At 64.1% G+C, this 227373-nt stretch carries 205 protein-coding genes, 7 tRNA genes, 4 pseudogenes and 2 riboswitches (2 of these 218 running past the window's edge); of the genes and pseudogenes, 155 read left to right on the top strand and 61 right to left on the bottom strand.

Going from position 1 to position 227373, the window contains the following annotated elements; translation table 11 throughout:
- From ACOAPY_RS07815 to ACOAPY_RS07835, 5 genes are all read right to left on the bottom strand, one after another.
- Window positions 1-882, bottom strand: partial view of a GGDEF domain-containing protein gene (locus tag ACOAPY_RS07815; RefSeq protein WP_076577735.1) — the 5' portion only. Its footprint begins 45 nt before the window's first position; only the first 882 of its 927 coding nucleotides appear in the window; it begins with the start codon at window positions 880-882; the stop codon falls past the left edge of the window.
- Between the two features lie 208 nt (window positions 883-1090).
- Entirely contained in the window at window positions 1091-1831 is a 741-nt protein-coding gene (locus ACOAPY_RS07820) for a YciK family oxidoreductase (RefSeq protein ID WP_465155998.1), read from the bottom strand.
- Window positions 1832-1885: 54 nt separating this feature from the next.
- Window positions 1886-2557: an N-acetylmuramic acid 6-phosphate phosphatase MupP gene (gene mupP / locus ACOAPY_RS07825; protein ID WP_465155999.1), complete on the bottom strand. Its 672-nt coding sequence runs from the start codon at window positions 2555-2557 to the stop codon at window positions 1886-1888.
- A 5-nt stretch (window positions 2558-2562) separates the two neighbouring features.
- Entirely contained in the window at window positions 2563-3261 is a 699-nt protein-coding gene (gene ubiG / locus ACOAPY_RS07830) for a bifunctional 2-polyprenyl-6-hydroxyphenol methylase/3-demethylubiquinol 3-O-methyltransferase UbiG (RefSeq protein WP_142137096.1), read from the bottom strand.
- A gap of 32 nt (window positions 3262-3293) precedes the next feature.
- A complete protein-coding gene (locus ACOAPY_RS07835) occupies window positions 3294-4622 on the bottom strand; it encodes a TRZ/ATZ family hydrolase (protein ID WP_465156000.1) in 1329 nt (442 codons plus the stop codon).
- A gap of 102 nt (window positions 4623-4724) precedes the next feature.
- On the opposite strand from ACOAPY_RS07835, the gene mtnA reads away from it, so the two are divergent.
- The 34 genes and pseudogenes from mtnA (at window position 4725) to ACOAPY_RS08005 (ending at window position 41652) form a co-directional block, all read left to right on the top strand.
- Window positions 4725-5801, top strand: a complete 1077-nt coding sequence (mtnA, locus tag ACOAPY_RS07840; protein ID WP_465156002.1) for an S-methyl-5-thioribose-1-phosphate isomerase — start codon at window positions 4725-4727, stop codon at window positions 5799-5801.
- 135 nt (window positions 5802-5936) lie between these two features.
- A complete protein-coding gene (locus ACOAPY_RS07845; protein ID WP_465156003.1) occupies window positions 5937-7106 on the top strand; it encodes a TylF/MycF/NovP-related O-methyltransferase in 1170 nt (389 codons plus the stop codon).
- Window positions 7107-7291: 185 nt separating this feature from the next.
- Window positions 7292-8353 carry a dTDP-glucose 4,6-dehydratase gene (gene rfbB / locus ACOAPY_RS07850; protein ID WP_465156004.1) on the top strand — a complete coding sequence of 354 codons (1062 nt, stop codon included), beginning with the start codon at window positions 7292-7294 and terminating at the stop codon, window positions 8351-8353.
- A gap of 9 nt (window positions 8354-8362) precedes the next feature.
- Entirely contained in the window at window positions 8363-9268 is a 906-nt protein-coding gene (gene rfbD, locus ACOAPY_RS07855) for a dTDP-4-dehydrorhamnose reductase (RefSeq protein WP_465156006.1), read from the top strand.
- Window positions 9258-10139 carry a glucose-1-phosphate thymidylyltransferase RfbA gene (gene rfbA, locus ACOAPY_RS07860; protein WP_465156007.1) on the top strand — a complete coding sequence of 294 codons (882 nt, stop codon included), beginning with the start codon at window positions 9258-9260 and terminating at the stop codon, window positions 10137-10139. The genes rfbD and rfbA overlap by 11 nt, the downstream gene beginning before the upstream one ends.
- Window positions 10139-10684: a dTDP-4-dehydrorhamnose 3,5-epimerase gene (gene rfbC / locus ACOAPY_RS07865; protein ID WP_465156008.1), complete on the top strand. Its 546-nt coding sequence runs from the start codon at window positions 10139-10141 to the stop codon at window positions 10682-10684. The genes rfbA and rfbC overlap by 1 nt, the downstream gene beginning before the upstream one ends.
- Before the next feature lie 58 nt (window positions 10685-10742).
- Entirely contained in the window at window positions 10743-11480 is a 738-nt protein-coding gene (locus ACOAPY_RS07870; RefSeq protein WP_465156010.1) for an ABC transporter permease, read from the top strand.
- A 4-nt stretch (window positions 11481-11484) separates the two neighbouring features.
- Complete coding sequence (locus ACOAPY_RS07875; protein WP_465156011.1) at window positions 11485-12228, top strand: ABC transporter ATP-binding protein; 744 nt, start codon at window positions 11485-11487, stop codon at window positions 12226-12228.
- Window positions 12229-12232: 4 nt separating this feature from the next.
- A complete protein-coding gene (locus ACOAPY_RS07880; protein WP_465156012.1) occupies window positions 12233-13369 on the top strand; it encodes a DegT/DnrJ/EryC1/StrS family aminotransferase in 1137 nt (378 codons plus the stop codon).
- A gap of 1 nt (window position 13370) precedes the next feature.
- Complete coding sequence (locus ACOAPY_RS07885) at window positions 13371-14207, top strand: NAD-dependent epimerase/dehydratase family protein (RefSeq protein ID WP_465156014.1); 837 nt, start codon at window positions 13371-13373, stop codon at window positions 14205-14207.
- Window positions 14204-15184, top strand: a complete 981-nt coding sequence (locus ACOAPY_RS07890; RefSeq protein ID WP_465156015.1) for an ATP-grasp domain-containing protein — start codon at window positions 14204-14206, stop codon at window positions 15182-15184. The genes ACOAPY_RS07885 and ACOAPY_RS07890 overlap by 4 nt, the downstream gene beginning before the upstream one ends.
- Window positions 15185-15895 carry a metallophosphoesterase family protein gene (locus ACOAPY_RS07895; RefSeq protein WP_465156016.1) on the top strand — a complete coding sequence of 237 codons (711 nt, stop codon included), beginning with the start codon at window positions 15185-15187 and terminating at the stop codon, window positions 15893-15895.
- A 116-nt stretch (window positions 15896-16011) separates the two neighbouring features.
- The gene (locus tag ACOAPY_RS07900; protein WP_465156017.1) at window positions 16012-17181 is read left to right on the top strand and encodes a glycosyltransferase family protein; all 1170 of its coding nucleotides are present in this window, start codon (window positions 16012-16014) and stop codon (window positions 17179-17181) included.
- Window positions 17178-18515 carry a glycosyltransferase family 4 protein gene (locus ACOAPY_RS07905; protein WP_465156019.1) on the top strand — a complete coding sequence of 446 codons (1338 nt, stop codon included), beginning with the start codon at window positions 17178-17180 and terminating at the stop codon, window positions 18513-18515. Before ACOAPY_RS07900 ends, ACOAPY_RS07905 begins: the two co-directional genes overlap by 4 nt.
- Window positions 18508-19482: a glycosyltransferase family 2 protein gene (locus ACOAPY_RS07910; protein WP_465156020.1), complete on the top strand. Its 975-nt coding sequence runs from the start codon at window positions 18508-18510 to the stop codon at window positions 19480-19482. The genes ACOAPY_RS07905 and ACOAPY_RS07910 overlap by 8 nt, the downstream gene beginning before the upstream one ends.
- Window positions 19483-19752: 270 nt before the next feature.
- The gene (gene gyrA, locus ACOAPY_RS07915) at window positions 19753-22518 is read left to right on the top strand and encodes a DNA gyrase subunit A (protein WP_465156021.1); all 2766 of its coding nucleotides are present in this window, start codon (window positions 19753-19755) and stop codon (window positions 22516-22518) included.
- Window positions 22519-22528: 10 nt separating this feature from the next.
- Window positions 22529-23614 (top strand): 3-phosphoserine/phosphohydroxythreonine transaminase, encoded by a 1086-nt coding sequence (serC, locus tag ACOAPY_RS07920; RefSeq protein WP_203791869.1) that lies wholly within the window; start codon window positions 22529-22531, stop codon window positions 23612-23614.
- Window positions 23614-24711: a prephenate dehydratase gene (gene pheA, locus ACOAPY_RS07925; protein WP_076426135.1), complete on the top strand. Its 1098-nt coding sequence runs from the start codon at window positions 23614-23616 to the stop codon at window positions 24709-24711. The genes serC and pheA overlap by 1 nt, the downstream gene beginning before the upstream one ends.
- Before the next feature lie 9 nt (window positions 24712-24720).
- On the top strand, window positions 24721-25830 hold the full coding sequence (gene hisC / locus ACOAPY_RS07930; RefSeq protein ID WP_465156023.1) for a histidinol-phosphate transaminase: 1110 nt from the start codon (window positions 24721-24723) through the stop codon (window positions 25828-25830).
- A gap of 4 nt (window positions 25831-25834) precedes the next feature.
- A pseudogene (locus tag ACOAPY_RS07935) lies at window positions 25835-28062 on the top strand (bifunctional prephenate dehydrogenase/3-phosphoshikimate 1-carboxyvinyltransferase).
- Window positions 28059-28724: a (d)CMP kinase gene (cmk, locus tag ACOAPY_RS07940; protein ID WP_465156024.1), complete on the top strand. Its 666-nt coding sequence runs from the start codon at window positions 28059-28061 to the stop codon at window positions 28722-28724. Before ACOAPY_RS07935 ends, cmk begins: the two are co-directional and overlap by 4 nt.
- A gap of 142 nt (window positions 28725-28866) precedes the next feature.
- Window positions 28867-30552 (top strand): 30S ribosomal protein S1, encoded by a 1686-nt coding sequence (gene rpsA / locus ACOAPY_RS07945; RefSeq protein WP_076426132.1) that lies wholly within the window; start codon window positions 28867-28869, stop codon window positions 30550-30552.
- 225 nt (window positions 30553-30777) lie between these two features.
- Window positions 30778-31062, top strand: a complete 285-nt coding sequence (ihfB, locus tag ACOAPY_RS07950; protein ID WP_021702346.1) for an integration host factor subunit beta — start codon at window positions 30778-30780, stop codon at window positions 31060-31062.
- Window positions 31063-31094: 32 nt separating this feature from the next.
- On the top strand, window positions 31095-31379 hold the full coding sequence (locus ACOAPY_RS07955) for a LapA family protein (protein ID WP_465156025.1): 285 nt from the start codon (window positions 31095-31097) through the stop codon (window positions 31377-31379).
- Window positions 31380-31467: 88 nt separating this feature from the next.
- Window positions 31468-32436: an NAD-dependent epimerase/dehydratase family protein gene (locus tag ACOAPY_RS07960; RefSeq protein ID WP_465156027.1), complete on the top strand. Its 969-nt coding sequence runs from the start codon at window positions 31468-31470 to the stop codon at window positions 32434-32436.
- Window positions 32430-33437, top strand: a complete 1008-nt coding sequence (locus tag ACOAPY_RS07965) for an MraY family glycosyltransferase (RefSeq protein WP_465156029.1) — start codon at window positions 32430-32432, stop codon at window positions 33435-33437. The genes ACOAPY_RS07960 and ACOAPY_RS07965 overlap by 7 nt, the downstream gene beginning before the upstream one ends.
- 45 nt (window positions 33438-33482) lie before the next feature.
- On the top strand, window positions 33483-35483 hold the full coding sequence (locus ACOAPY_RS07970; protein ID WP_465156030.1) for a polysaccharide biosynthesis protein: 2001 nt from the start codon (window positions 33483-33485) through the stop codon (window positions 35481-35483).
- 89 nt (window positions 35484-35572) lie between these two features.
- Complete coding sequence (locus ACOAPY_RS07975; RefSeq protein WP_465156031.1) at window positions 35573-35893, top strand: ComEA family DNA-binding protein; 321 nt, start codon at window positions 35573-35575, stop codon at window positions 35891-35893.
- A 110-nt stretch (window positions 35894-36003) separates the two neighbouring features.
- Window positions 36004-36891 carry an NAD(P)-dependent oxidoreductase gene (locus ACOAPY_RS07980; protein ID WP_465156032.1) on the top strand — a complete coding sequence of 296 codons (888 nt, stop codon included), beginning with the start codon at window positions 36004-36006 and terminating at the stop codon, window positions 36889-36891.
- Window positions 36888-37673 carry a hydroxypyruvate isomerase family protein gene (locus ACOAPY_RS07985; RefSeq protein WP_465156034.1) on the top strand — a complete coding sequence of 262 codons (786 nt, stop codon included), beginning with the start codon at window positions 36888-36890 and terminating at the stop codon, window positions 37671-37673. The genes ACOAPY_RS07980 and ACOAPY_RS07985 overlap by 4 nt, the downstream gene beginning before the upstream one ends.
- A 118-nt stretch (window positions 37674-37791) precedes the next feature.
- A complete protein-coding gene (locus ACOAPY_RS07990; protein WP_465156036.1) occupies window positions 37792-38733 on the top strand; it encodes a glycosyltransferase family 2 protein in 942 nt (313 codons plus the stop codon).
- A 50-nt stretch (window positions 38734-38783) separates the two neighbouring features.
- Window positions 38784-39803, top strand: coding sequence for an NAD-dependent epimerase/dehydratase family protein (locus ACOAPY_RS07995; RefSeq protein WP_465156038.1), 1020 nt, complete (start codon window positions 38784-38786; stop codon window positions 39801-39803).
- A 21-nt stretch (window positions 39804-39824) separates the two neighbouring features.
- The gene (locus tag ACOAPY_RS08000; protein WP_465156746.1) at window positions 39825-40760 is read left to right on the top strand and encodes a glycosyltransferase family 2 protein; all 936 of its coding nucleotides are present in this window, start codon (window positions 39825-39827) and stop codon (window positions 40758-40760) included.
- Between the two features lie 118 nt (window positions 40761-40878).
- Window positions 40879-41652, top strand: coding sequence for a TylF/MycF/NovP-related O-methyltransferase (locus ACOAPY_RS08005; RefSeq protein WP_465156039.1), 774 nt, complete (start codon window positions 40879-40881; stop codon window positions 41650-41652).
- Here the strand turns inward: ACOAPY_RS08005 and ACOAPY_RS08010 are convergent.
- The 10 genes from ACOAPY_RS08010 to ACOAPY_RS08055 form a co-directional block, all read right to left on the bottom strand.
- Entirely contained in the window at window positions 41649-42233 is a 585-nt protein-coding gene (locus ACOAPY_RS08010; protein ID WP_465156040.1) for a flavin reductase family protein, read from the bottom strand. The genes ACOAPY_RS08005 and ACOAPY_RS08010 overlap by 4 nt on opposite strands.
- A 78-nt stretch (window positions 42234-42311) precedes the next feature.
- Complete coding sequence (locus ACOAPY_RS08015; RefSeq protein WP_465156748.1) at window positions 42312-43595, bottom strand: OmpP1/FadL family transporter; 1284 nt, start codon at window positions 43593-43595, stop codon at window positions 42312-42314.
- A 27-nt stretch (window positions 43596-43622) separates the two neighbouring features.
- On the bottom strand, window positions 43623-45029 hold the full coding sequence (locus tag ACOAPY_RS08020; protein WP_465156042.1) for a DUF1254 domain-containing protein: 1407 nt from the start codon (window positions 45027-45029) through the stop codon (window positions 43623-43625).
- 85 nt (window positions 45030-45114) lie between these two features.
- The gene (locus tag ACOAPY_RS08025; protein ID WP_465156043.1) at window positions 45115-45792 is read right to left on the bottom strand and encodes a DUF3313 domain-containing protein; all 678 of its coding nucleotides are present in this window, start codon (window positions 45790-45792) and stop codon (window positions 45115-45117) included.
- Window positions 45793-45816: 24 nt separating this feature from the next.
- Window positions 45817-46470 (bottom strand): TetR/AcrR family transcriptional regulator, encoded by a 654-nt coding sequence (locus ACOAPY_RS08030; protein WP_465156044.1) that lies wholly within the window; start codon window positions 46468-46470, stop codon window positions 45817-45819.
- 29 nt (window positions 46471-46499) lie between these two features.
- A complete protein-coding gene (locus ACOAPY_RS08035) occupies window positions 46500-47267 on the bottom strand; it encodes a porin family protein (protein WP_465156046.1) in 768 nt (255 codons plus the stop codon).
- Window positions 47268-47287: 20 nt separating this feature from the next.
- Window positions 47288-49078: a sulfatase-like hydrolase/transferase gene (locus ACOAPY_RS08040; RefSeq protein ID WP_465156047.1), complete on the bottom strand. Its 1791-nt coding sequence runs from the start codon at window positions 49076-49078 to the stop codon at window positions 47288-47290.
- 280 nt (window positions 49079-49358) lie between these two features.
- On the bottom strand, window positions 49359-50120 hold the full coding sequence (gene cobF / locus ACOAPY_RS08045; protein ID WP_465156048.1) for a precorrin-6A synthase (deacetylating): 762 nt from the start codon (window positions 50118-50120) through the stop codon (window positions 49359-49361).
- Window positions 50117-50827, bottom strand: coding sequence for a vWA domain-containing protein (locus ACOAPY_RS08050; RefSeq protein WP_465156750.1), 711 nt, complete (start codon window positions 50825-50827; stop codon window positions 50117-50119). Before ACOAPY_RS08050 ends, cobF begins: the two co-directional genes overlap by 4 nt.
- On the bottom strand, window positions 50809-51810 hold the full coding sequence (locus tag ACOAPY_RS08055; protein ID WP_465156051.1) for an ATP-binding protein: 1002 nt from the start codon (window positions 51808-51810) through the stop codon (window positions 50809-50811). Before ACOAPY_RS08055 ends, ACOAPY_RS08050 begins: the two co-directional genes overlap by 19 nt.
- A gap of 481 nt (window positions 51811-52291) precedes the next feature.
- On the opposite strand from ACOAPY_RS08055, the gene ACOAPY_RS08060 reads away from it, so the two are divergent.
- On the top strand, window positions 52292-53365 hold the full coding sequence (locus ACOAPY_RS08060; RefSeq protein WP_465156052.1) for a 3-deoxy-7-phosphoheptulonate synthase: 1074 nt from the start codon (window positions 52292-52294) through the stop codon (window positions 53363-53365).
- Between the two features lie 278 nt (window positions 53366-53643).
- Here the strand turns inward: ACOAPY_RS08060 and cobN are convergent, their stop codons facing one another.
- Together cobN and cobW are read right to left on the bottom strand one after the other, a co-directional pair.
- Window positions 53644-57378, bottom strand: coding sequence for a cobaltochelatase subunit CobN (gene cobN, locus ACOAPY_RS08065; RefSeq protein WP_465156053.1), 3735 nt, complete (start codon window positions 57376-57378; stop codon window positions 53644-53646).
- A gap of 161 nt (window positions 57379-57539) precedes the next feature.
- Window positions 57540-58589: a cobalamin biosynthesis protein CobW gene (gene cobW / locus ACOAPY_RS08070; protein WP_465156055.1), complete on the bottom strand. Its 1050-nt coding sequence runs from the start codon at window positions 58587-58589 to the stop codon at window positions 57540-57542.
- Window positions 58590-58685: 96 nt separating this feature from the next.
- Window positions 58686-58922, bottom strand: a riboswitch (cobalamin riboswitch).
- Between the two features lie 94 nt (window positions 58923-59016).
- Between cobW and ACOAPY_RS08075 the strand changes: the two genes are divergently transcribed.
- The 19 genes from ACOAPY_RS08075 to ACOAPY_RS08165 all read left to right on the top strand — a co-directional run bounded on the left by ACOAPY_RS08075 (window position 59017) and on the right by ACOAPY_RS08165 (window position 74073).
- Window positions 59017-59421, top strand: coding sequence for a cobalamin biosynthesis protein (locus tag ACOAPY_RS08075; protein ID WP_286945033.1), 405 nt, complete (start codon window positions 59017-59019; stop codon window positions 59419-59421).
- Complete coding sequence (gene cobM, locus ACOAPY_RS08080) at window positions 59418-60167, top strand: precorrin-4 C(11)-methyltransferase (RefSeq protein WP_286945035.1); 750 nt, start codon at window positions 59418-59420, stop codon at window positions 60165-60167. The genes ACOAPY_RS08075 and cobM overlap by 4 nt, the downstream gene beginning before the upstream one ends.
- A 46-nt stretch (window positions 60168-60213) precedes the next feature.
- The gene (locus ACOAPY_RS08085) at window positions 60214-60885 is read left to right on the top strand and encodes a DNA-3-methyladenine glycosylase I (RefSeq protein WP_465156056.1); all 672 of its coding nucleotides are present in this window, start codon (window positions 60214-60216) and stop codon (window positions 60883-60885) included.
- Window positions 60886-61016: 131 nt separating this feature from the next.
- On the top strand, window positions 61017-61784 hold the full coding sequence (locus tag ACOAPY_RS08090) for an NAD-dependent deacylase (protein ID WP_465156057.1): 768 nt from the start codon (window positions 61017-61019) through the stop codon (window positions 61782-61784).
- 69 nt (window positions 61785-61853) lie between these two features.
- On the top strand, window positions 61854-62474 hold the full coding sequence (locus ACOAPY_RS08095) for a C40 family peptidase (RefSeq protein ID WP_076426108.1): 621 nt from the start codon (window positions 61854-61856) through the stop codon (window positions 62472-62474).
- A gap of 78 nt (window positions 62475-62552) precedes the next feature.
- Entirely contained in the window at window positions 62553-63068 is a 516-nt protein-coding gene (locus ACOAPY_RS08100) for a C40 family peptidase (protein WP_465156059.1), read from the top strand.
- The gene (locus ACOAPY_RS08105; RefSeq protein ID WP_465156060.1) at window positions 63065-63727 is read left to right on the top strand and encodes a class I SAM-dependent methyltransferase; all 663 of its coding nucleotides are present in this window, start codon (window positions 63065-63067) and stop codon (window positions 63725-63727) included. Before ACOAPY_RS08100 ends, ACOAPY_RS08105 begins: the two co-directional genes overlap by 4 nt.
- Window positions 63728-63731: 4 nt before the next feature.
- Entirely contained in the window at window positions 63732-64052 is a 321-nt protein-coding gene (locus ACOAPY_RS08110; protein ID WP_465156061.1) for a hypothetical protein, read from the top strand.
- 32 nt (window positions 64053-64084) lie between these two features.
- A riboswitch (cobalamin riboswitch) is annotated at window positions 64085-64290 on the top strand.
- Window positions 64291-64399: 109 nt separating this feature from the next.
- Window positions 64400-65011, top strand: coding sequence for a cob(I)yrinic acid a,c-diamide adenosyltransferase (cobO, locus tag ACOAPY_RS08115; RefSeq protein ID WP_280054697.1), 612 nt, complete (start codon window positions 64400-64402; stop codon window positions 65009-65011).
- A 115-nt stretch (window positions 65012-65126) separates the two neighbouring features.
- On the top strand, window positions 65127-66419 hold the full coding sequence (locus ACOAPY_RS08120; RefSeq protein ID WP_465156063.1) for a cobyrinate a,c-diamide synthase: 1293 nt from the start codon (window positions 65127-65129) through the stop codon (window positions 66417-66419).
- Window positions 66416-67066 carry a 5,6-dimethylbenzimidazole synthase gene (gene bluB, locus ACOAPY_RS08125; protein ID WP_465156064.1) on the top strand — a complete coding sequence of 217 codons (651 nt, stop codon included), beginning with the start codon at window positions 66416-66418 and terminating at the stop codon, window positions 67064-67066. Before ACOAPY_RS08120 ends, bluB begins: the two co-directional genes overlap by 4 nt.
- A complete protein-coding gene (gene cbiB, locus ACOAPY_RS08130; RefSeq protein WP_465156065.1) occupies window positions 67063-67968 on the top strand; it encodes an adenosylcobinamide-phosphate synthase CbiB in 906 nt (301 codons plus the stop codon). Before bluB ends, cbiB begins: the two co-directional genes overlap by 4 nt.
- Complete coding sequence (gene cobD / locus ACOAPY_RS08135) at window positions 67961-68947, top strand: threonine-phosphate decarboxylase CobD (RefSeq protein ID WP_465156067.1); 987 nt, start codon at window positions 67961-67963, stop codon at window positions 68945-68947. The genes cbiB and cobD overlap by 8 nt, the downstream gene beginning before the upstream one ends.
- Window positions 68944-70395 (top strand): cobyric acid synthase, encoded by a 1452-nt coding sequence (locus tag ACOAPY_RS08140; RefSeq protein WP_465156068.1) that lies wholly within the window; start codon window positions 68944-68946, stop codon window positions 70393-70395. The genes cobD and ACOAPY_RS08140 overlap by 4 nt, the downstream gene beginning before the upstream one ends.
- 91 nt (window positions 70396-70486) lie before the next feature.
- A complete protein-coding gene (gene cobU, locus ACOAPY_RS08145; protein ID WP_465156069.1) occupies window positions 70487-71008 on the top strand; it encodes a bifunctional adenosylcobinamide kinase/adenosylcobinamide-phosphate guanylyltransferase in 522 nt (173 codons plus the stop codon).
- Complete coding sequence (cobT, locus tag ACOAPY_RS08150) at window positions 71005-72060, top strand: nicotinate-nucleotide--dimethylbenzimidazole phosphoribosyltransferase (RefSeq protein ID WP_465156071.1); 1056 nt, start codon at window positions 71005-71007, stop codon at window positions 72058-72060. Before cobU ends, cobT begins: the two co-directional genes overlap by 4 nt.
- Window positions 72057-72629, top strand: a complete 573-nt coding sequence (gene cobC / locus ACOAPY_RS08155; RefSeq protein WP_076579136.1) for an alpha-ribazole phosphatase family protein — start codon at window positions 72057-72059, stop codon at window positions 72627-72629. Before cobT ends, cobC begins: the two co-directional genes overlap by 4 nt.
- Complete coding sequence (locus ACOAPY_RS08160) at window positions 72629-73369, top strand: adenosylcobinamide-GDP ribazoletransferase (protein ID WP_465156072.1); 741 nt, start codon at window positions 72629-72631, stop codon at window positions 73367-73369. Before cobC ends, ACOAPY_RS08160 begins: the two co-directional genes overlap by 1 nt.
- A gap of 152 nt (window positions 73370-73521) precedes the next feature.
- Window positions 73522-74073 carry a glutathione peroxidase gene (locus ACOAPY_RS08165; RefSeq protein ID WP_465156073.1) on the top strand — a complete coding sequence of 184 codons (552 nt, stop codon included), beginning with the start codon at window positions 73522-73524 and terminating at the stop codon, window positions 74071-74073.
- Window positions 74074-74132: 59 nt separating this feature from the next.
- Here ACOAPY_RS08165 and ACOAPY_RS08170 read toward each other — a convergent pair whose 3' ends face one another.
- From ACOAPY_RS08170 to ACOAPY_RS08195, 6 genes are all read right to left on the bottom strand, one after another.
- Entirely contained in the window at window positions 74133-75416 is a 1284-nt protein-coding gene (locus ACOAPY_RS08170) for an outer membrane protein transport protein (RefSeq protein ID WP_465156075.1), read from the bottom strand.
- A gap of 134 nt (window positions 75417-75550) precedes the next feature.
- Window positions 75551-76030, bottom strand: coding sequence for a hypothetical protein (locus ACOAPY_RS08175; RefSeq protein ID WP_076579128.1), 480 nt, complete (start codon window positions 76028-76030; stop codon window positions 75551-75553).
- A 230-nt stretch (window positions 76031-76260) separates the two neighbouring features.
- The gene (locus tag ACOAPY_RS08180; RefSeq protein ID WP_465156076.1) at window positions 76261-76941 is read right to left on the bottom strand and encodes a polysaccharide lyase family 7 protein; all 681 of its coding nucleotides are present in this window, start codon (window positions 76939-76941) and stop codon (window positions 76261-76263) included.
- Between the two features lie 410 nt (window positions 76942-77351).
- The gene (locus ACOAPY_RS08185; RefSeq protein WP_465156077.1) at window positions 77352-79877 is read right to left on the bottom strand and encodes a penicillin acylase family protein; all 2526 of its coding nucleotides are present in this window, start codon (window positions 79875-79877) and stop codon (window positions 77352-77354) included.
- A gap of 110 nt (window positions 79878-79987) precedes the next feature.
- Entirely contained in the window at window positions 79988-80185 is a 198-nt protein-coding gene (locus tag ACOAPY_RS08190) for an SEC-C metal-binding domain-containing protein (protein ID WP_021701673.1), read from the bottom strand.
- A gap of 5 nt (window positions 80186-80190) precedes the next feature.
- The gene (locus ACOAPY_RS08195) at window positions 80191-80685 is read right to left on the bottom strand and encodes an LEA/WHy family protein (RefSeq protein WP_465156079.1); all 495 of its coding nucleotides are present in this window, start codon (window positions 80683-80685) and stop codon (window positions 80191-80193) included.
- Between the two features lie 112 nt (window positions 80686-80797).
- Here ACOAPY_RS08195 and ACOAPY_RS08200 point away from each other — a divergent pair, with 112 nt between their 5' ends.
- The gene (locus tag ACOAPY_RS08200) at window positions 80798-81352 is read left to right on the top strand and encodes a hypothetical protein (RefSeq protein ID WP_465156080.1); all 555 of its coding nucleotides are present in this window, start codon (window positions 80798-80800) and stop codon (window positions 81350-81352) included.
- 40 nt (window positions 81353-81392) lie between these two features.
- Here the strand turns inward: ACOAPY_RS08200 and ACOAPY_RS08205 are convergent, their stop codons facing one another.
- The 3 genes from ACOAPY_RS08205 to ACOAPY_RS08215 all read right to left on the bottom strand — a co-directional run bounded on the left by ACOAPY_RS08205 (window position 81393) and on the right by ACOAPY_RS08215 (window position 83530).
- Window positions 81393-82502: a hypothetical protein gene (locus tag ACOAPY_RS08205; protein ID WP_465156082.1), complete on the bottom strand. Its 1110-nt coding sequence runs from the start codon at window positions 82500-82502 to the stop codon at window positions 81393-81395.
- Window positions 82503-82566: 64 nt separating this feature from the next.
- Entirely contained in the window at window positions 82567-83028 is a 462-nt protein-coding gene (locus ACOAPY_RS08210; protein WP_465156084.1) for a YchJ family protein, read from the bottom strand.
- Between the two features lie 4 nt (window positions 83029-83032).
- Window positions 83033-83530, bottom strand: a complete 498-nt coding sequence (locus ACOAPY_RS08215; RefSeq protein WP_465156085.1) for a DUF6231 family protein — start codon at window positions 83528-83530, stop codon at window positions 83033-83035.
- 434 nt (window positions 83531-83964) lie between these two features.
- Here ACOAPY_RS08215 and ACOAPY_RS08220 point away from each other — a divergent pair.
- Together ACOAPY_RS08220 and ACOAPY_RS08225 are read left to right on the top strand one after the other, a co-directional pair.
- Window positions 83965-84318: pseudogene (locus ACOAPY_RS08220) on the top strand (OmpA family protein); the annotation flags it as partial.
- Between the two features lie 134 nt (window positions 84319-84452).
- Window positions 84453-85187: a PA1041 family peptidoglycan-binding anchor lipoprotein gene (locus ACOAPY_RS08225; protein WP_465156087.1), complete on the top strand. Its 735-nt coding sequence runs from the start codon at window positions 84453-84455 to the stop codon at window positions 85185-85187.
- A gap of 54 nt (window positions 85188-85241) precedes the next feature.
- On the opposite strand, the gene ACOAPY_RS08230 is transcribed toward ACOAPY_RS08225, so the two are convergent.
- Window positions 85242-85706: a CopD family protein gene (locus ACOAPY_RS08230; RefSeq protein WP_465156088.1), complete on the bottom strand. Its 465-nt coding sequence runs from the start codon at window positions 85704-85706 to the stop codon at window positions 85242-85244.
- A gap of 80 nt (window positions 85707-85786) precedes the next feature.
- Between ACOAPY_RS08230 and dinG the strand changes: the two genes are divergently transcribed.
- The 13 genes and pseudogenes from dinG to ACOAPY_RS08295 all read left to right on the top strand — a co-directional run bounded on the left by dinG (window position 85787) and on the right by ACOAPY_RS08295 (window position 101468).
- Window positions 85787-87934, top strand: coding sequence for an ATP-dependent DNA helicase DinG (gene dinG / locus ACOAPY_RS08235; protein ID WP_465156090.1), 2148 nt, complete (start codon window positions 85787-85789; stop codon window positions 87932-87934).
- A 28-nt stretch (window positions 87935-87962) separates the two neighbouring features.
- Entirely contained in the window at window positions 87963-88787 is an 825-nt protein-coding gene (locus ACOAPY_RS08240) for an SDR family NAD(P)-dependent oxidoreductase (protein WP_465156091.1), read from the top strand.
- A gap of 84 nt (window positions 88788-88871) precedes the next feature.
- Window positions 88872-89903: a glycosyltransferase family 2 protein gene (locus ACOAPY_RS08245; protein WP_465156093.1), complete on the top strand. Its 1032-nt coding sequence runs from the start codon at window positions 88872-88874 to the stop codon at window positions 89901-89903.
- 9 nt (window positions 89904-89912) lie between these two features.
- Window positions 89913-90878, top strand: coding sequence for a hypothetical protein (locus tag ACOAPY_RS08250; RefSeq protein WP_465156095.1), 966 nt, complete (start codon window positions 89913-89915; stop codon window positions 90876-90878).
- Complete coding sequence (locus ACOAPY_RS08255; protein WP_465156096.1) at window positions 90875-91588, top strand: hypothetical protein; 714 nt, start codon at window positions 90875-90877, stop codon at window positions 91586-91588. Before ACOAPY_RS08250 ends, ACOAPY_RS08255 begins: the two co-directional genes overlap by 4 nt.
- Window positions 91585-92688, top strand: coding sequence for a glycosyltransferase family protein (locus tag ACOAPY_RS08260; protein ID WP_465156098.1), 1104 nt, complete (start codon window positions 91585-91587; stop codon window positions 92686-92688). The genes ACOAPY_RS08255 and ACOAPY_RS08260 overlap by 4 nt, the downstream gene beginning before the upstream one ends.
- Window positions 92689-92756: 68 nt before the next feature.
- Window positions 92757-95027 (top strand): beta-agarase, encoded by a 2271-nt coding sequence (locus tag ACOAPY_RS08265; RefSeq protein WP_465156099.1) that lies wholly within the window; start codon window positions 92757-92759, stop codon window positions 95025-95027.
- A 126-nt stretch (window positions 95028-95153) separates the two neighbouring features.
- The gene (locus tag ACOAPY_RS08270) at window positions 95154-96299 is read left to right on the top strand and encodes a serine hydrolase domain-containing protein (protein WP_465156101.1); all 1146 of its coding nucleotides are present in this window, start codon (window positions 95154-95156) and stop codon (window positions 96297-96299) included.
- Between the two features lie 23 nt (window positions 96300-96322).
- Window positions 96323-97012 (top strand): annotated as a pseudogene (locus ACOAPY_RS08275) (OmpA family protein); the annotation flags it as partial.
- Between the two features lie 49 nt (window positions 97013-97061).
- Window positions 97062-97709: a pyridoxamine 5'-phosphate oxidase gene (gene pdxH / locus ACOAPY_RS08280; protein ID WP_465156102.1), complete on the top strand. Its 648-nt coding sequence runs from the start codon at window positions 97062-97064 to the stop codon at window positions 97707-97709.
- A 15-nt stretch (window positions 97710-97724) separates the two neighbouring features.
- Window positions 97725-98810 carry a sugar diacid recognition domain-containing protein gene (locus ACOAPY_RS08285; RefSeq protein WP_465156104.1) on the top strand — a complete coding sequence of 362 codons (1086 nt, stop codon included), beginning with the start codon at window positions 97725-97727 and terminating at the stop codon, window positions 98808-98810.
- A 122-nt stretch (window positions 98811-98932) separates the two neighbouring features.
- Entirely contained in the window at window positions 98933-100291 is a 1359-nt protein-coding gene (locus ACOAPY_RS08290; protein WP_280002208.1) for a GntP family permease, read from the top strand.
- A gap of 43 nt (window positions 100292-100334) precedes the next feature.
- Window positions 100335-101468, top strand: coding sequence for a glycerate kinase (locus ACOAPY_RS08295; RefSeq protein WP_465156105.1), 1134 nt, complete (start codon window positions 100335-100337; stop codon window positions 101466-101468).
- On the opposite strand, the gene ACOAPY_RS08300 is transcribed toward ACOAPY_RS08295, so the two are convergent.
- Window positions 101465-101707 (bottom strand): hypothetical protein, encoded by a 243-nt coding sequence (locus tag ACOAPY_RS08300; RefSeq protein ID WP_465156107.1) that lies wholly within the window; start codon window positions 101705-101707, stop codon window positions 101465-101467. The two genes, ACOAPY_RS08295 and ACOAPY_RS08300, sit on opposite strands and share 4 nt — an antisense overlap.
- A gap of 175 nt (window positions 101708-101882) precedes the next feature.
- Here ACOAPY_RS08300 and ACOAPY_RS08305 point away from each other — a divergent pair, with 175 nt between their 5' ends.
- From ACOAPY_RS08305 to ACOAPY_RS08345, 9 genes are all read left to right on the top strand, one after another.
- Window positions 101883-102347 (top strand): outer membrane lipoprotein, encoded by a 465-nt coding sequence (locus tag ACOAPY_RS08305; RefSeq protein WP_465156108.1) that lies wholly within the window; start codon window positions 101883-101885, stop codon window positions 102345-102347.
- A gap of 347 nt (window positions 102348-102694) precedes the next feature.
- A complete protein-coding gene (locus ACOAPY_RS08310; RefSeq protein ID WP_465156110.1) occupies window positions 102695-105490 on the top strand; it encodes a monovalent cation/H+ antiporter subunit A in 2796 nt (931 codons plus the stop codon).
- A complete protein-coding gene (locus ACOAPY_RS08315) occupies window positions 105490-105834 on the top strand; it encodes a Na+/H+ antiporter subunit C (protein ID WP_021701699.1) in 345 nt (114 codons plus the stop codon). Before ACOAPY_RS08310 ends, ACOAPY_RS08315 begins: the two co-directional genes overlap by 1 nt.
- The gene (locus ACOAPY_RS08320) at window positions 105831-107318 is read left to right on the top strand and encodes a monovalent cation/H+ antiporter subunit D (RefSeq protein WP_465156111.1); all 1488 of its coding nucleotides are present in this window, start codon (window positions 105831-105833) and stop codon (window positions 107316-107318) included. The genes ACOAPY_RS08315 and ACOAPY_RS08320 overlap by 4 nt, the downstream gene beginning before the upstream one ends.
- A complete protein-coding gene (locus ACOAPY_RS08325; protein WP_021701701.1) occupies window positions 107315-107815 on the top strand; it encodes a Na+/H+ antiporter subunit E in 501 nt (166 codons plus the stop codon). Before ACOAPY_RS08320 ends, ACOAPY_RS08325 begins: the two co-directional genes overlap by 4 nt.
- Window positions 107800-108069, top strand: a complete 270-nt coding sequence (locus tag ACOAPY_RS08330) for a K+/H+ antiporter subunit F (protein ID WP_076579079.1) — start codon at window positions 107800-107802, stop codon at window positions 108067-108069. The genes ACOAPY_RS08325 and ACOAPY_RS08330 overlap by 16 nt, the downstream gene beginning before the upstream one ends.
- Window positions 108066-108398: a Na+/H+ antiporter subunit G gene (locus ACOAPY_RS08335; RefSeq protein WP_076579077.1), complete on the top strand. Its 333-nt coding sequence runs from the start codon at window positions 108066-108068 to the stop codon at window positions 108396-108398. Before ACOAPY_RS08330 ends, ACOAPY_RS08335 begins: the two co-directional genes overlap by 4 nt.
- A gap of 86 nt (window positions 108399-108484) precedes the next feature.
- A complete protein-coding gene (locus tag ACOAPY_RS08340) occupies window positions 108485-109390 on the top strand; it encodes a DMT family transporter (protein WP_465156752.1) in 906 nt (301 codons plus the stop codon).
- A gap of 10 nt (window positions 109391-109400) precedes the next feature.
- The gene (locus tag ACOAPY_RS08345; protein WP_465156114.1) at window positions 109401-110492 is read left to right on the top strand and encodes a PLP-dependent cysteine synthase family protein; all 1092 of its coding nucleotides are present in this window, start codon (window positions 109401-109403) and stop codon (window positions 110490-110492) included.
- A 10-nt stretch (window positions 110493-110502) separates the two neighbouring features.
- Here ACOAPY_RS08345 and gap read toward each other — a convergent pair whose 3' ends face one another.
- The gene (gene gap, locus ACOAPY_RS08350; protein WP_465156116.1) at window positions 110503-111504 is read right to left on the bottom strand and encodes a type I glyceraldehyde-3-phosphate dehydrogenase; all 1002 of its coding nucleotides are present in this window, start codon (window positions 111502-111504) and stop codon (window positions 110503-110505) included.
- A 61-nt stretch (window positions 111505-111565) separates the two neighbouring features.
- Window positions 111566-112240, bottom strand: coding sequence for a COG3650 family protein (locus tag ACOAPY_RS08355; RefSeq protein ID WP_465156118.1), 675 nt, complete (start codon window positions 112238-112240; stop codon window positions 111566-111568).
- A 130-nt stretch (window positions 112241-112370) separates the two neighbouring features.
- On the opposite strand from ACOAPY_RS08355, the gene ACOAPY_RS08360 reads away from it, so the two are divergent.
- From ACOAPY_RS08360 to ACOAPY_RS08405, 10 genes are all read left to right on the top strand, one after another.
- Window positions 112371-113441 carry a diguanylate cyclase gene (locus tag ACOAPY_RS08360; RefSeq protein WP_465156121.1) on the top strand — a complete coding sequence of 357 codons (1071 nt, stop codon included), beginning with the start codon at window positions 112371-112373 and terminating at the stop codon, window positions 113439-113441.
- Between the two features lie 60 nt (window positions 113442-113501).
- A complete protein-coding gene (locus tag ACOAPY_RS08365; protein ID WP_465156122.1) occupies window positions 113502-114143 on the top strand; it encodes a YceH family protein in 642 nt (213 codons plus the stop codon).
- Between the two features lie 77 nt (window positions 114144-114220).
- On the top strand, window positions 114221-114898 hold the full coding sequence (locus ACOAPY_RS08370) for a thermostable hemolysin (RefSeq protein ID WP_465156124.1): 678 nt from the start codon (window positions 114221-114223) through the stop codon (window positions 114896-114898).
- The gene (locus tag ACOAPY_RS08375; protein ID WP_465156125.1) at window positions 114888-116351 is read left to right on the top strand and encodes an AMP-binding protein; all 1464 of its coding nucleotides are present in this window, start codon (window positions 114888-114890) and stop codon (window positions 116349-116351) included. Before ACOAPY_RS08370 ends, ACOAPY_RS08375 begins: the two co-directional genes overlap by 11 nt.
- An 8-nt stretch (window positions 116352-116359) precedes the next feature.
- Window positions 116360-117040 carry a TenA family transcriptional regulator gene (locus tag ACOAPY_RS08380; RefSeq protein ID WP_076426049.1) on the top strand — a complete coding sequence of 227 codons (681 nt, stop codon included), beginning with the start codon at window positions 116360-116362 and terminating at the stop codon, window positions 117038-117040.
- The gene (locus tag ACOAPY_RS08385) at window positions 117027-117824 is read left to right on the top strand and encodes an SDR family oxidoreductase (RefSeq protein ID WP_465156127.1); all 798 of its coding nucleotides are present in this window, start codon (window positions 117027-117029) and stop codon (window positions 117822-117824) included. The genes ACOAPY_RS08380 and ACOAPY_RS08385 overlap by 14 nt, the downstream gene beginning before the upstream one ends.
- Window positions 117821-118465 carry a hypothetical protein gene (locus tag ACOAPY_RS08390; RefSeq protein WP_465156129.1) on the top strand — a complete coding sequence of 215 codons (645 nt, stop codon included), beginning with the start codon at window positions 117821-117823 and terminating at the stop codon, window positions 118463-118465. Before ACOAPY_RS08385 ends, ACOAPY_RS08390 begins: the two co-directional genes overlap by 4 nt.
- A gap of 9 nt (window positions 118466-118474) precedes the next feature.
- Window positions 118475-119137, top strand: coding sequence for a response regulator (locus tag ACOAPY_RS08395; protein ID WP_465156130.1), 663 nt, complete (start codon window positions 118475-118477; stop codon window positions 119135-119137).
- Window positions 119134-120504, top strand: coding sequence for an ATP-binding protein (locus tag ACOAPY_RS08400; protein WP_465156133.1), 1371 nt, complete (start codon window positions 119134-119136; stop codon window positions 120502-120504). Before ACOAPY_RS08395 ends, ACOAPY_RS08400 begins: the two co-directional genes overlap by 4 nt.
- 36 nt (window positions 120505-120540) lie before the next feature.
- A complete protein-coding gene (locus ACOAPY_RS08405) occupies window positions 120541-120846 on the top strand; it encodes a DUF5629 family protein (RefSeq protein WP_465156134.1) in 306 nt (101 codons plus the stop codon).
- 33 nt (window positions 120847-120879) lie between these two features.
- On the opposite strand, the gene ACOAPY_RS08410 is transcribed toward ACOAPY_RS08405, so the two are convergent.
- The 8 genes from ACOAPY_RS08410 to ACOAPY_RS08445 form a co-directional block, all read right to left on the bottom strand.
- Complete coding sequence (locus ACOAPY_RS08410) at window positions 120880-121239, bottom strand: hypothetical protein (protein ID WP_076579053.1); 360 nt, start codon at window positions 121237-121239, stop codon at window positions 120880-120882.
- Window positions 121227-122348: an ankyrin repeat domain-containing protein gene (locus ACOAPY_RS08415; RefSeq protein WP_465156136.1), complete on the bottom strand. Its 1122-nt coding sequence runs from the start codon at window positions 122346-122348 to the stop codon at window positions 121227-121229. Before ACOAPY_RS08415 ends, ACOAPY_RS08410 begins: the two co-directional genes overlap by 13 nt.
- A 148-nt stretch (window positions 122349-122496) precedes the next feature.
- Window positions 122497-123708, bottom strand: coding sequence for a serine/threonine transporter SstT (gene sstT, locus ACOAPY_RS08420; RefSeq protein WP_465156138.1), 1212 nt, complete (start codon window positions 123706-123708; stop codon window positions 122497-122499).
- Between the two features lie 218 nt (window positions 123709-123926).
- Complete coding sequence (locus ACOAPY_RS08425) at window positions 123927-124628, bottom strand: ABC transporter ATP-binding protein (RefSeq protein WP_076579049.1); 702 nt, start codon at window positions 124626-124628, stop codon at window positions 123927-123929.
- Between the two features lie 3 nt (window positions 124629-124631).
- Window positions 124632-125399 (bottom strand): high-affinity branched-chain amino acid ABC transporter ATP-binding protein LivG, encoded by a 768-nt coding sequence (gene livG, locus ACOAPY_RS08430; protein ID WP_465156139.1) that lies wholly within the window; start codon window positions 125397-125399, stop codon window positions 124632-124634.
- Window positions 125396-126655 carry a high-affinity branched-chain amino acid ABC transporter permease LivM gene (locus ACOAPY_RS08435; RefSeq protein ID WP_465156141.1) on the bottom strand — a complete coding sequence of 420 codons (1260 nt, stop codon included), beginning with the start codon at window positions 126653-126655 and terminating at the stop codon, window positions 125396-125398. The genes livG and ACOAPY_RS08435 overlap by 4 nt, the downstream gene beginning before the upstream one ends.
- Window positions 126652-127575: a high-affinity branched-chain amino acid ABC transporter permease LivH gene (livH, locus tag ACOAPY_RS08440; protein WP_076426039.1), complete on the bottom strand. Its 924-nt coding sequence runs from the start codon at window positions 127573-127575 to the stop codon at window positions 126652-126654. Before livH ends, ACOAPY_RS08435 begins: the two co-directional genes overlap by 4 nt.
- A 117-nt stretch (window positions 127576-127692) precedes the next feature.
- Window positions 127693-128814 carry a branched-chain amino acid ABC transporter substrate-binding protein gene (locus tag ACOAPY_RS08445; RefSeq protein WP_465156142.1) on the bottom strand — a complete coding sequence of 374 codons (1122 nt, stop codon included), beginning with the start codon at window positions 128812-128814 and terminating at the stop codon, window positions 127693-127695.
- Between the two features lie 315 nt (window positions 128815-129129).
- On the opposite strand from ACOAPY_RS08445, the gene ACOAPY_RS08450 reads away from it, so the two are divergent.
- Together ACOAPY_RS08450 and ACOAPY_RS08455 are read left to right on the top strand one after the other, a co-directional pair.
- Window positions 129130-129447, top strand: a complete 318-nt coding sequence (locus tag ACOAPY_RS08450; protein ID WP_465156144.1) for a DUF2288 domain-containing protein — start codon at window positions 129130-129132, stop codon at window positions 129445-129447.
- A 66-nt stretch (window positions 129448-129513) separates the two neighbouring features.
- Window positions 129514-129873 (top strand): DUF5064 family protein, encoded by a 360-nt coding sequence (locus ACOAPY_RS08455; protein ID WP_465156145.1) that lies wholly within the window; start codon window positions 129514-129516, stop codon window positions 129871-129873.
- A gap of 393 nt (window positions 129874-130266) precedes the next feature.
- On the opposite strand, the gene ACOAPY_RS08460 is transcribed toward ACOAPY_RS08455, so the two are convergent.
- Together ACOAPY_RS08460 and ACOAPY_RS08465 are read right to left on the bottom strand one after the other, a co-directional pair.
- A tRNA-Asn gene (locus ACOAPY_RS08460) sits at window positions 130267-130342 on the bottom strand.
- 69 nt (window positions 130343-130411) lie between these two features.
- The gene (locus ACOAPY_RS08465; protein WP_465156147.1) at window positions 130412-131608 is read right to left on the bottom strand and encodes an amino acid aminotransferase; all 1197 of its coding nucleotides are present in this window, start codon (window positions 131606-131608) and stop codon (window positions 130412-130414) included.
- A 166-nt stretch (window positions 131609-131774) separates the two neighbouring features.
- Here ACOAPY_RS08465 and uvrB point away from each other — a divergent pair, with 166 nt between their 5' ends.
- Window positions 131775-133790, top strand: a complete 2016-nt coding sequence (uvrB, locus tag ACOAPY_RS08470; RefSeq protein ID WP_465156148.1) for an excinuclease ABC subunit UvrB — start codon at window positions 131775-131777, stop codon at window positions 133788-133790.
- 92 nt (window positions 133791-133882) lie between these two features.
- A pseudogene (locus tag ACOAPY_RS08475) lies at window positions 133883-134347 on the top strand (REP-associated tyrosine transposase).
- An 85-nt stretch (window positions 134348-134432) separates the two neighbouring features.
- Here the strand turns inward: ACOAPY_RS08475 and ACOAPY_RS08480 are convergent.
- From ACOAPY_RS08480 to ACOAPY_RS08490, 3 genes are read right to left on the bottom strand one after another with little or no spacing between them, the layout of a single operon-like run.
- A complete protein-coding gene (locus tag ACOAPY_RS08480; RefSeq protein ID WP_465156150.1) occupies window positions 134433-135326 on the bottom strand; it encodes an EamA family transporter in 894 nt (297 codons plus the stop codon).
- Window positions 135327-135355: 29 nt separating this feature from the next.
- Entirely contained in the window at window positions 135356-136906 is a 1551-nt protein-coding gene (locus ACOAPY_RS08485; protein ID WP_465156151.1) for an MDR family MFS transporter, read from the bottom strand.
- Entirely contained in the window at window positions 136896-137945 is a 1050-nt protein-coding gene (locus ACOAPY_RS08490) for an HlyD family secretion protein (protein WP_465156153.1), read from the bottom strand. The genes ACOAPY_RS08485 and ACOAPY_RS08490 overlap by 11 nt, the downstream gene beginning before the upstream one ends.
- A gap of 103 nt (window positions 137946-138048) precedes the next feature.
- On the opposite strand from ACOAPY_RS08490, the gene ACOAPY_RS08495 reads away from it, so the two are divergent.
- The 10 genes from ACOAPY_RS08495 to ACOAPY_RS08540 all read left to right on the top strand — a co-directional run bounded on the left by ACOAPY_RS08495 (window position 138049) and on the right by ACOAPY_RS08540 (window position 143852).
- Entirely contained in the window at window positions 138049-138963 is a 915-nt protein-coding gene (locus ACOAPY_RS08495; protein ID WP_465156155.1) for a LysR family transcriptional regulator, read from the top strand.
- A 27-nt stretch (window positions 138964-138990) separates the two neighbouring features.
- Complete coding sequence (gene gltX / locus ACOAPY_RS08500; RefSeq protein ID WP_465156157.1) at window positions 138991-140472, top strand: glutamate--tRNA ligase; 1482 nt, start codon at window positions 138991-138993, stop codon at window positions 140470-140472.
- A gap of 112 nt (window positions 140473-140584) precedes the next feature.
- Window positions 140585-140660 (top strand) — tRNA-Ala (locus ACOAPY_RS08505).
- Between the two features lie 47 nt (window positions 140661-140707).
- Window positions 140708-140783: transfer RNA gene (locus ACOAPY_RS08510), tRNA-Glu, on the top strand.
- A gap of 43 nt (window positions 140784-140826) precedes the next feature.
- Window positions 140827-140902 (top strand) — tRNA-Ala (locus ACOAPY_RS08515).
- A gap of 48 nt (window positions 140903-140950) precedes the next feature.
- A tRNA-Glu gene (locus ACOAPY_RS08520) sits at window positions 140951-141026 on the top strand.
- Window positions 141027-141193: 167 nt separating this feature from the next.
- Complete coding sequence (locus ACOAPY_RS08525) at window positions 141194-141733, top strand: TetR/AcrR family transcriptional regulator (RefSeq protein WP_465156159.1); 540 nt, start codon at window positions 141194-141196, stop codon at window positions 141731-141733.
- Window positions 141734-141773: 40 nt separating this feature from the next.
- Complete coding sequence (locus ACOAPY_RS08530) at window positions 141774-142628, top strand: alpha/beta fold hydrolase (RefSeq protein WP_465156161.1); 855 nt, start codon at window positions 141774-141776, stop codon at window positions 142626-142628.
- 127 nt (window positions 142629-142755) lie between these two features.
- Window positions 142756-143406, top strand: coding sequence for a bifunctional 4-hydroxy-2-oxoglutarate aldolase/2-dehydro-3-deoxy-phosphogluconate aldolase (locus ACOAPY_RS08535; protein ID WP_021701739.1), 651 nt, complete (start codon window positions 142756-142758; stop codon window positions 143404-143406).
- Window positions 143403-143852, top strand: coding sequence for an acyl-CoA thioesterase (locus tag ACOAPY_RS08540; protein WP_465156162.1), 450 nt, complete (start codon window positions 143403-143405; stop codon window positions 143850-143852). The genes ACOAPY_RS08535 and ACOAPY_RS08540 overlap by 4 nt, the downstream gene beginning before the upstream one ends.
- On the opposite strand, the gene ACOAPY_RS08545 is transcribed toward ACOAPY_RS08540, so the two are convergent.
- Window positions 143849-144244 (bottom strand): hypothetical protein, encoded by a 396-nt coding sequence (locus ACOAPY_RS08545; RefSeq protein WP_465156164.1) that lies wholly within the window; start codon window positions 144242-144244, stop codon window positions 143849-143851. The two genes, ACOAPY_RS08540 and ACOAPY_RS08545, sit on opposite strands and share 4 nt — an antisense overlap.
- Window positions 144245-144335: 91 nt before the next feature.
- On the opposite strand from ACOAPY_RS08545, the gene ACOAPY_RS08550 reads away from it, so the two are divergent.
- Window positions 144336-145292, top strand: coding sequence for a tRNA dihydrouridine synthase (locus ACOAPY_RS08550; RefSeq protein ID WP_465156165.1), 957 nt, complete (start codon window positions 144336-144338; stop codon window positions 145290-145292).
- Window positions 145293-145382: 90 nt separating this feature from the next.
- Window positions 145383-145832, top strand: a complete 450-nt coding sequence (locus tag ACOAPY_RS08555) for an Hsp20 family protein (protein WP_272794020.1) — start codon at window positions 145383-145385, stop codon at window positions 145830-145832.
- Between the two features lie 47 nt (window positions 145833-145879).
- On the opposite strand, the gene ACOAPY_RS08560 is transcribed toward ACOAPY_RS08555, so the two are convergent.
- Window positions 145880-148795, bottom strand: a complete 2916-nt coding sequence (locus ACOAPY_RS08560; RefSeq protein ID WP_465156167.1) for a PAS domain S-box protein — start codon at window positions 148793-148795, stop codon at window positions 145880-145882.
- A gap of 114 nt (window positions 148796-148909) precedes the next feature.
- Complete coding sequence (locus tag ACOAPY_RS08565; protein WP_465156168.1) at window positions 148910-149785, bottom strand: LysR family transcriptional regulator; 876 nt, start codon at window positions 149783-149785, stop codon at window positions 148910-148912.
- 175 nt (window positions 149786-149960) lie between these two features.
- Here ACOAPY_RS08565 and leuC point away from each other — a divergent pair, with 175 nt between their 5' ends.
- From leuC to ACOAPY_RS08635, 14 genes are all read left to right on the top strand, one after another.
- A complete protein-coding gene (gene leuC, locus ACOAPY_RS08570) occupies window positions 149961-151388 on the top strand; it encodes a 3-isopropylmalate dehydratase large subunit (RefSeq protein ID WP_465156170.1) in 1428 nt (475 codons plus the stop codon).
- A gap of 11 nt (window positions 151389-151399) precedes the next feature.
- Window positions 151400-152047: a 3-isopropylmalate dehydratase small subunit gene (leuD, locus tag ACOAPY_RS08575; protein WP_465156754.1), complete on the top strand. Its 648-nt coding sequence runs from the start codon at window positions 151400-151402 to the stop codon at window positions 152045-152047.
- Between the two features lie 12 nt (window positions 152048-152059).
- A complete protein-coding gene (leuB, locus tag ACOAPY_RS08580) occupies window positions 152060-153142 on the top strand; it encodes a 3-isopropylmalate dehydrogenase (protein WP_465156171.1) in 1083 nt (360 codons plus the stop codon).
- Window positions 153143-153198: 56 nt separating this feature from the next.
- Window positions 153199-154311: an aspartate-semialdehyde dehydrogenase gene (asd, locus tag ACOAPY_RS08585; RefSeq protein ID WP_465156173.1), complete on the top strand. Its 1113-nt coding sequence runs from the start codon at window positions 153199-153201 to the stop codon at window positions 154309-154311.
- A gap of 104 nt (window positions 154312-154415) precedes the next feature.
- Window positions 154416-155420 (top strand): aspartate-semialdehyde dehydrogenase, encoded by a 1005-nt coding sequence (locus tag ACOAPY_RS08590; RefSeq protein WP_465156174.1) that lies wholly within the window; start codon window positions 154416-154418, stop codon window positions 155418-155420.
- Between the two features lie 153 nt (window positions 155421-155573).
- Window positions 155574-158342 carry a FimV/HubP family polar landmark protein gene (locus ACOAPY_RS08595; protein WP_465156176.1) on the top strand — a complete coding sequence of 923 codons (2769 nt, stop codon included), beginning with the start codon at window positions 155574-155576 and terminating at the stop codon, window positions 158340-158342.
- A 3-nt stretch (window positions 158343-158345) separates the two neighbouring features.
- On the top strand, window positions 158346-159203 hold the full coding sequence (gene truA / locus ACOAPY_RS08600; RefSeq protein WP_465156177.1) for a tRNA pseudouridine(38-40) synthase TruA: 858 nt from the start codon (window positions 158346-158348) through the stop codon (window positions 159201-159203).
- 56 nt (window positions 159204-159259) lie between these two features.
- Window positions 159260-159880, top strand: coding sequence for a phosphoribosylanthranilate isomerase (locus ACOAPY_RS08605; RefSeq protein WP_076578994.1), 621 nt, complete (start codon window positions 159260-159262; stop codon window positions 159878-159880).
- 134 nt (window positions 159881-160014) lie between these two features.
- A complete protein-coding gene (gene accD, locus ACOAPY_RS08610) occupies window positions 160015-160890 on the top strand; it encodes an acetyl-CoA carboxylase, carboxyltransferase subunit beta (RefSeq protein WP_076578992.1) in 876 nt (291 codons plus the stop codon).
- On the top strand, window positions 160887-162185 hold the full coding sequence (folC, locus tag ACOAPY_RS08615) for a bifunctional tetrahydrofolate synthase/dihydrofolate synthase (RefSeq protein WP_465156179.1): 1299 nt from the start codon (window positions 160887-160889) through the stop codon (window positions 162183-162185). The genes accD and folC overlap by 4 nt, the downstream gene beginning before the upstream one ends.
- Window positions 162169-162768 carry an SPOR domain-containing protein gene (locus ACOAPY_RS08620; protein ID WP_465156181.1) on the top strand — a complete coding sequence of 200 codons (600 nt, stop codon included), beginning with the start codon at window positions 162169-162171 and terminating at the stop codon, window positions 162766-162768. Before folC ends, ACOAPY_RS08620 begins: the two co-directional genes overlap by 17 nt.
- 79 nt (window positions 162769-162847) lie before the next feature.
- Complete coding sequence (locus ACOAPY_RS08625; RefSeq protein WP_465156183.1) at window positions 162848-163411, top strand: CvpA family protein; 564 nt, start codon at window positions 162848-162850, stop codon at window positions 163409-163411.
- Window positions 163412-163444: 33 nt separating this feature from the next.
- Window positions 163445-164950 (top strand): amidophosphoribosyltransferase, encoded by a 1506-nt coding sequence (gene purF, locus ACOAPY_RS08630; protein ID WP_076426008.1) that lies wholly within the window; start codon window positions 163445-163447, stop codon window positions 164948-164950.
- A gap of 10 nt (window positions 164951-164960) precedes the next feature.
- Window positions 164961-166172: an O-succinylhomoserine sulfhydrylase gene (locus ACOAPY_RS08635; RefSeq protein WP_465156185.1), complete on the top strand. Its 1212-nt coding sequence runs from the start codon at window positions 164961-164963 to the stop codon at window positions 166170-166172.
- A 47-nt stretch (window positions 166173-166219) separates the two neighbouring features.
- Here ACOAPY_RS08635 and gspD read toward each other — a convergent pair whose 3' ends face one another.
- Both gspD and ACOAPY_RS08645 read right to left on the bottom strand, forming a co-directional pair.
- Entirely contained in the window at window positions 166220-168175 is a 1956-nt protein-coding gene (gspD, locus tag ACOAPY_RS08640) for a type II secretion system secretin GspD (protein ID WP_465156187.1), read from the bottom strand.
- 3 nt (window positions 168176-168178) lie between these two features.
- Window positions 168179-168817, bottom strand: coding sequence for a type II secretion system protein N (locus tag ACOAPY_RS08645; protein ID WP_465156190.1), 639 nt, complete (start codon window positions 168815-168817; stop codon window positions 168179-168181).
- A gap of 262 nt (window positions 168818-169079) precedes the next feature.
- Between ACOAPY_RS08645 and ACOAPY_RS08650 the strand changes: the two genes are divergently transcribed.
- From ACOAPY_RS08650 to ACOAPY_RS08710, 13 genes are all read left to right on the top strand, one after another.
- A complete protein-coding gene (locus ACOAPY_RS08650; protein ID WP_465156192.1) occupies window positions 169080-171710 on the top strand; it encodes a LuxR C-terminal-related transcriptional regulator in 2631 nt (876 codons plus the stop codon).
- 117 nt (window positions 171711-171827) lie between these two features.
- Window positions 171828-174563 carry a peroxidase family protein gene (locus ACOAPY_RS08655; RefSeq protein WP_465156194.1) on the top strand — a complete coding sequence of 912 codons (2736 nt, stop codon included), beginning with the start codon at window positions 171828-171830 and terminating at the stop codon, window positions 174561-174563.
- Between the two features lie 217 nt (window positions 174564-174780).
- A complete protein-coding gene (gene gspE, locus ACOAPY_RS08660) occupies window positions 174781-176292 on the top strand; it encodes a type II secretion system ATPase GspE (protein WP_465156196.1) in 1512 nt (503 codons plus the stop codon).
- On the top strand, window positions 176292-177506 hold the full coding sequence (gene xcpS, locus ACOAPY_RS08665) for a GspF family T2SS innner membrane protein variant XcpS (protein ID WP_076429699.1): 1215 nt from the start codon (window positions 176292-176294) through the stop codon (window positions 177504-177506). Before gspE ends, xcpS begins: the two co-directional genes overlap by 1 nt.
- A gap of 5 nt (window positions 177507-177511) precedes the next feature.
- Window positions 177512-177934: a type II secretion system major pseudopilin GspG gene (gene gspG, locus ACOAPY_RS08670; RefSeq protein ID WP_021701766.1), complete on the top strand. Its 423-nt coding sequence runs from the start codon at window positions 177512-177514 to the stop codon at window positions 177932-177934.
- A gap of 6 nt (window positions 177935-177940) precedes the next feature.
- Complete coding sequence (gene gspH, locus ACOAPY_RS08675) at window positions 177941-178465, top strand: type II secretion system minor pseudopilin GspH (RefSeq protein WP_076578972.1); 525 nt, start codon at window positions 177941-177943, stop codon at window positions 178463-178465.
- A complete protein-coding gene (gene gspI, locus ACOAPY_RS08680) occupies window positions 178462-178851 on the top strand; it encodes a type II secretion system minor pseudopilin GspI (RefSeq protein ID WP_076578970.1) in 390 nt (129 codons plus the stop codon). The genes gspH and gspI overlap by 4 nt, the downstream gene beginning before the upstream one ends.
- Window positions 178848-179555: a type II secretion system minor pseudopilin GspJ gene (gspJ, locus tag ACOAPY_RS08685; protein ID WP_286945183.1), complete on the top strand. Its 708-nt coding sequence runs from the start codon at window positions 178848-178850 to the stop codon at window positions 179553-179555. The genes gspI and gspJ overlap by 4 nt, the downstream gene beginning before the upstream one ends.
- Window positions 179552-180505, top strand: coding sequence for a type II secretion system minor pseudopilin GspK (gene gspK / locus ACOAPY_RS08690; RefSeq protein WP_465156198.1), 954 nt, complete (start codon window positions 179552-179554; stop codon window positions 180503-180505). Before gspJ ends, gspK begins: the two co-directional genes overlap by 4 nt.
- Window positions 180502-181647, top strand: a complete 1146-nt coding sequence (gspL, locus tag ACOAPY_RS08695; protein WP_465156200.1) for a type II secretion system protein GspL — start codon at window positions 180502-180504, stop codon at window positions 181645-181647. Before gspK ends, gspL begins: the two co-directional genes overlap by 4 nt.
- Complete coding sequence (locus tag ACOAPY_RS08700) at window positions 181644-182156, top strand: type II secretion system protein M (RefSeq protein ID WP_021699706.1); 513 nt, start codon at window positions 181644-181646, stop codon at window positions 182154-182156. Before gspL ends, ACOAPY_RS08700 begins: the two co-directional genes overlap by 4 nt.
- A gap of 145 nt (window positions 182157-182301) precedes the next feature.
- Window positions 182302-182377 (top strand) — tRNA-Val (locus ACOAPY_RS08705).
- Between the two features lie 22 nt (window positions 182378-182399).
- Window positions 182400-182476 (top strand) — tRNA-Asp (locus ACOAPY_RS08710).
- Window positions 182477-182720: 244 nt separating this feature from the next.
- Here the strand turns inward: ACOAPY_RS08710 and ACOAPY_RS08715 are convergent.
- Both ACOAPY_RS08715 and ACOAPY_RS08720 read right to left on the bottom strand, forming a co-directional pair.
- Complete coding sequence (locus ACOAPY_RS08715) at window positions 182721-183761, bottom strand: AraC family transcriptional regulator (RefSeq protein ID WP_465156202.1); 1041 nt, start codon at window positions 183759-183761, stop codon at window positions 182721-182723.
- A gap of 1 nt (window position 183762) precedes the next feature.
- A complete protein-coding gene (locus ACOAPY_RS08720; RefSeq protein WP_465156204.1) occupies window positions 183763-184878 on the bottom strand; it encodes a carbon-nitrogen hydrolase family protein in 1116 nt (371 codons plus the stop codon).
- A 201-nt stretch (window positions 184879-185079) separates the two neighbouring features.
- On the opposite strand from ACOAPY_RS08720, the gene ACOAPY_RS08725 reads away from it, so the two are divergent.
- The 5 genes from ACOAPY_RS08725 (at window position 185080) to ACOAPY_RS08745 (ending at window position 191330) form a co-directional block, all read left to right on the top strand.
- Complete coding sequence (locus ACOAPY_RS08725) at window positions 185080-187113, top strand: oxidoreductase (protein ID WP_465156206.1); 2034 nt, start codon at window positions 185080-185082, stop codon at window positions 187111-187113.
- A gap of 64 nt (window positions 187114-187177) precedes the next feature.
- Entirely contained in the window at window positions 187178-187609 is a 432-nt protein-coding gene (locus ACOAPY_RS08730; protein WP_280003378.1) for a nuclear transport factor 2 family protein, read from the top strand.
- A gap of 206 nt (window positions 187610-187815) precedes the next feature.
- Window positions 187816-189180, top strand: a complete 1365-nt coding sequence (locus tag ACOAPY_RS08735; RefSeq protein WP_465156208.1) for a chromosome partitioning protein ParA — start codon at window positions 187816-187818, stop codon at window positions 189178-189180.
- Between the two features lie 70 nt (window positions 189181-189250).
- Window positions 189251-190204 carry a 1-aminocyclopropane-1-carboxylate deaminase/D-cysteine desulfhydrase gene (locus ACOAPY_RS08740; RefSeq protein ID WP_465156210.1) on the top strand — a complete coding sequence of 318 codons (954 nt, stop codon included), beginning with the start codon at window positions 189251-189253 and terminating at the stop codon, window positions 190202-190204.
- Between the two features lie 16 nt (window positions 190205-190220).
- The gene (locus ACOAPY_RS08745) at window positions 190221-191330 is read left to right on the top strand and encodes a cyclic nucleotide-binding domain-containing protein (protein WP_465156212.1); all 1110 of its coding nucleotides are present in this window, start codon (window positions 190221-190223) and stop codon (window positions 191328-191330) included.
- A gap of 23 nt (window positions 191331-191353) precedes the next feature.
- Here the strand turns inward: ACOAPY_RS08745 and ACOAPY_RS08750 are convergent, their stop codons facing one another.
- Window positions 191354-192313, bottom strand: coding sequence for a DUF1853 family protein (locus ACOAPY_RS08750; protein WP_465156214.1), 960 nt, complete (start codon window positions 192311-192313; stop codon window positions 191354-191356).
- 34 nt (window positions 192314-192347) lie between these two features.
- Between ACOAPY_RS08750 and ACOAPY_RS08755 the strand changes: the two genes are divergently transcribed.
- The 11 genes from ACOAPY_RS08755 to ACOAPY_RS08805 all read left to right on the top strand — a co-directional run bounded on the left by ACOAPY_RS08755 (window position 192348) and on the right by ACOAPY_RS08805 (window position 207982).
- Window positions 192348-193235 (top strand): NAD(+) kinase, encoded by an 888-nt coding sequence (locus tag ACOAPY_RS08755; protein ID WP_465156216.1) that lies wholly within the window; start codon window positions 192348-192350, stop codon window positions 193233-193235.
- Window positions 193236-193239: 4 nt separating this feature from the next.
- Entirely contained in the window at window positions 193240-194211 is a 972-nt protein-coding gene (locus ACOAPY_RS08760) for a metallophosphoesterase (protein WP_076429561.1), read from the top strand.
- On the top strand, window positions 194208-195068 hold the full coding sequence (locus ACOAPY_RS08765; RefSeq protein ID WP_465156218.1) for a rhomboid family intramembrane serine protease: 861 nt from the start codon (window positions 194208-194210) through the stop codon (window positions 195066-195068). Before ACOAPY_RS08760 ends, ACOAPY_RS08765 begins: the two co-directional genes overlap by 4 nt.
- Window positions 195069-195107: 39 nt before the next feature.
- Window positions 195108-195371 carry a YeaC family protein gene (locus ACOAPY_RS08770; RefSeq protein ID WP_076578941.1) on the top strand — a complete coding sequence of 88 codons (264 nt, stop codon included), beginning with the start codon at window positions 195108-195110 and terminating at the stop codon, window positions 195369-195371.
- Between the two features lie 8 nt (window positions 195372-195379).
- On the top strand, window positions 195380-196210 hold the full coding sequence (locus ACOAPY_RS08775) for a DUF2797 domain-containing protein (protein WP_142137953.1): 831 nt from the start codon (window positions 195380-195382) through the stop codon (window positions 196208-196210).
- Window positions 196211-196223: 13 nt separating this feature from the next.
- Window positions 196224-198881: an aminopeptidase N gene (gene pepN, locus ACOAPY_RS08780; protein ID WP_465156220.1), complete on the top strand. Its 2658-nt coding sequence runs from the start codon at window positions 196224-196226 to the stop codon at window positions 198879-198881.
- A gap of 359 nt (window positions 198882-199240) precedes the next feature.
- On the top strand, window positions 199241-201169 hold the full coding sequence (locus ACOAPY_RS08785) for a DUF1302 domain-containing protein (RefSeq protein WP_076578933.1): 1929 nt from the start codon (window positions 199241-199243) through the stop codon (window positions 201167-201169).
- Between the two features lie 58 nt (window positions 201170-201227).
- A complete protein-coding gene (locus ACOAPY_RS08790) occupies window positions 201228-202598 on the top strand; it encodes a DUF1329 domain-containing protein (protein WP_076578931.1) in 1371 nt (456 codons plus the stop codon).
- Window positions 202599-202962: 364 nt separating this feature from the next.
- The gene (locus ACOAPY_RS08795) at window positions 202963-204324 is read left to right on the top strand and encodes a DUF1329 domain-containing protein (protein WP_076578929.1); all 1362 of its coding nucleotides are present in this window, start codon (window positions 202963-202965) and stop codon (window positions 204322-204324) included.
- 178 nt (window positions 204325-204502) lie between these two features.
- Window positions 204503-205579, top strand: a complete 1077-nt coding sequence (locus tag ACOAPY_RS08800; RefSeq protein WP_372237595.1) for a WD40/YVTN/BNR-like repeat-containing protein — start codon at window positions 204503-204505, stop codon at window positions 205577-205579.
- Window positions 205580-205597: 18 nt separating this feature from the next.
- Window positions 205598-207982: an efflux RND transporter permease subunit gene (locus tag ACOAPY_RS08805; RefSeq protein WP_076429509.1), complete on the top strand. Its 2385-nt coding sequence runs from the start codon at window positions 205598-205600 to the stop codon at window positions 207980-207982.
- 86 nt (window positions 207983-208068) lie between these two features.
- Here the strand turns inward: ACOAPY_RS08805 and ACOAPY_RS08810 are convergent, their stop codons facing one another.
- The 7 genes from ACOAPY_RS08810 to ACOAPY_RS08840 are packed head-to-tail and all read right to left on the bottom strand — an operon-like array spanning window position 208069 to window position 216436.
- Complete coding sequence (locus ACOAPY_RS08810; protein ID WP_076578926.1) at window positions 208069-208848, bottom strand: WecB/TagA/CpsF family glycosyltransferase; 780 nt, start codon at window positions 208846-208848, stop codon at window positions 208069-208071.
- A complete protein-coding gene (locus tag ACOAPY_RS08815) occupies window positions 208845-210110 on the bottom strand; it encodes a hypothetical protein (RefSeq protein ID WP_465156222.1) in 1266 nt (421 codons plus the stop codon). The genes ACOAPY_RS08810 and ACOAPY_RS08815 overlap by 4 nt, the downstream gene beginning before the upstream one ends.
- Window positions 210107-211102: a class I SAM-dependent methyltransferase gene (locus ACOAPY_RS08820; protein ID WP_465156224.1), complete on the bottom strand. Its 996-nt coding sequence runs from the start codon at window positions 211100-211102 to the stop codon at window positions 210107-210109. The genes ACOAPY_RS08815 and ACOAPY_RS08820 overlap by 4 nt, the downstream gene beginning before the upstream one ends.
- The gene (gene asnB, locus ACOAPY_RS08825) at window positions 211095-212939 is read right to left on the bottom strand and encodes an asparagine synthase (glutamine-hydrolyzing) (RefSeq protein WP_465156226.1); all 1845 of its coding nucleotides are present in this window, start codon (window positions 212937-212939) and stop codon (window positions 211095-211097) included. Before asnB ends, ACOAPY_RS08820 begins: the two co-directional genes overlap by 8 nt.
- A gap of 19 nt (window positions 212940-212958) precedes the next feature.
- Window positions 212959-214278 (bottom strand): hypothetical protein, encoded by a 1320-nt coding sequence (locus tag ACOAPY_RS08830; protein WP_465156228.1) that lies wholly within the window; start codon window positions 214276-214278, stop codon window positions 212959-212961.
- A 26-nt stretch (window positions 214279-214304) separates the two neighbouring features.
- Window positions 214305-215231 carry an NAD-dependent epimerase/dehydratase family protein gene (locus tag ACOAPY_RS08835; RefSeq protein WP_465156230.1) on the bottom strand — a complete coding sequence of 309 codons (927 nt, stop codon included), beginning with the start codon at window positions 215229-215231 and terminating at the stop codon, window positions 214305-214307.
- Window positions 215228-216436, bottom strand: a complete 1209-nt coding sequence (locus ACOAPY_RS08840; RefSeq protein ID WP_465156232.1) for a hypothetical protein — start codon at window positions 216434-216436, stop codon at window positions 215228-215230. The genes ACOAPY_RS08835 and ACOAPY_RS08840 overlap by 4 nt, the downstream gene beginning before the upstream one ends.
- A 664-nt stretch (window positions 216437-217100) precedes the next feature.
- Between ACOAPY_RS08840 and ACOAPY_RS08845 the strand changes: the two genes are divergently transcribed.
- From ACOAPY_RS08845 to wecB, 4 genes are read left to right on the top strand one after another with little or no spacing between them, the layout of a single operon-like run.
- Complete coding sequence (locus ACOAPY_RS08845; RefSeq protein ID WP_465156234.1) at window positions 217101-218381, top strand: hypothetical protein; 1281 nt, start codon at window positions 217101-217103, stop codon at window positions 218379-218381.
- Window positions 218378-219463, top strand: coding sequence for a glycosyltransferase family 4 protein (locus tag ACOAPY_RS08850; RefSeq protein WP_465156236.1), 1086 nt, complete (start codon window positions 218378-218380; stop codon window positions 219461-219463). The genes ACOAPY_RS08845 and ACOAPY_RS08850 overlap by 4 nt, the downstream gene beginning before the upstream one ends.
- Before the next feature lie 2 nt (window positions 219464-219465).
- Window positions 219466-219654: a hypothetical protein gene (locus tag ACOAPY_RS08855; protein WP_465156238.1), complete on the top strand. Its 189-nt coding sequence runs from the start codon at window positions 219466-219468 to the stop codon at window positions 219652-219654.
- Window positions 219655-219679: 25 nt separating this feature from the next.
- Window positions 219680-220768 (top strand): non-hydrolyzing UDP-N-acetylglucosamine 2-epimerase, encoded by a 1089-nt coding sequence (wecB, locus tag ACOAPY_RS08860; protein ID WP_465156240.1) that lies wholly within the window; start codon window positions 219680-219682, stop codon window positions 220766-220768.
- On the opposite strand, the gene ACOAPY_RS08865 is transcribed toward wecB, so the two are convergent.
- Both ACOAPY_RS08865 and ACOAPY_RS08870 read right to left on the bottom strand, forming a co-directional pair.
- A complete protein-coding gene (locus ACOAPY_RS08865) occupies window positions 220753-221970 on the bottom strand; it encodes an O-antigen ligase family protein (protein WP_465156242.1) in 1218 nt (405 codons plus the stop codon). The two genes, wecB and ACOAPY_RS08865, sit on opposite strands and share 16 nt — an antisense overlap.
- Window positions 221971-222097: 127 nt before the next feature.
- A complete protein-coding gene (locus ACOAPY_RS08870) occupies window positions 222098-223771 on the bottom strand; it encodes an electron transfer flavoprotein-ubiquinone oxidoreductase (protein WP_465156244.1) in 1674 nt (557 codons plus the stop codon).
- Window positions 223772-224077: 306 nt separating this feature from the next.
- Here ACOAPY_RS08870 and ACOAPY_RS08875 point away from each other — a divergent pair, with 306 nt between their 5' ends.
- Together ACOAPY_RS08875 and ACOAPY_RS08880 are read left to right on the top strand one after the other, a co-directional pair.
- On the top strand, window positions 224078-224827 hold the full coding sequence (locus tag ACOAPY_RS08875; protein WP_465156246.1) for an electron transfer flavoprotein subunit beta/FixA family protein: 750 nt from the start codon (window positions 224078-224080) through the stop codon (window positions 224825-224827).
- Window positions 224828-225757, top strand: a complete 930-nt coding sequence (locus ACOAPY_RS08880) for an electron transfer flavoprotein subunit alpha/FixB family protein (RefSeq protein WP_076429481.1) — start codon at window positions 224828-224830, stop codon at window positions 225755-225757.
- Window positions 225758-225821: 64 nt separating this feature from the next.
- On the opposite strand, the gene ACOAPY_RS08885 is transcribed toward ACOAPY_RS08880, so the two are convergent.
- Window positions 225822-226748, bottom strand: a complete 927-nt coding sequence (locus ACOAPY_RS08885) for an alpha/beta fold hydrolase (protein ID WP_465156248.1) — start codon at window positions 226746-226748, stop codon at window positions 225822-225824.
- A gap of 98 nt (window positions 226749-226846) precedes the next feature.
- Between ACOAPY_RS08885 and ACOAPY_RS08890 the strand changes: the two genes are divergently transcribed.
- Window positions 226847-227373, top strand: partial view of a substrate-binding periplasmic protein gene (locus tag ACOAPY_RS08890; RefSeq protein ID WP_465156250.1) — the 5' portion only. Its footprint extends 316 nt past the window's final position; 527 of the gene's 843 nt are visible here — the first part of the coding sequence; the start codon lies at window positions 226847-226849; its stop codon lies off the right edge, out of view.

The following is a 227373-nucleotide window of genomic DNA, read 5'->3' on the forward strand; positions in this document are numbered from 1 at the left end:
ATACAGCGCATTGTCGGCCCGGCGCAACAGGCTCTCGGACGATTCGCCGGCGAGCAGCGTTGCACAGCCCAGGCTGATGGAGATTTCCAGGGCGCGACCTTCTTCCAGATGCTGCAGGCCAAGCACCGCCAGGCGCAGGCGTTCACCGACCATCTGTGCAGCCTCGCGGCTGGTGTTGGACAGCAGTACCAGGAACTCCTCGCCGCCGTAGCGGAACACCATGTCGATATTGCGCAGGCTGTCCTTGAGCACCGTGGCCACGGCTTTCAGCACTTCGTCGCCGGTGGCATGGCCGAAGCGGTCGTTGATGCTCTTGAAGTGGTCGATGTCGAGCATCAGTACCGACAGCGGTTGCAGGTTGCGGCGCGCCAGGTCGACCTCGCGCTGCAGGGCCTGGTTCATGGCAATGCGGTTGCCGGTGTCGGTCAGCGGGTCGCGCAGCGCGCTCTGCAGGGCGGCACGGTAGAGCAGCGCATTGCGCAGCGGGAACAGCAGGCTGGCCAGGAGCGACTCAAGCTGGCCCAGTTCGTCGTCGCTGAAACGCTGGTTGCGGCGGAAGGTCAGCTCGCCCAGGTATTCCCCTTCGTGGCTCAGGCGGTAGCCGGCCGAATGATTGGCACGCTCGCCCAGCTCCAGGCGCAGATCGCTCGCGGCCAGCTGATAGCTCAATGCATTCAGCGGCACCAGACGCTGTACTTCCTGGAAGAACAGGCCAAGGATGCGATCAACTTCCAGCGATGTCTGCAGCTGCAGGCTGAGCTGCTGGCGCAGCTGGGCCAGGCTGACCGGCTTGAGCAGACGCTGGCCACGGCTGGCATAGCCGAGGCGTTGCAGTTTGGCGGCATCAAAATCGATGGTGTTGGAAGGGTTGTGAGGAACCATGTAACTCGACCTCTGGCGCTGGTGCGCCCTGACAGTCGAGGTATAGCGAGTTCTGTGCCAGTTTTATAAAGTTCTTAAAAATCAACACATTAGGTTGAATTTTGGGTGTCTTCCGGCAAGAAGTTGCCGCTTCTTTGGCGCGGGTGCTGGCAATCTGATGCCTGCTGACGAAGGTGCCGCCGGAAAACCGGCGGCCTGTCGTCTCGGCTTACTGGGCGTCAAACGCCTGGCCGTTGACACCGCGGCTGTCCGGCCCCATCAGGTACAGGTAGACCGGCATGATGGCTTCCGGCTGCGGGTTGCTCGCCGGGTTCTCGCCCGGGTAGGCCTGGGCGCGCATGCTGGTGCGGGTGGCGCCGGGGTTGACGCTGTTGGCACGTACCGGAGCGACGCCCTCCACTTCGTCGGCCAGGGTCTGCATCAGGCCCTCGGTGGCGAATTTGGACACACCGTAAGCGCCCCAGTAGGCGCGGCCCTTGCGGCCGACGCTGCTGGAGGTGAATACCACGGACGCATCTTCAGACAGCTTGAGTAAAGGCAGCAGGGTGCTCGTCAGCATGAACATGGCGTTGACGTTGACCTGCATGACGCGCATGAAGTTGTCGCCGGACAGCTGTTCCAGCGGCGTACGCGGCCCGATGATGGCGGCGTTGTGCAGCAGGCCGTCGAGGCGGCCGAACTCGGCCTCGATGGTGGCGGCCAGCTCGTCGTACTGGTGCGGCAGGGCGGTTTCCAGGTTGAACGGGATGACCACCGGCTGCGGGTGTCCGGCGGCGTCGATCTCGTCATACAGGTGGTTGAGGTTGCCCTCGGTCTTGCCCAGCAGCAGCACGGTGGCGCCGTGTGCGGCGAAGGTCTTGGCGGCGGCGGCACCGATGCCGCGACCGGCGCCGGTGACCAGGATCACACGGCCCTTGAGCAGGTCGGGGTGGGCTTGGTAGTCGAACATGGCTCGTATCTCGTCAATACACAGGTGGGGTTGAGCGCGGCGAAGCCCAGCGACTCAGCAGCTGCAGAGCGCGCGATCCAGTACGGCGCGCAGCTCCAGGGGATGATCCACCACCACGTCGGCCCCCCAGTGGCGCGGGTTGTCCTCGGGGTGGATATAGCCGTAGGTGACGGCAGCGGTCTTGCAGCCGGCGGCGCGACCGGCCTCGATGTCGCGGGCATCGTCACCGACGAACAGCACGTCGCCGGGGGCGATGCCCATTTGCTCGCAAGCCAGCAGGAGCATGTCCGGGGCCGGCTTGCTGCGCGGCACGTGGTCCGGACACACCAGTACGGCGGCGCGTTCGGCCAGGGCCAGCTGCTGCATGATCGGCGCAGCGAAGGTCACCGGCTTGTTGGTGGCTACGCCCCACACCAGCCGCGAGGCCTCGATGTCGCCGAGCAGTTCGAGCATGCCGTCGTATGGCCGACTCAGTACCGCGCAGTGCTGCTGGTAGCGCTCGAGGAATTCCAGGCGCAGTGCCTCGAAGCCCTCGGCGCCGACCTCCAGACCGAAGGTGGCGGATACCATGGCGCGCGCGCCACCGGAGACCACGTCGCGGATCAGTTGCTCGTCCAGCGGTGGCAGGTCGCGCGCGGCGCGCATGGCCTGGCACACGGCGACGAAGTCGGGGGCGGTATCCAGCAGGGTACCGTCCATGTCGAAGAGAACGGCTCGCAGTGCCATGCGCCTCAGTCCTCGCGCAGGGTCTGGATCATGTAGTTGACGTCGACGTCCGCTTCCAGCTTGTAGCGCTTGGTCAGCGGGTTGTAGGTCAGGCCGATGATGTCCTGCACGTTCAGGCCGGCAGCACGGCTCCACGCGCCCAGCTCGGATGGGCGGATGAACTTCTTGAAGTCGTGGGTGCCGCGCGGCAGCAGGCGCATCACGTACTCGGCGCCAATGATGGCGAATAGGTAGGCCTTGGGATTGCGGTTGATGGTGGAGAAGAACACCTGGCCACCCGGCTTGACCAGCTTGTGGCAGGCGCGGATGACCGAGGATGGGTCTGGTACGTGTTCGAGCATTTCCAGGCAGGTGACCACGTCGAACTGGCCAGGCATCTCTTCTGCCAGGGCCTCGGCGGTGATCTGCCGGTACTCCACGGCCACGCCGGACTCCAGCTGGTGAAGCTGGGCCACTGCCAGGGGGGCCTCGCCCATGTCGATGCCGGTTACGCTGGCGCCGCGCTGGGCCATCGACTCGCTGAGGATGCCGCCGCCGCAACCGACGTCCAGCACCTTCTTGCCGGCCAGGCCAACGCGCTCGTCAATCCAGTTGACGCGCAGCGGGTTGATGTCGTGCAGCGGCTTGAACTCGCTCTCGCGGTCCCACCAGCGGTGGGCGAGGGCCTCGAATTTGGCGATTTCGGCGTGGTCGACGTTGCTCATGGTGTGCTCTTGGGTAAGTCTCGAAAACGAATTCAGTGTATGCCGGCGATGCGCTCGCCCCAGGCGCGGGCGCTGGCGGCGATGCGCTGCTCGTCCAGGCGCGTCAGGCGCCCGTCGTCGAGCAGCTGCTTGCCGCCAACCCAGAGATGTTTCACGCAGCTACGACTGCCGGCATAGACCAGCTGCGAAACCGGATCGTAGACCGGCTGCTGGGCCAGGCCGGAGAGATCGAAGGCGGCCAGGTCGGCCAGCTTGCCCAGTTCCAGCGAGCCGGTGCTTTCATCCAGACCGAGGGCGCGGGCGCCGTTGAGCGTCGCCATGCGCAGCGCTGCGTGGGCGCTGAGAGCGGTGGCGCTACCGGCCACGGCCTTGGCCAGCAGGGCGGCGGTGCGGGTTTCGCCGAGCAGGTCAAGGTCATTGTTGCTGGCCGCGCCATCGGTGCCGATCGCGACGTTGACGCCGGCCTGCCAGAGCTTCTCCACCGGGCAGAAGCCGCTGGCCAGCTTGAGGTTGGACTCGGGGCAGTGGATGACGCTGCTGTTGCTCGTCACCAGCAGCTCCAGGTCGTCATCATCGATCTGGGTCATGTGCACGGCCTGGAAGCGCGGGCCGAGCAGGCCCAGGCTGGCCAGGCGCTGAAGCGGGCGCACGCCGTGCCGTTCCAGGCTCTGCTGTACCTCGAAGGCGGTCTCGTGGACATGCATGTGGATGCCGGCGTCCAGCTCCTCGGCGAGCATCAGCACCTGCTGCAGCTTGTCGTCGCTGACCGAGTAGGGCGCGTGAGGGCCGAAGGCCACCTTGATGCGCGGGTGCTGTTTGAGGTCGTCGAACAGACGCAGGCCCTTGCGCAGCGCCTCCTCGGCATCACGGGCGCCGGGGGTAGGGAAGTCCAGCACCGGGATGGTCAGCTGGGCGCGGATGCCGCTCTTGTGAACCAGTTCGCTGGCCACTTCCGGGAAGAAGTACATGTCGGAGAAGCAGCTGATGCCGCCCTTGAGCTGCTCGGCGATGGCGAGTTCGGTACCGTCGCGGACGAACGCTTCGTCGACCCACTTGGCCTCGGCGGGCCAGATGTGGTCCTGCAGCCAGTTCATCAGCGGCAGGTCGTCGGCCAGGCCGCGAAACAGGGTCATGGCGGCGTGGCCGTGGGCGTTGATCAGGCCGGGGGTGATCACGCAGTTCGGCAGCTCGCGCACTTGTGTGGCCGGATGGCGCAGCGCCTCGGCGCGTGGAGCGATCAGGGCGATACGGCCGTCGCGAATGCCCAGGCCGTGCTCGCGCAACACCACGCCGGCGGGCTCGATAGGCACCAGCCAGGAGGGCAGGAGCAACAGATCGAGCGGCTGGCGCGGTTCGGGCATGGCATTTGTCCGGGTAAATGAGGAGTCGTGGCAGTATAACTGAGCCTTGGAGAGGGCGGCTCGCTATAATCCGCGGCTTTTCGTTTCGGCGTTGGGGATGTCATGCGCGACAAACTGTTGGCGGCAGAGAAGGTAAAGGCCATTGAATGGCGCGATGGCAAGTTGAGGCTGCTGGACCAGCGCGTGCTGCCGCGCGAAGAAACCTGGCTGACCTACGATTCGGCGGCCGGCGTGGCCGAGGCCATCCGCAGCATGGTGGTACGCGGGGCGCCGGCCATCGGCATCGCCGCCGCTTTCGGCCTGGTGCTGGGCGCGCGGGCACGCCTGGCCGCCGGTGGCGACTGGCAGGCGGCGCTGGAGGAGGACTTCAAGGTGCTGGCCGAGTCGCGGCCGACCGCCGTCAACCTGTTCTGGGCTCTGGATCGCATGCGTGAGCGCCTGCAGCGCCTCAAGGCGGGCGAGGACGCGCTGTCAGCCCTGGAAGTCGAGGCGCTGGGTATCTTCGACAGTGATCGCGAAGCCAACCTGACCATGGCGCAGCTCGGCCTGGAGCTGATCCGCAAGCATCAAGACGGCCCGCAGAAGCTGCTGACCCACTGCAACACCGGTGCCCTGGCTACCGGCGGCTTCGGCACCGCGCTCGGCGTGATCCGTGCCGCCCATCTGGCCGGGCTGGTCGAGCGGGTGTTCGCCGACGAGACCCGGCCCTGGCTGCAGGGCTCGCGCCTGACCGCCTGGGAGCTGGCGGGCGAGGGGGTGCCGGTCAGCCTGAACGCCGACTCCGCCGCTGCGCACCTGATGAAGACCGAGGGCATCACCTGGGTCATAGTCGGCGCCGACCGCATCACCGCCAATGGCGATGTGGCCAACAAGATCGGCACCTACCAGCTGGCGGTCAACGCCATGCACCACGGCGTGCGCTTCATGGTGGTGGCGCCCAGTTCGACCATCGACATGAGCCTGGAAGATGGCGAGGACATCCCGATCGAGGAGCGCGACGGTCGCGAGCTGCTGGACGTCGGCGGTCAGCGCATCGCCGCCGAGGTGCACGCGGTGAACCCGGTGTTCGACGTGACGCCGGCCGACCTGATCGACGCGATCGTCACCGAAAAGGGCGTGGTCGAACGGCCGGATGCGGCGAAAATGGCGCGGCTCATGTGTCGAAAAAGGCTACATTGAGTGAAAGCTTTTGGGCTTTCGAGAAGATGGTTTGCTATCCCGATAATATAATAAAACTGCTAGGTCAGGGTATTTGGTTATCTTTAGTTCACAGGCTATTAAGGCCTTTTTGGATCATAAATTAAGGTTGAGTTAGTGAAAAATAACAACCCAAACATGTATGTCTCTGAGCTGATTTCTAAGGTTCGGAGTCTTGGTGCAGGGCTTTATGCGGATAGCCTAAACTCAATCCCTTTCTGTTTTTCTGGTGATGGGCTAAGTGTCTACGGAAGGAATTTGGGCTTCCTTTCTGATGAGCGATTTACCACTGCCTTTACGGAGTCTCTGGAAAGGTTTGAGGTACCAGAATTACAAGACGTGCTGCGATCTATAATTTGGCGAAAACATATTGTCTGCTCGCTGGCGTCGCAGGCAGTTAGTGTGCCTGGTGATTTCGTTGAATGTGGTGTTGAGTGGGGTTTTGGTGTTGATGTAGTAAGCCGATACCTAGACTTTTCTAAGGTGGAGAAGAGTTGGTATCTTTATGATACATATAGTGGAGTTCCTTTAGAGGACAAGGATGAGGGTTTTGAGATTTCAGGTGTTGTTACGCAGGCGTCTCAATTTGATAAAGTAAAGAGAAAATTTTCAAGTCTGCATAATATTATCCCTGTGCAAGGGAGATTGCCGGATATCTTGAGTGTTGCGTGCCCGGAGAAAATTGCCTTTCTTCATATAGATCTGAATAATGTTGCTGCGGAAGTTTCAACTTTCGTCGCCCTTTATCCAAGAATTAGCATGGGTGGTGTCGTCATTTTTGATGACTATGGTGCGCTGCTTTTTGCAAGGCAGCATGTGGTTGAGAGGGATTATCTTCGCAAGCTTGGTGTTGTTATTACGGAGCTCCCCACTGGGCAGGCCTTGCTGGTCAAGACAAGAGAGCTTGACTTTGGTTTTTCAGCGGTTGATGAGCTTGAGAAGTATGATTTTGCTTCTCATGTTGCTCAAGCGGAGCGTTTGCGCCCTAGTCAGCGAGAAGCGGAGCAAGCTGTTTTGGATGTGATAGCTGCGTACGACTATTTTAGAAAGCAGTTGGAGTACATATCAAATTTCGCCTCTGGTTGTAATGATGTGGCTAAGGCTGCTTTTTTAGACGGGCTGGTTAAGAAGTTGGATGGTGTGAGCTTTGAGTTTGTTGATGGGATTTATAAATATACGTCAGTCCAAGATTATCAGCTAGCTGGCTCCCGTGAAGTGCGCTTTGATCTGCAGCAGAAGATCGATTATCTGCAGCGCGTCATAGATTCTGGGTTTGATTGTGAGTGACGGCATTATATTTTTAGCTTGTACGTTGCAAACTTTCTAATAAATTAGTCTATTGTTAATTTTCTATAGTTTCCCCGGAGGGGGATTTATTTTCTTTGTGCCTATTGGTACAATAGGCCATTTAGGCTTGTGGTGGGGTTGTGGGTTGCGCCTTGTCGCGCCACGATTTTATGGATGAGGTTTTGATGAAGATTTTGGTTACTGGTGGTGCAGGATTTATTGGCTCGGCTGTTTTGCGCCACATAATCAACCATACAGAAAATTCTGTAGTAAATCTGGACAAGCTGACTTATGCCGGGAACCTAGAGTCGCTCATTTCGATTTCTAATGATGCTAGGTATGCCTTCGAGCGTGTCGATATCTGCGACAGGGCTGGGGTTGAGCGGGTTTTTAAGGAGCACCAACCTGATATCGTCATGCACCTTGCTGCAGAGTCGCATGTTGATCGTTCTATCGAGGGGCCTTCTGCCTTTATCGAAACGAATGTAATTGGTACTTATACTCTGCTTGAGGTTTCTAAGCTTTACTGGGCTGGATTGGATGCTGAGCGCAGGGAAAGATTCAGGTTCCATCATATCTCTACGGATGAGGTGTATGGCGATCTGGAAAATCCTGAGGATCTCTTTACCGAGCAGACGCCTTATGCGCCAAGTTCGCCATACTCTGCGAGCAAAGCAAGTTCGGATCATCTGGTTAGAGCCTGGCACAGAACGTATGGGCTACCGGTTATCGTGACCAACTGTTCTAATAATTATGGCCCATATCATTTCCCCGAAAAGCTCATCCCGTTGATGATTCTGAACGCGCTTGAGGGCAAGGCGCTGCCTGTTTACGGCGATGGCAGTCAGGTTCGCGATTGGCTCTATGTGGAAGATCATGCTCGCGCTCTGTATCTCGTAGCTACCGAGGGTGTTGTTGGGGAAACGTACAATATTGGTGGTCATAACGAGAAGAAGAATATCGAAGTCGTTAAGACGCTGTGCGATCTTCTGGACGAACTATGTCCTCAGTCTCAATTCAATCCGCACTTTTCGTTGGTCAAGTATGTCCAGGATCGCCCAGGACATGACAAGCGTTACGCGATTGATGCGACTAAAATAAAGAATGAACTGGGTTGGACGCCGCAAGAAACTTTCGAGTCTGGAATTCGCAAGACGGTCGAGTGGTACCTGGCCAACTCCGACTGGGTCGAGCACGTCAAGAGCGGCAGCTACCAGCAGTGGGTAACTCAGCAATATGGAGAGTGATCCTGCACCATGAGGATTCTCCTATTAGGTAAGAACGGGCAGGTGGGCTGGGAATTACAGCGTGCACTGGCTCCTCTTGGCGAGCTGATTGCATTGGATCGTTCTGGCGCCCCGGGGTTGACTGGGGCTCTTACAGAACTTCCCGGTTTACGTAGAACAATCGAAAGCTTGCGGCCTGATGTGGTTGTGAATGCTGCGGCCTACACGGCCGTAGATGCGGCTGAGGATGAGGGTGCGCTTGCTCATCTTGTCAATGCTGCTGCGCCAGGCGTAATCGCGAACACGCTGGCGGAGTTCGGTGGGCTCCTCGTGCACTATTCGACCGACTATGTCTTTGATGGTAGTGGTCAGCACTGCTGGAAGGAAGATGACGTTGCTTCCCCTTTGAGTGTGTATGGGGCGAGTAAGTTACAGGGGGAAAAGGAGATTTTTGCGTCCGGATGTGACCACCTCATTTTTCGTACGGGCTGGGTCTACGGGGCGCATGGAAAGAATTTTGCTAAAACAATTCTCAAGGCTGCCGAGTCCAAAAAGGAGCTCAAGGTAGTTGCTGATCAGTATGGCGCTCCAACAGGGTCGGAGTTGATAGCAGACGTTACGGCCCATTGTATTCGTGCTGTAAAAAAACAGCGGAACCTAACGGGTATTTATAATCTCGTTGCCGATGGTACAGTTTCTTGGCATGGATATGCGTCATTCATAGTGGATGAAGCTAGGCGCCTTGGTAAGTCACTTGCTGTTGAGGATTTGCTTGCCGTCTCAAGTGTTGATTATCCAACCAAGGCGCAGCGGCCGAAAAACTCAAGGCTTGATTGTCAGAAAATCAAAAAAACGTTTGGAATATATTTGCCCGATTGGCAGTGTGGCGTAGCAAGAATGCTGAGCGAAATTACAGGAGATCGACATGGCGCGTAAGGGTATTGTACTGGCGGGTGGTTCGGGCACTCGTCTGCATCCGGCCACTTTGGCAATAAGCAAGCAGCTGTTGCCTGTTTATGACAAGCCGATGATCTACTACCCGCTTAGTACACTGATGCTGGCCGGGATTCGGGATATTTTGATTATATCCACTCCTCAGGACACCCCTCGCTTCGAGCGGCTCCTGGGGGATGGTGCACGCTGGGGGATTAATCTCCAGTACGCTGTTCAGCCAAGCCCGGATGGTCTTGCCCAGGCCTTTCTGATCGGCGCGGAGTTCATTGGTGAAGACTCTTGCGCACTTGTTCTGGGTGACAATATTTATTATGGAAATGAATTCCATAAACTCTTGGCTAGCGCAAGCGCACGAGAGGGGCAGGCCACTGTATTTGCATACCATGTCCATGATCCCGAGCGTTACGGTGTCGCAGAATTCGATGCGGCGGGCAAGGTACTGAGTCTCGAAGAGAAACCACTGAAACCCAAGTCTCACTACGCCGTCACCGGCTTGTACTTCTATGACAACTCGGTTGTGAAAAAAGCCCGCTCATTGCAGCCTTCGCCGCGCGGTGAGTTGGAGATCACCGACCTCAATCGCTTGTATCTGGAGGAGGGTGCTCTCAATGTCGAGATTATGGGCCGTGGTTACGCATGGCTTGACACGGGAACTCACGATAGTCTTCTCGAGGCTGGGCAGTTCATTGCGACTCTGGAAAAACGACAGGGGTTGAAAGTTGCTTGTCCTGAGGAGATTGCCTATCACCAAGGGTGGATCAGCGCGGAAGCGCTGCGTGAGCTTGCCAGGCCGTTGGCAAAGAATGGCTATGGTCAGTATTTGTTGAATGTGTTGTCGGAGACGAAAGTCTGATGAACGTCTCTCGGACTGAAATTCCTGATGTCATGGTGATCGAGCCCAAGGTTTTTGGCGATGATCGTGGTTTTTTTTACGAAAGCTTCAATGAGGCCAGATTCGCCGAGGCGACGGGCGTCAGTGTTGAATTCGTTCAGGATAACCATTCGAAATCTGCTAGGAATGTACTGCGTGGCCTGCACTATCAGCTAAAGCAGCCCCAGGGCAAACTGGTTAGAGTTGTCCAGGGTGAGGTCTTCGATGTTGCGGTCGATATTCGTAAGTCTTCTCCTACCTTTGGCAAGTGGGTGGGCTTGATTCTCAGTGCGGAAAATAAGAAGCAGCTGTGGATACCGGCTGGATTTGCGCATGGTTTTCTGGTGCTGAGTGATACTGCTGAGTTTCTATATAAAACTACAGACTATTACTCTCCTGAAAGTGAGCGCTGCCTGCTCTGGAATGATGAAAGCATCGGCATTCAATGGCCGAGTACTGCTGTGCCGCTGCTTTCCGCCAAGGATGCAGTGGGGTCAAGTCTTCTGGTTGCAGATGTATATGAATAGTTTAGGCGATTAATCTGTGTATATAGCATTTTTTCAGGACTTATATAAGCACAAATTAGTGCTGCGTCAGCTGATCTGGCAGTTATTAACTATCCGATATCGTAGGACGGCGCTGGGTTTTCTTTGGACGCTGTTGAATCCATTGCTGACAATGGTTGTTACTTCCATTGTTTTTGCAATGATCATGCGTTGGCCACTGAAGAGTTTTGCCGTTTTTCTGTTTTCGGGTTTGGTTCCGTTTACATTCTTTTCGCAATGTCTCTCGCAGGGTATGTCGTCGCTCCTTAATAACGAGGCGTTGATAAAGAAAGTCAGTGTGCCCAAGCAGATATTTGTTGTTTCGCAATCAGTAAGCTTGTTGGTTGATGCTGTTCTGAGTACCGCTTGTCTGTTTCTGATTGCCTTGGCAATTGGAGCACCACTTACCCCGGCGTTGGCTATTCTACCTTTGAATTTTCTGCTGATTTTCTTGTTTGCGCTAGGCTTGGCACTGTCGCTATCGGTTGCTACTGTGTCTTTTAGGGATCTGCCGAATATCATAGGTGTAGTCCTTCAGGCTTTATATTATTTGACGCCGATCATCTATCCGCTGAGTTTTGTTCCTGAAAAATATCGCTGGTTCTTTGATTATAATCCGCTTACTTGGTTTGTTGAGATCTTCCGTTTGCCAATTTATGAAGGGCAAATTGCTTCGATGGAAGTGTACAGCAAGGTTATAGTGATCATGCTGGTAAGTCTTGTTTCAGGTATTTATTTTTTCAAAAAGAACGATCAATACATAGTATTCAAGTTGTGATTGCATGAACTCAAATATCTCAGTTAAAGACGTTTCGCTTAACTTCAGGCTTTATCACAAGAAAGGTGGCTTGCTGAAGGAGTTCTTTGCCGAGCTAATGAGGCGAGAAGGTAGAAAAAGCTACTCTGAGTTTAAAGCGCTGGATAATGTTACCTTGAATATCCAGCATGGTGAGCGCGTTGGCATCGTTGGTCACAACGGTGCCGGCAAGAGTACATTGCTGAAGACGATCTGCGGTATTTATCATGCGAGTCAAGGAAAAGTTTCCGTTAGCGGCCGTATTGCGCCTTTGCTAGAAATCGGTGCTGGTTTCAATGCGGAGTTGAGTGGTCGTGAAAACATCTATCTGAATGGAGCAATTCTAGGGTATGGAACAGCTAAGCTGAAGGAGATTGAGCCAGAAATTATAGAATTCACCGGGCTCGAAGAATTTATTGACACGCCGGTTAAGTATTACTCAACCGGTATGTATATGCGTCTCGCCTTCGCAATTGCTACCGCGGTCAAGCCGGATATTCTCATTTTGGATGAGTTATTTGCGGGGGGGGATGCTGAGTTTATCGATAAAGCCTTGGATAGAATGCATAGCTTTATTGCAGCGTCGAGCATTATGGTTTTCGTATCTCACCAACCGGATCTGATTAAGCGACTCTGTAATAGAGTCATTTGGCTTGATCATGGCAAGATCATAGAGGACGGTGAGCCAGAGATCGTAATTGATCATTACTTGAATGGTGTCAGAGGTTAATATTATGGCTATTCAGCTGTTTGTTCCAAATTTTCGTGTCGATGAGTGCCTTGCGGGTATTCGCGAGTGCCTTGAAAAGGGCTGGACCGGCCTTGGCTTCAAAACCGTAGAGATCGAGAATGCCTGGAAGCAGTACACCGGTCTGCCACACGCGCACTTTCTTAGCTCCAACACTGTCGGGCTTCATCTCGCATTTCACCTTTTCAAAGAGAAGTATGGCTGGGAAGATGATGCAGAGGTGATTACTACGCCGCTGACATTCATTTCTACTAACCACGCGATTATTCAAACGGGCTTGAAACCGGTCTTTGCCGATGTCGACGAATACCTCTGCCTGGATCCGGTTGATGTTGAGCGCAAGATTACGCCGAAAACGAAAGCGTTGATTTATGTTGGTCTGGGCGGAAATACCGGAAAGTATGAGGCGATTGTCAAGCTGTGTAAGGCTCGTGGCATCAAGCTGATTCTCGATGCGGCACACATGTCAGGCACGCGTCTTCATGGCAAGCACGTAGGCTGGGATGCTGATGTGACGGTCTTCAGTTATCAGGCGGTCAAGAACTTGGCTACTGCCGATTCCGGCATGATCTGCTTCGCGTCCGCTGAAGATGATGAGCGCGCGCGTAAGTTGACTTGGCTCGGTATTAATAAAGACACCTATGCTCGTACGGTGACGCAGGGCGCTTACAAGTGGATGTATGACGTGGAGGAGCTGGGTTTCAAATACCATGGCAACTCCATCATGGCTGCTATTGCTCTGGTATCGTTGAAGTATCTTGATCGCGACAACGCCTATCGTCGCCAATTGGCCAGCTGGTATGAAGAACTGCTGTCCGGTGACGAGCTGATCCGCGTCGTGCCTATTGCTCCGGGCTGCGAATCATCTCGTCATCTATTCCAAGTGCGTGTACAGAAGCGCGAGCAGGTGCTGATGGCGCTGAATGAATATGAAATCCATCCGGGTGTTCACTATCGTGACAATACCGAGTATGGCCTTTACAGCTTTGGTGCAGGTACTTGTCCTAAGGCTCATGAAGCCAGTAAAGAAATTCTGTCTTTGCCCATGCATATGGGCGTTACTCGGGCGGATGTTGAGTTTATCTGTGAGAAGTTGAAGTCTATTGTGGCTGTGAAGTTTTAAAATGGATCTTCGCTGCCGTTATTCGGAGTCTGCAAAAATCGCAGTTACAGGCTCGACCGGATACATTGGTTCATGTCTTATAGATGCATGGGGGGAAGGGTGTTTCGCGGAAACGCCCTTCTCTAATGTTCCGGCGGGGGCGTTAGTGCTCCACTTTGCTGCCAACATTAGTCAATCATCTGTTTCTGTTGCTGAAAACGTGATGATTGATATGCATGTTTTAGATGTTGCTAATGCGAAACATCGTGGCGTGATTTATTTGTCTGGCAATAATGTATATCCCTACATGCGCGATTGTAGGGTTACAGATTTTGTTAGAGTTATGGATAATTATTCCGCTTCGAAAGTATTCGGCGAGCGCATTTTCTGTGATTTGGCCAAAGTTCCTGTAGTTATCTTGCGAGTTGCCGATGTTTTTGGTGCAGGGCAGCGTCACGGGAACTTTTTTAAGGCTGTCGAGGCGGCCGTCCTGCAGGGCAGTAGTCTTAGGCTTTATGGCCAGGGTTTGAAGCGACGAACCTATATCCATGCTAGGGAGTTGGTGCATTTTATTCGGTGGATTGCCCAGGACTCTTTTGCGGAAATGGCGCAGCGTAAGATATTGAATGTTGGTTATCCAGATGCTCTCTCGGTCAAGGATATTCTTGATAGGGTGAGCGTGCGTGCGTCTTTGCCTGTTGAGGTTAAAGTGCTGGAGCAAGATAATTCTGCGCTCGATATTCGAACAATGGAGGTTGCCTTCCCATCAGGGTACAGGCCCTTGTGGCCGACCTTTGCGGAAGCGCTAGATGCTTATGTTGATGAGTTGATTGAACAAAAAGCTGGAGTGGCGACTTGAATATTTTGATTACCGGTGCTGGCTCTGTTATGGGGCAAAGCATCTACAAGGCCTTGGCAGAACACGACTTTGGTGAGCCGCTTCAAATTCATTTTGCCAATAGTGATGAGTTGGGGGCGGGGCGGTTTTTTAACCAGCCATCTGCGCCAGTTATTGCGACTCCTATTTTTCCTCTAGCCGCTAGTGAGAGCTATATTGATTTTCTAGAGGACTATGTTGCTCAGCATTCAATAGATATTGTCTTTGCGGGCACCCAGCACGAACTTGCCAAGATTGCGACTTTTCGTGATCGGACCCTAAAGGCGGCGACGTTGTCCTCGCAGGCAGCGTCTATTTGTCTCGATAAAGTAAAGACCTCTGCGGTTCTGGGGCGTCACTCGGTACGTGTTCCGCAGACCTTTTCTTTGGCGGATTACCTGCTGAACGATCAGTGCTTGGGGGCTGTGGTTATAAAGCCCAACCATAGTTCCTCTTCGAGGAATATCTACAAGGTGGCCGATATCGGCGCTGCCAGAAGGTTGATCGCAGATGAGGCTTTGAACGTTAATGCATTTCTTGTCCAGGAGATGCTAGTTGGTGATGAGTATACCTGCGGTTGTTACATTGATCGCTACTCAAAATCTACGAATATTATCGTGTTCAAGCGTACATTAACTCCAGATGGCGCTACATCATTTGGTGAGATTGTCCATTCACCAGCAATTCATGACTATGTCGCTTCAGTTGCCAGTGCATTGGTTGCTGAGGGTCTGGACTTCGGCCATATCAATGTTCAGTTGATCATGACGGCATCGGGGCCTGTGCTGTTTGAGATTAATGGCCGGCTGAGTTCAACCGAGGGTTCAAAGGCGCACTATGGATTCAATTCCTGTGCGGCGTTCGTCTACAATGTTGTCTTGGGTAAGTCCTATGAGGGCTGGAGTGTTGCTCGCTCCGGGCGCTTTTTGCGTTACTACGAAGAGTTGTATTTTCAGTAAATGAAACGGCAAATAGTTAAATTGGCTTCCTCTGAGGAGCCAATTTTTTTTATTTCTGATATTCATTCGAATTTCCCGGCGCTCAAGGCTGTTCTTGCCTCTATACCCGCAAAGGCATCTGTTTTCTGTGCGGGTGATATTCTGGGTTACTACACGGAGCCGAATGAAGTTTCTGCGCTCCTGATTGATCGGGGTGTCACTTGCATCAAGGGCAACCACGATAAATATGTTCTGGAGGAGCTCTCATATAGTGACTCTCGTGAGAGTAAGTACCGCATCAAGGATACGCGTACCGCACTTACGTTGGCCAACACGGAGTGGCTTAGGTCGTTACCTGATGTATTGGATATTTGCTTTGGGGATTGTGCGAGTATTGTCCGAATGGTCCATGGGACCGAGCGGAGTGTCGAGGAATATATTTATCCGGACACGCCAATAACGTTTGAACTGGATCCTGGGGTGGTCGTGCTGGTTGCTGGCCATACGCATCATCCGATGCTGCGGCAGATTGGCCCCGCGCGCATGCTTAATCCGGGCTCTGTGGGTCAGGCGCGCGATCGAATTCCGGGAGCTTGCTATGCTTCGGTAAATATAGCGAGCGGTGTTGTGGATTTCTATCGTGTCCAGTATTCGATTCAAGAGTATCAGCAAAGACTGCTGGCTGCGGGGGTTCAGCCAGCGATGGTTGATATGTTGTCTAGGCAGTCTTAGCGGGTGGATTATCTGTGAAGATAAATTTCTGGTGTGAGGGTGACATTTCTACGGTCCGTGTAGTATCTCGCTTTCTTGATGATATGGCGGATGACGTATCTTGTGAGGTGCGCGTCATGGCGGCTCTAGATTGGGAGGTTTTGCATTCCGGTGTGAATGTCTTCTGTCGGGTCTGCCATCCGGATTATGCATGGGTACCGAGCTTCCTTTCAGAAAAATCCATTCCTTATATTTATTATCTCGATGATAATTTCTGGTGCATCCAGGGGCAGTCTGAGTTGGCTGTTTTCTATAGGTCTGCAGAGGTTGTCTCGACCTTGGATGCTTTTGTGCGCGGTTCGGCGCTGATCATTACGCATACCCCGACCCTCTTTGAATTTATACGGAAGCGGTTCCCTTCGCTTCGATGTGAGCTGTTAGCGGCTCCCTTTGATAGCGATCTTGCAGCGGGTCTCGTTGATAAGGAGGGTGGTGATAATTCAAGGGATTTTGTTGTGGGTTATGCGGGGGGGTATAGGGCTGAAGAGTTCGATATAATCGAACAGGTTGTAATGGATTTGGCTGGGCGGAGGCCCGATATACGTTTTGAGTTTATCGGTGGTGTTTCTTCCCGCCTGCGCCAGTTAGAGAGTGTTCAGTGGTTTCCGGGTTTTTCCGACTACCAGGAATTTATAAAATTCAAGATATCCCGCAGGTGGTCGCTCGGACTAGCTCCGCTCTTGGATAGCCCTTTCAATGCGTCGAAGACAAATAACAAGTTTCGTGAGTATGGTGGTTGCGGTATTCCGGGGCTATATAGTGATGTCCTTCCCTATAAGGACTGTGTTGAGCATGGTGTCACGGGCTATTTGACAGGGAATGATGTCGAGTCCTGGGTGAGTAGTATTGTCTATGCTGCTGATCACGCAGGTGAAGGACGCTCCATCTCTCGCTCCGCAATGCAGTACGTTCGTGAGCGTTATTCGCATCGCGCGATCGCTTCGAGTTGGCTCGCGGTTATCAAGGATGTTCCGCTTGCCTCATCTACTCGGGGGGGGGGGGCGAAATCACTAAAGCTTCGTTTCAATTATATGAAGTATCACTACTTGCATAAGCAGGTGGCTAATGCGCTTGAAGTTAAAGCAGCCTCGGATGTTGCGCTCTATCGGCGTAGATTGTATGAGCAGCTCCATTACTGGTTCCTTCGTTATAAGGTAAGGAAGTTTGCTTTTGCTCTTTTGTGTGTATTGGGCATTTTTGCATTGCTTAATATTAATGCTTATCTCTTGTTGGAACTCTTCTCTTGAAGCGTAAGATTCTGGTTGTCTGCAACGATGTCATTGGCGTCAAGATGGCCGGGCCAGCTATCCGCTGTGTTGAAATAGCCCGGCAACTTGCGTCTGAGCATGCTGTTGTGCTGGCGTCTCCGAATGTTTCGTTGCAGGTTACTACGCCTTTCGAGATTATTGAGTTCTCCAGCCAGCGCTTTCGTCAGGTTGCAGACGAGGCTGATATTATTGTCGTGCAGGGAGATGCTTTGCGTGCTCATCCTTTTCTCAAGGATAGCTCGGCGGTTTTGGTGGCCGACCTTTATTGCCCCATCCCTCTTGAATATCATCAGGTTTCCGATGGTGTGGATATGGAAACCAGGACGCTGACGGGGGCATATCTCGCTGATGTTGTGCGAGAGCAGTTGGCTTATGCAGATCACTTCATTTGTGCCAGCGAAAGACAGCGCAACTATTGGCTGGGTGCTTTGACTGCCATGGGGCGTATCAATGCGCTGCGCTGGCCTAATGCCAGTCGAGCCAATGTCGATGATCTGATCTCCTTGCTTCCATTCGGGCTCTCGCCAATAAAGCCGCGACGGGAGCGCAATGCACTGCGCGAGATGTTCAACATTCCGGTAGATGACTTCGTGCTGGTGTGGGGTGGGGGGATCTATCAGTGGTTCGATCCGCTGACTGTTATTCGGGCAGTCAAGCAGTTGGTCGAGCGTGGGTATCGCGTGCATTTGGCTTTTGTGGGTGTTAAGCACCCCAATCCTGGTATCAGTCAGCATGATATGTGTGCAGCTGCTGTTGCTTTGTCAGATGAGCTCGGACTAACGGGCAAGTTTGTACACTTCAACTTCGGTTGGGTTTCTTACGAAGATCGCCATAATTACTTGTTGGACGCCAACGTTGGTGTAAGTGCCCATTACAATAATCCGGAAACCATTTTTTCATTTAGAACGCGGATGCTGGACTATCTATGGTGCGGTTTGCCGGTGGTTTCAACTCGTGGCGATGTCTTTGGTGACTCCTTGGCAGCGGAGGATTGCGGTATCGCTATCGATTATGAGTGCGTTGATGGCTGGGTTTCGGCAATCAAGGCGCTCATGGATGATCGAGGCAGTTTAGGTGCGATGAGTGATTCAGTATTTGCTTACGCTGAAGCTTTCCGTTGGGATCGCGTGGTTGCTGATTTCTGTGCTAGATGTGGCAGTCTGACCAAGGCAGCTGATCGAGACCTGGTGCGCCAATCCCTTATGCCTACCGCTGGATTGAGCATCCTAAGGCGGATCAAGCGTTCTTATTCGCAGGGCGGTTTCTCGGCCCTGTTACGAGCAGTTATGCGTAAGGTCCGGCGATATGCATGATTCGGAGGTGGCGTATGTGCCGGATCAGAGTGCTAGTTGTGTTTATGCGGTTGTTGTAACGTACTTTCCTGATATTGCTCATTTGGAGCTGCAGCTTCGCAGGCTTGCTGAGCAGACTCATCGGACCGTTATTGTGGATAACGGCTCGAATTTATGCGTGGATAAGTTTCTGCTGGAGAGCGGGCTTTCCGATCAGGTAGACGTTATTCTCCAGGCTGAAAATTATGGCCTGGCTCAGGCTCAGAATGTCGGTATTGAGTTTGCGAGAGCGGCGGGTGCCTCTCATGTCGTGATTTTTGATCAAGACAGTTTGCCAGACGAAGGCATGATCTCTCGATTGCTTTTTGCTCTTGAGAGTCTGGAGGCAGAAGGTGTCAGGGTTGCAGCAGTGGCGCCAGCCTACAAAGATGAGGCGACATCTGCTCTTTCTGGTTTTGTGCGCAATAGTTGTTTTGGTTACAGACGGGTGACTCCTTTGCCGGGGCGCAGCGTTGCTGAAGCGGATTTTCTTATTTCATCTGGTTCGCTTATCCCGGTATCCGTATTGGCTGATGTCGGTTTAATGGATGCAGCGTTGTTCATTGATCACATTGACACGGAGTGGTGTTTCAGGGCTCGTTACATGGGGTATCGTCTATTCGGTGTGGATGGAGCGGTAATGCTCCACTCTTTGGGGGACCGGCGAGTCAGGTTCTGGTTTTTGCGATGGCGCATGGTTCCTTATCATTCGCCGTTTCGCTATTACTATATTTATAGGAATAGCTTTGCTTTGTTTCGGCGTAACTATATGCCTTTAAGTTGGAAGTTTTCTGATTTTTCCCGAAATATCCGTGCATTTTGCTTTTTTGCGCTCTTTTCTGCTCAACGCAAAGATGTTGTGAGAATGATGATTAGGGGGGCATCTGATGGCCTTCGTTTGCGGCTGGGTAAGCTTGGTTCCCCTGAAGTGCCTCCTCGTCAGCAGTAAGCTGACACTGCAAGCTGATGTGTCCGGTCTTGGTGCGCTGTCTTTGGTTTCATCTCGCTGGCATTTGGCTGTCGCTTTGGTCTGGGGGCTTGCTCTCATCATTGTCGGCTGCAGAGTGTGAATGCTAAGGGTGTTTTGTCGGGGAGCTGGCGGTGGGGCTGCGTCGACGTATGTGGTAGTATTCGCCGCTTATGTTGGCATGGGGCGTTCAGTCCCTTCTGAATAGCGCTCCTTGCAGGGAGCATTTGAGAACAAGGAACCAGGCTTCTCATGGGCGAACTGGCCAAAGAAATCCTCCCGGTCAATATCGAAGACGAGCTGAAACAGTCCTACCTCGACTACGCCATGAGCGTGATCGTCGGGCGTGCGCTGCCGGATGCGCGCGACGGCCTGAAGCCGGTGCACCGTCGCGTGCTCTACGCCATGAGCGAGCTGGGCAACGACTGGAACAAGGCCTACAAGAAGTCCGCCCGTGTGGTCGGTGACGTGATCGGTAAGTACCACCCGCACGGCGATACGGCTGTCTACGACACCATCGTGCGCATGGCCCAGCCTTTCTCCCTGCGCTACATGCTGGTCGATGGCCAGGGTAACTTCGGTTCGGTGGACGGCGACAATGCTGCAGCCATGCGATACACCGAGGTGCGCATGGCCAAGCTGGCCCACGAGCTGCTGGCCGACCTGGACAAGGAAACCGTCGACTGGGTACCCAACTATGACGGCACCGAGCAGATTCCGGCGGTCATGCCAACCAAGATCCCCAATCTGCTGGTCAACGGTTCGTCGGGCATTGCCGTGGGCATGGCAACCAACATCCCGCCGCACAACCTGACCGAGGTGATCGACGGCTGCCTGGCGCTGATCGACAACCCCGAGCTGACCGTCGATGAGCTGATGCAGTACATTCCCGGTCCGGACTTCCCCACCGCGGGCATCATCAACGGTCGCGCCGGCATCATCGAGGCCTACCGCACTGGCCGTGGGCGCATCTATATGCGCGCTCGCGCCACCGTCGAGGATATGGAGAAGGGCGGCAGCCGCCAGCAGATCATCGTCACCGAGCTGCCTTACCAGCTGAACAAGGCGCGCCTGATCGAGAAGATCGCCGAGCTGGTCAAAGAGAAGAAGATCGAGGGCATCACCGAGCTGCGCGACGAGTCCGACAAGGACGGCATGCGCGTGGTTATCGAGCTGCGTCGTGGCGAAGTCGGCGAGGTGGTGCTGAACAACCTCTACGCCCAGACCCAGATGCAGAGCGTGTTCGGTATCAACGTGGTGGCCCTGGTCGACGGCCAGCCGCGTACGCTGAACCTGAAAGACATGCTCGAGGTGTTCGTCCGCCACCGCCGTGAAGTGGTGACCCGCCGCACCGTCTACGAGCTGCGCAAAGCCCGCGAGCGCGGTCATATCCTCGAAGGCCAGGCAGTTGCTCTGTCCAACATCGATCCGGTCATCGAGCTGATCAAGACCTCGCCGACTCCGGCCGAGGCCAAGGAGCGCCTGATCGCCACCGCCTGGGCTTCCAGCGCCGTGGAAGCCATGGTTGAGCGCGCCGGTGCCGACTCCTGCCGTCCGGAAGACCTGGATCCGCAGTACGGCCTGCGCGATGGCAAGTACTACCTGTCGCCCGAGCAGGCCCAGGCCATCCTCGAGCTGCGTCTGCACCGCCTGACTGGCCTGGAGCACGAGAAGCTGCTGGCCGAGTACCAGGAAATCCTCACCCAGATCGGCGAGCTGATCCGCATCCTGACCAGCCCCGAGCGCCTGATGGAAGTCATCCGCGAGGAGCTGGAGAAGGTCAAGGCCGAGTTCGGCGACGCCCGTCGCACTGAGATCATGGCCTCGCAGATGGATCTGACCATCGCTGACCTGATCACCGAGGAAGAGCGTGTCGTCACCATCTCCCACGGCGGCTACGCCAAGTCCCAGCCGCTGCATGCCTATCAGGCGCAGCGTCGTGGTGGTAAGGGCAAGTCGGCCACCGGGGTGAAGGACGAGGACTACATCGAGCACCTGCTGGTCGCCAACAGCCATGCCACCCTGCTGCTGTTCTCCAGCAAAGGCAAGGTCTACTGGCTGCGCACCTTCGAGATTCCGGAAGCGTCCCGCGCGGCGCGTGGTCGTCCGCTGGTGAATCTGCTGCCGCTGGACGAGGGTGAGCGCATCACCGCCATGCTGCAGATCGACCTCGAGGCCCTGCGTCAGCAGGCCGCCGAAGAAGGCGAAGACCTGGACGACAACGAGAATGCGGTGATCGAGGGCGAAGTGGTCGAGGCCGAGCCGGCCGATGACAGCGACGCTGAAGTGACCGACGACGAGCAGGACGAGCCGACCGGCGCCTACATCTTCATGGCCACCGCCTTCGGCACCGTGAAGAAGACCCCGCTGGTGCAGTTCAGCAAGCCGCGCTCCAGCGGCCTGATCGCCCTCAAGCTGGAGGAGGGCGACACCCTGATCGCTGCCGCCATCACCGACGGCGCCAAGGAAGTCATGCTGTTCTCCGACGCCGGCAAGGTCATTCGCTTCAAGGAAAAGCACGTACGCACCATGAGTCGTATCGCTCGCGGCGTGCGCGGTATGCGTCTGGCCGAGGGTCAGCGCCTGATTTCCATGCTGATTCCGGAAGCCAATGCGCAGATTCTCTCCGCCTCCGAGCGTGGTTACGGCAAGCGCACCCCGCTGGCCGACTATCCGCGCCGCGGCCGTGGTGGCCAGGGTGTGATCGCCATGGTGATCAACGAGCGTAACGGCAAGCTGGTCGGCGCCGTGCAGGTACAGGACGGCGAGGAGATCATGCTGATCTCCGACCAGGGCACCCTGGTGCGTACCCGTGTCGACGAAGTCTCGTCCTCTTCCCGTAACACCCAGGGCGTGACCCTGATCAAGCTGGCCAAGGACGAGACCCTGGTCGGCCTGGAGCGGGTGCAGGAGCCGTCCGGCGGTGACGATGAGCTGGACGAAGAAGGCATCGAGCAGAACGAAGAAGCGGTAGCCGTGGCCGAAGATGGCGCGGAGACCGGCAACAGCGAAGAGTGAGAGAGTCGAAGTGAGCAAACGCGCCCATAACTTCTGCGCCGGCCCGGCCGCGCTTCCCACCGCCGTTCTGGAGCGTGCCCAGGCGGAGATGCTCGACTGGCAGGGCAAGGGTCTGTCCGTGATGGAGATGAGCCATCGCAGCGACGAGTACGTGGCCATCGCCGAGAAGGCCGAACAGGATCTGCGCGACCTGCTGAGTATCCCCAGCGACTACAAGGTGCTGTTCCTGCAGGGAGGCGCCAGCCAGCAGTTCGCCGAGATCCCGCTCAACCTGCTGCCGGAAGACGGCGTGGCCGACTACATCGAGACCGGCATCTGGTCGAAGAAGGCCATCGAGGAGGCGCAGCGCTACGGCAACATCAATGTCGCCGCCAGCGCCAAGGGCTATGACTACTTCGCCATTCCCGGGCAGAACGAGTGGCAGCTGTCGAAAGACGCCGCCTACGTGCACTACGCCAGCAACGAGACCATCGGTGGCCTGCAGTTCGACTGGATTCCCGAAGTGGGCGACACCCCGCTGGTAGTGGACATGTCCTCGGACATCCTCTCCCGGGAGATCGACGTCTCCAAGTTCGGCCTGATCTACGCTGGTGCGCAGAAGAACATCGGCCCCAGCGGCCTGGTTGTCGCGATCATCCGCGAAGACCTGCTGGGCCGCGCCCGCAGCGTCTGCCCGACCATGCTCAACTACAAGGTCGCTGCCGATAACGGCTCCATGTACAACACCCCGGCGACCTATTCCTGGTACCTCTCCGGCCTGGTCTTCGAGTGGCTGAAGGAGCAGGGCGGCGTCGCCGCGATGGAGAAGCGCAACAAGGCCAAGAAGGATCTGCTGTACAAGGCCATCGATGCCAGTGACTTCTACACCAACCCTATCCAGCCGAGCGCGCGCTCCTGGATGAACGTGCCGTTCCGCCTGGCCGACGAGAAGCTGGACAAGGCCTTCCTGGCCGGCGCCGAAGCGCGCGGCCTGCTCAACCTCAAGGGCCATCGCTCGGTGGGCGGCATGCGCGCTTCCATCTATAACGCCACCGGTCTGGATGCCGTGGAGGCGTTGGTGGCCTACATGGCCGAGTTTGAGAAGGAGCACGGCTGATGAGTGAGGCCGATCAGCTCAAGGCGCTGCGGGTTCGCATCGACAGCCTCGACGAGAAGATCCTCGAGCTGATCAGCGAGCGCGCGCGCTGTGCCCAGGATGTGGCAAGGGTCAAGATGCAGTCCCTGCCAGCGGGCGAGAAGCCGGTGTTCTACCGCCCCGAACGTGAGGCCTGGGTGCTCAAGCACATCATGGAGCTGAACAAGGGCCCGCTGGACAATGAGGAAATCGCGCGACTGTTCCGCGAGATCATGTCCTCCTGCCTGGCCTTGGAGCAGCCGCTCAAAATCGCCTACCTCGGCCCGGAAGGTACCTTCTCCCAGGCTGCGGCACTCAAGCATTTCGGTCATGCGGTCATCAGCCAGCCGATGGCGGCGATCGACGAGGTGTTTCGTGAGGTGGCCGCTGGTGCGGTCAACTTCGGCGTGGTGCCGGTGGAAAACTCCACCGAGGGTGCGGTCAACCATACCCTGGACAGCTTCCTCGAGCACGACATGGTGATCTGTGGTGAGGTGGAGCTGCGCATCCACCATCACCTGCTGGTCGGCGACACCACCAAGACCGACAAGATCACCCGCATCTATTCCCATGCCCAGTCCCTGGCGCAGTGCCGCAAGTGGCTGGACGCGCATTACCCGAGCGTCGAGCGCGTAGCGGTTTCCAGTAATGCCGAGGCGGCCAAGCGGGTAAAGAGCGAGTGGAACTCGGCGGCGATCGCCGGCGATATGGCGGCCAGCCTCTACGGTCTGACCAAGCTGCAGGAAAAGATCGAAGATCGCCCGGACAACTCCACGCGCTTCCTCATCATTGGTAGCCAGGAAGTGCCGCCGACCGGCGACGACAAGACCTCGGTCATTGTCTCCATGCGCAACAAGCCGGGTGCCCTGCACGAGCTGCTGGTGCCGTTCCACACCAATGGCATCGACCTGACCCGCATCGAAACCCGCCCGTCGCGCAGCGGCAAGTGGACCTACGTGTTCTTTATCGACTTCGTCGGCCACCACCAGGACCCGCTGATCAAGGATGTGCTGGAGAAGATCAACAGCGAAGCCGTCGCCCTGAAGGTGCTGGGTTCCTACCCGAAAGCGGTTCTCTGAGGAGCCATCATGAGTTGCGATTTCCTCGCCCTGGCCGTGCCGGGCGTGCAGAAACTCTCGCCCTATGTGCCGGGCAAGCCGGTCGACGAGCTGGCCCGTGAGCTGAATCTCGACCCGGCCGGTATCGTCAAGCTGGCCAGTAACGAGAATCCGCTGGGGCCTTCGCCCAAGGCGCTGGATGCGATCCGCGCCGAATTGGCCGAGCTGACCCGCTACCCGGACGGCAATGGCTTCGAGCTGAAGCAGAAGCTGGCGGCCCGCTGCGGCGTCAGTCCGGCCCAGGTGACCCTGGGCAACGGCTCCAACGACATCCTCGACCTGGTCGCACGCGCCTGGCTGGCGCCAGGCCTGAACGCCGTGTTCAGCCAGTACGCCTTCGCCGTGTACCCGATTGCCACTCAGGCCGTTGGTGCGCAGGGCAAGGTGGTGCCGGCCAAGGCGCATGGTCATGACCTGGAGGCCATGCTGGCCGCCATCGACGCCAATACCCGCGTGGTGTTCGTCGCCAATCCGAACAATCCGACCGGTACCTGGTTCGGCCCGGCTGCGCTGGAGTCCTTCCTTGCTCGCGTGCCGCAGAACGTATTGGTGGTGCTGGACGAGGCCTATATCGAGTACGCCGAGGGTGACGAATTGCCGGACGGCCTCGACTACCTGGCGCGCTACCCCAATCTGCTGGTCTCGCGCACCTTCTCCAAGGCCTATGGCTTGGCCTCGCTGCGCGTCGGCTATGCGCTGAGTTCGCCGCAGGTGGCCGATGTACTCAACCGCGTGCGTGCGCCGTTCAACGTCAACAGCCTGGCCCTCGCCGCCGCCTGCGCCGCGCTGGATGATGCCGATTACCTGGCGGCCAGCCGCCACACCAATGATGCCGGCATGGCTCAGCTGGAAGCGGGCTTCCGTCATCTGGGGCTGAGCTGGATTCCGTCCAAAGGCAACTTCATCGCCGTCGATTTCGGCCGCGATGCGGCGCCGATCAACCAGGCGCTGCTGCAGGCCGGTGTCATCGTGCGCCCGGTGGCTGGCTACGGCATGCCGACGTTCCTGCGCGTGTCCATCGGTACCGAGCAGGAAAACGCCCGCTTCCTCAAGGCGCTGGAGCAGATTCTCCGTGGCTGATGCAATGCCGCTGCAACACGTGCCGGGCAGACTCGGTCGCCTGGTGGTGGTGGGGCTCGGCCTGATCGGCGGCTCCTTCGCCAAAGGCATGCGCGAGAAGGGGTTGTTCGACGAAGTGGTGGGCGTGGATCTTGATGCCGAGTCGCGCCGTCTGGCCGTGGAGCTAGGCGTGGTCGACCGCTGCGAGACCGAGCTGGCGGCCGCCTGTCAGGGGGCCGCGGTGATCCAGCTGGCGGTGCCTATCCTGGCCATGGAAAAGCTGCTGGGCCAACTGGCCAGGCTGGAGCTGGGCGACGCGGTGCTCACCGACGTCGGCAGCGCCAAGGGTAATGTGGTGCGCGCGGCGCGCCTGGCCTTCGACGGCAAGGTGGCGCGTTTCGTGCCGGGTCATCCGATCGCCGGTTCCGAGCAGAGCGGTGTGGAAGCTTCCAACGCCGAGCTGTTCCGTCGTCACAAGGTGATCCTTACGCCGCAGGCCTCTACGGATGACTCGGCGCTGGCGCTAATCGACGGCTTGTGGCGCGCCCTGGGTGCCGATGTGGAACATATGGAGGTGGAGCACCACGATCAGGTGCTGGCCGCCACCAGCCACCTGCCGCACCTGCTGGCCTTCACCCTGGTTGACTCGCTGGCCAAGCGCAGCGAGAACCTGGAGATCTTCCGTTACGCCGCTGGCGGTTTCCGCGACTTCACGCGGATTGCCGGCAGCGACCCGGTGATGTGGCACGACATCTTCCTCGCCAACCGCGAGGCGGTGTTGCGCACCCTCGACGCATTTCGCGACGACCTCGACGCCCTGCGCGGCGCGGTCGACGCTGGGGACGGGCATCAGTTGCTCGGCGTGTTCACCCGCGCCCGGCATGCCCGCGAGCATTTCAGCAAAATCCTGGCCCGCAGGGCCTATGTGGACGCCATGCACTCGAACGACCTGATCTACCTCGCCAATCCCGGTGGCTCGCTCTCCGGCCGTATCCGCGTACCGGGCGACAAGTCCATCTCGCACCGCTCGATCATGCTCGGCTCGTTGGCCGAAGGCGTGACCCAGGTGGAGGGCTTCCTCGAAGGCGAGGACGCCCTGGCCACCCTGCAGGCCTTTCGCGACATGGGTGTGGTGATCGAGGGGCCGCACCACGGCAAGGTGACCATTCATGGCGTCGGCCTGAATGGCCTCAAACCGCCGCCCGGCCGCTGTACCTGGGCAACTCCGGTACTTCCATGCGCCTGCTCTCCGGCCTGCTGGCCGCACAGCCGTTCGACACCGTGCTGACCGGCGACGCCTCGCTGTCCAAGCGTCCGATGAACCGCGTGGCCAAGCCGCTGCGTGCGATGGGTGCGGTCATCGAAACCGGCCCGGAAGGCCGCCCGCCGCTGACCATTCGTGGTGGCCAGCGCCTGACCGGCATGAGCTACGAAATGCCGATGGCCAGCGCCCAGGTCAAATCCTGTCTGCTGCTGGCTGGGTTGTATGCTGCCGGCGAGACCCGCGTGACCGAACCGGCGCCGACGCGTGACCATACCGAGCGCATGCTGCGCGGCTTTGGCTACCCGGTGGCGGTGGATGGCAACGTTGCCAGCGTCGAATCCGGCCACAAGCTGACCGCTACCCATATCGAAGTACCGGCGGACATCTCTTCGGCCGCCTTCTTCCTGGTCGCCGCCAGCATCGCCGAAGGTTCCGAGCTGGTGTTGGAGCATGTTGGCATCAACCCGACGCGCACTGGCGTGATCGACATCCTCAAGCTGATGGGCGCCGACCTGACCCTGGAAAACCAGCGTGAAGTCGGTGGCGAGCCGGTGGCGGATATCCGCGTGCGTGCGGCCAAGCTCAAGGGCATCGACATCCCCGAGGACCTGGTGCCGCTGGCCATCGACGAGTTCCCGGTGCTGTTCGTCGCTGCGGCCTGCGCCGAGGGGCGCACCGTGTTGCGTGGCGCCGAGGAACTGCGCGTAAAGGAATCCGACCGCATCCAGGTGATGGCCGACGGCCTGATCGCCCTGGGCGTGAAGGCCGAGCCGACCCCGGACGGCATCATCATAGAGGGCGGCCCGATCGGCGGTGGCGAGGTGTGGAGCCATGGCGACCACCGCATCGCCATGTCCTTCAGTGTCGCCTCGCTGCGCGCATCGGCGCCGATCCGCATCCATGACTGCGCCAACGTCGCCACCTCCTTCCCCAACTTCCTCGGCCTGGCCGCCAGTGCTGGCATCCGCGTGGCGGAGGAGGGCCAATGAGCGCCGTAGTCATCACCATTGACGGACCCAGCGGCTCGGGCAAGGGTACCGTCGCTGGCCTGCTGGCTGCCAAGCTGGGCTGGAAGCTGCTGGATTCCGGCGCGCTCTACCGCCTGCTGGCCTTCGCCGCTGGTAATCACGGTATCGACCTGACCAACGAGGAAGCGCTGAAGACGCTGGCCGCTCATCTGGACGTGCAGTTCGTCGACAAGCGCATCATCCTCGAGGGTGAGGAAGTCACCGACGCCATCCGCAACGAGCAGGTCGGCGCCGGTGCTTCCATGGTCGCTTCGTTGCCGGCGGTGCGCGAGGCGTTGCTGCAGCGCCAGCGCGCCTTCCGCGAGGCGCCGGGCCTGGTTGCCGATGGTCGCGACATGGGCACTGTGGTGTTCCCGGACGCGCCGCTGAAGATCTACCTGACCGCCAGCGCCGAGGAGCGCGCCCGCCGGCGTTACCTGCAGTTGAAAGGCAAGGTGGAAGGTGTTAGCCTGCCGAGTCTGCTAGACGAGATTCGTGCGCGCGACGAGCGCGACATGCAGCGCGCGGTGGCTCCGCTGAAGCCGGCAGTAGATGCCGTACAGCTGGACTCCACCGAACTCAGCATCGAGCAGGTAATGGAAAGAATTCTCAGCGAGGTCGCCAGCCGCGATCTCGCCGGGTAAGCCCAGGCCGCACCATCGTGGCCGAAAAGGAGGCATGCGGGAGACCAGTCATAGTCCCGCAAGCCTCTTTCACGTGAACGAACCCACATTGTCTGGAGTGTGGTTTGGGCAGATTCCCTGCCCTTGATCGACAGGAATCAACATGAGCGAAAGCTTTGCAGAACTTTTTGAAGAAAGCCTAAAGACCCTCAATCTTCAGGCTGGCGCGATCATCACCGCGATTGTCGTCGACATCGACTACCAATCTGGCTGGGTCACCGTCCACGCTGGTCTGAAGTCCGAAGGCCTGATCCCGCTTGAGCAGTTCTACAACGATGCTGGCGAACTGGCCATCAACGTTGGTGATGAAGTGCACGTGGCGCTGGACGCGGTTGAAGATGGCTTTGGTGAAACCAAGCTGTCCCGCGAAAAAGCCAAGCGTGCTGAGTGCTGGATCGTTCTGGAAGCAGCTTTCGCCGCTGAAGAAGTGGTCAAGGGCGTTATCAACGGTAAGGTTAAGGGCGGCTTCACCGTCGACGTCAGCGGTATCCGCGCGTTCCTGCCGGGCTCCCTGGTCGACGTCCGTCCGGTGCGTGATACCACTCACCTGGAAGGCAAAGAGCTGGAGTTCAAGGTCATCAAGCTGGACCAGAAGCGCAACAACGTTGTCGTTTCCCGTCGCAGCGTGCTGGAAGCCGAGAACAGCGCCGAGCGCGAAGCTCTGCTGGAATCCCTGCAGGAAGGCCAGCAGGTCAAAGGTATCGTCAAGAACCTCACCGACTACGGTGCGTTCGTTGACCTGGGCGGCGTTGATGGTCTGCTGCACATCACCGACATGGCCTGGAAGCGCATCAAGCATCCGTCCGAGATCGTCAATGTTGGCGACGAGATCGATGTCAAGGTTCTGAAGTACGACCGCGAGCGCAACCGCGTCTCCCTGGGTCTGAAGCAGCTGGGCGAAGATCCGTGGGTCGCCATCAAGGCTCGTTATCCGGAAGGCACCCGTGTTACCGCCAAAGTCACCAACCTGACCGACTACGGCTGCTTCGCCGAGCTGGAAGAGGGCGTTGAAGGTCTGGTGCACGTGTCCGAGATGGATTGGACCAACAAGAACATCCACCCGTCCAAGGTCGTTCAGGTCGGCGACGAAGTGGAAGTTCAGGTTCTGGACATCGACGAAGAGCGTCGTCGTATTTCCCTGGGCATCAAGCAGTGCAAGTCGAACCCGTGGGAAGACTTCTCCGGCCAGTTCAACAAGGGCGACAAGATCTCCGGCACCATCAAGTCGATCACCGATTTCGGTATCTTCATCGGCCTGGACGGCGGCATCGACGGTCTGGTTCACCTGTCCGACATCTCCTGGAACGAAGTGGGCGAAGAAGCCGTACGTCGCTTCAAGAAGGGCGACGAGCTGGAAACCGTCATCCTCTCCGTTGATCCGGAGCGCGAGCGCATCTCCCTGGGCATCAAGCAGCTGGAAGACGATCCGTTCTCCAACTACGCCTCCCTGAACGAGAAAGGCACCATCGTGCGCGGTACCGTCAAGGAAGTCGACGCCAAGGGCGCCGTGATCAGCCTGGGTGGCGACATCGAAGGCATCCTGAAGGCCTCCGAAATCAGCCGCGACCGCGTCGAAGACGCTCGTAACGTGCTGAAGGAAGGCGACGAAGTCGAAGCCAAGATCATCAGCATCGACCGCAAGTCCCGCGTTATCAGCCTGTCCATCAAGTCCAAAGACGTCGAAGACGAGAAGGACGCGATGAAAGAGCTGCGTAACAAGCAGGAAGCCGAAACCACTGGTCCGACCACCATCGGTGATCTGATCCGTGCTCAGATGAACCAGAACTAAGTTCCGGTTTCAGCTGGAAAAAGGGCGACTTAGGTCGCCCTTTTTTGTGCCTGCAATTTCTTCCGGCTGCCTGCGGGCAAGTGTCTGCGAGGCGCTGATGGTTATTTTTTCCATTTCCATATCATTCGTCTTTCTCTACTTGACATCCGGACTATCCAAAGCTTTTCAGGCGTGCTAAAAACACCCTACTAGATGATCTAGCCGCTTGAAAAAGAAGGGAAAACCATGACCAAGTCGGAGTTGATCGAGCGCATTGTCAATCACCAGGGGCTGCTGTCCTCCAAGGACGTCGAGCTGGCGATCAAGACCATGCTGGAACAAATGTCCCAGGCACTGGCAACCGGTGATCGCATCGAGATTCGCGGCTTTGGAAGCTTTTCCCTGCACTATCGCGCGCCACGTGTGGGTCGCAATCCCAAGACCGGGGAATCGGTTCGCCTGGACGGCAAGTTCGTTCCGCATTTCAAGCCGGGCAAGGAACTGCGCGATCGCGTCAATGAAGATGAGTGAGCTGGACCTGTACGGCTCGCAAGGAGCTGAGCATGCTGACCAGCGCTAAACGTGTATTGCTCGCCGGATGTTTGTTGCTTGCCGGCGCCGCTGTCCTGCTATTCATGCTGGAGAATCCCCAACGCATCCATCTGGTCTTCCTCGGTGCTGCCAGCGCGGAGCTGCCGGTCGCGGCCCTGATGATGATCTCCTTCATACTTGGTCTGCTGACCTGTCTGCTGTTTAGTCTCTGGGTGCTGGGCAGGTGGCGCATGCGTGTGGCGCAGCTACGGCGTGAGCTCGTTGTTCTCGCCCGGCAGCCGGGGCAGGAGCGTTGAACTCCTGCACTCTGATTACTAGATAGTTTCCTGACTAAGCCTGCGGTCTGGCCCTTTTCATCGGCGTCGCCGCTTAGAGGTCGTTTTCTTGAGTTCTGTATGTGTGTTGGTCACTGGGGCCAGCGGATTCGTGGGCGCTGCTTTAGTAGAGCGTCTCGCAAGTGAGCCCGATATCCGGGTGCTGGCGGCCGGGCGACGAGTTTTTCCGGTTGTCGCGGGGGGGGAGCACAGGTTGCTGGGGGATCTCGGCGAGGCCTGTTATGCCCCCGTGCAGTTTCAAGATGTTGATGTCGTAGTGCATACAGCGGCGCGTGTGCATGTCATGCGTGATACCAGTCTTGAGCCGCTGGCGGAGTATCGTCGGGTCAACGTAGAGGGTACGTTGGCATTGGCCAGTGCTGCGGCTGCCGCAGGTGTTCGGCGCTTCGTCTTTCTCAGTTCGATCAAGGTGAACGGCGAGGAGAGCAGGGCGGGCATACCGTTCTCGGCAGATGATTTGCCTGCGCCAGGGGATGCTTACGGTATATCCAAGCTTGAGGTCGAGCGTGCACTTCGCTCCCTGGCGGCGGCAACGGGTATGGAGGTCGTGATAGTGCGGCCACCGCTGGTTTATGGTCCCGGAGTCGGGGCCAACTTCCGTAGCCTGATGCGTTGGTTGCAGCGTGGTGTGCCCCTGCCGCTCGGGGGAATCAGTAATAATCGCAGCCTGGTCGCCTTGCCCAATCTGATTGATCTGCTTGTGGCTTGCATTTCTCATCCCGCCGCAGCGAACCAGATTTTCCTCGCTGGGGACGGGGTTGATATGTCTACTTCCGAGCTGCTGCGGCGGCTTGGGATTGCTCTAGGGCGTCCCGCGCGACTGATCTCGCTTCCGGCAGGCTGCATGCGCGTATTGCTCCTGTCTCTGGGCATGCGGCGGATATGGCCGCGACTCTGGGGGAATCTTCAGGTCGATATAGGCAAGACCTGCAGGGTGCTTGACTGGCGGCCACCGGTTCCCGTCGATGTCGCGTTGCGAGAGGTTGCACAGAGCTTCCTGCAGGATGGCTCATGTTGATCGTACTTTTGCTTCTGGCAACGTTCAGCCTAGCCTGGCTGATGACTTGGGGGCTGCGCCGCTATGCGCTGTCTCGCAATGTGCTGGATGTCCCGAACTCGCGCAGCTCGCACCAGGTGCCAACGCCTCGTGGTGGCGGCATGGCAATAGTGGTGTCTTGCAGTCTGGCGCTGGTTGTACTGGCGTTCTCCGGTCTGCTGCCAGCGCCGCTGTTTTATGCGCTATCAGGTGGCGGTGCTTTGGTGGCGCTGGTCGGTTTCGTGGATGATCATCATCCTTTGGCGGCGCGCTGGCGTTTATTGGCGCACTTCCTGGCGGCGGCTTGGGGGGTATTCTGGCTGGGGGGGATGCCAGAGGTGCAGATGCCGGCTATTGGTGAGTTACCCGGTTGGTTGTGGGGGCTGCTGGGGCTGGTCTATCTGGTCTGGTTACTGAATCTTTACAACTTCATGGATGGCATCGATGGGATTGCCGGCGTGGAGGCCATCTGTGTCTGCCTGGGAGGAGCACTGCTGTATGTGATCTTAGGGCGTTACGAGATGGCGCTCTTGCCTGTTCTGCTGGCGTTGGCCAGTGCAGGCTTCCTGTTCTGGAATTTTCCCACGGCTCGTATCTTCATGGGGGATGCTGGCAGCGGTTACCTGGGGCTGCTGCTGGGATTGTTTTCGCTTCAGGCTGCCTGGGTTGCACAGGAGCTGTTCTGGTCCTGGCTGATTCTGCTTGGGGTGTTCATAGTCGATGCTAGCGTCACCCTGCTGCGCCGTCTGCTGCAAGGCGAGCGGGTCTACGAGGCGCACCGCAGTCATGCCTACCAGCATGCTGCCCGTCAGTTGGGGCGGCATTTGCCTGTTACCCTTGCGGTCGTCGTGATAAATCTCTGCTGGTTGCTGCCGCTCTCACTTTGGGCTGCGCGTGGGGGCGATGGTTTCTTTATTCTGCTGTTGGCTTATGCGCCGCTGATCGTGTTGGCGCTTCGCTACCGGGCGGGCCTTGCCGATTAGCTCGGCGGGCTGACATTCGACTGACAATAAGAACAACGGAATCAGATGGATCTTCAGAATTTTCGATCTTGGCTGTTGGGATGGCCCCGCCGCTACAAGCGGCTTGTTCAGGTGGCGGCTGATATTGCCATCACCTGGATGGCACTTTGGTTGGCATTCTGGATTCGTCTGGGCTCCGAAAATCTGGTCAATCCGCTCGGCGACCATCTCTGGTTGTTTGTCTGCGCCCCTCTGATAGCGATCCCCATTTACATTCGCATGGGCCTGTATCGTGCTGTCTTGCGCTATCTGGGCAATGACGCACTGCTGACAATTTTTCGGGCGGTCAGTGTTTCCTCGTTGTTCCTGGCGCTTCTGGTCTACTGGAATCACTGGGCCCCTGCTGCGGTGCCGCGGTCGCTGGTGCTCATTTATTGGTGGGTCAGTCTGCTGATGGTGGGTGGAATGCGCCTGCTGATGCGCCAGTACTTCATGGGCGACTGGTTTCATGTACGTCATGCCATGCCGTTCATGGGGCGTAACGATGGTCTTCCCAAGGTGGCCATCTATGGTGCGGGTACGGCCGGCAACCAGTTGGCTGCCGCTCTGCGCAGCGGCCGGGCCATGCGTCCGGTGGCCTTCATCGATGACGATGCCAGCATCGCTTTTCGCGTCATCGCCGGTCTGAAAGTCTACAAGCCCAAGTACATCCAGCAGATGATCGACGAGACCGGGGCCCAGGAAATCCTCCTCGCCATTCCCTCGGCGAGTCGGGCCAGGCGCAAGGAGATCCTCCAGTATCTTGAAGGTTTCCCGCTGCATATCCGCTCGGTGCCAGACTTCATGGACCTGGCCAGCGGCAAGGTCAGGGTCGAGGATGTTCAGGAAGTGGACATCGCCGATCTGCTCGGGCGCGATGCCGTGCCGCCGCAGATGGAGTTGTTCGAGCGCTGCATTCGTGGCAAGACGGTGCTGGTCACCGGTGCCGGTGGCTCCATAGGCTCCGAGCTGAGCCGGCAGATTCTAGGCAGCCAGCCGAAGACGTTGCTGTTGTTCGATCACAGCGAGTTCAACCTTTACAGCATTCATACGGAGCTCGAAGCGAGGATGCGCCGCGAGTCGCTCCCCGGACGCCTGGTGCCTATCCTGGGTTCCGTGCGCTCCCAGGCTCGCTTGCAGGATGTGATGCGTAGCTGGGGTGTGGATACCGTCTATCATGCCGCGGCGTACAAACATGTGCCGCTCGTGGAGCACAACATCGCCGAAGGTGTCATCAATAACGTGATGGGCACGCTGTATGCCGCGCAAGCCGCGCTGTGCAGTGGTGTGAGTCACTTTGTGTTGATCTCCACGGACAAGGCGGTGCGCCCTACCAACATCATGGGCAGTACCAAGCGTTTGGCGGAGATGATTCTGCAGGCGCTCAGTCGCGAGTCCGCACCGGTGCTGTTCGGCGATGCCACCGGTCTGCATTGGGTCAACAAGACCCGTTTCAGCATGGTGCGTTTCGGTAACGTGCTGGGGTCGTCCGGTTCCGTCATTCCGCTGTTTCGCGAGCAGATTCGCCGGGGTGGTCCTGTAACCGTGACTCACCCGGCGATCACCCGTTACTTCATGACCATTCCCGAGGCGGCACAGCTGGTGATCCAGGCCGGTTCCATGGCGCAGGGCGGCGACGTGTTCGTGCTGGACATGGGGGCGCCGGTGAAGATCCTCGATCTGGCAGAGAAAATGATTCATCTGTCCGGACTCGGGGTGCGTTCCGAGCGCAATCCTCAGGGCGATATCGCCATCGAGTTCACCGGCCTGCGCCCGGGCGAGAAGCTGTACGAGGAGCTGCTGATCGGTGAGGGCGCTCAGCCCACCTCGCATTCCATGATCATGCGGGCCAGCGAGGAGCATCTGTCCTGGGAGGCGTTGCGGGAGGTCCTGCGCGAGCTGCTTTGCGCGGTCGAGCAGGATGACTACGGCCATTTGCGGCAGCTCTTGCGGGGCACTGTCAGTGGTTACAGCCCGGAAGGAGAAATAGTCGACTGGATTCATGTGCAGCAGCGCACGGAATCCTGATGCTGTCGGTTTGACATGGCGCTGCCGCCTCCTACGTTGATAAGGCGCATCTGGAGTTCGTGCGCCTCATTCACGACAAGGAGTCGAACATGCTCAAGAAGAAAATTGCTGTAGTGCTGCTTTCCTGCATGGCCAGCCTGCCTGTTGCCGTTTACGCGGCAGAGTCTGCCAAGGCCCCCGGTGTCGCCGTCGAAGCAACGCAGGCCGAGGTGTCGACGGTCAACATCAATACCGCCGATCTGGATGTTCTGCAGAGTGAACTGGTGGGAGTGGGGAAGGTGAAGGCTCAGGCCATCATCGACCACCGCAATACCAATGGTCCTTTTGCCTCAGTCGATGAGTTGCTCGAGGTCAAAGGTATCGGGGCTGCGATCCTGGAGAAAAATCGCGATCGCATGAGTGTCAACTAGCCATTGCGTTGTCTGCTGGAAGAAAGCCGGTCTCTGACCGGCTTTTTCGTTTCTGCCTCAATCTGCTTTCAGCAGTTACTATGCGTTCGTCATTATTCAGGGAGATGCGCATGCCTGCTTTACCCACAGTCGCTTTCGCTGGCATAGGTCTGATGGGATTGCCCATGTGTCGTCGGCTGATCGCCGCCGGCTACTCGCTGCGGGTATGGAATCGCTCGCTGGACAAGTGCCGGGCGCTGGAGGAAATGGGTGCCCTGGTGGTGTCGGTGCCGGCTCAGTTGGCTGAAGGCGCGGATATCGTGATGCTCTGTCTGGCTGATACGGCGGCTGTGCATGAAGTGGTGTTCGGCCCGTCTGGCGTGGCCTCGACTGCCAAGCCTGGGCAGCTGCTGCTGGATTTTTCCAGTGTGGAGCCGGCCGCGACTCGCGAGATGGCGGCCGAGCTGGAGCGGCTCAGCGGCATGCGTTGGGTGGATGCTCCCGTTTCCGGCGGTGTGCCCGGGGCCGAGGCGGGGACGTTGGCCATCATGGCCGGCGGGCGTGGTGAGGATGTCGACTTCCTGCGCCCCTTGCTCGCTCATCTAGGGCAGCGCGTGACGCACATGGGGGCGGTGGGGGCCGGGCAGGTCACCAAGGTCTGCAATCAGATGATCGTGGCCTGCAATGCACTGGTCATCGCCGAGGTAGTGGGTTTGGCCGAGCGTTCCGGTGTCGATGCGCGCCTGCTTGCACAAGCTCTGGCAGGTGGCTTCGCTGACTCGCGCCCGCTGCAGATACTGGCGCCGCAGATGGCCGAGAGCCGGTTCGAGCCCGTGAAGTGGCATGTCCGCACGCTGCTCAAGGATCTGGATACCGCGGCGAAACTTGCGCGAGAGGAGGGTGGGGCCGTGCCCATGAGTGGTCTGGCTGCGCAGCTGATGCGCCTGCATGGCAGCATGGGGAACCTCGAGAATGACCCCGCGACCCTGGTCCGTCTCTACCGCGGAGAGCAGGCATGAGAATTGCTGCCAATCTGTCGTTGCTGTTCACCGAGCATCCCCTGCTCGAGCGGGTTGCCGCGGCGGCGTCTGCCGGATTCGATGGGGTAGAGGTACAGTTCCCCTACCAGGCACCTGCCGCAGCGTTAAAAGAGGCACTGGATGGTGCCTCCATGCCTCTGGTGCTGATCAACCTGCCGGCGGGTGATCTCATGAGTGGCGGTGCGGGGCTGGCCTCCGTTCCTTCTCGTCAGGAGCAGTTCGATGTCGCGCTGCAGCAGGCATTGGACTATGCCGCTGTTGTCCGTCCGCTGTGCGTCAATGTGCTACCCGGTCGGCTGGCCGATGGAGTTCCCAGAGACGAGGCGCTGGATGTGCTGGTGGGCAATCTGCGCAAGGCCGCCGAAGCATTTCAGGCGCTGGGTGTCCGGGTGCTGTTCGAGGCGATCAACCCTCTGGATATGCCGGGTTTTCTGATCAACACCCCGGAGCACTTGGGCGATGTGCTGCAGCGAGTGGCTCATACCAACTGCAGTGCCCAGCTTGATTTCTACCATATGGCTCGTCAGGGGATTAGCCTGACGTCTGCCGTTGATTTGCTGAAGGGGTGCATTGGCCATGTTCAGTTCGCCGATTGCCCTGGTCGAGGCGCCCCGGGAACAGGGACGCTCGATATAATCACGGCTATTCGATTGTTGGCCGAGTGCCAGCAGGATATCTGGTTGGGGGCCGAATACATGCCGCAGGGGCAGACGGAGGACAGCCTGGGATGGCTGTGGGATTGGCGAGGCAGGTTGGGTTGAGTACTGGCGGATGCCGGTTGGGTTCGACTTTTTGTTGATTTGGTTGAGGTTTTTACTTGTTATTGCCCTCTGATTATTTGCTGTTCCGCTTGAGTGTCCTCACTTTAGAGTGTGGTGTATGAGGGAGTCGGTTGCGGTTTTATTGGCTGCTTATAATGGCTCGAAATTTATTAAGCCGCAGATTCTGTCGATTTTATCCTCAAGCTTGGAAACCCCTATTTCTATCACCATAGGTCTTGATCCGAGTACGGATAACACCCATGAGGTTATTGGTTCTATTGGCAGTGATGCCATATTCATGGTCTGTCATGAGAGCCCCTCTGGAGGTGCGAAGTATAACTTCGCCAGACTTGTTGAGCATGCTCTGCTATTGCCCGATAGATACTATGCTTTTTCAGATCAGGACGATGTTTGGGATTCCGACCGGCTGGCGGTAGGGGTTAAGCTTTTGAAAGAGCATGAAAGCAGGCTTGGTGACAAGGTGCCTTTACTGGTCTTCTCCGATTCACGGGTGGTCGACGAGGATCTGGAAGTTATAAGCACTTCTTTCATGGACGCCGAGAAGCTGGACCCGTTCGCTTTAGAGTCTTTCAATAGATTGATTATTCAGAATGTTGGCCAGGGATGCACCTTCCTGTTCAATCGAGCCTTGCTTGAGTTGGCTGCCCCCATCCCAGGCTCTGCGCGAATGCATGATCACTGGTTAATGCTGGTCGCCAGTGCATTTGGCAAGATCATCTACGTAGACAGACCGCTGCTCTCCTACAGGCAGCACTCCAACAATGTAGTGGGGGCAGCCGGTTATGGCCTTTTCAGGGCCTTAGCGCGAGCTTGCAACGGCGGGCAAGCGATCAGGGATAGCTTGTCATTCAGCCGGCAGCAGGCTGAGGCATTTGTTCTGCGCTATGGGCCAATGCTAGATCGGGATCGATATGAGTTCCTAATTCGTTTCGTTCAGCTTCCACAACTTAGTTTCTGGGCGCGTCGGTATTTTATTTATAAGTATGGCGTGAAGATGAGTGGTGCGCTCAGAAGGATAGGGTTGTATTTATATATTTGAATGCTGAGTGATTTGACATTCTCGATTATTTTTTGCGGAAGTTATGAGATATGGCATGTGCAGTTATCTTCGGCGGTACCGGATTCATCGGTTCTTTTTTTGCGGACTTTCTGATTGCTCAGGGTATCGTTGATAAGGTTTATCTGGTGGATCTTGAATCGCCTGCGGACAAGGCTAGTGCCTACAGGCGCTTGCTTATTGGTGGTCGTAAGGATATCCACTATTTGCCGGGCGATGTTCGTAAATCGATAAATTTGCCGATTACGGATACTGTGGCGCTGATCGCAAACTTTGCGGCCGTACACCGTGAGCCGGGGCACGAAGACTTTGAATACTATGAGACCAATTTGCTGGGCGCGGAAAATGTGTGTGCCTGGGCGGAGTTGGTCAAGTGCAATCGTCTGATCTTCACTAGTTCCATCTCGCCCTATGGTCTTGGAGAAATTGAAAAGGATGAGCGCACACTGCCCGTGCCGGTAACTGCTTACGGGGGGTCAAAGCTGGCGGCGGAGAAGATTCATCAAGCCTGGCAGGCGCGAGATTACAAAGAACGCCGCCTGGTAATTGCACGGCCTGGGGTGGTTTTTGGCCCGGGGGAAGGCGGTAATGTATCCCGCTTGGTCAAAGCAGTACTGCATCGCTACTTCTTCTATATGGGAAATCGTAATACCCGTAAGGCAGGCGTATATGTCAAAGAGCTCTGCAATGCCATGTGGTGGGTGTTGCAGCAGCAAGGGAAAAACGGCGAGCATGTCAGTCTATTCAATATGTCGATGAATCCGGGGCCGTCGATCAAGGATTATGTCGATGTAGTGTGCAGGGTTGCCGGTATAAAGCGAATGGTTCCGGCGGTTCCTTATTCTCTGTTGTTGATTGTTGCCTATGTTATTGACGTGATAGCAAAACCGTTAGGTATCAGTCACCCATTTAGCCCGGTTCGCATTCGTAAGTTGGTTCGGTCAAATAATATTCTTCCGGGCTATTTGCTTGAGCGTGGATATACTTATTTGTTTACTTTGGAAGATGCTTTTCTCGATTGGAAGAATAGCTGTCCCGAAGAATGGCGCTGACTGTGGAGTTGCATATTGGATATCTCTCAGGGTTTTGAGTTCAGCGTTGCATGTGTTGTACCCACGTATAATGGTCGGAGTGACCTGGCGAGATTGTTGAGTTCGCTGGAGAAGCAGCATACGGCGTTTGACTTATTTATTGTCGATTCGAGTTCTACAGATGGCACTGGCGAGCTGGCGTGCTCTCAGGCGCGCCGTGTCGTGACGATTCCTGCCATTCAATTCAATCATGGCGGCACGCGGCAGATGATGGTCAACGCGAATCCCAGCTATGACATCTATATATTTCTGACGCAGGATGCTTATCTGGACGATCCCGACGCCATTGCGCATCTATTGCGTCCTTTTGTTGATGAGCAGGTTGGCGCGGTGTGCGGGCGGCAACTTGCTCACCTGGATGCGTCGCCTATCGCGGAGCATGCTCGGCTTTTCAACTATCCAGCGACGAGCATGGTGAAATCCATGGCCGATGTTCCTGCGTTGGGCATTAAGACCGCCTTCATGTCTAATTCATTCGCGGCGTATCGAAGGGATGCGCTGCAGGCTGTAGGGGGGTTCCCAGCGCATGTGATCTTTGCCGAGGATATGTACGTGGCGGCCAAGATGCTGCTTGAAGGGTGGAGGATTGCCTACGCTGGTGATGCCGCTTGCCGCCACTCACACAATTACAATCTACGAGAGGAATTCAGTCGTTACTTCGACATGGGGGTTTTCCACGCTCGTGAGCCTTGGATCCGTGAGCGTTTCGGAGGGGCTGGCGGTGAGGGGGTGCGCTACGTCATCTCCGAACTGAAGTTTATTGGTTTGTCTCGTGCCTATCTTTGGCCTTCCGTTATTATGCGTAATTTCTGTAAGTTGCTGGCTTATAAGCTGGGGCAAAAGGAAAAAAGTATCCCACGTGTAATCAAACGAAAACTTGGAATGTATAAGCGCTATTGGGATAGTCCTTACGCCTAGCTGGTCGGCTCCGCTTATATCGCCGTTGTGACTGTGGCTACTGCAGTCAGTTAGGGGCGTGTTTTTGGTGCTGATGTGGCGTGCATTGGAGTTCTGACAGTCTGCCTTGGAGTAGCGAATGGCAATCGATTGGCTGGCGCGGATGCGCTTCATGTTCAACAAAGCGACGGCTCGCGTAGACAGCCGACTCAATCTCGACGATATCGAGCGCTACTGGAACTACCCGCGAGCCGGTGATCCCTTTCTCGAGGCTTATCAGGAGTCCCGGCGTCTGACGGGGTCCACCGATGACCTGGCCAAGCAGATGCGTTTCCACACGCTGATGCAGGCAGTCGAGCGCCTGGCAAGTGGGCGGGTTGTGGGCGATGTGGCGGAGTGCGGTTGCTGGCGCGGGCACTCCAGCCACATGATTGCCCGCGCGCTGTCGGCCTCCGAGTGGGCGGGACGGTTCCTGATCTTTGACAGCTTCGAGGGTGGGCTTTCCGACAAAGGCGTGCAGGATCGCGCGCAGCAGGGTGATACCGACCCTGACGAAACGCTCCGGCAAAAGCAGCTGTTCGCGTCCGACCCGCAGGCGGTGGCCGCAGTGCTCCGTCCTTTCGACTTCGTCGACCTGCACAAGGGTTGGATTCCCGAGGTTTTCGCCGAGGTTGAAGGGCTCGAGGCGCGGCGCTTCGCCCTCGTGCACCTGGATGTGGACCTGTATGCCCCAACCCTGGCATCGCTGCGCTTCTTTGCCCCGCGGATGAGCAGGGGAGGCATCATCGTTGTCGACGACTATGCCTCCAGCCATTTCCCGGGCGCCACGTCTGCTGTCGACGAGTTTATCGTCGAGCACCCGCCTGAGTTGGCTCTGGCCGGGCAGACCGGCGGAATGATCCTGTTGTTCTAGCGCTCCGGGGCTGCAGCCGTCAGCGCCTCACCAATGGCATAGAAGTGCCCGCCGGCCACATGGTGCAGGCTGCGCCAGGCCGGGTCGGCGGTCTCGAAATGCCAGCGCCCGTCGCGGAACACCCGATCATCCGCCCACGCGCCCACCACCTGGCCGATAAACAGGTCGTAGGCAGCCTGATTATGCGGTTCGGCGATCAGCTCGCAGGCCAGCCAGGCTGAACAGCCATGGACGAATGGCAGGTCGTGGCCGGGCAGGTCAAACAGCTCGACGCCAGCCTTGGCCAGCTTGTCAGAATCATCCTTGAGGCTGTGGTTACCGACCTGTTCGGTCAGCTGCAGCTGGGCGACAGTCGGTACCTGGATAACGAAGCGGCCGCTGCTCTCCAGCAATTCGCGAGTCCGCGTGGCCTTGTCCAGCACCACGGTGAGTTTGGGCGGATCGAAGTCCAGGGCGCAGCACCAGGCCGCCGCCATCACGTTGTCGACGCCGGCATGACGCGCCGAGACCAGCACGGTCGGGCCGTGGTTGAGCAGGCGGTAGGCTTTGGCCAGGTCGACGGGGACGAGATGCGGGTTCATAACAGCTCCACGGACTGAGGTGCCCGGATGCTGGCTTGTTCCAGACATCAAGGCAACCTCTGTGCAAGCTTGGCGGAGTCAGTAGCGCCAGGTGGCACTGGCGCTGAGCGCCTGGATCCAGGCGTCCTCGAATTCGCCTGAAGTGCGCTTGGGATCGCGCACCGGTAGCGACTTCTGCTGGTCGATCGGCATATCGCCCATCCACACCAGCTCATAGCTGAGGTTGAGGTCGGTGCGTTCATCCAGGGCGTACGTGAGGCCTGTCCCCAGGCGCCAGGTTTCACCCAGGGGCGTGGACAAGGTGCGATCTTCGTCATCCACTGGTGAACTGTCGTAAGCCACGCCCAGACTCCACAGCCAGCGTGGATCGAAACGATACTGCGTACCCAGCGAGGCATGCCAGGTGTCGCGGTAGTTGGCATCCTGAGTGATCGAGCGAGGCGTCGCGCTGTCGAGGTCGATGCCGACCTCGCCGAAGCGCGACCAGTCCTGCCAGTTCAGGCTGGTCAGCAGCGCCCACTGGGCATCGAGCTGGTGGTACAGACTTAAGGTCAGCGTCTGCGGGACGTGCATGTCGATGCGCGTGGATGCATCCAGTACGCCGCGGTTGCGCAACACGGTTGCCGCGATGGGCCCCAGGTTCTGCAGGTCGAGATCGTCGTCGAATTGCACATCGATCTCGCTGGTGTAGCTCACCCCCAGGCGAGTGCCGGGACGCGGCTCGTAGAGCACGCCGAGGTGGGCCCCGTAGCCCCAGTCGTTGTCCTGGTAATGCAGGCGGCCGTCGTCGCCTTGCCGGACGCCGAAGGGGTCGTTGTCCACCGCCACTTGGGTATCGAACATCGCATAGAAGGCGCGCAGACCAAGGCCCACGGCCCATTGCTCGTCGAGCCGGTAGGCCAGCGAGGGCATTAGTGTCATGCCGGTGAGTGAGCCGTTCTGCAGGAAGTAGCGGCCGCTCCAGGCGTTCTCGTAGTTGATGTCCAGACCGAAATCACCATAGGCGGCGAAGCCTGCGGACCAGCCATCTTCCAGCGCCTGGGTGACGAACAGGCTGCCGCCGGGGGCCCAGTCCATGGCGTTACCGCTGTCTCCGCCGCCGATATTGGTATTGCCATCGGTCTCGAAGCGCAGATTGCCATGCAGCACCTGGGCGCCGGCGGTGATCTGTGTACCCGGCAGCCAGGCCATGCCGGCGACGTTGCTGGCCAGGGTAGCCGGCCCCTGGGCGCGGGCAGCGGCGCCCGCGTTGGCCAGGCCGACATTGTCGGTACCCACCTCATAGAGGATCAGGCCGCCGGCCTGCGCAGTTAGCGGGGCCAAGGCCAGGCTGGCGAGCAGTATTGCGGTGCGGTGAATCATCGGGGGCATGGCAGGCTTCCTGGTCACTTACAGGGCTTTGACGATAGCCGGCGGCTGCCAGCTGCCACTGCCTGCTGGCAGGATCGACGGTGCCTCGATGCGCGGCCAGTACAGGCGCATCACCAGATAGATAGGGCCGTTCGGGGCAGGCAGCCAGTTGGCTTCCTTGTCTGCTCCGGGCGAATCCTTCTGGATGTACAGGGTCAGCGAGCCGTCGGCGTTTTTCTGCATGTCCGGCAACATCGGCGAATTGATCAGGTAGCGGTTGATCGGGTTCTTGATCAGTAGCTGGGTGTTGCCGTCGTAAAGGGTCACCGACCAGAACGAGTTGACCGGCGGCAGCTGGCCCGCCGGGAAGGTCAGGGTGTAGTTGTGCTGGCTGCCGTCCAGAGGTTCACCGTTGGCCAGGGTACGGGTCATTGGATACACCGCCTCGACCGCATCGTTGCCGAAGATGCCGGCCGATGCCGCCGCCGCGCGCAGCAGCCAGTTGCCGTTATAGAAAGCACGGTCACCGAAGGCCGAGCCGACCCGCCAGCCGTTGATATCCTTGAGCGCCGTTTGCAGGAAGTCCTTGATCTTCGCTTCGCCCTGCTGCATGCCTTTGATCACTGCGGCCTGGGTTTCCGGCGTTGGGGTCTTGAGCGCCTCCATGAGGGTGTTCAGTTTGGCGCGGGCCTCCCGCTCCTCCGGACCGGGTGGAGCAAATTGCAGGGCGAACTCCAGGTATTCCCAGAAGCGGGTCTTGGCCAGCTCCTTGTCGATTTTCGGGAAATCCGGCAGCGGCTTGGCCGCTGGCGCTGGCTGTTTCAGATAGGTGGACAGCGGGCGCACCTGGTAGCCGGCCTGGATGGCCTCGACGTTGGGCATGTCGGCCGGGTTGAACAGCTGGGTGCGATAGGCCACCGCCGAGAATTGGGTGGAAGAGTGGAATACCTGCTTGATGCCCGGTGGGGTTTGTCCCTGCCAGTCCGGGCCGACCACCAGGTAGTCGCCGGCTTCCGAGCCGGTGGCACGTTGGCCGATGTAGCCATAGTTGAAGGTATTGCCGTCGCACAGCATGACCGAGTAGTAGCGCTCCTTGGGTACCGCCGGTACCGAGAGCACCATGGGCTCGTTGCGCAGGTCCAGCCAGAGCAGTGAGTAAGGGGTATCGCTGTTGGGCGTGACGATAGCCGTGTCTTCATAGGTGAAGACACGGTGCTCGTTCTTGATCACGTTGAACGGCGCTTTGTACTGCGGCGAACTTTTATCGACGCTGTATTCGTACATCACCGCATAGTTCATCACGATGGGCAGACCGTAGAGAAAGCTTTCTTCGGCCAGCGCGGTGATCTGCGCGGGTGATACTGCTTCTGCACTGGCGGTTTGCAGCGCAGTGGTCGCGGTGACTGCCAGTGACAGCCCCACCGCCTGGATAAGCCGATTACTCATGAAACCTGATCTCCTTGTCGGGTGACATTGGTTAAGGCACGACGCCGTGCCGAGCCTAACGCAGCTGCACGCACGGCGTCTGGACTTACTGTGCGGCGTGCGGGTTGAACTGGATGGCGTCGCGGGTCAATTGGTCGATCACCGGGCGCATGTCGGCGGTAGTGATCTTCTGCTGGTCATCGCTGAGGGTCTTGCCAAAGCCCTTGCGCACCAGGCGCATGACCGGCTTGCCACTGCGGAACTCGACCAGCTCGCCTTCCAGGTAAAGCTCGGTGTTCTGGTCGCGCTCACCGGCGGCGGTCACCGCACCGGCCAGTACCAGGGCGATCGGCAGGATTTCGTATGGGCGCAGGCCCTGGGTCTCGGCGGCGACACCGGTGATGGCTCCCCGGAACAGCAGGGTGCGCGGACCTGCGGCCTGGGCGCTGACGACAGGCAGGCGCTGGGCGATAGCGCCGCCGACTTGCTGGTTGGCCTGGCTCAGCAACGCGTCGAGGGTGGCCTGGTCGATACGGTCGGTCGGCTTGGGTTGCGGGTAGTAGCTCAGCGGTTGCACCACCACGCTGTCGTATTGGCTGACGTCGAAGCCGGGCGCGACCCAGCGTTGTACGGTGGCGCCGGAGGGGCTTTTCACTTTCTCCAGGCCCTCGTAGCTGCTGAGGAAACCAGAGTACTGGCTCTGACTGACAGTCTTGGTGGTGCAGCCGGTCAGGGCCATGGTCAGGGCAATGGCGGCGGGGAGGAGCACTTTGGAGCGAGTCATGCGATTGGCTTCCGTGAGGTGGATTTAAAGACCGATGAACAGGGAGTTTTCGTCGGGGTGGGGATCGCCGAAGTCGATGGCCGCAATACTCGCAGCGTCCGTATCGCTCATGCCGAGCGAACGCAGGATGGCAGTGACCAACGAGCGTAGGTAAGTGTGATCGAGCGGATGTTGCAGCAGCGTGGCGAAGGTGCAGAGCACGGGGCCGAGGATCAGATCGACTGCCATCGGTGTCTGCTCGATGCCAAACAGCCCCGCCTGCTGCGCCATGTTTACATCGCGGGTGATTGCTTCGATGGCGCTGCCACCGGCGAACACGGCCTGGGCGCCCCCCTTGGCGAGGAAGGCGGCGATCAGTGGATAGCGGCACGCCAGCTTGATGCACAGGGTGACGCCACACGCCACGCGAACAGCCGGGTTGTCGTGCTGCAGGACTTTGGGGTCGACTGCCTCGATCAGGTTGTTGCTCAGCTCGGCAGCCACCGACATGAACAACTCGCGCTCGGAGCGGAAGTGGTTATAGAAGGTGCCGCGTGACAGAACGGCGTGCTTGATCACCCGTTCAATGACCGGCTCGTCGACACCATGCTCCGCGTACAGCTGAAAGGCTGTCTGCAGCAGCTTGTGTCGCGTGCGCAGGCGCCTCTCGGCCCCCACCTTGGTGCGGTGATCAGTCACGTTTGTCCCGTCGCATGTGGCTTGCCCTGTCAGAAGTGATAACTCATGCCAAGATACGGCCCTTCGTTTTCCATGTCATAGACAAAGTCGCCCTTGTCGTAATCAACCTTCATGTAGCGTACGCCGAAGTCGGCCGTGAAGCGCTCACTGAGCGCATAGGAAAGGCCCAGTTGCGCCTGGGTCGTGAGGTCCGAGCCCATGCCGAAGCCACCGACGTCGGCGCTGGCAACCAGCGCCAGTTGCCCGGTCACAGGCAGGCTTCCCCGCACACCGACGAAGGGCTCGGTCCAGTCGACGGTCTGATCGTGGTCCAGTTCGGCCGTGGCACTGAACACTCGGGCATCCAGGTCGAGATTCTCGCGGATACGGGTGTAGCGCACACCGACGAAGGCATCGGAGGTGGCCGCCTGATCCAGCCATCGGTAGGCGAGGGCGCTGGAGAGCATGGTCTGGCGTACGGTCATGTCGGCGTCGGCACGGGCCGCTCCACGCTGGCCGGCCACGCTGACCGAGTCAGAGGTCTTCATGTACATGCTGTCGAGCAGAATGCCCCAGCGGCCATGCTGGAACTCCATGGCGCCCATGAAGCCGGCATCCAGGGTGTGCAGGATGTCGGAGAAGCTCATGTCGAGCTGAGCTTCTGGAAGGTCTTTGATCTGTGTGCTGCCGTGCATGCGGGTGGCCCACAGGTAGGGGGTGACCTTCACCTCCCAGCCTTCATCGGCCTGGGCCTGCGAAGCAAACAAAGTGGTGATGGCCAGACTGGTGCCCAGAGCCAGGGTGTTTAGTGCTTTCATCAAAAATGCTCGCTCAGCCATCACAGGTCGATGCTCGAAACGGCCCAGTCGATACCCTGGAAGTCGGGCATCTCGCGGCCATCATCGGCGCCCATTTCCCGGGCGATGGCGGTGTTCAGTTGTTGGTTCAGGCGCATCAGCAGCGCATCGTCGGCCTGGGCAGCCAGGTTGAGCTTTTCCAGCGGGTCGGCGTGCAGGTCGAACAGTTCCAGATCGTTCCAGCGCTTGAGGGCCTCCAGGCTGGTCGGGGTGTTGCGCTCGATCGGCGAGAAGTAGCGGGTGAACTTGTGGCGGCCGTCATAGATGCTGCGCAGGCTGCCGCGCTTCTTCAGGTTCGGCCGATAGCCAGCCTCCTGCACGGCCACTTTCGGCGGCACGCCACGGGCGCGGCCCTCCGAGATCACGCGGGTCAGCTCACTGTCGTTGGTGGCGATACCGCTGTAGGTGAAGAGGATCTGTTCGCGCACCGTGTGCAGCTCGCTGGCCGCCAGATTGTTCAGTGCCGGTGCAATGTCCCGCCCAGGCAGCTCGCGGCCAGCCGCCTCGGCAGCCTGCGTGGGGCTGGCGCCGCAGAAGGACAGCAGCGACGGCACCAGGTCGATGTGGCTGGTCAGTGAGACGCACTGGCCGCCGCCCTGCACATCCGGGTGGCGGATGATCAGCGGTACGTGGATCGACTCTTCGTAGGCGAACGGGCCTTTGCCGCGCAGGCCGTGGGCGCCGCCCATTTCGCCGTGGTCGGCGGTGAACACCACGATGGTGTTGTCCTCCAGGCCGAGCTGCGCCAACTCGTCCAGCAGGCGGTTGACCTGGCCGTCCACCGACAACAGCGAGTTGTAATAGAAGTCGTTGAAGCGCTGCCAGCGTGCATCCTCGTTGGGAATGCGGCCGAGGGTGTAGCTCCAGGCCCGGTCGAACTCGTAGTGAGCCTTGGGCCGGTCCGCGCTGGTCAGGCTCTGGTAGCGGGTGGCCGGCAGCGGCAGTGGCCAGCGCTTGTCGTACATCGGGTGCCTCGGTGCGCGCGAGGACTGCATCATCAGCTTGCCGTTGTCCTGCACCTGCTCACTGCCGACATCGGTGTTGAAGTACATGATGTCGTGCGGGTTCACCAGGCTGACAAACAGCGACCAGGGCTTGCCCTCTTCGCTGAGCCGGCTGCCGGTACCGCGCAGCCAGGAAATCGCGCTGCCGGCGATCATGTGGTCGTTCTTGTAGCCGCCTAGAGTGTGGGCCAGTACATCACCCGGCCAGACGAAGTCGGAGAAGCCGTAGGCGTCCATTTCCTGAGTGAACAGGCGCTCGGGAGTCTCGGTGTCGAAGGCGCGATTGAGGTGCCACTTACCCTTGTAGGCGGTGTAGTAGCCCTGCTTGCGCAGCATGTGGCCAATGGTCGGTGTGTTGGTGGACAGTGGCTTTACATAAGGCATGTCGACGTTCTCGAACATGCCGTTGTCGCTGGTCTGCAGGCCGGTCAGCAGCACCGCGCGCGAACTGGTGCACATCACCGCCGGGCAGTAATGGTTGGTGAAGGTGGTGCCGCTGGCCATCAGGCGCTGGTGCGCAGTCAGGCCCAGATCGTTGTGCAGGGTTCGGGAGAAGCGTTCCTGATCGGTAAAGATGAACAGCACGTTGGGCTTGCCGCTCCGCTTGCCCATGGGTGTGGTGGGTTTCTTCGCCGCTGGAGCCGTTGTGCTGGCACTGGCTCCAGCTGGCAACACGGAGGCTGCCAGCGTGACCCCGGCCATGCCCAGGAAACTACGACGGGAAACACCTTCCAAAGGGTTCTTTACCTGCGAACTTTCATCACTCACGAGCCGCGCTCCTGCCAGTGCACATGGGGTCTTTTAGAAATGAACTTAATGTCATTTTGTACATTAAGTTTATTTTTGGGTGCGACCGTCAATAGGGGGGCAGGAGTATTTTCTGGCGTCGAAAGGCTGGCGCAGCGATTGCTGTCGGCCAGATGGCTTCTGTCTTCGCAGGGGAAAAAGCCGCTCGGGATAAAGGAGCAGATAGCGCGAGGCTGTTCCTGCCCGATATGGATTCGATCAGGCGCAGGGTGGACAGCCTATTAGCTGTTCACCGACCGCTTCATGCACTGTCTGTCTTGCGCAACAGGTAGCTATCCATGATCCAGCCATTGCGCTCCCGCGCCTGCGCGCGAGTCGCGGCAATCCGCTCCGCCACTTCATCCAGCGGTCCCGCAATCAGAATCTCATTCGCCGTCCCCACATAGGCCCCCCAGTAGATATGCAGCCCCTGCCCGACAAACCTCAGGTAGGTGTCTTTGGCGTCGAGCATCACCGCCACGCTGTCCACACCCTGCGGCCAGCCCTCGGTCAACAAGCGGCCGGTGGTGATTTCCACGGCGCGGCCGATCTGGTTCAGTGGTATGCGGTGGCGGGCGGTGAGGGCCTGCAGGCTGGTGATGCCGGGGATCACGTCATAGCTGAGGTCGCTGCGCGTAGCGGCGATGGCCTCGATGATGCGGATGCTGCTGTCGTACAGCGAGGGATCGCCCCAGACCATGAAGGCGGCCGTCTCGCCATCGCTCATCTGCTCGTCGATCAGCTGCTCGAACACCGCCTGCTTGTCGCGGTTCAGCTCGTCCACGCTGGCGCGGTAGTCGGCGGCGTCGCGTACGCGTTCCGGCTGCTGGCCTTCGGCGAAGCGTGGGGCATGGCCGTCGAGGAAGCGTTCGCAGATTTCCCGGCGCAGGGCGTTGAGCTTGTGTTTGGCCGGGCCCTTGTCCATCAGGAAGATCACGTCGCTGCGGCGCAGGGCCTTGATCGCCTGTTGGGTGATGTAGTCCGGGTCGCCGGCGCCGATGCCGACCAGCAGCAGTTCTTTCATGGTCTGTTCCAGGTGGGCGCGCCGGAGGCGGGCGCCAGTTCGTCGATATGGTGGTAGTCGGCGCCCAGCTCGCTGGCCAGCTGGCGGGCGCGGCCGAGGCGGATGGGGGCGCGTTCGATGTCCAGCAGCAGGCCGGGGCAGGGTAGCGTGGTAAGCCGCGGCCAGTCGCGCAGGCGGCCGTCGGTGAGTAGCAGCAGGCGCTGTTGCTCGCCCGGTTTGTGGCGTTGTCGGCGGATGAGCCAGGGCGTGGCCAGTTGCAGGGCCTCGATGATCGGCGTGCCACCGCCGGCGCCGAGCTGCTGCAGCCAGGCGTGCAGCTCAGGTGAGGCCTTTTGGCCGTGCCACAGCCAGCGTGGCTGCGCGCCGCCGGCTTCGAGCACGGCCAGGCGCGCGCGCTGGCGGTAGGCACTGGCGAACAGTTCGGCGAGCAGGCCCTTGGCCTGGGCCAGGGCGCCATGGCGACGGGTGCTGGCCGAGGCATCGACGATCACCAGCCATAGCTCGCCGGGGCGCAAGCGGCGGGCGTGCCAGTGCAGGTCTGCGCGGCGACGCGGGCGGCCGTGGGCGAGGGTCGCTGGCCAGTCGATACGCGTGGGCGTGCCAGTGCCGCGTGCGCCGCTGCGTCCGCCTTGGGCCTGGCCGGGGAGGGGTAGGGCATCCGCGCCTGGGGCCTGGTGCGGGCGGATGCTCAGGGCTTTTTTGGCCAGGTGGGGGGCTCGCGTCGTTCGCCAATGGCTACGGCCTGCGGCGGTAGCGCGCCCCACTGGCCTTCGCCCGGGTCCTGTTGCGCTGGCTGTTGTTCCGACGGGTTGGGCGCCGGGGACTGGCTGGCGACGGGTGGCGTTTGTTCGCGGCGGCGATGGGCGAGGACGAAGGGCTCCAGGACGTCGATATCCTGCGCTTCGATCCGGCTGACGCCGCGCCAGGCGGCATGGGCGCGGGCGCCGCGCAGCCACACCAGGTCGGCGCGCAGGCCGTCCACGGCAGCGGCGAAGCAGCGCTGGGCGATGGCGTCCAGGCTGGCGTCGTCCAGCGGGATGTCGCTCAGGCGCTGGCGAGCGTCGGTACAGCGCTGGCGCAGCGCGTCCTGCTCGTTCTGCCACTGGGCGAGGAAGGCTGCGGGGGCGTCGTCGAAGGCCAGGCGACGGCGCACGATTTCCGCACGCTGCGCGGGTTCGGGCGTGCCGCCAAGCTGCACCTTGAGGCCGAAACGGTCGAGCAGCTGCGGGCGCAGCTCGCCTTCTTCGGGGTTCATGGTGCCGATCAGCACGAAGCGCGCCGGGTGGCTGTGCGACAGGCCATCGCGCTCAATGTGGTTGATGCCGCTGGACGCCACGTCAAGCAGCAGGTCGACCAGGTGGTCGGGCAGCAGGTTGACCTCGTCGACGTAGAGCACGCCGCCGTGGGCATTGGCCAGCACGCCAGGGGAGAAGCGCACGCGGCCTTCTCCGAGCGCGGCATCCAGGTCGAGGGTGCCGACGATGCGCTCTTCGCTGGCGCCCAGCGGCAGGGTGACGAAGCGGCCGCCATCGAGCAGGTCGGCCACGCCGCGCGCCAGGGTGGACTTGGCCATGCCGCGCGGGCCTTCGATCAGTACGCCGCCGAGGGCCGGGTCGATGGCGGCCAGGCACAGCGCCAGCTTGAGCTCGTCGGCGGCCACCACGGCGGCCAGGGGGAAATGGGGCTGCATGGCGTTACCTCGGATCAAAGGTTGAAAAAAAGTGGGGGGATCGGTTAGCGTGGCAACCATCGCTCTGGAGATCAGCATGTCGTCTCGTCCTTCCCTGAACCGCCTCGTTCGCTCCGCCGCTGTCGGCGTGGCTGGCGTGTGCGCGCAGGTCGAGGCCGTCGCTTATTTCTTTTACGGGTATTGGTTTAGCCAGCGGCGCGCCTGATACCCCACAGGCGCCCCAGAGCAAAGGGTCGCCACCAGCCAGTTTCACGAAACCCCGGTCGGCCACCCGACCGGGGTTTTTGTTTTTTCGGCCCACAAGGCCAGCACGACGCACACAGAGGATCGAAACATGACCGCTTACACCGCCTATTACCGCAGCTACCGCAACTCCGCCTGGCGATTTAGCAGCGCTGCCGCGCACCTCCGAGAATCCAGTCGAACACCCAGATAGTGCGCCGCGCGTGGCATGAAGCCACGCCGGACGAGGACCACCGCCATGAATGCTTCCGTTACCGCTCTGCACGCACAAGCCGTGCCGCCATCCACCACTCGCCGCCGCGCCACGCCGCTGCCGAGCCCCACCGATCTGCGTCAGCGCCTGCCGTTGTCCGCCGCTCTCGCTGCCCAGGTTCACACCCAGCGCGAGGCTATCCGTGCCGTGCTCGACGGTTCCGACCCGCGCCTGCTGGTCGTCGTCGGCCCCTGTTCCCTGCACGATCCGATGTCCGCCCTCGAATACGCCGACCGCCTGGCTGCACTGGCCTTTGATGTGAGCGATCAGATGCTGCTGGTGATGCGCGCCTACGTCGAGAAGCCGCGCACCACCATCGGCTGGAAGGGCCTGGTGTACGACCCGCAGCTGGATGGCAGCGGCGACATGGCCGGCGGCCTGGAACTGTCGCGCCGGCTGATGCTGGCCATGCTCGAACGCGGCCTGCCGGTGGCCACCGAGCTGCTGCAACCGTTGGTGGCTGGCTACTTCGACGACCTGCTGGGCTGGGCCGCCATCGGCGCGCGCACCAGCGAGTCGCAGGTGCACCGCGAGCTGGTCAGCGGCCTGGATCTGCCGGTGGGCTTCAAGAACGGTACCGATGGCAGCCTGTCGATTGCCTGCGACGCTATGCGCTCGGCGGCGCACCCGCACCAGCATTTCGGTGTGGACGGCCTGGGCCGCCCGGCGCTGGTCGAGACCGATGGCAACCCGGATACCCACCTGGTGCTGCGCGGCGGCCACAGCGGGCCGAACCATGATGCGGCCAGCGTGGCCGTGGCGCGGGCCAGCCTGGAAAAGCAGGGCATCGCCGCACGGATCATGGTCGACTGCAGTCACGCCAACAGCGGCAAGGACCCGCTGCGCCAGCCCGCGGTGCTGAGCGACGTGCTCGACCAGCGCCTGGCCGGCGACGCCAGCCTGCGCGGGGTGATGCTGGAGAGCCACCTGTTCGACGGCTGTCAGGCGCTGTCCGCCGAACTGCGCTACGGCGTGTCGATCACCGACGGCTGCCTGGGCTGGAGTGGCACCGAGGCGATGCTGCGCGAGGCGGCCGAGCGGCTGCGTGTGGGGCGTTGAGCTTCTGCCCTTTCCCCAGCCCTCTCCCATAAATGGGAGAGGGGGATGCGGCGAGTAGGGCGGGTGAAACCCGCGTTGGCTTGGTACGACGACACCCCTCTCCCCTCGGGAGAGGGGCCGGGGGTGAGGGTGGTGGCGTGCGGCTCGGATCTCCCTCACCCCAACCCCTCTCCCGGAGGGAGAGGAGCTAGTCGGGATCCGCACATGGGAGCTGGGTAGCCCGGATGCAATCCGGGGCGGGCAATCCCGGATTGCATCCGGGCTGCAGGCTGTAAGGCTCATGACTCCTCCGCATCCAGCAGCAGGTTTTCCAGCGCCGTCCGGTACTCGCCGGGCTGCTGCCAGAGGCCGCGCTGCTGGGCCTCCAGCAGACGTTCGAGCATGTCCTGCAACGCACCGGGGTTGTGCTGCTGGATGAAGTCGCGGGTCTCGCGATCGAGCAGGTAGGCATCGGCCAGCAGGGCGTACTGGTGGTCGTCGACCAGCTCGCTGGTGGCGTCGAAGCCGAACAGGTAGTCGACCGTGGCGGCCAGCTCGAAGGCGCCCTTGTAGCCGTGGCGCTTCATCCCGGCGATCCACTTGGGATTGACCGCGCGGGCGCGTACCACGCGGCCGAGTTCTTCCTTGAGCGTGCGAATACGCGGGTTGTCCGGCTGGCTGCTGTCGCCAAAGTAGCTGGCGGCCTTTGCCCCGCGCAGGGTCTCGACCGCCGCCAGCATGCCGCCCTGGAACTGGTAGTAGTCGTTGGAATCGAGGATGTCGTGCTCGCGGTTGTCCTGGTTGTGCAGTACGGCCTGCAGCTGCTGCAGGCGTTCGGCGAACTGCGCGCGCGCCGGCAGGCCTTCGGCGCCCTGGCCGTAGGCGTAGCCGCCCCAGTTCAGGTAGACCTCGGCGAGGTCGGCACGGGTCTGCCACAGGCGTTCTTCCACCGCGTTCTGGATGCCGGCGCCATAGGCACCCGGCTTGGCGCCGAAGATGCGCCAGCCCGCCTGGCGGCGCGCTTCGACAGGGTCCAGGCCCTGGTCCTGATGGCTCAGGGTTTCCTGCCAGACGCGCGCGGCCAGTGGGTTCATGTCCTCGGGTTCGTCCAGCTCGGCCACGGCTTGCACGGCCTGGTCGAAGAGGCGAATCAGATTGGCGAAGGCGTCGCGGAAGAAACCAGAGACGCGCAAGGTCACGTCCACCCGTGGGCGGCCGAGTTGCTCCAGCGGCAGTACCTCGATGCGCTCGACCCGCTGGCTGCCGGGCTGCCATACCGGGCGCACGCCGAGCAGCGCCAGGGCCTGGGCGATATCGTCGCCGCCGGTGCGCATGGTCGCCGTGCCCCAGACCGACAGGCCCAGACGCTGCAGGTGTTCGCCCTCGTCCTGCAGATGGCGCTCGAGCAGGCGCTCGGCGCTCTGCACGCCGATGCGCCAGGCGGTGGGCGTGGGCAGGTGGCGCACGTCCACCGAATAGAAGTTGCGTCCGGTCGGCAGCACGTCCAGGCGCCCGCGACTGGGTGCGCCGCTCGGCCCTGGCGGCACGAAGCGGCCTGCAAGCGCGGCGAGCAGGCCGTTCATCTCGGCGCTGCCGCAGCTATCCAGCATTGGGGCGATATGGCTGCGCAGTTCGTTCAGCACCCATTCGCTGGCGGGGCCGGGCGCAGGCGATGCGGGCTGCTCGATCAGTTGCAGGGCCAGCAGCTCCAGACGCTCACGGGTGTCGCCACGGCTGCGCCAGGGCTCATCACTGAGTGCTTGCAGGCAATCCGGGCGTGGGCCGTTCCAGGGCTCGGCTGGCTCGCCGCCGAGCGGGTCGAAGCCCAGCTCAAGGTCCTGGGCGAGCGCGCGTAACAGGCTGGCGTGCTGGCCATGACCCTCGCCACGCGGGATGCGTACCAGCGAGAGCAGGGTGTCGCGGCGCAGGCGCCCGCTCGGTGATTCGCCGAAGCAGTGCAGTCCGTCGCGAATCTGCGATTCCTTGAGGTCGCACAGGTAGGCGTCCAGCTGCGGCAGCCAGCTGTCCGGGTCGTCATTGACCTGTAGGCCCAGCTCGCGGTCGAGGCTGGCTTCGCGCACCTTGCGCTGGATTTCGCTGCGCAGCTCCACGGCGCGGCGCGGGTCGAGCTGGCTGGCCTCGTAGTACTCGTCGGCCAGGCGCTCCAGGTCGCGCAGCGGGCCGTAGCTCTCGGCGCGGGTCAGCGGCGGCATCAGGTGGTCGAGAATCACCGCCTGGGTACGGCGCTTGGCCTGGGCGCCTTCGCCGGGGTCGTTGACGATAAAGGGATAGAGGTTGGGCAAGGGGCCTAAGATCGCGCTCGGCCAGCAGGCCTCGGACAGGCCGACGCTCTTGCCCGGCAGCCACTCCAGGTTGCCGTGCTTGCCGACATGGATCAGTGCGTCGACAGCGAACGCGCTGCGCAGCCAGCAGTAGAAGGCGAGATAACCATGTGGTGGTACCAGATCCGGATCGTGGTACACCGCCGCAGCGTCCAGTTGGTAACCGCGTGCCGGCTGGATGCCGACGAAGGTCAGGCCGAAGCGCAGGCCGGCGATCATCAGGCGGCCGCCACGGTACATCGGGTCCTGCTCGGGCGGGCCCCAGCGCTCGGTCACGGCGCGCTGATTGGCTGCGGGCAGGCTGGCGAACCAGCGCTGGTAGTCGTCCAGCGCCAGGCTCTGGGCGCAGGGGCGCAGGTCGAGGTTGTCCAGGTCGTTGGTCACGCCGCCGAGCAGTAGGTGGATCAGCGCGGTGCCGTCGCTCGGCAGGCTATCGACTGGATAACCCTGCTGCTGCAGGGCGCGTAGGATATTCAGCGCAGCGGCCGGGGTGTCCAGGCCGACGCCGTTGCCGATGCGGCCGTCGCGGGTTGGGTAGTTGGCCAGGATCAGGGCGACGCGCTTTTCGGCGTTGGCCTTGGCTGCGAGCTGGGTCCAGCGTCGTGCCAGTTCGGCGACGAAGTCCATGCCCGGCAGGTGTGGGCGGTAGCGCACCACGTCGCTCTGGCTGCGCTCGCTGCGCGCTGCCACGCCCTTGAAGGTAATCGGCCGGGTGATCAGGCGGCCATCCAGCTCGGGCAGGGCGATATGCATGGCCAGGTCGCGCGGGCCCAGGCCCTGGGCACTGGCCTGCCACTGCTCTTCGCTGTCCAGGGCGCAGAGCGCCTGCAGCACCGGTACATCGCGGCGGAACGGCCGCGCTTGTGGCGACTCCGGGTTGGATTGGGCGAAGCCGGTGGTGTTGAGGATCACCGCCGCGTTGGTCTCATCCAGCCAGGCTTCGACCTGCGCCAGGCATTCGGCTTCCTTGAGGCTGGCTACGGCTATCGGCAGCGGGTTGAGACCCTGGGCCTGCAGGCGCTGGCAGAAGATGTCGACGAAGGCCGTGTTCCCGGCCTGTACCTGGGCGCGGTAGAACAGCAGCGCCGCCACCGGCCGGCCGGGTTGCCAGTCGGCGCGCCAGTGATCCAGGGTTGTCTCAGCATGGCGCGGGTGATGGATCAGCGTGCGCGGCAGGGCGCGCGGCTCGATCCAGGGGTAGTCGCGCTGCAGCCAGCGGCTGGCGATGCAGTGCAGCAGATGGCGGGCATTGTCCGCACCGCCCTGGCGCAGGTACTGCCACAGGCGCTGGCTGTCCTCGCTTGCCACGTTGCTCAGTTCGCTCAGCTCGGGATCGGCGCGGTCGTCGCCCGGCACCAGGATAATGGTGGCGCCCAGGCGGCCCAGCTCGACCACACGTTCGATGCCGTAGCGCCAGTAGCTGACGCCGCCGTGCACCGAGATCAGGATGACCTTGGCGTGGCGCAGCACCTGCTCGACGTAGAAATCCACCGAAGCATGGTTGGGCAGCTGCGCCGGGCTGGCCAGGCGCAGGCTGGGGAAATCCGCGGGCAGCTCGCGTGCGACCTCGGCCAGCAAGGAGAGGTGCGAGTCACCGGTGCAAAGGATCACCAGCTCGGCCGGGGTCTGGCCGAGGTCGGCGATGCTGTCGGCCGGCAGGGTGACGCCGGCCTGGGCGCGGAGCAGGTGCATGAGTCAGGGCTCCGAGTGGCCTGGGAGGCCCTCACCCCAGCCCTCTCCCGGGGGGAGAGGGAGTCGGTGCTGCGCCAGATTTTCAGTTGAGCATGGCTTTGCTCCCCTCTCCCCTCGGGAGAGGGGCCGGGGGTGAGGGAGCCACAGCCGACTCGCGCTCATCACGCCAGCACGGCCTTCAACTCCGCCTCGATGGCGGCACGGTCGAGGTCCTGGCCGATCAGCACCAGGCGCGTTTGCCTCGCCTCGTCGGCGCCCCAGGCGCGGTCGAAGTGGCGGTCGAAGCGCTGGCCGACGCCCTGGACCAGCAGGCGCATGGCCTTGCCGGGGATGGCGGCGAAGCCCTTGACGCGCAGGATGCCGTGCCTGGCCACGGCCTCCTTCAGGGCGGCCAGCAGACGCGCTTCCTCGGCTTCCGGCAGCACGACGTCGAAGGCGTCGAACTCGTCGTGGTCGTGGTCCTCGTCTTCCTCGTCGTGGTGGGTGCGCCGGCTGTCGATATGCAGCTCGGTCTCGCAGTTCAGGCCGAGCAGCACCTCCAGCGGCAGCTCGCCGCCCTGGGCCTCGACCACCTTGACTGCTGGCGGCAGCTCCTCGGCCACTTCGGCGCGCACGGCAGCCAGCGCATCGGCATCCAGCAGGTCGGTCTTGTTCAGCAGCACCAGGTCAGCGCTGGCCAGCTGGTCGGCGAACAGCTCGTGCAGCGGCGACTCGTGGTCCAGGTTCGGGTCCTGCTTGCGCTGGGCGTCCACCTGCTCGGGGAAGGCGGCGAAGGTGCCGGCGGCCACGGCCGGGCTGTCGACCACGGTGATCACCGCATCCACGGTGCAGGCGGTGCGGATCTCCGGCCAGTTGAAGGCCTGTACCAGCGGCTTGGGCAGCGCCAGACCGCTGGTTTCGATGAGGATATGGTCGAGCTCGCCGCGGCGTGCCACCAGCTCGCGCATCACCGGGAAGAACTCTTCCTGCACGGTGCAGCACAGGCAGCCGTTGGCCAGCTCGAAGATGCGACCTTCGGCCTCTTCCTCGCTGCAGCCGATGGAGCATTGCTTGAGGATGGCGCCGTCGATACCCAGCTCGCCGAACTCGTTGACGATCACTGCGATGCGCCGGCCGCCCGCGTGGCTCAGCAGATGACGCAGCAGGGTGGTTTTGCCGGCACCGAGAAAACCGGTGACGATGGTGACGGGGAGTTTGGCGAGAGTGTGCATGGCGGCCCTGCTGCGTCGGGAAAATGGACGGACGGGCAGGGCGGGGCTCCCGCAGGCGAGCGAGGGCCGAACACCACCGGATCACCCCGCCCGGTTGTCGAACACTTTCACGAGGCAGGTCTCCTGGCTCACGGCGTGAGGCCGAAAGCCTCCTGCGATCTCTGGCGAGATCATAGGGGGCTCGGGCTCGATCCTTCGCCTTCCCACCCCTGAGGGCAGTGGCATGTCGAAGGACGTCATCCGTTCACAGTTGCGGGGGCAGCCAGGGCATCGACCCTGTTCCCTCTTAGCTTCTTCGCCGGGCGAAGAAGAACCTCGGAAAGGGCGCAAGGCTACGCAGCGGCCGGGAAGCGGTCAACCGCGCGGTTGACCCGCATCGGCGCGCGTGCTGAGCTACGCGGCCTTTTGGCTCGCAGCGGGGGTACCCATGCCGATTCGCCTGATCGCCGGGTTCGGCTGCCGGCGCGGTTGTCCGGTGGACGAACTGCAGGTGCTGCTGCTGCAGTGCCTGGCCGCCCATGGCCGACAGCTGGACGAACTGGTCGGGCTGGCCAGCAGCGCGCACAAGCGTGGTGAGCCTAGTTTGCAGACTTTGGCAGAGCGCCTGGGGCTGCCGCTGGAACATGTAGCGGCCGAGGCACTGCAGGCATTCGCCGGGCAGGCCGAGGTCAACCCGCTCACCCAGCAAGTGGCCGGCAGCCCGGCGGTGGCCGAGCCCAGCGCCCTGGCCGCCGCCGCGCGCCATGGGCGGGCGCAGCTGCTCGGCCCGCGCCTGCGCAGCGCCAATGCCACCTGCGCCCTGGCGCGCATCGATTCGGAGCCCTGTGCATGACCGTCTATTTCATTGGCGCCGGCCCCGGCGACCCCGAGCTGATCACCGTCAAGGGCCAGCGCCTGATCCGCAGCTGCCCGGTGATCCTCTATGCCGGTTCGCTGGTGCCGGCGGCGCTGCTCGACGGCCACCGCGCCGAGCGGGTGGTGAATACCGCCGAACTGCACCTGTCGCAAATCGTCGCCCTGCTGGCCGAGGCCCATGCCCTGGGCCAGGACGTGGCCCGCGTGCATTCCGGCGACCCCTCGCTGTATGGCGCGATTGGCGAGCAGATCCGCGAGCTGCGTGCGCGGAATATCCCCTTCGAGATCATCCCCGGGGTAACCGCGACCGCTGCCTGCGCAGCGCTGCTGGAGGTCGAGCTGACCCTGCCGGAGGTGGCGCAAACAGTGATCCTCACCCGCTACGGGCACAACTCGCCGATGCCGGCTGGGGAGGAGCTGGGCGCCCTGGCCAGCCATCGCGCAACCCTGGCCATCCACCTCGGCGTGCAGCACTTGCCGCGCATCGTCGACGAGCTGTTGCCTTACTACGGCGCCGATTGCCCGATCGCCGTGGTGCACCGCGCCAGCTGGCCCGACCAGGACTGGGTACGCGGCACCCTGGCGGACATCGAGGCGCGAGTGGCGGTGAAGGGCTTTCGCCGCACCGCGCTGATTCTGGTCGGGCGGGTCCTGGCCACGGACGATTTCGCCCAGTCGGCGCTGTATGCCGAGGCAACGCGCCACCTCTATCGCCTGGACTGAGCCCGCGTGCGTCGGGCAACCTTCGCGGCTGCAAGGGAGATCAAGCATGCGTGACTATCAATGGCTCCACGAATACTGCCTCAACCGCTTCGGCTCGGCCGCCGCGCTGGAGGCGCGTCTGCCGCAGCCCCGCTCCGACGCCGAGCTGCGTGCGCTGAGTGATGATCGCTACCTGTCGCTGCTGGCGCTGCGGGTGTTCCGCGCCGGGCTCAAACACAGCCTGGTCGACGCCAAGTGGCCGGCCTTCGAGCAGGTGTTCTTCGGCTTCGATCCGGAGAAGGTGGTGCTGATGGGCGCTGAGCATCTGGAGCGGCTGATGCAGGATGCGCGGCTGATCCGTCACTTGGGCAAGCTCAAGAGCGTGCCGCGCAATGCCCAGTTCATCCTCGATGTGCGCCAGGAAAAAGGCAGCTTCGGCACGCTGATCGCCGACTGGCCGGTGACCGATATCGTCGGCCTGTGGAAGTACCTGGCCAAGCACGGCAACCAGCTCGGCGGCCTGTCCGCGCCGCGCTTCTTGCGCATGGTCGGCAAGGACACCTTCATCCCGACCGACGACATGGTTGTCGCGCTCAAGGCCCAGCAGATCATCGACAAGGCGCCAACCAGCCAGAAGGACCTGGCCCTGGTGCAGGCCGCCTTCAACCAATGGCACGCGCAGAGTGGCCGGCCGCTGTGCCAGTTGTCGGTGATGCTCGCTCATACGGTAAACCACTAGCGCGGACGGGGCGGAGCAATCGCTTTCCCCCCTCTCCCGTCAACGGAGAGGGTCGGGGAGAGAGTGGCTGGTTTCTTCCCGCGCCTGTGCAGGCTCTTGAGCCATCTTTCATTGCTACTACGGGGGCAGGTATGAACAGCGATACCCTGAAGGTCGCCCAGGCCATCCAGAACGCCGAGCGCATCCTGATCATCACCGGTGCCGGCCTGTCGGCTGACTCCGGGCTGCCGACCTATCGCGGCCTCGGCGGGCTGTACAACGGCCTGACTGCCGAGGGCCTGCCGATCGAGGCGGCGCTGTCCGGGCCGATGCTGCAGCGCGATCCGGCGTTGTGCTGGAAGTACCTGGCCCAACTGGGCGAAGCCTGCCTGGGCGCGGCGCCGAATGCCGGGCATGCCGCCATCGCCGAGCTGCAGCGGCGCAAGCCCGGTTGCTGGGTGCTGACGCAGAACATCGATGGCTACCACCGCGTCGCGGGTTCGCCGGTGGAGCGCCTGATCGAGATCCACGGCGAACTGGCACCGCTGTACTGCCAGTCCTGCGGGGCCGAGGACCCGGAGCTGGCCGAGCACCTGCGTCGTCCGCTGCCGCCCTGTTGTGCACAATGCGGGGGCGTGCTGCGCCCGCCGGTGGTGCTGTTCGAGGAAATGCTGCCCGAGGATGCCATTGGTCGGCTTTATGACCAGGTGCGCCAGGGCTTCGAGGTGGTGATCGCGGTGGGTACCACGGCGAGCTTCCCCTATATCGTCGAACCGGTGCTGGAAGCCCGCAGAAACAAGGGTTTCACGGTAGAGGTGAACCCGCAGCAGACCGACATCAGCCGCCTGGTGGATGTCCGTCTGTCGGGGAGGGCGTCAGACGTTTTGGCGGAACTACTAAGTCACATTTCCGGGCATTGAATTTGCAAATCTCGTCGATAGACGGCATAGTCGCCCACCAATAAAAACCAGACAGACACGGTCGTGCCCATGCTAAAGCGCTTCGCACCCCTCGTGCCCATTGCACTCTCAGTCCTGCTGGCGGCCTGTGCCAACCAGCAACCGACGTCGCAGTACCAGATGGATCTGGCTCAACAACAACAGCCGCAGCAGCCGGTCGAAAGCATGACCGACGAGCAGATGGCTGATCTGACCGACGACAAGCCCTACGAGCTGCCGTCGTTGGCGGATAACATCCTCAGTCACGGCCTGTCCCTGGTCGGTACCCGTTACCGCATGGGCGGCACCTCGGTGCTCAGTGGTTTCGACTGCAGCGGTTTCGTCGGCTTCCTGTTCAAGGAAGAAGCTGGCATGAAGCTGCCGCGCTCCACCCGCGAGCTGATCAACCTCGATGCGCCGCTGGTGTCGCGCAACGAGCTGGAGCCGGGCGACCTGATCTTCTTCAACAACCGTGGCCGTGGCCGCGTCAGCCATGCCGGCATCTATCTGGGCGATGACCAGTTCATCCATTCCAGCAGCAGCCGCAGTGGTGGCGTGCGCGTGGACAGCCTGGACGACAGCTACTGGAGCCGCAGCTACATGGAGGCCAAGCGCGTGCTGGCCCTGGCTCCGGAACAGCCGAGCGCCGACGCCCACACGCACAAGCGCTGAGCCAATATGGAGCACGGGCCTTGCGCCCGTGCTCGCGAGCCGGCAGAGTAGGGCGCATTCCGGCCCGGACGCCCGCCCATGCATTTTATGGCTCGTCTTTCCCTGCTTGCCCTCGCCGCGCTGCTCACCGCCTGCGCCGGCAACCCTCCCGCCAAAGAACCCAGCAATCCCTTCCCGATCGTGGATGGCAGCGCCGACGACGTGCTGATCAGCGCTATCGGTCTGGTTGGCACGCCCTATCGCTACGGCGGCAACACCCCGGAGAGCGGTTTCGACTGCAGCGGCCTGATCGGCTACGTCTACCGCAATTCCGCCGGCATCAGCCTGCCGCGCTCGACCCGCGAGATGATCGGCGTGCGCGCACCCAGCGTGGGCCGTAACGAGCTGCAGAGCGGCGACCTGGTGTTCTTCGCCACCAACGGCGGGGGCCAGGTCAGCCATGCGGGCATCTATGTCGGCGAGGGTCGCTTCGTGCACGCGCCGTCCAGCGGCGGTACCGTGCGCCTGGATTACCTCAGCCAGGCCTACTGGCAGAAGAGTTACCTGGGCGCCAAGCGGGTGCTGGCGGCACGTCAGCTGGCACGCCAGCCATGACCAACCGCACGCTGAATCTCGATGACGCGCTGTACCAGTACCTGCTGGACGTTTCCCTGCGCGAGTCACCGCTGCTAAAGCGCCTGCGCGAGGAGACCGCGCAGCTGCCCACTGCGCGCTGGCAGATTGCGCCCGAGCAGGGCCAGTTCATGGCTCTGCTGGTGCAGATCAGCGGCGCGCGCAAGATTCTCGAAATCGGCACCTTCACCGGCTACAGCGCGCTGTGCATGGCCCAGGCCATGCCGGCGGACGGCCGGCTGATCTGCTGCGACCTGCCCGGCGAGTACAACGCCATCGCGGAGCGCTACTGGCACGAGGCGGGAGTGGCCGAGCGCATCGACCTGCGCCTGGCGCCGGCGCTGGAGACCCTCAGTGCGCTGGAGCGCGGCGGGCAGAGCGAAAGCTTCGACCTGATCTTCATCGACGCTGACAAGGCCAATTACCGGGTGTACCTGGAGCATGCCCTGGTACTGGTGCGTCAGGGCGGGCTGATCCTGTTCGACAACGTGCTATGGAGCGGCAGGGTGCTGGAACAGAGCCCGGAAAGCGCCGATACCCGCGCCATCCAGGCGCTCAACCGTGGCCTGCTGCGGGACAGTCGCATCGACCTCAGCCTGCTGCCGCTGGGCGACGGCCTGACCCTCTGTCGCAAACGCTGAGACCATGGCCGAGACGATCCGCCTGCCCCCGCAGCCGGCAGCCTGTGAGCTGTGTGCCCGCCAGCTACCGCTGACCCGTCATCACCTGATCCCCAAGGCCCTGCACGACAAACCCTATGTGCAGAAGCGCTTCGCCAGGGCTGAGCGCATCACCGCCACTCTGTGGGTCTGCCGCGCCTGCCACAACCAGATCCACCGGCTGTTCGACGAGAAGGAGCTGGCGCTGACCTACAACAGTCGCGAGGCCCTGCTGGCCGACGAGCGCCTGCGCACCTTCGTCGCCTGGCTGGCGAGCAAGCCGGCCGGTTTTACCCCGCGCTTCTGAGCGCGCGTTGACGCTCCCGCCCCCAGCCTCTACCCTGCGCGCCTGCAACAGGTGCCCCCGCCATGCGTGGCCGAGGGGTGAAACAGGGAAGCCGGTCCATTCAAGCCGGCGCTGCCCCCGCAACGGTAGGTGAGACAAGGGTCGCCTACGCCACTGTGCTGCGGCACGGGAAGGCGCGACCCGCAGGCCAATGGCCTGGCTCACGAGCCCGGAGACCGGCCTGTCGCGCTTCCACGGCATTGCGGCGGGCTTTGCGGGTGGGCAGGGCCTGTGGCCCTTCCTGCGTGCGTCCGTGTTTTGCCTTTCGACACCCAATGTCTGGCCCCGGGGCCGGACAGGAGAGCGGCATGGCCGAATCGGCAGAACGCGACGCCCGCCACCAGGCGCGCATGCAGCGCAAGAAAGCCCTGATCGACGCGAAGATCGCCCAGGCCCAGGACGAATACGGCCTGCTGCTGGTGCACGCCGGCAACGGCAAGGGCAAGAGCAGCTCGGCGTTCGGCATGGTCGCCCGCGCCCTCGGCCACGGTATGAAGGTCGGCGTGGTGCAGTTCATCAAGGGCGCCGCCAGCACCGGCGAGGAGGCCTTCTTCCGCCGCTTTCCCGATGAGGTGCAGTGGTTCGTGATGGGCGAGGGCTTCACCTGGGAGACCCAGGACCGCCAGCGCGACATCGCCATGGCCGGCGAGGCCTGGCAGGTGGCGCAACGTCTGCTGGCCGATGACAGTATCGGCCTGGTGGTGCTGGACGAGCTGAACATCGCCCTCAAGTATGGCTACCTGCAGCTCGATCAGGTGCTCGCCGACATCGAGGCGCGGCCGCTGCTGCAGCACGTGGTGGTGACCGGGCGCGGCGCCCTGCCTGAGCTGGTCGAGGCGGCGGACACGGTGACCGAGATGACGCTGGTCAAGCATGCCTTCAAGGCCGGGGTGAAGGCGCAGAAGGGGGTCGAGTTTTGAACCGCTACCCTCTCCCCAGCCCTCTCCCGCACGCGGGAGAGGGCGATACGAGCCTCAAGCTCTCGCGTACCACTCCCCTCTCCCATTTATGGGAGAGGGGCCGGAGGAGAGGGCAATGACCACGCGCAGTTGCCCGGCGCTGCTGATCGCCGCGCCTGCCTCCGGCCAGGGCAAGACCACCGTCACCGCCGCCCTGGCGCGCCTGCACCGTCGGGCCGGGCGCCGCGTGCGGGTGTTCAAGTGCGGCCCGGACTTCCTCGATCCGATGATCCTCGCCCGCGCCAGCGGCGCGCCGGTGTACCAGCTGGACCTGTGGATGGTCGGCGAGGACGAGTGCCGGCGCCTGCTCGGGCAGGCGGCGCAGGAGGCTGACCTGATCCTCATCGAAGGCGTCATGGGCCTGTTCGATGGCCAGCCTTCGGCCGCCGACCTGGCGCGCCGCTTCGGCGTGCCGGTGCTCGGCGTGATCGATGCCGGCGCCATGGCCCAGACCTTTGCCGCCCTGGCCTACGGCCTGGCGCATTTCCAGGCCGATCTGCCGTTCGCCGGGGTGCTGGCCAACCGCACCGGCAGCGAGCGCCACAACGGCATCCTGCAGACCAGCCTGCCGCCCTCGATCCGTTGGTTCGGCGGCCTGCCGCGCTCGGCGGCGCTGGAGCTGCCACGCCGCCACCTGGGGCTGATCCAGGCCGAGGAACTGGCCGACCTCGATGCGCGTCTGGACGCCGCCGCCGATGCCCTGCTGGCCAGTGCCGGCGAGGTACTGCCCGAGCCGGTGAGCTTCGCCGCCCCGGACGACCCGTGTATCGAGCCGCTGCTGGCCGGCGTGCGCATCGGCGTGGCGCGCGACACCAGTTTCGCCTTTCTCTATCAGGCCAACCTCGATTTGTTGCGCGCGCTGGGCGCCGAGCTGCGCTTCTTCTCCCCGCTGGCCGACGCGGCCCTGCCGGCCGTCGACAGCCTCTACCTGCCCGGCGGCTATCCCGAGCTGCACCTGCAGGCGCTGGCCGACAACCGACCGATGCTGCGGGCCATTCGTGCTCACCATGACGCCGGCAAGCCGATCCTCGCCGAGTGCGGCGGCATGCTTTACCTGCTCGAGGCCTTGACCGACAAACAGGACGCCAGCGCCGAGCTGCTCGGCCTGCTGCCGGGCAGCGCGCGCCTGCAGCCACGCCTGGCTGCGCTGGCTCTGCAGCAGGTGGAGCTGCCGGAAGGGACCTTGCGCGGGCATACTTACCACCATTCCGTGCTGGACTGTGCCCTGGCGCCGCTGGCCCGGGGCGTTTGCCCGAATGGCAAGCCGGTGGCCGAGGCGGTATATCGTCTGGGGCGCCTGACCGCCTCCTACATCCACTTCTACCTGCCGTCCAACCCCCGGGCGGCGGCCGAGCTGTTGCTGCCATGACCGACCACGCCTTCAGCCCCGAGGAACGCGCCGCGGTGTACCGCGCCATTGCCGAGCGCCGTGACATGCGTCATTTCGCCGGTGGCGAGGTGGCCCCGGAGCTGCTGACCCGGCTGCTGCAGGCGGCGCACCAGGCACCGAGCGTCGGCCTGATGCAGCCCTGGCGCTTTATCCGCATCACCCGGCCGGAGCTGCGCGAGAGTATTCATGGCCTAGTCGAAGCCGAACGGGTGCGTACCGCCGAGGCCCTGGGCGAGCGCAGCGACGAGTTCATGCGGCTCAAGGTCGAGGGCATCCGCGACTGCGCCGAGCTGCTGGTGGCGGCCCTGATGGACGGGCGCGAGGCTCATGTGTTCGGCCGCCGTACCTTGCCGCAGATGGACCTGGCTTCGCTTGCCTGTGCCCTGCAGAACCTCTGGCTGGCGGCGCGTGCCGAGGGCCTGGGGATGGGCTGGGTGTCGCTGTTCGATCCACTCGAACTGGCGCAGTTGCTGGGCATGCCTGCAGGTAGCCAGCCGGTGGCGGTGCTCTGTCTGGGCCCGGTGAGCGAGTTCTACGACAAGCCGATGCTGGTGCAGGAAGGCTGGGCCCGCGAGCAGGTGCTGGACGAGCTGGTGTTCAGCGACCAGTGGGGGCAGCGCTCGTGAGTGTCGCACTGTCCGCCCTGGCTGGCGTCGGCCTGGATGCCTGGCTCGGCGAGCCGCGGCGCTGGCACCCGCTGGTGGGCTTCGGCCACCTGGCACAGCGCATCGAGCAGCGCCTCAATTCGGGCGGGCGCGGCTGGCGCAGCCACGGGGTCAGCGGCTGGTGCCTGGCGGTACTGCCGCCGGTGCTGCTGGTCTGGCTGTTGAGCCTGAGCAGCCTCGGCTGGCTGGTCGATATCCTGGTGCTGTATTTCGCCCTCGGCCTCAAGAGCCTCGGCCAGCACGCGTTGCCGGTAGCGCAGGCGCTGCGCCTGGGCAATCTCGGCGAGGCGCGGCGCCGCGTCGGCTACCTGGTCAGCCGCCGTACCAGCGAGCTGGATGCCTGCGGCGTGGCCCGCGCTGGCACCGAGTCGGTACTGGAGAATGGCGCCGATGCGGTGTTCGCCTCGCTTTTCTGGTTCGTCGTGCTGGGCGCGCCGGGCGTGCTGCTGCACCGCCTGAGCAACACCCTGGACGCTATGTGGGGCTATCGCAACGAGCGTTTCGAGCGCTTCGGTTGGGCCGCCGCGCGTATCGACGATGTACTCAATTACCTTCCGGCGCGTCTGGTGGCACTGACCTACGCGCTGCTGGGCCGGACCGCCACGGCCCTGCGCTGCTGGCGGCGCCAGGCGCCGCAGTGGGACAGCCCCAACGCTGGGCCGGTGATGGCCGCCGGCGCCGGCGCGCTGCAGGTGCAGCTGGGTGGCTCGGCCATCTACCACGGCGTCGAGGAGCAGCGCCCGCAGCTGGGCGAGGGGGCACCGGCGCAGGCGCGCGATATCGAGCGCGCGCTCAACCTGGTCTACCTCGGTGTGCTGCTGTGGCTGGTTGGGCTGGCCATCGGGGAGTTCTACCTTGCTTGAGCATGGCGGGCGGTTGCGCGCGGCGGCGCAGCGCTATGGCATTGCCGTGGCGGACTGGCTCGACCTGTCCACCGGCATCGCGCCCTATGGTTGGTCGCTGCCGCCGATCCCGGCCGATGCCTGGCAGCGCCTGCCGGAGCAGGACGATGGTCTGGAAGCGCTGGCCCGCGATTACTACGGCGCCGCCGCACTGCTGCCGGTGGCCGGCTCGCAGGCGGCGATCCAGGCCTTGCCGCGCCTGCGCCGCCCCGGTATGCGGGTCGGCGTGGTGTCGCCAGCCTATGCCGAGCACGCATTGGCCTGGCGCCGCGAGGGGCATCTGGTACAGGAGCTGAGCGAGGGCGCGGTGGAGCGCTCGCTGGAGCGCTTCGACGTACTGCTGGTGATCAACCCGAACAACCCCAGCGGCCGGCTGATCGAACGCACGCGCCTGCTCGACTGGCACGCACGTCTGGCCGAACGCGGTGGCTGGCTGGTGGTGGACGAGGCGTTCATGGACTGCACGCCGCAACACAGCCTGGCCGCCGAGAGCCAGCGGCCGGGGTTGATCGTCTTGCGCTCGTTCGGCAAGTTCTTCGGCCTGGCCGGTATCCGCCTGGGCTTCGTCCTGGCCGAGCAGGCGCTGCTCGATCACCTCGGCGAGCAGCTCGGCCCCTGGACCGTCAGCGGGCCGGCTCGTGCGGTGGCCAGCGCCTTGCTGGCCGACAGCCAGGGCCAGCAGCGCCAGCGTGAACGCCTGTCTGGCGACGGTCTGCGCCTAGCCGTGCTGCTCAGTGCCCATGGTCTGGCGCCGGCCGGTGGCACGGCGCTGTTCCAGCTGGTCGGCCACCCGCACGCCGTCGGTCTGCACGGCTACTTCGCCCGGCGCGGCATCCTGTTGCGCCTGTTTGCCGAGAGCCGCTGCCTGCGTTTCGGCCTGCCGGGCGACGAGGCCGGCTGGCAGCGCCTGGAGCAGGCACTGCAGGAGAGACCCGCATGACCACGCTGATGATTCAGGGCACCACCTCGGATGCCGGCAAGAGCACCCTGGTGACCGCCCTGTGCCGCTGGCTCAGACGCCAGGGCGTCAGCGTGGTGCCGTTCAAGCCGCAGAACATGGCGCTCAACAGCGCGGTGACAGCCGATGGCGGCGAGATCGGCCGCGCCCAGGCGGTGCAGGCCCAGGCCGCGGGGCTGGCACCGCACACCGACATGAATCCGGTGCTGCTCAAGCCCAATTCCGATACCGGCGCCCAGGTGATCATCCAGGGCCGCGCCATCGGCAACATGCATGCGGTGGCCTACCACGACTACAAGCAGGTCGCCCGCGCGGCAGTCCTCGAATCCCATGCGCGCCTCGCCGCGCAGTACCCGGTGGTGATGGTGGAGGGTGCCGGTTCGCCGGCCGAGATCAACCTCAGGGCCGGGGACATCGCCAACATGGGCTTCGCCGAGGCGGTGGACTGCCCGGTGCTGCTGATCGCCGATATCGACAAAGGTGGGGTGTTCGCCCACCTGGTCGGCACCCTGGAGCTGCTCTCGCCGAGCGAGCAGGCGCGAGTCAAAGGCTTCGTGATCAACCGCTTCCGCGGCGACATCGCCCTCCTGCAGCCGGGGCTGGACTGGCTGGAAGCGCGTACCGGCAAGCCGGTACTCGGCGTGCTGCCGTACCTGATGGACTTCCACCTGGAGGCCGAGGATGCGGTGCAGGTGCTGCAGCCGGACAAGGACCGCGAAGTGCTGCGCGTGGCGGTGCCGGTGTTGCCGCGCATCAGCAACCACACCGACTTCGACCCGCTGCGCCTGCACCCGCAGGTGGATCTGCAGTTCATCGGCCCCGGCCAGGCGATACCGCCGGCCGACCTGATCATCCTGCCCGGCTCGAAGAGCGTGCGCGCCGATCTGGCGCGCCTGCGCGAGCACGGCTGGGACGCCGCCATCGCCCGCCACCTGCGCTATGGCGGCAAGGTCCTCGGCATCTGTGGCGGGCTGCAGATGCTCGGCAGCCGCATCGACGATCCCCATGGCCTGGAAGGCCCGGCCGGCAGCAGTACAGGCCTCGGCCTGCTCGACTACGCCACCGTGCTGGAGCCGGAAAAGCAGCTGCGCAATGTGCGTGGCCGTCTGGCCCTGGATGATCTGGACGTCAGCGGCTACGAGATCCATGCCGGGGTCAGCGCCGGCCCGGCACTGGCCACGCCCGCCGTGCGCCTGGACGATGGCCGCGTCGACGGCGCTCTCAGCGCCGACGGCCAGGTCATGGCCACCTACCTGCACGGTCTGTTCGAGGCGCCGGCCGCCTGCGCCGCGCTGCTCGCCTGGGCGGGCCTGCGCGAGGCGCGGCAAGTGGATTACCATGCGCGCCGCGAACGTGACATCGAGCGCCTGGCCGACCTGGTCGAGGCGCACCTGGATACCCAAAGGCTCCGCGCATTGTGCGGGCTTTAGTTGTTGTGGGAGCGGCCTTGGCCGCGATGGGGGTGGCTGCAAAGCATCGCGACCAAGGTCGCTCCCACTGGCTCTCCAATAGGATTTTCCGATGCTCGAACTGATCCTCGGCGGCGCCCGCTCCGGCAAGAGCCGTCTGGCCGAGCGGCTGGCCACGCAGAGCGGCCTGGCCGTGACCTACATCGCCACCAGCCAGGCGCTGGACGGCGAGATGAGCACGCGCATCCAGCACCACCGCCAGCGCCGTCCGGCCGACTGGGGCCTGGTGGAGGAACCCCTCGAACTGGCTCGCGCCCTGCGCGACAATGCCGCCCCCGGCCGCTGCCTGCTGGTCGACTGCCTGACCCTGTGGCTGACCAACCTGCTGATGCTGGACGACGACACGCGCCTGGCCATGCAGCGCGATGCCTTTCTCGAGGCACTGGCCGAGCTGCCGGGGCGCATCATCCTGGTCAGCAACGAGACCGGCCTGGGCGTGGTGCCGCTGGGCGAACTGACCCGGCGCTATGTCGATGAGGCCGGCTGGCTGCACCAGGCCGTGGCCGAACGGGCCGAGCGGGTGCTGTTCACCGTCGCCGGCCTGCCCATGCTGCTCAAAGGAGAGCCGCTATGACTGTTTCGCCCTGGTGGCAGCAGGCCTGCCGCCAGCCTGATGCCGCCGCCGAGGCCGCTGCCCTGGCGCGCCAGGCGCAGCTGACCAAACCGCGCGGCGCCCTCGGCGCGCTGGAGGCGCTGGCCGTGCGCCTGGCCGCCCTGCAGGGGCGCGAGAAGCCGGCCATCGACAAGCCGCACCTGACGCTGTTCGCCGGCGACCACGGCGTGGTCGCCGAAGGCGTGTCCGCCTACCCGCAGGCGGTGACCGCGCAGATGCTCGGCAACTTCGTCGCCGGCGGCGCGGCGATCAGCGTGCTGGCCCGCGAGCAGGGCGTGCCGCTGCGCCTGGTCGACCTCGGCACCATCGATACGTCACTCGAATTGCCCGGTGTGCACCACCTGCGCCTGGGTGCCGGCACCGCCAACTTCGCCGTGCAGCCGGCGATGACCGCGGAGCAGTGTGCGGCCGCCCTGCAGGCCGGTCGCGATACCCTGCAGCAAGTGCTGGCCGAGGGCTGCGACCTGTTCCTGGCCGGCGAGATGGGTATCGGTAACACCAGCGCCGCCACCGCCCTGGCCTGTGCCCTGAGCGATCTGCAGCCGGCGCAGCTGACCGGGCCCGGTACCGGCCTTGACGGTGCCGGCGTGGAGCGCAAGCTGGCCGTGATCGAACGCGCCCTGGCCCTGCACCGCGAGCACCTTGCGGACCCCACAGAGGCCCTGCGCCGGGTCGGCGGCTTCGAGCTGGCGGCGCTGGCCGGTGCCTACCTGGCCTGTGCCCAAGCCGGCGTACCGGCGCTGGTCGATGGCTTTATCTGCACGGCTGCCGCACTGTGCGCCGTGCGCCTGAACCCCGGCGTGCAGCCCTGGCTGCTGTTCGCCCATGCCGGCGCCGAGCCGGGCCACGCCGCGCTGCTGGCCGAACTGGATGCCGTCCCGCTGCTCGACCTCGGCCTGCGCCTGGGCGAGGGCAGCGGCGCGGCGCTGGCGCTACCCCTGATCAAACTGGCCTGCGCGCTGCATGGCGGCATGGCTACCTTTTCTGAAGCCCTGGTTGAGGACAAACAATGACGCTTTCCCTGGACATGTTGCGCCACGGCGTAACCGATGGCGGCCCCGGTTTCCGTGGCAGCAGTGACGACGCCCTGACCGAGCAGGGCCGCCAGCAGATGCAGCTGGCCCTGGCCGGCAAAGGCGGCTGGGATCTGGTGATCAGCTCGCCACTGCAGCGCTGCGAGAGTTTCGCCCGCGAGTTTGCCGAGGCCAATGGCCTGCCGCTGCGTATCGAGGCCGACCTGCGCGAGCTGCATTTCGGCGCCTGGGAAGGGCGCAACTCGGCGCAGGTGCTGCTCGAAGACCCGGAGGCGCTCGGCCAGTTCTGGAACGATCCGTATCACTTCACTCCGCCCGAGGCCGAGCCGGTGCGCGACTTCGCCGCGCGCGTGCTCGGCGCCGTCGAGCGCCTGCAGGCCGAGTTGGACGGCCAGCGCGTGTTGCTGGTGACTCACGGCGGCGTTATGCGCCTGCTGCTGGCGCGCGCGCGCAACCTGCCGGAAAACCAGCTGCTGCAGGTGGAAGTGGGCTACGGCGCACTGCACGGACTGCAGGTCGAGCCGGGTCTGCAACTGACCGAAGCCTGATGCTGCCAACGCCCGCGCTGATCGCCCTGCAATTCCTCACCCGCCTGCCGGTGCGCCTGCCCGGCATGCCGGAGCCCGAGCAGATCGGCCGCTCGCTGCTCTGGTATCCGCTAGTCGGGGCGCTGCTCGGCGGCCTGCTGCTGGCGCTGCACGGGCTGCTGGGTGATACACCAGCGTTGCTCCAGGCGGCCATCCTGCTGGCCGTCTGGGTCGGCTTGTCCGGTGGCCTGCACCTGGACGGCCTGGCCGACACGGCCGATGCCTGGATCGGCGGGCATGGTGATCGCCAGCGCACGCTCGACATCATGAAGGACCCGCGCAGCGGACCGATCGCCGTGGTTGTGCTGCTGCTGGTGGTGCTGCTCAAGTTCGCCGCCCTGGTGGTGTTGCTGGGGCAGGGCGCCTGGGCCGGCCTGTTGCTGGCGCCCTGGCTCGGCCGGGCGCTGCTGCCGCTGCTGCTGCTGACCACCCCTTACGTGCGTGCCGGCGGCCTCGGCGCCGCGCTGGCCGCGCATCTGCCGCGCCAGCTGCTGCCATGGGTGCTGGCCAGCCACGGCCTGGCCATGCTGCTGCTCGGCTGGAGCGGGCTGTTGGCGCTGGGCGCCGCCGCGCTGGCGTTCTGGCTGCTGCGCCGCGCCTTCGTCGCACGTCTCGGCGGCACCACTGGCGATACCGCCGGGGCGCTGCTGGAGCTGGGTGAGTGCGCGGTGTTGCTGGTGCTGGCGCTGCTACTTTTTTGAATGCGGCGCGAGGTGTTCCAGGGGTGTCGTTGGCGGCGGCCTGTCTTGTTGGGCGGTCTGGTGATCTTGGTTCGACTGTTTCATATCGGGCGTTGCCGAGGTCGGCGCGGGCGAGTAGCGTTGACGGAATGACCCATCAGGAGCATCTCGCCATGTTGTCGCGTACCGTTGCTATTTCACTGCTGTGCCTGCTCTCTGCGCCCGTGTGGGCGGCCGATTGCCCGCCATTGCTGAAAGCGCAGGGCGAGCTGCAGCAATTGCGCTCCAAGGAGCGCATCGACCTGTGCCAGCGTTTCGCCGGCAAGCCGCTGCTGGTGGTCAACACTGCCAGCCGTTGCGGCTTCACCCCGCAGTTCAAGGGGCTGGAGGCGCTCTACCAGCGCTACAAAGGCCAGGGCCTGGAAGTGCTGGGCGTGCCGTCGGATGATTTCCGCCAGGAGGCCGACGATTCCGCAGAGACGGCCAAGGTGTGTTTCATTGACTACGGCGTGACTTTCGCCATGAGCGAGCCGCAGGTGGTCAGTGGCGAGGCGGCCGCGCCGCTGTTTCGCGAGCTGGCTGCGCAGAGCAGTGCGCCGCGCTGGAACTTCTACAAGTACGTGGTGGGACGTGACGGCAAGGTGATCGCCAGTTTCTCCAGCCTGACCAAGCCGGACGACGAGGCGCTGATCGAGGCGATCGACAAGGCCATCGCCCAGCCGTGAAGTGGCGGACATGAAAAAGCCGGGCAAGTGCCCGGCTTTTTTGTGGCGACCTGCTGCTGTCAGAAGCGGTAGGTGGCTTGTAGACCCAGGCCGTGGGCGCTGTTGTTGTACTCGGCGCTGAAGCCCGGGGCGATTTCCGCACCGGCCAGTTCCTTGCTGGCCTGGTTGACCTTGGCGCTGCTCTCCTGCAGGTAGGAGTAGGCCACGTCGATGGTCAGGTCCGGGTTCGGCGACCAGCCGGCGCCCACCGAGAGCACCTTGCGGTTGCCTACCGGGATGCGCACGCTGCGGTGCGCGTTCTCGGCCGGCGACGGGTCGATGGCCAGGCCGGTACGCAGCACCCATTGCGGGTTGAGTTGGTACGACGCGCCAATGGCATAGGACCAGGTGTTGTGCCACTTCAGCTCTTCGCTGATTTCGCCGATCGGCTGCATGCCGAGCAGGCTCGGGGTGCCTTCGTTCTCGACCACGATTTCCTGCAGGCGGCTCCAGCGGGTGAAGGTGGTGCCGGCGTACAGGGTCCACTGGTCATCGAGCTTGTAGGTCACCGAGGTGTCGATGGTTTCCGGGGTAGTGAAGTCCAGGCTGGCATCGTAGTTGCCGTTGAACTGGCTGAAGATCGGGCCGCTGCCGTTGGTGATGCGGGTGCGGCCTTCCAGGGTGTAGTCGACCTTGGAGTGGTAGGTCAGGCCCCAGGTCAGGCTGTCGGTCACGTCGACCATCAGGCCGACGTTGAAGCCGTAGGCGACATCGTCGCCCTTGATGCCGACCTTGGTCTCGCCGGTACCCAGTGCGGCACTGTTGTCCAGCTTGTTGACCAGCTTGCCCTTGATCTTGTTGATGGTCGGACCGAAGCCGACGGAGACGCGATCATTGATCTGGTAGCTGAGGGTCGGCTGCAGGGTGACCACTTCGACCTTGCTGTACTGGCCCTTGAAGCGGCCGCCGAAGCTCTTCTCGTAGTCGCTGATCAGCGCGTAGGGCACGTACAGGCCGAGGCCCCAGCTGAACTTCTCGTCGATCGGGCTGGCGTAGTAGGCGAAAGGCACCGGAGTCAACGGCACCATGTCGCCCTTGTGGGTTTCGGCGCTGGCATCGTCGATGTCGACGTTGGCCTTGACCAGACCGAAGCCACCGACCACTTCCGGACGTTCCAGTTTGCTCAGGCCCGCCGGGTTGCCGAACAGGATGGAGGCATCGTTGACGGCCGAGGCGCGGCCGGCGAAGGAGGTGCCCATGCCGCTGACGCTTTGTTCGTTGATGGCAATTCCGTTGCCCAGGCTGTGAGTGGAAACCGCGCCGACGGCCAGCGCGAGAGAGGTCTTCAACCAGAGTTTTTTCATTAGGATGCTCACGAACGGTAAAACGGGGGCGGCAAGCTACGCGTTTTACCAAGCCTTGCCAACCGCTCTGGCACGGCTTTTTCGTGAACTTTCGTTAATCCGGAAACTGACCGATTGGTCGTCTTTTTCCGAGGTCAGGCGGCCTGGTAGGGTTCCTGTATGCAATGTTGCCAAGCCTGCAGGAAATCACGCAGGCGGCCTTGCGGCTGGAACACCTTGCGCCAGATGCGAGCCATGCCGTGCAGGTCGTCGGGTTCGGGCAGGCTGGGATACTCGCGCTCCACCAGGAGCCAGGCAATGGCGGTGGCGTAGCGCAGGTTGACGGTCAGCTCCAGATGCGGAGCTGCGAGGAAGGCATGCTGGCTGGCCAGGCCGCGCACCAGGCTGGCGAGGTCGGGGTCGCGGGCCAGGTGCTGGTCCCAGAGTTGCTGGTGGCGCAGTTCGCTGATGCGGTAGAGGCCGTGGCCCTGCCGGTCGTCTAGGACGCTGCCGAGCCCCGACTGGCTGGCGGCGGCGCCGAGCAGCAAGGCTTCGGCAATGGAGGAGTGGCGCCCCAGATAGAGCAGGGTAGGGCGGATGACATGCTGACGCAGATCGCTGGCGGCAATTCCCATAAGGCCCTCGCGAAAGGTGCCGGCGGGGTCAGGTGCCTGGCAGCTGTTCTTGGTTCTAATAAAGACCCCGCCGGAAGCGGGGTTAGCCGCTCGATTTGAAGTGTAGTGCGATGAAGGGGCTGTAAAGGGCTGTTTTTAAACTATTTAAGGTCGGTGAACCTGACTGATATGCCAGATGGCGATTAAAAGTTGTTCCTTTCTCGCGGGAACCGGCAGCGGCTCCCGGCGTTTCACGGCGTGTGTTCGATGCTCAGCTTGGTGAAGGTCACTGCGCCGGCTTCGGTGTTGTCGCCGGTGTTGTCCTGCACATAGCTGCCAGCCTTGAAGTACATGGTCTGCGTCGCCCAGGCCGGGTCGAGCTTGGCCGTCCACTTGAGGGTGTCGGTGCTGGGCGTCTTGGCGTACACGGCGAGGGTGCCGGTTTTGCTCAGGGCGATGGTGTAGGAGAAGGTCGCGCCCAGCGGGACATTGCGCAGCACTATGGCCTTGCTGGTGCTGATGCCCGGTTTCAGTCGGTAGATGGCGGCCACGCTGCCGGTTTGGGTCGAGGTGCTGTACTCATACTGCAGCTTGATGGGCGGGTCGTTGCCCTCGACGTTGTGGATCTGCCCGATGATGACCTTGCCGCTGGAGGGCACCTGGGTGACTTTCAGGGTGGCGCGCAGGTAGTTGTCGGCAGCCTGGTACTTCCAGTTGCGCAGCTTGCCGTCTGCATGGGTCTCGCGCAGCTCGCTGCGTGGGTACTTGGCGTTGGGGGTGGTGGTGCCGTCGACCGGAGCCCAGAAGAACAACGTACCGTCGATGTTCTTGAAGTAGTCGTCCTGATAGCCGCCAACGAGCAGCGGGGTGGCGATGGTGGTGGCGGGCTCGCCGACGGGGATGGTCAGGTTCCAGGTGTTGAGATCGATCATGGCGCGTGCGGCTCCGGCAGTAGTACGGGGTCATTCGGAGCGCCGCACTATCCCGATGCCTGAAACCGTCTAGCTGTCCTGCCAGTCACTGCACTTCGAACCTGCCGCGGCGCGCTCTGCGCCGGGCATGGCGCGCTTTATACGGCGGTCGCTGAAACGGTGAAATTACCTTTCGTCGTTAAATTGGCGTCAAAAATGCGCCTATTAATAAAAATGGAATTCCGCTTCCCTATCGTTACGCCTGATGGGCAAGGAATTTTTCTCGGAGTGGCGTGGGGGCGCCGAGTGCCCTTTGCGGGCCACGTGCCGACGAATGGAAGTGCCGGAATAGAGCGGTTTGTGCGCTGCAGCACGTTTGTGCTGTAAGCACAGAGGGCGCCCTGAGGCGCCCTCTGTGGACTGTCTGCGGATTATCTGCCCGGCATCAGCATCAGGCGCTTGTTGCCATAGACCCGGTCGATGTTGCCGCTCTGGAACGGGAAGCTCATGTAGCCCCCCTTGAGCCAGGCCTCGATGCCGTCGGCATAGTGTCGGCTGGCCGGGTTGCCGGACTGGCCGGAGCTGTTGAGGCCGATCATCGGCTCGGGCAGGCCGAAGTCGACGACGACGCGCATGGCCGGGATCAGCCACACGTCGAAGTCGTTGCCCCACGCGTAGGCGGCCACGTTGAGGGTGCCGTGGTCGCCGCCGGCCGGGTAGGGGCCGCGATCCAGGTAGCTGCCGATCGACTCGATGCTGCTGCGCTGGCTGGCGCTGAGGTAGGGCGCCATCTTGCTGGCGTTGCTGGTCCAGCGGTACTGGTGCAGCTTGCCCCATTGCCAGGCGCTGCGATTGGCGCCCAGTTCGCCTTCCAGGAAGGTCACGGTGTTGGCCAGACTGCGTGCCAGGATGGCCGCCTTGTCTTCCTTCTGCGCGGTCTTTACATCGTCCCAGAACGGGCTGTCGTCGCGGCCGAGAAGATGGTCGGCCTGGGCCGAGTAGCTGTTGTTGGCGGTGTCCACCAGCGCCTGCCAGGCCGGGCTGGTCTGCGGGCCCAGTTCGTCGAGGAAGGTGGCCTTGGCACTCTCCTGCAGGAAGGCGCTGTAGAGGGCGGCATCGGCCGAGGTGGCGGCCATGCGCCCGTCGAAGGCCATCAGGCGCTTGTGCGCCTCCTCGGCCTTGGCTCGCTCCGGGGCGGGCAGGGCGGCGATGGCCTGCTTCAGCGGCGCGGCCATGCTGGGGGCGTCGAGCACGGCTTGCAGCTTGCCGGCGAAGGGCGTGGTCTGGTCGTACTGCATGGCGATCATGCTTTTCTGGTCGTGCTTGCCGCTCCCGGCCAGTTGCGCGATGCGCTCGGCGCGTTCCGGGTAGAACCAGGAGTTGGACAGCTGCATGCCGTAGCCACGCGGCACGGTGCGGTGGTTGGCGGTGCCCAGCCAGCCCTGTAGGGGGTCCTGGTCGTAGGGGTGCAGCATGGGGTCGGCGTAGCCGTCCCAGTCGTAGGCGCCGTTCCAGCCGGGCGAGGGCACCAGGCCGGTACCCTGCTTGCGGTTGGGGTAGCGGCCGGTGACCTGCCAGCCGATGTGCTGGGCGTCGGCGAACACCATGTTCAACGCCATGGCACGTACTTCGCGGGTGGCCTCGAAGGCCTGCTCCACCGATTGCGCGCGTGACAGGTCGAAGAAGGCATCAATCGAGCGATCCGCTTCGGCCTGGATGCTGCGCAGGGCCAGGCCGTAGCCGCTGCGCAGCGGCAGCGGTTGCAGCGGCGACTTGCGCTCACCCAGGGCGGAGTTCAGCAGCGGGCCGTGGCGGGTTTCCCAGATGGTTTCGCGGATCGGCCGCTGGCCCTTGATGAAGAAGGTTTCCTGGCGTTCGCGGGCTGGCTGCCATTTGCCGTCGGCCATGTAGTAGAGACGGCCGCCCTCGCGCTTCACCTGTTCGAGGAACAGGTCCTGGTTGTCGCCCATGACCATGGTCATGCCCCAGGCCAGCTTGCCGTTGAAGCCGGCGACCACTGCCGGGACGCCGGCGATGGAGACGCCGGCGGCCTGAAATTTCGGCGAGCGGATCTGCACGAAGTTCCACACCGAGGGCATGGACAGCGGCAGGTGGGTGTCGTTGGCCAGCAGGCTCTTGCCGCTGCGGCTGTTCTGCGGGGCGATGGCCCAGTTGTTGGAGGCGGCGACGCCGAGCATGTTCAGCGCGGCCACCTGGCCAGCGGCGTCGTTCACCGCGGCCAGCCCTGGGATCTGCCCGCTCAGGCTCAGGCCGCGCAGCTTCTCGGCTTCCTCGAAGGGCAGCGGCTCGTCCGGGTAGCTTGGCAGCAGCCAGGCCAGCTTGTCCGCACCGACCTTGTCCGCCAGCTTGAGGGCGGCGATTTCTTCCTGCAGGTTGACCGACAGGCCGAAGTTGAGCAGGCAGAACAGCAGCACCGAGTCTTCCGGCTTCCAGTAGGCGGGGCGATAGCCGCTCTCGGCCAGGTCCATCGGCAGCCTGTCCTGGTAGCGGAACAGGTAGGCGTTGACGCCGCGGGCGTAGACCTCGAAGAACTTCTTGATGCGCGGCGAGGCGTTCTTGTAAAGCACCTCGGCCTCGGCCTTGAGGTTGACCGTGCGCATGAATCGGTCGATTTCCAGCATGCCGGGGCCGTTCATCTCGGCCAGACGGCCTTCGGCCAGCAGGCGCATGCCGACCATCTGGCTGAGGCGGTCGGCCGCGTGCACGTAGCCCAGGGTGAACAGAGCGTCGTGGAAGGTGGTGGTCTCGATCAGCGGCATGCCCAGCGGGTTGCGCCTTACCACCACGCTCTGCGCCAGGCCCTGGACGCGAACGATGCCCTGGTCCGGGTGAACGCTGTCAGCGTAGCGACTGTTGAGGAAGGACTGGCAGCCGCCCAGTAGCAGGGTACTGCCGAGGGTGGCGAGAGTGGTCAGGCGGAGAAAGCGCGAACCCATGACTGGCTCCTGGCGCAGGGAGACGGATGATGGGTGCGGATTGTAGAGGGCGAATGCGCCGGGGAGTAGGGGCTCGGCAGGGGGCTGGCCCTGCCGGAGGGGCGTTCAGGTCAGGCGCCGTGGCACTTCTTGAACTTCTTTTGGCTGCCACAGGGGCAGGGATCGTTGCGCCCGACTTCCTTCAGCGGGTTGCGCACCGGTTCCTGGTGGTGATGGTTGCAGTGCGGGCCGTGCACGTGACCGTCATCGTGGTGATGATCGTGGTCGTGGTTGCAGTCGGGGCCGTGGACGTGGGGTTGCTGAGTCATGAAGCTCACTCCGGGATGTAATCGCCGGGGATTATCTCGCCATTGCGCTGCAGATGCACGCTGCGGCCGAACAGCAGGCCGGTCTTCACTTCGCCGCGCAAGCGGTAGCGAATCGGTGCTTCGGGCTCTTCCATGGCTTCGACCACACCCTTCAGATGACGCCAGAGGTTGGTGCGCACCGGCACTTCGAATTCCGCGTGGCCGCGGGCAGGGACGGTGACCCACTGGCTGGATTCGCCCTCGGCCAGTGGCGTGTCGTTCAGCTGGATGGCATAGGTCAGGCCACGGATCGGCAGCTCGGAGGCGTTGGGGTTGTCGACGCGAAAACGCAGCGAGAACCGCTGCTCGAGCAGTTTGGCTTTGATCACATCGACCTTGACGAGGTGGACCTCCGGGTTCTGGAAGTCGTCGTCGAACCAGCTGGCGCACCCCGAGAGTCCGAGATGCAGGGCCAGGATGGTCGCCAGGCCGATGGTGCGTGCGAGTGCCTTCAGAAACATTGCATGACCCCAATCGACGGCCCAGTGTAACAAGCAGCTGCTAGGTGGCCACCAGCTGTTTAAGGAAAAAATCTGCGCCATACTGGGGGCCGAATTGGACAGGAGTGTGACCATGAGCCTCTACGAGATCGCCTTCGCCGGGCAGGTGGTGCCGGGCGCGCCGCTGGAACAGGTGAAGGCGAACCTGGCGCGGCTGTTCCAGGCTGATGAGCAGCGCATTGCACTGCTGTTTTCCGGGCGGCGCGTCGTGATCAAGAGCGGCCTGGATGCCGCCGGTGCCGAGAAATACCGTGCGACCATGGAGCGGGCCGGCGCCTTGGCCATCGTCCAGGCGCTGCCGGTGGAAGAGGTGGAGATGGCGCCGCCGCCTGCGCCTGCACCTGCTCCAGTGACCGCGGCGCCGGCCGCCGCGCCAGTGCGCAGCGGCGGTTCGGCCCGGGTGATCCCGCGTGACGAATACATGGCCGCGTTCAGCGATGTGGAAGCGCCGGACTTCGGCATCGCGCCCGTGGGCGCCGATCTGCAGGATGCCAAGGCCGAAGCGCCGGCGCCGGCAGTCGATCTGTCGCAGTTCAGCCTGGCGCCGGTGGGCAGCGACATGGGGCAGGCCAAGGCGGCTCCGCCCGCGCCGCCACCGGACACCTCGCACCTCAAACTGCAGGAATAAAGAACGAGGCCCGCATCTGCGGGCCTCGTCTTGTCTGGCATCAGCTCTTACTGCTAGTGCACTTGGCCTGGGCCTGGGGTGGCGTCAGGTTGCGGATCGAGGTGTAGAACAGTTCGCAGGTCTGCACTTTGTCCGTCACCTGCCATTTCTGCGTGCAGGCGTCCAGCGCCTGTTGCGGGTCGGCGCCAGGGTTCTGGCCCATGCCGGCCTGCCAGCAGGCGGCGCTGATATCCTGACCCATGACCTTGAGGCCTGCGGCGTCGGCCTTGGCCTGGTCGCCGCCATAGTTCTGCGGATCGGCCGCGTACCAGATGTAACTCGGGTGGTTGGCGCCCAGCACCGCCACGTCCTGACCTGGCGCCGGGGTGATCGTGTCCAGACCCAGCACGCCGATGTTGGCGTCATAGGTCTTGTTGATCCACGCGCGCACCGGCCCGCCGAAAGCGACCATCGGCAGCGCGTTGCCATCGCCTGCGGTGAGCTGGGCAACCATGGTCTTCTGGTAGTCGGTGAAATAGTCGTAGACGCCCTGCAGATCGTTGCCGGCGCTGGCCGGTGCGGCGATCGGGGCGATGTCGATGATGGTCTGATAGGCCGGTGTCTGCGCCGCCGCCACGCCGTTCTCGGTGAGCAGCGCGGCCCAGCGGTCGGTGGTCTTGGACTCCAGGTAGTCCTGGGCCTGGGTCAGCGAGTAGTCCGGTGGGAAGTGCAGCAGTTCGACGCTCTTGCGATTCTCCAGAGCCATGCCCAACGGCAGGAAGAAGTACCAGCTGTACTGCCACTTGCCATCGCTGTTGAGCTTGCTGGCGCCGTCGAAGGCCAGGTCGCCGGCGTTCAACAGATTGATCAGTGGCGCGCCATAGTCATTCGGTACGCCACTGAAGCTGGCGCTGAGCATGTCACCTTCGCGGAAGACCTTGACCTTGGCGTCGGGGTAACCGTCGCGTTTCAGGCTCTGGCCGAGGTAATGCTCGGCGGTCTGTTCCAGGGTCCAGTCGCGATAACAGATCACGCTGCAGTTGTTGGGATAGGCGAACAGGCGGGCGACCCGTTCGCTGCTGCCCAATTCGACCCGGACATCATCGGCCTGGACGGCGCCGATCCATAGCAGGGCGGCCAGAGCGGTCGCCGTTCCACTGTACTTGTGCATCTGCTTCTCCTTGTGCGACCCGGCCCCCCGCCGGGTTCTGGTCTGCAACTGAAGCAGAGAATTCCTAGCTCAGGTAGCTGGCACAGCATTTTTTGAATTTCTGCCCACTGTCGCAGGGGCAGGGATCGTTGCGCCCGGCCTTGAGCGGGACGGTCGGATCAATGAAGTACCAGCGCCCGGCCTGCCGGACGAAGGCCGAGCGCTCGCGATGGCTGTGCTCGCTGTCGCCGTCGTGCCAGCGCGCGGTAAAGGTGACGAAGGCGTGTGTATCGAGCAGCTCGCTGCCTTCCACTTCCAGGCCTAGCCAGGTGCTGGCGAGGCTCCAGGCACGCATGCTGTCGCGATCCAGCGCCGCCTGCTGGGCGGGCAGGGTAGTCGCCACCAGGTAGTCGATCAGACCCAGCGTGTAGGCGCTGTAGCGTGAGCGCATCAGCTGCTCGGCGCTGGGGGCCGGCTGACCCTGATGCCATTTGCCGCAGCAGTCGCTCAGCGGTAAGCCGCTGCCGCAGGGACAGGTATGGCTCATTGCATCACCACCAGTACTTGCCGAAGTTTTCCGGGTTGGCCCAGAACTTGGCGTTGAGCCAGTCGGGCACCTGCTTGTACTCGCGCAGATCGTAGGTGAACAGGCTCAGCGTCTGCTCGTCGCGCTGAAAGCGCTCGCTGGCCTGCAGGGCCAGGGCATAGAGGTCGGTTTCCTGCCAGTCGCAGGCATCCAGGTCGACCAGCACGGCCAGGCGGCTGGCGTTGAGGTTGCGAATGCCTCCCAGCAGCTCCAGAGCTGTGCGTTTGGGCAGGTGTTCCAGGCAATCCAGTACCACTGCCACGTCGTAGCGTCGCGCAGCCAGCTCCGCTGGCAGAGGGCCCGCGGGGGCGTGCGCCAGCTGCACGGCTGGATGGGCTTCCTGGTAGGCGGTTAGCGCCGGCAGCTGGCTGGCACCCACCAGCAGTACGTGTTGCGGGGCGTAGTTATCGAGCAGCGCGGCCAGCGCCTGCTGCGGTGTGCGAGTTGAAATGGAGAAGGACATGATTGGCAAATCCCGGGGACGAATGCCAAGACTATCGCGCTACACCAATTTGTCCTATGGACCTTGGTATGGAAAGTGCCTATAACTGGCGGATAGTAAGGAAGCGATCTTTACTTCTTTGCTATCGGTTTCACGCCGATTTCCCCAACAGGAGACCTAAGAAGATGAGTATCACAAGGAAAGCTGTACCCCTGATTCTGGCGAGCGGCCTGCTGACCGGCTGTGCTGGGATTCAGAAAACCGATTGGCCGACTTGCGCCGCGGTCGGCGGCGTCACTGGCGCCGCACTGGGCGCGATCGAAAGCTCCGAGTGGGCCGGTGGCGGTGCGCTGCTGGGTGCCGGCATGGCCGCAGCCTACTGCTGGGTCCATGGTGCTGAAGAGCAGGTTGCTGTGGTCGAGGAGACCGTGGTTGAGGAAGTTGTCGCCGAGCCGGCTGAGCCCGTTCGCGTCGAGCTGGATGTCAAGTTCGACTTCGACAAGACCGCAGTCAAGCCGGAAAGCCAGGCTGATATCAAGGCCCTGGCCGATTTCATGAGCCAGTACCCGTCCACCACCACCGTGGTTGAAGGTCACACCGACTCCGTCGGCACTGACGCCTACAACCAGGGCCTGTCCGAGCGCCGTGCCAACGCTGTGCGCGATGTACTGGTCAACCAGTATGGTGTAGGCGGCGATCGCGTCAGCTCGGTAGGTTATGGTGAAACCCGTCCGGTGGCCGATAACGCCACCAGCGAAGGCCGCGCCATCAACCGTCGCGTTGAAGCCGAAGTCGAAGCTCGCCCCTAAGTAGGCCTCTCCCGTAAAGGCGACTGCTGTCTTTCATGCAGTCGTCTACCGGGACTGGCTTGTACACTTTGGGGGACGGGTCTTTACTCCTGTGTTACCGGTAATCGAACCGGTGACACAGGAGAACCCTCGCCATGAGAACAAAACTCTCAAGGGCTGCATTACCCCTTCTCTTGGTCAGCAGTGTTCTTTCTGGTTGCGTCACGACTTCCAGTACGGGAGATGCGCCGCTCAACCAAGGGAACTGGCCTATCTGTACGGCGATTGGCGGCCTGGCCGGAGGTGGTCTTGGCGCAATCGAAAGTTCTGCTTGGGCAGCTGGAGGCGCGGTGGCCGGTGCGGTCGTCGGGACTCTGATCTGTTATGCCCAGGATGGCGACCAGGATGGCGACGGCGTGTTCGATCGCCGTGATCGCTGCCCGGATACCCCGCCCAATACCCCGGTGCGCCACAATGGCTGCCCGCTGCCCACCTACCCGGATCAAGCTCCCGAACCTGCTGTCGAGGCAGCCGAGCCGGTGCGTGTCGAGCTGGACGTCAAGTTCGATTACGACAAGTCGGTGGTCAAGGAAGAAAGCAGGGCCGACATCAAGGCCGTGGCTGACTTCATGAGCCAGTATCCGCAGACCACCACCACGGTGGAGGGTCATACCGATTCCAACGGCTCCGATGCCTATAACCAGGGTCTCTCCGAGCGGCGTGCCAATGCCGTGCGTGACGTACTGGTCAATCAGTACGGCGTCGCGGGGGATCGTGTGTCGTCGGTAGGGTATGGCGAGTCGCGTCCGGTGGCGGATAACAACACCGATGAAGGGCGCGCCGTCAACCGCCGGGTCGAGGCATCGGTCGAGGCGCAGCCCGCGCAATAGTGTGGCGATCTACTCCCGTGTCACTTGCAGGTGGCACGGGAGGTAATTGCAGGATCAGAACGTCGGGCGTGCGGCCGCGATGGCTACCAGTGCCATGCCGACCAGCAGGTTGCTGCCGACCAGGCGGCGGATGCGTCCCAGTACCTCGCCACCGGCCGGCCAGTTCTGGGTCTCGACGGCACGGCGCAGCTGCGGCAACTGCAGCAGGCGCACGCGCAGGAACAGTGCAACCATCACCAGATACAGGCCCATCATCACCTGGACGTAGCGCGGCGCGGTTTCGAAGCCGGCGAAGCGCATGTGCAGCATACCCATGCCTGACACCGGCAATGTCAGGACCGCGATCCATACCCACAGGAAGAAGCGCTGGAACACCTCCAGCCATAGGCTCAGGCGTTCCGGCGCTTGCAATTTGGCCACGGCGGCCGGGCGCAAAATCATCCAGGCGAAGAACATGCCGCCTACCCAGACCAGGGCGGCCAGCACATGCACGGCATACAGGGCGGAAAAGACAGTCATCGGCAGACTCCGGTTAACGATGGCGCGTGAGCATAACCTATCGGTAAACTACTGAAAATTTATCCAGCCTTTGCGCGCCCATGCTCAGTTCCGAACTCAAGTCCCAGATCCAGGGCGCCTACAGCCGTTTCCTCGAAGCCAAGGGGCTCAAGGCCCGCTATGGCCAGCGCCTGATGATTGCCGAAGTGGCCAAGGTGCTCGGTGCGATCAAGACCAACGACGAAGGCCAGCGCGATGGCGAGCCCGCCGTGGTGGCGGTGGAGGCCGGTACCGGTACCGGCAAGACGGTGGCCTACAGCCTGGCCGCCATTCCCTCCGCCAAGGCCGCCGGCAAGCGTCTGGTGATTGCCACCGCGACCGTGGCGCTGCAGGAGCAGATCGTTCACAAGGACCTGCCGGACCTGATGCGCAACGCCGGCCTGCAGTTCAGCTTCGCCCTGGCCAAGGGCCGTGGTCGCTACCTGTGCCTGTCCAAGCTCGACATGCTGCTGCAGGAAGGCCAGGCGCAGAGCGCCACCGCGCAGATGTTCGAGGAAGAGGGCTTCCGCATCGATGTCGATGAGCAGAGCCAGAAGCTCTACAGCAAGATGATCGAGAAGCTGGCCGGCAACCGCTGGGACGGCGACCGCGACAGCTGGCCCGAGGAGCTGGAAGACCAGGTCTGGAGTACCCTGACCACCGATCACAGCCAGTGCACCAACCGCCACTGCCCGAATTTCCAGCAGTGCGCCTTCTACAAGGCGCGCGAGGGCATGACCAAGGTCGACGTCATCGTCACCAACCACGATATGGTCCTGGCCGACCTGGCCCTGGGTGGCGGCGCCGTGCTGCCGGACCCGCGCGAAACCATCTACGTGTTTGACGAGGGCCATCACCTGCCGGACAAGGCCATCGGCCATTTCGCCCACTTCACTCGCCTGCGCAGTACCGCCGACTGGCTCGGCCAGGTGGAGAAGAATCTGACCAAGCTGCTGGCCCAGCACCCGTTGCCCGGCGACCTCGGCCGGCTGATCGAGCAGGTACCCGAACAGGCGCGCGAGCTGCGTACCCAGCAGCAGTTCATGTTCAGCGCCTGCGAGCAGCTGGCCGACTTCCGCACCGGCGAGGACATGGAGGGCCGCGAGCGGCCGCGCCATCGCTTCGAGGGCGGCCTGGTGCCGGAGCATCTGCGCGAACTGGGCATCGAACTGAAGAAAGGCTTCGCCAAGCTCACCGACGTATTCACCCGCCTCACCGAGCTGCTCAAGCAGGCGATGGATGACGAGGGCAGCAGTATTGGCCTCGCCAGTCACCAGGCGGAGGAGTGGTACCCGCTGTTCGGCAGCCTGCTGTCCCGCGCCCAGGGCAACTGGGAGCTGTGGACCGCCTTTACCGTCGAGGACCCGGAAGACAGCCCGCCGATGGCGCGCTGGCTGACCCTGGCCGAGAGCGGCGCGGCCTTCGATATCGAGGTCAACGCCAGCCCGATCCTGGCCGCCGAGACCCTGCGCCGCAATCTGTGGAACGTCGCCTACGGCGCCCTGGTGACCTCGGCCACCCTGACCGCGCTGGGGACCTTCGACCGCTTCCGCATGCGTTCCGGCCTGCCCAAGGCGGCCGTGACCGCCGTGGTGCCGAGTCCGTTCCACCATGCCGACGCCGGCGTGCTGCGGGTGCCGGACCTCAAGGCCGACCCACGTGACGCCGCCGCCCACACCGCCGCTATCATTCGCGACCTGCCGGAACTGGTGAAGGGCGCGCGTGGCACCCTGGTGCTGTTCTCCTCGCGCAAGCAGATGCAGGACGTGTTCGACGGCCTCGACCGTGACTGGCGCAAGCGCGTGCTGATCCAGGGCAACCTGTCCAAGCAGGAGACCCTGAACAAGCACAAGGCGCGGGTCGACGACGGCGAAGAGAGCGTGCTGTTCGGCCTGGCCAGCTTCGCCGAGGGCGTCGACCTGCCCGGTGCCTACTGCGAGCACGTGGTGATCGCCAAGATTCCCTTCGCAGTGCCGGACGACCCGGTGGAGGCGGCGCTGGCCGAGTGGATCGAGGCTCGCGGCGGCAATCCGTTCATGGAAATTGCCGTGCCCGACGCCTCGCTGCGTCTGATCCAGGCCTGCGGCCGCCTGCTGCGTACCGAGGCCGACCGCGGCACTATCACCCTGCTGGACCGCCGTGTGGTGACCCAGCGTTACGGCAAGGCGATCCTTAACGCCCTGCCGCCGTTCCGCCGCGAAATCGCCTGATCTCATTCACCTGCCAGGGAGTTGGCCCATGCGCACCATCCTCATCACCGGTTGTTCCACCGGCATCGGCCACGCCACTGCGCTGGCCTGCCGCGCCGCCGGCTGGCGCGTGTTCGCCTCGGCGCGCAAGGCGGCGGACGTCGCCCGTCTGCAGGCCGAAGGCTTCGAGGCGGTGCTCCTGGACCTGGACGACTCCGCCAGTATCGCCACGGCCCTGGCCTGGGTGCTCGAGCACAGCGGCGGCACCCTCGATGCACTGTTCAACAACGCCGGCTACGGCCAGCCCGGCGCCATCGAGGACTTGCCGCGTGCGGCCTGGCGTGAGCAGTTCGAGAGCAATCTGTTCGGCCCCATCGAGCTCACGAGTGCGGTGTTGCCGGTCATGCGCCGCCAGGGCCACGGTCGCATCCTGTTCAACAGTTCGGTGCTCGGCTATGCGGCGTTGCCGTTGCGTGGTGCCTACAACGCCTCCAAGTTCGCCATGGAAGGAATGGTCGATACCCTGCGCCTGGAGCTGGCTGGCAGCGGCATCGAGGCGGTGCTGATCGAGCCGGGGCCGATCATCGCGCGCTTCCGCGCCAACAGCCTGCTGGCCCTGCGCAAGCACGTGGATACCAGCCGTGGCGCCCATGTCGCCAGCTATGCGCTGATGGAGGAGCGCCTGGCCAAGGAGGGCGCGGCGGTGAAATACACCCTGCCGGCGGAGGCGGTGGCCGAGGCGGTGCTGCAGGCACTGGATAGTCACGTGCCGCGCACCCGCTATCCGGTGACAGTGCCGGCCAAGCTGTTCCGCGTGCTCAATCGCCTGTTGCCGGATCGTCTGCTCGACCGGATCAAAGGCGGCACCGTCTGACGCCAGCGTGAGCTGGTGCAAGTCGGTGCGGATGGCGGCCTGGTAGTCTGCCGCCATCGCTCATGGATGAACCGAGGGGCAAGGATGAACCTGCATGATCTGGCCGCACGCACGGCCCTGGTACTGGAAACCAACAACCTGCGCGGTGGCGCCGACCTGGCCAAGGTGGCCGGCAGCCTCGCGCGTCTGTTCGAGCACCTCAAGGGCCAGAGTCTCGCGCTGAGCCGCCTGGGCCAGGTGGTGGTGACCCATGATGGCCTGCCTGAGCCGGTCTGCGACGAATTGCGGCGCAGCTCCGGCCTGGCGCTGCAGTTCGTCCTGATCGACGCCAGCACCGGCTACTACGCGGCGAAGAACCTCGGCTTCGCGGCCCTGGATGCGGCGCATTGCGATCATGTGGTGTTCGCCGATGCCGACTGCATTCCCGCCGTAGACTGGCTCGAACAGCTGCTGTTGCCGTTGTGCGTCGAGCAGCCGCCGGCCGTGGTGGCCGGGCGCACCAGCTACAGCAGCAGCCTCGCCGGCACGGCGCTGACCACCATCGACTTCATGTATTTCCCCAGCCCGCTGCAGGCCGGCGCCACCCGTAACTTCTACGCCAACAATGTGGTGTTCCGCCGCGAGGTGTTCGCCGAGCATGCCTATCAGGCGCTGGACGGTGTCTATCGCGCCCACTGCCAGGTCCTCGGCCTGCGCCTGCAAGCCGCCGGCATCGCGCTGCACTACGCCGCCGCGGCGCATACCGAGCACCGCCTGCCGGACAGTCGCGCTGAGGCCATCAAGCTGCGCTGGATGCGCGGCCAGGACTCGGTCGGCCTGACGCCCTACCTGGTGCAGGCCTACCTGCCGGCCCGGCTGCACTGGTTCGCGCGCAGTGGCCCGCTGGCACCGCTGTGCATCCTGTTTGCCCGCCTGGGTTACAGCCTGCGCGCGCTCAACCACCAGGACCTGCCACCCGTGCGCGGATTGCGACGGATCGGCGCCATGGCTCTGATTGCCGCCTTCTCCGCCATCGACATGTGCGGCGCCCTGGCCCGTGGCCTGGGGATCAATACGCTCGGCAAGGCCGAGGCCGATGCCCAGGCGCTGTCCTACCACAAGCCCGCCACTCACTGAGGAACGACCATGGAAGCGTCGAAATGGCTACCGCGCAGTACCCTGCTGGCCCTGTTGCTGGGCGCCGGAATGGCCCAGGCCGAAGTATTCAGCGAGCGTGGCGTGCATGTCTTCGCCAGCGCCAGTGGCTGCCCGCTGGGCGTGCTCAGCGACTGTAACCGCATCGCCCTGGACGATGCGTACAGCCGCGTCGAGCTGGACCGTGCCGCCGGCACCATCCTGTTCCGCAACACCCGGGACTATGCCGACGACGCGGTCATCGGTGACGTGCTGCTGCACGGCCAGGCCAGGGCCGCTGACGGCCGTCTGGTGCCGGTCAGCCTGCACCTGCTGGTCAGCAAGGATGGTCAGGACTGGAGTACCAGCGTGCATGCCCATGCGCCGGTGCCGGGCGATCTGACCGAGGTGAAGCTGGACGCCCTGCGCGTCGAGGCCGAGGTCGATGGCCAGCGCCAGGTGCTGCTCACCCATGAACAGGCGCTGCGCACGCTGGCCTCGCCTTCCACCGCGGCCAAGCTGGCCAAGCAGTTCGTCCAGGTGCGCGACAACCGGGTCGAAGCGGCCAAGGCGGAGTACTCGGATATCACCATCGCCCTGGGCCTGGGCAAGGCCGCGCTGCCGGCGGTGCGCGCCAGCCTGCATGTGCCGGGCGGTCACGCCGATCTGGCCAAGGCACTGCAGCACGGCGACTGGACCCTGGAACTGCAGGCCCTGCGCAGCCGTTTGCCACTCTCGGTGATCCAGCGCGACCTGTTCCTGTTCGGCATGGAGCAGGTCGAGCTGCTGCAGCCGCTGCGCGAGGTGGGTTTTGCCAAGCATGACAAGCTGCTGCTCGGCGCCCGCGACGGCAAGGGCTACCTGAGTTTCCGTGGCCAGCAGGTCGACTATCCGCAGGCCGGCACGGCAGGTCAGGCTTTCCTGCAGGACAGCTTCATCGGCCTGGTGCTCAGCGGCCAGCAGCACGCCAGTCCATGACCGTCGTGCACTTGGCGGCTTTCGCCGCGCCACGCCTGCGCGGCTGGCCGCGCCTGCAGGCCTGGCTGGTCGACCGCATCAAGCGCGCGGCTCTGCGTCAGCTGCACGCCAGCCGGGCCGGCGAACTGCTGTTGCTGCGCGTCTACTTGATCGGCGAGGAAGCTACCGAGAAGACTCTGCAGCACGAGCTGATGCCGACCGCTCCGGCCTGGCTGCAGCGCCAGGTCGACCAGCACCTGCGCGAAGAGCAGGAGCACAGCGAGCTGTTTGCCGCCGCCATGCGCGAGCGCGGCATGCAGCCACCGGTCGAGCTGCGGCCGGACTGGCTCAGCCGCGCCAAGATCGGCCGCTGGCAGCGTATCGCCCGGCGCCATGCGCCGTACTTCCAGCAGGGCGTGCTGGTGCCGGCCTACGCCATCGGCCTGTGTGCCGAGCAGATGGCCGAGCGGGTGCTGACCCGTCATCGTGCGGTGCTGCCCGCCGACCATCCGCTGCAACCGCTGCTCGCCCGCGTGCTGCATGACGAAGGCAAGCACGTGCGGCTGTGCATGCGCACCCTGAGCCTCAGCGTCAGCGACGCGGAGATGCCCCATCTGCAGCGTTTGCTGGCCGAGGCGCGGGCGGTAGACCGTTCCTTTGGCGTCAGCGGTGCAGTCGGTATGTACCTGGCCGGCGTGTGGCTGCGGCTGAGGGCGCGTTTCGTCGAATGAACCCGCGGATTATCTACCTGGCCACTGCCGATGCGCGTGGCCACCTGATGCGTGCCCAGCTGCTGAGTCGTGCCCTGATCGAACGTGGCGCCGAGGTGCGGGTGCTGACCACCTCGGAGGAGGGCGCGACCTTCCTCGGTGAGTTCGGTATTGCCGCCGAGGTGCTGTCGCGGCACTACGCGGTGCAGTTCGATGCGCAGCAGAACATGCTGCGCGCGGCCACCGACCGCAACGTCGCGCGCTACCTGTTCAACCCCCGGCACATGCTGCGCGATATCTGGCGTCTGCGGCGGCTGATGGCTGACATCGATCTGCTGGTCAACGACTCTTTTCACCCAGCGCTACTGGTGATGGGCTGCCTGCCCGGCTGGCGGAACAAGGTGGTGCATGTGTATGGCGCCAGCCTGCGCCGGGCGCTGCAGAGCAATTTCGAGGGGCGCCTGCCGCACTGGCTGGCGCGGGCGTTTGCCGCGGCCATCGGCTTCGAGCTGGGGCGGGCGCGGGCGCGTTTGCAGCACGACTTTGCCTATGCAGAGGCGCAGTGCACGGCGTCGGGCAGCTTCAACCTGCCGACGCCGGTGGCCCTGGCGGCGAGTCAGGCGCCCACGCAGGGCGCGCGGGCGGCCGTGTACCTCAATCCGCACTTTCGTGACCCGCTGCTGGCCGAAGGATTGGAGCAGGGGTTGGCGGCTGCCGGGCTCGACAGTCTGCGGGTCGGCGAAGGCTATGCCGGGCGACCTGGCTGGCTGGCGCGCGATCCGCAGTGGGTCGAGGTAGCGGCAAGCAGTGCCTTGATCGTCTCGGCGCCAGGCATGGCGGCGCTGTCCGTTGCCCAGGTCTATGGCCGGCCGATCCTGCTGCTGGTCACCGACCAGCCGGAGCAGCTCGGTAACGCGCAGCGCGCCGCCGAGCTGGGGTTGTTGCACGAGGTGGTGAGCTGGCAGGGCGATGCGTCAGCCTTTGCCCTCGCGCTGCAGGTGGCGGCGCAGCGCCTGCTGGCGGCCGGGCAGAGCGACGCCAGCGAAGGGGCGGTGCGGGCCAGGGCGCGGCTGGAGGCCTGGGTCGACTGCCTGCTGGAGCTTGCCGAAGCGCCCAGTTAAAGCGTTCCGGGGTGGCAATGGCAGGCCCGCCTGGTGTCTACTTGGCCATCTTCCGGAGTACCAGTTCGATGATTCGCCGTTATCTTCCCCTCGTCCTTGCCCTCCATTTCGCCGCGCCTGCAGTGGCCGCTCCCGAGGGCCAGCAGACCCTGTTCAGTTTCATCAAGCCCACCGACGTGGTGAAGGTCGAGAGCCAGTTCGCCAGCTTTCCCGAGCTGACGGCCGAGGCCACCCCCGAAGGCGAGGTGCTGCGTCGCTACACCTTCAACGCCGCCGATAATCCCAGCATGCGCCTGAGCCCGCAGACCGGCGACTGGGACTGGTCGCAGGCAGGTGCCATGAGCCTGCGCCTGCAGAACGCCATGGACTGGGCCATCACCCTGGAAGTGCGTATCGAGAGTCGCGACGGCAAGCAGCTGACCAGCCGTATCGCGCTGCCGGCCGGCCCGGCGCAGACGCTGCTGATGCCGCTCGCCGCCACCTCGCCACGGGCCCAGGGCATGCGCGCCGCGCCGCCGATGCCGGTGACCGTGGACGGTCAGCGCGTACTGCTGGCCGACACCGTGGAAGGCGAGCTGAACCTGGCCCAGGTCAGCGCCGTGACCCTGAGCATGAGCAAGCCGGACGCCGCGCAGAGCATTCTGCTCGGTCGCTTCGGCGTACAGGCTGGCGATGCCGCACAGAAGGCCGTCTATACCGGCATCATCGATGCCTTCGGCCAGTACAGCCGCGGCCAGTGGCCGGAGAAGGTGAGCAAGGAGCAGCAGCTGCGTGACGGCGCGGCACGCGAGGCCGAACAGCTCAAGACCTGGCTGGCCGAGCGCCCGCAGCAGGACAAGTTCGGCGGCTGGCTGGGCGGACCGAGTTTCGAGGCCAGCGGTTTCTTCCGCAGCGAAAAGCGTGACGGCCGCTGGTATCTGGTCACTCCGGAGGGCAATCCCTTCTATTCCCTTGGCGTCAATGCAGTCAGCGCCTGGCAGAGCCAGACCTACGTCGAAGGTCGCGAGAGCATGTTCAGTGCACTGCCCAAGGATGGCGAGCCGCTGGCCGCCTATTACGGCAAGCGAGACAGCCGCAGCGACAGCGGTGCCAGTCGTGGTCGCGCCTTTGATCACGGGCGCTGGTTCGACTTCTACCGGGCCAACCTGCAGCGCAGCCATGCGCAGCCGTGCCCAGTGCCTCCCACGCCGCTGGCCGCCACCCCAGCGCCGGCAGAGGCCGTGGCCTGCCCGCCGCCCGGGTTCGATGCCGAGCGCTGGACCCAGCATGCCCTTGACCGCCTGCAGGCCTGGGGTTTCAACAGCCTGGGCAACTGGAGCGACGACACCCTGGGCGCGGCCAAGCGCATGCCCTACAGCATTCCGCTGTCGATTTCCGGGGACTACGCCACCATCAGCACGGGGCATGACTGGTGGGGCGGCATGCCCGACCCGTTCGACCCACGCTTCGCCATGGCCGCCGAACGCGCCATCGCCATCGCCACCCGCGACCGTCGCGACGATCCCTGGTTGCTCGGCTTCTTCGCCGACAACGAACTGGCCTGGGCCGCGCCCGGCACCGACCCGAAGGCGCGTTATGCCCTGGCTTACGGCACCCTGCGCCTGACCACCGATGTGCCGGCCAAGCGTGCCTTCCTCAAGCAGCTGCGCGACAAGTACCGCAACCAGAACGGCCTGTCCAAGGCCTGGGGCATTGAGCTCAAGGCCTGGGAGCTGATGGAGGATCCGGGCTTCGAGGCGCCGTTGCCGAGCGCCGAGTTCCCGCAGATCGAGCAGGACCTGCAGCGCTTCCAGCAGCTGTTCGCCGAGACCTACTTCAAAACCATCGCCGATTCGCTGAAATGGCATGCGCCCAACCATATGCTGCTCGGCGGCCGCTTCGCCATTGCCACGCCGGAGGCCATCGAGGCCTGCGCCCGCCATTGCGACGTGCTCAGCTTCAACTTCTATGTGCGCGAACCGCAGCACGGCTACGACTTCGCCACCCTGCGGGCGCTGGACAAGCCGGTACTGGTCACCGAGTTCCACTTCGGCTCGCGTGACCGCGGCCCGTTCTGGGGCGGCGTTGCCGAGACCTATAAAGAAGAGGAGCGTGGCCCTGCCTATGCCCACTTCCTGGCCAGGGCCCTGGAGGAGCCGGCAATCGTCGGTGTGCACTGGTTCCAGTACCTCGATCAGCCCGCCAGTGGCCGCCTGCTCGATGGCGAGAACGGTCACTTCGGCCTGGTCGCCATCACCGACCGGCCCTGGCAGGGCTTCGTCGAGGCGGTGCGCAAGGCCAACCTGGCCGTGCCGGCACAATGGTTGGTGAAGCCTGCGCAGACGCCCGCCAAGCCCTGAAACCGTCAAGACCCGGCCCGTCCGGCAGACCGTTGGTCTGAGCGAGTGACCTGAGCGAGATGCCAGGATTCACATGACAGGCCGAGGCTGGAACAATGCCCGCCATTCTGACCGAGGAGTATCAGGTTGCAGATTCAGGGTTATTTCGACCTGCGCTTCGAGGCGCTGAAAGACGCCTTCGCCGAACTTTTCGACGATCCGCAGGAACGAGGCGCTGCCCTGTGCGTGCAGGTCGGTGGCGAGACCGTCGTCGATATCTGGGCCGGTACTGCCGATAAGGACGGTGCGCAGGCCTGGCACAGCGACACCATCCTCAACCTGTTCTCCTGCACCAAGACCTTCGCCGCCGTCGCCGCCCTGCAGCTGGTGGAGCAGGGCAAGCTCGAGCTGGACGCTCCCGTGGCCCGCTGGTGGCCGGAGTTCGCCGCCGCCGGCAAGGAGCGTGTGACCCTGCGTCAGCTGCTCTGCCATCGCGCCGGCTTGCCGGCCCTGCACGCGCCGCTGCCGGCCGAGGCGCTGTACGACTGGGCGCAGATGACCAGCGCCCTGGCTGCGGAGCGCCCGTGGTGGACGCCTGGCGAGACCCATGGCTATTCACCGATCACCTATGGCTGGCTGGTCGGCGAGCTGTTGCGCCGGGCCGACGGCCGCGGCCCGGGCGAATCCATCGTCGCGCGCATTGCCCGGCCGCTGGGGCTCGACTTCCACGTCGGCCTGGCCGACGAGGAGTTCCCGCGCGTCGCCCACATCGCCCGCAAGAAGGGCGACATGGGCGATGCCGCCGCCCAGCGCCTGCTCAAATGCATGATGAGCGAACCGGCGTCACTGACCACCTGTGCCTTCGCCAATCCGCCGTCTATTCTCACCAGTACCAACAAGCCGGAATGGCGGCGCATGCAACAGCCGGCGGCCAATGGCCACGGCAATGCCCGCGCGCTTGCCGGCTTCTACGCAGCCCTGCTGGATGGCCGCCTGCTAGAGCCGGAGCTGCTTGGCGAGATGACCCGCGAACACGCCTGCGGCGAAGACCGCACCCTGTTGACCGCCACCCGTCTGGGGCTGGGCTGTATGCTCGACCAGCCGGACGTGGCCAATGCTACCTATGGCCTGGGCCCGAAGGCTTTCGGGCACCCGGGGGCGGGCGGCTCGGTCGGTTTTGCCGACCCTGACCACGACGTCGCTTTCGGCTTCGTCACCAATAGTCTCGGACCATATGTACTCATGGACCCGCGCGCGCAGAAACTGGCGCGAATGCTGGGCCGTTGCCTGTAACTTGCTTGGGGGAAGATCTGACCATGCATAAGAAAACACTCGTCCTGCTCTGCTGCCTGAGCCTCGCCGCTTGCGCCAACACCGATAAGAAAGAGGGCGCCACCAGCAGCTGGTGGCCGTTCGGTGAAAGTGAGAAGCCTGTGGCAGCCGCCAAGAAGGCGCCGCCGAAGATCGATCATGAAGTCACCAATGCCTGGCTGGACGAGTACGAGCCGCGCCTGAAGGAAGCTCTCAGCGGCAGCAAGATGGAGCTGGAGCGGCGTCAGAATGTACTGGTCGTGACTGCCCCTGTGGACAGCTCGTTCAACCCGGACCGTCCGAGCATGCTGATGCCGGCCGTTCTCGGCCCGTTCACCAAGGTGGCCAAGATCCTCGAGAAGGATCCACGCACTGGCGTTCTGATCCTTGGTCATGCCGACAGCCGCGGCCAGCTGGATGCCAACTTCAAGCTCAGCGAGGATCGCGCCAAGGCCGTTGCCTCGATCTTCCGCCTGAGTGGCCTGCAGCGTGACCGCCTGCTGCTCAAGGGGGTCGGCTCGGACATGCCGCGTGCCGCCAACGACAGCAATGCCGGTCGTGCCCTGAACCGCCGCGTGGAAATCGTCCTGACGCCGAAGCCGACCCTGGTGGCGCTGCTGGCCAAGTACAACCAGCCGGCCCCGGCAGGCGCCGGCAATTTGCCGGTGGCTCAGGTTGCCGCAGATCAAAAGAAAAAGGACAAGGCCCAGTAAGCTCGCGGCATCACTGGAAGAGGATGTGCGCATGACCCAGACCCTTGCCGACATGCGTCGCGACTATACCCGCGACGGACTCGACGAAGCCCAGGCCCCGGCCGAGCCCTTCGCGCTGTTCCGTCGTTGGTTCGACGACGCGGTCAAGACCGAACAACTGCCGGTGGAACCCAATGCCATGACCCTCGCCACGGTCGATGAGGAGGGGCGGCCGCATTGCCGGGTATTGCTGCTCAAGGGATTGGATGAGCGCGGCTTCACCTTCTTCAGTAACTACGACAGCGCCAAGGGCCAGCAACTCGTTGCGCGGCCCTTTGCCGCCATGACCTTCTTCTGGCCCAGTCTGGAGCGGCAGGTGCGCATTGAAGGGCGGGTAGAGAAGGTGTCGGAACAGGAGTCGGATGCCTACTTCCAGGTGCGACCGCTGGGTAGCCGCCTGGGGGCCTGGGCATCGCCGCAGAGCCGGGTGATCAAGGATCGCGAGGAACTGCAGCAATTGCTGGCCGAAACCGAGCGGCGCTTCCTTGATCGTGCCCCGGAGTGCCCGCCGCACTGGGGTGGCTATCGCCTGCTGGCCGAGCGCATCGAGTTTTGGCAGGGGCGTTCCAGCCGCCTGCACGATCGCCTCAACTATCGCCTGCAGGGTGACGCCTGGCTGCGCGAACGCCTGGCGCCCTGATGCCACGCCTGCTGCATGCTTGAGCTCGATTCCGCCCTGGCGCAGCACATCGTCGACCGCGCCATGGCCATCCTGCCGCACAACATCAATGTAATGGATGCACAGGGCATGATCATCGGTAGCGGTGACCCTGCCCGGCTGCATACCCGCCACGAGGGGGCGCAGCTGGTGCTGGCCAACCGCCGGGTGGTGGAAATCGACGAACAGGCGGCCGCCTGTCTGCGTGGCGTGCGCCCCGGGGTGAACCTGCCCTTGCTGCATGCCGATCAGCTGATTGGTGTGCTCGGCATCACCGGCGCGCCGGATACCGTGCGGCCCTACGCCGAGCTGGTGCGCATGGCCGCCGAAATGCTGGTCGAGCAGCGTCAGCTTCAGGCCGAGCGGCATTGGCAGCGGCACCAGCTGGAAACCTGGCTGCGCCAGATCGCCGATAGCAGCATCAACCTGACCCAGCTGCAGGCCGAGGCGGAACGTATCGGCCTGCAGCTGGCCTGGCCGCGCCAACTGGTGCTGCTGGAGCTGGCCGATGAGGGCGACCAGGCCCGCGCGCTGAGCGCTCTGGCGGGCAAGGCCGAGCAATGCGGCCCGTTCGGCGTGCGTCAGCTGCTGCTGTGCCGGCCCTACCAAAGTGGTCGTGATGCGGCCTGGCTGGCGCAGCTCGATAGCCGTGGGCTGGGGGTGCAGCGCCTGCTGTGCAGCGATGAGCTTTACGGCTTTGCCGATCTGCGCGAAGCGGCCCTGGCCCTGCGTGATCTGCATGCCTATGCCAAGTCGCGGCAGCCTGAGCTGCGTGTGCTGCGCCTGCCGGATCATCGCCTGCAGGCGTTTTTGCATGGGCGCCGTCAGGACTGGTCCGTGCAGCGCTGGCTGGCTCCGCTGCGCCGGGTGCTGGCGCAGGATAGTCAGGGCCAGCTGCGCCAGACCCTGCTCGCCTGGTGCCGGCACGACGGGCATCCACAGGCCTGTGCCGACGAGCTGGGCATCCATCGCAACACGCTGCGCTACCGCCTGGAGCGCATCGGCGAGCTCAGCGGCCTGGACCTGACGCGCCGGGACCAGCGCCTGCTGTTCACTTTGGGTCTGGAGCTGTTGGACGACTGACTGTGCGCTTGCACAGTAATCGCCAGGCGGGGACGCGGGTGACTGGTGCGTTCGCATAGGGACGGCGCCCTTGGCACCGCCGCACAATGGCTCTCCCTAATAACAACAATGAGGAATAGGCCATGCTTCTGGTCCTGATCCTGGTGGCGCTGATCGCCTTCATCGTGCTGTCCACCACCCGTCTCAAACTGCACCCCTTCCTGGCATTGCTGGCGGCTGCATTCATCGCCGGCTTCGCCTACCAGCTGCCCAGCGCCGAGATCGTCAAGACCATCACCGGCGGATTCGGCAGCATCCTCGGTTACATCGGCATCGTCATCGTGCTCGGCACCGTCATCGGGGTGATCCTCGAACGCAGCGGTGCGGCCATCACCATGGCGGAAACGGTGATCAAGCTGCTCGGTGAGCGCTTCCCGACCCTGACCATGTCGATCATCGGCTATCTAGTGTCGATCCCGGTGTTCTGCGACTCCGGCTACGTCATCCTCAACTCGCTGAAGAACGCTCTGGCCGCGCGCATGAAGGTCTCCGTGGTGGCGATGAGCGTGGCGCTGGCCACCGGGCTCTACGCCACTCATACCTTCGTGCCGCCGACTCCCGGCCCGATCGCCGCCGCCGGCAACCTGGGGCTGGATGCCAGCCTGGGGCTGGTGATCGCGGTGGGCCTGCTGGTGGCCTTCGTCACCGCCATGGCCGGCATGTGGTGGGCCAATCGCTTTATCGGCAAGGACATCGCCCTGGAGGACGACGGCCTGCCGCTGCCGGCCGCCGAGGACTTCGCCGCGCTGAAGGCACGCTACGGCAAGCTGCCCAGCGCCTTCCAGGCGTTCGCGCCGATCTTCGTGCCGATCCTGCTGATCTGCCTGGGCTCGATTGCGGTGTTCCCCAGCAAACCGCTGGGCGAGGGCTTCGTGCTCACCGTGCTGACCTTCCTCGGTCAGCCGGTGGTGGCACTGCTGGTCGGCCTGGCGCTGGCCTGCACCCTGCTCAAGAGCCAGGACAAGCGCAAGGAGTTCCATGATCACGTGGTCGAGGGGCTGGTGCAGGCGGCGCCGATCCTGCTGATCACCGGTGCCGGTGGTGCCTTCGGCGCGGTGCTCAAGGTCACGCCGTTGGGCGACTACCTGGGCAGCACTCTGTCGGCGCTGGGCATCGGCCTGTTCATGCCGTTCGTGGTGGCCGCCGCGCTGAAGAGCGCCCAGGGTTCGACCACGGTGGCCCTGGTGACCACGTCCGCGCTGGTTGCACCGATGCTCGGCCAGCTCGGCCTGGACAGCGAGATGGGTCGCGTGCTCACCGTGATGGCCATCGGTGCGGGCGCCATGACCGTGTCGCATGCCAACGACAGCTTCTTCTGGGTGGTCACCCAGTTCAGTCGCATGCCGGTGGCAGTGGCCTATCGCGCGCAGACGGTCGCTACCCTGATCCAGGGCCTGGCCGGCATCATCACCGTCTGGCTGCTCAGCCTGGTTCTGCTGTAATTCCCGGCGGCGCTGTCGGCGCCGCTTCGCTCGAAGGTTGCCTATGAAGATCGTCATCGCTCCCGACTCCTTCAAGGAGAGTCTGTCCGCCCCCGAGGTGGCCGCCGCCATTGCCCGCGGCTGGCGCCAGGTGTTCCCCGAGGCCGAGCTGCTGCTGCGGCCAATGGCCGACGGCGGTGAAGGCACGGTCGATGCGGTGCTGGCCGCCACCGGCGGCGAGCGTCGCGAATGCCGGGTGTGCGGGCCGCTGGGGGAACCGGTGCTAGCCCACTGGGGCTGGCTGGGGGAGGGCACGGCGGTGCTCGAGATGGCGTCTGCCAGTGGCCTGCACCATGTGCCGCGTGACCGTCGTGATGCCACCGTCACCACCAGCCTGGGTACCGGCGAACTGATTCGCGCGGCTCTGGATGCCGGGGCCACGCGCATCATCCTCGGCCTGGGCGGCAGCGCCACCAATGACGGCGGTGCGGGTTTGCTGCAGGCTTTGGGGGTGCGCTTTCTCGATGCCCGGGAGGTTGAGCTGCCGCCTGGCGGCGCGGCCCTGGCGCGGCTGGCGCGCATCGATGTTGGCGGCCTGGACCCGCGCCTGCTGCAGGCGCGGCTGGAGATCGCCGCCGATGTCGACAATCCCCTTTGCGGTCCGCGGGGCGCATCGCGGGTGTTCGGCCCGCAGAAGGGCGCCGATCCACAGCAGGTGGAGCAGCTCGACGCCGCGCTGGAGCATTACGCGCGGCTAGTCGCGGCCACCCTGGGCGAGGATCACAGCCGCCACCCGGGCGTCGGCGCCGCCGGTGGCCTGGGCTTTGCCGCCAGGGCTTTCCTGCATGCGGGCTTTCGCCCGGGCATCGAGCTGGTGGCCGAGCTGTCCGGCCTGGCCGATGCCGTCGAGGGGGCTGACCTGGTGATCACTGGCGAGGGGCGGCTCGATTCGCAGAGCCTGCACGGCAAGACCCCGGTGGGCGTGGCGCGCACCGCGCGCGCCGCAGGCGTGCCGGTGCTGGCGCTGGCGGGCAGCCTGGGCGAGGACTACCAGGCACTCTATGCGGCGGGTATCGACGCCGCCTTTGCCCTCAGTCCTGGTCCGCAGAGCCTGGAACAGGCCATGACAAGCACGGCGGCCGAACTGCAGGCGCGGGCCGGTGATCTGGCGCGGCTGTGGCGTATGGCGCGCGGCTAGTTGCGCCGCTGCAGGTAGTCGCAGGCTGCCTGGTGCAGCCAGTCCTCCAGGTGCCCGCGGCGAACGCCGCTAGCCTTGGCCTCGGCCAGGCGCTGCAGCATGTACTCCTGCATGGCCGGGTCGCCGGCGGCCATGGACAGCGCCAGGTCGCGTTCCATCCAGCGGCGGATACGTACGTATAGCCACCAGTGGAAGTACAACCCGGCGATCGTGGTGATGGCGACGATGAAGTAGTCCATGGCGGTCTCTCGAGACGATTACTCCGATCCTGCCCGCGGATCTGGGGAGTGTATAGCGGGCCTGATGTCGCACCCCATCTCTATACTGTTGAGTGCTGATGGAAATCGTCCCTCGCGAGTGACAGTTGGCAGTGCTCGCTGTCTAATATTTATCGCTCAAACTGGAGATAACCCGATGCGCAATTCCAAGCTGTTCACTGCCGTTTTCGTTGCCCTCAGCCTGACTCTGGGCGGTTGCGCGTCAAGCCTGACCGGCGACACCTACAGTCGCGATGAGGCGCGCAAGGTGCAGACCGTGCGCATGGGCACCATCGAGATGCTGCGACCGGTGCAGATCGAAGGGACCAAGACCCCGATTGGTGCGGGTGCCGGTGCGGTCATCGGCGGCGTGGCCGGTAGCGGTGTTGGCGGCGGACGCGGATCGGCCGTGGCGGCGGTGATTGGCGCCGTGGCAGGTGGCCTGCTGGGGGCCGCCGCTGAGGAAGGTCTGACTCGCACTCAGGGCGTGGAGATTACCGTGCGCGAGGACGACGGCAGCCTGCGTGCCTATGTCCAGGCCGTGCAGGAAAACGAGATTTTCCGGGTGGGTGAGCGGGTTCGCATCATGACAGTGGACGGCACCAGCCGCGTCGCCCACTGACTCCGCAAAGGCCTGGCAGCGCCGGGCCTTTGGCTTATCGGTCATGCAGCTGGGTAGGAGCAGCTCAGCTGCTGACCGCCCGGATCGCGTGTTCTAGCCACAGGCTTTCAGGTCGTTCGGCCGGAGTCGCCGCCCCGTCAGGCTTAGAGCAGTTGCGTGAGCTGTGATGCTGCCGTCCCTTTCTCGGGTAGGCGCTCTCCTGCGAGCATAATGTAATAATTTATCTATGGCTTGGTTCTGATAGCTATGGATAATCGCTGTGGGCCCTTCGCCAACCAGGCTCTGCCGCGCGAGGAGATAGACGATTTGCCCGGGCCGTCAGGCCGGGGTCAGGATAGGGGAGATTCATGGAGCTACTGCTCATCGTCGGACTGCCGTTCCTCGGCGCCTTGCTTCCCATCCTGTTCGAGCGTCACGGGCGCCTGGCCTGCAGCCTGGCCGCAGCCGCGGCACCGCTGCTCGCGTTGGGTGTCTTGCTATGGCTGGCGCCGCGGGTATTCGCCGGCGAGCTACTGCTGGTGTCGCAGCCCTGGCTGACGCAACTCGGCTTTAACCTGTCGCTGCGCCTGGACGGCCTGGCCCTGCTGTTTGCGCTGCTGATCCTGGGCATTGGCCTGCTGGTCATTCTGTACGCCCGCTATTACCTGGCCGAGCGCGAGGCCATCGGCCGTTTCTTCGCTTACCTGCTGCTGTTCATGGGTGCCATGCTCGGTGTGGTGCTCTCGGAAAACCTGCTGTTGCTGTTGACGTTCTGGGAGCTGACCAGCCTGTCGTCGTTCCTGCTGATCGGCTTCTGGGGTAAACGCAGCGACGCGCGCAAGGGCGCGCGTATGGCCCTGGCCGTCACCGGGGGCGGAGGTCTGGCACTGCTGGCCGGTATCCTGTTGATCGGTCACATCGTCGGCAGCTTCGAGTTGAGCGCGGTGCTGGCGGCTGGGGATCTGATCCGCGCCCACGCGCTGTATCCCGTGGTGCTGGTGCTGGTGTTACTGGGGGCTTTTACCAAGTCGGCGCAGTTCCCTTTCCATTTCTGGCTGCCCCACGCGATGGCGGCGCCGACGCCGGTTTCGGCCTATCTGCACTCGGCGACCATGGTCAAGGCTGGAGTGTTCCTGCTGGCGCGCCTGTATCCGGCGCTGGCCGACTCCGATCTGTGGTTCTACCTGGTCAGCCTGACCGGTCTGACCACCCTGCTGGTCGGTGCGGGCATGGCGCTGTTCCAGCATGACCTCAAGGGGCTGCTGGCGTTCTCCACCATCAGTCACCTGGGGTTGATCGTGCTGTTGCTGGGGTTGGATACACCGCTGTCCAACGTGGCGGCAGTGTTCCACATCATCAACCATGCCACTTTCAAGGCCTCGCTGTTCATGGCTGCCGGGATCATCGATCACGAGACCGGCAGCCGCGACATGCGGCGCATCAATGGCATGTGGAAGTACCTGCCGCACACGGCCGTGCTGGCCATGGTGGCGTCTTCAGCGATGGCCGGGGTGCCACTGCTCAATGGTTTCCTGAGCAAGGAAATGTTCTTTGGCGAGACCCTGCAGCAACAGCTGCTGGGCAGTTTCAGCTGGGTCATTCCAGCCGCAGCGACCCTCGCCGGGGTGTTCTCGGTGGCGTATTCGCTGCGCTTTATCCATGACGTGTTCTTCAACGGCGAGCCGGTCAACCTGCCCAAGTACCCGCCCCACGAACCGCCACGCTATATGAAGATTCCGGTGGAGATCCTGGTGTTCCTCTGCCTGCTGGTCGGCATGCTGCCGGCCTACACGGTTGCGCCGCTTCTGGCGGTGGCGGCGAAGGCCAGCCTGGGTGGCGTACTCCCGGAGTACAGCCTGGCGATCTGGCATGGCTTCAACCTGCCACTGGCGATGAGCTGCGTGGCGCTGGTCGGCGGCATCCTAGTCTACGCTGGCCGCCAGCCGCTGTTTCGCTGGTATGCCGGGCTGCCGGAGGTGGATGCGCGGCTGGTCTTCGAACGTCAGGTGCAGAACATTGTGCGCCTGGCCGGATGGCTGACAGGGCGTCTGGAAAATGGTTCGCTGCAGCGTTACCTGAGCTTCCTGCTGATTGCTGCACTGGTGCTGGTGGCCACCGCCCTGGCGCCGCTGCCGCAGCTGACTGGCAGCCGTGGCCTCAGCCCGCTGGATGGCATCACCACGCTCGGCCTGCTGGTGCTGGCGGCGAGCGGTCTGCTCACGGCCGTGTTCCATCGCCAGCGCCTGGTGGCGCTGCTGATTCTCGGCGTCGGCGGCATGCTGGTGGCGCTGGCCTTTGCCCGCTTCTCCGCGCCTGACCTGGCGCTGACCCAGCTGGTGGTCGAGGTGGTGACCATCATCCTGCTGATGCTGGCGCTGTTCTACCTGCCCTCGCGCACCCCGAGCGAAAGCTCCAGCCTGCGTGGCCTGCGCGATGTCGTGGTGGCCGGCGGCTGCGGGGTGATGGTGGCGCTGCTGGTCTATGTGGTGCTGACCCGTCCCTCGGCAGGGCTTGCCCCGTTCTTCCTGGCCAACAGCGTCAGCGGTGGCGGGGGTACCAACGTGGTGAACGTGATTCTGGTGGACTTCCGCGGCTTCGATACCCTGGGCGAGATCACCGTGCTGGCCATCGCCGCGGTGGGCATCCTGGCGATGCTTGACGGCCTGCGCCTGCACAACCCGACCTGCGATCCGCAGGGCCGGCGCTGGGCCTGGGCGAAGAACCCGCTGATCCTGATGACCCTGTCGCGGCTGCTGTTGCCGCTGGCCCTGCTGATTTCGGTGTTCATCTTCCTGCGCGGGCACAACCTGCCGGGTGGCGGTTTCATCGCCGGCCTGATCACCGCCGTGGCGCTGGCACTGCAGTACATCGCCAGCGGCGTGGCCTGGGTCGAGCAGCGCCTGCCGCTCAATTACCAGCGCATGGCGGGTGTCGGCGTCCTTATCGCCTCGCTCACCGGCCTGGGCAGCTGGGTCTTCGGCCGGCCGTTCCTGACCAGTGCCTTCGGTCATTTCGAGTTGCCGCTGGTGGGCGAATTTGAACTGGCCACCGCCATGCTGTTCGACCTTGGCGTCTATCTCACGGTGGTGGGCTCCACCCAACTGGTGCTGACCCGTCTGGGCAAGCTCAGCCTGGTCCCGGTCGCGAGTAAGGAGATTCACTGATGGAAGCGCTGTTTGCCGTCACCCTCGGTGTGCTCAGCGCCAGCGGCGTCTACCTGCTGCTGCGCGGGCGCACCTTCCCGGTGGTGCTGGGCCTGACCCTGCTGTCCTACGCGGTCAACCTGTTCCTCTTCGCCATGGGCCGCCTGAGCGGCGACGTGGCGGTGATCGGGCAGAGCGCCAATCCGGCCGACCCGCTGCCGCAGGCGCTGGTGCTCACCGCCATCGTCATCGGCTTCGCCATGACCGCCTTCGTCGTGGTCCTCGCCCTGCGTGGCCTGGCCGAGCTGGGCAATGACCATGTCGATGGGCAGCCGGGGCATCCGGATGAGGAGCGCCTGTCTTGAGTCACTGGCCGATCCTGCCCATCCTGCTGCCGCTGTTCGCCGGCGCGCTGCTGCTCATCCTGCCGTCCCACGAGCGCCTCAAGCGCACGCTGTCGCTGCTCGCTACCCTGGCCCTGCTCCCGCTCAGCCTGTACCTGCTGCAGCTGGCGGACGACGGCCAGCTGCGTGTCTACGCGCTGGGCGACTGGCAGCCGCCGTTCGGTATCGTGCTGCTGCTCGACCGCCTCAGCGCGCTGCTGTTGCTGGCCACTGCGGTACTGGCGAGCGCCGCGCTGCTGTATGCGCTGCGCGGCGACGACCGGCTTGGTCCGCGCTTCCATGCGCTGTTCCAGTTCCAGCTGCTGGGCATCAACGGTGCCTTCCTCACTGGCGACCTGTTCAACCTGTTCGTGTTCTTCGAGATCCTGCTGATCGCCTCTTATGCGCTGCTGCTGCACGGCCAGGGCGCGGAGCGGGTGAGGGCGGGGCTGCACTACGTGGTCCTCAATCTGACCGGGTCGGCGCTGTTCCTCATTGCCCTGGGCATGGTCTACGGCGCCAGCGGTACGCTGAACATGGCCGACCTGTCGGCGCGGGTGGCCCAGGCCAGTGGCGACCAGGTGCCGTTGCTGGCCGCCGCCGGCCTGCTTCTGCTGCTGGTGTTCGCGCTCAAGGCGGCGCTGCTGCCGCTGTACTTCTGGCTGCCGCGTGCCTACGCCGCTGCCAGCGCGCCGGTAGCGGCGCTGTTCGCGATCATGACCAAGGTTGGCATCTACGCCATCCTGCGTCTGGCCACCCTGATGTTCGGCGCGGGCGCCGGCGAGCTGGCCCACCTGACCCAGGCCTGGCTCTGGCCGCTGGCCCTGGCCACCGTGGCGCTGGGGGCGGTCGGCGTGCTGGCGGCGCGCAGCCTGCAGATGCTGCTGGCCTACCTGGTGGTGGTGTCGGCCGGCACCCTGCTGGCCGCAGTGGCCAGCGGTACGCCGCAGGCGCATGCCGCCGGGCTCTATTACCTGTTGCACAGCACCTGGGTGGCGGGTGGCCTGTTCCTCCTCGCCGACCTCATCACCCGCCAGCGCGGTGACAAGGGCGGCGCGCTGGAGCCAGGGCCGGCGCTGCAGCATCCTGCATTGCTCGGTAGCCTGTACTTCTTCGGCGCCGTCGCGGTGATCGGCCTGCCGCCGCTGTCCGGCTTCCTCGGCAAGCTGTTGCTGCTGCAGGCGCAGCCTTCGCTGGCCCTGTGGGTTGTGTTGCTGCTCGGTGGTCTCACCGTGCTGGTGGCCCTTAGTCGTGCCGGCAGTACGCTGTTCTGGCGGGTCGGCCTGAGCAGCCTGGACAGCGCCGAGCTGGACCGTGGTCGCCTGGCTGCCTGTCTGCTGTTGCTGGCCTGCGCGCTGCTGCTGGTGCTGCTGGCGGCGCCGTTGCTGGACTACGCGCAGGCTGCCGCCGCACAGTTGCATGACCTGCCGCTGTACCGTTCGATCATTCCGGAGGCCGCACCATGATGCAGCGACTTCTGCCCCATCCGGCCCAGAGCCTGCTGTTGCTGTGCACCTGGCTGCTGCTGGTGGATTCGATTGCCTTCGGCCACTGGCTGCTGGGCGGCTTCCTGGCCATCGTCATTCCGCTGCTGCTGGGCCCGCTGCTGGTCGAGCACCCGCGCGCATGGAAACCGCTGCGGTTGCTGCGCTACCTGCTGATGGTGATCGGCGACATCCTGGTCGCCAATTTCCAGGTGGCCCGTCTGACCCTGGGGCGCGTCGGCGAGCTGCGCCCGGCCTTCGTCGAAGTGCCGATCGAGCTGGATAACGAGCTGGCCATCAGCATCCTGGTCAGCGTGGTATCGATGACGCCCGGCTCACTGGCCGCTGACCTCAGTCAGGATCGACGCACCCTGCTGGTTCATGGTCTGGATGTGCCAGACGCCCAGGCCATGATTGACGAGATCAAGCAGCGTTACGAGGCACCGCTGAAGGAGATTTTCCCATGCTCGGCTACGTGATTCCGCTCTGTCTGACTCTGTTGGGAGTTGCCCTGCTGCTGGCGGTGGCACGACTGGTCAAGGGCCCCAGCCTGCCGGACCGGGCGCTGGCGCTGGACACCCTGTACATCAATGCCATCGCCCTGATCATTCTTTACGGCATCTGGCAGGGAACCGAGCTGTTTTTCGAGATCGCCCTGCTGATTGCCGTGCTCGGTTTCGTCAGCACCGTGGCGGTGGCCAAGTACATGCTGCGTGGAGACATCATCGAATGAGCTTGTGGCTGGAGTTACTCATCAGCTTGTTCCTGCTGCTTGGCAGCGGCTTCGTGCTGGTTGGCGCTATCGGTCTGTATCGCCTGCCTGACTACTTCACCCGTCTGCATGGCCCGACCAAGGCTACCACCCTGGGTATTGGCGGTATGGTGGTGGCTTCGCTGCTGTTCTTTTCCTTCAGCGAGAAGGGATTCAGCCTGCATGAGTTGCTGATCAGCCTGTTCCTGTTCATCAGCGCCCCGGTCAGCGCCTATATGCTGGCCAAGGCAGCGGTGCTGCAGCAGCTGCCGCTGGACCCCAAAACGCGTGGCAAGCCCTGGGAGCAGTAAGGCGGCACAGTTTCTCCGCGCCGCTGTGCCTGTCGGTGCCTGCGCCTGCCGCCTAGACTGAGCCATTTCCCAATGAGGTGGTAATGATGGCCCGGCAGGGACGGTTGTTCGCGATGGCATGCCTGGTGCTGGCCATGGCCCTGTGGGGCAGCTCGTTCATCGCCCTCAAGTTCGCCTTTGCCGAGCTGCCGCCGATGTGGGTGATCTTCGGCCGCATGGCCCTGGGCAGCCTGGTGTTCCTGCTGGCCTGGCGCTGGCGCGGCCGCCTCGACTATCGCCCGGGTGACTGGCGTTACCTGCTCGCCCTGGCCGCCTGCGAACCCTGCCTGTATTTCATCTTCGAGGCGCTGGCGCTGCAGCACACCAGTGCCACCCAGGCCGGCATGATCACCGCATTGCTGCCGCTGCTGGTAGCCGTGGGCGCCTTCACCTTCCTGCGTGAGCGCGTCGCGCTCAGCACCTGGGCCGGCTTTCTGCTGGCGGTCCTCGGTGCGATATGGCTGAGCCTGGCCGGTGAGGCCGATGCCCATGCACCGAACCCGCTGCTGGGCAACTTCTACGAGTTCGTCGCCATGCTCTGCGCGACCTGCTACACGCTGCTGCTGAAGTTCCTCTCCGAGCGTTACTCGCCGTTCATTCTCACCGCCATGCAGGCCTTCATCGGTTCCCTGTTCTTCCTGCCGCTGGCGCTGATCACCGAGCCGTTGCCGAGCCAGTTCAGCCTGCTCGGCATCGGCTCGGTCGTCTATCTGGGTATCGTGGTGACGGTTGGCGCCTACGGCCTTTATAACTTCGGTGTCAGCCGCCTGCCGGCCAGCCAGGCATCGGGCTTCACCAACCTGTTGCCGGTGTTCACCCTGATCTTCGCCGCGTTGCTGTTGGGGGAAAGCCTGACCCCGGCGCAGTACGCCGCCGCCGCCCTGGTGTTCGTGGGGGTGGCGCTGAGCCAGTGGCGCAGCGCAGCCCCGCCACCGGCGGGCATTTTGGACTAAGGAGCCTACGATGACCGATATTCGCCGCTGGACCCGCGAGGCCGTGCGCATCATCGAAGCGGACTTCCAGCGCAGTGCCGACACCCACCTGATTCCCCTGGCGTTGCCGGGGCTGCCCGGTGTCGAGCTGTACTTCAAGGACGAATCCAGCCACCCGACCGGCAGCCTCAAGCATCGCCTGGCGCGCTCGCTGTTCCTCTATGCGCTGTGCAATGGCTGGCTCAAGCCTGGTGCCCCGGTGATCGAGGCTTCCAGCGGCTCCACGGCCATCTCCGAGGCCTACTTCGCGCGCCTGCTGGGGTTGCCCTTCATTGCCGTGGTACCGGCTTCCACCGCCCGCGAGAAGCTGGCGCAGATCGCCTTCTACGGCGGCCAGACCCACCTGGTCGACGACCCCACGCGCATCCACGAGGAATCCGTGCGCCTGGCCCGCGAGAGTGGCGGGCACTTCATGGATCAGTTCACCTACGCTGAGCGCGCCACCGACTGGCGGGCGAACAACAACATCGCCGAGTCGATCTTCCAGCAGATGCGTCACGAGCGCTTCCCCGAGCCGAGCTGGCTGGTCTCCAGCCCCGGTACCGGCGGCACCCTGGCGACCCTGGGGCGCTATGTGCGCTACCGCCAGCATGCCACCCGCGTGCTCTGTGCCGATGCCGAGCGCTCGGTGTTCTTCGACAGCTACGTCAGCGGTGATCGCAGCCTGACCCTGGACTGTGGCTCGCGCATCGAGGGTATCGGCCGGCCGCGGGTGGAGCCTTCGTTCATGCCGCAGGTGCTGGATGCGGTGTGCAAGGTGCCGGACGCGCTGTCGCTGGCCGCCATGCACTACCTGGCGCGGCGCCTGAATCGGCGGGTGGGCGCCAGCAGCGGCACCAACCTGATCGGTGCGCTGCTGGCGGCGCGGCAGATGGTCGAGCTGGGCGAGCGCGGTTCGGTGGTGACCATCCTCTGCGACGGCGGCGATCGTTACGCCACCAGCTACTACTGCGATGCCTGGTTGGCCGAGCAGGGCTATGAGCTGGCGCCGCTGATCGACCGCGTTGCCGCCTGCGTCGAGCAGGGCGGCGCCTTGCCCGACATTCCCCGTTGCGGTCTGTAAGTCGCCTGGCCTAGGGCTTGATCCAGGCCAGCAGGACGTCGAGCAGGCGATTGGCGAAGGCCCACTCGTTGTCGTACCAGGCCAGTACCTTGACCAGATCGTTGCCCTGCACCCGCGTGTGGTTGAGGTCGACCACGCAGGACACCGGGTAGCCGTTGAAGTCCGTCGACACCAGCGGCAGGTCGTTGCATTCCATCACCCCCAACGGCAGCTGGCGTGAGGCTTTCTGCAGGGTGTCATTGATCGCCTCGCGGCTGGTCGGGTGCTCGCTGCAAAAGGTCAGATCGAGCAACGACACGTTGGCTGTCGGCACCCGCACCGCCATGCCATCCAGGCGGCCGTCCAGCTCGGGAATCACCAGGCCAATGGTCTTGGCCGCACCGGTGCTGGTGGGGATCATCGAGAGTGCCGCGGCGCGCGCCCGGTACAGGTCGTTGTGGGTCTTGTCGAGCAGGTTCTGGTCGTTGGTGTAGGCATGCACCGTGGTGATCAGCCCCTGGCGGATGCCCACCGCGGTGTGCAGCACCTGGGCCAGCGGCGCCAGGCAGTTGGTGGTGCAGGAGGCATTGGAGACGATCTGCTGGTTGCCCAGCAGGTGATGGTTGACGCCATACACCACGGTCAGGTCGGCCGTGTCCAGCGGGTGCGAGAGCAGCACGCGCGGTGCCCCTGCTGCCAGGTGCTGTTCCGCCACGACGCGCTTCTTGGCCTTGCCGGTGCAATCTACCACCACATCCACGGCAAGTTGCTTCCAGGGCAGCTGGGTCATGTCCTTCTCGCCGATCAGACGAATCGACTGGCCGTGCACCTGCAGCACGTCGTCGTGCAGGCCCACATGACCGTTGAAGCGGCCGAAGGTGGAGTCGAAGCGGGTCAGGTGGGCGAGGGTCTTGAAGTCGCCGGTCTCGTTGATCGCCTCGATGTGTATCTGGCTTTCCAATCCGCGCTCGAACAGGGCGCGGAGCAGGGCGCGACCGATGCGCCCGTATCCGTTCAGGGCAATGCGCAGCATGGCAGTCTCCGACTGGCTGGGTCCGCCTTCAGCATAGGCTGCCCCCGGCCGGCGTGCCTCGCTACTGACTGCGCGCGCCACCATAGGAGGCGCAGCCGCGCAGCACGCTGCCGTTCAGGCGCAGTTCGGCACTGAGGTGCTGCACGGCGCCGCTCATGCTGTCCACGCAATGCTCGGGCGTCAGCCAGAGCTCCAGGCGCTGGCCGTTGGCCTCGCTGCTCAGGCTGAGGCTGCCGTTGGGCATCTGTTCCTCCAGGTAAGGCAGGGCCAGGGGCTCTTCGCTGGGACGCAGCAGCACCAGGCCCTCTTCGCCGACCCCCAGAGCCCAGTCCGGCTCGTGACCGCTGGCGCGCAGCAGCAGACGATCGAAGCCGGGCTCGTCGCAGCCCGGGCCTTCGCCCTGCACGCGATAGACCTGATCCAGGCGTACCTCGCCGTCCAGATTGGCCTGCGTGCTGCCCTGGGGCCAGCCGCGCAGGTCGACGAACAGGCTGCTTTGGCCATCGGCGCGGAGGTTGTCGACATCGCGGCGCAGCTCGCCGGTCTTCTCACTGACCAGGCCCAGGCGGCGCTGCTCGCCGCACGGACGCAGGAGCAGGCGGTCCTGCTCCAGGGTCAGCTCGCCCTGCAGGCGCACGGCCGGCGTGGCGGGCTTTGGCGGAACATAGACCTGGAACAGCTGGCAGCCGGCGAACAGCGGCAGCAGGGTGAACAACAGGGGACGGACGTTGGGCATGGTGCTCTCCTTGCGACAAGCGGCAACGTTACCCAGCGCGGCCGGCCAGCTCAAGGGCGGAAACACGCGGCAACCTTGTATAGCCGTATACCAGCAGCCATCCTCATCACAGGAACCTTCGAGTGTGACCATGGATAGAGGCACCGGCTCAGGCCTGTCATTCGCCAAGCGCATCTACCTGCCGCGCAGTATCGGCCTGGGTATCGGCTTCTTCTGCGTTGCCGCTGGCCTTTGGCCCCTCCACTCGACGCCTTGGCTGTGGGCGCTGCTGGTGTGCAACGGTTTTCTCTGGCCGCACCTGGCGTATCAGCTGGCACGGCGCGCCGGCGCGCCATTCCAGGCCGAGCGGCGCAACCTGCTGATCGACTCGGCGTTCGGCGGCTTCTGGGCCGCCGCCATGCAGTTCAACGTGCTACCGAGCGTGACCATCCTGGCAATGATGGCGATGAACAACATCGCCGCCGGTGGTGCGCGCTTCTTTGCCAAAGGCTGTGTGGCCATGCTGCTGGGGGCCGGGCTCGCCATGCTGCTGTTCGGCCCGGCCTTGGCGCCGGATACCAGCATGCCGCAGCTGTATGCCTGCCTACCGTTGCTGATCCTTTATCCGCTGGCGCTGGGTTCGGTCAGCTATCGCCTGAGCATCAAGCTGGCCGAGAACAAGCAGGCGTTGCGTGCCGCCAGCCGTACCGACAGCCTGACCCGGCTGTACAACCACGGCTACTGGAAGGATCTGCTGCAGGAAACCTTCAGCCTGTGCCGCGGCGGGCAGCAGCGCGCCACCGTGGCGCTGATCGACGTGGACAACTTCAGGCAGATCAATGACCAGCACGGTCATCTGGTGGGTGACAGCCTGCTGCGCCTGCTCGGCGAACGCCTGGTGGCCAGCCTGCGCCAGGAGGATATGGCCGGGCGCTATGGCGGCGACGAGTTCTGCGTGATCCTGCCGAACACACCGCCGCTGCTGGCCGCCGAGGTGATGGAGCGCATGCGCCTTGAACTCGCCGACGTGCACAGCCCGCTGGCGCCGGGCCTGCGTCTCGGCCTGAGTATCGGCCTGGCTGGCTACAGCCCGTTCCACCTGGATGCCAGCCACTGGCTCAAGGCCGCCGAGCAGGCGCTGTACCAGGCCAAGCAGAACGGCCGCGACCAGGTGGTGATCGCCAGCGATACGCTGCTCACACCACCCGCTCCAGGCACCTGAGTTTGCAGCGCGCGTCGGGCATGGCAGGCTAGGGCCTCTTTTCTCTGCACGGTAACGTCCATGTCCAGCGCCATCGAAGGTTTCGAGCCCCTCACCGCCACCGAGGTGCGCATCCTCGGCTGCCTGATCGAGAAGCAGGCCACCACGCCGGAAACCTATCCACTCACCGTCAATGCGCTGGTGCTGGCCTGCAACCAGAAGACCAGCCGCGAGCCGCTGATGAACCTGACCGAGGGCCAGGTTGGCCAGGCCCTGCGCGCGCTCGAAGGGCGCGGTCTGACGCGCCTGGTCATGGGCGGCCGCGCCGACCGCTGGGAGCACCGGGTGGACAAGGCCCTGGAGCTGGTCAAGCCGCAGCAGGCACTGCTCGGCCTGCTGTTCCTGCGCGGACCGCAGACCATCAGCGAGCTGCTCACGCGCAGCAACCGCCTTTATCAGTTCGAGGATGGTGCCGAGGTGCAGCACCAGCTGGAGCGTCTGATCGGACGTGAACTGGCCTGCCTGCTGCCGCGCCAGAGCGGCCAGCGCGAAGACCGCTACATGCATCAGCTCGGCGAGGCGGCCGACCTGCAGGCGCTGCTGGCCACGCGCCAGGCTGATGCGCCGGCGCGTGCGACGCAGGAAGACCCGCGCATCGCCGAGCTGGAGGCCCGCGTGGCCGCCCTCGAGGAGCGCCTGAGTCGCCTGGAAAACGGCCAGTGAAGTTTTAACCAGGCTTCAGGATTCATTAAGACTCGCTGCCGATACTCCCCCTCAAGGCAAACCAGAGGGGGAGTGCCATGGGTCATCCCGATTGGAATACCAGTTTTCCGCTGCCGCTTGGCGGCGATTCCGAGCGTAGTGCCAGCCTGTGGCTGGCGCGGTCCGAGAGCGCACAGCGGCAGGCTTTCGAGCAGTTCATTCGCCAGCGTTTCGACGAGGCGCATGGGGCGCGGATCAGCAGCTTCATGCCCGACCTGTTCGGCCTGCACGATGCCGAGCAGCAGCTGAACGCCGTCTGCGGCGCGCGCCTGGCCGTCGAGCAGCCGCTGTTCCTCGAACAGTACCTGCATGCTCCGGTGGAGCAGGTCATCGCCCGCCTGGCGGAGCGCCCGGTGGTGCGCGACGAGATCGTCGAAGTCGGCAACCTGGCGTCGATCAGTGCCGGCAGCGCGCGCATGATCATCGTCATCATGACCTGCCTGCTGGCCCGGCGCGGCCTGCAGTGGGTGGTGTTCACCGGCGCCGCCTCGCTGATCAACAGTTTCCATCGCTTGGGGCTGGAGCCGCTGCGCCTGTGCTCGGCCGACCCGAGCGTGCTTGGCGAGCAGCGCCACGATTGGGGGCAGTACTACGACCAACGACCGCAGGTGTTTGCCGGCAGTATCCAGCTCGGCTACCGCCAGCTGTGCGAGCGCGGCATCGCGCAGCGCCTCGGGCTGCATGCGCCGTGCGAGGAGGCTCCCCATGCGGCCTGATCCCTTGTTCGCCGCGCTGCAGCACCATGCCGCGCAGTTTCCCAACGCCCTGGCCCTGAGCGACAACCAGCGCCAGGTCGATTACGCCCAGCTGTGGCTGGATGTGGAGGCCCGTGCCGGACAGTTGCGCGCGCTGGGTGCGCCACTGCTGGCGCTGGCCCTGAACAACGGCTGCGAGGCACTGATCTGGGACCTGGCGGCGCTGCGCGCCGGCGTGGCCTGCCTGATCCTGCCGCCGTTCTTCAGCCCGGCGCAGCGCGCCCACTGCCTGGAGCAGAGCGGAGCCACCCTGGCACTGGCCGAAGGGTCGTTCGCCGAGGAACTGGCACCGCTGGGCTTCGTCGCCGCCGGCGAGTTCTGGCGCCGCGAGAGTGCCCCTGCCGGGCTGCCGCTGCCTGCGGGCACGGCGAAGATTACCTACACCTCCGGCACCACCGGCGCGCCCAAGGGCGTGTGCCTGAGCGCCGAAGCCATGCTGCGGGTGGCTGCCGAACTGGAGCTGGTCAGCCGCGAATGCGCGCCGCAGCGCTACATGGCGGTACTGCCGCTGGCCGTGCTGCTGGAAAACCTCGGTCTGTACGCCGCGCTGATCGCCGGTGCCACCCTGCATCTGCCGACCCAGCAGGAGCTGGGCATGAGCGTCGCCGGCTCGGTCGAGTGGCCGAAGCTGTTCGGGCAGATGCTCCAGCGCGGCTGCCAGAGCCTGATCCTGGTGCCGCAGCTGCTGTTCGGCCTGGTGGTGGCGGTGGAGCGTGGCTTCGTCCCGGCAGCCGGTTTCCGCTTTATCGCCGTCGGTGGCGCACGGGTTTCGCCAGAGCTGCTGGAACGCGCGCAACGCGTCGGCCTGCCGGTGTTCGAGGGCTACGGCCTGTCCGAATGCGCCAGCGTGGTCTGCCTCAATCGCCCCGGCGCCCAGCGCCCCGGCACGGTCGGGCGGCCGCTGCCGCATGTGCAGGTGCGCCTGGCCGAGGACGGCGAAGTGCTGGTCGCCGGTTCGACCCTGCTTGGCTACCTCGGTGACGAGCCCTTCGCAGGGCAGTGGTGGCCCACCGGCGATATCGGCGAGTTCGATGCCGACGGCTACCTGAGCCTGCGCGGCCGCAAGAAACACCAGTTCGTCACCAGCTTCGGGCGCAACGTCAACCCCGAGTGGGTCGAGGCCGAGCTGACCCAGGGCGGTGTGCTGATGCAGGCCTTCGTCTATGGCGAGAGCCTGCCGAGCAACGTCGCGCTGCTCTGGCCGCTGGACCCGACCTGCGCCGATGCAGCCATCGAGGCCGCCGTACAGAAAGCCAACGCCGGCCTGCCGGATTACGCCCGAATCGGGCGCTGGGTGCGCCTGGATACGGCGTTCAGCCCCGCCAACGGTTTGCTCACGGCCAATGGCCGACCTAAGCGCGACGCCATCCTGGCGCGCTACCGCGAACATTTTTCCGAACCCGTCAACGCCTGAGGTACCCCATGAAATTTTTCGACCAACTGCAGGAAGCCACCCGCGAAGACCGCGAAGCCCTTTACGCCGTGCCGGTGATCCGCGAGGCGCTGGCCGGCCAGGTCGGCCTGGAAGGCTATGTCGCCTTCCTGACCCAGGCCTACTACCACGTGCGCCACACCGTGCCGCTGATGATGGCCTGCGGCGCGCGCCTGCCGTCCTCGCTGGAGTGGCTGCGCAAGGCGGTGTGCGAATACATCGACGAGGAATACGGCCATGAGCAGTGGATCCTCAATGACATCGCCGCCTGCGGTGGCGACGCCGAGGCCGTGCGCCTGGGCCAGCCGAGCCAGGCCATCGAGCTGATGGTCAGCTACCTGTACGACACCATCGCCCGTGGCAACCCGGTCGGCCTGTTCGGCATGGTCAACGTACTCGAGGGCACCAGCATCGCCCTGGCCACCCAGGCTGCCGGCACCATCCAGCAGCGCCTGGCCCTGCCGCCGCAGGCCTTCAGCTACCTGACCTCGCATGGCGCCCTGGATATCGGCCACATGCAGCATTACCGCGAGCTGATGAACCGCCTGGAGCGCGACGAGGACAAGGCGGCGGTCATCCACGTCAGCAAGGTGGTCTATCGCCTGTACGCCGACATGTTCCGTGGCCTGCCGCGCACGGTGCAGAACGAGGTGCAGCATGCGCTTGCCTGAGTGCCGTGCGGTGCTTACCGGAGCCAGCGGCGGTATCGGCCTGGCTCTGGCCGAGCGGCTCTGCGCCGGCGGCGCGCAGCTGATCGCGGTGACCCGTCAGGAGGAGGCGTTGAGCGAGCTGCGCGAGCGTTACCCCAAGCAGGTGCGGGTGGTGGCGGCCGATCTCGGCAGCGCCAGCGGCCGCCAGGCAGTGGTGGATGCCGCGCGCGCGCTCGGCGGGGTCAACCTGCTGATCAACGCGGCCGGGGTCAACCGCTTCGCCCTGCTGGAGCAGCTGGATGATCAGGCGGTGGCCGAGCTGCTGGGCCTCAACCTGGTTGCCACCATCCAGCTGACCCGCGGCATGCTGCCGCTGCTGCGTCAGCAACGGCAGGCGCTGCTGGTCAATGTCGGCTCCATCTACGGCTCCATCGGCTACCCCGGCTATGCCACCTACTGCGCCAGCAAGTTCGCCCTGCGCGGTTTTTCCGAGGCGCTGCGCCGGGAGATGGCCGACACCGGCGTAGGTGTGCTCTACGTGGCGCCGCGCGCCACTCGTACCCCGATGAACAGTGCGCAGGCGGTGGCCCTGAACAGCGCCCTGAAAGTCGCCATGGATCCACCGGAGAGCGTCGCCGACGCGGTACTGCGCGCCATCGAACTGGACCGTAGCGAGCTCTACCTGGGCTGGCCGGAAAAATTCTTCGTTCGCCTCAACGGCCTGCTGCCGAGTCTGGTGGACAAGGCGCTGCGCAAGCAGCTGCCGCTGATTCGTCAATTCACTCACAAGGAGATGCGCCCATGAAACGCCTGCTGACCCTGATGCTCGCCGCCGCGCTGAGCCTGCCCGCCTGGGCCCTCGACGAAGCGGGGCAGGCGCGCCTGCACGCGGTGCAGACACGCTGGGCCGAGATCCAGTACCAGTTGCCCGAGGCCAAGCGCGAGGCGGCGCTGGAGAAGCTGGCGGCCGAAAGCGCCGCGTTCACCCGCGAACAGCCACAGGCGGCGGAAGCCTGGGTCTGGCACGGTATCGTCACCAGCAGCTGGGCTGGGGCCCAGGGCGGTCTGGGCGCGCTGGGCAAGGCCAAGGACGCCAAGGCCTATCTGGAGAAGGCCATCGCCCTCGATCCGGACGCGCTGCAGGGTTCGGCCTACACCAGCCTGGGCACTCTGTATGACCGCGTGCCGGGCTGGCCCATCGGCTTCGGCGACGAAGACAAGGCCGACCAGTTGCTGCGTCAGGCGCTGCAGGTCAATCCCGAGGGGATCGACAGCCTGTACTTCTGGGGTGACCATCTGCTGCGCCAGGGGCATTATGTCGAGGCAAAGGCAGCCCTGGAGAAGGCCAAGCAGGCCGCGCCGCGACCGGGTCGCGAGCTGGCCGACAGTGGCCGGCAGGGCGAGATCGACCAGTTGCTGCTGGAAGTGAACAAGAAACTCAATTGAGGAGGCGGGATGCGCTTGCTGCTGGTCGAGGACGACAAGGCCCTGGGGGAGGGTTTGCGCCTGGGGCTGCGCCAGGAAAGCTACACGGTGGACTGGCTGGAGGACGGCGCCAGTGCGCTGCACGCCCTGCTCAGCGAGGACTTCGACCTGCTGGTGCTGGACCTCGGCCTGCCACGCATGAGTGGCCTGCAGGTGCTGCGCGAGCTGCGGCGCAGCGGCTCGGCACTGCCGGTGCTGATCCTCACGGCGCGTGATGCCACCGAGGACCGCATCGCCGGGCTGGATGCCGGCGCCGATGATTACCTGGTCAAACCCTTCGACCTCGATGAGCTCAAGGCCCGCCTGCGCGCCCTATTGCGCCGCAGCGCCGGGCGCGCCGAGCTGCGCATCGAGCACGCCGGGGTCAGCCTCGACCCGTCCAGCCAGCAGGTCAGCTACCAGGGCAAGCCGGTGCCGATGACGCCCAAGGAGTACCTGCTGCTGCACGAACTGCTGTCGCAGCCGGGCAAGGTACTGACCCGCGAGCGCCTGGCCCAGCTGCTCTACGGCTGGGACGAGGAGGCCGAGAGCAACACCCTCGAAGTGCACATCCACCACCTGCGCAAGAAGCTGTTCAGCGGCCTGATCCGCACTGTGCGCGGCGTCGGTTACCTGGTCGAGGAGCAGTCATGACCTCGATGCGCCGCCGCACCCTGGCCCTGGTGCTGGGGTTGATGCTGCTGGGCACGCTGGCGATGACCCTGTTCAACTACTTCGACAGCACCCATGAGGTCGAGGAAATCTACGATGCCCAGCTGGCGCACAGTGCACGCCTGCTGCAGGGGCTGATGCGCACGCCGGTGCGTGAGGACGAGCGCGCCGGCCTGTACCGGGCCTTCAACGAGGCGCTGGCGCAGGCCGGGCAGCGCAGCAAGCCCGGCCACCCCTACGAGAGCAAGCTGGCCTTCCAGGTCTGGAACGCGCAGGGCCATCTGCTGGTGCATAGCGCGGGCGCACCGCAGCTGAACGAGCCCGAGCTGGCCGAGGGGTTCGCCACCCTCGAACTGGGCAAGCACAAATGGCGTGGTTTCCTGCTGCGCGACAGCGCGCATGGGCTACTGATCTGGACCGGCGAGCGTGACGACGTGCGCCGCGAGCTGGTGACCAGCATCGTGCGCCACACGCTGTTCCCGACCCTGCTCGGTAGCCTGCTGCTCGCCGCGCTGCTGTGGTGGGCGATTGGCTGGGGCCTGGCGCCGCTGCGTAATATGGCCGCAGTGATTCGCGCCCGGCATGCCGACTCGCTGGAGCCGCTGCAGCTCGAACCGTTGCCCAGCGAACTGGCGCCCATGCAGGCGGCACTGAACCGCCTGCTGGGGCAGATCGAACAGCTGCTGGAGCGTGAGCGGCGCTTTATCGCCGATGCCGCGCATGAGTTGCGCACGCCGCTGGCGGTGCTGCGCGTGCACGTGCAGAACGCTACCCAGGCGCGCGATGAGGCGCAGCGCGAGCAATCGCTGGGTTACCTGCTCGGCGGCATTGACCGTGCCACCCGGGTGGTCAACCAACTGCTCACCCTGGCGCGCATGGAGCCGCTGCTCGAACGCGGCGAGATGGCCCAGGTCGACGTGCTGGCGCTGGTGCGCGAGACCCTGGCCGAGCTGACCCCCTGGGTACTCAAGCAGGGCCTGGAGCTGGACCTGGAGGCCGGGGAGGGCGATTACCGTCTGAATGCCGACCCCGGCAGTCTGGGCATCGCCCTGCAGAACCTGGTGACCAACGCGGTCAATCATTCGCCGGCCGGTGGCAGGCTGCATGTGCGTCTGAGCGCCGATGCGCAGCGTCTGCTGCTGCAGGTCGAGGACCAGGGGCCCGGCATTCCCGCCGAGGACATCGAGCGGGTCTTCGAACGTTTCTACAGTCGCGGCACTGTCCAGGGTGCCGGGCTGGGGCTGGCGATCGTGCAGAGCATCGCCCGCCGGCATGCCGGCCAGATCCGCCTGCGCAACCTCGACAGCGGGGGTCTGCAGGCCAGCCTGGAACTGCCGCGCAGCGCCTGACGTATCATGGCGGTCTTTGCCGACCCGGAGAGCGAAATGACCGAGACCACCAGCCTGCTGCACGAACTGGAACAGGCCGACATGCTGCTGATCGATGGCCTGCATGCCTGGCAGTTCGAGCTGGATGAACAGGGCCAGCTGAGCGTCGAGTGCATGGACGGCCGCACCCGTCGCCTGTGGCGCTTCAGCGCCGCTGCCGTGGCGGCCGCCCGCCCGGGCGCGGCGCCGGACGCCTGGCATATCGAGGATGCCGAGGGCGCGCACGAACTGATCTGCCTGGGGGCGATCAGTGCCGACAATGACGACGAGGCCAGCGATGTGGAGCCGAATGATGCCTCGTGAGCCCTTGTGGGCGTCTCGTGCCGTCGAATGGGATCAGTACACGCCCGAATCGTTGCACACCAGTTCGTCGCTGGCGGCCACCGCGTAGCAGATCATCTTCTCGTCCTTGTAGGGCAGCACCAGGCTATAGCCCGGCTTGCCGTTGACCAGCAGTTGCTGAGCCTTGGTATCCCAGTCGATGCGCACTTCGTTGCCGCTGTCCCAGTTCCAGTGGGTAAGGAAGTACTGGTCGGTAGCCGCACAGGTGGTCACCGCGCAGGCGCCCTGACTCTTCAGTTCGCCGCTCTTGTAGTAGTAACAGGTGCCGCGGCCTTCGCCGCAGCCGGCGTGCGCGGTGCCGGCGCACAGCAGTGCCAACGAGGCGGCGGTCAGCGTGTGTTTCAGTCCCACCATAGTTGTACCGCCTGGTGTGTCTGCAGCCAGCGCTGCAGGGCCTTGAGGCCGAAGTGTTTGTCACTCGCTGCGAGCCCCTGCAGCAGTGCCTGCATGTCCGGTGGCAGGTTGTCCTGCTCGGCGAGAAGGGCGAACCCGCTCAATGCATCCGGGCAGAATTTGGCGATTTCCCTGGCGAGCTTGCCAAGATCTTCAGGCAGGCGCTCGAACTGCAGGGTGAAACGGTCGGTGGCCACGTCGAGAAGATGGATGCCGTACTCCTTGTCCCAGCGTTGCAGGCGTTTGACGATGGCCTCGGTGTCCAGGCCGTAATCCGTAGCTTGGGTGTAGTGGCGGTAGAGGTCGAGGTATTTGGCCTTGGCTCCGCCATTCAACGCCGCCTTGGGAATCGGTTTGCGCTCGGCTCCAGGGTGTTGCGCGGCCAGCCAATCGGCCGCGGCATGGTGGCCGCCTTCGCGTGCATACCAGGCGGCTGTCATGCAGCCGTCGGCACCATCGACGGCTCGGCACACATCGGCGCCATGCCGGACCAGCAACTGCAGCATCGCCAGCTGGCCGCGATTGGCCGCACTCATCAGGTGGGTCATGCCGTGCTCGCCGGCGTCCCGCCCCTCGACGCTGGCACCTCGTTGCAGCAGCAGGTCGGCGATTTCGCCGTGGCCGTTGTACAGGGCGGCGCCAAGCGGCGAAGCCGGAGGTCCCTCCAGCGGGCAGCCGTCGTCCAGCAATGTCCTCACCGCCAACAGCTGGCCGGCCGCTGCTGCGTCTTCCAGGACGAAAAGCTCCTCGCCGCGGCGGTCGGCGCCCGCCGCTTCGAGCAGTTCGCGAATCTTGCGGTACTCGCGCTCCACCACGCGGTCGTGGCGGCGGGTCAGGCAGGTCTGCCAGGGCGTCAGGCCCTCGGCGTCGGCCAGGTCGGGATCGGCGCCCAGCTCCAGTAGCAGAGCCACCACCTTGGGGTAACCCATGCCGCCGCCGATGGCCTCGGTCAACGGGGTATGCCCGCTGCCATCCAGCGCGTTGGGATCGGCACCTGCGGCATGGCGCTGGCGAATGCCGTCGAGGTCGAACCAGTAGGCGCCCAGCAGTATGGGGTCGGCGGCGTGCATCGGACTCTCCTTGTGTGCAGGCTGAGAGCGCTTTTTGCCACAGCCTGCGTACGGCGGGAAGCGAGCGCTGCACATTCGGGCAATCACGATGAAAATCCGCAGGTAAAAGAAAGCCGCCTCGCGGGCGGCTTTCTGCGCAGCGTTGCCGTCAGGCCTTGTCGCGCGCCATGCAGGCGGCGGCGGTGAACAGCACGTCGGTGGAGGAGTTCAGTGCCGTTTCGGCGCTGTCCTGCACGATGCCGATGATGAAGCCGATGGCGACCACCTGCATGGCCACGTCGGCGGGGATGCCGAACAGGCTGCAGGCCAGCGGGATCAGCAGCAGCGAGCCGCCGGCCACGCCCGAGGCGCCGCAGGCGCACACTGCCGAAACCACGCAAAGCAGGATGGCGGTAGCCAGGTCGACCTGGATGCCGAGGGTATGCGCTGCGGCCAGGGTCAGCACGCTGATGGTGATGGCCGCGCCGGCCATGTTGATGGTGGCGCCGAGCGGGATGGATACCGAGTAGGTGTCCTCATGCAAGCCCAGGCGTTCGGCCAGCTGCAGGTTGACCGGCACGTTGGCCGCCGAGCTGCGGGTGAAGAAGGCAGTGACGCCGCTCTCGCGCAGGCAGGTGAACACCAGCGGGTAGGGGTTGCGGCGGATCTGGCTGAACACGATCAGCGGGTTGATCACCAGGGCGACGAACAGCATGCAGCCGACCAGCACGATCAGCAGGTGGGCGTAGCCGGCCAGGGCCTTGAGACCGGCGTCGGCGAAGGTGGTGGCAACCAGGCCGAACACGCCCAGCGGGGCGCAGCGGATCACCACTCGGACGATCAGGGTCACACCGTGGGACAGGTCGGCGAACATCGCGCGGGTGCTGTCACTGCCATGACGGATGGCGATACCAATGCCGATGGCCCAGGCCAGGATGCCGATGAAGTTGCCTTTGAGCAGGGCGTTAACCGGGTTGTCCACCACATTCAGGGCCAGGCTCTTGAGTACCTCGGCGATGCCGCCAGGCGGTGTGGTGCCGGTGGCTGCATCATGCAGCGCCAGAGTCGAGGGCCACAGGCTGCTGGCGATCACCGCGACGATAGCGGCGGCCAGGGTGCCGATCACATAGAGCAGCAGGATCGGTCGGATATGGGTGGGCTGGCCCGGCTTGTGGTTGGCGATGGCCGAGGCCACCAGAATGAACACCAGCACCGGCGCCACGGCTTTCAGTGCGGAGATGAACAGGGTGCCGAGGAAGCCGACTTCATCGGTGGCCTGGGGGACGAGCAGGGCGAGAGCGATACCGGCGACCAGGCCGATGGCGATCTGCAGGACCAGGCTGGTGCGGTTGAGCAGTTGAACGAGGGGACGAAGGATCATGGGTGATGGTTCCTGTGATTCGACGGGAAGCCGATGGGCTACCCCGTTGGGCGGCTGGCCGGGTTGGCGGCTGCCGGTTTCCGTGAGCCTCTCGGGTAACGATAGGCGCAGAAAGGAAGGCGGCGATTCTAATGGCCAAGAGGCCAGGGTGGTCGCCTTTGGTCGGCTCAATAAATAGAAACGGCCCACGAGGGGCCGTTTGCTTCAGGCCAGGTGCGTCAGCCGCCGAGATAGGCGTCGCGTACCTTGGGGTCGACCAGCAGGTCGGCGCCGGTGCCTTGCATGACGATCCGGCCGTTCTCCAGCACATAGGCGCGATCGGCCAGCTTGAGCGCCTGGTTGGCGTTCTGCTCGACCAGGAACACGGTCACGCCATCCTTGCGCAGCTGTTCGATGATGTCGAAGATCTGCTGGATGATGATCGGCGCCAGACCCAGCGACGGCTCGTCGAGCAGCAGCAGCTGCGGCTTGCTCATCAGTGCACGGCCGATGGCGAGCATTTGCTGCTCGCCGCCGGACATGGTGCCGGCGCGCTGGTCGTAACGCTCCTTCAGGCGCGGGAACAGGTGCAGGACCTTGTCCAGTTGCTCCTGGTTGTCCGCCTTGTTGCCGAAGAAGCCGCCCATGGCCAGGTTCTCCTCGACGGTCAGACGGGCGAACACGCGGCGGCCTTCCGGCACGACGGCGATGCTCTTGCGCATGATGTCGTAGGACTCCTGGCCGACCAGTTCCTCGCCCATGTAGCGGATGCTGCCGCTGGCCGCGCGCGGCGAACCGCACAGGGTCATCAGTAGGGTCGACTTGCCGGCACCGTTGGCGCCGATCAGGGTGACGATCTCGCCTTTTTCGACCTCGATGCTGATGTCGTGCAGGGCCTGGATCTTGCCGTAGAAGGTGGAGACGTTTTTGAAACTCAGCATGGATTACGCCTCCCCCAGATAGGCTTTGATCACATCCGGGTTGTTGCGGATCTGTTCCGGCGTGCCGTTGGCCAGGGGGGTTCCCTGGTTGATCACGTAGATGTGGTCGGAAATGCTCATGACCAGGTGCATGTCGTGCTCGATCAGCAGCACGGTCACGTCATGGTCGTTGCGCAACATGCCGATCAGCTGCTTGAGATCCTCGGTTTCCCTGGGGTTGAGACCTGCCGCCGGCTCGTCGAGCATGAGGATGCGCGGGCGCGTCATCATGCAGCGGGCGATTTCCAGGCGGCGCTGCTGGCCGTAGGCCAGGGTGCCGGCCGGACGGTTGGCCACCTCGGTCAGGTTGACCTGGTCCAGCCAGTGCGCCGCGTACTCCATGGCCGTCTTCTCGCTGCGGCGAAAGCTCGGGGTCTTGAGCAGGCCGGCGAGGAAGTTGGTGTTGAGGTGACGGTGCTGGGCCACCAGCAGGTTTTCCACCGCAGTCATTTCCTTGAACAGGCGAACGTTCTGGAAAGTCCGTACCACCCCCTTGCGGGCGATCTTGTGGCCGGGCAGGTGCTGGATCGGCTCGTCGTCGAGCAGGATCACGCCGCCGGTGGGCTGGTAGAAGCCGGTCAGGCAGTTGAACACCGTGGTCTTGCCGGCGCCGTTCGGGCCGATCATCGAGACCACCTGCTTGGGTTGCACGGTCAGGGCGACATTGTTGACGGCCAGCAGGCCGCCGAAGCGCATGGTCAGCCCGCTGACTTCAAGAATCGGGCGGCTCATGGTTTCAACTCCAGGTGCGGGCGTTGCATGGGCAGCAGGCCCTGCGGACGCCAGATCATCATCAGTACCATCAGCGCACCGAACATGAGCATGCGGTACTCGCTGAATTCACGCATCAGTTCCGGCAGCAGGATCATCACCACGGCGGCGAGGATGATGCCGAGCTGCGAGCCCATGCCGCCCAACACGACGATGGCGAGGATGATCGCCGACTCGATGAAGGTGAAGGACTCCGGCGTGACCAGGCCCTGGCGCGCGGCGAAGAAGCTGCCGGCGAAACCGGCGAAGGCGGCGCCGAGGGTGAAGGCGGACAGCTTGATCACGGTCGGATTCATGCCCAGTGCGCGACAGGCGATCTCGTCTTCACGCAGGGCTTCCCAGGCACGGCCGATCGGCATGCGCAGCAGACGGTTGATCACGAACAGGGTCAGCAGCACCAGCAGCAGGGCGATCAGGTAGAGGAAGATCACCTTGTTGATGCCGTTGTAGGCAATGCCGAAGTATTCGTGGAAGGTCTGCATGCCCTCGGCGGCGCGGCGCTCGAACGACAGGCCGAACAGGGTCGGCTTCTCGATGTTGCTGATACCGTTCGGGCCGCCGGTCAGCTCGGTCATGTTGCGCAGCAGGATGCGAATGATCTCGCCAAAACCGAGGGTGACGATGGCCAAGTAGTCGCCGCGCAAGCGCAGTACCGGGAAGCCGAGCAGGAAGCCGAAGAACGCGGCCATCAGGCCGGCGATCGGCAGGCACATCCAGAAGCTCAGGCCGTAGTAGTGCGACAGCAGCGCATAGCTGTAGGCGCCTACGGCGTAGAAGCCCACGTAACCCAGGTCCAGCAGGCCGGCCAGGCCGACCACGATGTTCAGGCCGAGGCCGAGCATCACGTAGATCAGGATCAGGGTGGCGATGTCCACGGCGCCGCGGCTGCCGAAGAACGGCCAGGCCAGGGCGACCACGATCAGGCCGAGGATGATCCAGCGCTGGGTGGAGGGCAGGGTGAGGAAGTTGCTGGCACCGGCTGGCAGTTTCGGCAGGCTGGGCGCACCGGCCATGGCGCTGCCCAGACGATCACGGAACAGCTGCCAGAAGAACATGGCCACGGCTGCCGCGGCGATGGTCCAGAGTACGGCCGGGCTGGCACCGTGCACTTCCAGTTTGATGCCGACGGTGGTCAGTTTCAGACCGAGTACCGGGTAGGCCACGGCCAGCACCAGCAAGGCGCTGAAGAAGGCGGTCTTGAGGTTCTTGGTATTCATACTTTCTCGACCTCCGGACGGCCGAGGATGCCGGTCGGACGGAACAGCAGCACCAGTACCAGCAGGCTGAAGGCCACCACGTCCTTGTACTGGTCACCGAAGATGTCGGCACCGAAGGCTTCGGCCACGCCCAATACTAGCCCGCCGAGCATGGCGCCCGGGATACTGCCGATACCACCAAGCACCGCGGCGGTAAACGCCTTGATGCCGGCGAGGAAGCCGATGTGCGGGTTGATCACACCGTATTGCATGCCCAGCAGTACCGCGGCCACGGCGGCCAGGCTGGCGCCGATGACGAAGGTCAGGGCGATGATGTTGTTGGTGTTGATGCCCAGCAGGTTGGCCATCTTGATGTCCTCGGCGCAGGCGCGGCAGGCGCGGCCCAGGCGGGACTTGGAGATGAACAGGGTCAGGCCGTACATCACCAGGAAGGTGACGACGAAGATCAGGATCTGCATGTAGGAGATCACCACGCCATTCATGGTGCTCTCGCCGAACACGATGTTGCCGGGGATCAGGTTGGGAATGGCCTTGTCTTTCGAATCCTGCGCAAGGAGCACTTCGTTCTGCAGGAAGATCGACATACCGATGGCCGAGATCAACGGGATCAGGCGGTTGCTGCCGCGCAATGGCCGGTAGGCCACCCGTTCGATGCTGTAGCCGTAGGCGCTGGCGACGATGATGCTGGCGGCGAAGGCGCCGATGATCAGCAGGGGTAGGCTGTCCAGCCCCATCATGGTCAACCCGGCGATGACGATGAAGGCCACATACGAGCCAATCATGTACACCTCGCCGTGGGCGAAGTTGATCATGCCGATGATGCCGTAGACCATGGTGTAGCCGATGGCGATCAGGGCATAGGTGCTGCCAACGGTCAGACCGTTAACCAGCTGTTGCAGGTAGTGATAGAGCTCAGGCATTACCTAACTCCTCGGCGCGGTCCGTGAAGCGGCGCTTGTGACGCGACGGATGGCCGGAAAACTCGATAAAACAAAGCCCACTGCTTGCGCAGTGGGCTTTGGGTTCAGGCGGGAAGCTTACTTGGCTTCGGTTTTGGTACCGTCCTGGTGCCACTCGTAGACCACGAAGCTGAAGTCCTTCAGGTCACCCTTCTCGTCGAAGCCGAGGGTGCCGGTCGGGGTCTCGAAGCTGTTGGCGCGCAGCGCGGCAGCGACTTTGTCGGTGTCGGTGCTGCCGGCCTTCTTCATGCCTTCAGCCATGACTTGTACGGCGGCGTAGGCCGGGAACACAAACGGGCCGCTCGGGTCCTGGTTCTTGGCCTTGAAGGCCTCGACCAGTGCCTGGTTCTTCGGATCCTGGTCAAAGGACTTCGGCAGGGTGACCAGCAGGCCTTCGGAGGCCGGACCGGCGATGGCGGAGATTTCCTTGTTACCCACGCCTTCCGGACCCATGAACTTGGCCTTCAGGCCTTTCTCGGCGGACTGACGCAGCAGCAGGCCCAGCTCCGGGTGGTAGCCGCCGTAGTAGACGAAGTCGACGTTGGCTTGCTTGAGCTTGGAGATCAGCGAGGAGAAGTCCTTGTCGCCAGCGTTGATACCTTCGAACACAGCAACCTTGGTACCTTTGCCTTCCAGGGTCTGCTTGACCGCGGTGGCGATGCCTTCGCCGTACTGCTGCTTGTCGTGAACCACGGCAACAGTCTTCGGCTTGACCTTGTCAGCGATGAAGTTGCCGGCGGTCGGGCCCTGCAGGCTGTCCAGACCGATGGTACGGAATACCAGCTGGTAGCCGCGAGCGGTGATGTCCGGGCTGGTGGACGCTGCGGTAATCATCAGAATGCCTTCGTCTTCGTAAATGTCGGACGCCGGCTGAGTGGAGCTGGAGCAGAGGTGGCCCACGACGTACTTCACGTCGTCGTTGACGATCTTGTTGGCAACGGCCACGGCTTGCTTCGGATCGCAGGCGTCGTCGTACTTCACGCCTTCGAGCATCGCGCCGTTCACCCCGCCGGCCTTGTTGATCTGCTCGATGGCCATTTCGGCACCGATGAACTGCATTTCGCCGTACTGGGCAACGGCTCCGGTCACCGGACCGGCCAGAGCGATCTTGATGGTGTCAGCAGCCATCGAATAGCTGGCGGCGCCGGCCAGGGCCATAGCGGCAAACAGCTTGGTCACTTGCTTGGTAGCCTGTTTCATAGTGCTCCACTCTTATAGGTGTTGTTCGTTCTTGTAATCCATGCGGCCAAAGCTGCAGGACCGGTTCAGGATTCCCGGCCACGCTCCCCCGGCAACTGTACCGGCACAGTGTAGAACCCTGTTTCGCGGCTTGAAAAGCACGCATTTAGAAGCATGGTAGGGGGGTGTCGCTTAATTGAAATAAACGTACAGAATAACGGCGGGCTTTTTCAGTGACTGCTAGGTCCTTCTGCGGCGGGATATTCGAGGTTGGACTTGCCTGCGGAAAGGTCGGCGCTATGATGCGCGCCGTGTACTTTCTACCCAGAACGAGCCATGACTGAACCAGTAAGCACCCTTTATGCCAAGCTTCTTGGCGAGACGGCCAGGATTTCCTGGGCTGAACTGCAGCCTTTCTTTGCCCGCGGCCAGTTACTCTGGGTCGCCGCCTCGCTGGACCTGGTGGAGGTCGCGCAGGCTGTGGCCGAGGACGATCGGGTAAAGGTTTCCACTTGGCTGCAAGCAGGGCAGGTGGCCAAGGTCGAGGAGACGCTGGCACAGGATTTTCTCGCGCGTGACCCGGAGTTGTGGGCCGTCGTGGTGTCACCCTGGGTGCTGATCCAGGAGCGCGGAGTGGGTGCGCAGTTGCACTGATTGAGGTCACTTATGCATCGCAATGCTGGTCTAGAATGAGCTATCCGACCAGCAAGGAGAGGCGTCATGTTTGAACCGGGGCATCTACACCGAGCCAGTCTGCCTGGCCAGATCGATTATTCCGTGGATCTCTTCTACGAGGTGCGCCGAGACCCTCAGGAGGGGCAGATGGTGCACTTCCGCATGGAGGGACAGATCCTCGGTAGGGCGTTCAAGGACGAGTTCGAGTTGCATCGTGATACGGCGTTCAACTTTGCCAGCGTCGCGTCGCGAATGGCTGCCAAGCATGGCCTGCCAACCAATCACTCGTTGATCATGCGTGGCCATGATGAGTTCGATCGGATGTTCAACGATATTCGCGAGAAGCTCGGTGCCAAGCCTGGTGAGGCGGTCGACTTCGACCATCTGGAGAAGGATGGGCTCTGAGTCCATCAGTTAAATAAGAAGCCCCGCAATGCGGGGCTTCTTATTTGTTCGCGGAGGCGAGAATCCGGTAGGAAACGAAAAACGGGTTTTTCGAATTGGGCCTCGCGACCCAGGCTCGACTGCACCAGCGCGCCCCGAAGGGATGAGGCTGCAGGCCGAATAACCGGGGACGCAGTCCCTGGCGAGAGTCCGCAGGCAATAAAAAAGCCCCAGGTTTTCACCTGGGGCTTTTGAATTTGGCTCCGCGACCTGGACTCGACGGCGCCAGCCGAACGCGCGCAAGCGCGGCCCCGAAGGGGGGAGGCCGCAGGCCGAATAACCGGGGACGCAGTCCCTGGTGAGAGTCCGCAGGTAATAAAAAAGCCCCAAGTTTTCACCTGGGGCTTTTGAATTTGGCTCCGCGACCTGGACTCGAACCAGGGACCCAATGATTAACAGTCATTTGCTCTACCGACTGAGCTATCGCGGAACAGCGGTGCGTATCCTACTGATTAAAAAGGGGAAGTCAACACTTTGAAAGCGACTTCCCCGATTTGTTTCAGAGCACCTGGACGATGGCCCGGGTGACGGCGTCCAGATTGCTGCGGTTCAGCGCGGCGACACAGATGCGACCGGTACCGACGGCATAGATGCCGAAATCGGTCTTCAGGTGCTCGACCTGCTCGGCGGTCAGGCCCGAGTAGGAGAACATGCCGCGCTGGCGGGCAACGAAGCTGAAGTCACGCTTGGCGCCAAGGGCGGCCAGCTGCTCGACCATGGCCAGGCGCATGTCGCGGATGCGCTCGCGCATCTCGCCCAGCTCCTGCTCCCACAGGGCGCGTAGCTCGGGGCTGTTGAGTACGCTGGCGACTACGGTGGCACCGTGGGTCGGCGGGTTGGAGTAGTTGGTGCGGATCACGCGCTTGGCCTGCGACAGCACGCGGCCGGCTTCGTCCTTGCTGGCGGTGACGATGGACAGCGCGCCGACACGCTCGCCATACAGCGAGAAGGACTTGGAGAACGAGCTGGACACGAAGAACGGCAGGCCGGACTCGGCGAACAGGCGCACGGCGAAGGCGTCCTGATCGATGCCCTCGCCGAAGCCCTGGTAGGCGATGTCGAGGAAGGGCACGTGCTCGCGCTCGCGCAGCACTTCCAGCACGGCTTTCCAGTCGTCCAGGCTCAGGTCGACGCCGGTCGGGTTGTGGCAGCAGGCGTGCAGCACAACGATGGAGCGGGCCGGCAGGTTCTGCAGGTCTTCCAGCAGGCCTGCGCGGTTCACGCCGTGGGTCGCAGCGTCATAGTAACGGTAGTTCTGCACCGGAAAACCGGCGGACTCGAACAGCGCGCGGTGGTTTTCCCAGCTCGGGTCGCTGATGGCGACCACGGCGTTCGGCAGCAGGCGCTTGAGGAAGTCGGCGCCGGTTTTCAGCGCGCCGGTACCGCCGACGGCCTGGGTAGTGACCACACGGCCTTCGGCCAGCAGGGCGGAGTCCGCGCCGAACAGCAGCTTCTGCACGGCGCTGTCGTAGGCGGCGATGCCCTCGATCGGCAGGTAGCCGCGTGGCGCGTGGGCCTCGATGCGTGCTTTCTCGGCCTCGGCCACGGCGCGCAGTAGCGGAATTCGCCCCTCCTCGGTGAAGTAGACGCCCACGCCCAGATTGACCTTGTTCGGACGGGGGTCGGCGTTGAAGGCTTCATTCAGGCCCAGGATCGGGTCGCGCGGCGCCATTTCGACGGCGGAGAACAGACTCATGATTGCGGCGGTCTCGGAGAGGAGAAGGTTGGAATGCGGCAACGCCCGCTAGGGGTTGCATAAAGGGGCCGCTATTATAGCCACCCCGGTTGTGCGCGGCGACAGCGCCAGCGCGCAATTCCAAGCTTTGACGCTCGCCGCGGCGGCGCGTCACAGAGGATCGATCATGTCGCAGTTTCAGCTCGTCACCCGCTTCAAGCCCGCCGGCGATCAGCCCGAGGCGATCCGCCAGATGGTCGAGGGCCTGGAAGCCGGCTTGTCGCACCAGACCCTGTTGGGCGTGACCGGCTCGGGCAAGACCTTCAGCATTGCCAACGTGATCGCCCAGGTGCAGCGGCCGACACTGGTGCTGGCGCCGAACAAGACCCTGGCGGCGCAGCTGTATGGCGAGTTCAAGAGCTTCTTCCCGAACAACTCGGTCGAGTATTTCGTCTCCTATTACGACTACTACCAGCCGGAGGCCTACGTACCGGCCTCGGACACCTTCATCGAGAAGGACGCCTCGATCAACGACCACATCGAACAGATGCGTCTCTCGGCGACCAAGGCGCTGATCGAGCGACCGGACGCCATCGTCGTCGCCACCGTCTCCTCCATCTACGGCCTGGGTAGCCCGGAGGAGTACCTGAAGATGGTTCTGCACATCGACCGTGGCGACAAAATGGACCAGCGCGCGCTGCTGCGCCGCCTGGCCGAGCTGCAGTACACCCGTAACGACATGGATTTCGCCCGCGCCACCTTCCGCGTGCGCGGCGACGTGATCGATATCTTCCCGGCCGAATCGGACCTGGAGGCGATCCGTGTCGAGCTGTTCGACGACGAAGTGGAGAGCCTGGCGGCTTTCGATCCGCTGACTGGCGAGGTGATCCAGAAGCTGCCGCGCTTCACCTTCTACCCCAAGAGCCACTACGTGACCCCGCGCGAGACCCTGCTGGAGGCGGTGGAGCACATCAAGGTCGAGCTCAAGGAGCGCCTGGACTACCTGCGCACCAACAACAAGCTGGTGGAGGCGCAGCGCCTGGAGCAGCGCACCCGCTTCGACCTGGAGATGATCCTCGAGCTGGGCTACTGCAACGGCATCGAGAACTACTCGCGCTACCTCTCCGGCCGCGCGCCGGGCGAGCCGCCGCCCACCCTGTACGACTATCTGCCGGCCGAGTCGCTGCTGGTGATCGACGAATCCCACGTCACCGTTCCGCAGATCGGCGCCATGTACAAGGGCGACCGTTCGCGCAAGGAAACCCTGGTCGAGTACGGCTTCCGCCTGCCTTCGGCGCTGGACAACCGACCGATGCGCTTCGAGGAGTGGGAGGCGGCCAGCCCGCAGACCATCTTCGTCTCCGCCACACCCGGCCCTTACGAGGCCGAGCACGCTGGGCGGGTGATCGAGCAGGTGGTGCGTCCCACTGGCCTGGTCGATCCCGAGATCGAGGTGCGCCCGGCGCGTACCCAGGTCGACGACCTGCTGTCGGAAATCCGCAAGCGCGTAGCGGTCGAGGAGCGGGTGCTGGTCACCACCCTGACCAAGCGCATGGCCGAGGACCTCACCGACTACCTGGCCGACCACGACGTCAAGGTGCGCTACCTGCACTCGGACATCGATACGGTGGAGCGGGTGGAGATCATCCGCGACCTGCGTACCGGCGCCTTCGACGTGCTGGTGGGCATCAACCTGCTGCGCGAGGGCCTGGATATGCCCGAGGTGTCGCTGGTGGCCATCCTTGATGCCGATAAGGAAGGCTTCCTGCGTAGCGAGCGCTCGCTGATCCAGACCATCGGCCGCGCCGCGCGCAACCTCAATGGCAAGGCCATCCTCTATGCCGACAACATGACCGGCTCGATGGAGCGCGCCATCGGCGAGACCGAGCGGCGGCGCAACAAGCAGCTGGCCTTCAACGAGGCCAACGGCATCGTGCCCAAGGGGGTCAAGAAGGATATCCGCGACATCCTCGAAGGCGCCGTGGTGCCCGGTGCACGCAGCAACAAGCGCAAGGCAGCGGCCAAGGCGGCAGAGGAGAGCGCCCGCTACGAGGCCGAGCTGCGTTCACCAAGCGAGATCACCAAGCGCATCCGCCAGCTGGAAGAAAAGATGTACCAGTTGGCCCGCGACCTGGAGTTCGAGGCCGCCGCGCAGCTGCGCGACGAGATCCAGAAGCTGCGCGACCGCCTGCTGCAGGTCTGATTCACCTCTGTGGGAGCGACCTTGGTCGCGATCGGATTGCCGCCCAGCCGCTCCCACAGGGTTGCTTATAATTCTTGAAGAGGAGGACAAGGATGCCCGTCGCTCGCAAGCCCGCCAGCCATCGCCTGCGCCTCGGCCGTTACTCCGAGCTAGGGCGCATTTATCTGCTGACCACCAATACCCACGGGCGACACCCGTTATTTGCCGATCTTCATCTGGGCAGGCTGGTCGTTCGGGAAATGCGAGAAGTGCAAGAGCGGGGCATGGCCGAAACCCTGGCCTGGGTGTTGATGCCGGATCATCTGCATTGGCTCGTGCAATTACAGGATTTGGGGCTGAGTGAGTTGATGCGCAGGATGAAGTCGCGCAGCTCTTATGCAATCAAGCGAGCGACTGAACTGGAAGGGCAGGTCTGGTAGTCTGGCTATCACGATCGTGCCTTGCGGCGAGATGAGGATCTGCTGTCTGTCGCACGTTATGTAGTGGCGAATCCATTGCGGGCTGGCTTGGTGAATAGGCTGGGTGACTATCCGCACTGGGATGCAGTTTGGGTCTGAGGACTTCCTGTGGGAGCGACCTTGGTCGCGACAAGGCTGCTGCAAGGGCATCGCGGCCAAGGCCGCTCCCACAGGCGTATGGAGCTTAGCGCCGTCCGAAGATGATCATCGACACCCCGACCAGCACCGCCGCGCAGGCCATGCCGGCGGATAGGCTCAGGCGTTCGTCGAGGATCAGGTAGCCGAGCAGCAGTGCCACCACCGGGTTGACGAAGGCGAAGGTCGACACCAGGCTCGGCTTCACTTCGCGCAGCAGCCAGAAATAGGCCGGGTACACGCCGAGGCTCACCGGTAACACCAGATAGGCCAGCCATAGCCAGCTGGCGCCGCTCAGCTCGCCGAGCTGCAGGGTCTGCCAGTCGCCATGCCAGAGGCCCAGAACGCCCAGCACCAGTGCGCCGATCAGCATCTGCAGGCCCAGCCCGGTGGCCGGTGAGGCAAAGGGCGCGCGCTGGCGCAGCCACCAGGCGCCGACGGCCCAGAGCAGGGTGGCCAGCAGCACCAGGGCGCCGGACAGCCACTGCATGGGGCCGGCCGCTGCGCTCAGGCCGCCGCCCATCAGCAGGACGATGCCGGCACTGGCGATGGCCAGGCCAAGCACCACCCAGAGTGGCGGGCGGTCCTGCAGTAGCCACTCCAGCAGCACGCTCCACAGCGGCAGCGAGGCATAGAGAATGGCCAGCATGCCGGTCGGCAGGTGCTGGTTGGCGTAGATCAGCGCGCCCTGGCCGACCGCGATCAGCAGCAGGCCGCCGATCAGCGCACCGCCCCAGTCGCTGGATTGCACGCGCAGCCCGCCTCGCATCGCCACCCACAGCAGGGCCAGCAGGCCGGCCAGGCAGAAGCGCAGGGTGCCGATGACGAAGGGCGGCAGCTCGCGCAGGAGGAAGTGGTTGGCCAGGTAGGTGGTGCCCCAGCCGATATAGATGACAAGGAAGGCGCCGATCAGCAGGAACGAGCGGTAACGCGAGGCAGGCATGGTGCAACCAGAGGCAGGAGGCGGCGGGCTCAGTGTGCCGCGCCACCGGTGGCGCCGGCGGGCAGTTTGCGGGTCAGCAGCACGGCGAGCATGCTGATGGCCAGGGTAATGCCGACGAAATGGAAGGCGTCATTGTAGGCCATGATACTGGCCTGCTGATGCGTTATCTCGCTCAGCTTGCCCAGCGCCGCCTGCGAGCTGCCGAGCTGTTCGGTGAGCAGGGCCAGGCGTTCGTCCACCTGCGGATTGCCGGGTACCAGGGCTTCGCGCAGGTAGTCGAAGTAAGTCTTGGCGCGGCTGTCGAGCAGGGTGGCGAGCAGGGCGATGCCAATGGCGCCGCCCAGGTTGCGCAGGATGTTGAACAGGCTGGAGGCGGAGCCGGCGTCCTGCGGCTGGATGTAGGCGGTGGCGATCAGCGAGATGGTCACCATGATCATCGGCTGGCCGAGGGCGCGGATCAGCTGGATATGGTTGAACTGCTCGCCGGCGAAGTCCGGATTGAGCGTGCCGGAGAAAAAGCTGGAGGCGCCGAACAGGGCGAAGCCGATGGCGCACAGCCACTTCGGCGAGATCACCTTCATCAGTTGTGGCACCAGCGGGATGAGGAACAGCTGAGGCAGGCCCATCCACATGATCACCTCGCCGATCTGCAGGGCGTTGTAGCCCTGGATCTGCGCCAGGTACAGCGGCAGCAGGTAGATCGATCCGTAGAGGCCGAGGCCCATGCCCATGCTGGAGATGCTGGTGAGGCCGAAGTTGCGCTCGCGCAGAATGCGCAGGTTGATCAGCGGGTTGTCGCGCGACAGCTGCAGGATGACGAACAGCACCAGGCTGATAGCTGCCACGCTGCCCAGGCCGACAATCAGGCTCGACTCCAGCCAGTCCTTGCGATGACCTTCCTCGAGGAACACCTGCAGGCAGCCCAGGCCCAGGCCCAGGGTGACGATGCCGGCATAATCGGTGCTTTTCAGCAGTTCCCAGTGTGGCGCCTTCTTCTCCAGGCCATACATCAGCCCGGCGATCATCAGCAGGCCGGGTGGCACATTGATGTAGAAAATATATTCCCAGCCCCAGTTCTCGGTGAGCCAGCCGCCGAGGGTCGGGCCGATGGACGGAGCGAAGGTGGCGGTAATGGCGAACAGCGCCATGCCCTTGGCCCGGTGATGCTCGGGCAGCTTGATCAGGGTCATGGTGAAGGCCAGCGGGATCAGCGCGCCACCGGTGAAGCCCTGCAGGGCGCGGAAGGCGATCATGCTCTCCAGGCTCCAGGCCATGGAGCAGAGCAGCGAGGAGATCAGGAAGCCGACGGACACCCATACCGCCAGGCGCCGGGCTGAGAGCAGCTGCACCAGCCAGGCGGTGAGCGGGATCATGATGATCTCGGCTACCAGGTAGGAGGTGGAGATCCACGAGCCTTCCTCCAGGGTGGCCGACAGCGCGCCCTGGATGTCCTTGAGCGAGGAGTTGGTGATCTGGATGTCCAGCACCGCCATGAAGGCGCCGAGCATGGCGCTCATCACCGCGATCCAGTCGCGCCGGCTCGGCTCGCCGACCGGGCGGGTCAGTGCATCAGCCGCCATGGCGGGCGTCGCTGGCGATATCCACGCTCACTTCCACGGACATGCCGGGACGGATCTTGCCGGCCAGCGGATTGTCGGCGGCGAAGGTCAGCTTGACCGGGATGCGCTGCACCACCTTGGTGAAGTTGCCGGTGGCGTTGTCCGGCGGCAGCAGGCTGAACTGCGCGCCAGAGGCGGCGAACAGGCTGTCGATGCGGCCGTCGATGGGCGTATCCGGATAGGCGTCGAAGATCAACTCGGCGCTCTGGCCGACCTGCATCCGGCCGATCTGGGTCTCCTTGAAGTTGGCCTGCACCCAGATGGCGTCGTTCGGCACGATCGACAGCAGGTAGGCGCCGGCCTGCACCACCTGGCCTTCACGCGCCGAGCGCTGGCCGATGGTGCCGCTGATCGGAGCGTGGATCTCGGTGCGCGCCAGGTTCAGCTCGGCCTGGGCGATTTCCGCGCGAGCATTGGCGATCTGCGCATCGAGGCGCTTGATATCGGCCTGCAGGGCATCTACCTGCTGGCGCTGGGCGGCCAGGTCGGCCTCGGCCTTGGACAGCTGCGAGCGGGCGACGCGGCTGTCGGCGGACAGGGTGGTGACCCGTTCTTCGGAGACGTAGCCCGGCTTGCGCAGGGTCTGCGCACGGGACAGGTCGATCTGGGTGCGGCTCAGCGTGGCCTGCCCGGCGGCCACATCGGCCCGGCTGGCGGCGATCAGGCTGGCCTGCTGATCCAGGCGGCTCTGTGCCTGGGCCAGTTCCGCCTCGCGCGTGGCCAGGGCGGCGCGGGCGCGTTCCAGGGCCAGCTGGGAATCGGCGGCCTCCAGGGTTAGCAACAGCTGGCCTTTTTCCACGTGCTGGTTGTCCGCCACCAGCACGTGCTCGATACGTGCGCCCAGCTGGCTGGAAACCCGGGTGATCTCACCCTGAACGTAGGCGTTGTCCGTGCTTTCGTGGAAGCGCCCGACCAGCAGCCAGTGGCCGAACAGGCCGGCGGCGATCAGGGTGAGGAGGACGACGAAGACGGACAGGCGGCGTTGCAACTGGGCGGGCATGGCGGACTCAAACTGCTGGCAGAGTGTAAGCAAATTTAACAATGTTGCTGTTAAGTGAGTAGACGGTAGAATTCGCAAACTTTGTTGCTTATGGGGAACAATAATGGGGCTGGATGATGCCTTGATCTTCACCCGTGTGGTGGAGTGCCACAGCTTCACCCAGGCGGCGCAGAGCCTGGGCATGCAGAAGTCCACGGTGAGTCGGCGTATCGCTCTGCTGGAGGAGCGGCTCGGTGTGCGCCTGCTCAATCGCACCACGCGCAAGCTGCGCCTGACCGAGGTAGGGCAGGCTTATTACGAGCGCTGCCGGCAGATCATGCTCGACTTCGCCGAAGCCGAGCAGGCGGTGATGCAGTTGCAGCAGGCGCCTTCCGGATTGCTGCGCATCACCGCGCCCATCGAGTTCGGCCAGTTGTTTCTGGGGCGGGTGCTGGGCGAGTTCATGCGCCAGTACCCGCAGATCAGTGCCGAGGTGGAGCTGACCTCGCGCGATGTCGATCCGCTGGAGGAGGGCGTCGATATTGCCATTCAGGTTGGCCAGCCGCGCGACTCGACGCTGATCGCGCGCAAGCTGTTCGAGAGTCGTCGCCGCCTGTGCGCCAGTCCGGCCTACCTGGCGCAGCACGGCACGCCGCGCACTGTTCAGGAGCTGGCCGGGCATCGCGCCGTCCACCTGCCGGTGGATTCCCCGCGGCACTGGCCGCTGCTGGGCGAGAGCATCGCCTGCCAGCGCGTGCTGGCCTGCAACAACATCACCCTGGCGCGTGAGGCGGCGCTTGCCGGTGCTGGGATTGCCGCATTGCCGGTGATGATCTCCGAGGCGGCGGTACAGGACGGTGAGCTGATCGAGTTGCTACCCGAGGCGCGCCTGCCCACCGGTGAGCTGTATGCGGTTTATCCGTCGCGACGTTTCCAGGCGATGAAGGTCAAGGCCTTTCTCGACTTCCTCATCAGCAGCCTGCCTAAGACCGGGCTGCTGGAGCCAGCGGGCGCCGGCCTGCTAACATCGCGCCTTTGAATCACTCCTTCGTTTCCGAGACTTGTCATGACCAAAGTCCGCACCCGCATTGCGCCGTCGCCGACCGGTGACCCGCACGTCGGCACTGCCTACATCGCCCTGTTCAACCTGTGCTTCGCCCGCCAGCACGGCGGCGAGTTCATTCTGCGCATCGAGGACACCGACCAGCTGCGCTCGACCCGCGAGTCCGAGCAGCAGATCTTCGATGCCCTGCGCTGGCTGGGTATCGAGTGGAACGAAGGTCCGGACGTCGGCGGCCCGCATGGCCCTTACCGGCAGAGCGAGCGTGGTGCGATCTACAAGAAGTACTCGGACGAGCTGGTCGCCAAGGGCCACGCCTTCCCCTGCTTCTGCTCCGCCGAGCGCCTGGACCAGGTGCGCGCCGAGCAGATGGCGAAGAAGGAAACCCCGCGCTACGACGGCCACTGCATGCACCTCGCCCCGGAAGAGGCGCAGCAGCGCATCGCCGCCGGCGAGTCGCACGTGGTGCGCATGAAGGTGCCGAGCGAAGGCGTGTGCGTGGTACCGGACATGCTGCGTGGCGACGTGGAGATCCCCTGGGATCGCATGGACATGCAGGTGCTGATGAAGGCCGACGGCCTGCCCACCTACTTCCTGGCCAACGTGGTCGACGACCACCTGATGGAGATCACCCACGTCCTGCGCGGCGAGGAGTGGCTGCCGTCGGCGCCCAAGCTGATCAAGCTGTACGAGTACTTCGGCTGGGAGCAGCCCAAGCTCTGCTACATGCCGCTGCTGCGCAATCCGGACAAGTCCAAGCTGTCCAAGCGCAAGAACCCCACCTGCATCACCTTCTACGAGCGCATGGGCTTCATGCCCGAGGCGCTGCTCAACTACCTGGGGCGCATGGGCTGGTCGATGCCGGACGAGCGCGAGAAGTTCTCGCTGGCCGAGATGATCGAGCACTTCGATCTGTCGCGCGTCTCCCTCGGCGGGCCGATCTTCGATATCGAGAAGCTGTCCTGGCTCAACGGTCAGTGGCTGCGCGAGTTGCCGGTTGAACAGTTCGCCCAGCGCGTGCAGGACTGGGCCTTCAATTCGCAGTACCTGATGCAGATTGCTCCGCACGTACAGCAGCGCGTCGAAACCTTCAGCGATATCGCGCCGCTCTCCAGCTTCTTCTTCAGTGGCGGCGTGCAGCTTGATCCTGCGCTGCTGGCGCACAAGAAGCTGTCACCGGACCAGGTGCGCCAGGCGCTGCAGCTGGTGCTGTGGGAGCTGGAGGCGTTGCGCCAGTGGGACAAGGAGAAGATCACCGCCTGCATCCAGTTCGTCTGCGAGGGTCTCGGCCTCAAACTGCGTGACCTGATGCCGCTGATCTTCCCGGCCATCACTGGCAAGGCCAGCTCGGTTTCGGTGCTGGACGCCATGGAAATCCTTGGCGCCGACTTGTCGCGCTTCCGTCTGCGCCTGGCCGTCGAGCTGCTCGGCGGTGTCAGCAATGGCGAGAGCAAGGAGTGGAAGAAACTGCTGGAAAGCTTCCGCTGAGCAGGGTTCGAGGGTAAGTGTTTGTTCTTTCGACGAAAAATATTCGAGTCGAATGAAAAATAGTGTTGACAGCATGGGCCCTCGAACCTAATATGCGCCCCGTCCAAGCGACGGGGCTATAGCTCAGCTGGGAGAGCGCTTGCATGGCATGCAAGAGGTCGACGGTTCGATCCCGTCTAGCTCCACCAAATTGCCACCGAATGAATTCCAGCGCATTCGGGTAAATGAAGGATTTGTCCCCTTCGTCTAGTGGCCTAGGACACCGCCCTTTCACGGCGGTAACAGGGGTTCGAGTCCCCTAGGGGACGCCACTTCACGCAGTGTTCGCACTGCACGTCGAGAGACGCAAAATCCGGGGCTATAGCTCAGCTGGGAGAGCGCTTGCATGGCATGCAAGAGGTCGACGGTTCGATCCCGTCTAGCTCCACCAATCACTGACAAGGCCAGCCTAGTGCTGGCCTTGTTCTTCGAAGGTTATGTCCCCTTCGTCTAGTGGCCTAGGACACCGCCCTTTCACGGCGGTAACAGGGGTTCGAGTCCCCTAGGGGACGCCACTTTCTTTCCGCGTTTTGCGGACTTCAAGGGTCATTCTTCGGAATGGCCCTTTTGTTTTTCCATCTCCCGAATTTTCCCTGGCGGCCGGCGACAAGCGGTCGATCAAGCCGCTTGCCTAAATTTATTATGCTCATAATATTATATGCGTAATATTTCGGAGGTCGCTATGCAGGACAAAAAGGTCAGGACCCGTGGGCGAATCCTCGATGCGGCTTCTGCCGCGCTGATCCAGCGTGGCCCGCTGGAGCCTAGCGTCGGCGAGGTAATGGGCGCGGCTGGGCTCACCGTTGGTGGCTTCTACGGTCATTTCGAGAGCAAGGAGGCGCTGATGCTGGAGGCGTTTAGCCAGTTGCTCGGGCGTCGTCGGCAACTGCTGCAGCAGCTGGACGACAGCCTGGATGCCCAGGAAAGGAGGGTGCTGGTCGCAGCCTTCTACCTGTCGCGTAAGCATCGCGATGCCTCTACCGATGCCTGCCCGCTGCCGAGCACGCTGGGCGAGATGGGGCGTTTGCCAGAGTCGTTCCGGGCTGTGCTGGCCGAGCACATCGAGCTGATGGTGGCCCAGCTGGCCGGTAGCCCTGAAGACGCCGACAAGGTGCTGGCCGACTTGGCCCTGATGATCGGTGGCCTGTCCCTGGCGAGGGCGCTGGGCGATGGCGAGTTGTCCGACCGAGTTCTGCGTGCCGCCAAATCGGCGGTGGTGTGAGTGTGCCCGCGTGGCGGGTCGTGAGATGAGGAGACACAAGATGAGTGCTATGAGCTGGATTCGTGGCTTCAACGCCACGGTTGGTCGCCTGGCCCCGGATCTCGCGGCCAGCAAGATGCACCGGGCCTTTCTGACACCGCGCGAGCTGCCGCCACGCGACTGGGAGCTGCCGCTGTTGGCGGAGGCTGAGCGCATCACCCTGCGTTTCGGTTTGTCTGCCCTGCGCTGGGGGCAGGGTCCGGCGGTGCTCCTCGTGCATGGCTGGGAGGGGCGTCCGACCCAGTTTGCCGAGCTGATTCGCGCCCTGGTGCGCGCCGGCTATGGTGTGGTCGCCCTGGATGCGCCGGCGCATGGGCGTTCACCCGGACACGAGGCCAACGTCGTGCTGTTCGCCCGCGCTCTGCTGGAGGCGGCGGGTGAATTGCCGCCGCTGCGGGCGGTGATCGGCCATTCGCTGGGTGGCGCCAGTGCCTTGCTGGCCACCCAGCTGGGCCTGCGCACCGAGGCGCTGGTGACCATCGCCGCGCCGGCGCGCATCCTCGGTGCATTGCGTCGTTTCGCCCACTTCGTCGGGTTGCCCCGGCAGGCGCGGGCGCGCTTCGTGCGCATGGTCGAACAGAGCGCCGGCATGCCGGCAGCGCAGCTCGACGTGGAGCGTTATCGCCTGGACTTTCCGGGGCTGGTGGTGCACGCCGAAGACGATCCCATGGTGCCCTATGGCGAGGCGCAGAACATCCACGCGGCCTGGCCCGGCAGCCGCCTGCTGCGCCTGGAAAGCGGCGGTCACAGCAAGCCGCTGGGCGATCGGCAGGTGGTCGAGGCCGTGCTGGAGTTGCTCGGCAGCGCCGACCTGCAAAGCGTCGCCAACCGCCGCATACGGGCTGCCGCATCCTGAGTGCCAGGCGCTGCGCCGGCCCTAACGCGGTACACTCCCTTTCATGTGCCCACTGCGCCGAAGTTGTGCTTCGCGGCCAGTGGGCACCGTCACAGCAGCCAATGCCGTTTGGTTAGGGGGAGATGACATGGGCCTGACGATGGATGTGGTGCTGCAGCGTGCGCGCCCGGTGCTGCCGGTGCTGGTGATCGAGGATTGCGCCCTGGCGGTGGACCTGGCGCGTGCGCTCTATGCCGGCGGCGTCGAGGTGCTCGAAGTCACCCTGCGCACACCGCGCGCCCTGGATGCCCTGGCGGCGATTCGCCAGGAGCTGCCGCAGCTGCTGGTGGGGGCGGGTACGGTGATTCACGCCGAGCAGTTTCAGGAGGCCCGCGATGCCGGTGCGCAGTTCGCCGTCAGCCCGGGCTGCACCGAGCGCCTGGCGGCGGCGGCCGATGACTCGGGGCTGCCCTACCTGCCGGCAGTGATGACGCCTTCGGAAGTGCTGCTGGCCCTGGAGTACGGTTACCGCTCGCTGAAGCTGTTCCCGGCCAATGGCAATACCAGTGTGAAGATGCTGAAGAGCTTCAAGGGGCCGTTTACCGGCATTCGTTTCTGCCCTACCGGCGGCATCACCGCGGACAACCTGCTGAGTTTCCTGCGCCTGCCCAACGTGGCCTGCGTCGGCGGTACCTGGATCGCCCCGGACAACCTGATTCGCGCCCGTGCCTGGGACCAGATCACCCAGTTGGCCAGCGAGGCCCGCGCCCTGGCGGCCAGTGTGGAGGTCAAGCCGTGAGCTGGGACCTGCCGACGCCTTTCGTCATCGACCTGCAGGTTGCGGCCGACGACATTGACGGCCTGGGGCATGCCAATAATGCCGTCTACGTCAGTTGGCTGGAGCGCTGTGCCTGGCGCCATTCGCAACACCTGGGGCTGGACCTGGCCGAGTATCGCCGGCTGGATCGCGCCATGGCCGTGCTACGCCACGAGATCGACTACCTGGCCAGTGCCTACGAGGGCGAGGAATTGCAGATGGCCACCTGGATCGTCGAGTCCGACCACAAGCTGAAAATGACCCGGCGCTTCCAGCTGTGGCGTCCTTCAGACGCCACCACGCTGCTGCGCGCGCAGACCACCTTCGTCTGCATCGAACTGTCCACTGGCAAACCCAAGCGCATGCCGGCGGAGTTCGTCGAGGGCTACGGGCAGGCGCTGCTGGAACCCTATCCGTTGCAGCTCTAGTTGAGCAGTGGTGCGAGGAAGGCTGCGCCCGGTTTGACGATGATCGCGAACTGGCGCGTCTCGCCCGGCCCCAGCAACACCGATTGCGCCGCCCCCGGCCCCTGGCCGCCGCAATAGCCGGCAGAGGAGATGGCCACCGCCAGGCTCACCTGGCCGCTGGGCAGGTCCAGCGCGGTACGCTCGCCGGGGCCGAGGCTCGCTGCCACTTCGCGGTTCACATACAAGTCCACGTTGCAGGCATTCGGTGCGTTGCTGTCGCGGCTGAAGATCAGCCGACCCGGTTCGCCCGGTGCCGGCGCCGGTGGCTGGACCTGGACGCCGCGTGGCAGTGGTTCGGCGGCCTGGGCGAGGGTGGCGAGCAGGCACAGGGCGAGTAGTGAATGGCGCGACATGCGGTTCTCCGTTCGGCTCCTTGTCGTGTGGCCATCTTGCACCAGGCGGGCGGGGCCTTAAACTGTGCGCCCCGTTTTTCCGGACTGTCCCATGCAAATCGCCCTGGCCCCCATGGAGGGGCTGGTCGACGAAATCCTGCGCGATGTGCTGACCCGTGTCGGCGGCATCGACTGGTGCGTCACCGAGTTCATCCGCGTCTGCGACCGCCTGCTGCCTGAGGCCGCCTACCACAAGCTGGCGCCCGAACTGGCCGATGGCGCGCTGACCCGCGCCGGCACGCCGATGCGCGTGCAGCTGCTCGGCTCAGACCCGGTTTGCCTGGCTGATAACGCGGCGTTTGCCTGCAGCCTCGGCGCGCCGGTGATCGACCTCAACTTCGGCTGCCCGGCCAAGACGGTGAACAAGTCGCGCGGTGGCGCCGTATTGCTCAAGGAGCCGGAGCTGCTGCACGCCATCGTGCGCGAGGTGCGTCGCGCCGTGCCGGCCGCGATTCCGGTCACTGCCAAGATGCGTCTGGGCTTCGACAGCCCGGACGCCGCCCTGGAGTGCGCGCAGGCCCTGGCCGAGGGCGGTGCCGCGCAGCTGGTGGTGCACGCCCGAACCAAGGTCGACGGCTACAAGCCGCCGGCGCACTGGGAGTGGGTGGCGCGGGTGCAGGACGTGGTGGCGGTCCCGGTGTTCGCCAATGGCGAGATCTGGAGCGTCGACGACTGGCGGCGTTGCCGCGAGATCAGCGGCGCCGAGGACATCATGCTCGGGCGCGGCCTGGTCTCGCGCCCGGACCTGGCGCGGCAGATCGCTGCGGCACGCGCCGGTGGCGAAGTCGTGCCGATGCGCTGGGACGAGCTGTTGCCGCTGCTGCAGGACTTCTGGCAGCAGGCCCGGCGCAAGCTGGCGCCGCGCTACGCGCCGGGGCGTCTCAAGCAGTGGCTGGCCATGCTCACCCGCAGCTATCCCGAGGCCGTCGCGCTGTTCGCCGAGGTGCGCCGGGAAAACGATTGCGCGCGTATCGACGCCTTGCTCAACCCGCTGCAACCCGCCTCTTGAAATCCGCCGGGGCATCCACATCTAGTTGATGTGGGATGCCGAAGTCGGGTCCCACGACCAGACACTTGCTGATTATTCAGGAGATGCGCCATGAGCAACGTCCTTTCCCTGGCTCCGCTGTTCCGCCAGTCCATCGGTTTCGATCGTTTCAACGACCTGTTCGAATCGGCGCTGCGCAGCAGCGAGAACGGCAGTTCCTATCCGCCCTACAACGTCGAGAAGCATGGCGATGACCAGTACCGCATCGTGGTGGCGGCCGCCGGCTTCCGTGAAGAAGACCTGGAGCTACAGGTTGAGCGCGGCGTGCTGACCGTCACCGGTGGCAAGCGCGAACGCGCGGCCGAGAGCGTCAGCTACCTCTACCAGGGCATCGCCCAGCGCGGCTTCAAGCTCTCGTTCCGCCTGGCCGACCATATCGAGGTGAAGGCTGCCGCGCTGTCCCACGGCCTGCTGAATATCGACCTGGTGCGTGTCGTACCGGAAGAGGCCAAACCCAAGCGCATTCCCATCGGCGGCGACAAGCCGGCGCTGGAAGGCTGACCGACAGCCGCTTGAGAGAAGGGCACCTGTGGGTGCCCTTCTGCATTTCAGTGGCTGCGATTGGCCTTTAGCAGGTCGTGGAATTCCGCTAGCGGCACCGGCTTGCTGAACAGGTAACCCTGGTAATGATGGCAGCCCTGCTGGAGGAGGAACTCCAGTTGTTCGGCCTGCTCCACGCCTTCGGCGATCACCTGCAGACTGAGGCTGCGGGCCATGGCGACGATGGCGCGGATGATCTCGGCATCGTTGGGGTCGCTGGTGGCATCACGGACGAACGACTGGTCGATCTTCAGCACATCCACCGGCAAGCGCTTGAGGTAGGTCAGCGAGCTGTAGCCCGTGCCGAAGTCGTCCATGGCGAAGCTCAGGCCGAGCTTCTTCAGGCGGCGCATCTTGGCGATGGTGTCGTCGAGGTTGTGAATGACGATGCCTTCGGTGATCTCCAGCTTGAGCATGCTGGCCGGTAGCTTGCTCTGCTCGAGACAGCGCTCGACGCGCTCGACGAAGTCATTCTGGCGAAACTGTCGGGGGCTGATGTTGACGCAGAGCTGAAAGGACTCGCGGTCAACCAGGCCTTCGTGCATCAGGCGGGAACCGACATGGCAGGCTTCATTGAGTATCCAGGCCCCGGCCTCGAGAATCAGGCCGCTCTCCTCCAGAACCTGAATGAACTGCGCCGGTGACTGCATGCCCAGTGTCGGGTGATTCCAGCGTAGCAGTGCTTCCGCCCCAATCACGCTGCCGGCGCGTGCATCTACCTGGGGTTGCAGGTACAGCTCGAATTCGCCGCGGGCAAGGGCCAGGTGCAAATCGTTTTCCAGGCGCAGGCGCTCGCTAGCGGCCTCCTGCATCGCCTTACGAAAGATCTGTACCGTATTGCGTCCCGAATCCTTGGCCCGGTAAAGCGCGATGTCGGCGCGCTTGAGCAGATCGGTAGGGTTGTCACCGTGGTCCGGTAGCAGGGCGATGCCAATGCTCGGTGTCACCTGCAGGCGATGACCCTCCAGCAGCATAGGCTCGGCCAGCAGACCGCGCAGTTTCTCGGCTACCTGGCGGACCTGGCGGGTGATCTCGTTGCGCTTGCCTTCGAGGCCGGAAATCAGCACCACGAACTCGTCGCCACCCAGGCGCGCCACGGTGTCCTCCTGGCGCACGCTGGCTTCCAGGCGCGCGGTCACCATCTTCAGTACGGCATCGCCTACCGGATGGCCGAGCGAGTCATTGATGTGCTTGAAGTGGTCAAGATCGAGAAACAGCAGGGCGCCATGCAGGTCGTGGCGTTTGAGCAGCGCGATCTGCTGGACGAGCCGGTCCATTAAGAGTGCACGGTTGGGCAGGTTGGTCAGGGGGTCGTGGTAGGCCAGGTGCTGGGCTTGGGCCTGGGCCGCTTTCAGCTCACCGATGTCGCGCGCCGTAAGCAGCAGGCAGGGTGTGCCGTTCAGTTCAATGGGCTCGACCGAAACCTCCACCAGCTGCAGTTTGCCGCTGCGGTGCTGGCCATGCATTTCCAAGTGGTAGACACGGCCATCACGGAGGATGGCCTCGACCATGCGTTGTCGCTCCTCCGGGTTGACCCAGACCTGCAATTCCGCGGCGGTGCGGCCGATGACCTCCTCGGGGCGATAGCCGGTCAGGCGGCAGAAGCCCTCATTGACTTCGATGAAGCGGCCGCTGTCGCGTTCGGTGATCGTGATGGCGTCCGGACTGGAGTGAAAGGCCTTGGCGAATTTCTCCTGGCTGGCCTTGAGCGCGGCCTCCGCCGCCTGCCGCTCGGTGATGTCGCGGAACGTGGTGGTGATGCAAAGTTGGCGGTCGACACGGATGAAACGGCTCGATACCACACAGGTGAGTTCGTTGCCGCCCTTGGTGCGGAAGCGTGCGATCTCGCTGCTCAGATGCTGGTCCTGGCTCAGCTTGGCAAACAGCTGGTTGCGCTGCTGCTCGTCGACCCAGAAACATACTTCCGGCGCGCTCCGCCCGACTATCTCCTCGGGGGACCAGCCAAAGGTCTGGCTGAAGCTGGGGTTGATCTCGACAAACACCCCATCGCGTATGCGTGACACGCAGATAGGCTCAGGGCTGGCCTGGAACAGGGTGACGAATTTTTCCTCGGAGGAAGCCAGGCGCTGCTCGCGCTGCACTCGCTCGGTGATGTCCATGAGGATGCCGGCCATGCGCAACGGCTGGCCCTCCGGGTCCCGGTGAAGCTTGGCGGTGCTTTCCAGGTAGCGCGTTTCGCCGTTGTCCAGGCGGATTCGATAGGTCACCTGGTACTCGCGTTGTGCCTGTTCGAGTATCTCGCGATACGCCTGGCGCATGAGCTTCTGGTCCTGCTCTGGCACCCGTTGGAAGAATTGACTGGACTTGCCGTGGTAGGGCTCGCCGGCGAGGCCATGGAGGCTGGCGGCGCGGCCAGAGCTGTACAGGGTGTCGCTGGGGATGTGCCAGTCCCAGGTGCCCAGGTTGGCTGACTCCAGCGCCAGATTCAGGCGCTCCTGGCTGTCGTGCAGGGCCTGCTGCTGCTGCTGTTGCTCGGTGATGTCGCGTACCACGCCGACGACTTGCGTGCAGCCGTTGGCATCGGTTTGGGGGCGTCCGCTGATTTCCACCCAATGCAGGCTGCCATCCGGCCAATGGATCCGGTGCCGAAGCGGTTCTGCCATCGGATTGCCGTTGAGCACCTGCTGGAACAGGTGCCGGACTTTGGCGCGGTCTTCCTCGGGAATCAGCTCGATGTAATCGACCGTACGTCGCAGCGGCTGCTTGGGGTCCAGGCCAAACAGGGCCTGCGCGCCGCGAGACCAGCTAACCCTGCCGCTCTCGATGTCCCAGTACCATGCGCCCAGGTGGGCACCGTTCAGGGCTGCGAGCAGCAGTGGTGCGTTGTGCCAGGTCTTTTCGAACTCGGCCGGGTCCAGGGCAGGTATATGAGGGAAAGGCGGTTGCTTGGGTGGTTTGGACATCAGGTTTCTCGTCCGCCGCTCGGTGCGCTCGGCCTGCGGCTGGAATGCCCGCCGTAGAGGTGCTCAAGCGTTTTTTCTTATGATTATGGCGTCAAATTAGCCGCTGTATGGCTTTCAAGGCAAGCGCTGCGCCTCCAGCAGTGCCATGAAGGCTCTGGCCGCATTGGACAGCGTGCGCTCGCGGTGCAGGATGTAGCCCAGGCGTCGCTGCAACTGGATACCCGGCAGCGGCAGGCGCACCACCTGTTCATCGAGCATGGTGCGTGGCAGCACGCTCCAGGCCAGGCCGATGGAGACCATCATTTTGATCGTCTCCAGATAGTTGGTGCTCATGGCGATGTTCGGCGTCAGGCCCTGGGCCTGGAACAGGCCCTGGACGATATGGTGGGTGAAGGTGTTGCCGCCGGGAAACACCGCCGGGTGCAGCGCGACGTCGGCCAGGGTCACCGCGCCGTTGCGCGCCAGCGGGTGCTCCGGGGCGGCGACGAAGTCCAGCGGGTCGTCCCAGACCGGCACGGCGTGCACCGGCTCGCGGGTCTCGGGGGCCAGGGTGATCACCGCCAGTTCGGCGCGGCCGTGGAGAACCTCTTCATAGGCCACTTCCGAGTCGAGGAACTGGATATCCAGTGCCACCTGCGGGTACTGACGGGTAAAGGCGCGCAGCAGCGGTGGCAGGCGATGCAGGCCGATGTGGTGGCTGGTGGCCAGGGTCAGGCGACCGCTCACCTCGCCGTTGAGGTTGGTCAGGGCGCGGCGGGTATCGTCCAGAACATTGAGGATCTGGTAGGCGCGCGGCAGCAGGGCCCGGCCGGCCTCGGTCAGGCTGACTTCGCGGCCGATGCGGTCGAACAGGCGCGTGTCGAGTTGCTGTTCCAGGCCGGCGATGCGCTTGCTCACGGCGGGCTGGGTCAGATGCAGGCGCTCGGCGGCCTCGGAGAAACTGCCGGCTTCGGCGATGGCGATGAAGGCATTGAGGTTGGCCAGGTCCATGGGATTCCGTGTGGCGAGGTGTTTTTCCGGTTATAGCGCACTGCATTCCAGCGAGGAATGCTTCGAATAAAAAATATGAATTGGAGTTATTTGATCCAAGTCCCTAGGATCGCCCCATCAGCAGAAGGGTTATCAGCCCTCGCACCGCACATGACCTGATCGAGGACATAAGCAAATGGCCGGCAAGACGCTCTACGACAAGCTCTGGGATATGCACGAGGTGAAACGCCGCGACGACGGTTCGTCGCTGATCTACATCGACCGGCAGATCCTCCACGAAGTGACCTCGCCGCAGGCCTTCGAAGGGCTGCGTCTGGCCGGGCGCAAGCCGTGGCGCATCGACGCCAACATCGCCACCCCGGACCACAACGTGCCGACCACCAAGGCCGAGCGCCAGGGCGGCCTGGAAGCCATCGTCGATGAAGTGTCGCGCCTCCAGGTGCAGACCCTCGACGAGAACTGCGATGACTTCGGCATCCTCGAATTCAAGATGAACGACAGCCGCCAGGGCATCGTCCACGTGGTCGGCCCGGAGCAGGGCGCCACCCTGCCGGGCATGACCGTGGTCTGCGGCGACTCGCACACCTCCACCCATGGCGCCTTCGGTGCGCTGGCCCACGGCATCGGCACCTCCGAAGTGGAACACGTGCTCGCCACCCAGTGCCTGGTAGCCAAGAAGATGAAGAACATGCAGGTGCGTGTCGAAGGCCAGCTGCCCTTCGGCGTTACCGCCAAGGACATCGTGCTGGCCGTGATCGGCAAGATCGGCACCGCGGGTGGTAACGGCCACGCGCTGGAATTTGCCGGCAGCGCCATCCGTGACCTGTCCATGGAAGGCCGCATGACCATCTGCAACATGGCCATCGAGGCCGGTGCCCGCGTCGGTCTGGTGGCTGTCGATGACAAGACCATCGCCTATGTAGAAGGCCGTCCGTTTGCGCCGAAGGGCGCCAACTGGGCCAAGGCCGTCGAGCAGTGGAAGGGGCTGGTGTCCGATGCCGATGCGCAGTTCGATACCGTGGTCGAGCTGAAGGCCGAGGAGATCAAGCCGCAGGTGTCTTGGGGCACCTCGCCGGAGATGGTTCTGGCTGTGGATGAAAAAGTGCCGGACCCGGCAGTCGAGGCCGACCCGGTCAAGCGCGACTCCATCGTCCGTGCGCTCAAGTACATGGGCCTGACCGCCAACCAGCCGATCACCGAGATCAAGCTGGACCGCGTGTTCATCGGCTCCTGCACCAACTCGCGGATCGAAGACCTGCGCGCCGCCGCCGAGGTGGCCAAGGGGCGCAAGGTCGCCGCTACCGTCAAGCAGGCGCTGGTGGTGCCGGGTTCCGGTCTGGTCAAGGCGCAGGCCGAGGCCGAAGGGCTGGACAAGATCTTCATCGAAGCCGGTTTCGAATGGCGTGAGCCGGGCTGCTCCATGTGCCTGGCGATGAACCCGGACAAGCTGGGCAGCGGCGAGCATTGCGCCTCGACCTCCAACCGCAACTTCGAAGGCCGTCAGGGCGCCGGTGGCCGTACCCACCTGGTCAGCCCGGCCATGGCCGCGGCAGCTGCCGTGACCGGTCACTTCATCGACGTGCGCGAACTGATCCAGGCCTGAGGAGACAGATGATGAAAGCCTTTACCCAACACACTGGCCTGGTGGCTCCGCTAGATCGTGCCAACGTCGACACCGACCAGATCATTCCCAAGCAGTTCCTCAAATCCATCAAGCGCACTGGCTTTGGCCCGAACCTGTTCGACGAGTGGCGCTATCTGGATGTGGGGCAGCCGAATCAGGACTGTTCGAACCGTCCGCTGAACAAGGACTTCGTGCTGAACTTCCCGCGCTATCAGGGCGCCAGCGTTCTGCTGGCCCGCGAGAACTTCGGCTGCGGTTCGAGCCGCGAGCACGCGCCATGGGCACTGGACGAATACGGTTTCCGCACCGTGATCGCGCCGAGCTTTGCCGACATCTTCTTCAACAACAGCTTCAAGAACGGCCTGCTGCCGATCATCCTCAAGGATGAAGAGGTCGATGCGCTGTTCCAGCAGGCCGAGGCCATCGAGGGCTATCAGCTGACCGTGGACCTGGCGGCGCAGACCGTGACCCGTCCGGATGGCGTGCATTACAGCTTCGAGATCGATGCCTTCCGCAAGCACTGCCTGCTCAATGGTCTGGACGACATCGGCCTGACCCTGCAGGACGCTGAAGCTATCAAGGCCTTCGAAGCCAAACACCAGCAGAGCAGCCCCTGGCTGTTCGGCGCGATCAAGTAATAAGGATTGAGCATGAGCAAGCAGATTCTGGTTCTCCCGGGCGATGGTATCGGCCCGGAAATCATGGCCGAGGCGGTCAAGGTGCTGAACCTGGCCAATGAGAAGTACAACCTCGGTTTCGAGCTGTCCTTCGATGATCTGGGTGGCGCCGCCATCGACCGCTACGGCGTGCCGCTGGCCGACGAGACCCTGGCGCGCGCCCGCGCCGCCGATGCCGTGCTGCTCGGCGCCGTGGGTGGCCCGAAGTGGGACACCATCGATCCGGCCATCCGCCCGGAGCGCGGCCTGCTTAAGATCCGCTCGCAGCTGGGCCTGTTCGGCAACCTGCGTCCGGCCATTCTCTACCCGCAACTGGCCGAGGCCTCCAGCCTCAAGCCGGAAGTGGTGGCCGGCCTGGATATCCTCATCGTCCGTGAGCTGACCGGCGGCATCTACTTCGGCCAGCCGCGCGAGAGCAAGGTGCTGGAAAACGGCGAGCGCATGGCCTACGACACCCTGCCGTACAGCGAGAGCGAAATCCGCCGTATCGCCAAGGTCGGCTTCGACATGGCCATGGTGCGCAACAAGAAGCTCTGCTCGGTGGACAAGGCCAACGTGCTGGCCTCCAGCCAGCTGTGGCGCGCCGTGGTCGAGGAAGTGGCCAAGGATTATCCGGAGGTCGAGCTGTCACACATGTATGTCGACAACGCCGCCATGCAGCTGGTCCGCGCGCCCAAGCAGTTCGACGTGATGGTCACCGACAACATGTTCGGCGACATCCTCTCCGACGAAGCCTCCATGCTCACCGGCTCCATCGGCATGCTGCCGTCGGCATCCCTGGACGCCAACAACAAGGGCATGTACGAGCCGTGCCATGGTTCGGCACCGGACATCGCCGGCAAGGGCATCGCCAACCCGCTGGCGACCATCCTCTCGGTGTCCATGATGCTGCGTTACAGCTTCAACCAGTCCGCTGCCGCTGATGCCATCGAGCTGGCGGTGAGCAAGGTGCTGGATCAGGGCCTGCGCACCGGCGACATCTGGTCGGAAGGCAAGACCAAAGTTGGCACCGCCGGCATGGGTGATGCGGTAGTCGAAGCGCTGCGTAGTCTGTAATCTTTCCAGCCCCGTCGTGACTGTAGCGGCGGGCTGTTAACAAGGGTGTAGTCGTTATGAAACGTGTAGGTCTGATCGGTTGGCGCGGTATGGTCGGTTCCGTGCTCATGCAGCGCATGCTGGAAGAGCGTGACTTCGACCTGATCGAGCCGGTGTTCTTCACCACCTCCAATGTCGGCGGCCAAGGGCCTGCCGTGGGCAAGGACATTGCCCCGCTGAAGGATGCCTACAGCATCGACGAACTGAAGAGCCTCGATGTTATCCTGACCTGCCAGGGCGGCGACTACACCAACGAAGTCTTCCCCAAGCTGCGCGAAGCCGGCTGGAACGGCTATTGGATCGACGCGGCCTCCAGCCTGCGCATGGCTGATGACTCGGTCATCGTGCTGGACCCGGTGAACCGCAAGGTGATCGACCAGTCGCTGGACGCCGGCACCAAGAACTACATCGGCGGCAACTGCACCGTCAGCCTGATGCTGATGGCCCTGGGTGGCCTGTACGAAGCCGGTCTGGTCGAGTGGATGAGCGCCATGACCTACCAGGCGGCTTCCGGTGCCGGCGCACAGAACATGCGCGAGCTGATCAAGCAGATGGGCGCCATTCACGGCGCCGTGGCTGATGATCTGGCCAACCCGGCCAGCGCCATCCTCGACATCGACCGCAAGGTTGCCGAGACCATGCGCGGTGAAACCTTCCCGGTGGACAACTTCGGTGTGCCGCTGGCCGGCAGCCTGATTCCCTACATCGACAAGGAGCTGCCCAACGGTCAGAGCCGTGAAGAGTGGAAGGGCCAGGCCGAGACCAACAAGATCCTCGGTCGCATCAAGAGCCCGATCCCGGTGGACGGCCTTTGCGTACGCATCGGCGCCATGCGCTGCCACAGCCAGGCACTGACCATCAAGCTGAACAAGGATGTGCCGCTGGCCGACATCGAAGGCCTGATCAGCCAGCACAACCCTTGGGTCAAGCTGGTGCCGAACACCCGCGAAGCCAGCATCCGCGACCTCGGCCCGACTGCCGTCACCGGTACCCTGAGCGTGCCGATCGGCCGTCTGCGCAAGCTCAACATGGGCTCGCAGTATCTCGGCGCCTTTACTGTCGGCGACCAGCTGCTGTGGGGGGCGTCCGAGCCGCTGCGGCGCATGCTGCGCATCCTGCTGGAGCGTTGATCGCTCAGGTGGGTTGAGAAGGGCCGGTCCGAGACCGGCCCTTTTTATTTTCCGGGCCGTACGGGTAGAGTGCCGCTCCATGAGGTGTATCTAGAGGTTTCTCGATGTCCAAGACTGTTGATCTCGCCGTGATCGGCGCCACCGGCACCGTTGGCGAGGCCCTGGTGCAACTGCTCGAGGAGCGCGAGTTCCCGGTTGGCAACCTGCACCTTTTGGCGGGCGGCGATTCCGCGGGGCAGTCCGTGCCCTTCCGTGGCAAGAATCTGCGGGTACGCGAGCTTGCCGGCTTCGATTTCACTCAAGTGGGGCTGGCATTCTTCGCCGCTGGTGAAGCAGTCAGCCGGCAATACGCCGACAAGGCTGTTGCGGCCGGTTGTACGGTGATCGACCTGAGTGGTGCGCTGGCGCAGGCGTTGCCGGTCGTTCCGGAGGCCAATGCCGAAGCGCTGGCGAATTTGCGTGCGCCCTATCTAGTGAGCAGTCCGGCACCGGCCGCCACTGCTCTGGCTGCCGTGCTGGGGCCGCTGCGCGATCAGCTCGGTCTGCGTCGGGTCGTCCTCAATGCCGCGTTGGCGGTTTCTACTCTGGGGCGTGCCGGTATTGCCGAGTTGGCCCGGCAGACTACCGAGTTGCTCAACATGCGCCCGCTGGAACCACAGCTGTTGGATCGGCAGGTGGCGTTCAACCTGTTGGCCCAGGTGGGTGAGCTGGAGGAGGGCGGTCATGCCCGACTCGAACGGCGGGTAGCGACAGAGCTGAAGCAGGTGCTGGGTATCGAGGGCCTCAAGGTTTCGGTCAGCTGCAGTCTGGCGCCGGTATTCTTTGGCGATAGCCTGGCGGTCTGTCTGCAGACCGATAAGCCGGTGGATGTGCCGGCTGTCGCTGCCTTGTTGGCGCAGCAGTCCGCTATTGAGCTGGTCGAGACCGGCGATTATCCGACCGTGGTCGGCGATGCAGTGGGGCAGGATGAGTTGTATGTAGGGCGCCTGCGGGCGGGGCTGGACGATCCAACGGAGCTTAATTTGTGGATTGCGTCAGATAATGTGCGAAAAGGCTCTGCGCTCAATGCTGTGCAAATTGGTGAGTTGTTGATAAAACACTATCTGTAAAAGATACTTAGCCCCAAATTTGAAGAATTATTCTAGCTTGGCAATACTGTTTTGGTAGTGCGCTGACGGGGAGTCGCTTTCGGGCGGGTGCAGGCAGCGCACTTCAAATCCTCTCGTCCAACGAGAAAAAAAGATAAAACAAGGGATTACGCTATGGTTCGGGTTCGCAAACTGGTGCTGGCAATTGCGGCTGCTTCCGCGCTGACCTCCGGTACGGCACATGCACTGGGACTGGGAGAAATCGACCTGCAGTCCTCGCTGAGCCAACCGCTGGTGGCGGAAATCGAGCTGCTCGAGGTGCGTGACCTGGCTCAGGGCGAGGTAATCCCCAGCCTGGCGTCGCCCGAGGAGTTCAACAAGGCCGGCGTCGATCGTCAGTACTTCCTGACCGACCTCAAGTTCACGCCGGTTATCAAGCCCAACGGCAAGAGCGTGATTCGCATCACCTCTACCAAGCCGGTGCGCGAGCCTTACGTCAACTTCCTGGTCGAAGTGCTGTGGCCCAATGGCCGCTTGCTGCGTGAGTACACCCTGCTGCTCGATCCGCCGATGTACTCGCCGACGCCTGTGGTTAGCACCGCTCCGCGCCTGCCGGTCGCAACTGCTCCTGCACCGCGTCCGCAAACCGTTGTGCCGACCCCGCGCCCGGTTACTCCTTCGGCCAGTGCTCCGGTGCGCCCGGCAGCTCCAGCTGCGCCGGCTCCCGTCGCGGCAAGCAAGATCGAGGGGGATCAGTACAAGACCACTTCCAGCGACACGCTGTGGGAAATCGCCCAGAGCAGCCGCCAGAGCGGCAGCGTACATCAGGCCATGCTGGCGATTCTCGATCTCAACCCGAATGCCTTTGTTGGCGGCAATATCAACCGCCTGAAGAGCGGCCAGGTGCTGCGTCTGCCCACCGATGCGCAGATCAAGAGTCGTAGTCAGGCCGAGGCCCTGGCCCAGGTCACCGAGCAGAACAATGCCTGGCGCGAAGGGCGTAGCGTAGCGGCCAGTACCTCGCGTCAGCTGGATGCCACCAAGCGCGACAGCGCGGGTGCCGCACCGGCCAAGGCCGAGAGCAAAGACAGCCTGAAACTGGTCTCTGCCGACTCCGGCAAGTCCACTGCTGGCAGCGAGAAGGGCAAGGGCGACAGCAAGGCGCTCAACGATCAGCTGGCGGTTACCAAGGAAAGCCTGGACTCGACTCGTCGTGAAAACGAGGAGCTGAAAGGGCGCATGACCGACCTGCAGAGCCAGGTGGACAAGCTGCAGCGCCTGATCGAGCTCAAGGATAATCAGCTGGCCAAGCTGCAGAGCGATCTTGCTCAGCAGGGCAAGGCTGCCGCTCCGGCCCAGTCGGCCACTCCGGCTGCCGAAGTCAAGCCAGCGGCGCCGGTCACCGAGGCCAAGCCTGCCGAGGTCAAGCCGGCGGAAGTGAAGCCGGCCGAGAAACCGGCAGCTACTGATTTCAATTACGAAGAGCCGGCAGTGAAAAGCGAGCCGGTCAAGCCTGCCGAGAAGCCGGTAGCCCCGGCTGCAGAAAAACCAGCCCAGCCGGCCAAGCCTGTGCAGCCGGCCAAGCCGGTTGCTCCAGTGGTGAAGGAGCCCGAGCCGCAGAGCATGCTCGATGAGTTGCAGGCCAACCCCATGCTGCTTGGTGCCGTGGGCGGTGGTGCGCTGCTGGCCCTGCTCATCGGCCTGATGGTGCTGTCGCGCCGCAACGCCATGAAGGAAGCAGAGTTGCAGGACAGCCTGGCTCCGGAATCGTCCAGCGATTCCTTTGCCAGCGAGATGGATCTGCCGGACGACAGCTTTGCCGGTCTGGACGATGCCTCCGACGACACCCAGGTACGTGACAAGGCTGAAGAGCGCGTCGCTCCGCAGACCGCCGATGCGCTGGGCGAGGCTGATATCTATATCGCCTACGGCAAGTTCACCCAGGCCGCCGAGCTGTTGCAGAACGCGCTCAATGACGAGCCGCAACGCAGTGACCTGCGCCTCAAGCTGATGGAAGTCTACGCCGAGCTCGGTGATCGCGACGGCTTTGCCCGTCAGGAGCAAGAGCTGCGCGAGATTGGCGGCTCCGCCGGTGCTGTCGATCAACTGAAGGCCAAGTACCCGGCCATGGCTGCTGCTGCTTTTGCGGGTGGTGCCGCGGTTGCTGCCGCCGACAGCGATCTGGATAGCTTCAGCCTGGATGATCTGACGCTCGATGAGCCGGTTGCCAAGCCTGCCGCCGCGCCGGCCGATCTGGATGACTCCTTCGACCTGAGCCTGGATGATCTGGATGTAGGACGCGACGAATCGGCAGCTCCCGCTGCTGTTGCAGAAACAACTCTGGATGATCTGGGGCTGGACTTTGATACGCCTGCCGCTCCGGCCAGCAACGCTACGGCTGACATGGAGTTCGACCTGGATCTGGGGGGTGACAGCCTTTCGCTCGGCGACGATCTGGCTGATTTCAGCCTGGATCTGGAGGCCGAAAGCAAGCCGGCTGCTGCTGTCGAAGACGACTTCATGCTCAGCCTGGACGATGAGCCCGCCGCTCCGGCTGCCGTAAGCAGTGATCTCGAGCTGGACATGCCGGCCGATTTCGATCTGTCGTTGGCCGACGAGACTCCCGCCACCCCGGCTGAGGACAGCTTCGCCGCACAGCTTGACGAGGTATCCGCCGAGCTGAACGAACTGAGCAGCGGTCTGGCTGACGAACTGCCGGTTGTGCAGCCCGAAGCCGCCCCCGTCGCAGCAGGTCTGGATATGGACGACGACTTCGACTTCCTCTCGGGTACCGACGAGACCGCTACCAAGCTGGACCTGGCCCGTGCCTACATCGACATGGGTGATAGCGAAGGTGCCCGCGACATCCTCGACGAAGTGATCGCCGAGGGTAGCGAAGGTCAGCAGCAGGAAGCGCGCGAGCTGATCTCCAAGCTGAGCTGATCCATGTCTGAAGCACCATCACCAGGGGCGGCCGAAATGGCCGCCCCTGGCGTTTCCAGAATTGCCCTGGGTATCGAGTACAAGGGCGCACGTTATCGTGGGTGGCAGCGCCAGGAGAGCGGTGTGCCCTCGGTGCAGGCGGCGCTGGAAAAGGCGTTGTCGCAGGTCGCGGCCGAGCCGGTCAGCCTGATGTGCGCCGGGCGCACCGATGCCGGCGTACATGCCAGTGGCCAGGTGGTGCACTTCGATACCCGCGTCGAGCGTCCGCTCAAGGCCTGGATCATGGGCGGCAATGCCAACCTGCCGCCTGATATCAGCGTGACCTGGGCCAAGGTGATGCCGGCGGAGTTCCATGCGCGTTTCAAGGCCTTCGCCCGACGCTATCGCTACGTGATCTACAACGATCCGATTCGCCCGGCGCACATGGCCGAGGAGGTCACCTGGAACCATCGTCCACTGGACGTGGCGCGCATGCGCGAGGCGGCCGCCCGCCTGGTCGGCACCCACGACTTCACCTCGTTCCGTGCGGTGCAGTGCCAGGCCAAGTCGCCGGTGAAAACGGTGCACCACCTGGAGGTGATTGAGCACGGCCGCTTCATCGTCATCGATGTGCGCGCCAATGCCTTCCTTCATCATATGGTGCGCAACTTCGCCGGGGTGCTGATGACCATCGGTGCCGGCGAGCGCGAGCCAGACTGGGTGGCCGAGGTGCTGGCCGCACGTGATCGGCGTGCCGGCGGCGTCACCGCCCATCCCTACGGTCTGTATCTGGTTCAGGTGGAGTACCCGCCGGAGTTCGAGCTGCCGCAGCGTTATCTGGGGCCGCATTTTCTCTCCGCGCTGCCGCAAAGCTTCGGCTGAAACTGCTTCGTGGCTTTGTTAACATCAGATTTTACTTTCCAGAAGGTGCCTGCACGTTGACTGCCGTTCGCGTCAAAATCTGCGGAATCACCCGGGTCGAGGATGCCTTGGCCGTCGCTGCGGCGGGTGCCGATGCCATCGGTTTGGTGTTCTATGCCAAGAGTCCGAGGGCGGTGGATATCGAGCAGGCGCGCGCGATCCTCGCCGCGCTGCCACCCTTCGTGACCACCGTTGGCCTGTTCGTCGACGCCGAGCGCAATGAGCTGGAGCGCATCCTCGCCAGCGTGCCGCTGGATCTGCTGCAGTTCCACGGCGATGAGTCGGTGCAGCAGTGCGAGGCGTTCGGGCGCCCCTATATCAAGGCACTGCGGGTCAAGGCCGGTGACGATATCGCCGCTCAGGTGGCGCGTTATCCCAGTGCTCAGGGCATTCTGCTGGACGCCTATGTCGAGGGGGTTCCCGGAGGAACCGGCGAGGCGTTCGACTGGTCTCTGATTCCTCAGGCGCTGAGCAAGCCGCTGATCCTGGCTGGTGGCCTGCGTCCGGACAGCGTGGCCGAAGCCGTGAGCCGAGTGCGCCCCTACGCGGTGGATGTCAGCGGTGGGGTGGAGGCGAGCAAGGGCGTTAAGGATGTGGAGAAGATCGGCGCGTTCATTCGCGCGGCACGTGGCAACTGATGTGACGACGGCCGGATGCCTGCCGTCCATAAGCCATTGTGCCCCTGCCCGAGGGTGGTGACAGCCACCGAGGGCCTGAATCAGATTCGCCCGGGTCGCCGCAAGGCCCGCCGCAACAGCTACGGAGAGTAAGCATGAGCAACTGGCTGAGAGAAAAACTGATCCCCTCGATCATGCGTTCCGAGGTCAAGAAGAGCTCGGTCCCCGAAGGGCTCTGGCACAAGTGCCCGTCCTGCGATGCTGTGCTTTATCGCCCCGAACTGGAAAAGACCCTCGACGTCTGCCCCAAGTGCAACCACCACATGCGCATCGATGCGCGCGCGCGCCTCGATCTGTTCCTCGATCAGGATGGTCGCGACGAGCTGGGGGCTGAGCTGGAGCCGGTGGACCGCCTGAAGTTCCGTGACAGCAAGAAGTACAAGGATCGCCTGGCTGCCGCGCAGAAGGAGACCGGCGAGAAGGATGCGCTGATTGCCATGAGCGGCAAGCTGCAGGGCATGCCTATTGTGGCCTGCGCCTTCGAGTTCAGTTTCATGGGCGGCTCCATGGGCGCCATCGTCGGCGAGCGTTTCGTGCGTGCCGCCAACGTCGCCTTGGAAAAGCGCTGCCCGCTGGTGTGTTTCGCCGCTTCCGGCGGTGCGCGCATGCAGGAGGCGCTGATCTCGCTGATGCAGATGGCCAAGACCAGTGCAGTGCTGGCGCGCTTGCGCGAAGAAGGTATTCCTTTCATCTCCGTGCTGACCGACCCGGTCTACGGTGGTGTATCCGCCAGCCTGGCGATGCTCGGTGACGTGATCGTTGCCGAGCCGCGTGCGCTGATTGGTTTCGCCGGGCCGCGAGTGATTGAGCAGACCGTGCGCGAGAAGCTGCCGGAAGGTTTCCAGCGCAGCGAGTTCCTGCTGGAGCACGGCGCCATCGACATGATCATCCACCGCAGTGAACTGCGGCCGCGCCTGGCTCGTCTGCTGGCGCAGTTGCAGCATCTGCCGACACCTGCGGCCATTGCATGAGCCGATCCCTTGCCGACTGGCTGAGTTACCTGGAGCAGCTGCACCCCAGTGCCATCGACATGGGCCTGGAGCGTTCGCGCGAGGTGGCTCGTCGGCTGGGTCTGGGTAAGCCGGCACCGCTGGTGATCACCGTTACCGGCACCAACGGCAAGGGTTCCACCTGCGCTTTCCTGGCCTCGTTGCTGCGCGAGCAGGGGCTCAGGGTCGGCGTATACAGCTCGCCCCATCTGCTGCGTTACAACGAGCGCGTGCAGTTGCAGGGCCGCGATGCCTCCGATGACGAGCTGTGCACGGCCTTTGCCGCTGTCGAAGCGGGGCGTGAAGAAATATCCCTGACCTACTTCGAGATGGGCACCCTGGCGGCCTTCTGGCTGTTCGAGCGTGCCAGCCTGGATGCCGTGGTGCTCGAGGTCGGTCTCGGCGGGCGGCTGGATGCGGTCAACCTGGTCGATGCCGACCTGGCGCTGGTCACCAGCATCGGCCTGGATCATGCCGAGTGGCTGGGTGACACCCGCGAATCGGTGGCTTTCGAGAAAGCCGGTATTCTGCGCCAGGGCAAGCCGGCGCTGTGTGGCGACCTCGATCCGCCGCTGCCACTGTTGCAGAAGGTGGCCGAGCTGGATTGCCCGCTGTTTCTACGTGGTCGCGATTATGACCTGGCAGTGGGCGAGAGAGGCTGGCACTGGCGCGGCCTGACTGCCGACGGGCGGGTACTGGAGCTGCATGATCTGCCGCTGCTCGACCTGCCGATGGAGAATGCCGCACTGGCCCTGCAGGCCTATGCCGCGCTGGATATGGCCTGGCAGCCCGAGCGCCTGGCGCGTGCGCTGGGCGCCACGCGGGTGAGCGGGCGCCTGGAGCGGCGTCAGCTGAACTGGCAAGGCAAGTCATTGAGTCTGCTGCTCGATGTCGGTCACAACCCGCATGCCGCCGAATATCTCGCGTCGCGCCTGGCGGCGCGCCCGCTCAAGGGGCGACGGCTGGCGGTGTTTGGCTTGCTGGCGGACAAGGACCTGACCGGTGTACTGGCGCCGCTGCAGGTCGATATCCAGGCTTGGGCCGTGACGCCGCTGGACAGTCCGCGTACCCGATCTGCCTCTGAGCTGGAGGCTGCATTGCGCAACCTGGGTGCCGAGGTGCATGCCTGCTCCAGCGTCGCCGAGGCATTGCTGGTACAGTGTGGCCGGGCGAGCGAGGATGACGAGATTCTCGTGTTCGGATCTTTCTATTGCGTGGCTGAAGCCCTGGAGTGGCTCAGCCAACAGGCGGAGGCAGGCGATGGCGGTGCTGGATAAGGGGCTCAAGCAGCGGATAGTCGGCGCGCTGGTGCTGGTAGCGCTGGCGGTGATCTTCCTGCCCATGCTGTTTTCCCGCGAGGACGAGCTGCGCCAGGTCAGCGTGGATGCCCCCGCCATGCCCGAGCGCCCGGTCATGCCGGAGATCGAACTCGAACCGGTGAGCGTGCCCGAACCGGTGGCCGAAGATGAAGTGCCGCCGGTGGAGCCGGTGCCGCAGACGCCCGCTGAAGCGCTGGCGGATGTCGTGCCGCCGGCTGCTGTGCCGCAACCCGTGCAGCCGCAGGCGGTGGCGCCGCAGAAAGTCGAAGAGAAGTCCGCCAGCGGCCTGGATGCCAACAGTTTGCCGGTCAGTTGGTCGGTGCAGCTGGCCAGTCTGTCCAGCCGTGCCGGGGCCGAGAAGCTGCAGCAGACCCTGCGCAGCAAGGGCTACAACGCCTATATCCGCAGCTTCGACGGCATGAACCGGGTGTTTGTCGGGCCGGTGATCGAGCGCGCCGAGGCCGATCGTTTGCGCGACCAGCTCAATCGCCAGCAGAAGCTCAACGGCTTTGTTGTCCGCTTCCAGCCGGAAAACGGCTGATCTCCGTATGGCGCCCCGGCTTACCCGGCCGGGCACGCTCTGTTAGAATTCGCCGCCTTTCCCGTCTGTAGGCAGCAACGTGGCATTCACTTGGGTCGATTGGGCGATCATCGCCATCATCGCCATCTCCAGTCTGATCAGCTTGCGCCGTGGCTTCTTCAAGGAGGCCCTGTCGCTGCTGACCTGGATCATCGCCGGCGTGGTCGCCTGGATGTTCGGCGGTGCTTTGTCGCAGCACCTGACGGATTTCATCGAGACGCCGTCGATGCGCGTCATCGCCGCGTGCGCCATTCTCTTCATCGTGACCCTGCTGGTCGGGGCGCTGATCAATTTCCTCATCGGTGAGCTGATCCGGGTAACCGGCCTGTCGGGCACCGATCGTTTTCTCGGCATGGTCTTTGGCGCGGCGCGCGGGGCCCTGCTGGTGGTGGTACTGGTGGGGCTGGTGAGCCTGGCGCCGGTGCAACAGGATCAGTGGTGGCAGCAGTCGACCCTGCTGCCGCATTTTCTGATGGTGGCGGACTGGTCGAAGAACCTGATTCTCAACCTGACCAGTCAGTGGCTCGCCAGCGGCATCACTGATACGCCTGAACTACCGTTCAAGGACGTGCTCACGCAGCCCGTGCTGCCCGAGCGCCCATAGGTTTTCCGATTCACAACACAGAGGTTGCGTCACATGTGCGGCATCGTCGGTATCGTCGGTAAGTCCAACGTCAATCAGTCCCTGTATGACGCCCTTACCGTGCTCCAGCATCGCGGCCAGGACGCTGCCGGCATCGTCACCAGCCACGACGGGCGTCTGTTCCTGCGCAAGGACAACGGCCTGGTGCGCGATGTGTTCCAGCAACGCCACATGCAGCGCCTGGTGGGCCACGTCGGCATCGGCCACGTGCGCTATCCCACCGCCGGCAGCTCCAGTTCCGCAGAGGCGCAGCCGTTCTACGTCAACTCGCCGTACGGCATCACCCTGGCGCACAACGGCAACCTGACCAACGTCGAGCAGCTGTCGCGCGAGATCTACGAGTCCGACCTGCGCCACGTCAACACCAACTCCGACTCGGAAGTGCTGCTCAACGTGTTCGCCCATGAGCTGGCGGTGCGCGGCAAGCTACAGCCGACCGAGGAAGACGTGTTTGCCGCCGTCGCTGGCGTGCATGCCCGCTGCCGTGGTGGCTATGCCGTGGTGGCGATGATCACCGGCTACGGCGTCGTCGGCTTCCGCGATCCGCATGCGATTCGCCCGATCGTCTTCGGCCAGCGTCACACCGACGAGGGCGTGGAGTACATGATCGCCTCCGAGAGCGTCGCGCTCGACGTGCTCGGCTTCAGCCTGATCCGCGACCTGGCGCCGGGCGAGGCGGTGTACATCACCGAGGACGGCAAGCTGCATACCCGCCAGTGCGCCTCCAACCCGCAGTACTCGCCGTGCATCTTCGAGCACGTCTACCTGGCCCGCCCGGACTCCCTGATGGACGGCGTGTCGGTGTACAAGGCACGCCTGCGCATGGGCGAGAAGCTGGCCGAAAAGATCCAGCGCGAGCGTCCTGACCATGATATCGACGTGGTCATCCCGATCCCGGACACCAGCCGCACCTCCGCCCTGGAGCTGGCCAACCAGCTGGGCGTGAAGTTCCGCGAAGGCTTCGTCAAGAACCGCTATATCGGTCGCACCTTCATCATGCCGGGTCAGGCGGCGCGCAAGAAATCGGTACGCCAGAAGCTCAACGCCATCGACCTGGAGTTCCGCGGCAAGAACGTGATGCTGGTGGACGACTCCATCGTGCGCGGCACCACCTGCAAGCAGATCATCCAGATGGCCCGCGAAGCCGGGGCGAAGAACGTCTACTTCTGCTCTGCGGCCCCGGCCGTGCGTTACCCGAACGTGTATGGCATCGACATGCCGAGTGCCCACGAGCTGATCGCCCATGGCCGCACCACCGAGGAAGTGGCCGAGCTGATCGGCGCGGACTGGCTGGTGTACCAGGACCTGGATGATCTCAAGGAAGCCGTCGGCGGCGGTAAGGTCAAGATCGAGCATTTCGATTGCGCGGTGTTCGACGGGCAGTACGTCACCGGTGACGTCAACGAGGCCTACCTGAACAAGATCGAGCAGGCCCGCAACGACGCCGCCAAGGTCAAGGTGCACACCGCCAGCGCCATCATCGACCTGCACAACGACTGAGGGCTGCACAATGAGTCTGGAGTGGGAAGCGGGACGGCTGGACAGCGACCTTGAAGGCGTCGGCTTCGACACCCTGGCGGTGCGCGCCGGCCAGCATCGCACGCCGGAGGGTGAGCATGGCGAAGCCATGTTCCTCACCTCCAGCTATGTGTTCCGTAGCGCCGCCGACGCCGCCGCGCGTTTCGCTGGCGAGCAGCCGGGCAACGTCTACTCGCGCTACACCAACCCGACCGTGCGGGCCTTCGAGGAGCGCATCGCCGCCCTGGAAGGCGCCGAGCAGGCGGTGGCCACCGCGTCCGGCATGGCTGCGATCCTGGCCATCGTGATGAGCCAGTGCAGCGCCGGCGACCACGTGCTGGTATCGCGCAGCGTATTCGGCTCGACCATCAGCCTGTTCGAGAAGTACCTCAAGCGCTTCGGCATCGAGGTGGATTACCCGCCGCTGGCCGATCTGTCAGCCTGGGAAGCGGCGTTCAAGCCCAACACCAAGCTGCTGTTCGTGGAATCGCCGTCCAACCCGCTGGCCGAGTTGGTGGACATCGCCGCCCTGGCCGAGATCGCCCATGCCCACAAGGCGCTGCTGGTGGTCGACAACTGCTTCTGCACGCCGGCGCTGCAGCAGCCGCTGAAGCTCGGTGCGGACATCATCATGCACTCGGCGACCAAGTACATCGATGGCCAAGGGCGTGGCCTTGGCGGTGTGGTTGCCGGGCGCAAGGCCGAGATGGAGGCGGTGGTGGGTTTCCTGCGGACCGCTGGCCCGACCCTCAGCCCGTTCAATGCCTGGATGTTCCTCAAGGGCCTGGAAACCCTGCGCGTGCGCATGCAGGCCCACAGCGCCAGTGCGCTGGCACTGGCACAGTGGCTGGAGACCCAGCCGGGCATCGACAAGGTCTACTACGCCGGGCTGCCCAGCCACCCTCAGCATGAGCTGGCCAAGCGGCAGCAGAGTGCCTTCGGCGCTGTGGTCAGCTTCGAGGTCAAGGGCGGCAAGGAAGCGGCGTGGCGCTTTATCGACGCCACGAAGGTCATTTCGATCACCACCAACCTGGGTGACACCAAGACCACCATCGCCCACCCGGCGACCACGTCCCACGGTCGCCTGTCGCCGCAGGAACGGGCGAACGCCGGCATCCGCGACAATCTGATCCGCGTTGCCGTGGGTCTGGAGGATGTCGCGGATCTCAAGGCCGACCTGGCCCGCGGATTGGCCGCGCTGTAAAACGAAAACGCCGCTCTTCGAGCGGCGTTTTTCATTCCGCAACTTCGCTATTCGGCCTTGCGCAGGTCGATGGCGGCTGCCCCGGGTTTGTCGAACAGACGCACGGCATCGCCCGGCAGGCTGCTGTTGCCGTTCTCGTCGGCGCCCAGCACGCTGATGTCGTTGAACTTCTTGCCCGACAGGGTGGCCATGCCGGCGCGGTCGCGGACCACGGTCGGGCGCAGGAAGACCATCAGGTTGCGCTTGATATGGGTGTCCTTGGTCGAGCGGAACAGGCGACCGATCACCGGGATGTCACCGAGCAGTGGCACCTTGGAGTCGGTACTGGTGACGTCGTCCTGGATCAGGCCGCCGAGCACGATGACCTGGCCATCGTCGGCGAGAATCACGCTCTTGATCGAGCGCTTGTTGGTCACCAGGTCGACCGCCTGTGAGTTGACGCCCGTGCTGGGGGCGATCGAGGAAATCTCCTGTTCCACCTCCAGACGCAGGGTGGCACCGTCGTTGATATGCGGGGTGACCTTGAGGGTCACGCCGATGTCTTCGCGCTCGATGGTGGTGAAGGGGTTGTTCGCGCCCGAGGCGTCGGTGGTGTAGGAGCCGGTCTGGAACGGCACGTTCTGGCCCACCAGAATCTCTGCCTGCTGGTTGTCCAGGGTCAGCAGGCTGGGTGTCGACAGCAGGTTGCTCTTGCTGTTGGAGGAGAGGGCGGTGATGAGTGCGCCGAAGCTGTCGGTACCGATGCCGATGATGGCACCATCCGGCAGGGTCAGGTTGTCGGGGATCTTGTCTTCCTGGATGGCGCGCAGCACGGTGCCGACCGACAGGCCGGTATTACCGAAGTTGACTCCGCCCAGGCCGCCGCTGTCGCCGCGGGCGTCCACCGCCCACTGCACACCGAGGGCGTCGCTGATATCGCCGGAGATCTCGACGATGGCAGCCTCGACCATCACCTGGGCGCGCGGTACGTCAAGGTTGCGCACGATTTCCTCCAGGGTCGCCACGGTATCCGGCTCGGCCAGCAGGACCAGGGCGTTGAGGCTCTCATCGGCGCGGATGAGGATGTTCTGCGGCTTGCTGTTGGCGGCCTCACCGCCTTCCGGCGTCTTCAGCCCTTCAGCTACGTCGCCGAGGGTTTCGGCCAGGCTTTTGGCATCACTGTGGCGCAGGCGGATCACCCGGGCATTGGCCGAGCGGGTGCTGGGGATGTCGAGCGAGCGTGCCAGGTTGGCCAGGCGCTGGCGCGCGGCCGGCGGGCCGAGAATGATCAGGCGATTGGTGCGCGCGTCGGCGATCACCCGGGTGCCGGCGCCATCCTTGCGCTCGTTGCGCATCACCGCGTTGTTCAGGGCCTCGGCGGCGTCCAGTACCCAGGCGTGTTGCAGGTTGATCACGTTGTAGTCGCCGCCGCCCTGGGCGTCGAGATCGTTGATCAGCTGGCGGATGCGTTCGATGTTGGCGCGGCGATCACTGATGATCAGTGCATTGGAGGCGGCCACGGCGGCCAGGTGGCCGTTCTGTGGCACCAGCGGGCGGATCAGCGGGATCAGTTCGTTGACTGAGGTGTGCTGCACCTGGATCAGCTCGGTCTGTACGTCATCCGGCGCACTGTCGCTGCTGTTGGCGGCGCTGCGGGCCTCGGTCACCGGTACGATGCGCGCTTGGTCACCTTGGGCCAGTACGCTGAAGCCATGGGTGCTCATGACCGAGAGGAACAGCTGGTAGACCTCTTCCAGGCCCAGTGGATGCTTAGAGATCACCGTCACCTGGCCTTTGACGCGCGGGTCGACCACGAAGGTCTCGCCGGAGATCTCCGCCACCTGGTCGATGAAGTCGCGAATGTCGGCGTCCTTCATGTTGATGGTCCAGGTCTCGGCACCCTGAGTCACCGCTGCACCAGGTTGGGCAGCGAGCGCCACGGGCAAGGGGGCGCCGAGGCAGCCTGCGGCCAGCAGCAGGGCGAGAGTCAGGCGTTTGGGCGAGAGGAATGTGCGATCGGTCATGGGCTATTCGGCTTCCGGCGCGTCCGGCTGCGGCATATCGCCTTCGCCTTCCATGCGTTGTTGAAGGGTCTGTATGCGCTCCTGCAGGGCCTGTACGTCCTCGTCCTGCAGTTGTTCCAGTTGCAGGGCGGTCGGTTCCTGCGGGTTGTAGGTCGAGGACATCAGCGAGGGCTGGCGGATGGCGGGGAAGTGCAGGCTCTCTTCGCGGCCACCACGATCCAGTACCACGTGGTCCTTGTGCACCGCATGCAGGCGGGTGCTGGAATTGATTTCGTCACCCACGCCGACGCGCTTGGGCTTGTCGCCGGCAATCTGGATGATGGCCGTCGAGCGCTGTGCATCCGGGTTGACGAAGCTGGCCAGCAGGGTCATCTGCTGCTTGGTCGGAGGGGCGTTCTGTGCGCTGCCCGGAGGCAGTGCCGGGGTGCCGAACAGGTACTGCAGGCGCGTCAGCGAGGGTGCCTGGCGCTGCTCCAGGGCGGCCGCAGGCTCGGTCGTGGCGGCGCTGCTGCGCAGCAGACGCAGGAGGTCGACGCTCTGGCGGGTCAGACTGAGGGTGATCAGCAGCACCACCAACAGGCAGAGTGCTGTCACGCCGTGGCGTTGTAGCCAGGCGGGCAGGCGGGTGCTGGTTGCGCTCAATGCATCTATCCCCCGGTGTCCTTCTTATGTGCGTGTGAGCTCTGCTGGCTCGCATCGGTCAGTCCCGCATTCAGCGGGCGCCGCCAACCATACCGCAATTGCTGGTTGCATGGCGCGCCCATGTGATGATCTGCGTGCTGATGCACCCTTGGCCGCTGCCAGAAGCGTGAAACATTTCGAAACTTCCCCTCGGCGAGCCGTTATCATCGGTCGCCAGATACCTGCCGTTCAACAATAAAAATAAGCCTGACAGGATCATGCAATGGACGATCGCAAACCGCTCCTGGCACCGCCCGGCTTTGCCCGCGAAGAGCTGCTGGAGCTGCTCCGTCACTGCGAGCAGTTTCCCCTGACCGTACTGCTAGCGCCGGCTGGCTCCGGCAAGTCGACCCTGCTGGCGCATTGGCAGGCTTCTCGCTCACCCGGCAGTGTGGTGCATTACCCGCTGCAGGCGCGTGACAACGAGCCGGTGCGCTTCTTTCGTCACCTCGCCGAAGCCATCCGCGCCCAGGTCGAGGATTTCGACGTGTCCTGGTTCAACCCCTTCGCCGCCGAGTTGTATCAGGCGCCCGGGGTGGTGGGCGAGTACCTGGCTGATGCGCTGAACCGCATCGACACGCGCCTCTATGTGGTGCTGGACGACTTCCAGTTCATCAACCAGCCGACCATTCTCGACGTGCTGCTGGCCATGCTGGAGCGGCTGCAGGGCCCTGTGCGGGTGATTCTCTCCGGGCGCAACCACCCGGGCTTCTCGCTCAGTCGCCTGAAGCTGGAAAACAAGCTGCTGCACATTGACCAGCACGACCTGCGCCTGTCGCCGACCCAGATCCAGCAGCTCAATGCCCACCTGGGTGGCCCCGAACTCAGCGCCGACTACATCGACGGTCTGATGAGGATGACCGAGGGCTGGATGGCCGGGGTCAAGGTGGCGCTGCTGGCCTATGCGCGTTTCGGCACCGTCGCGCTGGAGCGCTTCAATGGCAGCCAGCCGGAGATCGTCGATTACTTCGGCCATGTGGTACTCAAGCGCCTGTCGCCGCAGATGCATGATTTCCTGCTCAGTTGCGCCCTGTTCGAGCGCTTCGATGGCGAGCTCTGCGACCGCGTGCTGGAGCGCAGCGGCTCGGCCCTGCTGTTGGAGGACCTCGCCGCCCGCGAACTGTTCATGTTGCCGGTGGCCGAGCAGCCTGGCTGCTATCGCTACCACGCCTTGCTGCATGATTTCCTGGCCAAGCGCCTGTCCCTGCACAAGCCGCTGGAGGTCCCGGGACTGCATGGGCGCGCCGCGCGGGTGTTCCGCCAGCGTGGCGAGCTGGAGCCTGCCCTGCAGCATGCCCAGCGCTGCGGCGAGCCGGCGCTGTTCCAGGCGCTGCTGGAGGAGGCCTGTGACCTCTGGGTGCGCACGGGGCATTTCGCCGAGGTGCTGAAGTGGCTTGAACCGCTCAGTGAGGTGCAGCTGCGCGAGAGTCCGCGTCTGCTGGTGCCGATGATTCTGGCCCTGACCCTGTCTCGGCGCTTCCATCAGGCGCGTTACTGCCTGGACGAGCTGGCGACGCACAGTGCCGGACGGGAGGGGCTGGAGGAGCCACGGCGGCAGGTGCTGGCGCTCAACCTGGAGCTGTTCCAGCACGACCTGGCCTTCGACCCGGAGGGCCGCTGGCCAGGGCTGCTGGAGGCGGGCGTGAGTTCCGATACACGGGCCCTGCACCTGACGATCCTTGCCTATCACCACCTGATGCACGGCCGACTGGAGCGCTCCATCGGCCTGGCGCTGGAGGCCAAGGCGCTGCTGGCGCAGACCGGCCAGCTGTTCCTGGAGAGCTACGCCGACCTGATCATTGCCCTGTGCCATCGCAACGCCGGGCGCCCGACCTGCGCGCGCAAGGAGGTCTGTCTGGACTACCAGCGCACTCAGCGCTCGTCGCCGGCCTGGGTCAATCGCGCCACGGCCATGGTGGTGGCGTTGTACGAGCAGAATCAGCTGGCCGCGGCCCAGCAGCTGTGCGAGGACCTGATGGCCATGGTCACCTCGTCTTCGGCCACCGAGACCATCGCCACGGTGCACATCACCCTGTCGCGCCTGCTCTATCGGCGCCAGTCTGCGGGCCGTGCCGGCCGTCTGCTGGAGCAGCTGTCGCGCATCCTGCAGCTCGGCAACTACGCGCGCTTTGCCAGCCAGGTGGCACAGGAAAGCATGCGTCAGGCCTTTCTTGACGGTCGCCCGGCGGCGCTGGATGCCCTGGCCCAGCGTCTGGGCATCGAAGAGAGGCTGGCCGCCGGCGAGTGGGAGAGGGTGCAGCCCTACGACGAGTGCTGGGAGCGCCTCGGCCTGGCGGCGGTCTACTGGCTGGTGGCGCGCGGCGCGCAACCGCGTGCCTGTCGCATCCTCAAGGTCCTGGCGCAGTCGCTGCACAAGAGCGAAATGAAGGCGCGGGCGCTGGTGGTGGAGGCCAACCTGCTGGTGCTGGAGGCGCCGCAGCTGCACGAAGAGCAGCAGGTCAAGGCACTGCTGCAGCTGGTCGAGCGCTTCGGCATCGTCAACATCAACCGCTCGGTGTTCGACGAGGCGCCCGGCTTCGCCGAGGCCGTGTTCGGGCTGTTGCGCGCCGGCCGGTTGCAAGTGCCCGAGGCCTACAGCGAGGCCTATGCGGAGTTCTTCCTGGCCGAGAGCCGGCCGCAGGAGACACCACTGGCCAGCCTGGTGAGCCAGCTGACCGACAAGGAGGCGGAGATCTTCGCCTGCCTGTTACGCGGGCTGTCCAACACGGACATCAGCGCCAGCACGGGCATTGCGCTGTCCACCACCAAATGGCACCTGAAGAACATCTACTCGAAGCTCAACCTTTCCGGCCGCACCGAGGCCATCCTCGCCATGCAGCAGCGCGGCAGTTGATTTCGACCATCCCCCTCCGGCAGGAGGGTGGATGGGGGGCGAGCAATCCCTAATCTCCCGCCAGCCGGAAAACCGGCGCCCCACTTATTAGTACAAGAAGAATCGGGAGATTACGCCATGTCTGTTTGGGTCACGTGGCCGAGCTTGGTCAAGTTCGGCACTCTGGGCATCTATGCTGGGCTTATCACGCTCGCGCTCGAGCGCGACGTGCTGTTCAAGGAAAACCTGTTCGACGTCGACAACCTGCCTGCCGCCAACGCCACCATCACCTGTGACGCGCGCAGCCAGGTCGCACGCACCGAGGACGGCACCTGCAACATCCTTTCCAACCCGGCCGAGGGCTCCGTTTACCGCCGTTTCGGGCGCAACGTGAACCCCGCCGTGACCCACGGCGAAACCGAAGCCGATACCCTGCTCAGCCCCAACCCGCGGGAAGTGAGTAACGTGCTGATGGCGCGCGGCGAGTTCAAACCGGCGCCCAGCCTCAACTTCATTGCCGCTTCCTGGATCCAGTTCATGGTGCATGACTGGGTCGACCACGGCCCCAACGCCGAAGCCAATCCGATCCAGGTCCCGCTGCCGGCCGGCGACGTGCTCGGCTCTGGCAACCTCTCCGTGCGCCGCACCCAGGCCGACCCGAGCCGCACCGCTGCCGAAGCCGGCAAGCCGGCCACCTACCGCAACCACAACACTCACTGGTGGGACGGTTCGCAGCTGTACGGCAGCAACAAGGCCACCAACGACAAGGTCCGCGCCTTCGTCGATGGCAAGCTGAAGATCAATCCGGATGGCACCCTGCCGACCGATTTCATCAGTGGCAAGCCGATCACCGGCTTCAACGAGAACTGGTGGGTCGGCCTGAGCATGCTGCACCAGCTGTTCACCAAGGAACACAACGCCATCGCGGCGATGCTCAAGCAGAAGTACCCGGACAAGGACGACCAGTGGCTGTATGACCGCGCGCGTCTGGTCAACTCGGCACTGATGGCCAAGATCCACACCGTGGAATGGACCCCGGCGGTGATCGCCAACCCGGTCACCGAGCGTGCCATGTACGCCAACTGGTGGGGCCTGCTGGGCTCCGGCCCGAACCGCGACAAGTATCAGGAAGAGGCGCGCATGCTGCAGGAGGACCTGGCCAGCTCCAACTCCTTCGTCCTGCGCATCCTCGGCATCGACGGCAGCCAGGCCGGCAGCTCGGCCATCGACCATGCCCTGGCCGGTATCGTTGGCTCGACCAACCCGAACAACTACGGCGTGCCTTACACCCTCACGGAGGAGTTCGTCGCGGTCTACCGCATGCACCCGCTGATGCGCGACAAGATCGATGTCTACGACATCGGCTCCAATATCATCTCGCGCAGTGTGCCGCTGCAGAACACCCGTGATCGCGATGCCGAGAGCCTGCTCAACGGCGAGCATCCGCAGCGCCTGTGGTACTCCTTCGGCATCACCAACCCGGGCTCGCTGACCCTCAACAACTACCCGAACTTCCTGCGCAACCTGTCGATTCCGCTGGTTGGCAACATCGACCTGGCGACCATCGACGTGTTGCGTGATCGCGAGCGCGGCGTACCGCGCTACAACGAGTTCCGCCGCGAGATCGGCCTCAATCCGATCACCAAGTTCGAGGATCTGACCACCGACCCGGCCACCCTGGCCAACCTCAAGCGCATCTACGGCAACGACATCGAGAAGATCGACACCCTTATCGGCATGCTGGCCGAGACCGTGCGTCCGGATGGCTTCGCTTTCGGCGAGACGGCCTTCCAGATCTTCATCATGAACGCCTCGCGCCGCCTGATGACCGACCGCTTCTACACCAAGGACTATCGCCCGGAGATCTACACCGCCGAGGGTCTGGCCTGGGTCGAGAACACCACCATGGTCGACGTGCTCAAACGCCACAATCCGGAACTGGTCGACAGCCTGGTCGGCGTCGAGAACGCCTTCAAGCCCTGGGGTCTGAACATCCCGGCCGACTACCAGACCTGGCCGGCCAAGGCCAAGCAGGACAACCTGTGGGTCAACGGCGCCCTGCGTAGCCAGTATGCCGCTGGTCAGCTGCCGCCGCTGGCTGACACCAACACCTCGGCCCTGCTGGCCAACACCCTGTGGAAGAAGGTACGTGAGGACGTTGACGTAGTGCCGGCCGATTACACCAAGGGCATGCATCAGCATGGTGTGATGGCCAAGGTCAAGTTCAAGCCTGTGGCTGGCAACCCCTACACCGGCCTGTTCCAGGGCGCGGACCACGGTTTGCTGCGCCTGTCGTTGGCCGCCGAGCCGGGCAAGAACGGCTTCCAGCCGGGACTGTCGTGGAAGGCCTTCGTCGATGGCAAGCCTTCGCGCAACGTTGCGGCCCTGCAAAGCTGGACTGGTCAGGGGCAGAACTACAACTTCTTCGCCAATGAGCTGTCGCAGATCGTTGATGCAGGGCTGGTCGACAGCCTGCAGGTGCTGTTCGCCGCGGTCTCGCTGAAACCGACCCAGCTGCGGGTCGATCATCTGGCCAAGATCAAGCAGGACGGCCAGAGCGTCTCGTCGGTCAAGGCACCGACCCAGGTCTACTTCGTGCCACGGGCAGAAGTGCGCAGCCTGTTCTCTACCGCGGCGCACGACTTCCGTAATGATCTGGTGACGCTCAACGCCGGTACCACGCTGTATGACGTGTATGCCACCTCGATGGAGGTCAAGACCTCGATCATCCCGTCCACCAATCGCAGCTACGCCCAACAGCGTCGTAGCAGCGCGGTGAAGGTTGGCGAGCTGGAGCTAACCTCGCCGTTCATCGCCTCCGCGTTCGGTGACAGTGGTGTGTTCTTCAAGCACCAGCGCAGCGAAGACAAGTAACATCCGCTCCGCAATGAAAGAGCCCCGGCCACGGCCGGGGCTCTTTTTTGTGCGTGTGGCACGGCACCATCACAATAGGTCGCTAGGCTGTGCCGCGACATGCGAAATCTGCACTGCAGTTTTGCCTGGAAATCCGTTAACTTGGCGCCTTAGTCGTGCCACATAACAACAATAACAACAGCTAGATGGATCTTCTGTTTCAGGAACGGGCCCGCACATGTCCACCGATACCCATGCCGCGCTAGCGGCCCCGGCAGAGCCGCCGCTGCGCCCGCTGCCTTTCGCCTTCGCCAAACGGCACGGCGTGCTGCTGCGCGAGCCCTTCGGCCAGGCCCAGCTGCAGGTGCGGCGCGGCGCCAGCCTGACCGCCGTTCAGGAAGCCCAGCGCTTTGCCGGCCGCGTGCTGCCGCTGCACTGGCTGGAGCCGGAAGCCTTCGAGCAGGAACTGACCCTGGCCTACCAGCGCGACTCCTCTGAAGTGCGGCAGATGGCCGAAGGCCTTGGCGCCGAACTCGACCTGGCCAGCCTGGCCGAACTCACCCCCGAATCCGGCGACCTGCTGGAGCAGGAAGACGATGCACCGATCATCCGCCTGATCAACGCCATCCTCAGCGAGGCGATCAAGGCCGGTGCTTCCGACATCCACTTGGAAACCTTCGAGAAACGCCTGGTGGTACGCTTCCGGGTCGACGGCATCCTGCGTGAAGTGATCGAGCCGCGCCGCGAACTGGCCGCGCTGCTGGTCTCGCGGGTCAAGGTCATGGCGCGCCTGGACATCGCCGAGAAGCGCGTGCCGCAGGACGGTCGCATCTCGCTCAAGGTCGGCGGTCGCGAGGTCGATATCCGCGTATCCACACTGCCATCGGCCAACGGCGAGCGGGTGGTACTGCGTCTGCTGGATAAACAGGCCGGACGCCTGTCGCTGCAGCACCTGGGTATGAGTGAGCGCGACCGCCGCCTGCTCGACGACAACCTGCGCAAGCCGCACGGCATCATCCTGGTCACCGGCCCGACCGGTTCGGGCAAGACCACCACCCTGTATGCCGGCTTGGTCACCTTGAATGACCGCTCGCGCAACATCCTCACGGTGGAAGACCCGATCGAGTATTACCTCGAAGGCATCGGCCAGACCCAGGTCAACCCGCGGGTGGACATGACCTTCGCCCGCGGCCTGCGCGCCATCCTGCGCCAGGACCCGGACGTGGTGATGGTCGGCGAGATCCGCGACCAGGAAACCGCCGACATCGCCGTGCAAGCCTCGCTCACCGGCCACCTGGTGCTCTCCACCCTGCACACCAACAGCGCCGTCGGTGCCGTCACCCGCCTGGTGGACATGGGCGTCGAGCCCTTCCTGCTGTCGTCGTCCTTGCTCGGCGTACTGGCCCAGCGCCTGGTTCGCGTGCTTTGCGTGCACTGCCGCGAAGCGCGGCCGGCCGATGAGGCGGAGTGCGCACTGCTCGGCCTCGATGCTTCGAGCCGGCCGCAGATCTACCACGCCAAGGGCTGCCCGGAGTGCCACCAGCAGGGCTACCGTGGCCGCACCGGCATCTACGAGCTGGTGATCTTCGACGACCAGATGCGCACCCTGGTGCACAACGGCGCGGGCGAGCAGGAGCTGCTGCGCCACGCCCGCAGCCTCGGCCCGAGCATCCGTGACGACGGCCGGCGCAAGGTGCTGGAAGGGGTGACCACCCTGGAAGAAGTGCTGCGCGTGACGCGGGAAGACTGATGGCCGCCTTCGAATACATCGCCCTGGACGCCCGGGGCCGCCAGCAGAAAGGCGTGCTGGAGGGCGACAGCGCCCGCCAGGTGCGCCAGCTGTTGCGCGACAAACAGCTGTCGCCGCTGCAGGTCGAGCCGGTGCAGCGCAAGGAGGAGGGCGCCTCGGGCGGCTTCACCCTGCGCCGTGGCCTGTCGGCCCGCGATTTGGCCCTGGTCACCCGCCAACTGGCGACCCTGATCAGCGCTGCCCTGCCCATCGAAGAAGCGCTGCGCGCCGCCGCTGCGCAGTCGCGCCAGCCGCGTCTGCAGTCGATGCTGCTGGCGGTGCGTGCCAAGGTGCTGGAAGGCCACAGCCTGGCCAAGGCCCTGGCCACCTACCCGGCGGCTTTCCCCGAGCTGTACCGCGCCACGGTGGCGGCCGGCGAGCACGCCGGTCACCTCGGCCCGGTGCTGGAGCAGCTGGCCGACTACACCGAGCAGCGCCAGCAGTCGCGGCAAAAGATCCAGATGGCGCTGCTCTACCCGGTGATCCTGATGCTCGCCTCGCTGGGCATCGTCGGCTTCCTGCTCGGCTACGTGGTGCCGGACGTGGTGCGGGTGTTCGTCGACTCCGGGCAGACCCTGCCGGCGCTGACCCGCGGGCTGATTTTCCTCAGTGAGCTGGTCAAGGCCTGGGGCGCGCTGGCCATCGTGCTGGCGGTGCTCGGCGTGATCGGCTTTCGCCGCGCCCTGCGCAACGAAGACCTGCGCCGGCGCTGGCACGCCTTCCTGCTGCGCGTGCCGCTGGTCGGTGGGCTGATCGCTGCCACCGAGACGGCGCGTTTCGCCTCGACCCTGGCCATCCTGGTGCGCAGCGGCGTGCCGCTGGTGGAGGCGCTGGCCATCGGCGCCGAGGTGGTGTCCAACCTGATCATCCGCAGCGACGTGGCCAATGCCACCCAGCGTGTGCGCGAGGGCGGCAGCCTGTCGCGCGCGCTGGAGGCCAGCCGGCAGTTCCCGCCGATGATGCTGCACATGATCGCCAGCGGCGAGCGCTCCGGCGAGCTGGACCAGATGTTGTCGCGCACGGCGCGCAACCAGGAAAACGACCTGGCGGCCACCATCGGCCTGCTGGTGGGGCTGTTCGAGCCGTTCATGCTGGTATTCATGGGCGCGGTGGTGCTGGTGATCGTGCTGGCCATCCTGTTGCCGATTCTTTCTCTGAACCAACTGGTGGGTTGATAGCGATGTACAAACAGAAAGGCTTCACGCTGATCGAAATCATGGTGGTGGTGGTCATCCTCGGCATCCTCGCCGCCCTGGTGGTGCCGCAGGTGATGGGCCGACCGGACCAGGCCAAGGTCACCGCGGCGCAGAACGACATCCGCGCCATCGGTGCGGCGCTGGACATGTACAAGCTGGACAACCAGAACTACCCGAGCACCCAGCAGGGCCTGGAAGCCCTAGTGAAGAAGCCCACCGGCAACCCGGCAGCGAAGAACTGGAACGCCGAGGGTTACCTGAAGAAGCTGCCGATCGACCCCTGGGGCAATCAGTATCTGTACCTGTCGCCGGGCACCCGCGGCAAGATCGATCTCTACAGCCTCGGCGCCGATGGCCAGGAAGGCGGCGACGGCACCAACGCCGATATCGGTAACTGGGACCTCTGATTCGTAATGCAGCGCACGCGCGGGTTTACCCTGATCGAGCTGCTGGTGGTGCTGGTCCTGCTCGGCGTGCTGACCAGCCTCGCCGTGCTCGGCAGCGGCCTGGCCAGCAGCCCCGCGCGCAAGCTGGCTGACGAGGCCGATCGGCTCAACAGCCTGCTGCGGGTGCTGCTCGACGAGGCGGTGCTGGATAACCGCGAGTATGGCGTGCGTTTCGAGGCCCACAGTTATCAGGTGCTGCGCTTTGATCCACTGAAGTCGCGCTGGCAGCCGCTGGACGACAAGGTCCACGAGCTGCCGGACTGGGTGCAGCTGAGCATCGAAGTGGAAGACCAGGGCGTCAGCCTACCCACCGCCAAGGGGGACAAGGACAAGTCCGCACCCAAGCCGCCGCAGCTGCTGATTCTTTCCAGCGGCGAACTGACACCTTTTACCCTGCGCCTGGCCGGTGGTCGTGAGCGCGGTGCACCGGTGCTGTTGCTGGTCAGCGACGGCTTTGCCGAGCCCGCGCTGCAGCAGGAAAAGTCCCGATGAGGCGCGGCCGCGGCTTCACTCTGCTGGAGGTGCTGGTGGCCCTGGCGATCTTCGCCGTGGTCGCCGCCAGCGTGCTCAGCGCCAGCGCCCGCTCGCTGAAGACCGCCGCGCGCCTGGAAGACAAGACCTTCGCTACCTGGCTGGCAGACAACCGCCTGCAGGAAATCCAGCTGGCCGACGCGCCGCCGGTTGAGGGGCGCGAGCAGGGCGAGGAAAGCTACGCCGGTCGGCGCTGGCAGTGGCAGACCGAGGTGCAGGCGACCAGCGAGCCGGAGATGCTGCGTGTCACCGTGCGTGTGGCGCCGCGGCCCGAGCGTGGCCTGCGCGGTAAGATCGAGGACAACGCACTGGTCACCTTGAGCGGCTTCGTCGGGGTGGAGCCATGAGGCAGCGTGGTTTCACCCTGCTGGAGGTGCTGATCGCCATCGCCATCTTCGCCCTGCTGGCCATGGCCACTTACCGCATGCTCGACAGCGTGCTGCAGACCGATCGCGGCCAGCGCCAGCAGGAGCAGCGCCTGCGCGAGCTGACCCGGGCCATGGCGGCCTTCGAACGCGACCTGCTGCAGGTGCGCACGCGGCCGATTCGCGACCCGCTCGGTGACCCACTGGCCTCCCTGTACGGCGACAGCGGCAAGGACACCCGGCTGGAGTTCACCCGCAGCGGCTGGCGAAATCCGCTGGGCCAGCCGCGCGCGACCCTGCAGCGGGTGCGCTGGCAGCTGGAGGGCGAGCGCTGGCAGCGCGCCTACTGGCCGGTGCTGGACCAGGCCCAGGACAGCCAGCCGCGGGTGCAGCAGGCGCTGGATGGGGTCAAGCGCTACGAGCTGCGTTTCCTCGATCTCGAGGGGCGCTGGCTGCAGAGCTGGCCGCCGGCCAACAGCCGCTCCGAGGAAGGGTTGACCCAGCTGCCCAAGGCTATCGAGCTGATCATCGAGCATCGCTATTACGGCGAGCTGCGGCGCATCTGGCGCCTGCCGGAGCTGCCGCCGCAGCAGGTCGCGACGCCCGATGGCGGCGACGGTGGCGATGATGGTGAGCTGCTGCCGGACGAACCGTCGCCTGTGCCGGGCGAGGAGCCGGCAGCATGAGGCGGCAGCGCGGGGTGGCGCTGATCACCGTGCTGCTGGTGGTGGCACTGGTGACCGTGGTGTGTGCGGCCCTGCTGCTGCGCCAACAACTGGCCATTCGCAGCACTGGCAACCAGCTGCTGGTGCGTCAGGCCCAGTATTACGCCGAAGGCGGCGAACTGGTGGCCAAGGCGCTGTTGCGCCGCGACCTGAGCGAGGGCCAGGTGGACCACCCGGCCGAGGCCTGGGCCAACCCCAGGCTGCGTTTCCCGCTGGACGAGGGCGGCGAGCTGCGCCTGCGCATCGAAGACCTGTCCGGGCGCTTCAACCTCAACAGCCTGTCGGTCAATGGCGAGGCCGGCGAGCTGGCCCTGCTGCGCCTGCGCCGCCTGCTGCAGGGCCTGCAGCTGAGTCCGGCCTACGCCGACCGTTTGCGCGACTGGCTGGACCTCGACCAGGACCCCAGTGGCATGGCCGGTGCCGAGGATGACCAGTACCTGCTGCTCAAACCGGCCTATCGTACGGGGCCGGGTGTCATCGCCGATGTGTCCGAGCTGCGCCTGCTGCTGGGCATGAGCGAGGTCGATTACCGGCGCCTGGCGCCTTTCGTCAGCGCCTTGCCCAAGGATGTGGAACTCAACGTCAATACTGCCAGCGCCCAGGTGCTGGCGTGCCTGGGCGACGGCATTCCCGACTCGGCACTGAAGGCGGTCATCGAAGGGCGCGGGCGCACCGGCTATCGTGAGCCTTCCGCGGTTACCCAGCAGCTCAGTGCCTATGCCGTGAGCCCGCGGGGATTGGGCATCGCCAGCCAGTATTTTCGTGTCACCACCGAAGTGCTGCTGGGCGACCGGCGCCAGGTGCTGACCAGCTATCTGCAACGTGGCAATGATGGACGCGTCCGTCTGATGGGGCGCGATCTGGGGCAGGAGGGCCTGGCGCCCCCGCCCGTCGAGGAGTCCGAACAATGAGTCTGCCCACCCTGTTTCTTCCACCGCAGGCCTGTACCCAGGTGGCCGCCGAGCTACCGGTCTGGCAGGTCGATGGCGACATCTGTAGCCAGCGCCCGTTCGCCGAGGCTCTGCCAGACGCGGCGCGGGCCTGGCGCCTGGTGCTGCCGGTGGAGGCGGTAACCGTCTGCCTGGTGCAGCTGCCGACCACCAAGGCGCGCTGGCTGCAGAAGGCCCTGCCGTTCGCCGTGGAGGAGCTGCTGGCCGAGGACGTCGAGCAGTTCCACCTGAGCGTCGGCGGCCAGTTGGCCGACGGCCGTCACCGTGTCTACGCGGTGCGCCGCGCCTGGCTGACCGATTGGTTGGCGCTGTGTGGCAGCCAACCGCCGCAGCGCATCGAGGTGGATGCCGACCTGCTGAGCGAAGAGGGCAGCCAGCTGCTCTGCCTGGGCGAGCGCTGGTTGCTCGGCGGCAGCGGCGAGGCGCGCCTGGCCCTGCGTGGCGAGGACTGGCCGCAGCTGGCCGAGCTCTGCCCGCCGCCACGGGTGGCCCGGGTGGCGCCCGGCCAGGCAGCGCCGGCACACGTCGACGAGGTGCGCGAGCTGGCTGCGCCGCTGGCCTGGCTGGCCCGTCAGCAGGCCGAGTGCAACCTGGCCCAGGGCCCATTCGCCCGTCGCGAGCCGTCCGGGCACTGGTCGCGCTGGCGTCCCCTGGCGGCGCTGCTGGGACTGTGGCTGGTGCTGCAGTGGGGCTTCAACCTGGCCCAGGGCTGGTACCTGCAGCGTGAGGGCGAGCGCTATGCCCAGGCCAGCGAGGTCCTGTACCGCGAGCTGTTCCCCGAGGACAGCAAGCTGATCAACCTGCGTGCGCAGTTCGACCAGCACCTGGCCGAGGCGCAGGGCGGGGGCCAGCAGCAATTGCTGCAGCTGCTCGACCAGGCTGCTGCGGCGATAGGCGAGGAGGGCGCGCGGGTCCAGGTGCAGCAGCTGGACTTCAATGCCGAGCGCGGAGACCTCGCACTCAACCTGCAGGCCAGCGATTTCTCCGCCCTGGAAAGCCTGCGCACGCGCCTGCAGGAGGCCGGGCTGGCGGTGGACATGGGCTCGGCGAGCCGGGAAGACAATGGCGTCAGCGCACGCCTGGTGATCGGAGGTAACGGATGAGCGATCTGACCATGCGCCTGCAGGCCCAACTCGCCAGCAACCCCCTTGTCGCGCGCTGGCATGCGCTGCCGCCGCGCGACCGCCTGGCGCTGGGCCTGCTCGGTGGCTTCCTGCTGCTGGTGCTGCTGTATCTGCTGCTGTGGCGGCCGGTCAGCCAGAACCTCGAGCAGGCCCGCGGCTTCCTGCAGCAGCAGCGCGCGCTGCATGCCTATCTGCAGGAGCACGCGCCGCAGGTGCGGGCACTGCAGGGCAAGCCACAGGTCAATATCGACCCCGCCGCGCTGCAGGGGCTGATCACTGGCAGCGCGGCCGGCCAGGGCCTGAACATCGAGCGCCTGGACAACCAGGGCGATGGCGGCCTGCAGGTCAGCCTGCAGCCCACCGACTTCGCGCGTCTGCTGCGCTGGCTGATCAGCCTGGAGGAGCAGGGCGTGCGGGTCGAGGAAGCGGGGTTGGAGCGGGCGGAAAAGGGCTTGGTGAGCACTCGCCTGCTGCTGCGTGCCGGCTGACACCCGTGCACCACTCGGGTGCCTCCGGCACCCGGATCGGGCAGCGTGAAAAGCCTCCTGAAAATCGCCCCGAAGAAAAAATTCAAGCAGGGTGTTGACTTAGGAGAGGGGGATGCGTAAATTTCGCCACCTCGCAAGGCTACTCGGGTGATTAGCTCAGCCGGGAGAGCATCTGCCTTACAAGCAGAGGGTCGGCGGTTCGATCCCGTCATCACCCACCATGTCTCTTGCGAGAACCGACGCGCAGCGGTAGTTCAGTCGGTTAGAATACCGGCCTGTCACGCCGGGGGTCGCGGGTTCGAGTCCCGTCCGCTGCGCCATATAAAGAGAAGCCCTCAGCTCGCAAGAGCTGGGGGCTTTTCGCATCTGGCGGAATTTTTTCTGCCGTCATCGCGTTGTCATCGGGAATCTTCAGTCTGTTGGCATGGTCTTTGTTTCAATCTCGACCAACGACTGGAGGAAGCCCCAATGGATGACTACGTCGAAGAGCTGCTGGAATCCCACGCCATCGATCATGACCCGGCCGAGCCTGCCGAGGATGCCACCGAGCTGTGAGGCCGCGGTCTAGCTCGGCTGCAGGCGCTGGCTGCGGCGAAACTCTCCGGGCGTCTGCCCGCTCCAGCGCTTGAAGGCGCGCTGGAAAGCCTCGGCCGAGGCGAAGCCGAGCAGGTAGGCGATTTCGCCGAACGCCAGTTCGGTATCGCGGATATAGGCCATCGCCAGGTCGCGCCGCGTTTCATTGAGCAGGGTGCGGAACTGTGTGCCTTCCTCGGCCAGTTTGCGCCGCAGCGTCCAGCTCGGCAGCTGCAGCTTGCTCGCGACTTCTTCCAATTCCGGCTCGCGGCCGTGCAGCATAGGCCCCAGCAGGTGGATGATGCGCTCGCGCAGGCTGCGGGTGCGGGTCAGCTGTTCCAGCTCGCGCTCGGCCAGCTCCAGCATCTGCTGCCAGGTGCTCGGGCAGTGTTGCGACAGTGCCTGGTTGAGGCTGCTCAGGCCCAGACGCAGGCGGTTGTGGCCGGCGCCGAACTCCACCGGGCAACCGAAACAGCGCTCATAGCGCTCGGCATAGTCTGGTGCGGGAAATTCGATTTCCACGCGCTCCAGTGCCAGCGTTCCGCCGAGCAGGGCGCCCAGCTGGTGGTGCCAGCTGGACAGCACCGAATCCACCACGAAGCGATTGAAGGCGTTGTACGGGCTGATCGAGTAGAAGCTCAGCCAGGCACCGCTGGCGTCCTCGACAAAGCTCGACTGGCCGCGGTAGTTGTGGGCGTACAGCGGCTCGAAGCGGATCAGCGTGCGCGCGGCCTCGCGCAGGGTCGGCGCCTGCGCGGCGGTGACGCCCGCCAGGCCGGCCTGGCCGATGCGGCTGTGGCGACCCATCTCCAGACCCAGCGCGGCATCGCCGCACAGCTGGATGGCGCTGTGGCCCAGGCGCATGTAGCGCGGGATCGACAGGCGTTCGCGCGGCAGGGCCAGGCGCGTATCGTCCAGGCGGAACTGACGCAGCAACTCGTCGGCGGCGATGCCCTTTTCTGCCAGGGCGTCCACCAGTCCATGGACGAAGGCGACGGAGAGGTCGCCGAGGCGCACGCGGGCCGGTTTCACGTCACAGCCACAGGTTGAACAGGCGCGCGCCCGGGGCTTCTTCCACCAGCTGCGTGCCTGCCGGCGTCACCGCCAGGCTGCGCCCGTCGCTGCCGAGGTTCCACAGCTGGCCGCGCAGGAAAACCGCCATGCCGGCACGCGCGCCACTCGGCGCCAGCTGCATGGGCAGCGAGTGATGCAACCAGGCCTGGCCCTCGCTGAGCGGATCGGCGCGGCTGCGCAGGTCGCTGGGGGTGCCACTCCAGACTTCATTCCAGTGGCCGTTGCCGGGCAGGTAGGCCGGCACGGCGAGCAGTTCGACCTGCTGGGCGATCAGCGGTGCATAGCTCTCCGCGCGCCAGCTGTCGGTGCCGATCAGCACGCCCAGACGGCCGGCCGGGGTGGTCACCACCTGCAGGGCCTGGTCGGAAGCCGCGGCGGTGAAGCTGTCCTCCTCGCGATGCGGCAATACCTTGCGCTGCGGCTGGCCGAGCGGCAGGCCATCGCTGCCGAACACCAGGCTGACGTTGTACAGCGGGCCATCACCGACCTGCAGCACGCCGTCGACCACGCTGGGCTCGGGCAGCACGATGGAGCCGGCGACAATGGTCACGCCGTAGGTCTCGGCCAGGCCGCCGAACAGACTCTGGTAGTCGTCGGCCATCTGCCGGGCCTTCATCCGTAGCAAGGCATCACTGAAGCGCGCCGTGCCCTGGTTGGCGAACAGTGCCCGCAGCAGCTCCAACGGGTGGCTGAGGCCCAGCCAGATACGTGCCTCGGCCAGGTCGCGGGCAGCGAACACTTCGCGCTTCTCGCCGACGGCCACCAGCCAGGTGCCGATATGTTCGGGCAGCACCACCACCGTCTTCGGGTTGAGCAGGCCCTGCTGCCTGGCCTGGTCCAGGTAGGCGGACAGCTTGCGGTGCAGGTGCAGCGCGCTGCGGTAGTCGGCGCCTTGCAGTTCCGGCTGGATGCCCAGCAGGTTGCCACGGCCACTGTCCTGGCCCTGGATGAAGGCCAGCGAGCTGCGCAGGTCGCTGAGGAAGAAACTGGTCGGGCGCCACTGGATCCAGGCGGCGTAGGCGATCAGGGCCAAGGCGAGCAGCACGAGCAGGCTGCGGCGGAGCAGGGTGAGCATGGGTAAACCTGGTGCGAAAGACGGTGCCAGACTAGGCCAAGGCGATGGCCTTGCCTAGTCGTGCTGTCATTTATGATCAATAACTTGTGCATTTAGATCATTGAGCGCCCGGCGACGGCTCTTTATCGTCTGCCGCAACAACGACCACGCGCGCATCAGTGCGTGGCAGCCCGTGACAAGCCCGACGCTGTGGAGATGACCATGAGCAACGCCTACCCGAACCTGCTGGCCCCGCTGGACCTGGGTTTCACCACCCTGAAGAACCGTACCCTGATGGGCTCCATGCACACCGGCCTGGAAGAGAAGCCCAATGGCTTCGAGCGCATGGCGGCCTACTTCGCCGAGCGCGCCCGTGGCGGCGTCGGCCTGATGGTCACCGGCGGCATCGGCCCGAACGAGGAGGGCGGTGTCTACTCCGGTGCGGCCAAGCTGACCACCCCGGAAGAGGCCGAGAAGCACAAGATCGTCACCCGCGCGGTGCACGAGGCCGGCGGCAAGATTGCCATGCAGATTCTGCATGCCGGCCGCTACGCCTACAGCCCGAAGCTGGTCGCGCCCAGCGCCATCCAGGCGCCGATCAACCCGTTCAAGCCCAACGAGCTGGACGAGGACGGCATCCAGAAGCAGATCAACGACTTCGTCAACTGCGCCAAGCTGGCCCAGCAGGCCGAGTATGACGGCGTCGAGGTGATGGGTTCGGAAGGCTACTTCATCAACCAGTTCCTGGTCGCCCACACCAACCACCGTACCGACCGCTGGGGTGGCAGCTACGAGAACCGCATGCGCCTGCCGGTGGAGATCGTCAGCCGCATTCGCGAGGCCGTGGGCCCGAACTTCATCATCATTTACCGCCTGTCCATGCTCGACCTGGTCGAGGGCGGCAGCACCTGGGACGAGATCGTGACCCTGGCCAAGGCCATCGAGAAGGCCGGCGCCACCATCATCAACACCGGCATCGGCTGGCACGAGGCACGTATCCCGACCATCGCCACCAAGGTCCCGCGCGCGGCCTTCACCAAGGTCACCGCCAAGCTCAAGGGCGAAGTCAGCATCCCGCTGTGCACCACCAACCGTATCAACACGCCGGAAGTCGCCGAGCAGGTACTGGCCGAAGGTGACGCCGACATGGTGTCCATGGCCCGCCCGTTCCTCGCCGACCCGGACTTCGTCAACAAGGCGGCCGCCGGCCGTGCCGACGAGATCAACACCTGCATCGGCTGCAACCAGGCCTGCCTGGACCACACCTTCGGCGGCAAGCTGACCAGCTGCCTGGTCAACCCGCGAGCGTGCCACGAGACCGAGCTGAACTACATTCCGACCACCACGGTGAAGAAGATCGCCGTGGTCGGCGCCGGCCCGGCCGGTCTGTCCGCCGCCACCGTGGCTGCCGAGCGTGGCCACAGCGTGACCCTGTTCGACGCCGCCGGCGAGATCGGCGGCCAGTTCAACGTGGCCAAGCGCGTGCCGGGCAAGGAAGAGTTCTACGAGACCCTGCGTTACTTCAAGAAAAAGCTGGAAACCACTGGCGTCGACCTGCGCCTGAACACCCGCGTCTCGGTCGACGACCTGGTCAAGGGTGGCTTCGACGAGATCATCCTGGCCACCGGCATCGTGCCGCGCACCCCGGCCATCCCGGGCATCGACAATGCCAAGGTGATCAGCTACCTGGACGCCATCCTGCAGCGCAAGCCGGTTGGCCAGAAGGTCGCGGTGATCGGCGCCGGCGGTATCGGCTTCGACGTGTCCGAGTTCATCACCCATGCCGGCGAGGCGACGAGCCTCAACCGCGAAGCCTTCTGGAAGGAGTGGGGCATCGACACCGCGCTGGACGCCCGTGGCGGCATCGCCGGGATCAAGGCCGAGGTGCACCCGGCGGCGCGTGAGGTGTTCCTGCTGCAACGCAAGAAGTCCAAGGTCGGCGACGGCCTGGGCAAGACCACCGGCTGGATCCACCGTACCGGCCTGAAGAACAAGAATGTGCTGATGCTCAACTCGGTCGAGTACCTCAAGGTTGACGACGCCGGGCTGCACATCCGCATCGGCGAGGGCGAGCCGCAGCTGCTGCCGGTGGACACCGTGATCGTCTGCGCAGGGCAGGACCCGCTGCGTGAGCTGCAGGAAGGCCTGGAGGCCGCCGGGCAGAAGGTGCACCTGATCGGCGGTGCCGATGTGGCCGCCGAGCTGGACGCCAAGCGCGCGATCAACCAGGGCTCGCGCCTCGCCGCCGAACTCTGATCGATAGACGCCCCGCCCAGTGCGGGGCGTTTTCTTTGTGGCTCACAACAATAAGGAGAAGCCCATGTCCACCGATCTTCAATTGCAACCGGCCGCAGCCGCCAGCCTGCAGCGCTGGCACCAGTTCGTTGCCGCCGGGGACCTGAGCCCGCTGCCGGAGCTGCTGCACCCGCAGGCGGTGTTCCGCTCGCCCATGGCGCACAACCCCTATCCGGGCGCGCCGGTAGTCAACCTGATCCTCAATACCGTGCTGCAGGTGTTCCAGGACTTCGCCTATCACCGTGAGCTGGTCAGCGCCGATGGCCTCAATGTGGTCCTGGAGTTTTCCGCCAAGGTCGGCGGGCGAGAGCTCAAGGGCATCGACATGATCCGCTTCGACGAGGCCGGCAAGATCGTCGAGTTCGAAGTGATGGTGCGTCCAATGAGCGGTCTGGCGGCCCTCGGTGAGGAGATGGGGCGCCGTCTGGCTCCGTACCTGGCGGCAAAACCGGCCTGAACGCCCAACCCGTCACACTTTCATCCTACCGCCATCCCCTAGCCGGATGGTGGCAGGTTGCCTGCCAACCCAGTCACATTGCCCGCCTTCTGTTTTCCCCTAGACTTGCCCGAAACAAGGGATTGCGCCTGCCTGTCAGGTTATGCGTGTGCACGGCCCGCCCGTAGCGCGCCGATCGTGATCCCAGATGGCCTTGAGGGAAATCCATGAGCATGCAGAACAAAGCGCAGATGGTCGAAGCGGTGCTGTTCTTCAATGACCGCGGCGTCTGCAAAGAGATGCTGTTTCCCGAGTTCGAGGCGCTGCTCGACAACGTGGTGAACATGCCCGAGTTCGCCGATCAGCAGATGCGCCTGGCCTATGTGCTGATCAATCCGCGCCTGCTGGTGCGCGCGGTGGTGTTCTTCTACCTGGATTTCGACGAGCACGGCGCCGCCGACAAGGGCTGGAACCTGCCGCTGCGCCATCTGGCCGACAATGCCGGGCGTGGCCCGGACCTGGGCGCAGGCCCCATCCGCCTGGCCTGCCGCAGCCAGTGCCCGGTGTCCTGGCACCAGATGCACCTGTGGGACCCGAGCCTGGCGCCCGGCAAGAACGACCTGGTGCTGGTACGTGATGCCGCCAAGCGCAACGCCCTGGGGCTGCTGGTGGAGGAGGACGCGCCGGTGGTGCTGGCCGAGCGCCTGCAGGTGGCTGCCGAAGACAAGTGGCAGGCACCCGATCCCGCGCGCGAGGAGGCTGACAAGCAGGCCGAGCAGAAAGAGCAGGAGCATCGCCTGAAGACTGCCCAGCTGATCAAGCAGCAGCGCCTGCGCATCAGCACGCTGGGCAAGCAATACGAGGAGGAGCTGGCGCGTCTCAAGCTGGCCGGCGAGGAGCGTCAGCGGGCGCTGCAGGCGGAAATCCACAACCTGCAGCAGGTCTTGCGCCAGCAGGAAGAGCTGAACAACAGCCTCAAGGCGCAGCTCGGCGCCCAGGCTGACAGCATGCAGCAGACCCGCGAAGAGTTGGCCAAACAGCTGCGCGATCTGGAGCGTCATGGCCGCACCGAGGCCGATATCCTGCGCGCCCAGTTCGACTCCGAACTGCAGGCACGAGTTGCCGCCGCCGTGGCCGAGGCTCGCGAGCAGGTGGCGATTCGCGATGTCGAACTGGCCTACCGTGCCGAGCAGGAGACGCAGCTGCAACAGGAGCTGGAACGCCTCAGGCGCGAGCGTGACGAGCTGGCCAGCCAGGGCGGTGAGCAGATTCTCGAGCGCCTGGCCAAGCTCGGCGTGGTCTTCGTGGTCTATCACCCGGGCGCCGGGCACCTGACCATTCCGCTGCAGGACATCGCCCGCTACCAGAACAACCCCATGAGCTACGCGGCGGCCAAGTGCTTCGTTTCCGAGGAGCAATACCGCCAGTGGCTGGCGCACTACCAGCAGCCGACCTGCGAGGCCAGCCTGCCGTCCGGCGAGCGCTGCGCCATGCCGATCGACCGGGTCGAGACGCCCAGTCGCTTCGTGGCCGGTGAATCCAACTGCTGTGCCCGGCACAAGGCCGGCGCGCGGCTGCGCACCGTCAGCTGAGGCACCGCATCCGGTTATCATCGGCGGGCGCCCTCTGTCGGGGTGCCTGACCCCGACCGGATTCTTCCGCATGCCCTTCGCCGCTCCGCACTGGATTCCCGCTGCGCCCCTGCAAGCGCTTTCATTCGACTGGTCGGTACGTGCCGCCGTCGAGCTGGCCGTGCTGCGCCTCGATCTGCTCGACCCGCAGCTGTCCGGCAACAAATGGTTCAAGCTCAGGCCGCACATCGAGGCTGCCGCCGCAGCCGGTGCCGACGGGCTGATCAGCCTGGGCGGTGCCCATTCCAATCACCTGCATGCCCTGGCCGCGGCCGGCCAGCGCTTCGGCTTCGCCACCGTCGGCCTGCTGCGCGGCGAGGCGCAGGACACGCCAACGGTGCGCGACCTGCAGGCCTTCGGCATGCAGCTGCACTGGCTCGGTTACGGCGGCTATCGCCGGCGCCACAGCCCCGACTTCTGGCAGCCCTGGCGCGAGCGCTACCCGCAGTTGTTGCCCGTCGACGAGGGCGGTGGCGGGCTGCTGGCGGCAAGGTCCTGCGCGGCGATCGTCGAGATGGCCAGGCAGCAGTTGGGGGCGCTGGGCTGGGCCGACTACCACGGCTGGTGGTTGGCCGCCGGCACCGGCACCACGGCCGCCGGCCTGGTGATGGGCGAGCAGGGCGCGCGGATGGTGCATGTCGCCATGGCCGTGCCGCCCGGGCATGGGGTGGAGCAGGCCGTACCGGCCATACTGGGCGAGGCTGGCCTGGCCGACTGCGGCTATCGTTTGCTGGACGCCAGCCTGGGCGGTTTCGGCAAGGTGGATGCGCGCTTGGCACAGCTCATCGACGACGGCGAGCGCAGCGCCGGGTTGCCGCTGGAGCCCCTCTATACCGGCAAGGCGCTGCTGGCATTGCGCGACGAGGTGGAGGCCGGTTACTTTGCTCCGGGTACGCGCCTGCTGCTGCTCCACACCGGAGGCCTGCAGGGGCGCCGGGCCATGGCCCAACGCCTGGAAGAACTGGCCGCAGTGCGCCGAGAATAATGAAGGACAGGTGTCGATGACCGAGCCGCTGAATCCCGAACAGCTGCGCAGCTTTACTCCGCTCAACGTGCTATCCGAGCAACAGTGGCGCGAGCTGCGTCCACAACTGGTGCCGCAGCACCTGCTGGCCGGCCAGTTGCTGTTCCGCCAGGGCGATCAGGCCCGTACCACCTATTACCTGCTGTCCGGCGAGTTGCTGCTGCGCGATGCCGCCGGCGGTGAGGAGCGTCTGCAGGCCGGCAGCGAGACCAGCTGCCACCCGCTGTCGCCGAGCCTGCCGCGTCAGCACGAGGTGCGTGCGCTGAGCGACGCCAGCGTACTGATGCTCGACTCGGCCAACCTCAGTCGTCTGCTCACCTGGCGTTTGGCCTACCACGACCTGCTGCTCGATCTGGGCAGCAATGGCGACGATGTCGAATGGCTGGAGCGCCTGCTGGAGAACCCGCTGTTCACCAAGGTGCCGCCGGCCAATGTGCGCGCCATGCTCGATCGCCTGCGGCCGATCGACCTGCCGGCCGGCAGCCGTGTGCTGGTCGAAGGTGAGGCCGGCGACTGCTGCTATTTCCTCAAGAGTGGCCGCGCCGAGGTATTTCGCGGCGGCGACGCCGGTCGTCAGGTGCTGGCCGAGCTGGAGGTCGGGGCCTGCTTCGGCGAGGAGGCCCTGCTGTCTGATCAGCCGCGCAACGCCACCGTCACCCTGATCGAACCCGGCGTGGTACTGCGCCTGGATCGCCAGGATTTCTTCGCCCTGCTCAAGGCGCCGGTGGTCGACGAGGTGTCCTTCGGCGAGGCAGCCCGTCTGCTGTCGAGCGGTGCCCAGTGGCTGGATGTACGCCTGCAGGCCGAGTACGAGCAGGCGCATGCCCAGCAGGCGCTGAATATGCCGCTGCACCTGCTGCGCCTGAAAGTGCGCCTGCTGGACAAGAGCAAGACCTACCTGTGCTACTGCGACAGCGGCAAGCGCAGCGCCAGCGCGGTGTTCCTGTTGTCACAGCTGGGCTTTTCCGCCTACGCCCTGCGCGACGGTCTCGACGCGCTACCGGCGGTGCAGCGCGCGGGGCTGCTGTGCGAGAGCGGCCCGGGCTATCTGGCACGTTCCGGCGGGCGCACCGAGCGCAGTCATTAAGTCGCTGTAGCTGCCTTTCTGGGTCAGGTATCGCTGACCAGAAACACTCGCTCCCGCTCCCGCCAGTCGTTGCTCCCGCACCGCTCCAGGCGCACCAGCAGCTGCGCCGGCGCCTCGGCTGGTAGTTGAACCAGCCAGTTCTCCAGGGTTGCCTCGTTCCACACTTCGACCTGCTCCAGCCGTGCCGGCGCCAGCCATCGCTGGCGTGGCAATACTTGCCAGTGATGATCGGCTCCGGCCACATGCCGCCAGTCACGACGATGCAGCCAGCGCCCGCGCAGATGGCCCTGGGCGCTGCCCACCGGGTCCGCACAGGGCTGTGCCCAGGGATAGAACAGATAGCCCGCCAGCCAGGCTGCCGAGCGCGGTGCTTCCTCGGTCAATGCCGCCAGTGCCTGGCGGCCGGCCGGGGTGCTGGCGAGCGGCAGCTGGTGCCGGTGCAGATGCTCCAGCTTGAGGCCCAGGCGATCCTCGCTGGCCGGTCCCAGCCAGTTGTTGGCGTCATCTCCAGCCGCCTGCTCCGGGCCGAGGTACAGCTTGATCGCCAGCTCCAGGTGATGCACGCCCTCGTCATCGCGCAGCAGCAGATCCAGCTCGCCCAGGGTCTGCCCGGCCTGGCGTACCGGCAGGCCGGCGGCCAATAGCTGGACATCCGGTGCCGCCTGCAAGGCGAATTGCCAGAGCCGCTCGTAGTAGCGACCGAGGCGGCTGGAACTGCCGGCCAGATAGGCGAGTAGCGCGCTCGGCTCGGCTTCCTGGTGCAGCAGCCAGTCGATCAGTCGCTGTGGCTCGGCCCGCCAGATGCTCGCGGCCAGGGGATCGCGCAGCGGTAGCGTGCGCCCGTCGAGCAGGGCGGGGGAGAGCAGGGTCCAGGCCAGGTCACGCACCTGCGGCTGGCGCAGGTGCTGCAGGAGGTCGTCGAGGGGCGTCGTCATCGGCCGAGCATAGCGCCTGGTTTGCCGCTGCGAAGCGCTTTCGCCCATAATCCGGGCAATTCTCCCCGTTGCAGAGCGCCCCATGGAGCAGTTTCGCAATATCGGCATCATCGGCCGCCTGGGCAGCGCCCAGGTGCTCGACACCATCCGCCGCCTGAAGAAGTTCCTGCTTGAGCGTCACCTGCATGTGATCCTCGAGGACACCATCGCCGAAGTGCTGCCCGGTCACGGCCTGCAGACCTGTTCGCGGAAGAACCTCGGCGAGGTCTGCGACCTGGTCGTGGTGGTCGGCGGCGACGGCAGCATGCTCGGCGCCGCGCGCGCCCTGGCCCGCCACAAGATCCCGGTGCTGGGCATCAACCGTGGCAGCCTGGGTTTTCTCACCGACATCAAGCCGGACGAGCTGGAGGTCAAGGTCGCCGAGGTGCTGGAAGGGCGCTTCCTCGAGGAAAGCCGCTTCCTGCTGGAGGCCGAGGTGCGCCGCCACGGCGAGGCCATCGGCCAGGGCGATGCGCTCAACGATGTGGTGCTGCACCCGGGCAAGTCGACCAAGATGATCGAGTTCGAGCTGTTCATCGACGGCCACTTCGTCTGCAGCCAGAAAGCCGACGGCCTGATCATCGCCACGCCGACCGGCTCTACCGCCTACTCGCTGTCCGCCGGCGGGCCGATCATGCACCCCAAGCTGGATGCCATGGTCATCGTGCCTATGTACCCGCATACGCTGTCCAGTCGCCCTATCGTGGTCGACGGCAACAGCGAACTGAAGATCGTCGTGGCCGACGACCTGCCGATCTACCCGCTGGTATCCTGCGACGGCCAGAACCACTTCACCTGCGCGCCTGGCGACACCATCACGGTGGCCAAGAAGCCGCAGAAGCTGCGCCTGATCCACCCGCTCGACCACAACTACTACGAGGCCTGCCGCACCAAGCTCGGCTGGGGCGGCCGCCAGTGGAGCCACGACTGACATGCTGCTGGACAGCGGGCGTGGCTATGACCTGATCGGCGACGTGCACGGCTGTGGACGCAGCCTGGAGCGCCTGCTCGAACAGATGGGCTACAGCCGGCATGGCGGCGTGTGGCGCCACCCGCGCCGCATGGTGCTGTTCCTCGGCGACATCATCGACCGTGGCCCGCGCATTCGCGAGGCCCTGCACCTGGTGCACGACATGGTCGAGGCCGGCCAGGCGCTGTGCATCATGGGCAACCACGAGTACAACGCCCTCGGCTGGTACACCGAGGCGCCGGCCAACAGCGAGCGGCGCCATGTGCGTGAGCACACGCCGCGCCACGAGCGCCTGCTGCAGCAGACCTTCCGCCAGTTCGAGGAACACCCGGCGGACTGGCACGATTTCCTCGACTGGTTCCAGCAGTTGCCGCTGTTCATCGACGCCGGGCGCTTCCGCCTGGTGCACGCCTGCTGGGATGGCGAACTGATCGGTCAGCTGCGCCAGCGCTTCGCCGATGGCCGCATCGACCGTGCCTTCGTCACCGCCTCGGCGGTGCCTGGCAGCTTCGCCAACCGGGTGTTCGAGCGCCTGCTGCGCGGCACCGACTTGCGCCTGCCACAGGGCCTGACCCTGACCAGCGAGGAAGGCTTCACTCGCGCCTACTTCCGCACCAAATTCTGGGAGGACGACCCGCAGACCTACGGTGATGTGGTGTTCCAGCCCGATGCCTTGCCCGAGAGCGTGGCCAGCCTGCCGTTGAGCCCGACCGACAAGGGCCGCCTGCTGCAATACGGCGTCGACGAGCCAATGCTGTTCGTCGGCCACTATTGGCGCCGCGGCCGGCCGACGCCGATCCGCCCCAACCTGGCCTGCCTGGACTACAGCGCGGTGATGTACGGCAAGCTGGTGGCCTACCGTCTGGACGAGGAGACGCAGATCGATCCGAACAAGTTCGTCTGGGTCGAGGTGGAGCGTCCGGAGGCACCGCAATGAGCCCGGTGGAAGCGCTGCGCCGGCCGCTGCAGGAGGACCTCAGCGGCTTTGTCGGCCTGCTGCGGCGCCTGCAGGTGCCGCACCGGGTCAGCGAGGAGCGCGGTGCCCAGGTGCTCTGGGTGCCCAGCCAGCCGCTGGCCGACCAGGTGCGCGCGCTGTATCTGAGCTATCCGCAGGGGGCGGCCGAGGAGCAGGTGCCGACGCCAGTGCTGCCGTCGCGGCCGGGGCTGGTCGCACAGCTGCGGGCCAGTTGGATGACCGCGCTGGTGCTGTTGCTGACCCTGCTCGTCGCCGCCGTGACTTTGCTCGGTGACAACTTCGCCGCCTTGCGCTGGCTGACCTTCCAGGACTTCCAGATCCAGGGCGAATACCTCTATTTCCAGCCCTGGACGGCCAGCCTGGAGGCAGGGCAGTGGTGGCGCCTGCTGTCGCCCATGCTGATCCATTTCGGCATCCTGCACCTGGCCATGAATGCGCTGTGGTACTGGGAGCTGGGCCGCCGCATCGAGTACCGCCATGGCGGCCTGGTCCTGCTCGGGCTGACCCTGCTGTTCGGTCTTCTGTCCAATTTCGCCCAGTTCTGGTTTGGCGGTCCCTCGCTGTTCGGCGGCCTCTCTGGTGTGCTCTACGGCCTGCTCGGTTATTGCTGGATTTTTCAGCTGCTGGCACCGACACCGGCCTACCAGCTGCCGCGGGGCGTGCTGGCGATGATGCTGATCTGGCTGCTGGTGTGCCTGTCCGGGGTGATCGACACCCTGGGCCTTGGTGCCATCGCCAACGCCGCCCATGTCGGCGGCCTGGTCGCCGGTTGCGCCGCTGGCCTGATCGGCGGTGCGCTGGCGCGTCTGCGCCGGTAAACTTGGCGTTCTGTTTGGCTTTCCCTGTTGGAGTCCGCGATGTCGTCCTTTGCCGAAATGATCCAGAACATCACGCCTGAGATCTACCAGAGCCTCAAGCTGGCAGTGGAGATCGGCAAGTGGCCGGATGGCCGCAAGCTCACCCAGGAACAGAAGGAGCTGTCGCTGCAGGCCATGATTGCCTGGGAAATCCAGAACCTGCCGGAGGAGGAGCGCACCGGCTACATGGGCCCGCAGGAGTGCCAGTCCCACGCTGAGCCGATCCCGAACCTGCTGTTCAAGTCCAACGACACCCTGCACTGATGAGCGCGATGAACGAGCTCGGCCGCGGCAGTCTGAGCAAGATGGCCGTGCGCCTGGGGGAAACGGCGCAGTACGCCTTTCGCCTGGACGAGCAGGAAGTGCCGGTCAACCCGCTGCTGGGCAAGCGCGTGCGCCTGGAGTTTCTCGGTGCCATCCACTGCACTCACTGCGGGCGCAAGACCAAGAAGAGTTTCTCCCAGGGCTACTGCTACCCCTGTTTCACCAAGCTGGCGCAGTGCGACAGCTGCATCGTCAGCCCGGAGAAGTGTCACTTCGACGCCGGCACCTGCCGCGAGCCGGAGTGGGGCGAGCGTTTCTGCATGACCGACCACGTGGTGTACCTGGCCAACTCCTCCGGGGTGAAGGTCGGCATCACCCGCGCCAGCCAGATTCCCACCCGCTGGCTCGATCAGGGGGCCAGCCAGGCGCTGCCGATCTTCCGTGTCGCCACCCGCCAGCAGTCCGGGCTGGTCGAAGACCTGCTGCGCACCCAGGTGGCGGACAAGACCAACTGGCGCGCGCTGCTCAAGGGTGATGCCGTGCCGCTCGATTTGCCGGCCATCCGCGACCAGCTGCTGGAAAGCTGCGCCGAGGGTATTGCTGCGCTGCAGCAGCGCTTTGGTCTGCAGGCGATCCAGCCGGTCGGTGATGCCGATGTGCTGGAAATCCGTTACCCGGTGGAGGCCTACCCGACCAAGGTGGCCAGCCACGACCTCGAGAAGACGCCAGTGGTGGAGGGCATCCTCCGGGGCATCAAGGGCCAGTACCTGATCCTCGACACGGGCGTGATCAACCTGCGCAAATACACGGCCTACCAGGTCGCCGTACTCACCGAATAAGAGGCCACAAGCCATGCGTACCGAACAGCCGAAGATGATCTACCTCAAGGACTACCAGGTTCCCGACTACCTGATCGACGAGACCCACCTGACCTTCGAGCTGTTCGAGGACCACACCCTGGTGCACGCCCAGCTGGTGATGCGGCGTAACCCCGAGGCCAGCGCCGGCTTGCCGCCGCTGGTGCTGGACGGCCAGCAGCTGGAACTGCTGGAACTGAAGCTGGACGACCGCGTGCTCTCCGCTGCCGACTACCAGCTGACCGACAGCCACCTGACCCTGCAGCCGACGCAGGAACAGTTCGTCATCGACAGCACGGTGCGCATCCACCCGGAAAGCAACACCGCGCTGGAGGGCCTGTACAAGTCCAGCGGCATGTTCTGCACCCAGTGCGAGGCCGAGGGCTTCCGCAAGATCACCTACTACCTCGACCGCCCGGACGTGATGAGTACCTTCACCACCACGCTCAGCGCCGAGCAGCATCGCTATCCGGTGCTGCTGTCCAACGGCAACCCGATTGCCAGCGGCAGCGAGGAGAGCGGTAGGCATTGGGCGACCTGGGAAGACCCGTTCAAGAAGCCGGCCTACCTGTTCGCCCTGGTCGCCGGCGACCTCTGGTGCGTGGAAGACCGCTTCACCACCATGAGCGCCCGCGAAGTCACCCTGCGCATCTATGTCGAGCCGGAGAACATCGACAAGGTGCAGCACGCCATGGACAGCCTGAAGAAGTCGATGAAGTGGGACGAGGAGGTGTACGGGCGCGAGTACGACCTGGACATCTTCATGATCGTCGCGGTCAACGACTTCAACATGGGTGCCATGGAGAACAAGGGCCTCAACATCTTCAACTCCAGCTGCGTGCTGGCCAAGGCCGAGACGGCCACCGACGCCGCTCACCAGCGCGTCGAGGCGGTGGTGGCCCACGAGTACTTCCACAACTGGTCGGGCAACCGGGTGACCTGCCGCGACTGGTTCCAGCTGTCGCTGAAAGAAGGCTTCACCGTGTTTCGCGATGCCGAATTCTCGGCCGACATGAACTCGCGCACGGTCAAGCGCATCGAGGACGTGGCCTACCTGCGTACTCACCAGTTCGCCGAGGATGCCGGCCCGATGGCCCACCCGGTGCGTCCGGACAGCTTCATGGAGATTTCCAACTTCTACACCCTGACCGTCTACGAGAAGGGTTCGGAAGTGCTGCGCATGATCCACACCCTGCTCGGGCCGCAGCTGTTCCGCAAGGGTTCGGACCTGTACTTCGCCCGCCACGACGGCCAGGCGGTGACCTGCGATGACTTCATCAAGGCCATGGAGGATGCCAGTGGCGTCGACCTGACCCAGTTCAAGCGCTGGTACAGCCAGGCTGGCACGCCGCGCCTGGACGTCAGCGAGAGCTACGACGCGGCGGCCAACACCTACCGCCTGCAACTGCGCCAGAGCTGCCCGGCCACTCCGGGCCAGGCCGATAAGCTGCCCTTCGTCATCCCGCTGGAGCTGGCCCTGCTCGACGCCCAGGGGCGCGAGCTGCCGCTGCAGCTGGTCGGTGAAGACAAGCCGGTCGGCACCAGCCGCGTGCTCCAGGTGACCCAGGCCGAGCAGGCCTTCACCTTCGTCAATATCGCCGAGCAGCCGCTGCCTTCGTTGCTGCGCGGCTTCAGCGCGCCGGTCAAGCTGAGCTTCCCCTACAGCCGCGACCAGCTGATGTTCCTTATGCAGCACGACAGTGATGGGTTTAATCGCTGGGAGGCCGGCCAGCAGCTGGCCGTGCAGGTGCTGCAGGAGTTGATCGGCCAGCACCAGCGCGGCGAGCCGCTGGCGCTCGATCCGCGCCTGGTCGCGGCCCTGCGCAGCGTGCTGGAGAACGACAGCCTGGATCAGGCCATGGTCGCCGAGATGCTGTCGCTGCCGGGGGAGGGCTACCTGACCGAGATCAGTGATGTGGCCGACGTCGATGCCATCCACGTGGCCCGTGAGTTCGCCCGTGCGCAGCTGGCCGAAGCGCTGTTCGAGCCGCTGTGGGCGCGCTACCAGGCCAATCGCGAGGTGTCGCGCAACACGGCCTATGTGGCCGAGTCGGGCCATTTCGCCCGCCGCAGTCTGCAGAACATCGCGCTGTCCTACCTGATGCTGACCGGCAAGCCGCAGGTGCTGGCTGCAGCTCTGGAACAGTACGAGGCCTGCGACAACATGACCGAGCGCCTGACCGCGCTGGCCGTGCTGGTCAACTCACCGTTCGAGGTGGAGAAGGCCGAGGCGCTCAAGGCTTTCGCCGAGCATTTCAAGGACAACGCCCTGGTCATGGACCAGTGGTTCAGCGTGCAGGCCGCCTGCACTCTGCCGGGCGGCCTGGCCCGCGTGCAGGCGCTGATGCAGCACCCGGCCTTCACCCTGAAGAACCCGAACAAGGTGCGCGCGTTGATCGGCGCCTTCGCCGGGCAGAACCTGGTCAACTTCCATGCGGCCGACGGCAGCGGCTACCGCTTCCTGGCCGACCAGGTGATCAGCCTGAATGCCACCAACCCGCAGATCGCCTCGCGCCAGCTCGGCCCGCTGACCCGCTGGCGCAAGTACGACGCTTCGCGCCAGGCGCTGATGCGCGGTGAGCTGGAACGCATTCTGGCCAGCGGCGAGCTGTCCAGCGACGTGTTCGAGGTGGTCAGCAAGAGTCTGGCCTGACCCTGTATCGGCGTTACCAAGCAAGCGCTCGGTAACGCCGGCTGTTACGCGGTGTTTCCTTTCTGCCTGATCAGCTTTGCCGCGTCGCTCCAAGCCGCATGCCAGACGCGTTTTCCCCTTCCGAAGCGGTCGATTCTCAAGGTTAAACCGCGCCAGGCAGCAGACAAATTGAGACATCCTTGGGGGGGATTGGCCATTTTTGGGACTGTCGTGCCCGAAAGGTGAAATCCTCGTCCCGCGCGGCCTTCTTGGTATCGATCTTGAATAGTCTCTGTTCGCTCGCGAAGCCGGCATAGACCGGCACCTCGCGCCAGTGGCTCAGAGCCCATAACAAGAACAATCGATCCATGGAGTTGCCGATGGCCATCCCCTTGCGCAAGTCATCTCTTTGTCTCGCCCCTGCCAAGGCGGGTTTTGCCTTAGCCGGCCTCATTCCGCTGGTGCTGGCAGTGCCGGCGGGTGCTGTGGAGTTCAGCTTCGTCGATGGCGAAGTGACCGGCTCGCTGGATACCACGCTGTCCTACGGCCAGCTCTACCGGGTACAGGGCCGGGACAAGACCAACGACGATACCAACGGCAACGACGGCAATCGCAACTTCGACACCGGCCTGGTTTCCGAGGTGTTCAAGATCACCTCCGACCTGGAGGCCAACTACCAGAACTACGGCCTGTTCGTGCGCGGCACCGCCTTCTATGACACCCAGATCATGGACAAGCGCAACGACAACGACGACTTCCGTCCGAGCCAGAGCTATCCCAACAACCGTGACTTCACCGACGGCACCCGCGATAGCGCTGGCAACAATGCTGAAATCCTCGATGCCTATGTTTACGGCAACTGGGACGTTGGCAGCATGCCACTGACCGTCAAGGTCGGTCGCCAGGTGTTCAACTGGGGTGAGGGCATCTTCTACCGTGGTGGCATCAACACCACCAACCCGATCGACGCCGCCAAGTTCCGCCTGCCAGGCTCCGAGCTCAAGGAAGTGCTGGTGCCGGTGGAGGCTTTCAACTTCAACATCGGCCTGACCGACAACCTGTCGCTGGAAAGTTTCTACCAGTGGAACTGGAAGGAGTCGGCCATCGATCCGGTCGGCACCTTCTTCTCCGAGACCGACCTGTTTGCCGATGGCGGTATCACGGCCTATACGCGCTATGACAACCCGCTGCTGCCAACGGTGATGTCGGGCTATGAGAGTGCGCTTGCTGCCGGCCTGGTTGGCAATGGCACGTTCGGCCCCAACTCATACCTGGATCCGGAGAACAAGGTGTTCAAGGTGGCCAACGTCGGCGGCGACATCAACGCCAAGAACGATGGCCAGTACGGCTTCGCCCTGCGTTATGTCGCCGAGGAGCTGAACCTTACCGAGTTCGGTTTCTACTTCATCAACTATCACGCCAAGGAGCCGCAGATCGCGGTGGACCTGAGCCAGTACGACGGTGTCGACCTGGCTGCGCTGCAGTCAGCGCAGGGGCCGTTTGCCTCGGCAGTCGCCACGCTGGACGCCGCCGCCAACGCCGTGGCCCGTCGCGAGTACGTGGAGGATATCCGCGTCTACGGCTTCAGCTTCAACACCAATATCGGCGAAGCCTCGGTATTCGGCGAGATCGCCTATAGGCCCAACCTGCCGGTGGGTATCAGCGCCACCAACGATCTGCTGGGCGATCTGCTGGTCCCCGGCTTCTTTGGCGAGACCAATATCTACGACGGCAATGTTCCGGGCGATCAGGCCTGCTCCGCGATTTCCGGCAAGCAGCTGTGCCGCGGGCCGCTGTTCCACAACTACGAGCGCATCGAGGCGTTCAACCTGTCCATCGGCACCATCTACAACTTTGGCCCGGCGATAAGCTTCGACTCGCTGCTCGGGGTAGCCGAGCTGGCCTCCGAGCATGCCCGCGCCAGTGACCTCACCTATACCGCCTACGACGGCAGCGAGCGCGGCTTTGCCGGCCGCCCCAACGGTGCCTACGTCTCCGGTTACGACGATGAGGATCAGCTGGATCGCGATGCCTATGGCTACACCCTGGCGCTGTCCGGTACCTGGAACGATGTGTATGCCGGGGTCAACCTGTCGCCCTTCGCCGTGTTCAAGCACAACTTCCAGGGCAACTCGCACCAGACCGGCAACTTCGTCGAGGGCGCGATGGCCTACTCGGTTGGTCTGCGCGCCAGCTACCTGAACAGCTTGGAGGCCGAGGTGCAGTACACCGAGTACTACGGTGCCGGGCAGAACAACAGCGGCCGCGACCGCGACAACGTCGGCGTCAACCTCAAGTATTCCTTCTGACCATCCTTTTCAGGGGCGGGCGGTCATGCCGCTCGCCCCGCCAGTACGGAGAAGCACCATGTTGATGAAGCACACGCTGATGGGCGCCGCCGTGGCCCTCGCGCTTTCCGCCGGCAGCGCGCTGGCTGCCGTGTCCGCCGAAGAGGCGGCCAAGCTCGGCAGCACGCTGACCCCCTTCGGCGCGGAAAAAGCCGGCAATGCGGACGGCAGTATCCCGGCCTGGACCGGTGGCATCACCCAGGCGCCGGCCGGCTACAAAGGCAGCGGCCAGCACCATATCGACCCGTTCCCGGATGACAAGCCGCTGTTCACCATCACCAAGGCCAACCTGGAGCAGTACAAAGACAAGCTGAGCGCGGGGCAGATCGCCCTGTTCAATGCCTATCCGGAGAGCTTCCAGATGCCGGTGTACCAGAGCCGTCGCTCCGGCTCGGCACCGCAGTGGGTGTATGACAACAGCATCAAGAACGCCACCACCGCCAAGCTGGTCGAAGGCGGCAACGGTTTTGCCGACGCTTATGGCGGCATTCCGTTCCCCATTCCGCAGAGCGGTCTGGAAGCGTTGTGGAACCACATCGTGCGTTATCGCGGCACCTACATCACCCGTCGCTCGGTGGAGGCGGCTGTGCAGCGCAGCGGCGCCTATTCGCCGGTAGTGTCCGAGGTCGAGGCGCTGTTCCGTTACTACGATCCGAAGGGCAGCTACGCCGACCTCAACAACATCCTGTTCTACTACCTGAACTTCACCAAGAGCCCGGCGCGCCTGGCCGGCGGTGCGGCGCTGGTACACGAGACCCTCGATCAGGTGAAGGAGCCGCGTCAGGCCTGGGCCTATGCGGCCGGACAACGCCGCGTGCGGCGCGCGCCGAACCTGGCCTACGACACGCCGATCGCCGCCTCCGAAGGCCTGCGTACCGCCGACGACACCGACATGTTCAACGGTTCGCCGGATCGCTACGAGTGGAAGCTGGTAGGCAAGAAGGAGCTGTACATCCCCTACAACAACTATCGCGTCTCCGCAGCAGGGGTGAAGTACGAGGATGTGCTGAAGACCGGCCACGTCAACCCGGCGCTGACCCGCAACGAGCTGCACCGTGTCTGGGTGGTGGAGGGCACGCTCAAGCCGGGTGCGCGCCACGTGTATGGCAAGCGCACCCTGTTCCTCGACGAGGACAGCTGGCAGGCCGCCGTGGTCGACCAGTACGACACCCGTGGCGAGTTGTGGCGCGTGTCCATTGCCTACCTGAAGAACTACTACGATCTGCCCACCACCTGGTCGGCCATGGAAGCCTTCCATGATCTGCAGAGCCGCCGCTACTACGTGCAGAACCTCGATACCGAGGAGCCTGGCACCGTCAATTTTGCCAAGGCGGTTCCCGAGGACAGCGAGTTCACCCCATCCGCACTGCGCCGCCGCGGCACCCGCTAAGGCATCGGCTACTCCCGCTGCTCGTTTGAGCGGCCTTCTATCGACCCGGTCTCGTGACTGGGTCGACGTTTTTCTGCCTGACCGAAAAGCCGCTTGCAGACCCCTTGGTCGCTGTGCTCCCGCGTGCGCTGCTTGGCGCTTTTGCCCGGCACAATCTGCTTAACTGCCGCGCGCTCGGGCTGGCATCTTGCCATCCCGGTCATGGGTCATCACCCGCAATGCCCCGATCCGTGCGCGCCGGCAGTCCGCGCGCCGGGCATTGCTGCAGGCCTTCCGGAAAGGATGCGGGCTTCCGGCACACCCTGGTGGTGGTGCGTACAGTTGGCCAGCCATGCCTGGCCCGAACGAGTGGAGCACAACAAGAATGTTGAAAGGACTGTTTGCGACGGGGCTGCTGCTGTGCCTGTCGAATGCCGCGCTGGCCGCGGTAAGCGCCGAGGAAGCGGCCAAGCTGGGCGGCAGCCTGACCCCGCTGGGCGGCGACAAGGCGGCCAACGCCGCGGGCACCATTCCCGCCTGGAGCGGCGGCATCACCCAGGTCCCTGCCGGTTATGCCGGGCCCGGCCATCACCATGTCGATCCGTTTGCCGGTGACAAACCGCTGTTCACCATCAACAAGGCCAACCTGGAACAGTACCGGGACAACCTGACGCCCGGACAGCTGGCGCTGTTCCGCACCTATCCGGACAGCTTCCAGATGCCGGTCTACCAGACCCGGCGCAGTGCCTCGGCACCGCAGTGGGTGTACGACAACACCCGGCGCAATGCCGAGAAAGCACGTCTGCTGGAAGGTGGCAATGGTTTCGCCGAGGCCTACGGTGGCATTCCTTTCCCGATTCCGCAAAGCGGCGTCGAGGCGGTGTGGAACCACGTTGCCCGCTATCGCGGCACCTACGCGGTGCGTCAGTCTTCGGACGCCAGCGTGCAGCGCAACGGCAGCTATGCGCTGATCACCACACAGCAGGAAGCGCTGTTCAGCTACTACCGCCAAGGCGGTTCGGTCGAGCAGTTGGACAACATGCTGTTCTACTACATGGCCGTGACCAAGGCGCCGGCGCGCCTGGCCGGTGGTGCGCTCCTGGTTCACGAGACCCTCGATCAGGTGCAGGAGGCACGCCAGGCCTGGGCCTACGCCGCCGGCCAGCGCCGCGTGCGGCGAGCCCCCAGCGTGGCCTACGACACGCCGTTGGGCACCGCCGACAACCTGATGACGGCCGACGACAAGGACATGTTCAACGGCTCGCCGGACCGTTACGACTGGAAGCTGCTGGGCAAGCGGGAGATCTATATCCCCTACAACAACTACAGGCTCTCCAGCCCGGACGTCCGTTACGACCAGCTGATCAAACCCGGTCACCTCGACCCGCAGTTCACCCGTCACGAACTGCACCGTGTCTGGGTGGTGGAGGGGACGCTCAAGCCGGGCGCACGACACATCTACGGCAAGCGCACGCTGTACCTTGACGAGGACAGCTGGCAGGTGGCCCTGGCCGATCAGTACGACAGTCGTGGTGAGCTGTGGCGCGTCTCGGTTGCCTACCTGAAGAACTACTACGAGCTGCCCACTACCTGGTCGGCGCTGGACGTGTTCCACGACCTGCAGTCCGGTCGCTACTACGTGCAGAACCTCGACAACGAGGAGAACGGCACCAGCGACTTCGGCCAGCCGCTGCCGGACGACAACCACTTCTCGGTGGCGACCCTGCGCCGCGTCGGCACACGCTGAGCAGATGCGGAAAGGCCGCCGATAAAACCGGCGGCCTTCTACATGGCGTTGTCCGAGCGTAACCGGCGCTTAACAAAACATAACGTCACGCCGATTGTCAGGTTTTTCCAAAGCCGTATAGCATGAGCCCGCCTGATAAAAGGCGTGAACCCACCTATAAGAATAAAGGGGGAAATATATGCGTGAGCCCGTCATGCGGCGCACCCACTCCGGCGCCCTGAGTTTCCAGGCCCCGGCCCGTCATCCATCGCCGCTGGCGAAAGCGCTGTCTCTGCTCAGCGTATGTTCCGTTCTGGCCTTCGCTGCGCCTCTGCCGCTGCAGGCCGCGGAAGCAGCCACCATTACCTCCATCGAATCGCCCAAGGCCGTGACCAGCCTGCTGCTGGACATCGCCCATGCCGGCAAGCGCCTGGTCGCTGTTGGTGATCGCGGCCACATCCTGTTCTCCGAAGACGCTGGTCGCAACTGGGTGCAGGCCCGGGTGCCCAGCCGTCAACTGCTGACCGCCGTGTACTTTGTCGATGACAAGCATGGCTGGGCGGTCGGTCACGACGCACAGATCCTCGCCAGCGACGACGGCGGCGCCAACTGGGAATTGCAGCACGAGGATCTGGAGCGCGAAGCGCCGCTGCTGGATATCTGGTTCCGTGATACCAGCACCGGTTACGCCGTCGGCGCCTACGGTGCGCTGCTGGAAACCAGTGACGGCGGCAAGACCTGGAATGACGTCAGCGACCGTCTGGACAACGAAGACGGTTATCACCTCAACGGCATTACCGCGGTTAAGGATGCTGGCCTGTTCGTGGTGGGCGAGGCGGGCAGCATGTTCCGTTCCGCCGATTGGGGGCAGACCTGGGAGAAAGTCCAGGGCCCTTATGAGGGCACCCTGTTCGGCGCGCTCGGCACCGCCAGCGCCAACACCCTGTTGGCCTATGGCCTGCGCGGCAACCTGTTCCGCTCCACCGATTTCGGCAAGAGCTGGCAGCAGATCAAGCTGCTCTCCGAGAGCGGTCCGCTGGAGTTCGGCCTGGCCAATGGCAGCCTGCTCAAGGACGGTACCCTGGTCATCGTCGGTCATGGCGGCAGTGTGCTGACCAGCAAGGACGCCGGGCGTGCCTTCACCGTCGTCAACCGTGCCGACCGTGCCTCGCTGGCCGGCGCCACCGACGATGCGGCGGGCAATCTGGTCCTGGTGGGCCAGGGCGGCGTGCACCTCGCTACTCCGACTGGCCTCGAGCCAGGCAAAAAACAATAAGCCGGGGCGAATCAGCATATGAGTTCCATGAACCATCATCAGGACAAGGCGACTTTTCTTGAGCGCCTGATCTTCAACAACCGCCCGGTCGTTATCGCACTGTGCGCGCTGATCACCATTCTCCTGCTGTGGCAGGCCTCGCACATTCGTCCCTCGACCAGCTTCGAGAAGATGATTCCGCTAGAGCATCCCTTCATCCAGAACATGCTCGAGCACCGCAACGATCTGGCCAACCTGGGCAACACCGTGCGAATTTCCGTGGAGGCGAAAGATGGTGACATCTTCTCCAAGGAGTACATGGAAACCCTGCGCCAGATCCACGACGAAGTGTTCTACATCGCCGGTGTCGACCGTTCGGGCCTGAAGTCGCTGTGGAGCCCGGCCGTGCGCTGGACCGAAGTGACCGAGGAAGGCTTCGACGGTGGCGAGGTGATTCCGCAGACCTACGACGGCTCTGCCGAGAGTCTGCAGGAGTTGCGCAACAACGTCCTCAAGTCCGGTCAGGTCGGCCGTCTGGTGGCCAACAACTTCAAGTCGAGTATCGTCGACGTACCGCTGCTCGAGCAGTACCCGGACCCGAACGACCAGAGCAAGCTGGTCAAGCTGGACTATCGCCAGTTCTCCCACGAGCTGGAAGAGAAGATCCGCGAGAAGTACCAGGCACAGAACCCTAATGTGCAGATCCACATCGTCGGTTTCGCCAAGAAGGTCGGTGACCTGATCGACGGCCTGATCATGGTGGTGGCCTTCTTCGGTATTGCCCTGGGCATCACCCTGGTGCTGCTCTACTGGTTCAGCTGGTGCATCCGCTCGACCATCTCGGTGGTCTCCACCACCCTGATCGCGGTGGTCTGGCAGCTGGGCCTGATGAACCTCGCCGGCTTCGGGCTCGACCCGTACTCGATGCTGGTGCCGTTCCTGATCTTCGCCATCGGCATCTCCCACGGGGTGCAGAAGATCAACGGTATCGCCCTGCAGTCGAGTGATGCCGACAACGCCCTGACCGCCGCACGCCGGACGTTCCGTCAGCTGTTCCTGCCGGGCATGATCGCCATCCTGGTGGACGCCGTCGGCTTCATCACCCTGCTGGTGATCGACATCGGCGTGATTCGCGAGCTGGCCATCGGCGCCTCCATCGGCGTGGCGGTGATCGTGTTCACCAACCTGATCCTGTTGCCGGTGGCGATTTCCTACATCGGTATCAGCAAGAAGGCGGTCGAGCGCAGCAAGCGTGAAGCCGGTCGTGAGCAGCCGTTCTGGCGCCTGCTGTCCAACTTCGCCCACCCGGTGGTGGCGCCGATTTCGGTGGTCATCGCGCTGTCTGCCGGTGTGGCCGCGTTCTGGTACCAGAAGGCCAACCTGCAGGTCGGCGACCTCGACCAGGGCGCGCCGGAACTGCGTCCGGACTCGCGCTACAACCAGGACAACAACTTCATCATCAGCAACTACTCGACCAGCTCCGACGTGCTGGTGGTGATGGTCAAGACGCCGAACGAGGGTTGCTCGACCCACGAGACCCTGGCGCCGATGGACCAGCTGATGTGGCGCCTGGAGAACACCGAGGGCGTGCAATCGGCCATCTCCATGGTCAGCGTGTCCAAGCAGGTGATCAAGGGGATGAACGAGGGCAGCCTCAAGTGGGAGACCCTGTCGCGCAACCCGGACATCCTCAACAACTCCATCGCCCGTGCCGATGGCCTGTACAACGCCGATTGCTCGCTGGCGCCGGTCCTGGTGTTCCTCAACGACCACAAGGCCGCCACGCTCAAGCGTGCTGTCTCGGTGGTGCAGGAGTTCGCCGCGGAAAACAACAAGGAAGGCCTGGAGTTCATCCTGGCGGCCGGTAACGCCGGCATCGAAGCGGCCACCAATGAGGTGATCGCCACGTCCGAGCTGAAGATCCTGATCCTGGTGTACATCTGCGTGGCGCTGATGTGCCTGATCACCTTCCGGTCCTTCGGCGCGATGCTGTGCATCATCCTGCCGCTGATCCTCACCTCCATCCTCGGCAATGCCCTGATGGCCTGGCTGGGTATTGGCGTGAAGGTGGCGACTCTGCCGGTAATCGCGCTGGGTGTGGGCATCGGTGTGGACTATGGCATCTACATCTACAGTCGTCTGGAGAGCTTCCTGCGCGCCGGCATGACGCTGCAGGAGGCTTACTACCAGACCCTGCGCTCCACCGGTAAGGCCGTGCTGTTCACCGGTCTGTGCCTGGCCATCGGCGTGGTTACCTGGATCTTCTCGGCGATCAAGTTCCAGGCCGACATGGGTCTGATGCTGACCTTCATGCTGCTGTGGAACATGTTCGGTGCGCTGTGGCTGCTGCCGGCCCTGGCCCGTTTCCTGATCAAGCCGGAGAAACTGGCTGGCAAGCAGGGCGGTTCGCTGTTCGCCCACTGATCGGTTGCGGTGAATGAAAAAGGGCTCCTGCGGGAGCCCTTTTGCTTTATCGGGTTCATATTGCCTGCGCACCCTGGGGGCGCGATTCAGGCAGTCGTGTTCTTTCGCTTGGTCATGAAAGTCCTGACCTTTGCAGCCAGAAGCAAGCCTGCGTAGATGTAGTTGGTGTTCAGATAGCGCCAGGCCAGTCGGCGTGGTTCGAGCAGCATGCGGAAGCACCACTCCATGCCGATGCGCTGCATCCAGCGGGGAGCCCGTGGTAGTTCTCCGGATAGCACATCGAAGGATCCACCCACTCCCATTCCCAGATTGACGCCCAGTTGTTCCCAGTGCTGGTGGAGGAAGTTCTCCTTCTTGGGGGAGCTGATACCAATGAACAGCAGTTTGGCACCGCTGGCGCGGATGGTGGCGGCGACGTCGGCCTCTTCCTCGGGCTTGAAGTAGCCATCGCGCACGCCGGCAATGCGCAGTCCGGGGTAGCGTGCCATCAACTTCTCGGCCGTTGCCTGGACGATGTTGGGTCTTGCACCGAGCAGGAAGACGGGGGCATCGAGACGAGCGGCCAGCGCACAAAGATCTCCCAGAAGGTCGATGCCGGCTCTTCTGGGGGGTACATAGGGGTGCAGCCACCTCAATCCCAGATGGATGCCCGCCCCGTCGATATGCACGCGCTCGGCCTGTTCCAGTGCCTGCATCAGGCTTGGTGTTCTGCGGGCATCGACCAGCTTGGCAACGTTCAAGCCTTCGAGGCGAATGCAGGCGTTGTTGTGCAGCGCCTGTTCGATATCGGCCAGTAGTTCCTGCGGGCTCAACAGGTCGATAGGGCAATCCAGCAAACGGATGCGGCGCTTGGTCGCTGCAGTCATGGCTGATACAACTCGCTGCGAGATGCATTGAGGCTGCGCAGTACCGCGCCGGACAGCAGCCAGAGTGCCGCTGATCCCGAGACGGACAGCATGTGTTCGGAGCTAACCAGGGTGGTCGATACACCCAACAGGAGCCAGGTGGCGGCCAGCGCCATGGGTTCTCCCTGAGTCCGATAATGACGCCAAAGCTGCATGATCAGATTGGCCAGAAAGAGCAGAAAGAGGAGGGCAGCCGGCACTCCCAGCTGGAAGGCGATGCTGAAAATCGCACCTTCGCCCCCGCCGATGGTTGCCGCTGCCGTATTGCCGGCCATCCCACCCTGTTGGCCGAGACCGGCGCCAAACAGCAGCACGCTCGGCAGGTCCTGCAGGTTCTTTTGTAAAGCCATCCAGTGGCCGATGGTCGAGCCGTCGAGGAAGTTCACACTCATGATCACGATCTGCCAGGAGGCTGCGACGATCGCCAGCGCACTGCTGCCGAGTATTAGCCAGCGCCAGCCGCGACCGGGAAGCAGGCTGCGGTTGCAGTACAGGTAGCCAAGCAGGGCGAGGCCTGCTGCAAGCATCGCACCCCGGGTTCCGGACATCCAGATTCCGGCGAACAGCACCGCACATATCAGCAGCCCGAGTGTGGTTGCGCGCCTCTGCAGCCAGGCAATGGCCAGCAGCGAGCTGATGCACAGGAACATGCCCTGGGCCAGTGGCGACGCCAGCAGGCCGGCAGCCCGACGCTCCACCTCGATACCGCCATAGAAGTTCCAGGGCAGGCCGTTCTCCGGGTTTCCTCCGACGTGCATGCCTTTAACCTCCAGCATGTACCGGGGGTAGTCGATGTCGTATAGCCAGAACTCGGTATTCTGCCGATCCCAGGCGCCGAACAGGGTGCTGGCAAGGGCGAGCATGACCAGGCAGCCTGCGAGAGTGCGCAGTTGCCCTGGCGTCCGCACGCAATAGTAGGACGCGAGAAAGAACAGTGGTGGAATCACCAAAGTGCCAAAGGAAGCAATCTGCAAGCCCAGGGGCGCGCCACCGACCGTAAGGATCAGATAGATCGCGGCCAGCCCGGCATAGCTGATCATCGGCAGCATGATCTGGGTGGGCAGGCGTGTTGTGAGCAGGCAGCACGCCGCAAGGCTGATGACCATGGCATCGCGCAGGTTTCTCAGCTCAGCGGCCGCAGGCCAGAAGCGGTATAGCCAGGCGCTGGTCAGATCGCCGAGATGGACCCAGAGCACCAGGACCAGCAGCAGGAAGAATCTCACTTCTGCTGCTCCCGATCCGGTTGTCTGTGGCGCCAGCGCTGCCATTCGCCTACTGCGCCCGGGCCGAGGACCCTGATTGCCATGCGCTTGGCCAGTGCCCTGAGGGCATCGCGTGCTCCCCACCCTACGCGCGAGATCCGGCTGTCGATGGCCTGGATGACCTGTTCTGCCTCGGCGTGCAAGGGACGCTGCAGCAGCTGCGCCGGACGGCGCGCATGCAGCCAGAGATTGCCGCTTAGGCTCGGCAGCGGATGCGGGCCGCAGCTCAGCACTTCGAACCCGGCAGCCATCGCCAGGTTGCGCAGACTGTCTCGACAGAAGTAGCTCAGGTGCGCCGGGTGCACGTACAGGCGGCTGGTCCAGTCGCCGAAAAGGTCAGGGACCTCGATCCACAGCTGGCCGTCCGGGCTCAAGGCGCGAGCCGCCAGGTCAAGGGTGGTCAGCGGGTCTATCACATGCTCCAGCGTATGAAAGGCTACCAGCCCTTGCAGGCTTCCTGGTTCGAGGGTATCGAGTCCTTCTACGAAGTGAACCTTGTGTTGCCCGAGCAAGGCTGTTCGGTTTGCCACATCAGGCTCACTGGCGCTGAGCTGCAGATCGGGGCGTTGCATGGCCGTCTCGGCGAGGAAGGCGCCAAACCCGGGGCCCAGTTCGAACAGGTTGTCCCCGGGAGCAAGTGTGGGGGCGATCAGTTGCAGGCGCTGCCGAGCAATGATCCGGTCGCCGCGCCATCGGAAGAAGCGTTCCGTGCTATGCCAGGGAATCTCGGCGGGAAAGAGCCGCCGATAAGCCACGGCATAGAATTCATCCAGGCCTTCTTCGGTGAAGCCAGGCGCCAGGTAGACTCCGGCGCAATGCGCGCAGCGACGCAGTTGCTGGCCCGAGTTGGCGTAAACCTCAGGCCAGAAGTGTCGCTGGCCGACCGTGGTTCCGCACATCCGGCACTGACCGCTGTCAATGGCTCGCCCACGCTGCCAGAGGGCTTCACGCATAGAACCTCCGGTACCAGAGCGCCACCGAGAGGGCTTGCCACAGGGTGCTGTGTTCGCCATGCGGATCGCTGAGCCTGCGTCGCAGGCTGGCAATATCGATGAAACTGCCCAGCTCGGCAGGTAGATCCTCCAGCAAGGGTTCCCAGGGCAGGCGCCGCAGCAGGAATTGCTCGGCATGGCCAAAGCCGGTGTTTTTCGGGGTCTCGACAACCGCGGCTGGGAGCTCGTTGCGGAACGCCGTGCGCAGGAGCACTTTCGAGTAGCGCTCGCCAACGCGTTCGGCAGCTGGCGTAACCAGGGCACGTTCGACCAGGCGGTAATCCATGAAAGGACTGCGCAGTTCGATCCCGGCATCCATGCTGGTGCGATCAGCCATGCGTAATACCCTGGGCAGCAGACTGCTCAGTTGATCGTCGCGCAGCCGTTGCTCCAGATCCAGGCGTGCATTGTCGCGTATGGCTTCCATGCGCTGATGCTGGGCGGACCACAGATCACCACTGATGGCCTGCACGCTGGGCCGCAGACGCCGCAGCAGGGGCGTGATTACTGCCAGCGGCATATCCCAGATCATGCGATTGAGCAGCAGCGAGCGCGGAAAGGTGTGGTGTCCCATCAACCTGGCAGCCTGTCGCCACTGCCCCTGGTGCAAGGCGCTGCGGACGGCCAGCGGGTGGTAGCGGACGGTGTAGCCGCCGAGCAATTCGTCGGCGCCCTCGCCACCGAGTACGACCTTGAATCCCTGTTCGGCAATCGCGCGGTAGGTACGGAAGCTGGCCAGTATCGAGGGCGTTGCGAAGGGTTCGCCCTGCACGCCCACCAGACTCATCAGCTCGTCGGCGCTGGGAATAGCGGCAAAGCGCACGATCCGGTGCAGGTCCGGGCGTCCGCTGGCATGCATGAACGCTGCGGCTTTGGCGGATTCGTCAACGGCTGCGTGCTCGGCTTCGCGGTAGGCATAGGTGAACGCTCCCTCCAGGCGATGCTGCGGAGAGTCGCTGGCCTTGAGCGCCAGGTGCGTGATGATCGAGCTGTCCAGGCCCCCGGAAAGCAGGCTGGCCACCGGCACATCGGCGCGTAGGCGCAGGTTCACGGCGTCGGCGAGCAGTGCGTGCAGGGCTTCTGCATCGAGTGGCTCCAGTTCACCCGGCTGCGGCCAGTGATGGTAAGCCCGCGCGTGGGTTCGTCCTGTGCGGCTCAGCCGATAGACCTGCCCCGGGGGGACTGCCTGAATGCCCTGGAAGAAGGTGGCATGGCTCTGCTCGGAATACGAAGTCACCAAGAAGTCGAACAGTTTCTCCGGATTGGGGGCCGGGTACCCCCCCCTGAAATCAGCGATGGCGGAGATCTCGCTGGCCAGTATGGCTGTCTGCCCGTCATGGCACAGGTAGAGCGGTTTGACGCCCAGTCGGTCGCGACAATAGACCAGATCGCCGCTGGCGGCGTCCCAGATCACCAGTGCCCACATGCCGTTGCAGCGCGCGAACAGTTCCTCACCCCATACCCGCCAGCCGTGCAGCAACACTTCGGTATCGCTGTCGGTCCTGAACACGCAGCCGGCGGCGCGCAGTTCATCGCGCAAACTGCGGAAGTTGTAGATGGCGCCGTTGAACACCAGCGAGTTGCCCGTATGCGGGCAGACCATGGGCTGGGCGGCTACCGTGCGGGTGTCGTAGATGGCCAGGCGCCTATGGCCCAGGACGGTGCGGGGCGTCTGCTCTACAGTGGCCAGACCCTCGCCATCTGGGCCGCGGCGGGCCAGACTGGCGAGCGCGCGCTGGACTGCGGGCTCCAGGTTGCTGGCGGCGGAAAAGTCACGAACTGCAATCAGACCGCACACTGGTTTGGCACTCCGGGTGTCATGTGGAAGCCTGCATGGCTGGGGGGAGGTAATGCGGGCGCCGTCCCGCGACCGCGGCCAGCAGGGGTAGCGCCAGCAGCAGACCGCACCAGGGGGCGGCGGAGGTGAATCCCAGAAGGCCCGCCAGCAGGGCGATAGCCGTCGTCAGCCATCCCCAGTTGCTCAGGCGCAGGTTCTGCAGTCGGATCACGCCCAGCGTGATCGTGAACAGGCAGAGCGTACGGCTCCACAGCAGCAGTTCGGGGGAATGTACCCAGGCGGCCAGGATCTGAAGCGGAGCGCTGACGGCGATAGTGATCGCGAGCAATCGGGCCAGCGGCCGTTCGCGATTGCCGGCGATCAGCGGCAGGCTGAGGAAGCCACCGATGACGGTGATGCCCCAGGCAAGCAGCAGAACGCCGGTCAATGCCAGCCACTCCTGCTGCTCCGCGTCAGCCGTCATCCCCTGCATTATCAGGGCAGCCATCAGCAGCGCCGCGGTGCCCTGTAGCGTCCATGAACTGGCCTGCAGCACCCGTGCTCGCCCCGGATCATTGGCAGCGCCTGGCAGCATCAGCCGTGAGAGCTGGGCCTGGATGCCCGATAGGCCGCTGAGCGCGTGGTTCAGTAGCAGGTACCAGGGGAGGAAACCGGGGGTCAGAGGGGCGAGCAGGAAGACAGTGAGCCGGTCATGCAGGGTGCCACAGACACCCAGTGCCGACAGATGCAAGGCGCTGTTGAGCTGGCCCTTGCCCATGCCGGGTAGCCAGCATCTGTAGTTCTGGCTGAGCAACAGATGCACCACCGCCTGAGTGGCAAAGCCCAGGCTGACTGCAATACCAGCGCTGGCAGCTGTCGATAATGGCAGGTGCGGAGGCAGCAGCAGGCTCAGCACCAGCGCAACCGGCCAGGCCACCTGGCCGGAGAGCAGGGCCACCAGGCGGTGCCCTCTGACAATCAAGGGCGAGGAGAAATTGAACAGCGCCATCAGCGCGGCGGGTGCTGCACCCAGCCAGTAGTCCATGGCCTCGACACTCGGTGCGAGTACCCGTAACGCGACACTGCAGATGGACAGCAACAGAAGGGTGGCGACCAGTCGGTGTGTCAGTGCACAACGCCAGTCGCGCAGCCAGCCCACCTGGTCGGGGTTCTCGCGCAGGAACAACGAGGCGTAGCCCAGGTCTGCAAGAAAGATCACGGTGATCAGCAGCAGGTGTGCCAACCCAACATGACCATAGGCGCTGGTGCCCAGCAGGTGCAGGAGGTGCAGCTGGAAGAGAAAGTTGGTGCCCTGGCCTATTGCGTAGACCAGCGTGGCGAGCACCAGCATCTGTCTCATTCCAGAGCTTCGCCCGTCTGCCTCACTCACGCCTGGCTGTCCGGAAATGCAACCCGCCGCAGAGCCTCCTTGAAGCCCATGCGTGGCTGCCAACCCAGTGTGTTCAGGGTATGGCGTGGATCACCCAGCTGGCTGATGCGATCGACCGGGCGCTGGCGAGCAGGGTCCACTTCGATGGTGACAGGGCGTTGTAGGACATCCGCCAGTTCACGCACGAGCTGCTCGACGGAGTGTTCGACTCCTGAGCAGAGGTTGAGGGTATCGAATGCAAGTGAGTCGCGAGGATCGTTCAGCAGGGCGATCAGGCCGGCGGCCACGTCATCGGCGTGCAGGTAGTCCCGGCGTGGTGTGAGGTTGCCAAGGCGGATGACGCCGCTGGAAGATTGCTGCAGCTGCGTCAGTATGTCGGGAATGAGGTGTGCATTGGGGTCGTCGTGTCCGATGGTATTGAAGATCCGCGCTGCACGCCCGATGCGGCCGCCCTGGTTAGCCCAGTAGCGCAGCTGCTGTTCATTGCAGAACTTGGACAAGGCATAGTTGTCGCAGGGTGCCAGTGGGCTTTGTTCGCTCAGTGCAGCTTCTTGCCAGGCATAGACGGCCCCGCTGGAGGCCAGCGCGATGCGTTCGATGGAGTGCTCGGTGGCGGCAGCCAGCAAACGCTCGGTGCCGACCACGTTGACGTCGAGGCAGTAGGCGCGCTGTTTTTCACAGGTGGGAATGTGGTGAATCGCCGCCAAGTGCAGAATGGCCTGAGGGCGGAAGTCGCGCAGTACCGCTTTCAGGCTGTCTTCATCCCGCAGGTCAGCCTGGACCGCCAGGCTTGCCTGGTGCGGCATCGTCAAGCCGCTGCTGAGGTTGTCGTATACGGCGACTTCGCCAAGGCGAGCGCGCCACTGCGCGACCACGCGACGCCCGATCATGCCCGCTCCCCCGGTCACCAGAAGACGCATCATGATGGCCTCGCGCTGATCAGCAGGGACCGAAGGCGGCGCGGCAGCCAGCGCAGTTCGGGTTCTGCGCCGCTCAGCCAGATATGTGTGGCGAGCCAGAGTGACAGACCGCCCAACACGGCGATAAACGTCGCGATGGCAGCCAGGACCGGGTTGCGGGTCGAGATCGGGGCCATTGCAAGGGTGGAGCGGGACTTGCCTGCCATTGCGTCATAACGTGCCTTGGCCAGATCGGTCTTGGCATTCAATTCCTGCAGTGCTTCGTCCTGAGCGCTGGTGAACGGTGTCTGCGAGGCTCTCAGGCGGTTGCTGTTCTCCTGCAGGCGGTTGTAGAGATCGGTACCCGATGCCGCTTGCTGGTCGGCGTTGTCCATATCGGCCAGCAGTGCCGCGGTCGCGTCCAGCTTGTGCAGGTCACGCTCCAGCTTGCGCAGGCGGGCCTGCTGTTCAGAAACCGTTGCCTCCAGTGCAACGATCTGCGGCAATGGCGCCAGGTACTTACCGCCTTCTTCGCGTACCGATACGACGGTGTGGGAGGGCATCTGCCGGGTTTCCGGATAACGCTCGAGCAGGCCGCGCATATCACGGATGCGTTGCTCTGCCTGCTGGATTTCGAAGCCGACCTGGAGCTTTTCGGTCAGCAGCTTGGATCGCTCGGCGAGAGCCTTCTGCCCCTCGCGCACGGCGTGCATCAGGCTGTTGGCGAGCAACGCCTGCCGTATGTGCTCGCTGAGTACCTGCAAATGGCGCTGTGCCTGCTCCGCGTCGCTGACTCGCAGCTTGAGCGCCAGACCGAGTCCATTGTTTTCCTCGTTCTGCAGGCCAGGGATTTCACGGAAATCATCGCGGAAAATTGAGGGTTGGTAGGTGACGTTTGACGTCCAGAACAGCGGATTCTGAGCCCGACGCTTCAGCCTCTGCAGCTCCGCATCGTCCCCCGCGAAACTGCGTGCGATCCGGGCCTCGTCCCAGAGATAGGGTTGTGTCTGGCGCCACTCCGAGAGCGTGATGTCCGGAACCTCGATGAATGCGTCCAGCGCGTACAGCGGGCGCTGGGAAATCTGCCAGGCCGCGCACAATGCCAGCAGCAGTGCGGGAGCGGCGAGGAGGCGGAAGAATCTCTGGTAAAAGCGCAAGACCCGCAGCAGCAGTTCGCCGAGAGAAACCTCGCTCTGCTGGAAGGACAGTGGGGGTGTCGAGGTGGACATGCAATCAACCTGAATTCGAACAGCAGGGGGGCCACACGACATCCGTTTCTGTTGGCGGGGTCTGTGTGTTCGGAAAGGCTCTGCAATGTGCCATAGCCGCGCAAAACGATGCAATTGCAGGTTTACTGGCGTTGTCGGCTCAGTGCCACTCTTGAGGCGTTCAGAGCCGATGATGTCTGCTGTTCAGTCCCCATCATTGTGAGCGGATCTTCGAGCGCTTGATCGCCTGTTGGTCGGCCTTTGCTGCCCAGCTTGCGGTGGCAATGAGCCCTCGCCGGTCTGGCGGCGTGCGCGCTATCTGTGACGTGCTGAACTCCCGAGTTGCGGTGCTTGAGGTCTGATCGATCTGGCGCGCACTCTGCGTGGTGATAGCGGGGCGCTGTTCTACCAGTGGCTTTGTTTGCGGTCGCTGAAGCGGCCACCCGCTCAGGCCGATCGCTGGCAGTACTGGTTGCTTGCCGGCTATCGCTACAGCCGCATCAAGGCCACGGTGGGCGACATGCAGTTTGTGCGTCCACTGCGCCTTGCGAAGCACGCCAGGGCGTCGGCGGGTATTGCTACGGGTATCCTGGGTGTTCGCGGTTCCGGATTTCTCGATGGGGTTCGCGCTTGGCAATTGCCAGCGGTGCGGGTAGCGTGGCGGCATTTTTCCGGGATGTGTTGAATGATCTCATCGACTGGGTCGCGTAGTGCCTTTGCTCGCCATCTGGCGACACTGCGCCTGCAGGTCGGTGACGCAGCAGTGGACGTCAGGCACGAAGCCTTCTTTCTCCAGGCCAACCACCGGCGATGGGCGGGGCTGCGTGGCGTTGCCGCGCTGCTGCGGGACGCCTGGCAGCTGTTGCGTAGTCCCATGCCCGTTAGCTGCCGGGAGGGGGACGAGATCATTCTGCTGGTTACCCTGGCCGGCAAGAGTGGCTGGGGAACAGTGGCGCGCTGCCTGCAGCACGTGCAGCCGGGGAATGCGCTCGCCCTGGTACATCCACGCCTGTCACCCCGTGACCTGTCCCCGGGATTACCGGTGCTGCGCCCGGCGCGGCCTTCTTTGCCAGGCGTTGGCAGGGCCTTGGCTACCTTTGCACGGGTGCTGCTTGGTCAGCGCTCGCTGCTTCTGGCCAGTTGCCTGTCCCGGCGCGTGCTATGGCGTGACAGCCTGGCGCGCACACTGGCCGGGCGACGCGGACCGCTGGTGCTGCACAACGATTTCGACATGATGAGCAATGCAGCCATTGGCCAGGGCGCGACCACGGTTTGCCTTCAGCACGGCGTGCCAACGGATGAGTTCTTTCCGACTCGCGCCGACTGGTATGTGGTCTGGGGGGCAGGCAGTCGCCGTGCGTTTGTCGAGGGCGGCAGCCCGGTCTCGCATCTGGTCGAGGATGCACTGGGCAGGGCGCCTGAACTCAGGGCGCCCGAGCAGCCGCCCGCCGGGCTCTCCCTGTTGTCGCAGGCCCATGCGCCGATTCTCGGTTGCGAACTCCCGGGCTGGCTGCGAGCGACTGCGACAGCGTTGCTGCAAGCCGAACCAGGGTTGCGCATCCTGCTGCACCCCCAGGAGTCACAGCCCTACCCGGGTGTGGCTGCGCTGGCCTGTAGCAGGCCGCCTCATGCCGAGTTTGGCGCCGGGGCCACGCCACGCCTGGTGCTCGGGTGCTGTAGCACCGCGCTGTTTGATGCTGCGCTGGCCGGCCACTGGGTCGTGCGTCTGGTCGCGCCAGTGGAGGGTAATCGGAGTGCCTTGCAAACCCTGGAGGGGCTCCCCTGCGCCGAGAATGTGGTGCAGGTATTGGAGATGTACCAGCGCCTGCGCACCGACGTGGCGTTTCGCGAGGAGACTGCGCGGGCTCAACTGGCCTGGTTGCAGGAGAGTTTCACGGCTGAGACGGGAGGCCTCGCACGGTTGTTGGCAGGTCTTGGTCGTGCGGTTGATGAGGAACAAGCATGAAGGTTCGTGTGCTCTTCGTGAGCAAGGAGTATCAGCCGCTATTCAGCGGTGTTGCCCGGCATGTTCAGGGCTTGGCGCAGGCGCTACGAGATGATCCCTCGGTGACCCTGAGCATGCTTGCGCCCCAGGTGGGCGAGGGGCAAGCGCCGTTCCCTGTTGTACGGGGTGGTTACCGCCGGCTCTGGGGCTGCCTGAGTCACTGTGATGTCGTGCATTTGCACGGTTCGCGCACGCCGCTGGTGTTGTGTGCTGCGCTGCTGGCCCGCTTGCGTCGGGTGCCTGTGGTGTACACCCCTCATTGTTACTATGACGGCGGCTCGTGGCTGTTGCGCGCGTTCAAGCGCCTATGGGACCTGACGGCGGAGCGTGTTCTGCTGCATATTGCCGGCACCCTGGTGCTGCTGCACGAGGGCTGGATCGACGACGTGGCGAAGCGTGGTCTCAAAGCCCGGCGCGTGATGATCGTCCCCAACTGTATCGATGCGCAGCGTACGCTGTGCCGCTCTGCTGCGGCGCCTCTGGAGGGGCGGCCCGCGTTGTTGTCGATCGGGCGACTGGACCCCATCAAGCGCCTGGATGATGTGCTCAAGGCTCTGGCCGAGCCCTGCCTGGCGGATGCCGTGCTGCATGTCATTGGACGTGGCGATGAACGCGAGCCTCTGCTGGCGCTCGCTCGGCAACTGGGTGTCACGGAGCGTGTGCGCTTCCTTGGGTGGCAGGACGATGATGACGCCGCCGCCATGATGGCCGGTTGCGACAGCATGGTTCTGGCGTCCGCGCGCGAGGGTATGCCGACGGTGGTTCTGGAGGCGCTGTTGGCTGGGGTGCCGATCACCTGTTCGGACATCGAGGGTAACCGCGCCATTCTGGATGCGGTTGGCTGGGATGCGCTGTTCCCGATGGGCGATGTGCCGGCTTTGGCCCGCTGTGCATATGCTACTGCGCAGCGGCAGGTGCCGGAGCAGGTGCGTGAGAGGGTGCGTAGCCAGTTTACCTGGAGTGGGCAGGCGCCCCGGCTGGCGGCATGTTATGTCGACCTGGCAAGTCGGGCTGTATCGGCGGCTGGCCAGGAGGCGCGCTGACCATGACAGCCCGCGTCTCGCCGGCATTCCAGGCGCCCTGGGCTGTCGATGTGCTGCAGGCGCAGCATGGCCATGTGAGCATCATCGATGGCGGCGTTAATCCGCGGCTGCTCGCGGCGTGTTGTCGGGCGTTCCGAGAGGAAAACCAATGCGGGCAGTTGATGCGCCCGCTCGAAACGATTCAGCATTAGTGCTGGCCTAGTACCAAGGAAATGCATGCATCTCGCGTTCGTATTGGGCACGCGCCCTGAAATCATCAAGCTCTCGTCGATGCTGGCCGCCTGCGTCCGCCAGGGAGTGTCTTACACGCTGATTCACACCAATCAGCACTACGACGCCCTGATGGACGGCCAGTTCTTCACGGAGTTCGACTTGCCCGGCGCTCATTACAACCTGGGGGTGGGTTCCGGGGCGGCCAGTCAGCAGATCGGGCGCATGCTGCTGGGCATCGAGCCGATTCTGCGCGAGGTGCGGCCTGACTGCGTCATCGTGCAGGGTGATACCAACAGCGCACTTGCGGGCGGTCTGGCGGCCAGCAAGGCGGGTATCGAGGTGGCGCACATCGAGGCCGGTCTGCGCAGTTTCGACAAGGGCATGCCCGAAGAGAACAACCGTGTACTGCTGGACCATCTCTCCAGTCTCTGGTTCTGCCCCTCTCCATTGCAGGTCGAGTTGTTGGCGCGCGAGGGAATCTCCGGTGCAGGCGTTCATGTCACCGGCAATACCGGAAACGATGCAGCGCTGCATTACGCGCCTGCGGTCAGCGAGCGATCGGCCATTTACCAAACGCTGGGCGTGCAGCAGGAGGGGTATCTGTTGCTGACCTGTCATCGTCCCTCCAATACCGACGATCCGCAGCATTTCGCCCGATTGATGCATGCCGTGCAGGACTTGGCCGACGTGCTGGATCGCCCGGTGATCTTTCCCCTGCATCCCCGCCTGAACCAGCAGAATCGTGCAGTGGTGCTGGGCATGGGGCGCCTCCGTGCGATCGAACCTGTCGGCTACTTGGACATGCTGGCACTCATGCAGGGCGCCGCACTCGTGCTGACCGATAGTGGCGGCATGCAGGAAGAGGCCTGCGTGCTGCGTCGCCGCTGCCTGGTTCTGCGGGCCAATACCGAGCGTCCGGAAAGCCTGGAAACCGGTGGGGCATGCCTGGTTCCGGACGGCGAGCCTGCGCGGCTGATCGAGGCCGCCCATGCGCTGCTGGAGGCTCGGGTGACCTGGAGCAATCCCTTTGGTGATGGGCGTGCCTATCAGCGGATACTCGATGTTCTGCGCGCCCGCTACGGCGGTGTCTGATCGGGGCGGCGTCGCAGTGCGATGAGAAAGCCGATCGGTAGCCAGACAATCACCCAGTAGGGGCTGGGGCGATGGAAGAGGGCATAGATGTCCGAGACCATCGCCACCACAGCGAAGACCAGTGCGGCCAGCCCAATGCGCGCCTCGCGCTGCCGGCGCAGCTGCCAGCCCTTGAGCAGCAGCGCGCACAGCAGTGCCGCGAACAGCCCGGCGCCGATCACGCCGTACTCGTACCAAAGCTGCAGATACAGGCTGTGGGCGTGAAAGACGGTATCGCCCCACGGGTAGGTGTAAACCAGTGGTTTGCCGGCTCCGTCGCCGTACAGCCAGAACTCGGGCAATCGATCCAGCCAGTTGTGCCAGATGGGGCCGCGTTGACTGGTGCCCTGGCGAATTTCGCTCTGCAGTTCGGTCTGGAAGATGAGGAGCATCGCCAGCAGTATCAATATGCCGAGCCCCAGCAATTGTCGTGCGCGCGGTTTGGGCGACAGCAGGAGCAGAACCAGTCCGCCGGCCAGAGTGGCGAACCAGGCGCCGCGCGAGAAGGTCAGCAGGACGTAGAACAACAGGCCTGCCAGGCCTACATAGGCGATGAGCAGGCCTGGCCAGCGTGGCTCGAACTCGACGATCAGCCCGAGCAGGAGCAACGCGAACAGGCCGAAGTACAGGCCAGCGATGATCGGATGCGAGAGATCGGCGAAGCCTCCCCAGCCGAGTTCAGACAGCCGTCCATAGGTCCGCAGTTCGGCATAGGACAACGGCTTGTCGAGCACGCCGAACTGATAGAAGAGGGTCAGCCAGGCTGCCAGCGCACTGACGATGATGGCGGCCAGCAATGACTTTCTGAGGCTGCCGGCGATCAAGAGTCGGTGGATGCTGAAGACATACAGCAGTATGAACAGACCAATCTTCAGCCAGTAGTGCGGCGGCTTGTCGCTGTCTGCACCCAGGCTGCCGCGCAGCAAGACCCAGCCGAGCAAGCCCAGCAGCAGGTAGGCGCTGGGTTGACGCCACATGCCCCAGTCGAACTTCTCGGCAGCCCAAAGCAGGAGCGCGGGTAGAAACAGCAGCAGGTGAATCTGCGTGGCATAGCGGCTGTCATCGTTGTTGAAGAGCAGGCCGCTGAGTTGAATGAAAAGACCGAGAGACAGCACGGCCATGCCTGCCGAGTGCAGTCGGTCGAGAGAGACTTTGCCGATCATGAGGGTTCCTGGCCTGGTCGGGATGCCGGGCATGATGCGGTCTCTACCTCGCCCTGAAAAGCGCCAGTTTGCAACTGTGCGTGCACAAAAAAGCCGCCTTGCGGCGGCTTCTTCATCGAGGCTCGAATTACATGTTGGGGTAGTTCGGGCCGCCAGTGCCTTCCGGAGCCACCCAGGTGATGTTCTGGGACGGATCCTTGATGTCGCAGGTCTTGCAGTGTACGCAGTTCTGCGCGTTGATCTGGAAGCGCTTCTCGCCGTCTTCCTGAGTCACCACTTCGTACACGCCGGCCGGGCAGTAGCGCTGTGCCGGTTCATCGAACTTCGGCAGGTTGACGGACAGCGGAATGCTGGCGTCGGTCAGCTTCAGGTGGCAGGGCTGCTCTTCCTCGTGGTTGGTGTTGGAGAGGAACACCGAGGAGAGTTTGTCGAAGCTCAGCTTGCCGTCCGGCTTCGGATATTCGATGCGCTGGCACTCGGCCGCCGGCTTCAGGCAGGCGTAGTCCGGCTTGTTATCGTGCAGGGTGACCGGAATCTTGCCGCCGAAGATGTTCTGGTCGATGAAGTTGAATGCACCGCCGGCGATGGCGCCGAACTTGTGGATGGCAGCGCCGAAGTTGCGGCTGCGGAACAGCTCGTCGTACAGCCAGCTGGCCTTGAAGCCATCGACATAGCCATTGAGCAGGTCGCCGCCCTGGCCGTCGGCCAGCAGCACGTCGGCCACGGCCTCGGCGGCCAGCATGCCGGACTTCATGGCGGTGTGGCTGCCCTTGATCTTGGCGAAGTTCAGGGTGCCGAGGTCGCAGCCGATCAGGGCGCCGCCCGGGAAGACCATCTTCGGCAGCGAGTTCAGGCCGCCCTTGCAGATGGCGCGAGCACCGTAGGCCACGCGCTTGCCGCCCTCCAGGTACTGGGCGATCACCGGGTGATGCTTGTAGCGCTGGAACTCGTCGAACGGCGACAGGAAGGGGTTGGAGTAGGACAGGTCGACGATCAGACCGACCACCACCTGGTTGTTCTCCAGGTGATAGAGGAAGGAGCCGCCCGGATTCTCGTCGGACAGCGGCCAGCCGGCAGTGTGCACCACCAGGCCCTGTTCGTGCTTGGCCGGGTCGATGTCCCAGATTTCCTTGATGCCGATGCCGTAGTGCTGGGCGTCGGCTTCGGAGTCCAGGTTGAACTTCTTGATCAGCTGCTTGCCGATGTGGCCACGGCAGCCTTCGGCGAACAGGGTGTACTTGCCGCGCAGTTCCATGCCGGGGGTGTAGTAGCCTTCCTTCGGATGGCCTTCACGGTCCACGCCGAGGTCGCCGGTGATGATGCCGCGCACCACGCCGTTCTCGTCGATCAGCGCTTCCTGGGCGGCGAAGCCCGGGTAGATCTCGACGCCCAGGGCTTCGGCCTGCTGGGCCAGCCAGCGGCACAGATTGCCCAGAGAGATGATGTAGTTGCCTTCGTTGTGCATGGTCTTGGGCACAAAGAAGTTCGGTACCTTGGAGGCCTTGTCGGCGCTCTTCAGCAGGTAGATGTCGTCGCGCTTGACTTCGGTGTTCAGCGGGGCGCCCAGTTCCTTCCAGTTGGGGAACAGTTCGTTCAGGGCGCGCGGCTCGAAGACTGCACCGGAGAGGATGTGAGCGCCGACTTCGGAACCCTTCTCGACCACGCAGACGCTGATTTCTTTGCCGGCTTCAGCGGCCTTCTGCTTCAGTCGGCAGGCGGCGGACAGGCCGGAAGGGCCGGCGCCGACGATGACGACGTCGAATTCCATAAATTCGCGTTCCACAGAGAATCTCCTACTCAAGGCTTCTTCGGTGTTGTTGATCTGGCTTGGCTAGGCTTTCTCTGGCCTGCGCGCTGGGCATTATATATACAGACCCTCTGGCGTCCAATACAAACGTTTGTTTGAATTTTCTCAAAGCCTCATAGCGCAAGGGCTGGCGCCAGATAAAAGGGCGGTTTTTCGTGTTGACCGAAAAAGGCGTTCCGGTCAAGATACGGGCGGTTTTGCGTTTGCCGTATGGGCTGACTGTCGGTTCCGGCCGACCTGCATCACCGGCCAGGCTTGCCTTGGCGACATTCTTATTCACCGGAGAGTAACGAGGAATCCATGAAGGTTCTTGTAGCTGTCAAACGAGTGGTCGACTACAACGTCAAAGTCCGCGTCAAAGCGGATAACTCCGGCGTCGACCTCGCCAACGTCAAGATGTCGATGAACCCCTTCTGCGAAATCGCCGTCGAAGAGGCCGTTCGCCTGAAAGAGAAGGGCGTCGCTAGCGAGATCGTCGTCGTCACCATCGGCCCGAACGCCGCTCAGGAACAACTGCGCACCGCCCTGGCCCTGGGCGCTGACCGTTCCATCCTGGTCGAGACCAACGAAGAGCTGAACTCCCTGGCCGTGGCCAAGCTGCTGAAAGCCGTGGTCGACAAGGAGCAGCCGCAACTGGTCATCATGGGCAAGCAAGCCATCGACAGCGACAATAACCAGACCGGCCAGATGCTGGGCGCCCTCACCGGCTTCGCCCAGGGCACCTTTGCCTCCAAGGTCGAAGTGACTGGCGACAAGGTCAACGTGACCCGCGAAATCGACGGCGGCCTGCAGACCGTTGCCCTGGCCCTGCCGGCGATCGTCACCACCGACCTGCGTCTGAACGAGCCGCGCTACGCGTCTCTGCCGAACATCATGAAAGCCAAGAAGAAGCCGCTGGACGTGGTGACTCCGGACGCCCTGGGCGTTTCCACCACCTCCACCGTCAAGACCCTGAAAGTCGAAGCGCCTGCTGCCCGCAGTGCCGGCATCAAGGTCAAGTCCGTGGCTGAACTGGTCGAGAAACTGAAGAACGAGGCGAAGGTAATCTAAATGACTATCTTGGTTGTTGCTGAACACACTAACGCCGCTCTGGCCGCTGCCACTCTGAACACCGTGGCCGCCGCTCAGAAAATCGGTGGTGACATTCACGTTCTGGTCGCTGGCTCCAACGCCGGTGCCGCTGCCGAAGCCGCTGCCAAAATCGCTGGCGTGAGCAAGGTACTGGTTGCCGACAACGCTGCCTTCGCCAACCAGCTGCCGGAAAACGTCGCTCCGCTGGTTGCCGAACTGGGCAAGGGTTACAGCCACATCCTGGCTGCCGCCACCAGCAACGGTAAGAACATCCTGCCGCGCGTCGCCGCTGCCCTGGATGTCGACCAGATCTCCGAGATCATCGCCGTTGAAAGCGCTGACACCTTCAAGCGCCCGATCTATGCCGGTAACGCCATCGCTACCGTGCAGTCCTCGGCTGCCGTGAAGGTGATCACCGTGCGTGGCACTGGCTTCGACGCTGCTGCTGCCGAAGGCGGTTCCGCTGCCATCGAAGCTGTGGCTGCTGGCGGTGACGCCGGCAAGTCGTCCTTCGTCGGCGAAGAGCTGGCCAAGTCCGACCGTCCGGAACTGACCGCTGCCAAGATCGTCGTCTCCGGCGGCCGTGGCATGGGCAACGGTGACAACTTCAAGCACCTGTACGCCCTGGCCGACAAGCTGGGCGCTGCTGTCGGCGCCTCCCGCGCCGCCGTCGACGCCGGTTTCGTACCGAACGACATGCAGGTCGGCCAGACCGGCAAGATCGTCGCACCGCAGCTGTACATCGCGGTCGGCATCTCCGGTGCCATCCAGCACCTGGCCGGTATGAAGGACTCCAAGGTCATCGTCGCCATCAACAAGGACGAAGAAGCCCCGATCTTCCAGGTGGCCGACTACGGCCTGGTGGCTGACCTGTTCGAAGCCGTACCGGAGCTCGAGAAACTGGTCTGATCCAGTTTCCCGCGCCAACAAGAAACCCGCTCGATGAGCGGGTTTTTTGTTTCCCAGGGGGCGGCTATTTCAGGCTGTCGAGGAACGCCTGGTAGTGCCGGGCCGTCTCCTCGGGGCGCTCGATCATCGGTGCGTGACCGCAGTTCTGCATGATCACCACGCTCGGCTGTTTCAGCAGCGGCTTCATCACCTCGATGCTGGAGACATCCAGCACGCGGTCCTTGTCTCCCCACAACAGTAGGGTAGGCGACTGGATCTTGGGCAGCTCTGGCTCCAGCGGCACATAGCGCTCGCGCAGCTGGGCGAAGATACGCTCATGGTGTTCGCGGTTGGCCATCGATTGTTCGGCGAAGTGGCGCTTGAGCGAATCCGGCAGTGCCGGTGGACTCACGAACACGAAGTTCAGTAGCGCATCGAACTCTTCCGCATTGCGTGCCACCAGAGGGTTGGGCTCGCCGCGCTCAAGGAGCTGGATCATCTCGCTCTTGTGCGGTGCGGTGACGCCGGCATTGTCAAACAGTGCCAAGCTCAGCACCTGTTCGGGGTGGCGTGCGGCATACAGGGCTGATATGTGCCCGCCCATAGAGTTGCCAATCAGGTGTAGTCGTTCGACCTTGAGGGCATTGGCGAAGGCGCGAACCCGCTCAGCCTGGCTGGCGACGTCGTAGCTGATATCCGCTCGGCTGCTCTCGCCAAACCCCGGCAGGTCGAGCGCCAGTACATGGTAGCGGTGGGTGAAGTAGCGGGCGAAGCGCAGCCAGTTGTCGCGGCTGGCGGCGAATCCGTGGACCATCAGCAGAGTTTCACCCTGCGCCGGCCCGCCTTCGTAGTAATGTATGGTCAGCCCATCGACCTCTATCTCGCGAGGGGAGAGGCCGGCCTGCTGGCGCTCGATGAACTTCATGCTGGCGACCAGCGCGCCAGGGTACAGATAGAGGGCGCCAGCCGCACAGGCCAGCAGCAGGGCGATACCGAGGGCGAGCTTTTTCATGGGGCGAATCCTTATCGCTAATAATTATTAGACATGCTTGGTACGCTAGCATGATGCGGGCAGCACCTGTGCCTGCCACGAGAACAGCGGTGTTTCAGATGCAAAAAATGCGGACATTGAACCTCATCGGCCTGGCGCTCCTGGCCTTGCTGCCCAGTTTCGCTTCGGCGGCTGGCAAGTGCGAGCGCCTGGTGGCTACCGGAAATCCAGAGTATGCCCCCTATCTGTGGCGTGACCCGCAGAGCCCGCAGCACCTGATCGGCGCCAATGCCGACCTGCTGACGCTAATCGGCGAGCAATTGGGTGTGAAGATCGAGATTCTCTATACCGGCCCCTGGTCCCGCGCCCAGGACGAGGTCCGTACCGGTCGGGTCGATCTGCTGGCCGGAGCCGCGCTCACGCTGCCACGCCTGGAGTACATGGACTACGTGCACCCGGCCTTCTTCAGCAGCCCCAGCGTGGTCTGGGTGCGCAAAGACCAGGGCTTCCCTTACAGCGGTTGGGAGGACCTGCGCGGGCGAACCGGCGGCACCCTCGTGCACAACAGTTTTGGCCAGCAGTTCGATGCCTTCGCCAAGGCCAACCTCAACGTGGAAGAGGCGCCTAGCCTGCTCCAGGCCTTCCA

The organism is Pseudomonas stagnisoli (assembly GCF_048595745.1).
GTDB lineage: Bacteria > Pseudomonadota > Gammaproteobacteria > Pseudomonadales > Pseudomonadaceae > Aquipseudomonas > Aquipseudomonas alcaligenes_A.

Bases quoted from the DNA above. Each gene is read 5' to 3' on its own strand.
- ACOAPY_RS07820 (WP_465155998.1), bottom strand. From the start codon at position 1,831: ATGTTCGACTACCAAGCCCACCCCGACCTGCTCAAGGGCCGTGTGATC.
- mupP (WP_465155999.1), bottom strand. From the start codon at position 2,557: ATGGCACTGCGAGCCGTTCTCTTCGACATGGACGGTACCCTGCTGGAT.
- ubiG (WP_142137096.1), bottom strand. From the start codon at position 3,261: ATGAGCAACGTCGACCACGCCGAAATCGCCAAATTCGAGGCCCTCGCC.
- ACOAPY_RS07835 (WP_465156000.1), bottom strand. From the start codon at position 4,622: ATGCCCGAACCGCGCCAGCCGCTCGATCTGTTGCTCCTGCCCTCCTGG.
- mtnA (WP_465156002.1), top strand. From the start codon at position 4,725: ATGCGCGACAAACTGTTGGCGGCAGAGAAGGTAAAGGCCATTGAATGG.
- rfbB (WP_465156004.1), top strand. From the start codon at position 7,292: ATGAAGATTTTGGTTACTGGTGGTGCAGGATTTATTGGCTCGGCTGTT.
- rfbD (WP_465156006.1), top strand. From the start codon at position 8,363: ATGAGGATTCTCCTATTAGGTAAGAACGGGCAGGTGGGCTGGGAATTA.
- rfbA (WP_465156007.1), top strand. From the start codon at position 9,258: ATGGCGCGTAAGGGTATTGTACTGGCGGGTGGTTCGGGCACTCGTCTG.
- rfbC (WP_465156008.1), top strand. From the start codon at position 10,139: ATGAACGTCTCTCGGACTGAAATTCCTGATGTCATGGTGATCGAGCCC.
- ACOAPY_RS07875 (WP_465156011.1), top strand. From the start codon at position 11,485: ATGAACTCAAATATCTCAGTTAAAGACGTTTCGCTTAACTTCAGGCTT.
- ACOAPY_RS07880 (WP_465156012.1), top strand. From the start codon at position 12,233: ATGGCTATTCAGCTGTTTGTTCCAAATTTTCGTGTCGATGAGTGCCTT.
- ACOAPY_RS07885 (WP_465156014.1), top strand. From the start codon at position 13,371: ATGGATCTTCGCTGCCGTTATTCGGAGTCTGCAAAAATCGCAGTTACA.
- ACOAPY_RS07895 (WP_465156016.1), top strand. From the start codon at position 15,185: ATGAAACGGCAAATAGTTAAATTGGCTTCCTCTGAGGAGCCAATTTTT.
- ACOAPY_RS07900 (WP_465156017.1), top strand. From the start codon at position 16,012: ATGGCGGCTCTAGATTGGGAGGTTTTGCATTCCGGTGTGAATGTCTTC.
- ACOAPY_RS07910 (WP_465156020.1), top strand. From the start codon at position 18,508: ATGCATGATTCGGAGGTGGCGTATGTGCCGGATCAGAGTGCTAGTTGT.
- gyrA (WP_465156021.1), top strand. From the start codon at position 19,753: ATGGGCGAACTGGCCAAAGAAATCCTCCCGGTCAATATCGAAGACGAG.
- pheA (WP_076426135.1), top strand. From the start codon at position 23,614: ATGAGTGAGGCCGATCAGCTCAAGGCGCTGCGGGTTCGCATCGACAGC.
- hisC (WP_465156023.1), top strand. From the start codon at position 24,721: ATGAGTTGCGATTTCCTCGCCCTGGCCGTGCCGGGCGTGCAGAAACTC.
- cmk (WP_465156024.1), top strand. From the start codon at position 28,059: ATGAGCGCCGTAGTCATCACCATTGACGGACCCAGCGGCTCGGGCAAG.
- rpsA (WP_076426132.1), top strand. From the start codon at position 28,867: ATGAGCGAAAGCTTTGCAGAACTTTTTGAAGAAAGCCTAAAGACCCTC.
- ihfB (WP_021702346.1), top strand. From the start codon at position 30,778: ATGACCAAGTCGGAGTTGATCGAGCGCATTGTCAATCACCAGGGGCTG.
- ACOAPY_RS07955 (WP_465156025.1), top strand. From the start codon at position 31,095: ATGCTGACCAGCGCTAAACGTGTATTGCTCGCCGGATGTTTGTTGCTT.
- ACOAPY_RS07965 (WP_465156029.1), top strand. From the start codon at position 32,430: ATGTTGATCGTACTTTTGCTTCTGGCAACGTTCAGCCTAGCCTGGCTG.
- ACOAPY_RS07970 (WP_465156030.1), top strand. From the start codon at position 33,483: ATGGATCTTCAGAATTTTCGATCTTGGCTGTTGGGATGGCCCCGCCGC.
- ACOAPY_RS07975 (WP_465156031.1), top strand. From the start codon at position 35,573: ATGCTCAAGAAGAAAATTGCTGTAGTGCTGCTTTCCTGCATGGCCAGC.
- ACOAPY_RS07980 (WP_465156032.1), top strand. From the start codon at position 36,004: ATGCCTGCTTTACCCACAGTCGCTTTCGCTGGCATAGGTCTGATGGGA.
- ACOAPY_RS07985 (WP_465156034.1), top strand. From the start codon at position 36,888: ATGAGAATTGCTGCCAATCTGTCGTTGCTGTTCACCGAGCATCCCCTG.
- ACOAPY_RS07990 (WP_465156036.1), top strand. From the start codon at position 37,792: ATGAGGGAGTCGGTTGCGGTTTTATTGGCTGCTTATAATGGCTCGAAA.
- ACOAPY_RS07995 (WP_465156038.1), top strand. From the start codon at position 38,784: ATGGCATGTGCAGTTATCTTCGGCGGTACCGGATTCATCGGTTCTTTT.
- ACOAPY_RS08005 (WP_465156039.1), top strand. From the start codon at position 40,879: ATGGCAATCGATTGGCTGGCGCGGATGCGCTTCATGTTCAACAAAGCG.
- ACOAPY_RS08010 (WP_465156040.1), bottom strand. From the start codon at position 42,233: ATGAACCCGCATCTCGTCCCCGTCGACCTGGCCAAAGCCTACCGCCTG.
- ACOAPY_RS08015 (WP_465156748.1), bottom strand. From the start codon at position 43,595: ATGATTCACCGCACCGCAATACTGCTCGCCAGCCTGGCCTTGGCCCCG.
- ACOAPY_RS08020 (WP_465156042.1), bottom strand. From the start codon at position 45,029: ATGAGTAATCGGCTTATCCAGGCGGTGGGGCTGTCACTGGCAGTCACC.
- ACOAPY_RS08025 (WP_465156043.1), bottom strand. From the start codon at position 45,792: ATGACTCGCTCCAAAGTGCTCCTCCCCGCCGCCATTGCCCTGACCATG.
- ACOAPY_RS08035 (WP_465156046.1), bottom strand. From the start codon at position 47,267: ATGAAAGCACTAAACACCCTGGCTCTGGGCACCAGTCTGGCCATCACC.
- cobF (WP_465156048.1), bottom strand. From the start codon at position 50,120: ATGAAAGAACTGCTGCTGGTCGGCATCGGCGCCGGCGACCCGGACTAC.
- ACOAPY_RS08055 (WP_465156051.1), bottom strand. From the start codon at position 51,810: ATGCAGCCCCATTTCCCCCTGGCCGCCGTGGTGGCCGCCGACGAGCTC.
- ACOAPY_RS08060 (WP_465156052.1), top strand. From the start codon at position 52,292: ATGAATGCTTCCGTTACCGCTCTGCACGCACAAGCCGTGCCGCCATCC.
- cobN (WP_465156053.1), bottom strand. From the start codon at position 57,378: ATGCACCTGCTCCGCGCCCAGGCCGGCGTCACCCTGCCGGCCGACAGC.
- cobW (WP_465156055.1), bottom strand. From the start codon at position 58,589: ATGCACACTCTCGCCAAACTCCCCGTCACCATCGTCACCGGTTTTCTC.
- ACOAPY_RS08075 (WP_286945033.1), top strand. From the start codon at position 59,017: ATGCCGATTCGCCTGATCGCCGGGTTCGGCTGCCGGCGCGGTTGTCCG.
- cobM (WP_286945035.1), top strand. From the start codon at position 59,418: ATGACCGTCTATTTCATTGGCGCCGGCCCCGGCGACCCCGAGCTGATC.
- ACOAPY_RS08085 (WP_465156056.1), top strand. From the start codon at position 60,214: ATGCGTGACTATCAATGGCTCCACGAATACTGCCTCAACCGCTTCGGC.
- ACOAPY_RS08090 (WP_465156057.1), top strand. From the start codon at position 61,017: ATGAACAGCGATACCCTGAAGGTCGCCCAGGCCATCCAGAACGCCGAG.
- ACOAPY_RS08095 (WP_076426108.1), top strand. From the start codon at position 61,854: ATGCTAAAGCGCTTCGCACCCCTCGTGCCCATTGCACTCTCAGTCCTG.
- ACOAPY_RS08100 (WP_465156059.1), top strand. From the start codon at position 62,553: ATGCATTTTATGGCTCGTCTTTCCCTGCTTGCCCTCGCCGCGCTGCTC.
- ACOAPY_RS08105 (WP_465156060.1), top strand. From the start codon at position 63,065: ATGACCAACCGCACGCTGAATCTCGATGACGCGCTGTACCAGTACCTG.
- ACOAPY_RS08110 (WP_465156061.1), top strand. From the start codon at position 63,732: ATGGCCGAGACGATCCGCCTGCCCCCGCAGCCGGCAGCCTGTGAGCTG.
- cobO (WP_280054697.1), top strand. From the start codon at position 64,400: ATGGCCGAATCGGCAGAACGCGACGCCCGCCACCAGGCGCGCATGCAG.
- ACOAPY_RS08120 (WP_465156063.1), top strand. From the start codon at position 65,127: ATGACCACGCGCAGTTGCCCGGCGCTGCTGATCGCCGCGCCTGCCTCC.
- bluB (WP_465156064.1), top strand. From the start codon at position 66,416: ATGACCGACCACGCCTTCAGCCCCGAGGAACGCGCCGCGGTGTACCGC.
- ACOAPY_RS08140 (WP_465156068.1), top strand. From the start codon at position 68,944: ATGACCACGCTGATGATTCAGGGCACCACCTCGGATGCCGGCAAGAGC.
- cobU (WP_465156069.1), top strand. From the start codon at position 70,487: ATGCTCGAACTGATCCTCGGCGGCGCCCGCTCCGGCAAGAGCCGTCTG.
- cobT (WP_465156071.1), top strand. From the start codon at position 71,005: ATGACTGTTTCGCCCTGGTGGCAGCAGGCCTGCCGCCAGCCTGATGCC.
- cobC (WP_076579136.1), top strand. From the start codon at position 72,057: ATGACGCTTTCCCTGGACATGTTGCGCCACGGCGTAACCGATGGCGGC.
- ACOAPY_RS08160 (WP_465156072.1), top strand. From the start codon at position 72,629: ATGCTGCCAACGCCCGCGCTGATCGCCCTGCAATTCCTCACCCGCCTG.
- ACOAPY_RS08165 (WP_465156073.1), top strand. From the start codon at position 73,522: ATGTTGTCGCGTACCGTTGCTATTTCACTGCTGTGCCTGCTCTCTGCG.
- ACOAPY_RS08170 (WP_465156075.1), bottom strand. From the start codon at position 75,416: ATGAAAAAACTCTGGTTGAAGACCTCTCTCGCGCTGGCCGTCGGCGCG.
- ACOAPY_RS08175 (WP_076579128.1), bottom strand. From the start codon at position 76,030: ATGGGAATTGCCGCCAGCGATCTGCGTCAGCATGTCATCCGCCCTACC.
- ACOAPY_RS08180 (WP_465156076.1), bottom strand. From the start codon at position 76,941: ATGATCGATCTCAACACCTGGAACCTGACCATCCCCGTCGGCGAGCCC.
- ACOAPY_RS08185 (WP_465156077.1), bottom strand. From the start codon at position 79,877: ATGGGTTCGCGCTTTCTCCGCCTGACCACTCTCGCCACCCTCGGCAGT.
- ACOAPY_RS08190 (WP_021701673.1), bottom strand. From the start codon at position 80,185: ATGACTCAGCAACCCCACGTCCACGGCCCCGACTGCAACCACGACCAC.
- ACOAPY_RS08195 (WP_465156079.1), bottom strand. From the start codon at position 80,685: ATGTTTCTGAAGGCACTCGCACGCACCATCGGCCTGGCGACCATCCTG.
- ACOAPY_RS08200 (WP_465156080.1), top strand. From the start codon at position 80,798: ATGAGCCTCTACGAGATCGCCTTCGCCGGGCAGGTGGTGCCGGGCGCG.
- ACOAPY_RS08205 (WP_465156082.1), bottom strand. From the start codon at position 82,502: ATGCACAAGTACAGTGGAACGGCGACCGCTCTGGCCGCCCTGCTATGG.
- ACOAPY_RS08210 (WP_465156084.1), bottom strand. From the start codon at position 83,028: ATGAGCCATACCTGTCCCTGCGGCAGCGGCTTACCGCTGAGCGACTGC.
- ACOAPY_RS08215 (WP_465156085.1), bottom strand. From the start codon at position 83,530: ATGTCCTTCTCCATTTCAACTCGCACACCGCAGCAGGCGCTGGCCGCG.
- ACOAPY_RS08225 (WP_465156087.1), top strand. From the start codon at position 84,453: ATGAGAACAAAACTCTCAAGGGCTGCATTACCCCTTCTCTTGGTCAGC.
- ACOAPY_RS08230 (WP_465156088.1), bottom strand. From the start codon at position 85,706: ATGACTGTCTTTTCCGCCCTGTATGCCGTGCATGTGCTGGCCGCCCTG.
- dinG (WP_465156090.1), top strand. From the start codon at position 85,787: ATGCTCAGTTCCGAACTCAAGTCCCAGATCCAGGGCGCCTACAGCCGT.
- ACOAPY_RS08240 (WP_465156091.1), top strand. From the start codon at position 87,963: ATGCGCACCATCCTCATCACCGGTTGTTCCACCGGCATCGGCCACGCC.
- ACOAPY_RS08245 (WP_465156093.1), top strand. From the start codon at position 88,872: ATGAACCTGCATGATCTGGCCGCACGCACGGCCCTGGTACTGGAAACC.
- ACOAPY_RS08250 (WP_465156095.1), top strand. From the start codon at position 89,913: ATGGAAGCGTCGAAATGGCTACCGCGCAGTACCCTGCTGGCCCTGTTG.
- ACOAPY_RS08255 (WP_465156096.1), top strand. From the start codon at position 90,875: ATGACCGTCGTGCACTTGGCGGCTTTCGCCGCGCCACGCCTGCGCGGC.
- ACOAPY_RS08260 (WP_465156098.1), top strand. From the start codon at position 91,585: ATGAACCCGCGGATTATCTACCTGGCCACTGCCGATGCGCGTGGCCAC.
- ACOAPY_RS08265 (WP_465156099.1), top strand. From the start codon at position 92,757: ATGATTCGCCGTTATCTTCCCCTCGTCCTTGCCCTCCATTTCGCCGCG.
- pdxH (WP_465156102.1), top strand. From the start codon at position 97,062: ATGACCCAGACCCTTGCCGACATGCGTCGCGACTATACCCGCGACGGA.
- ACOAPY_RS08285 (WP_465156104.1), top strand. From the start codon at position 97,725: ATGCTTGAGCTCGATTCCGCCCTGGCGCAGCACATCGTCGACCGCGCC.
- ACOAPY_RS08290 (WP_280002208.1), top strand. From the start codon at position 98,933: ATGCTTCTGGTCCTGATCCTGGTGGCGCTGATCGCCTTCATCGTGCTG.
- ACOAPY_RS08295 (WP_465156105.1), top strand. From the start codon at position 100,335: ATGAAGATCGTCATCGCTCCCGACTCCTTCAAGGAGAGTCTGTCCGCC.
- ACOAPY_RS08300 (WP_465156107.1), bottom strand. From the start codon at position 101,707: ATGGACTACTTCATCGTCGCCATCACCACGATCGCCGGGTTGTACTTC.
- ACOAPY_RS08305 (WP_465156108.1), top strand. From the start codon at position 101,883: ATGCGCAATTCCAAGCTGTTCACTGCCGTTTTCGTTGCCCTCAGCCTG.
- ACOAPY_RS08310 (WP_465156110.1), top strand. From the start codon at position 102,695: ATGGAGCTACTGCTCATCGTCGGACTGCCGTTCCTCGGCGCCTTGCTT.
- ACOAPY_RS08315 (WP_021701699.1), top strand. From the start codon at position 105,490: ATGGAAGCGCTGTTTGCCGTCACCCTCGGTGTGCTCAGCGCCAGCGGC.
- ACOAPY_RS08325 (WP_021701701.1), top strand. From the start codon at position 107,315: ATGATGCAGCGACTTCTGCCCCATCCGGCCCAGAGCCTGCTGTTGCTG.
- ACOAPY_RS08330 (WP_076579079.1), top strand. From the start codon at position 107,800: ATGCTCGGCTACGTGATTCCGCTCTGTCTGACTCTGTTGGGAGTTGCC.
- ACOAPY_RS08335 (WP_076579077.1), top strand. From the start codon at position 108,066: ATGAGCTTGTGGCTGGAGTTACTCATCAGCTTGTTCCTGCTGCTTGGC.
- ACOAPY_RS08340 (WP_465156752.1), top strand. From the start codon at position 108,485: ATGGCCCGGCAGGGACGGTTGTTCGCGATGGCATGCCTGGTGCTGGCC.
- ACOAPY_RS08345 (WP_465156114.1), top strand. From the start codon at position 109,401: ATGACCGATATTCGCCGCTGGACCCGCGAGGCCGTGCGCATCATCGAA.
- gap (WP_465156116.1), bottom strand. From the start codon at position 111,504: ATGCTGCGCATTGCCCTGAACGGATACGGGCGCATCGGTCGCGCCCTG.
- ACOAPY_RS08355 (WP_465156118.1), bottom strand. From the start codon at position 112,240: ATGCCCAACGTCCGTCCCCTGTTGTTCACCCTGCTGCCGCTGTTCGCC.
- ACOAPY_RS08360 (WP_465156121.1), top strand. From the start codon at position 112,371: ATGGATAGAGGCACCGGCTCAGGCCTGTCATTCGCCAAGCGCATCTAC.
- ACOAPY_RS08365 (WP_465156122.1), top strand. From the start codon at position 113,502: ATGTCCAGCGCCATCGAAGGTTTCGAGCCCCTCACCGCCACCGAGGTG.
- ACOAPY_RS08370 (WP_465156124.1), top strand. From the start codon at position 114,221: ATGGGTCATCCCGATTGGAATACCAGTTTTCCGCTGCCGCTTGGCGGC.
- ACOAPY_RS08375 (WP_465156125.1), top strand. From the start codon at position 114,888: ATGCGGCCTGATCCCTTGTTCGCCGCGCTGCAGCACCATGCCGCGCAG.
- ACOAPY_RS08380 (WP_076426049.1), top strand. From the start codon at position 116,360: ATGAAATTTTTCGACCAACTGCAGGAAGCCACCCGCGAAGACCGCGAA.
- ACOAPY_RS08385 (WP_465156127.1), top strand. From the start codon at position 117,027: ATGCGCTTGCCTGAGTGCCGTGCGGTGCTTACCGGAGCCAGCGGCGGT.
- ACOAPY_RS08390 (WP_465156129.1), top strand. From the start codon at position 117,821: ATGAAACGCCTGCTGACCCTGATGCTCGCCGCCGCGCTGAGCCTGCCC.
- ACOAPY_RS08395 (WP_465156130.1), top strand. From the start codon at position 118,475: ATGCGCTTGCTGCTGGTCGAGGACGACAAGGCCCTGGGGGAGGGTTTG.
- ACOAPY_RS08400 (WP_465156133.1), top strand. From the start codon at position 119,134: ATGACCTCGATGCGCCGCCGCACCCTGGCCCTGGTGCTGGGGTTGATG.
- ACOAPY_RS08405 (WP_465156134.1), top strand. From the start codon at position 120,541: ATGACCGAGACCACCAGCCTGCTGCACGAACTGGAACAGGCCGACATG.
- ACOAPY_RS08410 (WP_076579053.1), bottom strand. From the start codon at position 121,239: ATGGTGGGACTGAAACACACGCTGACCGCCGCCTCGTTGGCACTGCTG.
- ACOAPY_RS08415 (WP_465156136.1), bottom strand. From the start codon at position 122,348: ATGCACGCCGCCGACCCCATACTGCTGGGCGCCTACTGGTTCGACCTC.
- sstT (WP_465156138.1), bottom strand. From the start codon at position 123,708: ATGATCCTTCGTCCCCTCGTTCAACTGCTCAACCGCACCAGCCTGGTC.
- ACOAPY_RS08425 (WP_076579049.1), bottom strand. From the start codon at position 124,628: ATGCTGAGTTTCAAAAACGTCTCCACCTTCTACGGCAAGATCCAGGCC.
- livG (WP_465156139.1), bottom strand. From the start codon at position 125,399: ATGAGCCGCCCGATTCTTGAAGTCAGCGGGCTGACCATGCGCTTCGGC.
- ACOAPY_RS08435 (WP_465156141.1), bottom strand. From the start codon at position 126,655: ATGAATACCAAGAACCTCAAGACCGCCTTCTTCAGCGCCTTGCTGGTG.
- livH (WP_076426039.1), bottom strand. From the start codon at position 127,575: ATGCCTGAGCTCTATCACTACCTGCAACAGCTGGTTAACGGTCTGACC.
- ACOAPY_RS08445 (WP_465156142.1), bottom strand. From the start codon at position 128,814: ATGAAACAGGCTACCAAGCAAGTGACCAAGCTGTTTGCCGCTATGGCC.
- ACOAPY_RS08450 (WP_465156144.1), top strand. From the start codon at position 129,130: ATGACTGAACCAGTAAGCACCCTTTATGCCAAGCTTCTTGGCGAGACG.
- ACOAPY_RS08455 (WP_465156145.1), top strand. From the start codon at position 129,514: ATGTTTGAACCGGGGCATCTACACCGAGCCAGTCTGCCTGGCCAGATC.
- ACOAPY_RS08465 (WP_465156147.1), bottom strand. From the start codon at position 131,608: ATGAGTCTGTTCTCCGCCGTCGAAATGGCGCCGCGCGACCCGATCCTG.
- uvrB (WP_465156148.1), top strand. From the start codon at position 131,775: ATGTCGCAGTTTCAGCTCGTCACCCGCTTCAAGCCCGCCGGCGATCAG.
- ACOAPY_RS08480 (WP_465156150.1), bottom strand. From the start codon at position 135,326: ATGCCTGCCTCGCGTTACCGCTCGTTCCTGCTGATCGGCGCCTTCCTT.
- ACOAPY_RS08485 (WP_465156151.1), bottom strand. From the start codon at position 136,906: ATGGCGGCTGATGCACTGACCCGCCCGGTCGGCGAGCCGAGCCGGCGC.
- ACOAPY_RS08490 (WP_465156153.1), bottom strand. From the start codon at position 137,945: ATGCCCGCCCAGTTGCAACGCCGCCTGTCCGTCTTCGTCGTCCTCCTC.
- ACOAPY_RS08495 (WP_465156155.1), top strand. From the start codon at position 138,049: ATGGGGCTGGATGATGCCTTGATCTTCACCCGTGTGGTGGAGTGCCAC.
- gltX (WP_465156157.1), top strand. From the start codon at position 138,991: ATGACCAAAGTCCGCACCCGCATTGCGCCGTCGCCGACCGGTGACCCG.
- ACOAPY_RS08525 (WP_465156159.1), top strand. From the start codon at position 141,194: ATGCAGGACAAAAAGGTCAGGACCCGTGGGCGAATCCTCGATGCGGCT.
- ACOAPY_RS08530 (WP_465156161.1), top strand. From the start codon at position 141,774: ATGAGTGCTATGAGCTGGATTCGTGGCTTCAACGCCACGGTTGGTCGC.
- ACOAPY_RS08535 (WP_021701739.1), top strand. From the start codon at position 142,756: ATGGGCCTGACGATGGATGTGGTGCTGCAGCGTGCGCGCCCGGTGCTG.
- ACOAPY_RS08545 (WP_465156164.1), bottom strand. From the start codon at position 144,244: ATGTCGCGCCATTCACTACTCGCCCTGTGCCTGCTCGCCACCCTCGCC.
- ACOAPY_RS08550 (WP_465156165.1), top strand. From the start codon at position 144,336: ATGCAAATCGCCCTGGCCCCCATGGAGGGGCTGGTCGACGAAATCCTG.
- ACOAPY_RS08555 (WP_272794020.1), top strand. From the start codon at position 145,383: ATGAGCAACGTCCTTTCCCTGGCTCCGCTGTTCCGCCAGTCCATCGGT.
- ACOAPY_RS08560 (WP_465156167.1), bottom strand. From the start codon at position 148,795: ATGTCCAAACCACCCAAGCAACCGCCTTTCCCTCATATACCTGCCCTG.
- ACOAPY_RS08565 (WP_465156168.1), bottom strand. From the start codon at position 149,785: ATGGACCTGGCCAACCTCAATGCCTTCATCGCCATCGCCGAAGCCGGC.
- leuC (WP_465156170.1), top strand. From the start codon at position 149,961: ATGGCCGGCAAGACGCTCTACGACAAGCTCTGGGATATGCACGAGGTG.
- leuD (WP_465156754.1), top strand. From the start codon at position 151,400: ATGAAAGCCTTTACCCAACACACTGGCCTGGTGGCTCCGCTAGATCGT.
- leuB (WP_465156171.1), top strand. From the start codon at position 152,060: ATGAGCAAGCAGATTCTGGTTCTCCCGGGCGATGGTATCGGCCCGGAA.
- asd (WP_465156173.1), top strand. From the start codon at position 153,199: ATGAAACGTGTAGGTCTGATCGGTTGGCGCGGTATGGTCGGTTCCGTG.
- ACOAPY_RS08590 (WP_465156174.1), top strand. From the start codon at position 154,416: ATGTCCAAGACTGTTGATCTCGCCGTGATCGGCGCCACCGGCACCGTT.
- ACOAPY_RS08595 (WP_465156176.1), top strand. From the start codon at position 155,574: ATGGTTCGGGTTCGCAAACTGGTGCTGGCAATTGCGGCTGCTTCCGCG.
- truA (WP_465156177.1), top strand. From the start codon at position 158,346: ATGTCTGAAGCACCATCACCAGGGGCGGCCGAAATGGCCGCCCCTGGC.
- accD (WP_076578992.1), top strand. From the start codon at position 160,015: ATGAGCAACTGGCTGAGAGAAAAACTGATCCCCTCGATCATGCGTTCC.
- folC (WP_465156179.1), top strand. From the start codon at position 160,887: ATGAGCCGATCCCTTGCCGACTGGCTGAGTTACCTGGAGCAGCTGCAC.
- ACOAPY_RS08620 (WP_465156181.1), top strand. From the start codon at position 162,169: ATGGCGGTGCTGGATAAGGGGCTCAAGCAGCGGATAGTCGGCGCGCTG.
- purF (WP_076426008.1), top strand. From the start codon at position 163,445: ATGTGCGGCATCGTCGGTATCGTCGGTAAGTCCAACGTCAATCAGTCC.
- ACOAPY_RS08635 (WP_465156185.1), top strand. From the start codon at position 164,961: ATGAGTCTGGAGTGGGAAGCGGGACGGCTGGACAGCGACCTTGAAGGC.
- gspD (WP_465156187.1), bottom strand. From the start codon at position 168,175: ATGACCGATCGCACATTCCTCTCGCCCAAACGCCTGACTCTCGCCCTG.
- ACOAPY_RS08650 (WP_465156192.1), top strand. From the start codon at position 169,080: ATGGACGATCGCAAACCGCTCCTGGCACCGCCCGGCTTTGCCCGCGAA.
- ACOAPY_RS08655 (WP_465156194.1), top strand. From the start codon at position 171,828: ATGTCTGTTTGGGTCACGTGGCCGAGCTTGGTCAAGTTCGGCACTCTG.
- gspE (WP_465156196.1), top strand. From the start codon at position 174,781: ATGTCCACCGATACCCATGCCGCGCTAGCGGCCCCGGCAGAGCCGCCG.
- xcpS (WP_076429699.1), top strand. From the start codon at position 176,292: ATGGCCGCCTTCGAATACATCGCCCTGGACGCCCGGGGCCGCCAGCAG.
- gspG (WP_021701766.1), top strand. From the start codon at position 177,512: ATGTACAAACAGAAAGGCTTCACGCTGATCGAAATCATGGTGGTGGTG.
- gspH (WP_076578972.1), top strand. From the start codon at position 177,941: ATGCAGCGCACGCGCGGGTTTACCCTGATCGAGCTGCTGGTGGTGCTG.
- gspI (WP_076578970.1), top strand. From the start codon at position 178,462: ATGAGGCGCGGCCGCGGCTTCACTCTGCTGGAGGTGCTGGTGGCCCTG.
- gspJ (WP_286945183.1), top strand. From the start codon at position 178,848: ATGAGGCAGCGTGGTTTCACCCTGCTGGAGGTGCTGATCGCCATCGCC.
- gspK (WP_465156198.1), top strand. From the start codon at position 179,552: ATGAGGCGGCAGCGCGGGGTGGCGCTGATCACCGTGCTGCTGGTGGTG.
- gspL (WP_465156200.1), top strand. From the start codon at position 180,502: ATGAGTCTGCCCACCCTGTTTCTTCCACCGCAGGCCTGTACCCAGGTG.
- ACOAPY_RS08700 (WP_021699706.1), top strand. From the start codon at position 181,644: ATGAGCGATCTGACCATGCGCCTGCAGGCCCAACTCGCCAGCAACCCC.
- ACOAPY_RS08720 (WP_465156204.1), bottom strand. From the start codon at position 184,878: ATGCTCACCCTGCTCCGCCGCAGCCTGCTCGTGCTGCTCGCCTTGGCC.
- ACOAPY_RS08725 (WP_465156206.1), top strand. From the start codon at position 185,080: ATGAGCAACGCCTACCCGAACCTGCTGGCCCCGCTGGACCTGGGTTTC.
- ACOAPY_RS08730 (WP_280003378.1), top strand. From the start codon at position 187,178: ATGTCCACCGATCTTCAATTGCAACCGGCCGCAGCCGCCAGCCTGCAG.
- ACOAPY_RS08735 (WP_465156208.1), top strand. From the start codon at position 187,816: ATGAGCATGCAGAACAAAGCGCAGATGGTCGAAGCGGTGCTGTTCTTC.
- ACOAPY_RS08740 (WP_465156210.1), top strand. From the start codon at position 189,251: ATGCCCTTCGCCGCTCCGCACTGGATTCCCGCTGCGCCCCTGCAAGCG.
- ACOAPY_RS08745 (WP_465156212.1), top strand. From the start codon at position 190,221: ATGACCGAGCCGCTGAATCCCGAACAGCTGCGCAGCTTTACTCCGCTC.
- ACOAPY_RS08750 (WP_465156214.1), bottom strand. From the start codon at position 192,313: ATGGGCGAAAGCGCTTCGCAGCGGCAAACCAGGCGCTATGCTCGGCCG.
- ACOAPY_RS08755 (WP_465156216.1), top strand. From the start codon at position 192,348: ATGGAGCAGTTTCGCAATATCGGCATCATCGGCCGCCTGGGCAGCGCC.
- ACOAPY_RS08765 (WP_465156218.1), top strand. From the start codon at position 194,208: ATGAGCCCGGTGGAAGCGCTGCGCCGGCCGCTGCAGGAGGACCTCAGC.
- ACOAPY_RS08770 (WP_076578941.1), top strand. From the start codon at position 195,108: ATGTCGTCCTTTGCCGAAATGATCCAGAACATCACGCCTGAGATCTAC.
- ACOAPY_RS08775 (WP_142137953.1), top strand. From the start codon at position 195,380: ATGAACGAGCTCGGCCGCGGCAGTCTGAGCAAGATGGCCGTGCGCCTG.
- pepN (WP_465156220.1), top strand. From the start codon at position 196,224: ATGCGTACCGAACAGCCGAAGATGATCTACCTCAAGGACTACCAGGTT.
- ACOAPY_RS08785 (WP_076578933.1), top strand. From the start codon at position 199,241: ATGGCCATCCCCTTGCGCAAGTCATCTCTTTGTCTCGCCCCTGCCAAG.
- ACOAPY_RS08790 (WP_076578931.1), top strand. From the start codon at position 201,228: ATGTTGATGAAGCACACGCTGATGGGCGCCGCCGTGGCCCTCGCGCTT.
- ACOAPY_RS08795 (WP_076578929.1), top strand. From the start codon at position 202,963: ATGTTGAAAGGACTGTTTGCGACGGGGCTGCTGCTGTGCCTGTCGAAT.
- ACOAPY_RS08800 (WP_372237595.1), top strand. From the start codon at position 204,503: ATGCGTGAGCCCGTCATGCGGCGCACCCACTCCGGCGCCCTGAGTTTC.
- ACOAPY_RS08805 (WP_076429509.1), top strand. From the start codon at position 205,598: ATGAGTTCCATGAACCATCATCAGGACAAGGCGACTTTTCTTGAGCGC.
- ACOAPY_RS08810 (WP_076578926.1), bottom strand. From the start codon at position 208,848: ATGACTGCAGCGACCAAGCGCCGCATCCGTTTGCTGGATTGCCCTATC.
- ACOAPY_RS08820 (WP_465156224.1), bottom strand. From the start codon at position 211,102: ATGCGTGAAGCCCTCTGGCAGCGTGGGCGAGCCATTGACAGCGGTCAG.
- ACOAPY_RS08830 (WP_465156228.1), bottom strand. From the start codon at position 214,278: ATGAGACAGATGCTGGTGCTCGCCACGCTGGTCTACGCAATAGGCCAG.
- ACOAPY_RS08835 (WP_465156230.1), bottom strand. From the start codon at position 215,231: ATGATGCGTCTTCTGGTGACCGGGGGAGCGGGCATGATCGGGCGTCGC.
- ACOAPY_RS08840 (WP_465156232.1), bottom strand. From the start codon at position 216,436: ATGTCCACCTCGACACCCCCACTGTCCTTCCAGCAGAGCGAGGTTTCT.
- ACOAPY_RS08845 (WP_465156234.1), top strand. From the start codon at position 217,101: ATGATCTCATCGACTGGGTCGCGTAGTGCCTTTGCTCGCCATCTGGCG.
- ACOAPY_RS08850 (WP_465156236.1), top strand. From the start codon at position 218,378: ATGAAGGTTCGTGTGCTCTTCGTGAGCAAGGAGTATCAGCCGCTATTC.
- ACOAPY_RS08855 (WP_465156238.1), top strand. From the start codon at position 219,466: ATGACAGCCCGCGTCTCGCCGGCATTCCAGGCGCCCTGGGCTGTCGAT.
- wecB (WP_465156240.1), top strand. From the start codon at position 219,680: ATGCATCTCGCGTTCGTATTGGGCACGCGCCCTGAAATCATCAAGCTC.
- ACOAPY_RS08865 (WP_465156242.1), bottom strand. From the start codon at position 221,970: ATGATCGGCAAAGTCTCTCTCGACCGACTGCACTCGGCAGGCATGGCC.
- ACOAPY_RS08875 (WP_465156246.1), top strand. From the start codon at position 224,078: ATGAAGGTTCTTGTAGCTGTCAAACGAGTGGTCGACTACAACGTCAAA.
- ACOAPY_RS08880 (WP_076429481.1), top strand. From the start codon at position 224,828: ATGACTATCTTGGTTGTTGCTGAACACACTAACGCCGCTCTGGCCGCT.
- ACOAPY_RS08885 (WP_465156248.1), bottom strand. From the start codon at position 226,748: ATGAAAAAGCTCGCCCTCGGTATCGCCCTGCTGCTGGCCTGTGCGGCT.